This window comes from Mycobacterium paraseoulense (assembly GCF_010731655.1).
Taxonomy (GTDB): domain Bacteria; phylum Actinomycetota; class Actinomycetes; order Mycobacteriales; family Mycobacteriaceae; genus Mycobacterium; species Mycobacterium paraseoulense.
This window is the reverse complement of the sequence record NZ_AP022619.1, coordinates 56263-286948: the sequence shown is the minus strand read 5'-3', so window position 1 is coordinate 286948 and position 230686 is coordinate 56263. Positions and strand designations below refer to the sequence as shown.

At 68.9% G+C, this 230686-nt stretch carries 217 protein-coding genes and 1 pseudogene (1 of these 218 cut by a window edge); 84 read left to right on the top strand and 134 right to left on the bottom strand.

What is annotated here, in order from left to right:
- Positions 1-424 precede the first annotated feature (424 nt).
- The 5 genes from G6N51_RS01410 to G6N51_RS01390 all read left to right on the top strand — a co-directional run bounded on the left by G6N51_RS01410 (position 425) and on the right by G6N51_RS01390 (position 6112).
- Positions 425-1819: a UDP-glucose dehydrogenase family protein gene (locus tag G6N51_RS01410; RefSeq protein WP_083173539.1), complete on the top strand. Its 1395-nt coding sequence runs from the start codon at positions 425-427 to the stop codon at positions 1817-1819.
- Positions 1820-1830: 11 nt separating this feature from the next.
- Positions 1831-2472: a methyltransferase domain-containing protein gene (locus G6N51_RS01405; protein WP_083173538.1), complete on the top strand. Its 642-nt coding sequence runs from the start codon at positions 1831-1833 to the stop codon at positions 2470-2472.
- Positions 2469-3464, top strand: a complete 996-nt coding sequence (locus G6N51_RS01400; RefSeq protein WP_232078150.1) for a methyltransferase type 11 — start codon at positions 2469-2471, stop codon at positions 3462-3464. Before G6N51_RS01405 ends, G6N51_RS01400 begins: the two co-directional genes overlap by 4 nt.
- A 118-nt stretch (positions 3465-3582) precedes the next feature.
- Positions 3583-4836: a glycosyltransferase gene (locus tag G6N51_RS01395; protein WP_083173537.1), complete on the top strand. Its 1254-nt coding sequence runs from the start codon at positions 3583-3585 to the stop codon at positions 4834-4836.
- A gap of 13 nt (positions 4837-4849) precedes the next feature.
- Entirely contained in the window at positions 4850-6112 is a 1263-nt protein-coding gene (locus G6N51_RS01390; protein ID WP_083173536.1) for a glycosyltransferase, read from the top strand.
- Here G6N51_RS01390 and G6N51_RS01385 read toward each other — a convergent pair.
- The 11 genes from G6N51_RS01385 to mutA form a co-directional block, all read right to left on the bottom strand.
- Positions 6109-6912, bottom strand: coding sequence for a TylF/MycF/NovP-related O-methyltransferase (locus G6N51_RS01385; RefSeq protein WP_167528604.1), 804 nt, complete (start codon positions 6910-6912; stop codon positions 6109-6111). The two genes, G6N51_RS01390 and G6N51_RS01385, sit on opposite strands and share 4 nt — an antisense overlap.
- Positions 6913-7044: 132 nt before the next feature.
- Positions 7045-7848 carry a TylF/MycF/NovP-related O-methyltransferase gene (locus G6N51_RS01380; RefSeq protein ID WP_083173534.1) on the bottom strand — a complete coding sequence of 268 codons (804 nt, stop codon included), beginning with the start codon at positions 7846-7848 and terminating at the stop codon, positions 7045-7047.
- A 132-nt stretch (positions 7849-7980) separates the two neighbouring features.
- Positions 7981-9267 (bottom strand): glycosyltransferase, encoded by a 1287-nt coding sequence (locus G6N51_RS01375; protein WP_083173533.1) that lies wholly within the window; start codon positions 9265-9267, stop codon positions 7981-7983.
- Positions 9268-9657: 390 nt separating this feature from the next.
- Positions 9658-10926, bottom strand: a complete 1269-nt coding sequence (locus G6N51_RS01370; protein ID WP_083173561.1) for a glycosyltransferase — start codon at positions 10924-10926, stop codon at positions 9658-9660.
- 114 nt (positions 10927-11040) lie between these two features.
- Positions 11041-11847, bottom strand: coding sequence for a TylF/MycF/NovP-related O-methyltransferase (locus G6N51_RS01365; protein ID WP_083173532.1), 807 nt, complete (start codon positions 11845-11847; stop codon positions 11041-11043).
- Positions 11848-12160: 313 nt separating this feature from the next.
- The gene (locus G6N51_RS01360) at positions 12161-13222 is read right to left on the bottom strand and encodes an NAD-dependent epimerase/dehydratase family protein (RefSeq protein ID WP_083173531.1); all 1062 of its coding nucleotides are present in this window, start codon (positions 13220-13222) and stop codon (positions 12161-12163) included.
- A 134-nt stretch (positions 13223-13356) separates the two neighbouring features.
- Positions 13357-14376 (bottom strand): sulfotransferase family protein, encoded by a 1020-nt coding sequence (locus G6N51_RS01355; RefSeq protein ID WP_232078149.1) that lies wholly within the window; start codon positions 14374-14376, stop codon positions 13357-13359.
- Between the two features lie 241 nt (positions 14377-14617).
- Positions 14618-15904 carry an esterase/beta-lactamase LipL gene (gene lipL / locus G6N51_RS01350; RefSeq protein WP_083173529.1) on the bottom strand — a complete coding sequence of 429 codons (1287 nt, stop codon included), beginning with the start codon at positions 15902-15904 and terminating at the stop codon, positions 14618-14620.
- 62 nt (positions 15905-15966) lie between these two features.
- Complete coding sequence (gene meaB, locus G6N51_RS01345) at positions 15967-16944, bottom strand: methylmalonyl Co-A mutase-associated GTPase MeaB (protein WP_083173528.1); 978 nt, start codon at positions 16942-16944, stop codon at positions 15967-15969.
- Positions 16945-17029: 85 nt separating this feature from the next.
- Complete coding sequence (gene scpA / locus G6N51_RS01340; protein WP_083173527.1) at positions 17030-19285, bottom strand: methylmalonyl-CoA mutase; 2256 nt, start codon at positions 19283-19285, stop codon at positions 17030-17032.
- A 5-nt stretch (positions 19286-19290) separates the two neighbouring features.
- Positions 19291-21168, bottom strand: coding sequence for a methylmalonyl-CoA mutase small subunit (gene mutA, locus G6N51_RS01335; RefSeq protein WP_083173526.1), 1878 nt, complete (start codon positions 21166-21168; stop codon positions 19291-19293).
- Positions 21169-21335: 167 nt separating this feature from the next.
- Here mutA and G6N51_RS01330 point away from each other — a divergent pair, with 167 nt between their 5' ends.
- The 3 genes from G6N51_RS01330 (at position 21336) to G6N51_RS01320 (ending at position 23429) form a co-directional block, all read left to right on the top strand.
- Positions 21336-22103 carry a TVP38/TMEM64 family protein gene (locus G6N51_RS01330; RefSeq protein WP_083173525.1) on the top strand — a complete coding sequence of 256 codons (768 nt, stop codon included), beginning with the start codon at positions 21336-21338 and terminating at the stop codon, positions 22101-22103.
- Positions 22104-22251: 148 nt separating this feature from the next.
- Complete coding sequence (locus G6N51_RS01325) at positions 22252-23043, top strand: S1 family peptidase (protein WP_232078147.1); 792 nt, start codon at positions 22252-22254, stop codon at positions 23041-23043.
- Positions 23044-23168: 125 nt separating this feature from the next.
- Positions 23169-23429, top strand: a complete 261-nt coding sequence (locus tag G6N51_RS01320; RefSeq protein WP_163750610.1) for a hypothetical protein — start codon at positions 23169-23171, stop codon at positions 23427-23429.
- 51 nt (positions 23430-23480) lie between these two features.
- On the opposite strand, the gene G6N51_RS01315 is transcribed toward G6N51_RS01320, so the two are convergent.
- Together G6N51_RS01315 and G6N51_RS01310 are read right to left on the bottom strand one after the other, a co-directional pair.
- Positions 23481-24977, bottom strand: a complete 1497-nt coding sequence (locus G6N51_RS01315; RefSeq protein WP_163750608.1) for a HAMP domain-containing sensor histidine kinase — start codon at positions 24975-24977, stop codon at positions 23481-23483.
- Positions 24974-25696, bottom strand: coding sequence for a response regulator transcription factor (locus tag G6N51_RS01310; RefSeq protein WP_083173833.1), 723 nt, complete (start codon positions 25694-25696; stop codon positions 24974-24976). Before G6N51_RS01310 ends, G6N51_RS01315 begins: the two co-directional genes overlap by 4 nt.
- 78 nt (positions 25697-25774) lie before the next feature.
- On the opposite strand from G6N51_RS01310, the gene G6N51_RS01305 reads away from it, so the two are divergent.
- The 4 genes from G6N51_RS01305 to G6N51_RS01290 all read left to right on the top strand — a co-directional run bounded on the left by G6N51_RS01305 (position 25775) and on the right by G6N51_RS01290 (position 27689).
- Positions 25775-26158, top strand: coding sequence for a hypothetical protein (locus tag G6N51_RS01305; protein ID WP_083173832.1), 384 nt, complete (start codon positions 25775-25777; stop codon positions 26156-26158).
- A 98-nt stretch (positions 26159-26256) separates the two neighbouring features.
- On the top strand, positions 26257-26523 hold the full coding sequence (locus G6N51_RS01300; protein ID WP_083173831.1) for a hypothetical protein: 267 nt from the start codon (positions 26257-26259) through the stop codon (positions 26521-26523).
- A 52-nt stretch (positions 26524-26575) separates the two neighbouring features.
- The gene (locus tag G6N51_RS01295) at positions 26576-27193 is read left to right on the top strand and encodes a TetR/AcrR family transcriptional regulator (protein WP_083173830.1); all 618 of its coding nucleotides are present in this window, start codon (positions 26576-26578) and stop codon (positions 27191-27193) included.
- Positions 27194-27212: 19 nt separating this feature from the next.
- Positions 27213-27689 (top strand): nitroreductase family deazaflavin-dependent oxidoreductase, encoded by a 477-nt coding sequence (locus G6N51_RS01290; protein WP_083173838.1) that lies wholly within the window; start codon positions 27213-27215, stop codon positions 27687-27689.
- Here G6N51_RS01290 and G6N51_RS01285 read toward each other — a convergent pair.
- From G6N51_RS01285 to G6N51_RS01275, 3 genes are read right to left on the bottom strand one after another with little or no spacing between them, the layout of a single operon-like run.
- Positions 27686-28042 carry a DoxX family protein gene (locus G6N51_RS01285; RefSeq protein ID WP_083173829.1) on the bottom strand — a complete coding sequence of 119 codons (357 nt, stop codon included), beginning with the start codon at positions 28040-28042 and terminating at the stop codon, positions 27686-27688. The genes G6N51_RS01290 and G6N51_RS01285 overlap by 4 nt on opposite strands.
- A gap of 9 nt (positions 28043-28051) precedes the next feature.
- Positions 28052-29200, bottom strand: coding sequence for an SPFH domain-containing protein (locus G6N51_RS01280; protein WP_083173828.1), 1149 nt, complete (start codon positions 29198-29200; stop codon positions 28052-28054).
- A gap of 36 nt (positions 29201-29236) precedes the next feature.
- Positions 29237-29674 carry an NfeD family protein gene (locus G6N51_RS01275; protein ID WP_083173827.1) on the bottom strand — a complete coding sequence of 146 codons (438 nt, stop codon included), beginning with the start codon at positions 29672-29674 and terminating at the stop codon, positions 29237-29239.
- Positions 29675-29731: 57 nt separating this feature from the next.
- Between G6N51_RS01275 and G6N51_RS01270 the strand changes: the two genes are divergently transcribed.
- Entirely contained in the window at positions 29732-30658 is a 927-nt protein-coding gene (locus G6N51_RS01270) for a hypothetical protein (protein ID WP_083173826.1), read from the top strand.
- 4 nt (positions 30659-30662) lie between these two features.
- Here the strand turns inward: G6N51_RS01270 and G6N51_RS01265 are convergent, their stop codons facing one another.
- From G6N51_RS01265 to fabG1, 3 genes are read right to left on the bottom strand one after another with little or no spacing between them, the layout of a single operon-like run.
- Positions 30663-31676 (bottom strand): ferrochelatase, encoded by a 1014-nt coding sequence (locus G6N51_RS01265; protein WP_083173825.1) that lies wholly within the window; start codon positions 31674-31676, stop codon positions 30663-30665.
- A gap of 23 nt (positions 31677-31699) precedes the next feature.
- Entirely contained in the window at positions 31700-32509 is an 810-nt protein-coding gene (gene inhA / locus G6N51_RS01260; protein ID WP_083173824.1) for an NADH-dependent enoyl-ACP reductase InhA, read from the bottom strand.
- A gap of 34 nt (positions 32510-32543) precedes the next feature.
- Positions 32544-33311 (bottom strand): 3-oxoacyl-ACP reductase FabG1, encoded by a 768-nt coding sequence (gene fabG1 / locus G6N51_RS01255; RefSeq protein ID WP_083173823.1) that lies wholly within the window; start codon positions 33309-33311, stop codon positions 32544-32546.
- Between the two features lie 140 nt (positions 33312-33451).
- On the opposite strand from fabG1, the gene G6N51_RS01250 reads away from it, so the two are divergent.
- On the top strand, positions 33452-34291 hold the full coding sequence (locus tag G6N51_RS01250) for a type IV toxin-antitoxin system AbiEi family antitoxin (protein WP_083173822.1): 840 nt from the start codon (positions 33452-33454) through the stop codon (positions 34289-34291).
- An 88-nt stretch (positions 34292-34379) separates the two neighbouring features.
- Here G6N51_RS01250 and G6N51_RS01245 read toward each other — a convergent pair whose 3' ends face one another.
- From G6N51_RS01245 to G6N51_RS01220, 6 genes are all read right to left on the bottom strand, one after another.
- Positions 34380-35387 (bottom strand): VWA domain-containing protein, encoded by a 1008-nt coding sequence (locus tag G6N51_RS01245; protein WP_163750606.1) that lies wholly within the window; start codon positions 35385-35387, stop codon positions 34380-34382.
- Positions 35384-36295 (bottom strand): DUF58 domain-containing protein, encoded by a 912-nt coding sequence (locus G6N51_RS01240; RefSeq protein WP_276055848.1) that lies wholly within the window; start codon positions 36293-36295, stop codon positions 35384-35386. Before G6N51_RS01240 ends, G6N51_RS01245 begins: the two co-directional genes overlap by 4 nt.
- Before the next feature lie 38 nt (positions 36296-36333).
- On the bottom strand, positions 36334-37467 hold the full coding sequence (gene moxR1 / locus G6N51_RS01235) for a chaperone MoxR1 (RefSeq protein WP_083173819.1): 1134 nt from the start codon (positions 37465-37467) through the stop codon (positions 36334-36336).
- Between the two features lie 152 nt (positions 37468-37619).
- On the bottom strand, positions 37620-38354 hold the full coding sequence (ripB, locus tag G6N51_RS01230) for an NlpC/P60 family peptidoglycan endopeptidase RipB (RefSeq protein ID WP_083173818.1): 735 nt from the start codon (positions 38352-38354) through the stop codon (positions 37620-37622).
- Positions 38355-38379: 25 nt separating this feature from the next.
- Entirely contained in the window at positions 38380-39816 is a 1437-nt protein-coding gene (ripA, locus tag G6N51_RS01225; RefSeq protein WP_083173817.1) for an NlpC/P60 family peptidoglycan endopeptidase RipA, read from the bottom strand.
- Between the two features lie 241 nt (positions 39817-40057).
- Positions 40058-40600 (bottom strand): Rv1476 family membrane protein, encoded by a 543-nt coding sequence (locus G6N51_RS01220; RefSeq protein ID WP_083173816.1) that lies wholly within the window; start codon positions 40598-40600, stop codon positions 40058-40060.
- Between the two features lie 190 nt (positions 40601-40790).
- On the opposite strand from G6N51_RS01220, the gene G6N51_RS01215 reads away from it, so the two are divergent.
- Together G6N51_RS01215 and G6N51_RS01210 are read left to right on the top strand one after the other, a co-directional pair.
- The gene (locus G6N51_RS01215) at positions 40791-43610 is read left to right on the top strand and encodes an aconitate hydratase (protein ID WP_163750604.1); all 2820 of its coding nucleotides are present in this window, start codon (positions 40791-40793) and stop codon (positions 43608-43610) included.
- Positions 43611-43621: 11 nt separating this feature from the next.
- Positions 43622-44230, top strand: coding sequence for a TetR/AcrR family transcriptional regulator (locus G6N51_RS01210; protein WP_083173814.1), 609 nt, complete (start codon positions 43622-43624; stop codon positions 44228-44230).
- Here the strand turns inward: G6N51_RS01210 and G6N51_RS01205 are convergent.
- From G6N51_RS01205 to trxA, 4 genes are all read right to left on the bottom strand, one after another.
- Positions 44227-44439, bottom strand: coding sequence for a helix-turn-helix domain-containing protein (locus G6N51_RS01205; RefSeq protein WP_083173837.1), 213 nt, complete (start codon positions 44437-44439; stop codon positions 44227-44229). The two genes, G6N51_RS01210 and G6N51_RS01205, sit on opposite strands and share 4 nt — an antisense overlap.
- A 92-nt stretch (positions 44440-44531) precedes the next feature.
- Positions 44532-46160 (bottom strand): ABC-F family ATP-binding cassette domain-containing protein, encoded by a 1629-nt coding sequence (locus G6N51_RS01200; RefSeq protein WP_083173813.1) that lies wholly within the window; start codon positions 46158-46160, stop codon positions 44532-44534.
- Between the two features lie 17 nt (positions 46161-46177).
- Positions 46178-46987, bottom strand: coding sequence for an enoyl-CoA hydratase (locus G6N51_RS01195; protein WP_083173812.1), 810 nt, complete (start codon positions 46985-46987; stop codon positions 46178-46180).
- A 55-nt stretch (positions 46988-47042) separates the two neighbouring features.
- Entirely contained in the window at positions 47043-47396 is a 354-nt protein-coding gene (gene trxA, locus G6N51_RS01190; protein ID WP_083173811.1) for a thioredoxin, read from the bottom strand.
- Positions 47397-47602: 206 nt separating this feature from the next.
- Here trxA and G6N51_RS01185 point away from each other — a divergent pair, with 206 nt between their 5' ends.
- The 3 genes from G6N51_RS01185 to G6N51_RS01175 all read left to right on the top strand — a co-directional run bounded on the left by G6N51_RS01185 (position 47603) and on the right by G6N51_RS01175 (position 51148).
- Positions 47603-49429 (top strand): acyl-CoA dehydrogenase, encoded by a 1827-nt coding sequence (locus G6N51_RS01185; RefSeq protein WP_083173810.1) that lies wholly within the window; start codon positions 47603-47605, stop codon positions 49427-49429.
- A gap of 88 nt (positions 49430-49517) precedes the next feature.
- Entirely contained in the window at positions 49518-50306 is a 789-nt protein-coding gene (locus G6N51_RS01180; protein WP_174814279.1) for a DUF5666 domain-containing protein, read from the top strand.
- A 101-nt stretch (positions 50307-50407) separates the two neighbouring features.
- Entirely contained in the window at positions 50408-51148 is a 741-nt protein-coding gene (locus tag G6N51_RS01175; protein WP_142275121.1) for a DUF5666 domain-containing protein, read from the top strand.
- A gap of 18 nt (positions 51149-51166) precedes the next feature.
- On the opposite strand, the gene G6N51_RS01170 is transcribed toward G6N51_RS01175, so the two are convergent.
- Genes G6N51_RS01170 through G6N51_RS01140 form a run of 7 tightly spaced genes read right to left on the bottom strand, consistent with a single transcriptional unit; the run spans position 51167 to position 57444 of the window.
- Positions 51167-51514, bottom strand: a complete 348-nt coding sequence (locus tag G6N51_RS01170) for a metal-sulfur cluster assembly factor (RefSeq protein WP_083173807.1) — start codon at positions 51512-51514, stop codon at positions 51167-51169.
- Complete coding sequence (sufU, locus tag G6N51_RS01165) at positions 51489-51989, bottom strand: Fe-S cluster assembly sulfur transfer protein SufU (RefSeq protein WP_083173806.1); 501 nt, start codon at positions 51987-51989, stop codon at positions 51489-51491. Before sufU ends, G6N51_RS01170 begins: the two co-directional genes overlap by 26 nt.
- Entirely contained in the window at positions 51986-53233 is a 1248-nt protein-coding gene (locus G6N51_RS01160) for a cysteine desulfurase (RefSeq protein WP_083173805.1), read from the bottom strand. Before G6N51_RS01160 ends, sufU begins: the two co-directional genes overlap by 4 nt.
- Positions 53234-53235: 2 nt before the next feature.
- Positions 53236-54063 (bottom strand): Fe-S cluster assembly ATPase SufC, encoded by an 828-nt coding sequence (sufC, locus tag G6N51_RS01155; RefSeq protein WP_083173804.1) that lies wholly within the window; start codon positions 54061-54063, stop codon positions 53236-53238.
- Entirely contained in the window at positions 54060-55214 is a 1155-nt protein-coding gene (gene sufD, locus G6N51_RS01150) for a Fe-S cluster assembly protein SufD (protein WP_083173803.1), read from the bottom strand. The genes sufC and sufD overlap by 4 nt, the downstream gene beginning before the upstream one ends.
- A complete protein-coding gene (sufB, locus tag G6N51_RS01145) occupies positions 55211-56659 on the bottom strand; it encodes a Fe-S cluster assembly protein SufB (RefSeq protein WP_083173802.1) in 1449 nt (482 codons plus the stop codon). The genes sufD and sufB overlap by 4 nt, the downstream gene beginning before the upstream one ends.
- Positions 56656-57444 carry a helix-turn-helix transcriptional regulator gene (locus tag G6N51_RS01140; protein WP_083173801.1) on the bottom strand — a complete coding sequence of 263 codons (789 nt, stop codon included), beginning with the start codon at positions 57442-57444 and terminating at the stop codon, positions 56656-56658. The genes sufB and G6N51_RS01140 overlap by 4 nt, the downstream gene beginning before the upstream one ends.
- A gap of 246 nt (positions 57445-57690) precedes the next feature.
- Here G6N51_RS01140 and G6N51_RS01135 point away from each other — a divergent pair, with 246 nt between their 5' ends.
- Positions 57691-57981, top strand: a complete 291-nt coding sequence (locus G6N51_RS01135) for a hypothetical protein (protein WP_083173800.1) — start codon at positions 57691-57693, stop codon at positions 57979-57981.
- 82 nt (positions 57982-58063) lie between these two features.
- Here the strand turns inward: G6N51_RS01135 and G6N51_RS01130 are convergent, their stop codons facing one another.
- The gene (locus G6N51_RS01130) at positions 58064-58879 is read right to left on the bottom strand and encodes a HugZ family pyridoxamine 5'-phosphate oxidase (protein ID WP_083173799.1); all 816 of its coding nucleotides are present in this window, start codon (positions 58877-58879) and stop codon (positions 58064-58066) included.
- Between the two features lie 117 nt (positions 58880-58996).
- Between G6N51_RS01130 and mptB the strand changes: the two genes are divergently transcribed.
- The 4 genes from mptB to G6N51_RS01110 all read left to right on the top strand — a co-directional run bounded on the left by mptB (position 58997) and on the right by G6N51_RS01110 (position 63493).
- Positions 58997-60709 carry a polyprenol phosphomannose-dependent alpha 1,6 mannosyltransferase MptB gene (gene mptB / locus G6N51_RS01125; RefSeq protein ID WP_083173798.1) on the top strand — a complete coding sequence of 571 codons (1713 nt, stop codon included), beginning with the start codon at positions 58997-58999 and terminating at the stop codon, positions 60707-60709.
- Positions 60706-61641: an ABC transporter ATP-binding protein gene (locus G6N51_RS01120; RefSeq protein WP_142275120.1), complete on the top strand. Its 936-nt coding sequence runs from the start codon at positions 60706-60708 to the stop codon at positions 61639-61641. Before mptB ends, G6N51_RS01120 begins: the two co-directional genes overlap by 4 nt.
- Positions 61638-62417 carry an ABC transporter permease gene (locus G6N51_RS01115; RefSeq protein ID WP_083173796.1) on the top strand — a complete coding sequence of 260 codons (780 nt, stop codon included), beginning with the start codon at positions 61638-61640 and terminating at the stop codon, positions 62415-62417. The genes G6N51_RS01120 and G6N51_RS01115 overlap by 4 nt, the downstream gene beginning before the upstream one ends.
- A 140-nt stretch (positions 62418-62557) precedes the next feature.
- The gene (locus G6N51_RS01110; protein ID WP_174814356.1) at positions 62558-63493 is read left to right on the top strand and encodes a COX15/CtaA family protein; all 936 of its coding nucleotides are present in this window, start codon (positions 62558-62560) and stop codon (positions 63491-63493) included.
- Here the strand turns inward: G6N51_RS01110 and G6N51_RS01105 are convergent.
- A complete protein-coding gene (locus tag G6N51_RS01105) occupies positions 63443-64105 on the bottom strand; it encodes a hypothetical protein (RefSeq protein ID WP_083173794.1) in 663 nt (220 codons plus the stop codon). The genes G6N51_RS01110 and G6N51_RS01105 overlap by 51 nt on opposite strands.
- Positions 64106-64124: 19 nt before the next feature.
- Here G6N51_RS01105 and G6N51_RS01100 point away from each other — a divergent pair, with 19 nt between their 5' ends.
- Complete coding sequence (locus G6N51_RS01100) at positions 64125-65099, top strand: quinone oxidoreductase family protein (protein ID WP_083173793.1); 975 nt, start codon at positions 64125-64127, stop codon at positions 65097-65099.
- A gap of 32 nt (positions 65100-65131) precedes the next feature.
- Here the strand turns inward: G6N51_RS01100 and G6N51_RS01095 are convergent, their stop codons facing one another.
- Positions 65132-66058, bottom strand: coding sequence for a heme o synthase (locus G6N51_RS01095; protein WP_083173792.1), 927 nt, complete (start codon positions 66056-66058; stop codon positions 65132-65134).
- 256 nt (positions 66059-66314) lie between these two features.
- Between G6N51_RS01095 and tkt the strand changes: the two genes are divergently transcribed.
- From tkt to G6N51_RS01065, 6 genes are read left to right on the top strand one after another with little or no spacing between them, the layout of a single operon-like run.
- On the top strand, positions 66315-68405 hold the full coding sequence (gene tkt, locus G6N51_RS01090) for a transketolase (RefSeq protein ID WP_083173791.1): 2091 nt from the start codon (positions 66315-66317) through the stop codon (positions 68403-68405).
- 15 nt (positions 68406-68420) lie between these two features.
- Positions 68421-69539 (top strand): transaldolase, encoded by a 1119-nt coding sequence (tal, locus tag G6N51_RS01085; RefSeq protein WP_083173790.1) that lies wholly within the window; start codon positions 68421-68423, stop codon positions 69537-69539.
- Positions 69536-71080: a glucose-6-phosphate dehydrogenase gene (gene zwf / locus G6N51_RS01080; RefSeq protein ID WP_083173789.1), complete on the top strand. Its 1545-nt coding sequence runs from the start codon at positions 69536-69538 to the stop codon at positions 71078-71080. The genes tal and zwf overlap by 4 nt, the downstream gene beginning before the upstream one ends.
- Positions 71077-71988: a glucose-6-phosphate dehydrogenase assembly protein OpcA gene (gene opcA / locus G6N51_RS01075; protein WP_083173835.1), complete on the top strand. Its 912-nt coding sequence runs from the start codon at positions 71077-71079 to the stop codon at positions 71986-71988. The genes zwf and opcA overlap by 4 nt, the downstream gene beginning before the upstream one ends.
- Positions 71985-72740 (top strand): 6-phosphogluconolactonase, encoded by a 756-nt coding sequence (pgl, locus tag G6N51_RS01070; protein ID WP_083173788.1) that lies wholly within the window; start codon positions 71985-71987, stop codon positions 72738-72740. Before opcA ends, pgl begins: the two co-directional genes overlap by 4 nt.
- Positions 72741-72767: 27 nt before the next feature.
- Positions 72768-73166, top strand: a complete 399-nt coding sequence (locus G6N51_RS01065; protein WP_083173787.1) for an ATPase — start codon at positions 72768-72770, stop codon at positions 73164-73166.
- 151 nt (positions 73167-73317) lie between these two features.
- On the opposite strand, the gene G6N51_RS01060 is transcribed toward G6N51_RS01065, so the two are convergent.
- Positions 73318-73788 carry a P-loop NTPase family protein gene (locus G6N51_RS01060; RefSeq protein WP_083173834.1) on the bottom strand — a complete coding sequence of 157 codons (471 nt, stop codon included), beginning with the start codon at positions 73786-73788 and terminating at the stop codon, positions 73318-73320.
- Between the two features lie 109 nt (positions 73789-73897).
- Here G6N51_RS01060 and G6N51_RS01055 point away from each other — a divergent pair, with 109 nt between their 5' ends.
- Positions 73898-74128: a hypothetical protein gene (locus G6N51_RS01055; RefSeq protein WP_142275119.1), complete on the top strand. Its 231-nt coding sequence runs from the start codon at positions 73898-73900 to the stop codon at positions 74126-74128.
- 12 nt (positions 74129-74140) lie between these two features.
- Here the strand turns inward: G6N51_RS01055 and G6N51_RS01050 are convergent, their stop codons facing one another.
- The 9 genes from G6N51_RS01050 to G6N51_RS01010 all read right to left on the bottom strand — a co-directional run bounded on the left by G6N51_RS01050 (position 74141) and on the right by G6N51_RS01010 (position 85072).
- Positions 74141-74950, bottom strand: a complete 810-nt coding sequence (locus tag G6N51_RS01050; protein ID WP_083173785.1) for a DUF1206 domain-containing protein — start codon at positions 74948-74950, stop codon at positions 74141-74143.
- Between the two features lie 16 nt (positions 74951-74966).
- Positions 74967-77774 carry a phosphoenolpyruvate carboxylase gene (ppc, locus tag G6N51_RS01045; protein WP_083173784.1) on the bottom strand — a complete coding sequence of 936 codons (2808 nt, stop codon included), beginning with the start codon at positions 77772-77774 and terminating at the stop codon, positions 74967-74969.
- Between the two features lie 45 nt (positions 77775-77819).
- Positions 77820-78053, bottom strand: a complete 234-nt coding sequence (gene secG, locus G6N51_RS01040; RefSeq protein ID WP_040624202.1) for a preprotein translocase subunit SecG — start codon at positions 78051-78053, stop codon at positions 77820-77822.
- Between the two features lie 31 nt (positions 78054-78084).
- Entirely contained in the window at positions 78085-78870 is a 786-nt protein-coding gene (gene tpiA / locus G6N51_RS01035; RefSeq protein WP_083173783.1) for a triose-phosphate isomerase, read from the bottom strand.
- Positions 78867-80117 carry a phosphoglycerate kinase gene (locus G6N51_RS01030; protein WP_083173782.1) on the bottom strand — a complete coding sequence of 417 codons (1251 nt, stop codon included), beginning with the start codon at positions 80115-80117 and terminating at the stop codon, positions 78867-78869. The genes tpiA and G6N51_RS01030 overlap by 4 nt, the downstream gene beginning before the upstream one ends.
- A gap of 12 nt (positions 80118-80129) precedes the next feature.
- The gene (gap, locus tag G6N51_RS01025) at positions 80130-81161 is read right to left on the bottom strand and encodes a type I glyceraldehyde-3-phosphate dehydrogenase (RefSeq protein WP_083173781.1); all 1032 of its coding nucleotides are present in this window, start codon (positions 81159-81161) and stop codon (positions 80130-80132) included.
- 115 nt (positions 81162-81276) lie between these two features.
- Positions 81277-82704, bottom strand: coding sequence for a phytoene desaturase family protein (locus G6N51_RS01020; protein ID WP_083173780.1), 1428 nt, complete (start codon positions 82702-82704; stop codon positions 81277-81279).
- Positions 82701-84449, bottom strand: a complete 1749-nt coding sequence (locus G6N51_RS01015; RefSeq protein WP_083173779.1) for a DUF3556 domain-containing protein — start codon at positions 84447-84449, stop codon at positions 82701-82703. Before G6N51_RS01015 ends, G6N51_RS01020 begins: the two co-directional genes overlap by 4 nt.
- Before the next feature lie 155 nt (positions 84450-84604).
- Complete coding sequence (locus tag G6N51_RS01010) at positions 84605-85072, bottom strand: hypothetical protein (protein ID WP_083173778.1); 468 nt, start codon at positions 85070-85072, stop codon at positions 84605-84607.
- Between the two features lie 260 nt (positions 85073-85332).
- On the opposite strand from G6N51_RS01010, the gene G6N51_RS01005 reads away from it, so the two are divergent.
- From G6N51_RS01005 to G6N51_RS00980, 6 genes are all read left to right on the top strand, one after another.
- Entirely contained in the window at positions 85333-86073 is a 741-nt protein-coding gene (locus G6N51_RS01005) for a lysophospholipid acyltransferase family protein (RefSeq protein WP_232078503.1), read from the top strand.
- Between the two features lie 60 nt (positions 86074-86133).
- Positions 86134-87714 carry an acyl-CoA ligase FadD12 gene (fadD12, locus tag G6N51_RS01000; protein ID WP_232078502.1) on the top strand — a complete coding sequence of 527 codons (1581 nt, stop codon included), beginning with the start codon at positions 86134-86136 and terminating at the stop codon, positions 87712-87714.
- A complete protein-coding gene (locus G6N51_RS00995) occupies positions 87714-88988 on the top strand; it encodes an alpha/beta hydrolase (RefSeq protein WP_083173775.1) in 1275 nt (424 codons plus the stop codon). Before fadD12 ends, G6N51_RS00995 begins: the two co-directional genes overlap by 1 nt.
- A 124-nt stretch (positions 88989-89112) precedes the next feature.
- Positions 89113-90351, top strand: a complete 1239-nt coding sequence (locus G6N51_RS00990) for a cytochrome P450 family protein (RefSeq protein WP_083173774.1) — start codon at positions 89113-89115, stop codon at positions 90349-90351.
- 143 nt (positions 90352-90494) lie between these two features.
- Positions 90495-91868, top strand: coding sequence for an HNH endonuclease signature motif containing protein (locus G6N51_RS00985; RefSeq protein WP_163750600.1), 1374 nt, complete (start codon positions 90495-90497; stop codon positions 91866-91868).
- Positions 91869-92010: 142 nt separating this feature from the next.
- Positions 92011-93156 (top strand): Rieske 2Fe-2S domain-containing protein, encoded by a 1146-nt coding sequence (locus G6N51_RS00980; protein WP_083174007.1) that lies wholly within the window; start codon positions 92011-92013, stop codon positions 93154-93156.
- A gap of 7 nt (positions 93157-93163) precedes the next feature.
- Here G6N51_RS00980 and G6N51_RS00975 read toward each other — a convergent pair whose 3' ends face one another.
- The 7 genes from G6N51_RS00975 to uvrC all read right to left on the bottom strand — a co-directional run bounded on the left by G6N51_RS00975 (position 93164) and on the right by uvrC (position 102233).
- On the bottom strand, positions 93164-94414 hold the full coding sequence (locus tag G6N51_RS00975) for a cytochrome P450 (protein ID WP_083174006.1): 1251 nt from the start codon (positions 94412-94414) through the stop codon (positions 93164-93166).
- Positions 94415-94447: 33 nt separating this feature from the next.
- Entirely contained in the window at positions 94448-95632 is a 1185-nt protein-coding gene (gene hsaA, locus G6N51_RS00970) for a 3-hydroxy-9,10-secoandrosta-1,3,5(10)-triene-9,17-dione monooxygenase oxygenase subunit (RefSeq protein WP_083174005.1), read from the bottom strand.
- Positions 95633-95874: 242 nt separating this feature from the next.
- Positions 95875-97263, bottom strand: coding sequence for a WS/DGAT/MGAT family O-acyltransferase (locus G6N51_RS00965; protein ID WP_083174015.1), 1389 nt, complete (start codon positions 97261-97263; stop codon positions 95875-95877).
- A gap of 53 nt (positions 97264-97316) precedes the next feature.
- Positions 97317-98294 carry a DNA-binding protein WhiA gene (gene whiA, locus G6N51_RS00960; RefSeq protein WP_102419857.1) on the bottom strand — a complete coding sequence of 326 codons (978 nt, stop codon included), beginning with the start codon at positions 98292-98294 and terminating at the stop codon, positions 97317-97319.
- Positions 98291-99367, bottom strand: coding sequence for a uridine diphosphate-N-acetylglucosamine-binding protein YvcK (yvcK, locus tag G6N51_RS00955; protein WP_083174004.1), 1077 nt, complete (start codon positions 99365-99367; stop codon positions 98291-98293). The genes whiA and yvcK overlap by 4 nt, the downstream gene beginning before the upstream one ends.
- Positions 99364-100281, bottom strand: a complete 918-nt coding sequence (gene rapZ, locus G6N51_RS00950) for an RNase adapter RapZ (protein ID WP_083174003.1) — start codon at positions 100279-100281, stop codon at positions 99364-99366. The genes yvcK and rapZ overlap by 4 nt, the downstream gene beginning before the upstream one ends.
- Positions 100278-102233 carry an excinuclease ABC subunit UvrC gene (gene uvrC, locus G6N51_RS00945; protein ID WP_083174002.1) on the bottom strand — a complete coding sequence of 652 codons (1956 nt, stop codon included), beginning with the start codon at positions 102231-102233 and terminating at the stop codon, positions 100278-100280. The genes rapZ and uvrC overlap by 4 nt, the downstream gene beginning before the upstream one ends.
- A 149-nt stretch (positions 102234-102382) precedes the next feature.
- On the opposite strand from uvrC, the gene G6N51_RS00940 reads away from it, so the two are divergent.
- Together G6N51_RS00940 and G6N51_RS00935 are read left to right on the top strand one after the other, a co-directional pair.
- Positions 102383-103228, top strand: a complete 846-nt coding sequence (locus G6N51_RS00940) for an SDR family NAD(P)-dependent oxidoreductase (RefSeq protein ID WP_083174001.1) — start codon at positions 102383-102385, stop codon at positions 103226-103228.
- Positions 103229-103412: 184 nt separating this feature from the next.
- Positions 103413-103751 carry a hemophore-related protein gene (locus G6N51_RS00935; protein WP_066945085.1) on the top strand — a complete coding sequence of 113 codons (339 nt, stop codon included), beginning with the start codon at positions 103413-103415 and terminating at the stop codon, positions 103749-103751.
- 45 nt (positions 103752-103796) lie between these two features.
- Here the strand turns inward: G6N51_RS00935 and G6N51_RS00930 are convergent, their stop codons facing one another.
- From G6N51_RS00930 to G6N51_RS00920, 3 genes are all read right to left on the bottom strand, one after another.
- On the bottom strand, positions 103797-104258 hold the full coding sequence (locus G6N51_RS00930; RefSeq protein WP_083174000.1) for a PH domain-containing protein: 462 nt from the start codon (positions 104256-104258) through the stop codon (positions 103797-103799).
- Positions 104255-104737: a 6,7-dimethyl-8-ribityllumazine synthase gene (gene ribH / locus G6N51_RS00925; RefSeq protein ID WP_083173999.1), complete on the bottom strand. Its 483-nt coding sequence runs from the start codon at positions 104735-104737 to the stop codon at positions 104255-104257. Before ribH ends, G6N51_RS00930 begins: the two co-directional genes overlap by 4 nt.
- A gap of 61 nt (positions 104738-104798) precedes the next feature.
- Complete coding sequence (locus G6N51_RS00920; protein WP_083173998.1) at positions 104799-106076, bottom strand: bifunctional 3,4-dihydroxy-2-butanone-4-phosphate synthase/GTP cyclohydrolase II; 1278 nt, start codon at positions 106074-106076, stop codon at positions 104799-104801.
- Positions 106077-106366: 290 nt separating this feature from the next.
- On the opposite strand from G6N51_RS00920, the gene G6N51_RS00915 reads away from it, so the two are divergent.
- On the top strand, positions 106367-106642 hold the full coding sequence (locus G6N51_RS00915; protein WP_232078146.1) for a hypothetical protein: 276 nt from the start codon (positions 106367-106369) through the stop codon (positions 106640-106642).
- A gap of 170 nt (positions 106643-106812) precedes the next feature.
- Positions 106813-107913 (top strand): putative sugar O-methyltransferase, encoded by a 1101-nt coding sequence (locus tag G6N51_RS00910; RefSeq protein WP_158086247.1) that lies wholly within the window; start codon positions 106813-106815, stop codon positions 107911-107913.
- Positions 107914-107941: 28 nt separating this feature from the next.
- On the opposite strand, the gene G6N51_RS00905 is transcribed toward G6N51_RS00910, so the two are convergent.
- Complete coding sequence (locus tag G6N51_RS00905) at positions 107942-108562, bottom strand: riboflavin synthase (RefSeq protein WP_083173996.1); 621 nt, start codon at positions 108560-108562, stop codon at positions 107942-107944.
- 129 nt (positions 108563-108691) lie between these two features.
- Between G6N51_RS00905 and G6N51_RS00900 the strand changes: the two genes are divergently transcribed.
- Complete coding sequence (locus G6N51_RS00900) at positions 108692-109399, top strand: LppX_LprAFG lipoprotein (protein WP_083173995.1); 708 nt, start codon at positions 108692-108694, stop codon at positions 109397-109399.
- Positions 109396-110955, top strand: a complete 1560-nt coding sequence (locus G6N51_RS00895) for an MFS transporter (RefSeq protein WP_083173994.1) — start codon at positions 109396-109398, stop codon at positions 110953-110955. Before G6N51_RS00900 ends, G6N51_RS00895 begins: the two co-directional genes overlap by 4 nt.
- 6 nt (positions 110956-110961) lie before the next feature.
- On the opposite strand, the gene ribD is transcribed toward G6N51_RS00895, so the two are convergent.
- The 4 genes from ribD to fmt all read right to left on the bottom strand — a co-directional run bounded on the left by ribD (position 110962) and on the right by fmt (position 115104).
- Positions 110962-111984 (bottom strand): bifunctional diaminohydroxyphosphoribosylaminopyrimidine deaminase/5-amino-6-(5-phosphoribosylamino)uracil reductase RibD, encoded by a 1023-nt coding sequence (ribD, locus tag G6N51_RS00890; protein WP_083173993.1) that lies wholly within the window; start codon positions 111982-111984, stop codon positions 110962-110964.
- Positions 111981-112670: a ribulose-phosphate 3-epimerase gene (gene rpe, locus G6N51_RS00885; RefSeq protein WP_083173992.1), complete on the bottom strand. Its 690-nt coding sequence runs from the start codon at positions 112668-112670 to the stop codon at positions 111981-111983. Before rpe ends, ribD begins: the two co-directional genes overlap by 4 nt.
- 116 nt (positions 112671-112786) lie before the next feature.
- Positions 112787-114175 carry an RsmB/NOP family class I SAM-dependent RNA methyltransferase gene (locus tag G6N51_RS00880; RefSeq protein WP_083173991.1) on the bottom strand — a complete coding sequence of 463 codons (1389 nt, stop codon included), beginning with the start codon at positions 114173-114175 and terminating at the stop codon, positions 112787-112789.
- A complete protein-coding gene (fmt, locus tag G6N51_RS00875; RefSeq protein ID WP_083173990.1) occupies positions 114172-115104 on the bottom strand; it encodes a methionyl-tRNA formyltransferase in 933 nt (310 codons plus the stop codon). Before fmt ends, G6N51_RS00880 begins: the two co-directional genes overlap by 4 nt.
- Positions 115105-115275: 171 nt before the next feature.
- Between fmt and G6N51_RS00870 the strand changes: the two genes are divergently transcribed.
- Entirely contained in the window at positions 115276-116088 is an 813-nt protein-coding gene (locus G6N51_RS00870; RefSeq protein ID WP_083173989.1) for a class I SAM-dependent methyltransferase, read from the top strand.
- Positions 116089-116092: 4 nt separating this feature from the next.
- Here G6N51_RS00870 and G6N51_RS00865 read toward each other — a convergent pair whose 3' ends face one another.
- From G6N51_RS00865 to G6N51_RS00855, 3 genes are all read right to left on the bottom strand, one after another.
- Entirely contained in the window at positions 116093-116581 is a 489-nt protein-coding gene (locus G6N51_RS00865; RefSeq protein ID WP_083173988.1) for a MarR family winged helix-turn-helix transcriptional regulator, read from the bottom strand.
- 129 nt (positions 116582-116710) lie between these two features.
- Positions 116711-118666: a primosomal protein N' gene (locus tag G6N51_RS00860; RefSeq protein WP_083174014.1), complete on the bottom strand. Its 1956-nt coding sequence runs from the start codon at positions 118664-118666 to the stop codon at positions 116711-116713.
- A 117-nt stretch (positions 118667-118783) separates the two neighbouring features.
- On the bottom strand, positions 118784-119518 hold the full coding sequence (locus G6N51_RS00855) for a lysoplasmalogenase (RefSeq protein ID WP_083173987.1): 735 nt from the start codon (positions 119516-119518) through the stop codon (positions 118784-118786).
- Here G6N51_RS00855 and G6N51_RS00850 point away from each other — a divergent pair.
- Genes G6N51_RS00850 through G6N51_RS00840 form a run of 3 tightly spaced genes read left to right on the top strand, consistent with a single transcriptional unit; the run spans position 119517 to position 122962 of the window.
- On the top strand, positions 119517-120479 hold the full coding sequence (locus G6N51_RS00850; RefSeq protein WP_083173986.1) for an alpha/beta hydrolase: 963 nt from the start codon (positions 119517-119519) through the stop codon (positions 120477-120479). The two genes, G6N51_RS00855 and G6N51_RS00850, sit on opposite strands and share 2 nt — an antisense overlap.
- Before the next feature lie 22 nt (positions 120480-120501).
- Positions 120502-121467 carry an alpha/beta hydrolase gene (locus G6N51_RS00845; protein ID WP_083173985.1) on the top strand — a complete coding sequence of 322 codons (966 nt, stop codon included), beginning with the start codon at positions 120502-120504 and terminating at the stop codon, positions 121465-121467.
- 10 nt (positions 121468-121477) lie between these two features.
- Positions 121478-122962: a flavin-containing monooxygenase gene (locus tag G6N51_RS00840; protein ID WP_083173984.1), complete on the top strand. Its 1485-nt coding sequence runs from the start codon at positions 121478-121480 to the stop codon at positions 122960-122962.
- A 12-nt stretch (positions 122963-122974) separates the two neighbouring features.
- On the opposite strand, the gene metK is transcribed toward G6N51_RS00840, so the two are convergent.
- From metK to mihF, 5 genes are all read right to left on the bottom strand, one after another.
- Positions 122975-124186, bottom strand: a complete 1212-nt coding sequence (gene metK, locus G6N51_RS00835) for a methionine adenosyltransferase (RefSeq protein WP_083173983.1) — start codon at positions 124184-124186, stop codon at positions 122975-122977.
- A 98-nt stretch (positions 124187-124284) separates the two neighbouring features.
- Positions 124285-125523 carry a bifunctional phosphopantothenoylcysteine decarboxylase/phosphopantothenate--cysteine ligase CoaBC gene (gene coaBC / locus G6N51_RS00830; RefSeq protein WP_083173982.1) on the bottom strand — a complete coding sequence of 413 codons (1239 nt, stop codon included), beginning with the start codon at positions 125521-125523 and terminating at the stop codon, positions 124285-124287.
- 13 nt (positions 125524-125536) lie between these two features.
- Positions 125537-125863 (bottom strand): DNA-directed RNA polymerase subunit omega, encoded by a 327-nt coding sequence (gene rpoZ / locus G6N51_RS00825; RefSeq protein WP_083173981.1) that lies wholly within the window; start codon positions 125861-125863, stop codon positions 125537-125539.
- A 55-nt stretch (positions 125864-125918) separates the two neighbouring features.
- A complete protein-coding gene (gene gmk, locus G6N51_RS00820; protein ID WP_142275137.1) occupies positions 125919-126578 on the bottom strand; it encodes a guanylate kinase in 660 nt (219 codons plus the stop codon).
- A gap of 49 nt (positions 126579-126627) precedes the next feature.
- Positions 126628-126942 (bottom strand): integration host factor, actinobacterial type, encoded by a 315-nt coding sequence (gene mihF, locus G6N51_RS00815; protein WP_007171927.1) that lies wholly within the window; start codon positions 126940-126942, stop codon positions 126628-126630.
- 468 nt (positions 126943-127410) lie between these two features.
- On the opposite strand from mihF, the gene G6N51_RS00810 reads away from it, so the two are divergent.
- On the top strand, positions 127411-127833 hold the full coding sequence (locus tag G6N51_RS00810; RefSeq protein WP_083173979.1) for a TOBE domain-containing protein: 423 nt from the start codon (positions 127411-127413) through the stop codon (positions 127831-127833).
- Between the two features lie 54 nt (positions 127834-127887).
- Here the strand turns inward: G6N51_RS00810 and pyrF are convergent, their stop codons facing one another.
- Genes pyrF through pyrR form a run of 7 tightly spaced genes read right to left on the bottom strand, consistent with a single transcriptional unit; the run spans position 127888 to position 136533 of the window.
- Positions 127888-128715 (bottom strand): orotidine-5'-phosphate decarboxylase, encoded by an 828-nt coding sequence (pyrF, locus tag G6N51_RS00805; protein WP_083173978.1) that lies wholly within the window; start codon positions 128713-128715, stop codon positions 127888-127890.
- Entirely contained in the window at positions 128712-132077 is a 3366-nt protein-coding gene (gene carB, locus G6N51_RS00800) for a carbamoyl-phosphate synthase large subunit (protein WP_083173977.1), read from the bottom strand. Before carB ends, pyrF begins: the two co-directional genes overlap by 4 nt.
- Positions 132077-133210: a glutamine-hydrolyzing carbamoyl-phosphate synthase small subunit gene (gene carA / locus G6N51_RS00795; RefSeq protein WP_083173976.1), complete on the bottom strand. Its 1134-nt coding sequence runs from the start codon at positions 133208-133210 to the stop codon at positions 132077-132079. The genes carB and carA overlap by 1 nt, the downstream gene beginning before the upstream one ends.
- A complete protein-coding gene (locus G6N51_RS00790) occupies positions 133207-133716 on the bottom strand; it encodes a PH-like domain-containing protein (RefSeq protein WP_083174013.1) in 510 nt (169 codons plus the stop codon). Before G6N51_RS00790 ends, carA begins: the two co-directional genes overlap by 4 nt.
- Entirely contained in the window at positions 133713-135017 is a 1305-nt protein-coding gene (locus tag G6N51_RS00785; protein WP_083173975.1) for a dihydroorotase, read from the bottom strand. Before G6N51_RS00785 ends, G6N51_RS00790 begins: the two co-directional genes overlap by 4 nt.
- Positions 135014-135973: an aspartate carbamoyltransferase catalytic subunit gene (locus G6N51_RS00780; protein WP_083173974.1), complete on the bottom strand. Its 960-nt coding sequence runs from the start codon at positions 135971-135973 to the stop codon at positions 135014-135016. Before G6N51_RS00780 ends, G6N51_RS00785 begins: the two co-directional genes overlap by 4 nt.
- The gene (gene pyrR / locus G6N51_RS00775; RefSeq protein ID WP_083173973.1) at positions 135970-136533 is read right to left on the bottom strand and encodes a bifunctional pyr operon transcriptional regulator/uracil phosphoribosyltransferase PyrR; all 564 of its coding nucleotides are present in this window, start codon (positions 136531-136533) and stop codon (positions 135970-135972) included. Before pyrR ends, G6N51_RS00780 begins: the two co-directional genes overlap by 4 nt.
- Before the next feature lie 214 nt (positions 136534-136747).
- Between pyrR and G6N51_RS00770 the strand changes: the two genes are divergently transcribed.
- Complete coding sequence (locus tag G6N51_RS00770) at positions 136748-137380, top strand: class I SAM-dependent methyltransferase (protein WP_142275138.1); 633 nt, start codon at positions 136748-136750, stop codon at positions 137378-137380.
- Here G6N51_RS00770 and G6N51_RS00765 read toward each other — a convergent pair.
- Complete coding sequence (locus G6N51_RS00765; RefSeq protein ID WP_083173971.1) at positions 137377-137805, bottom strand: cellulose-binding domain-containing protein; 429 nt, start codon at positions 137803-137805, stop codon at positions 137377-137379. The two genes, G6N51_RS00770 and G6N51_RS00765, sit on opposite strands and share 4 nt — an antisense overlap.
- A gap of 173 nt (positions 137806-137978) precedes the next feature.
- Between G6N51_RS00765 and G6N51_RS00760 the strand changes: the two genes are divergently transcribed.
- The 3 genes from G6N51_RS00760 to G6N51_RS00750 are packed head-to-tail and all read left to right on the top strand — an operon-like array spanning position 137979 to position 140122.
- Positions 137979-138329 carry an STAS domain-containing protein gene (locus tag G6N51_RS00760; RefSeq protein ID WP_083173970.1) on the top strand — a complete coding sequence of 117 codons (351 nt, stop codon included), beginning with the start codon at positions 137979-137981 and terminating at the stop codon, positions 138327-138329.
- Between the two features lie 43 nt (positions 138330-138372).
- On the top strand, positions 138373-139578 hold the full coding sequence (locus G6N51_RS00755; protein ID WP_083174012.1) for a serine hydrolase domain-containing protein: 1206 nt from the start codon (positions 138373-138375) through the stop codon (positions 139576-139578).
- A 4-nt stretch (positions 139579-139582) separates the two neighbouring features.
- Positions 139583-140122: a GNAT family N-acetyltransferase gene (locus G6N51_RS00750; protein WP_083173969.1), complete on the top strand. Its 540-nt coding sequence runs from the start codon at positions 139583-139585 to the stop codon at positions 140120-140122.
- A gap of 123 nt (positions 140123-140245) precedes the next feature.
- Here G6N51_RS00750 and G6N51_RS00745 read toward each other — a convergent pair whose 3' ends face one another.
- The gene (locus tag G6N51_RS00745; RefSeq protein ID WP_083174011.1) at positions 140246-141511 is read right to left on the bottom strand and encodes an MFS transporter; all 1266 of its coding nucleotides are present in this window, start codon (positions 141509-141511) and stop codon (positions 140246-140248) included.
- A 288-nt stretch (positions 141512-141799) separates the two neighbouring features.
- Between G6N51_RS00745 and G6N51_RS00740 the strand changes: the two genes are divergently transcribed.
- Entirely contained in the window at positions 141800-142576 is a 777-nt protein-coding gene (locus G6N51_RS00740; protein WP_083173968.1) for a COG4705 family protein, read from the top strand.
- Between the two features lie 4 nt (positions 142577-142580).
- Positions 142581-143249, top strand: coding sequence for a response regulator transcription factor (locus G6N51_RS00735; protein ID WP_083174010.1), 669 nt, complete (start codon positions 142581-142583; stop codon positions 143247-143249).
- Here G6N51_RS00735 and G6N51_RS00730 read toward each other — a convergent pair.
- A complete protein-coding gene (locus G6N51_RS00730; protein ID WP_142275136.1) occupies positions 143231-144613 on the bottom strand; it encodes a HAMP domain-containing sensor histidine kinase in 1383 nt (460 codons plus the stop codon). The two genes, G6N51_RS00735 and G6N51_RS00730, sit on opposite strands and share 19 nt — an antisense overlap.
- A gap of 94 nt (positions 144614-144707) precedes the next feature.
- On the opposite strand from G6N51_RS00730, the gene G6N51_RS00725 reads away from it, so the two are divergent.
- Complete coding sequence (locus tag G6N51_RS00725; RefSeq protein WP_142275135.1) at positions 144708-144977, top strand: hypothetical protein; 270 nt, start codon at positions 144708-144710, stop codon at positions 144975-144977.
- Positions 144978-144979: 2 nt separating this feature from the next.
- Here the strand turns inward: G6N51_RS00725 and G6N51_RS00720 are convergent, their stop codons facing one another.
- From G6N51_RS00720 to G6N51_RS00695, 6 genes are all read right to left on the bottom strand, one after another.
- Positions 144980-147832 (bottom strand): aminotransferase class I/II-fold pyridoxal phosphate-dependent enzyme, encoded by a 2853-nt coding sequence (locus G6N51_RS00720; protein ID WP_083173966.1) that lies wholly within the window; start codon positions 147830-147832, stop codon positions 144980-144982.
- Positions 147833-147909: 77 nt separating this feature from the next.
- Complete coding sequence (locus tag G6N51_RS00715) at positions 147910-148299, bottom strand: antitermination protein NusB (RefSeq protein WP_083173965.1); 390 nt, start codon at positions 148297-148299, stop codon at positions 147910-147912.
- On the bottom strand, positions 148296-148793 hold the full coding sequence (gene nusB / locus G6N51_RS00710; RefSeq protein WP_083173964.1) for a transcription antitermination factor NusB: 498 nt from the start codon (positions 148791-148793) through the stop codon (positions 148296-148298). The genes G6N51_RS00715 and nusB overlap by 4 nt, the downstream gene beginning before the upstream one ends.
- Positions 148790-149353: an elongation factor P gene (gene efp / locus G6N51_RS00705; RefSeq protein WP_007171952.1), complete on the bottom strand. Its 564-nt coding sequence runs from the start codon at positions 149351-149353 to the stop codon at positions 148790-148792. The genes nusB and efp overlap by 4 nt, the downstream gene beginning before the upstream one ends.
- Before the next feature lie 128 nt (positions 149354-149481).
- Entirely contained in the window at positions 149482-149703 is a 222-nt protein-coding gene (locus G6N51_RS00700; RefSeq protein ID WP_232078144.1) for a hypothetical protein, read from the bottom strand.
- Positions 149704-149753: 50 nt separating this feature from the next.
- Positions 149754-150872 carry a M24 family metallopeptidase gene (locus G6N51_RS00695; RefSeq protein WP_083173963.1) on the bottom strand — a complete coding sequence of 373 codons (1119 nt, stop codon included), beginning with the start codon at positions 150870-150872 and terminating at the stop codon, positions 149754-149756.
- 33 nt (positions 150873-150905) lie between these two features.
- Here G6N51_RS00695 and G6N51_RS00690 point away from each other — a divergent pair, with 33 nt between their 5' ends.
- Both G6N51_RS00690 and G6N51_RS00685 read left to right on the top strand, forming a co-directional pair.
- Positions 150906-151622, top strand: coding sequence for a B-4DMT family transporter (locus G6N51_RS00690; protein WP_167528567.1), 717 nt, complete (start codon positions 150906-150908; stop codon positions 151620-151622).
- A gap of 106 nt (positions 151623-151728) precedes the next feature.
- On the top strand, positions 151729-152679 hold the full coding sequence (locus G6N51_RS00685; protein ID WP_142275300.1) for an IS481 family transposase: 951 nt from the start codon (positions 151729-151731) through the stop codon (positions 152677-152679).
- A 22-nt stretch (positions 152680-152701) separates the two neighbouring features.
- Here G6N51_RS00685 and aroQ read toward each other — a convergent pair whose 3' ends face one another.
- From aroQ to G6N51_RS00635, 10 genes are all read right to left on the bottom strand, one after another.
- Complete coding sequence (gene aroQ, locus G6N51_RS00680; protein WP_142275274.1) at positions 152702-153130, bottom strand: type II 3-dehydroquinate dehydratase; 429 nt, start codon at positions 153128-153130, stop codon at positions 152702-152704.
- Positions 153131-153147: 17 nt separating this feature from the next.
- Positions 153148-154245: a 3-dehydroquinate synthase gene (aroB, locus tag G6N51_RS00675; protein ID WP_083176474.1), complete on the bottom strand. Its 1098-nt coding sequence runs from the start codon at positions 154243-154245 to the stop codon at positions 153148-153150.
- Complete coding sequence (locus G6N51_RS00670) at positions 154242-154778, bottom strand: shikimate kinase (RefSeq protein WP_083176476.1); 537 nt, start codon at positions 154776-154778, stop codon at positions 154242-154244. Before G6N51_RS00670 ends, aroB begins: the two co-directional genes overlap by 4 nt.
- Positions 154778-155992 carry a chorismate synthase gene (gene aroC, locus G6N51_RS00665; RefSeq protein WP_083176478.1) on the bottom strand — a complete coding sequence of 405 codons (1215 nt, stop codon included), beginning with the start codon at positions 155990-155992 and terminating at the stop codon, positions 154778-154780. Before aroC ends, G6N51_RS00670 begins: the two co-directional genes overlap by 1 nt.
- 56 nt (positions 155993-156048) lie before the next feature.
- Positions 156049-156483 carry a prepilin peptidase gene (locus G6N51_RS00660; protein ID WP_083176480.1) on the bottom strand — a complete coding sequence of 145 codons (435 nt, stop codon included), beginning with the start codon at positions 156481-156483 and terminating at the stop codon, positions 156049-156051.
- Between the two features lie 11 nt (positions 156484-156494).
- Entirely contained in the window at positions 156495-157322 is an 828-nt protein-coding gene (locus G6N51_RS00655) for a shikimate dehydrogenase (protein ID WP_083176482.1), read from the bottom strand.
- Positions 157300-158541, bottom strand: a complete 1242-nt coding sequence (gene mltG / locus G6N51_RS00650; RefSeq protein WP_083176484.1) for an endolytic transglycosylase MltG — start codon at positions 158539-158541, stop codon at positions 157300-157302. The genes G6N51_RS00655 and mltG overlap by 23 nt, the downstream gene beginning before the upstream one ends.
- Complete coding sequence (gene ruvX, locus G6N51_RS00645; RefSeq protein WP_083176486.1) at positions 158534-159043, bottom strand: Holliday junction resolvase RuvX; 510 nt, start codon at positions 159041-159043, stop codon at positions 158534-158536. The genes mltG and ruvX overlap by 8 nt, the downstream gene beginning before the upstream one ends.
- Positions 159044-161749 carry an alanine--tRNA ligase gene (alaS, locus tag G6N51_RS00640; protein ID WP_083176488.1) on the bottom strand — a complete coding sequence of 902 codons (2706 nt, stop codon included), beginning with the start codon at positions 161747-161749 and terminating at the stop codon, positions 159044-159046.
- Positions 161750-161833: 84 nt separating this feature from the next.
- Positions 161834-162223 (bottom strand): secondary thiamine-phosphate synthase enzyme YjbQ, encoded by a 390-nt coding sequence (locus tag G6N51_RS00635; protein WP_174814354.1) that lies wholly within the window; start codon positions 162221-162223, stop codon positions 161834-161836.
- A 176-nt stretch (positions 162224-162399) separates the two neighbouring features.
- On the opposite strand from G6N51_RS00635, the gene G6N51_RS00630 reads away from it, so the two are divergent.
- Complete coding sequence (locus G6N51_RS00630; RefSeq protein WP_083176492.1) at positions 162400-163023, top strand: hypothetical protein; 624 nt, start codon at positions 162400-162402, stop codon at positions 163021-163023.
- A 17-nt stretch (positions 163024-163040) separates the two neighbouring features.
- Here G6N51_RS00630 and G6N51_RS00625 read toward each other — a convergent pair whose 3' ends face one another.
- Together G6N51_RS00625 and G6N51_RS00620 are read right to left on the bottom strand one after the other, a co-directional pair.
- Positions 163041-163376 (bottom strand): hypothetical protein, encoded by a 336-nt coding sequence (locus G6N51_RS00625; protein ID WP_083176494.1) that lies wholly within the window; start codon positions 163374-163376, stop codon positions 163041-163043.
- Positions 163373-164749 (bottom strand): replication-associated recombination protein A, encoded by a 1377-nt coding sequence (locus tag G6N51_RS00620; protein ID WP_083176496.1) that lies wholly within the window; start codon positions 164747-164749, stop codon positions 163373-163375. The genes G6N51_RS00625 and G6N51_RS00620 overlap by 4 nt, the downstream gene beginning before the upstream one ends.
- Positions 164750-164841: 92 nt before the next feature.
- On the opposite strand from G6N51_RS00620, the gene G6N51_RS00615 reads away from it, so the two are divergent.
- The 3 genes from G6N51_RS00615 (at position 164842) to G6N51_RS00605 (ending at position 171919) form a co-directional block, all read left to right on the top strand.
- Positions 164842-165843, top strand: a complete 1002-nt coding sequence (locus tag G6N51_RS00615) for a hypothetical protein (protein WP_163750598.1) — start codon at positions 164842-164844, stop codon at positions 165841-165843.
- Positions 165844-165932: 89 nt separating this feature from the next.
- Entirely contained in the window at positions 165933-169253 is a 3321-nt protein-coding gene (locus tag G6N51_RS00610; protein WP_083176744.1) for a transglutaminase family protein, read from the top strand.
- Entirely contained in the window at positions 169253-171919 is a 2667-nt protein-coding gene (locus G6N51_RS00605) for a circularly permuted type 2 ATP-grasp protein (RefSeq protein WP_083176746.1), read from the top strand. Before G6N51_RS00610 ends, G6N51_RS00605 begins: the two co-directional genes overlap by 1 nt.
- 185 nt (positions 171920-172104) lie before the next feature.
- On the opposite strand, the pseudogene G6N51_RS00595 reads toward G6N51_RS00605, so the two are convergent.
- The 4 genes and pseudogenes from G6N51_RS00595 to G6N51_RS00580 all read right to left on the bottom strand — a co-directional run bounded on the left by G6N51_RS00595 (position 172105) and on the right by G6N51_RS00580 (position 176425).
- Positions 172105-173480: pseudogene (locus tag G6N51_RS00595) on the bottom strand (HNH endonuclease signature motif containing protein).
- A gap of 136 nt (positions 173481-173616) precedes the next feature.
- A complete protein-coding gene (locus G6N51_RS00590; RefSeq protein ID WP_083176674.1) occupies positions 173617-174297 on the bottom strand; it encodes a DUF6629 family protein in 681 nt (226 codons plus the stop codon).
- Positions 174298-174435: 138 nt separating this feature from the next.
- Positions 174436-175491: a zinc-binding metallopeptidase family protein gene (locus G6N51_RS00585; RefSeq protein WP_083176677.1), complete on the bottom strand. Its 1056-nt coding sequence runs from the start codon at positions 175489-175491 to the stop codon at positions 174436-174438.
- On the bottom strand, positions 175484-176425 hold the full coding sequence (locus G6N51_RS00580) for a transglutaminase family protein (protein WP_174814276.1): 942 nt from the start codon (positions 176423-176425) through the stop codon (positions 175484-175486). Before G6N51_RS00580 ends, G6N51_RS00585 begins: the two co-directional genes overlap by 8 nt.
- Before the next feature lie 89 nt (positions 176426-176514).
- Here G6N51_RS00580 and G6N51_RS00575 point away from each other — a divergent pair, with 89 nt between their 5' ends.
- Entirely contained in the window at positions 176515-176904 is a 390-nt protein-coding gene (locus G6N51_RS00575; protein ID WP_083176680.1) for an MmcQ/YjbR family DNA-binding protein, read from the top strand.
- Between the two features lie 9 nt (positions 176905-176913).
- Here the strand turns inward: G6N51_RS00575 and G6N51_RS00570 are convergent, their stop codons facing one another.
- From G6N51_RS00570 to aspS, 3 genes are read right to left on the bottom strand one after another with little or no spacing between them, the layout of a single operon-like run.
- Positions 176914-177981: an FUSC family protein gene (locus G6N51_RS00570; protein WP_232078142.1), complete on the bottom strand. Its 1068-nt coding sequence runs from the start codon at positions 177979-177981 to the stop codon at positions 176914-176916.
- Positions 177982-177985: 4 nt separating this feature from the next.
- Positions 177986-178429, bottom strand: coding sequence for a nitroreductase family deazaflavin-dependent oxidoreductase (locus tag G6N51_RS00565; protein ID WP_083176683.1), 444 nt, complete (start codon positions 178427-178429; stop codon positions 177986-177988).
- Complete coding sequence (gene aspS, locus G6N51_RS00560) at positions 178426-180207, bottom strand: aspartate--tRNA ligase (RefSeq protein WP_142275287.1); 1782 nt, start codon at positions 180205-180207, stop codon at positions 178426-178428. Before aspS ends, G6N51_RS00565 begins: the two co-directional genes overlap by 4 nt.
- Before the next feature lie 56 nt (positions 180208-180263).
- Here aspS and G6N51_RS00555 point away from each other — a divergent pair, with 56 nt between their 5' ends.
- The 4 genes from G6N51_RS00555 to G6N51_RS00540 all read left to right on the top strand — a co-directional run bounded on the left by G6N51_RS00555 (position 180264) and on the right by G6N51_RS00540 (position 184244).
- Complete coding sequence (locus tag G6N51_RS00555; RefSeq protein WP_180134414.1) at positions 180264-181151, top strand: oxidoreductase; 888 nt, start codon at positions 180264-180266, stop codon at positions 181149-181151.
- Positions 181152-181160: 9 nt separating this feature from the next.
- The gene (locus G6N51_RS00550; protein WP_083176689.1) at positions 181161-181664 is read left to right on the top strand and encodes an SRPBCC family protein; all 504 of its coding nucleotides are present in this window, start codon (positions 181161-181163) and stop codon (positions 181662-181664) included.
- A gap of 9 nt (positions 181665-181673) precedes the next feature.
- Complete coding sequence (ypfJ, locus tag G6N51_RS00545) at positions 181674-182552, top strand: KPN_02809 family neutral zinc metallopeptidase (RefSeq protein WP_163750596.1); 879 nt, start codon at positions 181674-181676, stop codon at positions 182550-182552.
- Positions 182553-182630: 78 nt separating this feature from the next.
- Positions 182631-184244 (top strand): MFS transporter, encoded by a 1614-nt coding sequence (locus tag G6N51_RS00540; protein WP_083176075.1) that lies wholly within the window; start codon positions 182631-182633, stop codon positions 184242-184244.
- A gap of 54 nt (positions 184245-184298) precedes the next feature.
- On the opposite strand, the gene G6N51_RS00535 is transcribed toward G6N51_RS00540, so the two are convergent.
- The gene (locus G6N51_RS00535) at positions 184299-184742 is read right to left on the bottom strand and encodes a hypothetical protein (RefSeq protein WP_083176073.1); all 444 of its coding nucleotides are present in this window, start codon (positions 184740-184742) and stop codon (positions 184299-184301) included.
- Between the two features lie 62 nt (positions 184743-184804).
- Between G6N51_RS00535 and G6N51_RS00530 the strand changes: the two genes are divergently transcribed.
- Together G6N51_RS00530 and G6N51_RS00525 are read left to right on the top strand one after the other, a co-directional pair.
- Positions 184805-185650 carry a patatin-like phospholipase family protein gene (locus tag G6N51_RS00530; protein ID WP_083176071.1) on the top strand — a complete coding sequence of 282 codons (846 nt, stop codon included), beginning with the start codon at positions 184805-184807 and terminating at the stop codon, positions 185648-185650.
- Positions 185651-185697: 47 nt separating this feature from the next.
- Entirely contained in the window at positions 185698-187296 is a 1599-nt protein-coding gene (locus G6N51_RS00525) for a purple acid phosphatase family protein (RefSeq protein ID WP_083176069.1), read from the top strand.
- Position 187297: 1 nt separating this feature from the next.
- Here G6N51_RS00525 and G6N51_RS00520 read toward each other — a convergent pair whose 3' ends face one another.
- Entirely contained in the window at positions 187298-188329 is a 1032-nt protein-coding gene (locus G6N51_RS00520; protein ID WP_083176087.1) for an Rv2578c family radical SAM protein, read from the bottom strand.
- Positions 188330-188401: 72 nt separating this feature from the next.
- A complete protein-coding gene (locus G6N51_RS00515) occupies positions 188402-189259 on the bottom strand; it encodes an LLM class flavin-dependent oxidoreductase (RefSeq protein ID WP_083176067.1) in 858 nt (285 codons plus the stop codon).
- 258 nt (positions 189260-189517) lie between these two features.
- Between G6N51_RS00515 and G6N51_RS00510 the strand changes: the two genes are divergently transcribed.
- The 4 genes from G6N51_RS00510 to G6N51_RS00495 all read left to right on the top strand — a co-directional run bounded on the left by G6N51_RS00510 (position 189518) and on the right by G6N51_RS00495 (position 191878).
- Positions 189518-190540: an Lrp/AsnC family transcriptional regulator gene (locus tag G6N51_RS00510; RefSeq protein ID WP_083176065.1), complete on the top strand. Its 1023-nt coding sequence runs from the start codon at positions 189518-189520 to the stop codon at positions 190538-190540.
- Between the two features lie 77 nt (positions 190541-190617).
- A complete protein-coding gene (locus tag G6N51_RS00505; protein ID WP_083176063.1) occupies positions 190618-191103 on the top strand; it encodes an SRPBCC family protein in 486 nt (161 codons plus the stop codon).
- A gap of 122 nt (positions 191104-191225) precedes the next feature.
- Positions 191226-191453 carry a deoxyribodipyrimidine photolyase gene (locus G6N51_RS00500; protein WP_083176085.1) on the top strand — a complete coding sequence of 76 codons (228 nt, stop codon included), beginning with the start codon at positions 191226-191228 and terminating at the stop codon, positions 191451-191453.
- A 125-nt stretch (positions 191454-191578) separates the two neighbouring features.
- The gene (locus tag G6N51_RS00495) at positions 191579-191878 is read left to right on the top strand and encodes a hypothetical protein (RefSeq protein ID WP_083176061.1); all 300 of its coding nucleotides are present in this window, start codon (positions 191579-191581) and stop codon (positions 191876-191878) included.
- A gap of 48 nt (positions 191879-191926) precedes the next feature.
- On the opposite strand, the gene hisS is transcribed toward G6N51_RS00495, so the two are convergent.
- Both hisS and G6N51_RS00485 read right to left on the bottom strand, forming a co-directional pair.
- Entirely contained in the window at positions 191927-193198 is a 1272-nt protein-coding gene (gene hisS / locus G6N51_RS00490) for a histidine--tRNA ligase (RefSeq protein WP_083176059.1), read from the bottom strand.
- On the bottom strand, positions 193195-193869 hold the full coding sequence (locus G6N51_RS00485) for an MBL fold metallo-hydrolase (RefSeq protein WP_083176057.1): 675 nt from the start codon (positions 193867-193869) through the stop codon (positions 193195-193197). Before G6N51_RS00485 ends, hisS begins: the two co-directional genes overlap by 4 nt.
- Positions 193870-193986: 117 nt before the next feature.
- On the opposite strand from G6N51_RS00485, the gene G6N51_RS00480 reads away from it, so the two are divergent.
- Both G6N51_RS00480 and G6N51_RS00475 read left to right on the top strand, forming a co-directional pair.
- Positions 193987-194886 carry a peptidylprolyl isomerase gene (locus G6N51_RS00480; protein WP_083176055.1) on the top strand — a complete coding sequence of 300 codons (900 nt, stop codon included), beginning with the start codon at positions 193987-193989 and terminating at the stop codon, positions 194884-194886.
- A 77-nt stretch (positions 194887-194963) separates the two neighbouring features.
- Positions 194964-196733, top strand: a complete 1770-nt coding sequence (locus tag G6N51_RS00475) for a protein kinase domain-containing protein (protein WP_264052307.1) — start codon at positions 194964-194966, stop codon at positions 196731-196733.
- 18 nt (positions 196734-196751) lie between these two features.
- Here G6N51_RS00475 and G6N51_RS00470 read toward each other — a convergent pair whose 3' ends face one another.
- The 6 genes from G6N51_RS00470 to yajC form a co-directional block, all read right to left on the bottom strand.
- A complete protein-coding gene (locus tag G6N51_RS00470; RefSeq protein WP_083176083.1) occupies positions 196752-199142 on the bottom strand; it encodes a RelA/SpoT family protein in 2391 nt (796 codons plus the stop codon).
- 43 nt (positions 199143-199185) lie between these two features.
- Positions 199186-199743, bottom strand: coding sequence for an adenine phosphoribosyltransferase (locus G6N51_RS00465; RefSeq protein WP_142275258.1), 558 nt, complete (start codon positions 199741-199743; stop codon positions 199186-199188).
- Positions 199725-201374: an ABC transporter substrate-binding protein gene (locus G6N51_RS00460; RefSeq protein ID WP_083176049.1), complete on the bottom strand. Its 1650-nt coding sequence runs from the start codon at positions 201372-201374 to the stop codon at positions 199725-199727. The genes G6N51_RS00465 and G6N51_RS00460 overlap by 19 nt, the downstream gene beginning before the upstream one ends.
- 5 nt (positions 201375-201379) lie before the next feature.
- Positions 201380-202663 carry a protein translocase subunit SecF gene (secF, locus tag G6N51_RS00455; protein ID WP_083176081.1) on the bottom strand — a complete coding sequence of 428 codons (1284 nt, stop codon included), beginning with the start codon at positions 202661-202663 and terminating at the stop codon, positions 201380-201382.
- Positions 202664-202667: 4 nt separating this feature from the next.
- Complete coding sequence (secD, locus tag G6N51_RS00450) at positions 202668-204476, bottom strand: protein translocase subunit SecD (RefSeq protein WP_163750593.1); 1809 nt, start codon at positions 204474-204476, stop codon at positions 202668-202670.
- A gap of 111 nt (positions 204477-204587) precedes the next feature.
- Entirely contained in the window at positions 204588-204929 is a 342-nt protein-coding gene (yajC, locus tag G6N51_RS00445) for a preprotein translocase subunit YajC (protein WP_083173214.1), read from the bottom strand.
- A gap of 196 nt (positions 204930-205125) precedes the next feature.
- Here yajC and gabT point away from each other — a divergent pair, with 196 nt between their 5' ends.
- Together gabT and car are read left to right on the top strand one after the other, a co-directional pair.
- Complete coding sequence (gene gabT, locus G6N51_RS00440; protein ID WP_083173215.1) at positions 205126-206466, top strand: 4-aminobutyrate--2-oxoglutarate transaminase; 1341 nt, start codon at positions 205126-205128, stop codon at positions 206464-206466.
- A gap of 148 nt (positions 206467-206614) precedes the next feature.
- Positions 206615-210160, top strand: coding sequence for a carboxylic acid reductase (gene car, locus G6N51_RS00435; RefSeq protein ID WP_083173216.1), 3546 nt, complete (start codon positions 206615-206617; stop codon positions 210158-210160).
- 64 nt (positions 210161-210224) lie between these two features.
- Here car and G6N51_RS00430 read toward each other — a convergent pair whose 3' ends face one another.
- The 6 genes from G6N51_RS00430 to ruvC form a co-directional block, all read right to left on the bottom strand.
- Complete coding sequence (locus G6N51_RS00430) at positions 210225-210911, bottom strand: hypothetical protein (protein ID WP_083173217.1); 687 nt, start codon at positions 210909-210911, stop codon at positions 210225-210227.
- 131 nt (positions 210912-211042) lie between these two features.
- Complete coding sequence (locus tag G6N51_RS00425; protein ID WP_083173218.1) at positions 211043-211426, bottom strand: DUF1304 domain-containing protein; 384 nt, start codon at positions 211424-211426, stop codon at positions 211043-211045.
- Positions 211427-211582: 156 nt separating this feature from the next.
- Positions 211583-212251 carry a hypothetical protein gene (locus G6N51_RS00420; RefSeq protein ID WP_083173219.1) on the bottom strand — a complete coding sequence of 223 codons (669 nt, stop codon included), beginning with the start codon at positions 212249-212251 and terminating at the stop codon, positions 211583-211585.
- A gap of 256 nt (positions 212252-212507) precedes the next feature.
- Positions 212508-213566: a Holliday junction branch migration DNA helicase RuvB gene (gene ruvB / locus G6N51_RS00415; protein ID WP_083173220.1), complete on the bottom strand. Its 1059-nt coding sequence runs from the start codon at positions 213564-213566 to the stop codon at positions 212508-212510.
- A complete protein-coding gene (gene ruvA / locus G6N51_RS00410; protein WP_083173221.1) occupies positions 213563-214162 on the bottom strand; it encodes a Holliday junction branch migration protein RuvA in 600 nt (199 codons plus the stop codon). Before ruvA ends, ruvB begins: the two co-directional genes overlap by 4 nt.
- Positions 214159-214713 carry a crossover junction endodeoxyribonuclease RuvC gene (gene ruvC / locus G6N51_RS00405; protein ID WP_083173222.1) on the bottom strand — a complete coding sequence of 185 codons (555 nt, stop codon included), beginning with the start codon at positions 214711-214713 and terminating at the stop codon, positions 214159-214161. The genes ruvA and ruvC overlap by 4 nt, the downstream gene beginning before the upstream one ends.
- 180 nt (positions 214714-214893) lie before the next feature.
- On the opposite strand from ruvC, the gene G6N51_RS00400 reads away from it, so the two are divergent.
- From G6N51_RS00400 to G6N51_RS00380, 5 genes are read left to right on the top strand one after another with little or no spacing between them, the layout of a single operon-like run.
- The gene (locus G6N51_RS00400) at positions 214894-215508 is read left to right on the top strand and encodes a DUF4178 domain-containing protein (RefSeq protein ID WP_083173223.1); all 615 of its coding nucleotides are present in this window, start codon (positions 214894-214896) and stop codon (positions 215506-215508) included.
- A 10-nt stretch (positions 215509-215518) separates the two neighbouring features.
- Complete coding sequence (locus G6N51_RS00395; RefSeq protein WP_083173224.1) at positions 215519-216022, top strand: DUF2617 family protein; 504 nt, start codon at positions 215519-215521, stop codon at positions 216020-216022.
- A complete protein-coding gene (locus tag G6N51_RS00390; protein ID WP_083173287.1) occupies positions 216019-216450 on the top strand; it encodes a DUF4247 domain-containing protein in 432 nt (143 codons plus the stop codon). The genes G6N51_RS00395 and G6N51_RS00390 overlap by 4 nt, the downstream gene beginning before the upstream one ends.
- A 34-nt stretch (positions 216451-216484) precedes the next feature.
- The gene (locus G6N51_RS00385) at positions 216485-216940 is read left to right on the top strand and encodes a DUF350 domain-containing protein (protein WP_083173225.1); all 456 of its coding nucleotides are present in this window, start codon (positions 216485-216487) and stop codon (positions 216938-216940) included.
- Positions 216937-218535 carry a polyamine aminopropyltransferase gene (locus G6N51_RS00380; RefSeq protein ID WP_083173226.1) on the top strand — a complete coding sequence of 533 codons (1599 nt, stop codon included), beginning with the start codon at positions 216937-216939 and terminating at the stop codon, positions 218533-218535. Before G6N51_RS00385 ends, G6N51_RS00380 begins: the two co-directional genes overlap by 4 nt.
- 11 nt (positions 218536-218546) lie before the next feature.
- Here G6N51_RS00380 and G6N51_RS00375 read toward each other — a convergent pair whose 3' ends face one another.
- The 4 genes from G6N51_RS00375 to pdxS all read right to left on the bottom strand — a co-directional run bounded on the left by G6N51_RS00375 (position 218547) and on the right by pdxS (position 221821).
- Positions 218547-219302 carry a YebC/PmpR family DNA-binding transcriptional regulator gene (locus tag G6N51_RS00375; protein ID WP_083173227.1) on the bottom strand — a complete coding sequence of 252 codons (756 nt, stop codon included), beginning with the start codon at positions 219300-219302 and terminating at the stop codon, positions 218547-218549.
- 206 nt (positions 219303-219508) lie between these two features.
- Positions 219509-220105, bottom strand: coding sequence for a pyridoxal 5'-phosphate synthase glutaminase subunit PdxT (gene pdxT, locus G6N51_RS00370; protein WP_083173228.1), 597 nt, complete (start codon positions 220103-220105; stop codon positions 219509-219511).
- A 7-nt stretch (positions 220106-220112) separates the two neighbouring features.
- Positions 220113-220958, bottom strand: a complete 846-nt coding sequence (gene tesB / locus G6N51_RS00365) for an acyl-CoA thioesterase II (RefSeq protein WP_083173229.1) — start codon at positions 220956-220958, stop codon at positions 220113-220115.
- A 14-nt stretch (positions 220959-220972) separates the two neighbouring features.
- Positions 220973-221821 (bottom strand): pyridoxal 5'-phosphate synthase lyase subunit PdxS, encoded by an 849-nt coding sequence (pdxS, locus tag G6N51_RS00360; RefSeq protein WP_232078501.1) that lies wholly within the window; start codon positions 221819-221821, stop codon positions 220973-220975.
- A 274-nt stretch (positions 221822-222095) separates the two neighbouring features.
- Between pdxS and G6N51_RS00355 the strand changes: the two genes are divergently transcribed.
- Complete coding sequence (locus G6N51_RS00355) at positions 222096-223214, top strand: PPE family protein (protein WP_083173231.1); 1119 nt, start codon at positions 222096-222098, stop codon at positions 223212-223214.
- Between the two features lie 15 nt (positions 223215-223229).
- Positions 223230-224534, top strand: a complete 1305-nt coding sequence (locus G6N51_RS00350; protein WP_083173232.1) for a PE family protein — start codon at positions 223230-223232, stop codon at positions 224532-224534.
- On the opposite strand, the gene G6N51_RS00345 is transcribed toward G6N51_RS00350, so the two are convergent.
- The 6 genes in view from G6N51_RS00345 to thrS are tightly spaced (at most 13 nt apart) and all read right to left on the bottom strand, a layout consistent with a single transcriptional unit that may run on beyond the window.
- Positions 224523-225548 carry an NUDIX hydrolase gene (locus G6N51_RS00345; protein WP_083173233.1) on the bottom strand — a complete coding sequence of 342 codons (1026 nt, stop codon included), beginning with the start codon at positions 225546-225548 and terminating at the stop codon, positions 224523-224525. The two genes, G6N51_RS00350 and G6N51_RS00345, sit on opposite strands and share 12 nt — an antisense overlap.
- Entirely contained in the window at positions 225548-226672 is a 1125-nt protein-coding gene (locus G6N51_RS00340) for a glycosyltransferase family 4 protein (RefSeq protein ID WP_083173234.1), read from the bottom strand. Before G6N51_RS00340 ends, G6N51_RS00345 begins: the two co-directional genes overlap by 1 nt.
- Entirely contained in the window at positions 226672-227601 is a 930-nt protein-coding gene (locus tag G6N51_RS00335) for a phosphatidylinositol mannoside acyltransferase (RefSeq protein WP_083173288.1), read from the bottom strand. The genes G6N51_RS00340 and G6N51_RS00335 overlap by 1 nt, the downstream gene beginning before the upstream one ends.
- Before the next feature lie 8 nt (positions 227602-227609).
- Positions 227610-228242: a phosphatidylinositol phosphate synthase gene (gene pgsA / locus G6N51_RS00330; RefSeq protein WP_083173235.1), complete on the bottom strand. Its 633-nt coding sequence runs from the start codon at positions 228240-228242 to the stop codon at positions 227610-227612.
- A 13-nt stretch (positions 228243-228255) separates the two neighbouring features.
- The gene (locus G6N51_RS00325) at positions 228256-228834 is read right to left on the bottom strand and encodes an HIT family protein (protein ID WP_083173236.1); all 579 of its coding nucleotides are present in this window, start codon (positions 228832-228834) and stop codon (positions 228256-228258) included.
- Positions 228827-230686, bottom strand: partial view of a threonine--tRNA ligase gene (gene thrS / locus G6N51_RS00320; RefSeq protein WP_083173237.1) — the 3' portion only. Its footprint extends 207 nt past the window's final position; only the last 1860 of its 2067 coding nucleotides appear in the window; its start codon lies beyond the right edge, outside the window; its stop codon occupies positions 228827-228829. The genes G6N51_RS00325 and thrS overlap by 8 nt, the downstream gene beginning before the upstream one ends.

Here is a 230686-nt window from a genome sequence, read left to right as displayed (position 1 = left end):
GTGTAGCTTTCCAGTTGCGCACCAAGGCGTTTAGTGAAACCTGGCCTCTCACTGATCCCACGTCACCGAAGATTTCGACCAATCTTCTTTGAGCCAGTCCTTGCCGACAGCCACCCAATTCATTCGCCGATATCACCACCATCCTGAAACCAGTCCAAACGGCGGGTTCCCTGTGTACGACCTGAAGATGACTGGCGCTCTCTGTATGAACGCATGGTGCCGGCCTCACCCGCGCCGACCCAGACTGCTCGAGTTGAACGAACTGGCGGCGTCGGGCCGGATGCCTGCTCAGGCGGATCTCCTGCAGCCGGTCGATGGCCAGTTCTTGTGAGGGGAACGCGCCGACGTTGATGGCTATACGGCCGCGTTGGGCTCTCTGACAGCGGACCGGGGGTTAAATCGAATCTAGGTCAACCCGTGGAAAATGTACTCGGGACCGATCGCGCATGAGACCGTTGGCTTCGGGACCACGGGACCGATCGAAGGAAATGAAGAGGTCATCTTGAAGATTACGGTTATCGGATCCGGCTATGTCGGCCTCGTCACGGGTGCCTGCCTCGCGGACAGCGGCAATGACGTCGTCTGCGTCGATATCGACCAGGCCAAGATAGACCAGCTACTCGCGGGAGAAGTCCCGATTTACGAGCCCCGCCTGGCTGAGCTGATCGAAACGGACCGGGAGAACGGGCTCATCGACTTCACGACCGACATGCGGCGCGGAATCGAACACGGAGACGTGATCTTCATCGCCGTGCCAACGCCCATGGGCCAGAGTGGTGCGGCCGACCTCACCCACGTCTACTCCGCGGCTGATGATATCGGGTCTTATATGGACCGCTACAAGGTCGTCGTCAACAAGTCGACCGTTCCTGTCGGGACTGCCGACGAAGTTCGAGCGATCATTCGCAGCAAGGCCAAACACGAGTTCGACGTGGTGTCCAACCCCGAATTTCTGAAGCAGGGCAAAGCGGTCGCCGACTTCATGCAGCCCGACCGCGTGGTCATCGGCGGCGACTCTAAGCGCGCCCTCGATATCATGCGAGAGCTCTACGAGCCGTTCCTGCGCACCTTTCATCCTCTGATCGTCATCGACATCAGGAGCGCCGAGATGGCGAAGTACGCGGCCAACTCCTTTCTCGCGACCAAGATTTCCTTTATCAACGAGATCTCGAACTTGTGCGAGAAGGCCGGTGCCGATATCTCGGCGGTGCGGGAGGCCATCGGGGCGGACAAGCGCATTGGTTATGAATTCCTGTTTCCCGGCATCGGCTATGGCGGGTCATGCTTGCCGAAAGATGTTCAGGCCCTTCTATATACCGGCGACGGTCTGGGGTCGGACATGCGTCTGCTGCGCGCGGTCCAGCAGGTCAACAACGAGCAAAAGGCCGCCCTAGTGTCCAAGATCGTTGCCCGTTTCGGGGGCGGGTCGCCTACGAAGAATCTGCAAGGCCTGCGCATCGCGCTCTGGGGACTCAGCTTCAAGCCACGGACCGACGACGTGCGCGAGGCCCCCTCGTTAATCATCGCGAAAACGCTGGTCGAACTCGGGGCGCTAGTTCGGGCCTTTGACCCCGAAGGAACCGATAAGGCGAAAAAGGCGCTCGGAGAGTCGATCGAGTACGCCGGAAACATGTACGACGCGGTCCAGGGCGCCGACGCGTTGCTCCTGCTGACGGAGTGGAAGCAGTTCCAGCGGCCGTCTTGGCAGCGCGTCAAGTCGGCGATGCGAGGCCAGGTGGTCTTCGATGGCCGCAACATCTACGACCCTGCACGCCTACGGACTGAGGGCTTCGAGTACCACGGCATGGGTCGGATTTAAGGAATAGACACATGAAGTTCAGCGAACTACCCGCACGTTCGGTTGTTAATTTATACGCCGGCGATCTGCCGGACATGCCCGAGTATCGCAGTCGGCAACAGGTGGGCTTGTCACTGACACAAGCTGACGAGTGGCATATTCGTCACGACGTTACCAAGCCACTGCCCCTGTCCGATGAATCTGTCGATACGTACCAGTCTGAGGACGTTTTCGAGCACATCGCGTATGGAAAGATCCCCGCCACACTTTTCGAAATATACCGGGTACTCAAAAAGGGCGGGCTCTTCAGGTTGTCACTCCCCGATTATCGCTGCGACTTACTCTACGAGCGATCGGTCAAAGACGGCGAGGGTAACATCGTGTTCGATCCGTTCGGGGGCGGGGCGTACAAACGGCGGCCTCCGATCTTTGGCAAGAAGACGGTCGTGAAGGGTGGCCATGTTTGGTTCCCCAAATTTGAGGATGCTGCTCAGCTGCTCAGGAATACAGAATTTTCCTCCGTGGAATTCCTTCATTACTACGATGAAAATGGAGCTCCTCATACGAAGCCAATTGACTACTCGAAAGGCTTTGTCAAGAGAACCCCGGACAACGACGAGAGAGTGTCGCGTCCCTTCAGGCCGATGTCGATAGTGGTTGACTGCATCAAGTGATCAACGAAGCACACTCCGTTCCAGTCATCTTCATCATCTTCAACAGGCCGGACACAACCAGGCAGGTCTTCGACAAGATCAGGGAGGCGCGGCCGAGGAAGCTTCTGGTGATCGCAGACGGCCCCCGCGCGGAAAGGCCCGGCGAGGCCGAGAAGTGCGCGGCGACGCGCGCCATCATCGACGAAGTGGACTGGGACTGCGAAGTCGAGAGGAACTTCTCGGAGACCAATCTGGGTTGCCGGCTTCGTATCTCCTCCGGTATCACCTGGGCGTTTGAGCGCATCGACAAAGCAATCATCCTCGAAGATGACTGCTTGCCATCGGGCTCATTCTTCCCCTACTCCTCCGAGCTCCTGGATCGCTACGAGAGCGACGAGCGGGTCATGATGATTTCCGGGAACAATCGACTGTTCGGACGCGCCGAATCCGCTGACAGTTATTACTTCTCGAGATATCCGCACTACTGGGGATGGGCCACCTGGAGGCGCGCTTGGGCGAAGTATGACGTCCATATGACGCAGTGGCCGGAGATAAGAGATCGGAAGCTCTTCGACCAGTATTTGCCCAACATGGTCGGCCGGTATTACTGGGAATCGACATTTCAACATGTTTTTGACGGCAACATCAACACTTGGGCCTACCAGTGGGTCTTTAGCATATGGGCGAACTCTGGCCTGTGCGCCGTTCCCGCCAGGAACCTGATACGAAACATCGGCTTCCACGCCGAGGCCACGAACACGACCCGGCACAGCGTCTATTCCTCGCTTGCTTCGCTGGATGCCGAAGAACTGGACTTTCCCCTCAACCACCCGGCGACCTTCCTGGCGAGCTCTGACAAGGACCGGCTCGAGATCAGCCTTTGGGCCGCCCGTTCCAAAGGGTTGCTGTACGCGTTGAATCGATACGCCGCGATGATGAAGATGCTCATCAGGAGGGCGAGGGGGCGTGGCCAGTGGCCCGATCCCGGATTGCTCGTCCGCGGTGGTTGGTGAGGCTCTTGCCTCGCTGACGCCGGTCACGTCCAAGACCGAACGCCATCCGGCAGTCCAAGATCCAGACATAATGGCTCCGGCATCGCCAAAGCAGACGACGACCGGAAGGAGGGGTGTCGTGAAGTTTGCCCTGGCAAGCTACGGAACTCGCGGCGATATTGAGCCCGCCACCGCGGTCGCCCGCGAACTGCTGCGCAGGGGCCACGAAGTGCGCCTGGCCGTCCCGCCGAACCTCGTCGGCCTCGTGGAGTCGGCTGGGGTTGCCGCGGTCCCCTATGGACCCGATCAACAGCAGGGCATGTGGGACACCGACTTTCTGCGCCGATTCTGGAGAATCGACGAGGTGGTCAGGTTATGGCGGGAAGCCCAGGAACTCCTCACCCAGTCCTGGGCGGACATGAGCGCCACGCTGACGTCAGTGGCCGACGGGGCCGATCTCGTACTGACCGGCCCCGGGTTTCCCGGGGTTCCCGCCAACGTCGCTGAGTATTACGGCATTCCGCTTGCCACTATGCACTACTTCCCGATGCTGCCCAACGGCCAGCTCGCTCCGGGCCTGCCTTCCCCCGTCGTGCGCTTGGCAATGGCAGCGCTGGACTGGCCGCAGTGGCGCGTGACAAAGAAGGCCGAGGACGACCAGCGCCGCGAACTCGGACTCCCCAAGGCGAAACGACCCGCGCCGCGGCGAATCACCGCCCGCGGTTCGCTGGAAATCCAGGCCTACGACGCAGTCTGCTTCCCCGGCCTGGCGGCAGAATGGGCGAAATGGGATGGGCGACGGCCCTTTATCGGCACGCTGACCATGGAGCTGAGCACGGATGCCGACGAAGACGTCGCGTCATGGATCGCAGCGGGAACACCGCCGATCTGCTTCGGATTCGGCAGTACAGCGGTTAAATCTCCCTCGGACACGGTCGCCATGATCGGTGCCGCCTGCGAGCAGCTGGGCGAACGGGCATTGATTTGCTCGGGCTGGAGCGACTTCAGCGGCGTGGCCCATGCCGACCAAGTCAAGGTGGTGGGCCCGGTCAACTACGCGGCGGTCTTCCCCGCTTGCCGTGCGGTAGTACACCATAGCGGCGCGGGCACCACCGCCGCAGGCCTGCGCGCCGGAGTTCCGACATTGAGCCTCTGGAGCACCGGCGATCAGCGGATCTGGGCGGGGCAGGTGAAACGGTTGAGAGTGGGTACCGCCCGCCCGTTTTCGGCCACCACACGCGAATCGCTGGTGGAAGACCTGCGTGTGGTTCTCGCCCCGGAATGTGTCTCCCGCGCCCGCGAGATCGCGACCAGGATGACCAAGCCCGCCGAAAGCGTCGCGAAGGCCGCCAATCTCGTGGAGGCCTTCGCCGGCGCGGGGCGTCCGCACTGATAATGCTAGAAGCATGAAATTTGCCCTGGCGAGTTACGGAACTCGTGGAGACATCGAGCCGTCCGCCGCCGTCGGCCGCGAACTGCTGCGCAGAGGCCACCGAGTTCATTTGGCCGTCCCGCCGGAACTCGTGAGATTTGTCGAATCCATCGGGCTTACGGCGGTGCCCTACGGACCGACAGTGCAGGAGTTCCTGGACGAGGAATTCCTGCGCAACATGTGGAAGGACTTTTTCCGCGAGCCGACCGGGGTGGTGCTCAAGGTCTGGGAACCCCTCATCCGGCATTGGGCCGATGTGAGTACCACGCTCAAAACGCTGGCGGACGGCGCCGATCTGCTCGCCACCGGCCTGAACTTCGAGCAGGCCGCCGCCAACGTTGCGGAGCACTACGACATCCCGCTCGCCTCGCTGCATCACTTCCCCATGCGGGCCAACGGCCAGCTCGTTCCGAGTCTGCCGTCGCCGCTGGTCCGCTCCGCGATGACGACGATCGAGTGGTTGTTTTGGCGCGCGACGCGGGACGTCGAGGACGCACAGCGCCGTGAATTGGGCCTGCCGAAGGCGACCCGTCGGTCGCAGCGGCGGATCGCCGAGCGCGGGTCGCTGGAAATCCAGGCCTACGACGAGGTTTGCTTTCCAGGCCTGGCTGCCGAATGGGCGAAAAAATGGAGCGATCGACGACCCTTCGTCGGCGCCCTGACCATGGAGTTGACCACGGATGCCGACGAGGACGTGGCGTCGTGGATCGCCGCGGGAACACCGCCGATTTGCTTCGGTTCGGGCAGCATACCGCTCGAATCTCCCTCCGCCACAGTCGAAATGATCAGTTCGGCCTGCGCGGAGTTAGGCGAGCGGGCGCTGCTCTGTTTCGGGGGGACTGATTTCAGCGGCGTGCCGCATCTCGACCACGTCAAGGTGGTCGGCGTGGTGAATTACGCATCGGTCTTCCCGGCCTGCCGAGCGGTCGTTCATCACGGTGGCTCGGGCACCACGGCCGCAAGCCTGCGTGCCGGCATCCCCACCTTGATTCTCTGGAGCTCGGCCGACCAGCCCTATTGGGGCAACCAGGTTAAGCGCCTCAAGGTGGGAACCGCCCGGCGCTTTTCCGACACCACCCAGGAATCGCTTGTCGCGGACCTCCGCGAGATCCTGGCCCCGGAATATGCGGTTCAAGCCCGCGAACTCGCCGGCCGGATGACTACCCCCGCCGAGAGCGTCGCCCGGGCCGCGGATCTCTTGGAAAGCGCCGCTCGCCAGGAAGAAGGCCTTCCTTAGCGCGCCGGCTTGATGAGCAGGCCCTGCCCCGTGGGCAATGCGCAGATCTTCACGCCCAGTTCATTCGCCACCGCGTCCATGGCGCGACGTTGCTCGTCACGCCCCCGATTCGCGTAGTCATCCAGGAGCACGAAGGCACCGGGGGTGAGCCGTGGCCAGAAATAACGCAACGCGGCGACTTCCGGTGGTGCGCAGTTCATGTCGATGTGCAAGTAGGCCACGGTGGTCGCATCGACCTCGTCGAGCGTCTCCGGAACCGCGCCGACGATGATGCGGTGGTTATGCCACTCCGCGAAATTCGCGCGAACGCTCTCGACCCCACTGGCGTACATCCCGTTACGCAGGTGTCCTTCGCTGATTTCCAATGCCCCGGCCCGGCGTTCGTTCTCGGTGACGAAGCGCGGATCGATCCCGGCGAACGTATCCAGCAAGTAGAACGTCTTCCCCAGCCGGTCCCAGTCCAGATACTCCATGATGGCGCTGCTCAAGAAGCCGTAGCTGACGCCGCATTCGACGAAGTCACCGTCAAGCTCGCTGGCGCTGGCCGCCGCCCACAGCCCCACGTGCACGCGCCACTGCCACTGATACCAATCCTCTCTGCCCAGCGAGCGCGCGCCGCGCCGGTAGGCGCGCTGGAAATCCGGATCGTCGAGGAACGCGTGATAGTTGTTGAACGTGACCAGCGCGTCGTTGGCGTAGACGTCGGGAAGAATAGTCCGCGCGAGCCAGTACTCGGTGCGTACCCACCACATCCGCAGGCGGGTTGCGGTTGTCAGCCCTGTAGCCACGGCGGCAACCATAACACTGGCGGACCGTTCGCCCGCGACAAATGCGATGGGTTCACCGGTTCGGCCGTCCGAATGGCAAAGCTTTTGGTAGCCACCAAATTTCGGCGCCCGTTCAGGCACCCGCAGCGAACAATCGGACGCGGTCTACTTGCGCCACAACACGCCGGTGCCGTCGATTTCGACGATCTCCGCGGTCACCCCGTGTTTTTCCCGATAGTCCGCCACCGCCTGCGCGCATGCCTTGATCGCGTGGTAGTCGTCGACGATGCAGAAGCCACCTGGCGACAGCCGCGGGTAAAGCGCATCGAGCGCTTGGATCGTCGACTCGTACAGGTCGCCGTCGAGCCGCAGCACGGAGATCCGGTCGATCGGCGCATCCTGCAGCGTGTCCTTGAACCAGCCGGGAACAAACCGGACCTGGTCGTCGAGCAACCCGTAACGCTCGAAATTAGCCCGCACTTCGGCTTCCGGTATTCCCAGGATGCGCGCATGACGGTGCAGCTTGATCCCTTTGTCCTGCTTGTAGTTTGCGACGTCCGGCGGCGGTACGCCGGCGAACGAGTCGCACAGCCAGACACACCGCTTCTCGTCCCCGTAGGCGGCCAGCACCGCGCGCATCAAGATCGACGCCCCGCCGCGCCACACCCCACACTCGACCAGGTCACCGGGGATGTCCTCCTCCAGCACCGTCTCCACGCAATGCTGCAGGCTGGTCAGCCGCTGCATTCCGATCATGGTCAAGGCGTCCGCCGGCCAGTCGAGGCCCAGGTCGCGGGCGTGCTGATTGAACGGACGCTTGCGCACGAGCATGAAATTGCGGGTGCTGAACAAGGGGCGTCCTAGCCGGTACCAGCCCACGGGCACCAACTCGTCGTTGCCGTACCTGGTCAGGTCGCGTCGGAGCAAGTCGAGGTATGCGAACCGCGTGTCGTGATCAGTCACGGCCAAAGTTGCCCCTTAATCCGCATGGTGATACTCCCGGTGACGAGCCTAGACGTCCCTCGACGCCCTCAACGCGTTTCGCAGTCTATCCGTCAACTTGGCCCGAACTGCCCACTTGGATGTCGACTCGCCTTCAGCTCAGCGACAACGCTGCGGACCGGCGGCTCGATCGCAGCGTCCCGAGAGGGCGAACTTCTCCAGCAGGTCGACAGCGCGCCCCACGCTCTCGGAAGGTTTGCTCATCCGGCTGGAAATCTCGCGCGCGCGAGCAGTGCATTCCGGGGCCAGGATCTTCCGCAGGTCCTTGACCAGCGTTTCGCGGGTACTCGCCGAAAAGCGCCGGGAAGTGCCCACCTGCAATTGCTTGATGTGCGATCCCCAGAAGGGCTGGTCCCCCGCCGTCCATAGAATCAACGTCGGAATTCCGGCACGCAAACCGGCGGCCGTGGTGCCCGAGCCGCCGTGGTGAACCACCGCCCGACAGGCGGGGAAGATCTTCGTGTAATTCACTACGCCCACCACCTTGACGTGGTCGGACTGCGGAACACTACTGAAGTCACTCCAGCCGGAGCAGACCAGCGCCCGCTCCCCAAGCTCCTCGCAGGCCGCGCTGATCAAGGCGACCGTGTCCGCCGGAGACTCTGCGACCGGCATGCTCCCGAAGCCGAAGCAGATCGGCGGCGCGCCCTTCGCAATCCAGGACAACACCTCGTCGTCGGCGTCGGTGGTCAACTCCATAGTCAGCGAGCCCACGAACGGCCGTTGTTCGCGCCATTTCGCCCACTCGGCGGCCAGGCCGGGGAAACACACCTCGTCGTAGGCCTGAATCTCCAGGGACCCGCGCTCGGCGATCCGGCGCGGCGAGGCGACCGTGGCCGTCGGCAGGCCGAGTTCACGGCGCTGCCTGTCCTCGGCCTTCTTGTTCATCCGCCAGCACATCCAGTCGTACACCGCCATCCCGGTACGGACCATCGGTCCGGGCAGCGCGGGAATCAGCTCGCCGTTGGGCCGCATCGGGATGTAATGCAGCGTGGCCATCGGAATGCCGTAGTAGTCCGCGACGTTGACGGCGAGGTCCTGGTAGAGCTGGCCCGTAAAGAGCAAATCCGCGTCCGCCCCAACCGCCACGAGTGACGAACTCATCTGCTGCCAGTTTCGCAGCACCGGCTCCCACGCGTCGCGCATCAACTTGATGGGGCCCCGCGCGAAATTCTTCCAGAAGTCGCGTATGAATTCGTCGCTCCAGAAGTCGTGCATATCGGGTCCATAGCCGATGGCCGCAAGGTCCGCTTCCTGAGCGAGCTCAACGAGATTGGGCGGAACGGCCATGCGCACTGCGTGCCCTCTGCGCGCCAATTCCCGGCCGATAGCAAGGCACGGCTCGATATCACCCCGCGTCCCATAGCTTGCCACAGCAAATTTCATCGCGTTGTAACCCTAATCACTTTTTCCATGCGCAAGCAACTCCTCAGATAGGGTCTTCCGGCCCTAATTTCGGCCTCTCCCTTCTCGATTGGGATTGACTGGGTTTTCATTGCATGGCGTGGGGCGTGAGGTTCCGCGAGCGGGCGGCCGGCAATTCTCACCGGACACCGTGGGGTACGACAAAGCCAAAATCATCGGCCCTATCCCCCCGACCATTGGACTATGACGACTGTCGGCGGCTTGCCCGGCCCCCAGGCATCGTCGGCTGATCAGCCATCAGTCTGCCAGAAAGAGGGGTCGCATGTCTCGAGAAGCCGAAACTTGCGCGGCACCGGTACCAGGGGTCACAACGCTGACACGCGGGACGCACTCGGGCTGTCGGTTTGCCGATCACGCGCGACTCCGAGAGCTGGCAAACTTCTCCACCACGTCGGCGGCCTTGACGACGCTTTCAGCCGGTTTGGTCATATGCCGGGCGATCTCGCGCGCGCGCACGCCGCAATCCGGATCGAGTATCCGGCGCAGATCCGCCAACAGCGTTTCCCGGGTGGTGGCCGAAAACCGCCGTGTGGTACCGACTTTCAATCGTTTGAGCTGTGCTCCCCAGACGGTCTGATTGACATCCATCGAGAGTATTAGCGTCGGGACTCCGGCCCGCAGGCTTGCCGCCGTGGTGCCCGAGCCGCCATGGTGTACGACCGCGCGGCAGGCGGGAAAGACCGCGGCATAATTCACCGCACCCACCACCTTGACGTGCTCGGGCAGTGGCACATCGCTGAAATCGCTCCAACCGGCGCAAATCAGCGCCCGTTCGCCCAATTCCGCGCAGGCCGCACCGATCATTTCGACGGTGTCGACCGGGGATTCGACCGGCATGCTGCCGAATCCAAAGCAAATCGGCGGCGTTCCCGCGGCGATCCATGACGCCACGTCGTCGTCGGCGCTGGTGGTCAATTCCATTGTCAGCGGGCCCACAAATGGCCGTAGGCCATCCCATTTCGCCCATTCGGCCGCCAACCCGGGAAAGCAAACCTCGTCGTAGGCCTGGATTTCCAGTGATTCGCGCTGGGCAATCCGTCGCGGCGAGGGACCCGTCGCCCGGGGCAGGCCGAGTTCGCGGCGCTGCGCATCCTCGACCTTCTTGTTCAGGCGCCAACTGAACCAGTCGAACGCCGTCATCGCCGAGCGCCCCAACGGAGCCGGCAGGATCGAAACCACTTGGCCGTTCGGCCGCATGGGGACGTGATGCAGCGTCGCCAACGGGATGTCGTAGTACTCCGCGACGTTGGCGGCGGGCTCCTGATAGCTTTGCCCGGCCAACAGCAGATCCGCACCGTCGGCCAGCGACACCAGGGTGGTGTTCATCTGCGCCCAGCTCTGGTCGCTGAGATCCCACATTTCGCGCCACATCGACCTCAGCTCCCGGATCCGCCAGAACGGGCCGAAGAAGGACGTCCAGAAGTTGCGATAGAGGTCCAGCCACGCCTGCGATTCCAGCCCGTACGGGACCGCCGCCAGCCCGGCCGATTCCGTGAAGGCGATCGAGTCCGGCGGGACCGCCATGCGCACGTCGTGGCCCCGGCGGACCAATTCACGGGCGACCACCACGGAAGGCTCGATGTCGCCGCGCGTGCCATAGCTCGCCAGCACCAATTTCATCGCGGATTTGGGCCCTTCCGTTGTGCCATCGGCGGAATGATGCACCGACATCACCTTAAATATCGGCGAATCCGGGCATCGGTGTGGGCAGGTCGACGACGGCGCAGCGGGTCGTCATTCCTTACGCCACAGCACCCCGGTGCCGTCGATCTCCACGATCTCGGAGGTGATGCCATGCTTCGTCCGGTAGTCGGTGACAGCTTGCCGACACGCCTCGATCGGGTGGTAGTCGTCGATGATGCAGAAGCCTCGCGGCGACAGCCGCGGGTAGAGCGCATCGAGAGCTTGGATCGTCGATTCGTACAGGTCGCCATCCAGCCGCAGCACGGAGATGCGATCAATCGGGGCGTCCTGCAGCGTGTCCTTGAACCAGCCCGGCAGGAATCGGACCTGGTCATCCAGCAACCCATAGCCCTCGAAATTCGCCCTGACTTGTGCCTCCGACACGGCCAGCACGCCGGCGGCGCGGTGCAGCCGGATGGCCTTGTCCGCTTCGTAATGCGCGGTGTCCGGGGGCGGAACCCCCTCGAACGAATCGGCCAGCCACACACGTCGCTTCTTATCGCCGTAGGCGGCCAGCACCGCGCGCATCAAGATCGACGCCCCGCCGCGCCACACCCCGCATTCGACCAAGTCGCCGGGGATGTCCTCGTTCAGAACGGTCTCGACGCAGTGCTGCAAACTCGTCAGCCTCTGCATCCCGATCATCGTCAGGGCATCCGCGGGCCAATCGAGCCCCAGGCCGCGCGTGTGCGGATTGAACGGGCGCTTCCGCACCAGCATGAATTTGCGGGTGCTGAGCATTGGCCGTCCAAAGAAGTACCAGCCGACAGGCACCAACTCGTCACTGCCGTACCGGGTGAGGTTGCGCCGCAGCAAGTCAAGGTACGCCGATCGCGTATCCACAAATGACGATCGCATGCCGCGATCAGCGACGGTCAAGGCTGCCCCCTGGTTCGCACGAACTTCATCCCTTTGATCAGCCTAGACGTCCGTTCCGGCCGCCTATGCGATTCGGATGCTTCCATCATTCTCGCCAACCCTCGGCCCCTTCACCTGTACCGCGCAGCCAACGAGTGACTTGCCGCCTGACCACCGGTCAGCCCCTTGCGGACATCATATGCTTCACATCGCCGCACCGTGCCATCCAAAGCTACGCCGTTTGCTGGGGGCACGGCCGATCCCGTCGCGCGCTTATGGTTCTTGACATGGCGCAGCCGGCGCTTTTGTTCGGTCAGCCGGAGGATTCGGATTGCTTGCCGATCCATTCCAGCAATGCGAGCAAACCGTCGTCGAGGGTCCACTTCGGGCGCCAGTCCAGCTCGGTTTCGGCCTGCGCGATGTCGCAACTCGCGGCGCGCACGTCACCGTCGCGGAATTTCGGGACGACAGTCGGGTCCGGGGCGTCGCACAGGGCGGCGACCTTGTTGGCCAGCTCGTGAATGGTGGTCCCGCTCCCCGACCCGATGTCGAGGCGGCGCGACTCGGTCGCGGGCCGCCGCAGGGCCGCGCACAGCGCGTCGACGACGTCATCGATGTACACGAAATCACGCACGATCCGGCCGTCTTCGTACACCTCTAGCGATTGGCCGTGGCACGCTAACCGGGCGAACAGGGCGACGATTCCCGTGTATGAATTCGTTAGCGACTGGCCCGGACCGTAGACATTCTGCAGCCGGAGCACGCTGACCTTGGTGTCGTGCGCGGCCGTCCAGGCCGTCAGCAGGTGCTCCTGGGCGAGCTTGGTCGCGGCGTAAACGTTGGTTGGCCGGGCTTCCGTTGCGCTCGCGCAGCTCGGCAGCGGCACCGCAGGTTCACCCTCGGGCCCCAGGGGATCCCACTGGCCGGCCACGAGCTGTGCGTGGCTGCGCGGTCGCGGATAGAAGACATAGGTGCCGGCTTGCCACGCACCTTCGCCGTAAACCGCCCGCGACGACGCCAGCACGAGCTGGTCGGGGACAATTCCGGAGCGGCTCAAGGCGTCGAGGAGCTGGGTCGTGCCCACCACGTTCACCGAACCATGGCGTGTAGCTTCCGACAGGGACTGCGCCGTTCCTGTCTCGGCCGCCAGGTGGACGATTTGCGACGGACGGTACAACCGCAGCACCGCGTCCCAATCGGGGGCGTGGGTGACATCGCCGGTGAACAACCGGACCGACGATGGCAGGTCGATCGGCCGGTCTCGCCTGTGCACCTGTGGGTGCAAGACATCCATCACCGCGACGTCGTAACCGTCCTCGACGAGGCGGTGCGCCAGCGCCGACCCGATGAACCCCGCTCCTCCAGTGATGAGCACGGACGCTGACAAGAGCCGAGACCTCCCATTGGTCTGCAGGTAGGTGACGAGCGCACGTTGCCGAGAGCGCGATCCGGTCGATCATATCGGGCACACTCCCGCGGCCACCGGGATTGCCGATCCCGGCTGGGCAGCTAAGCCCAGGTGCCCCTGCGTCGGTGCGCCATCGCGACAACCTCGAGCGCCGGCCTCATGAGAGACGGGCGGAGCAGCCTGGCGGTGAAGCGGTTGGAGTGGCTGCGGGCGTCTTCCAACGCGAGCCGGAAATCATGTTCGCTGGCCCGGTACGCCTCGAACACACGATCCAACGTCGCTATGTCCGGCGACCCGTCCAGCGCCGCGGCGTGCATCGCCTCGTAGACCGCCGACATCCAGTCGGTGCCGAAGCGGTTGATCACCGGGCCACTGTCCCGGTTGCGCCGCAGATCGGGGGTGAGAAACTCATCGACCGCGCTTTCCTCGTCCGCGCGCAGGTCGATCTCCAGCGCGGCGGAAATCCGCTTCACCTCGCGGCGCCAGTTCTCGAGGAGTTGCGTGTACTCGACGAACACCCGGGGCACGCCCCGCGAGTGGCGCTCGGCCAGCAGATTTCCCTTCAGCCACAGGGCACTCGCGAGTTCCGGCGACGCCCCGGTGGCCTTCCCAAGCGACGCGATCACCTCCTGCGGGCGACGCACCGCGATCACGACGGCGACATCGAGACCCGCCTCGCGGGCCGCCTCGAACCACATCTCCGCGAGCACCACAATTTGCAGGTCCTTGATGACCAGCAGCGGTGCGTCCGGCAGCGACCTCAGGTAAGCCGCGACGTCGGCGGTGCACGCCGCCCGCTCCGCCGGGGTGAAGGCGCCTTCCTCCAGCACGCGCAGCGACGGGTCCCACCATGCGCTTCCGCGGCGCTCCAGGATCGACCTGTTGAGAAGGAGCGACTCGCGCGGCTCCCAGTAGCCGCGCTGGTTGGTTTCGTCGGCCCCCATCATCCCGGCCGGGAGCGTGGCACCGCATAGCGAAAGGACCCGCGTCAGTGCCGACGTCCCAGACCTCCCCATCCCCAGGACAAATAAGGCGAGAGGGCGCGTCGCGGTCGAACGCTCGAGCAGATTACCGGTGCCGGCAATGCTTTCGGCGGGTCTAGCCATGCGGGCCCATTTCATCCAGCGTCAGCCTTCCAAGTCGTGCGCGACATCAGCGCCAGGTCTATCGCGGGATTATTACCGATTCTTTGACTTTGCAGGCTGGTTCGATGAAACACATGTCAACTACGTAAAGACCGCAGTAGACCAGGATTAATCGGACCGCTTAGCGGCATGACTGAGCTGGGCTTTTCCGGTGCCCGCCACCGCGGTGCCGCGCTTGAGCGCCGTCCGCGCAACCATCTGCGCATCCTTTGCAGGGTTAGCCCGCGACGGCTCCCGGCTCGAAGAAGGGCGCGCCGTATTCGGTGACCGGTTCGAAGCCGCGTTTACGCGCCCTCTCGGCGGCCTTGCGGATCAGCGCATACAGGCCGACGAACGCCGCGTGATCGGTCATCACGAATGGCGTCAGCAGCCGGTTGTGCACCAGCGAGAACGCCAGCCCGCTCGCCGGGTCGGTCCAGCCGAGCGAGCCGCCCAGCCCGACATGGCCGAAGCCGGGCATCACGTTGCCGATGGGCAAGCTGTGGTAGCCCAGGTGGAATGCCAATGGCACGAACAGGTTTCGGTCCGGCCGCAGGCTGCGTCGACCGGTCAGGCCGGCGACCATCTCCCTGGACAGGAACCGGATGCCGTCGACCTCGCCGCCGTTGGCGATGGCCCCGTACATCCGCGCCAGCCCCCGGGCCGTCGCCACCCCGTTGGCCGCCGGGATCTCCGCATCCAGCAAGGGAATGTCACCCTGCACGGCGGCGACCATGCCCGGGAAGTACATGGACCGGAATCCCCCGGACAGCTGGTTGGCCACCTTGCGCGTCACGCAGCTCAGCAGCGGGTTCCGGACGAGGTTCTGCGGGGCGATGATCTCGGCGACCCGCGTCGGCGCGCCGGCCGGCGGCCGACCCAGGTACAGCCCGTCGGTGCCCAGCGGCTCGGCGAGCTCCTCGCGGATCAGCGCCTGCATTCCTTTTCCCGTCACGGACCGGACCAGGCCGGACATCAGCCAGCCGAAGGTCAGCGCGTGATACGCCGGCTTGCCCAGCAGTCGCCCGGGCGCCGCGGCGGCGAGTCGTTCTTCCATCACGACGTGGTTCAGCAGGTCTTCGGTGCTGGCGCCACGCAGGCCCGACAGGCCGGCGGTGTGCCTCATCACGTCGCGCACGGTGAGGCTCCCCTTGCCGTTGGCCGCGAACTCCGGCCAGTACTCGGCAACGGGGGCGTCGTAGTCGATCAGCCCGCGGTCGGCGAGCCGGTGAATGACGGTGGCGGCCATTCCCTTCGTCGCCGAGAACACCATCGGCGCGCTGTCGGCCGACCACGGCCGGTGGCCGCCCCGGTCGGACCACCCGGTCCAAACATCGACGACGGGCTGGCCGTCGAGATACACGGCCAGAGCGCCGCCGCCGAACCGGCGGGCCGGGAACATGGTCGAGAAACTGCGAACGACGCATCCGAAGTGTGAGTCCGCCGCACCGGACACACGGTGACCTGCGTCAGGGTCATCGTGGACAGGGACCGCGCGGCGATCGACTCGGGTTTCCACCGTCACATTTTTGAATTTACTTGGATTTCACACCCTCCCGGAGCGAAATCGGATTGTTTATCTATCCGTTATTCTGACGCGGCCGTTAATATTTGCTCGGCGGCCAGCGCGGGGGTCAGCTCCCCCGCCTTGACCCGGCGTTCGACGTCGGCGCGCAGCTTGCGCACCTTCGGGTTGGACAGCACCCGGTCCAAGACGGTGTCGCGCACCAGCTGCCACGTCCAGTCGACTTGCTGGGCCCGCCGGCGCGCCTCGAACTCGCCGGCCTCGGTGAGCACCTGGCGATGACGTTCGATGGTGTCCCACAATTCTTCGAGCCCGGTCCCCTCCATCGCGCTCATCGTGAGAACCGGCGGCCGCCAAAGCGTTTCGCGCGGATGGATCAACCTGATCGCCGAGGACAGTTCGCGGGCGGCCACCCGCGCCTCCGCCAGATGCTCGCCGTCGGCCTTGTTCACCACCACTATGTCGGCCAGCTCGAGCACACCCTTTTTGATGCCCTGCAGCTGATCGCCGCCGCGCGCCAGGGTCAGCAAGACGAACGTGTCGACCATGTTGGCCACCGTCACCTCGGACTGGCCGACACCGACGGTCTCGATGATGATCACGTCGAAGCCGGCGGCCTCCAACAGCACCACCGTCTCCCGGGTGGCCTTTGCCACGCCGCCCAGAGTTCCCGACGTCGGCGACGGCCGGATGTAGGCGTCCGGGTGCACCGCCAGGCGCGCCATCCGGGTCTTGTCGCCGAGAATCGATCCACCGGTGCGCGTCGACGACGGGTCGACGGCCAGCACTGCGACCCGATGCCCCTGCTCGATCAGATGCATGCCGAGCGCCTCGATGGTGGTCGACTTCCCCACCCCGGGCGTCCCGGTGATGCCGACGCGGTGGGCGTTGCCCGAGTCCGGGGTCAGCTCCAGCAGCAGCCGCTGGGCCTTCTCGTGATGGTCGGCGCGGGTCGACTCCAGCAGCGTGATGGCCCGGGGCAGCGCCGCGCGGTCGCCCCCGCGAACGGCCTTGGCGAGCTCGTCGACGGAGTCAGTCATTTTCGCCGGCCTGTTGTAACGCCAGGGCGAAATATCGGGCCGTTTTTCGCCATGGCGTTACGCCCGCGACCATCGATGACTGGCGTCACTGGCCCAGGTCGTAACCCAGCCGCTCGGCGAGCTTGTGCAGCAGGCCGATCGCGGCGTCGGCGATCACCGTCCCGGGCGGGAAGATGGCGGCGGCCCCGGCCGCATACAGCTCGTCGAAGTCGCCGGGCGGGATCACCCCGCCGACCACGATCATGATGTCGGGCCGTCCGACCGCGGCGAGCGCCTCGCGCAGCGCCGGAACGAGCGTCAGGTGGCCGGCGGCCAGCGAGGAAACGCCGACGACGTGCACGTCGTTGTCGGCGGCCTGGCGGGCCACCTCCTCGGGTGTGGAGAACAGTGAGCCGACATCGACGTCGAACCCGAGGTCGGCGAAGGCCGTCGCGATCACCTTTTGGCCCCGGTCGTGCCCGTCCTGGCCCATCTTCGCCACCAGGATCCTGGGCCGGCGGCCGTCGGCCTCGGCGAACTTCTCGACCAGTTCGGTGGCGGTGGCGATGTTGGTGGCCTTTCCGGCTTCGTCGCGGTACACGCCGGCGATGGTGCGGATCTCCGCCTGGTGCCGCCCGTATACCTTTTCCAGCGCGTCGGAGATCTCCCCGACCGTCGCCTTGGCCCGGGCGGCGTTGATCGCCAGTGCCAGCAGATTATTACCCAGCCCGTCCTCCCCGGCGCGGCCGTGCGCCGCGGCGGCCCGGGACAGCTCGGCGAGCGCGGCGTCGACGGCGGATTGGTCCCGGCCGGCCCGCAGCTCCTTGAGCTTGGCCAGCTGCTCGGCGCGCACCCGGCTGTTCTCGACCTTGAGCACCTCGACCTCTTGGTCCTCTTCGACCTGGTATTTGTTGACGCCGATCACCGGCTGCATCCCGGAGTCGATGCGGGCCTGGGTGCGCGCGGCCGCCTCCTCGATGCGCAGCTTGGGGATGCCGTCGCTGATGGCCTGGGCCATGCCGCCGCGCTCGGCGACCTCGGCGATGTGAGCGCGGGCCCGCTGGGCGAGCTGATGGGTCAGCCACTCCACGTAGTACGAGCCGCCCCAGGGGTCGATGGGCCGCGTGGTGCCCGACTCCTGCTGCAGCAGCAGCTGGGTGTTGCGCGCGATCCGCGCCGAGAAGTCGGTGGGCAGCGCCAGCGCCTCGTCGAGGGCGTTGGTGTGCAGCGACTGGGTGTGCCCCTGGGTCGCGGCCATCGCCTCGATGCAGGTGCGCGCCACGTTGTTGAAGGCGTCCTGCGCGGTCAGCGACCAGCCCGAGGTCTGCGAATGTGTGCGCAGCGAAAGCGATTTCGTGTTCTTCGGGTTGAACTGGGCGACCAGTTCGCTCCACAGCAGCCGGCCGGCTCGCAGCTTGGCGACCTCCATGAAGAAGTTCATCCCGATGCCCCAGAAGAACGACAGCCGCGGCGCGAACTTGTCGATGTCCAGATCGGCGTCCAGGCCCGCCTTGATGTAGTCGACACCGTCGGCCAGCGTGTAGGCCAGCTCCAAATCCGCTGTGGCACCCGCCTCTTGGATGTGATAGCCGGAGATCGAGATGGAGTTGAACTTCGGCATCTTCGCGCTGGTGTAGCCGAAGATGTCGGAGATGATGCGCATCGACGGCTTGGGCGGATAGATGTAGGTGTTGCGCACCATGAATTCTTTGAGGATGTCGTTCTGGATGGTGCCCGCCAGCTTCTCCGGCGGCACGCCCTGCTCCTCGGCGGCCACCACGTACAGCGCCAGGATCGGCAGCACGGCACCGTTCATGGTCATCGACACGCTCACGGTCGACAGGTCGATGCCGTCGAACAGCTGCCGCATGTCCAGAATGGAATCGATTGCCACGCCGGCCATTCCGACATCACCCTGGACGCGGGGATGGTCGGAGTCGTAGCCGCGGTGGGTGGCCAGGTCGAAGGCCACCGACAGGCCCTTCTGGCCGGCCGCGAGGTTGCGGCGATAGAACGCGTTCGACTCCGCGGCGGTGGAGAAACCCGCGTACTGGCGGATGGTCCACGGCTGGTTGACGTACATGGTGGGGTACGGGCCGCGCAGGAAGGGCGGCTCGCCGGGGAAGGTGTTCAGCGGGTAACCGCCGGCCACCGCGGCGGCCCGGTCGGCGCCGATGTACACCGGCCTGACGGTGATGTCTTCCGGGGTCTGCCACTCGAGCTGATCGGGCGTGTACCAGTGCGCGGCCGCCGCCGCGGCGACATGCTTGTCGACGGCGGCTTCGCTGGGCGGCGGCAGCGGCCGGTCGCCGGCCAGCGGGACGTCGGCGAAGTTACCGATCACAGGTGCGGTTGTCGTCATCGCGGTTACGCTCCCAGTCGAGTGAGCAGGTTCGAAAGGGCTTCGACCGCATCGATTTTGGCGGTCAGAAATTCGTCGGGCCGGTGCTCGGCATCGCCAACGGCCTTTTCCGGCCCGGCCAGGCAGACCCGCGACACGCCGGCGGCCCGGGCCGCCTCGACGATCGCCGCGGCCTCGTCCTGGTAGCGCTTGTCGGTGCCGCAGATGACGGCGACCGCCGGCGAACCGGCTTCGGCGACGGCCCCGGCGACGGCGGCGGCGTCGACCGTTCCCGGGTTGACGGCTTCGATGCCGCCCGACGCCAGCAGGTTGGCGGCGAAGGTGGCCCGGATGTTGTGCTCGGCCAGGGGACCCAACGGGAGCAACAGCGCCTGCGGGCGCGCCCCGGTGCGGGCCAGGAAGGCATCGGAGCGATCCCGCAGCGCCTCGAACGCGGCGGCATAGCGCCGCAGGTTGCCGGCGGCCAGGGGGGAAGCCGACGAGTCATGTTGCGGCAGAACGGGTTCGGTGAGGTTCGGGAATTCGTTGACGCCGGTGATCGCGGTGCGACGGTGCGCGATGTCGTCGGCGCGCCGGGCGGCGACCTCGGCGATCTGGTCGGCGACGTAGTGCTGCGCCTCGACGAATCCGCCGCGCGCCTCGATGGCCTGGAAGTGCTCCCAGGCCCGCTCCGCGAGCCGCGCGGTGAGGTCCTCGACGAACCACGAGCCGCCGGCCGGATCCAACACCCGGCCTACGTGCGACTCCTCCAGCAGCAGGAGCTGGGTGTTGCGGGCGATCCGGCGCGCGAAGCTTCTCGCGGTGCCGGGGAAGCCGCCCGGGATCGCCACGTCGAAGGGCAACACCAGCACCGTGTCGGCGCCGCCGACGCCGGCACCGAAGGCGGCCAACGTACAACGCAGCATGTTCACCCACGGGTCGCGCTGGGTCATCATCGGCAGCGACGTTTCCGCGTGCACCGTGAGGGCACCGCCGTCCGGGTCGCCGACGACCTCGGCGACCCGCGCCCACAGGTGACGCACCGCCCGCATCTTGGCCAGCGTCCCGAATTGGTCGTCGTCGGCGGCCAGCCGGAAGCTGATCTGCCGCAGCGCGTCGCCGACCGGCATGCCCGACTCGGTGAGCCGCCGCAGGTAGGCCACCCCGGCCGCGACGGCGCCGGCCAGCTCCCACGTCGCGCTGGCGCCGAGGTTGTGGAAGGCCGGGCCGTCGACGGTGATCGCCCGCACGCCGCGCTCACCGGCCGCGCGCTGCGCGACCGCGACGACCTCGTCGAGCGAAGGCGCGGGACGGTCGCTCAGCGCCGCGGTGAGCGGGTCGCCGCCCAGGTCGATCGAAAGCAGCTCGCGCTGGTCGGCCTCGACCCGGGTCGCCATCGTCACCATGGCGTCGGCGGCGGCGGAGTAGTCCGCGCCCGCGTCGATGATCACCGGCGCCATGCTCAGGTGCACACCCTCGAGGGCGTGCTCGAGCTGGTCGACGGTAACGCCGGACTCCCCCACGCGCAGCACCAGCGCGCTGGCCCCGTTGCCAAGCGCCTCGAGCACCGCGGAGTTGACGTCCGTGGCGGCCACCCCGGCGACGCGGTCGGCGGGGAACGCCTCGGCCACCCGCCAGCCCGTCCGCACATCGCGCAGCGCGTCGGCGCCCCGCACATAGGGCCACTCGCCCGGCAGCGGCGGTTCCGGCAGCTCGTCCAGCGCCGTGTACAGCGCCCGGATGGCGATGCCGTCATAGGTCGGGGTTTCCAGCAGGCGCTCGGGCTGGTCCCCGAGCTCCTCGGGGTCCTTCCGGGTGCTCTTCGACAGCACGCCGGCGACCGCACTGCGCCAACGCCCGCGAACCTGTTCTAGTTCGGCGAGGTCGGGTACATCAATGGACACCGATTGCTCCCTTTTTGCCAGCAAATGGGGCCTGCGACTTACTAATGAGGCTAATTGATCGGGCCTGTCGGCAGAAAACCGCGCGGCACGACGATCGCGGCTCCCGGCGGTGAAACGCCAGGCTCGCGATACGAGTTATTCATCTGCGGCCCGTACCCTTTACAGGCGTGACGGCTTCCGCCACCTGCAGAATCAACCGGACGCTGCGCGACCTCGCGGGCGCGCTGGGCGCGGCCGCGCGTCTGCTGTCGCGGCCCCGGGCGATCGCCACAGTGGTCGGTATCACACTGCTGATCGTGGCCGCGTCGTGGCTGCCCCTGCCCACACCGGTGCAGATGCGCGACTGGGCGGAGTCGGTCGGCCCCTGGTTCCCGTTGGCGTTCCTGGCCGCCCACGTCGTGGTCACCGTGGTGCCGGTTCCGCGGACGGCGTTCACCCTGGCCGCGGGCCTGCTGTTCGGCCCGCTGATGGGTGTGGCGATCGCGGTGATCGCCAGCACCGCGAGCGCGGTGATCGCGTTGCTGCTGGTGCGCGCCGCCGGCTGGCGGTTGAACCGCCTGGTTCGGCACCGATCGATCGACACGGTGGACGCGCGGTTGCGGCAACGGGGCTGGCTGGCCATCTTGTCGTTGCGGCTGATTCCCGCCGTGCCGTTCTCGGCGATCAATTACGCCGCCGGCGCCTCGACGGTCCGCCTGCTGCCCTACACGCTGGCCACCCTGGGCGGACTGCTCCCCGGCACCGCCGCCGTCGTGATCCTCGGCGACGCGCTCGCCGGGCACCCGAGCTCGCTGCTGTATCTGGTGTCGCTGTGCACGGCGACGCTGGGCTTGACGGGCCTGGTCATCGAGATCCGTCACTACCGCCGCCACCATCGCCGCGCGCACAGTTCCCTCGGCGACGAGTCCTCCCCGGAGCCGGTCACCGTCAGCTGATCGATTCGTGGGAATGATCTGACGAAACCCGAGGATTGGCGCTCGAAAGCTGGCAAGCTGGGGCTCGCAGCACTTACCGGCACGCGCAGCCAAAGGGGGGGTGTTGGCCGGACCCCACATCTCGTACTCGCCGCCACAACGTTCCAGGATGCATTCCGCGTTGTTGGTGATCGCGTCGCTGTGTTGCGTCGCCGCCTTCTTCGCGGCCGTCTACATGCTGCCCAAGAACACCGGCCCCGCCCACGAACCCGGCCCACCGCCGCTGTTGTCGCCGATCGATCTTCCCGCCTCGAGCGCCGTCGGCCCCGGTACGGGCATTTACGTCGAGTACGCCGACGGGTCGGGCGGAATGGGTTGCACCGCCGGGTTTTTGGTGCGCACCAGCACCGGCCAGCCCGGCGTTCTCACCGCCGGCCACTGCAACCGCCCCGGCGAGGCCAGCCACGTGACGATGAACCTGGGCGGGATTCTGCCGTACGCGACGCTGGGCACGTTCAGCCAGACCGTCAGCGAGGGAGTTCACGACGAACAGCACGACATCGGCCTCATCGTGCTCAACGGGGACAACGTGCCCCAGAATCCGGCGATCGGGGCCGCCCTGCCGGTCTCGGGCGTCGCCACGAACCTGGAGCCCGGCCAGGAACTCTGCAAGTTCGGCATGGGTACCGGCAAGGCCACGTGCGGACCGATCACGGAAATCACCGACAGCAAGGTCGTGTTCCAGGCCCCCGGCCAGTGCGGCGATTCCGGCGGCCCGGTCTACCTCGACCAAGGCGACGGCACCGTCCGCGCCGTCGGCATCCTCATCCGCGGGGGCGACCCCTCCACCCCTAAGCCCGGATGTGCTGTCCCCGCGAAGTTCTCGGTCGCCGAGCTCGTCCAGCCCTGGCTGGCGAAGTGGGGTCTGATCGCGGTGACCGCGGCGTCCGCGTCCGGATGACGCGTCGGCCCGCGCCGCCTTCTTCAGGCTGACTTCAGGCTGAGTTCCTACTGTCGCGGATCGCGGCGATCCGCGGGTTCTCCCCGCGGGTGGTGCGCCGCCGACAGAGAGGAGAGATGGGCTAAGTGAAGATCAATCAACTCGTCGCCGGGTCCTTGCTCGCGGCAGTCCTCGGGGCGGCCGCGGCCGGCTTCGGCACCGCGGTGGCGAACGCGGATCCGCCGCCACCACCGCCCCCGGGGCAGCCGGGACCGCCGCACCCGCCGGGTGGACCGTTCGGCGGGCCACCGGGACCGGGTGGACCCATGGGGCCGGGTGGTCCGGGTGGTCCGGGTGGGCCGCCGCCCCCGGGGCCCGGCGACCCGTTCCGCCCGCCGGGTTTGTGACGCTGGGTTAGCCGCGCGCAGCGGTGGCCGCCTCCCTGGGGCGGTCACCGCTCACCGGTTGCGCTGAGCCGCCGCCGAAACCGGCAGGGTGAGCAGGAATTCGGCGCCGCCATCATGGGGCAGGCACACGAGCTCACCGCCGTGGGCGCGCGCGAGCGCCCGGGCGATCGGCAGGCCCAGCCCGGCACCGCCGTGATCGCGGGCCCGCCCCGCGTCCAGGCGCACCAGGCGTTCGAAGACCCGCTCCCGCTGGTCCTCGGGAATGCCCGGGCCGGTGTCGGTCACGGTCACCCCGGCGGCGTCGTCGCGCAGGTGGACGTCGACCGTGATGGCGCCTCCGGGCGGGGTGTGGCGGCGGGCGTTGTCGAGCAGATTGGACAGGATCTGCGCGAGCCGGATGGGGTCGGCGTTGACGGTCACCTTGGCCGCGCCCGTACGACTGACGGTAAGTTGCGGCGCCAGCATCGCGGCCCGGTCGGCTTCGGCGTCGGCGATCGCGGCGAGGTCGACGTCGTGGGTGTCCAACGGCAGCCCGGCGTCGATGCGACTCAGGTCGAGCATGTCGTTGACCAGCCGCCCGGCGCGGCGCGCGTCGGAGAGCAACAGGCCGGCCCGGCGATATTGGCCGTCGGCCACGTCGTCGTCCTGCCGGGCGGCGCTGTTGGCGAGCTGCTCGGCGGCGACCTGAATCCCCGCGATCGGGGTGCGCAGCTCGTGGGCGGCGTCGACCAGGAAGCGCCGGGTTGCCGCCTCGGCGCGCTGGGCGGCGTCCGCGGCGCGCCGCGCCCGGCGTTCGGAAGTCTCCAACGCGTCCAGCATGCCGTCGAAAGCGCTTGCCGCCCTGCCTAATTCGGTATCGGCGCGGTCCGGGCGCAGGCGCCCGCCGCGATCCCCCGTCCTGATGTCGTTGGCCAGCGCCGTGAGCCGGTCCAGCGGGCGCAACGCCACCCGGCTGACCGCGACCAACAACAGCGCGGCGGCCAGCAGGGTCAGGACGCCGGCCCCGATCATCAGCATCCGCAGCTGATGGGTCACCTGCGTGGTTTGCGTGGTGTCGGCGACGAGGATCACCCGGGCGCCGTCGGGCAGCGGACGCACCATGGCCGTCGCGGTGGCGTCCGGCGGTGGAGGGGGCGGGGGCCAGGGCGGCATGGGTGGGGGTGGGAAATTCGGGCCGGGCGGCATGGGCGGGGGCGGCGCCCACGGCGGCGGGGCCGGGAGGGGCGGCGGGGCCATGGGTCCGGCAACGGTGTCGGGACTGATGCCGCGATCGCCGTAGGTTGCGCCGTCGGCCGTGACCAGCAGTGCGCGCACGCCGCCGCCGTTGAGCTCGGCGGCCAGCAGTTCGGGCGAGGTGTGCGCGGCGGCCAGCGCCTCGGCGCGCGACGTCGCGGCGAGCAGCCGATCGTGCAGATTTCTGCGGGCGAGAACGCCCAGGCTGACGTCGACGGTGACGCCGAGCGCCACCAGCAGCAAGGCGAGCAAGGCCACCACCACCAGCGTCACCCGGCGTTGCAGGGAGGGGGTTCGAGTCGATCCGGCCGTCATGACCGCTGGGGCTGCAGCCGGTAGCCGATTCCGCGCACGGTGTGCAGTATGCGCGGCCCGTGGGCTTCGAGCTTGCGCCGCAGGCCACTGACATGCACCTGGACGAGGTTGGGGTCGTAGGCGTCGTACCCCCACACCGCGTTCAGAATCTGGCCGGCGTTGACGATGCGGCCGCGCTGCTCGACGAGGAAGATCAGCAGCCGGAGCTCGGTCGCGGTCAGATCGAGGCGACGACCGCCGCGCGCGGCCACGCCGGCGTCGGCGTCGAGCATCAGGTCGCCGACCTGGACGACCTGCGGCAGCCGTCCGCGCCGGCGCAACACCGCGCCGACCCGCGACACGAGTTCGGCCAGCTCGAACGGTTTGATCACGTAGTCGTCGGCACCGCCGTCCAGGCCGCGCAGCCGATCCTGCAGGCCGTCGCGCGCCGTAATCAGGACGATTCCCGCGTCGCCCCAGTCGCGGACCACGTCGATCAGGTCGAAGCCGTCGCGCCCCGGCAGCATGACGTCGAGCACCACAAGGTCCGGCCGCAGCCCGTCGAGCACCTCCTCCAGACCGTCGCCGTCGCGGCGGCCGACGGCGTGATAGCCGACGTCGGTGAGCGCCTCGCTGACCATTTCGCGGATCGTCTCGGAGTCTTCGACCACCAGAACCCGGGGCGCGCCGACGCTGAACCGGTCGGCGGTGGCCCGCGGGCAGTCCGTCATGCCTCCCATTGTCGCGCCGGTTCTTGAAGCCAAGCTGAAGCCCGCTTCTTCAGCTCCGCTTCAGCTCCGGCTCCTACGTTCGGCGGCATGACCACTGACGACGACATCGACACCAGTCCGCCCGCGCCGCCGCCGGCCACCTATCAACCACGCGAACCCCGCCGCCACTCCAGCGGCGTGGTCGTCGGCGCCGGGTTGGCCGGCGCGCTGATCGGCGCGGTCGGCACCATCGCGGCGATCGCCTTCGCCTGGATCGTGAGCGTGGGTCCTCCCGGGCCGCCGCCACTCCCGGGGCCGCCGCCCCCGCCGATGATGGGGTTCCATCACGGACCGCCTCCCCCGCCGATGGGCGGCCCGATGGGTTTCGGGTTCGAGCCGCCGCCCGGCCCGCCCGGGCCGCCGCGTGGCGCCTGGCCGCCGCCCGGCGAGGGCTCCACGCCCGCGCCACCGCCCGCGCCTCCGCATAGTTGACCGGTCTGCCGCCGCCGCGATCCCTCAAATCGTGGCGGCGGCCGCCGTCGCGCCAGTAGCGTCTCGGTTACCCACACCCGACGACCGTGGAGAGGCACATGACCTCGGACAACATCGCAACCCGCCGCTTCCCGGCCGGTGTCGCCGCCGTCTCGGGGCTGGTCGGCCTGGTGCTCGGCGCGCTTGCCACCTTCGCGATCACCGGGCTGGTCTGGACGGTCCGGGTTCAGCTGCCGCCGCCGCCCTACCCGCCACCGCTCTCGTCGCAGTCGGGGGGCGGGTGCGTTTACCCCACGCCGCCGTCACCCACGTCCGGCACGGGTGTTGCGCCCGCGCCGCCGTTGCCGCCCGCGCCGCACGCCTGAGATCTGAGGGCCGCGGCCGCCCACGTGTAAACATCTGTTTATAATAGTAAACGTGCATTCACCCCTGCCGGACGACCGCACGGCCCGAGCCCGGATCCGCGACGAAGCGCTGACCCTGTTCGCCGAGCGCGGCCCCGACGCGGTCACCCTGCGCGACATCGCGACCGCGGCTGGCGTTTCACCCGCCCTGCTCATTAGGCATTACGGCTCGAAAGACGGGTTGGTCGAGATCGTCGACGATCACGTCGTCGCGACCTTCGACGTACTGCTGACGACGATGACCGAGCAGACCGCCGTGGCCGGGCTCGAGCCCACCGCGGTGCCCAGTCTGCTCGACGGGCTGGCCACCCACCTGCCGCCCGAGTCGCCGATCCCGGCGTACCTGGGCCGGCTGCTGATCACTGGAGGCCGGGCGGGATCGGCATTGTTCGACCGGCTTTTCCGGCTCAGCCAAACCACGCTCGACGCGATGGTCGCCGCGGGAACCGCCAGTGGCGGCGCGGACGGCGAGGTGCGGGCCGCGTTTCTGCTTGTCAACGACCTCGCGGTGCTGACTCTGCGGCCCCGTCTGACCGAAGTGCTCGGCGTGGATCCGCTCTCGCACGCGGGCATGCGCCGCTGGGCGAGCGAGGTGTTTGCGATCTATCGAGACGGCCTTATCAGCAGGTGAACGAGATATGGAGGTAAAGATGTCCAGCACAACTCTTTTCGCCAGCGCCGGCGCACGGGTGCTGCGGTCGCGGCGCCTCATGCGAGCGCCGATCTGGATCTACAAGGCCCGCGCGGGCGCGGTGTTCGGATCCCGGCTGCTGATGCTCGAACACACCGGCCGCAAGTCCGGGACACCGCGTTACGTGGTGCTGGAGGTCGTAGGCCATCCCGCTGCGGACACCTACGTCGTCGCCTCCGGCTTCGGCCGAAAGGCGCAGTGGTTCCGCAACATCGAGGCCGACCCGCGCGTGCGGGTCTTCGCCGGCAGCCACCCGCCCCGCCGCGCCACCGCTCGCGTACTGAGCCAAGGCGAGGCGGACCGCGCGCTGGCCGCCTACGTGAGCCGTCATCGCGCAGCGTGGGATCAGATGAGGCCGGTGCTGGAGGAAACGCTCGGCGTCCCGATCACCGAGACCGACACCCCGCTGCCCATGGTCGAGCTGCGCCTGGACTAACTGCGGTCGGGCCCCTTCGCCGTCATCACGGCGAACGTGGCCAGAAACATCGCCGCCGGAAGGGCGTTGACGACCTTGTCGCGCACCCGGATGTGCGCGCCGAGCGCGACGACGAAGTAGACCGTCAGCATCGCCGTCGTCACCCGCGCCAGGGCGGGGAAGCGGCTGACCGACAACAGGCCCACGGCGGCGGCCGCCTTCACCACCGGCAGCACGGGCCGAACGTTCTCCGGCAGACCCACGTCGTCCAGGACCTTCTTGATCGGGGCCACCTGGACACCGCATAGCACCGCGTCCACGGCGTGGAAGGCGCCGAGCGCCACGTAGGTCTTCGGCGAAGTGAAAAGGCTCATCCGGCAATCCTATTGGGCCAACTGCGGCGGCGTCCCCGGCGGCGTGCCATCGAGCGGCTGGCGGGCGCTCGCTTCGGCCTTGGCCACCGCCTGGGCGATCGCGGGATCGGTCTCGGTAGAGAACCAGTCGGCGATGTCGGCGTCGTCGGACGCGGCGGCGTGTTGGGGTGCGTCGTCGACCGGCGAGGGCTCAAACCGGAACACCCCGTCCTGACCCGGGGTCCCCAGCATTCTGGTGAACCCCTGCAGCGCAGCGTTGAAGTCGCTCGGCACCACCCACACCTTGTTCGCGTCGCCGCGCGCCATTTCCGGCAGCGTCTGCAGGTACTGGTACGCCAGCATCTCCGGCGTCGGGCGGCCGGCCTTGATCGCCGCGAACGTCTTCTCGATGGCCTTCGCCTGCCCCTGCGCCCGCAGGTAGGCCGCGGCGCGCTCACCCTGGGCGCGCAGCATGCGCGACTGCCGGTCGGCCTCGGCGGCCAGGATCGCGGCCTGCTTGGCGCCCTCCGCGGCCAGGATCTGCGCCTGCTTGGCGCCCTCGGCCTGGGTGATCGCGGCCTGCCGATTCCCTTCGGCCGTCAAGATCATCGCCCGCTTCTCCCGGTCGGCCTTCATCTGCTTTTCCATCGAGGCCTGGATGGACGGGGGCGGATCGATGCTGCGCAACTCGACCCGGGCGACCCGCAGGCCCCACCGGTTAGTCGCCTCGTCGAGCACCCCGCGCAACTGGCCGTTGATCATGTCGCGGGAGGTCAGCGTCTGCTCCAGCGTCATGCCGCCCACCACGTTGCGCAGCGTGGTGGTGGTGAGCTGCTCCACGCCGACGATGTAGTTACTGATCTCGTAGACGGCCGCCTGCGGCACGGTGACCTGGAAGTAGACCACCGTGTCGATGTTGAGCGTCAGGTTGTCCTCGGTGATCACCGGCTGCGGCGGGAAAGACACCACCCGCTCGCGCAGGTCCACCCGGGCGCGGACCCGGTCGATGAACGGCACGAGCAGCGTCAGTTGACCGCTGACCGTGCGGCTGTATCGACCCAGCCGTTCGATCACGGCGGCCTCCGCCTGCGGTATCAGGGCGACCGACTTTGCCACCACCACGATGGCGAATATCACCAGGACGGCCAACAACACCAAACCAGCTACAGCACCTTGCACCCGAGTTCCTCTCTCTCACAGCGCTTCTCGCGGCCGTTATGGGCCGCTCTTGAAGACCACCGCCGTGGCGCCGTCGATCTGCAAGACGGTCACCGACTCCCCCGGTTCGTAGACATCCCCTTCGTTGAGCGGACGCGCCGTCCACACCTCGCCGTCGAGCTTGACCTGGCCCTTGTCGCGCGAGATCCGCTCGAGCACCAGCGCGTTCTTACCCTCCAGCGCCTCGATGCCCATCTGCGGCACGTGCGCGGGCGTCAGCTGCCGCCGCAGCGCGGGGCGCACCAGCGCCAGCAGCAGGATCGAGACGATCAGGAACACCGTCCCGTCCGCCCAGCCGGGCCAGTTCGTCAGCCAGCTGGTGATCGCCGCCGCCAGCGCCCCGCCGCCGAGCATCACCAAAAACATATGGCCGGTGAGCGCCTCGGCACCGGCGAGCACCAGCGCGAATATTAGCCAAAGCACCGCGGCGTGCATGCGGCCAGAATACGCGTGATCAGCCTTTGCCGGGCAAAACAACTACACTGCGGAATCGTGTGGTGTCCCAGTGTCTCGCTGTCCGTGTGGGCCAACGCCTGGCTCGCGGGCAAGGCCGCGCCCGACGACGTCCTGGACGCGTTATCGGTATGGGCGCCAAAGCAATCGGTCACCGCGTATGATGCGGTCGCCGCCGGGCATACCGGGCTGCCGTGGCCCGACGTGCACGACGCCGGGTCGGTGACGCTGCTGCAGACGCTGCGCGCCGCGGTTGGCCGGTCGACGCCCGCACCGGGCGGGCCCGACCCGTTGCGCGGGACGATCAATGTGCTTTTGCCGGTGCCCGGCGACGTGCGCGGGCTCGCCCCGGGCACGCAGTTCGAGCGTGACGCCCTGGCCGCGGGCGAGGCGATCATCATCGCCAACCCATACGATCCCGCCGCCGCGGTCGGGCTGGTGCCCGAGTTTTCCTACGACGACGAGCCGGCCGACTTCCCCGAGGCCTGCGCGCTGTCCTGGACGGTGTACTCGCTGCCGGGCGCGCCGGTGCTCGACCACCACGAGCTCGGCGATGCCGAATACACCCTGCGCTCGGCCGTGCGGTCGGCAGCGGACGCGCTCGGGGCCATCGGACTGGGATCGGCCACGGCCGACATCGACGATCCGCGGGGACTCGTCGAGCAGCTGCTGGAATCCGCACGGCAGCACCGCGTTCCCGACCATGCGCCGACCCGGGCGCTGCGGGTGCTGGAGAACGCCGCGCACGTCGACGCGATCATCGCGGTCAGCGCGGGGCTCAGCCGGTCACCGGACTCGCCGGAGCGTTTCACCGCGCCCGTCGTCGCCGGCCTGGAGCCGTTCGGAACGCGATCCTCTTCCGAGGCGCGCATCGCCAGCGACGCGTTGCGGCCGCTGACCGCCGTCGTGCGTTCGGCGCGGATGGCCGCCGTCACCGCGATCCTGCACTCGGCGTGGGTGGATTAGTCGCTCAGTCGCCCGGATCTTCCCGCACGCAGTGCGGCGGGCGGCAGGCAGCGCCGTCGACGCCGGCGAGACAACCGGGCACCGGGTCCGGGCCGGCCACCCGGGCCGGCTCTCGGCCCGTGCGCAGTTCGTCGATCAGGTCGGCGGCCAGCCGGGCGAATCGCCGATCGGCGTTGGGCGTGGCGGCCCGCGCGAACGCCAGCCCGGCCGCCTCGGCCTGGGATCGCACCTCCTCGTCGAGATCCCACACCACCTCGATGTGGTCGGCGACGAACCCGATCGGGCAGACAATGACGGCCTCGGTGCCCGCGGCGGCCAGTGCGGTGAGATGGTCCTCGACGCTGGGCTCCAGCCACGGCACCTGCGGCGGGCCCGAACGCGACTGCCAGACCAGATCGTAGTCGGCGTAGCCCGCCGCACCCGCGACAAGCCTTGTGGCGTAAGCGACTTGGCGGCTGTACAGCCTCGGGCCGAGGCGCTGGTCGGCGGCCACCGGAACGGAATGCGCGGTGAACACCAGCCGTGCGCCGGCGGGCACGCTCTCGGCCGCGGCCGTGACCGAGCCGGCGAACATCTCGACGAAGAGCGGATGGTCGAAATACGGCCGCAGCTTCACCAGCTCCGGCGCGTCCGGCCCGGCGGCGCGGCGCGCCCTGGCGATGTCTTCGGCATACTGCGTGCAGCCCGAATAACCGCTCCACGCCGACGTGGTGAACACCGCGGCGCGGCGAACTCCCCTGTCGCGCATGGCCTTTACCGTGTCTTCGACGTAAGGGTCCCAGTTGCGGTTGCCGAAGTAGACCGGCAGGTCCTGTACCGCCTCGAGCTCGGCGATCAGGGCGCGGTTGATGCCGTTGATCGGGGACACCCCGCCGAAATGCAGGTAGTGCCGGGCGACGTCGTCCAGGCGTTCGGGCGGGACGTTGCGCCCCCGCGTGACGTTTTCCAGAAACGGCCGCACCTGATCGGGCCCCTCCGGCCCACCGAAGGACAGGAGCAGGACGGCGTCGAATTCCATTAGGGGTTAGCGCAATTCCGCTTCTAGAGCAATTGCGTACTGGCGCCACCATCGGCGAAGATGATGGTGCCGGTGGTGGCCGGCAGCCAGTCCGAGAGCACGGCGCACACGGTCTTGGCGACCGGCGTGGGGTCCTTCATGTTCCAGCCGATCGGCGCGCGCTGGTCCCAGCCCTCTTCGAGCAGTTGCATCTGGGCACCGGCCTCCTCGCCGAGCGCGCCGCCGACGATCGCCGACATCGCCAGCGTCCGGATGGGCCCGGCGGCAACGAGATTCGAGCGCACCCCGAACTTGCCGGCCTCGCGGGCCACGAACCGGTTGACCGATTCCAGCGCGCTCTTGGCCACCGTCATCCAGTTGTAGGCCGGCATGGCCCGGCTGGGGTCGAAGTCCATGCCGACGATGGACCCGCCGGGATTCATGATCGGCAGCAGCGCCTTGGCCAGCGAGGCGTACGAATACGCGGAGATGTGGATGCCCTTGGAGACGTCCTCGTAGGGGGCGTCGAAGAACGGGTTGATGCCCATCCCGGTCTGCGGCATGAAGCCGATCGAGTGCACGACGCCGTCCAGCTTGTTGCCCTCGCCGATCTCGGCGGAGACCCGATCGGCCAGGGTGTTCAGGTGCTCCTCGTTCTGCACGTCGAGCTCGATCAGCGGGGCCTTCTCCGGTAGCCGGTCGGCGATGCGCTGGATCAGCCGCAGCCGGTCGAACCCCGTCAGCACCAGCTGGGCGCCCGCTTCCTGGGCCACCTTGGCGATGTGAAACGCGATCGACGAGTCGGTGATGATCCCCGAGACCAGAATCCGTTTGCCGTCGAGCAGTCCTGCCATGTCCGTCCTTAATGTCCTTGTGTCGTAGATGAATTCAGTGGCCCATGCCCATGCCGCCGTCGACCGGGATGACCGCGCCGGCGATGTAGCTCGCATCCTCGGACGCCAGGAAGCTGACCGCCCCGGCGACCTCCTCGGCGGTGCCGACCCGCTTGGCCGGGATGAATTCCAGCGCACCCGCCTGGATCCGCTCGTCCAGCGCGCGGGTCATCTCGGTGTCGATGTAACCGGGGGCGACCACGTTGGCGGTCACCCCGGCCTTGGACAGCTCGCGGGAGATCGAGCGCGCCATGCCGATCAGGCCGGCCTTGGCGGCCGCATAGTTGGCCTGGTTGCCGATCCCCCACATGCCGGACACCGACCCGATGAAGATGATCCGGCCGAACCGCTTGCGCTGCATGCTGCGCGACGCCCGCTGCGCCACCCGGAATGCCCCGGTGAGGTTGGCGTTGATGACCTCCTCGAAGCGTTCCTCGGTCATCCGGATCAGGAAGGCGTCCTTGGAGATGCCGGCGTTGGACACCAGCACCTCCACCGGACCCTGGTGCTCCTCGACCTCCTTGAACGCGCGGTCGACGGCCTCGTTGTCGGTGACGTCACACACAACCCCGAACAGCCCCTCGGGCGCCCCGGATCCGCGGTGGGTGACGGCGACCTTGTGGCCGTCGGCGGCCAGCCGCTGCGCGATCGCCAGACCGATCCCCCGGTTTCCGCCCGTCACCAGGACCGAACGCGATACGAATGCGGGTTTGCCGCCGTCGGCGGCACTTTCGGTGGTGTTCTCGGTGGCCGTGTCAGTCACCCCGTCAACCTATCGCCTCAGGTTGCTCGCCCCGTAACCGGCTGGCCACGCACGTAACGCCATGGCGAAATATCGAGCGGAATCCCGCCATGGCGTTACAGCCGCGCGCGCATGTCGGTGGGGCTTCGCAGACTCTCGTCATGACGTACCCGTTCGTGGGCAGCGAAGCCCGGGCCGCGCAGCTGGTGACCCGCCACGAGCTGCGAGCTCGTTACGTTGCGCTGCATCGTGACGTATACGTGCCAAGAGATACCGAGCTGACGGCTGTGCTGCGCGCCAAAGCGTCCTGGCTGCGATCACGCCGACGCGGCATCCTCGCCGGCTTCTCCGCCTCCGCGCTGCATGGTGCTCGGTGGATCGACCCGGCGCGGCCGGCCGAGATCATGGACACCAACCGTCGCGAAACTGAAGGAGTGCGCGTCTGGGAGGAACGCATCGAGTCCGACGAGATCACCATCGTCGACGGCATGCGGGTCACCACACCTGCTCGAACGGCACTCGACCTGGCGAGACGCCACCCCAGGGGCACGGCGGTCGCCGCCATCGATGCCCTTGCCCAGGCAATCGAAGTGAAGATGGCCGACGTCGAGTTGCTCGTCGACCGCTACCGCGGCCGGCATGGCATGAAGGCGGCGAAAGCGTCTCTCGAGCTGATTGACGGTGGGGCCCAGTCCCCAAAGGAAACGTGGCTGCGCCTTCTGTTGCTGCAGGCCGGCTTTCCCCGGCCGCAGACCCAGATCGCCGTGCGCAACGAATGGGGTTGGGCCGAGGCTTATTTGGATATGGGCTGGGAGGACATAATGGTCGCCGTCGAGTACGACGGCGACCAACATCGAACCAGTCGCTATCAATACGTGAAGGACATCCGCCGGCTCGAGATGCTTGAACGTTACGGGTGGATCGTGGTCCGGGTCATCGCAGAAGACCATCCCGACGACATCATCCGCCGGGTTGCCCAGGCGCGAGCGCGCCGCATGTAACGCCAGGGCGACAAATCGGCCGAATTCCCGCCCTGGCGTTACGCCGGCGGGCCGGGCGGGATCAAACGGGCAGGCGGGCCAAGCGGGGCTAGGTCGGCAGGCGGCGGTTGATGAGCAGCGCCGCCAGCGCCGCCAGCGCCAGCACCAGCGCACCCAACCGCACCCAGCCCACGCTGGCATCGCCCTTGATCGTCTCGTAGCCGATCTGCTGCTGCAGCGTCGCGTAGACGGCCTTCAGCTCGGCCAGGCTCGCGGCGTTGTACCACGACCCGCCCGAGAGTTCGGCGACCTTCTTCATCGTCGAGTCGTCGACGGGCACCGGCTGGCGCTGGTCGTTGATCTCGACGAAGCCGTACGGGGTGCCGAACGAGATCGTCGAGATCGGCACGCCCTGGTCCTTGGCGGTGCGCGCGGCGGTGAAGGCGCCCTTGGGATTGTCCGGGTTGGTCGGCATCGTCTCCTTGCCGTCGGAGAACAACACGATGCGCGCGGGCGGCGGCGTATCGCCGCCGCCGATCACCGCGCCGACCGTGGCGATGGCCTGCAGCGCGGTGAAGATGCCCTCCCCGGTGGCCGTGCGGTCGGCGAACTGCAGCTTGTCCAGGGCGTTTTTGGTGGCGTCGCGGTTGGTCGTCGGCTGCACCAGCACCGTCGCGGTGCCCGCGTACTCGATCAGCCCGAGGTTGATGCCGGGCGTCAGCTCGTCGGCGAACGCCTTGGCCGCCTCCTGGGCGGCCGCCATCCGGTTCGGCTGCACGTCGGTGGCCCGCATCGACTGCGACACGTCGATCACCAGCATCACCACCGCGCGGTTGCGTGGAATTCGCACGTCGTGCGTCGGCCCGGCCATCGCGATGGTGAACAGCACCAGGGAGGCCACCAGCAGGATCGCCGGCACATGCCGCCACCTGGGCGGACGCTCGGGGGCGACGCTCTCCAGCAGCTCCATGTTGGCGAACCGCAGCATGCGGCGCTGGCGCGCCAACTGCATGACGATGTAGAGCGCGGCCAGCCCGAAGACGACGAGCAGGAACAGGAAGAACCACGAATGTTCGAAGCCCGACAACGACATCGGGCCGAGGAGCGGCAATGTCACTGCCGCCCCGCCAATGCACCGCGTCGGCGGGACTCGACGAAGCGGACGATGTCGGCGATCCAATCCCGGTCGGTGCGCAAGGTCAGAACCGGGGCCCCGCAGCTGCGGATGGTGCGCGCCACCTCGGCGCGGTGCGCCGCGGCGGCCTTGGCGAAATCGTCACGCAGCTGGGCGTCGATGGTGAATTCGCGGGTGACCCCGGACTCGGCGTCCTGCAGCACGACGTCACCGATGTCGGGCAGTTCGACGTCGCGGGGGTCGAGCACCTCGATGGCGAGCACCTCGTGGCGGGCCGCGATCGCGCGCAGCGGGCGCATCCAGTTGATCGGACCCAGGAAGTCGCTGATGATCACCGCCATGCCGCGCCGGCGTTCCGGCCGGCGCAACGCGTCGATGGCCGTCGCCAGATCACCGCGCACCCCGACCGGCGCCCTGGGCGTGGTGGCGATGGTGCGCAGCAGCGTCTGCTCGTGCTGACGCCCGGAACGCGCCGGGACCCGCGTCATCGTCTGCCCGTTGGCGATCAGCGCGCCGAGCCGGTTGCCACCGCCGCTGTTGAGGAACGTGATCGCGGCCGCGGCCGCCACCGCCAGGTCCCGCTTCTCGCACCCGACGGTGCCGAAGTCCAGGCTGGCCGACATGTCGACCACCAGCCAGGTTTCCAGCTCGCGGTCGGCGATCATCTGCCGGACGTGCGGGTGCATGGTGCGCGCGGTGACGGCCCAGTCCATCCGCCGGACGTCATCGCCGGGCTGGTACTCGCGCGACTCCCCCGGCTCCGAACCCGGTCCCGGGATCAGGCCGAGGTGGTCGCCGTGCAGGACTCCGTCGAGCTTGCGCTTGACCGTCAGCTCGAGCTGCCGCAGCGCCGCCGCCAGCTTCGGGTCGACGATCTGCCCGCGCTGCATCGATGGCGGATGTGACACCGCCGGCCCGCTGGGATCCGTCACCGACCGCTGGCCGCGCCGGCGGCCTGCATCACCGGGGGCACCGACTGCCCTTGCTGCGGAACGGCGTTCACCTGTGGCAGGGCGACGGTCTGCAGGATCCGGTTGATGACGATCTCCGGCGAGATCTCGTCGGCGAGCGCGTCATAGGTGAGCACCAACCGGTGCCGCAGCACGTCGGGAATGACGTCGACGACGTCTTGCGGGATCACGTAGTCGCGGCCACGCACCAGCGCCAGCGACCGGGACGCCGCGATGATGCCCAGCGAGGCACGCGGGGACGCACCGAACGAGATCCACGTCTTGACGTCGTTCATCCCGAGCTGCTCGGGATAACGGGTGGCCATGACGACGCGCACCACGTAGTCGACCAGCGCGTGGTGGACGAAGCCGTTGGCCGCGATGTCCTGCAGCCGCAGCAGATCGCCGGTATTCAGGATCTGCTTGGGCTGCGGCGGCTTCACGCCCATCCGGTAGATGATCTCCCGCTCCTCCTCCGGCGACGGGTAACCGACGTTGATCTTGAACAGGAAGCGGTCGCGCTGGGCCTCGGGCAGCGGGTACACGCCCTCGTGCTCGATCGGGTTCTGCGTGGCCATCACCAGGAACGGGTTGGGCAGATCGAAGGTCTTGCCGCCGATCGACACGTGGCGTTCCTGCATGACCTCCAGCAGCGCCGACTGCACCTTGGCGGGCGCGCGGTTGATCTCGTCGGCGAGCAGGAAGTTCACCACCACCGGGCCGAGCTCGGTGTCGAACTCCTCCTTGCCCTGCCGGTAGATCCGGGTACCGATGATGTCGGTGGGGACCAGGTCGGGCGTGAACTGGATGCGGGCGAACGTGCCGCCCACGACCTTGGCGAAGGTCTCGACGGCCAGCGTCTTGGCCACGCCGGGAACGCCCTCGAGCAGCACGTGCCCCTTGGAGAGCAGGCCGACCAGCATGCGCTCGACGAGCTGGTCCTGCCCGACGATGATCCGCTTGACCTCGAAGATGGCCCGCTCGAGGGTGTGGACCTCGGCGGCGAGGCCGTTGCCGCCGCCCGACGGCGCGTCTTGGGCCGGCGGGCCGGACTGCCCACCCGGGCCCGAGTAACCGCTGGCGCCCGGGGGCGGCCCACCTGCTGCTGTCATCAATAACCCTCCACAGCTCAATCGGACACGACTGCTTGCACCACCACTGCCGTGGGGCCGCGACGTGCCCGCGTCCAACTATTCCAGGCCCGCCGGATTCCGTCGACGCTGGTGGTTCGCCCCCGGCAACCGGTAGGGCGAACCGCACCGGATCAGTACTCGATGATCCTAGTCAGGAACGGCGTCATGCCGGGCTTGCGAACCGGGCTGACGGTCACCTTGCCGGCGAGGCTGGACGCCTCCAGCATCTGGCCGTTGCCCAGGTACATGGTGACGTGCTGGCCGCCGTTCGGGCCGTAGAAGATGAGGTCGCCGCGCCTGGCCTGGTCCGGTGGGATGTGCCGGCCGGCGTTGTACTGGTCGCCGGAGAACCGCGGGATCAGCACGCCCACCCCGGCGAAGCCGTAGCGCATCAACCCCGAGCAGTCGAAGCCGGTGATGTTGGCGCCGTCGCCGACGCCCTTGCTCGGACCGTCCAGCGAGCCGCCGCCCCAGGAGTACGGGACGCCCATCTGCGATCCCATCCGCTTGATCACGTACTCGATCGCCTGCCGGCCGTAGACGCGCGGGATCTTGCCGCCGGGGTTGGTGGGGGCGGCCGCGGTGGGTGCGTCGTTGCCGCCGATGTTGATGCCGAGCCCGCCCAGGAACTGCCGGCCGAGGTTGAACGTGGTCTGGGTGGCCTGCGCGGTGGCCTGCAACGAGGCGTTGGCGACCGCGAGCGGGTCACCGGGGGCGCCGGCGCTGATGGTCGCGGGCAGGGTCGGGTCCCAGATGCCGGGGTCGGCCGTGGCCACCGGGGCCGGACCGGCCACCGAAAGCATCAGCCCGGCCACCACGGTGGTGATCCAGGCGAAGTTGACCAGACGAATCCGCTTGCGGTGCATGGTTTTCCGTTCACTTCTCATTCGTTCACCACTCGATGTAGCGGACCACGTAGGGCGTCATACCGCTGGTGCGCACCGGCGCAACGCGGACCTTCAGACCGATGTCGGGGGCCTCGAGCATCTGGCCGTTGCCCAGGTAGATCGTCACGTGCTGGCTGCCGCCGGGTCCGTAGAAGATGACGTCGCCCCGGCGCATCTGCGAGGACGGGATCTTGCGGCCGAGGTTGTACTGCGAACCCGAGTAGTGCGGCAGCTTGATGCCCACCCCGGCGAACGAGTACAGCACCAGGCCCGAACAGTCGAAGCCGGTGATGCCGGCCCCGGAGTCGATGCCCTTGCTCGGCCCGGCCGCGTTGCCGCCACCCCAGGAATACGGCACGCCGATCTGCGACAGCCCGCGCCGGATCACGTATTCGCTGGCCTGCCGCCCGTACACCCGCGGGATCCGCCCCGCCGTCGCGCCGGGGGACGCGTTGGTGATGCCGGTGTCGTCGGGCTTGAGGATGCCGAGCTGCTGCAGGAAGTTGCGGCCCAGGCCGGCGGTGACCTGCGTGGAGGTCGCCGAGATGCCCAGCACCTGGTTGATCACCGCGATCGGGTCACCCGGGACGTTGGCGCTGGGGATCATCGGCAGGGTGGGGTCCCAGGCGCCGTCCCACCGGCGGGCCCCGGCCTGCGGCGCCGGCGCGCCCGGCGAGCCGGTCTCCCATCGGTCACCCGACGCAGGGGCGGCGGGCCCACCCTGGCCGAGCGACCATTGCCGTTTGGCCGCTTCGAGTTTCGCCTGAGCCTCGTCGCGTTCGGCGGCCAGGCGGGTGACCTGTTCGCGTTGTTCGTCGAACTTGCGCTTCGAGTCGGTCAGCGCCGCCACCGCGGCGTCCTGGCTGCCCTTGGCGTCGGCCGCGGCCTTGTCGGCCTTCTGCTTGGCCAGCCGCGCCGCCGATTCCCTGTTCACCTGTTCGGTGCGCGCCCGCTGCAGCTTGGCCATCACCGTCTGCGAGCTTGCGGACAGCGTCTGGGCGGCGGCCTCGGTGGCGATGATGTCGTCGGGGCTGCTGGCCGTGAGGTAACTGCTCGACGGGCCATTCATATAGGTGGCCGCCGCGAACGTGTCGAAGCGCTGCTGTGCCGTCGCGATCGCGGCGTTGGCGTCCCTGACCGCCCGCTGGCTCGCCTCCAGGTCGCGCTGGGCCGCGGCGGCGTCGTCCCGGGCGGTCTCGACGTCGACCAGCGCCTTGTTGACGCTCTCCTGTTCGGTCTGGATTTCGGCGCTGAGATTTTCCAGCCGTTGGTTGGCGTTGGCGACGTTGGCGATCAAGCCGGCCAAGCTGTCCGCCGCCGGATCACCGTGGGCGAGCCCAGGCGTACAAAGCAGCAGAGCCACGCTCACCACCGACGGCACGACCGGCCGGACCAGCCTCGCGACCGGCCTCGCAGCGGAGCCCCGGCGTGTGCGTGTCATTCGACTCAGGTCTCCTACGGCTCAACGTGACGGGCGGCGCCGGCCACGAAGTTCACTAAGGGCGCCAAAGGCAACAGCAGCATCATTTGCACCGTACGTCACACTTTTGGGCGCGCAAACGCTCCACCGAAATCGCACTCTCTACGTGCGTTTAATGTGACCGAACGGTGACCTAGCGTGTTTGCCGCGAATCCGCGCCGGGGCCCGCCGCCAAGGGCGCGGGCGGACCGGATGCGGGTGGCTAGGCCGTATTGGTGGGCGTCACGTCCTGCGCTCCCGCCGAATCCGTGGGAGTTGCTAGCCGCCTGCTGCGCAGCTGCAGGAATCGGGTCCCGACGGCGGCCGCCAGCACCGCGAGCAACAGGAAGATGGTCAGGCCCGTCCAGGGAAATTCCGGAGAGTCCAGCTCGTTGAGGAAGTGCTGTGCCGAGACCACGGGATTGCCCGTCTTGGCGATGTCCTCACCCGCCTCCAGCGTGACGCGCGGGAACTGCGTGCTGTAGCTCCCGACGTAGCTCGGGCTCAGCGTCAGGACGGTGGCGTCGTGGTAGTCGGCGCCGACCACCGTGGAGATGTCGCGCAGCGGGGTGTCGTTGGGAGGGTTGTGGTCGAGCAGCACGATCTTGAGGTTGATGCCATGGGCGTGGGCTTCGTCGACGATGTGCAGCAGGCCCGGCATGTCCGCCGCCGGCGCGCTGACGCCCGTGGCCGCGACCTGAGCCTTGACCGCGGTCATGTCGACGTCTTGGGGAATGTAGACGGGTAGGACCGGGTGCAAGGTCATGATGTCCCTCCTGCCGTAGCGCTACAGGCACCGTACGCGACTTCGTTCTCGGGGGTTTAAACCGTCGACCTACGCGACAAGACTGGGACTACGGGCGCCCCGCCGTAATGCAGGACAAGCGTACTGTTAAAGTAGCACCGCACCGCCGGCACGGCCCGTCGGCGGGAGAACTTAATCCTCGGGAGTTGAAGTGACTAAAGAAGATTCTGTGAACTCGTTCGGAGCACGCGACACCCTGAAGGTCGGCGACAAGAGCTATCAGATCTACCGTCTCGACGCCGTTCCCAACACCGAGAAACTCCCCTACAGCCTCAAGGTCCTGGCCGAGAACCTGCTGCGCAACGAGGACGGCAGCAACATCGCCAAAGACCACATCGAGGCCATCGCGAACTGGGATCCCAAGGCGGAGCCCAGCATTGAGATCCAGTACACGCCCGCCCGGGTCGTGATGCAGGACTTCACCGGGGTGCCGTGCATCGTCGACCTGGCCACCATGCGCGAGGCCATCGGCGACCTCGGCGGCAAGGCGGAAAAGGTCAACCCGCTGGCGCCGGCCGACCTGGTGATCGACCACTCGGTGATCGCCGACCTGTTCGGTACCGCCGACGCCTTCGAGCGCAACGTCGAGATCGAGTATCAGCGCAACGGGGAGCGCTACCAGTTCTTGCGCTGGGGCCAGGGCGCTTTCCGCGACTTCAAGGTGGTGCCGCCGGGCACCGGCATCGTGCACCAGGTCAACATCGAGTACCTCGCCCGCGTGGTGGTGGAACGCGACGGGGTCGCCTACCCGGACACCTGCGTGGGCACCGACTCGCACACCACCATGGTCAACGGGCTGGGCGTGCTGGGCTGGGGCGTCGGCGGCATCGAGGCCGAGGCCGCGATGCTCGGCCAGCCGGTGTCGATGCTGATCCCGCGGGTCGTCGGGTTCAAGCTGACCGGGGAGATCCAGCCGGGCGTGACCGCGACCGACGTGGTGCTGACCGTCACCGAGATGCTGCGCAAACACGGCGTGGTCGGCAAGTTCGTCGAGTTCTACGGCGAGGGCGTGGCCGAGGTGCCGCTGGCCAACCGCGCCACCCTGGGCAACATGAGCCCCGAATTCGGTTCCACCGCAGCGATTTTCCCGATCGACGAGGAGACCATCTCCTACCTGCGGTTCACCGGCCGCGACGAAGAGCAGCTGGCTCTGGTTGAGGCCTACGCCAAGGAACAGGGCATGTGGCACGACCCCAAGCACGAGCCTGCCTTCTCGGAATACCTCGAACTCAACCTGTCCGACGTGGTGCCGTCGATCGCCGGGCCGAAGCGCCCGCAGGACCGGATCGCGTTGTCGGACGCCAAGTCCACCTTCCGCGCGCAGATCGGCGACTACGTCGGCGACGACCCCGACAAGAGGGAGTACTCCAAGCTCGACGAGGCGGTCGACGAGTCCTTCCCGGCCAGCGACCCCGGGGCGCTGGAGAACGGTCACGCCGACGACGCCCCGAAGTTCGAATCGGCTGCGGCGCACGCCAAGGGCCGGGTGAGCAACCCGGTGCGGGTGCGCTCCGACGACCGCGGCGAGTTCGAGATCGACCACGGCGCGGTGGTGATCGCGGCCATCACGTCGTGCACCAACACGTCCAATCCCGAGGTGATGCTGGGTGCGGCGCTGCTGGCGCGCAACGCCGTCGAGAAGGGGCTGGCCTCCAAGCCGTGGGTGAAGACCTCGATGGCGCCGGGCTCGCAGGTGGTCAGCGACTACTACGACAAGGCCGGGCTGTGGCCGTATTTGGAGAAGCTCGGCTTCTACCTCGTCGGCTACGGCTGCACCACGTGCATCGGCAACTCCGGCCCGCTGCCCGACGAGATCTCGAAGGCGATCAACGACAACGACCTGTCGGTGGCCGCCGTGCTGTCCGGTAACCGCAACTTCGAGGGCCGGATCAACCCCGACGTGAAGATGAACTACCTGGCGTCGCCCCCGCTGGTGGTGGCCTACGCGTTGGCGGGGACCATGGACTTCGACTTCGAAGACCAGCCGCTGGGCACCGACAAGGACGGCAAAGACGTTTATCTCAAGGACATCTGGCCGTCGCAGAAGGACGTCTCGGACACCATCGCCTCGGCGATCAGCCAGGAGATGTTCACCAAGAACTACGCCGACGTGTTCAAGGGTGACGAGCGGTGGCGCAACCTGCCCACCCCGAGCGGTGACACCTTCGAGTGGGACCAGGATTCGACGTACGTGCGCAAGCCCCCGTACTTCGAGGGGATGTCGGCCGAGCCCGAGCCGGTCAAAGACATCGAAGGCGCCCGGGTGCTGGCGCTGCTGGGCGACTCGGTGACCACCGACCACATCTCCCCCGCCGGCGCCATCAAGCCGGGCACCCCGGCGGCGCAGTACCTCGACGAGCACGGCGTGGACCGCAAGGACTACAACTCCTTCGGCTCGCGGCGCGGCAACCACGAGGTGATGATCCGCGGCACGTTCGCCAACATCAGGCTGCGCAACCAGTTGCTCGACGACGTCTCCGGCGGCTACACCCGCGACTTCACCCAGGACGGCGCTCCGCAGGCGTTCATCTACGACGCCGCGCAAAACTATGCGGCGCAGAACATTCCGCTGGTGGTGCTGGGCGGCAAGGAATACGGGTCCGGCTCCTCACGCGACTGGGCGGCCAAGGGCACGCTGCTGCTTGGCGTCCGGGCGGTGATCGCCGAGTCGTTCGAGCGCATCCACCGCTCCAACCTGATCGGCATGGGCGTCATCCCGCTGCAGTTCCCCGAGGGCAAGTCCGCCAAGGAATTGGGGCTCGACGGGACCGAGGTGTTCGACATCACCGGCATCGAGGCGCTCAACGACGGCAAGACGCCCAAGACGGTGCGGGTGAAGGCCGTCAAGGACGGTGGCGATCCGATCGAGTTCGACGCGGTGGTGCGCATCGACACCCCGGGAGAGGCCGACTACTACCGCAACGGCGGCATCCTGCAGTACGTGCTGCGCAACATGCTCAGAGCTGACTGATCCGGCGTCCGGTGCCCAAGGTCAGCGAGGGCCATCTGGCGGCGCGCCGCCGCCAGATCCTCGATGGTGCCCGCCGCTGCTTCGCCGAATACGGCTACGACAAGGCCACGGTGCGGCGGCTGGAACAAGCGATCGGCATGTCGCGGGGCGCCATCTTTCACCACTTCCGCGACAAGGACGCGCTGTTCTTCGCGCTCGCGCACGAGGACGCCGAGCGGATGGCCGACGTGGCGTCGCGCGAGGGCCTCATCCAGGTGATGCGCGACATGCTCGCCGCGCCCGACCAGTTCGACTGGCTGGCCACCCGGCTCGAGATCGCGCGCAAGCTGCGCACCGACCCCGAGTTCAGCCGCGGGTGGGCCGAGCGGTCGGCGGAACTGGCGGCGGCGACCACCGACCGGTTGCGCCGGCAGAAGGAGGCACAGCGGGTGCGCGACGACGTGCCCGGCGACGTGCTGCAGTGCTACCTGGAGTTGGTGCTCGACGGCCTGGTGGCCCGCCTGGCCTCGGGCGAGGAGGAGCCGCGACGGTTGTCCGCGGTGCTCGACCTCGTGGAGAAATCGGTGCGCCGCAACGACTCTGGGGACTCCGCGCCGCGGGCCGGGGGTAGCGCCCGCTAGCGGGTGCTGGCCCCAGCTCGCGCGGTCCGGGACGTGTGGTTGGGTCCGCCCCGCCCGCGCATCGTGGTGCCCGCCTGAAGCAGCATGCTGTGAACCGCTCCGTACGACCGTCCGGTGCTGGCCGCCAGCGTGCGGATGCTGGCCCCGCCCTCATAGGCGTTGCGCAGCTCGAACAACATCTGCTCGCGGGTCTTCTTCGACCTTTGCAGTGTCCTTTTCATGGATGCCCTCCGCGCCCGAACACGATCGCAAGCACCCAGAGTAGGAAGCCGCCGCCGTCCGCGGGCGGATTTGGCCGAAGTCAGGCGAGCTCGATGAGATCCCGGTATTCGTCGGACCAGAAGTCCTCGGTGCCGTCGGGCAGCAACACCACGCGCTGCGGGTCGAGGGCCTCGGCCGCCCCGGGGTCGTGCGTCACCAACACGACCGCGCCCTGGTAGCTGCGCAGCGCGTCGAGCACCTGTTCGCGCGAAGCCGGATCGAGGTTGTTGGTCGGTTCGTCGAGCAGCAGGACGTTCGCCGTCGACGCCACCAAACCGGCCAGCGCGAGCCGGGTCTTCTCTCCCCCCGACAGGGTGCCCGCCGGTTGGTCGAGTTGCGGCCCGCTGAACATGAACGCGCCCAGCAGGCCGCGCAGGTCCTGCTCACCCGAGTCGGGTGCGGCGTGCCGGATGTTCTCCCACACGCTCGCGTCGTTGTCGAGCGTGTCGTGTTCCTGCGCGAAATAGCCCATGCGCAAACCGTGTCCGGGCTCCAGCCCGCCGGTGTCGGGCTTCTCGGTGCCGGCCAGCAGCCGCAGCAGCGTGGTCTTGCCTGCGCCGTTGAGCCCCAGCACCACCACCCGCGACCCGCGGTCGATCGCCAGGTCGACGCCGCTGAACACCTCCAGCGAGCCGTAGGACTTGCTGAGTCCCTTAGCGACCAGCGGGGTGCGCCCGCACGGCGCGGGGGTGGGGAACTTGATGCGGGCCACCTTGTCGGCGACCCGCTCCTCGTCGAGCGCGGCCATCATCCGGTCGGCGCGACGCAACATGTTTTGGGCCGCAACGGCTTTGGTGGCCTTGGCGCCCAGCTTGGCGGCTTGCGTGCGCAACGCCGCGGCCTTGCGCTCGGCGTTGGTGCGCTCGCGGCGGCGGCGCTGTTCGTCGGTGGCCCTGGCGTCCAGGTACTTCTGCCAGCCCATGTTGTAGACGTCGACCTCGCCGCGCACGGCGTCCAGGAACCACACCCGGTTCACGACGTCGGCGAGCAGCTCGACGTTGTGGCTGATGATCACCAGCCCGCCGGTGTGGGCCCGCAGGAAATCCCGCAGCCAGCCAACCGAATCCGCGTCGAGGTGGTTGGTGGGCTCGTCGAGCAGCAGGGTGGTTGACGAGCCGGCACCGGTGTCGGACGCCGCGAACAGGATGCGCGCCAGCTCCACCCGGCGGCGCTGCCCGCCGGACAGCGTGCGCAGCTTCTGCGTCAGCACCCGGTCCGGCAGGCCCAGGCTCGCGCAGATGCGGCTGGCTTCGCTCTCGGCGCCGTAGCCGCCCAACGCGACGAAACGCTCCTCCAGCTGCCCGTAGCGGCGGATGGCGCGGTCCCGGGCGTCGTCGTCGGCGACCTCGGCCATCAAAGCCTGCTGCTTTTCCAGATCGGTGAGCAGCACGTCGAGCCCGCGCGCGGACAAGACGCGGTCGCGGGCCAGCACCTCGAGGTCGCCCTCTTTGGGATCCTGTGGCAGGTAACCGATTTCACCGGCCCGCGCGACGGATCCCGCATACGGCTCGGTCTCCCCCGCCAGGATGCGCAGGGTGGTGGTCTTGCCCGCGCCGTTGCGCCCGACCAGCCCGATCCGGTCACCGGGCTGCACCCGCAGGTCCGGGCCGTCAGGTGAGAGCAGAATGCGCGCACCAGCGCGGACCTCGAGGTCCGTGGCCGTGATCACATTCGCTCCCTTTTCGTCTATTTGTCGTCGGTGAACACCGGAGGGCGTCGCTCGGCGCGCGCGGCAACCGCTTCTTCGAAGTTGGCGGTGAGCAGACGAACGAACAGCTGGCCCAAGCCTTCGGCTTGCATGTGCGCCTCCAGGCTACCGGCGTCCAGTCCACTCCACAGTGTGCGCTTGGTCAACTCGATTCCCGGCCGTGAAAACGCCGCCATGCGCGCGGCGATGGCGTAACAGGTGTCCAGCAGCTGCTCTTCGGGCACCTGGCATGACACCAGCCCGATGCGCTCGGCCTCCTCGGCGGTCACGTCGCGGCCGGTCAGCATGATTTCGAACGCCCGCGACGATCCGATCGCCCTGGGCAACAGGTAACTGAGCCCCAGCTCGCTGGCGGTCAGGCCGTTGTTGATGCCGGCCGCACGGAAGTACGCGCTGGTGGAGGCAACGCGGATGTCCGCGGCCAGCGCCAGGCAGAGCCCGCCGCCGATGGCCGGGCCGTTGACCGCGGCGATCACCGGCTGATGCAGGCGCCGCAGCGCGAGGATGACCTCGTCGAGGACCTCCATGGAGCGCAGGGCGTAGGTCGGGCGGGTCAGCCCCTCGACGTGGGGTACCGAGCCCGCGGACTTGTGGTCGGCGCCCGAGGAGAAGCCGCGGCCGGCCCCGGTGAGCACGACCACACGCACCGAATTGTCGTACCTGACCTTCTCGAGGGCCTCTTTCAGCGGCACCATGACGTCGAACGCCATCGAGTTCATCCGCTCGGGCCGATTGAGGGTTATCAGCGCGACGCCGGGCCGCGGGTGCTCCACCAGTACCAGACTCACCCAAGCAACCTAGCGCGTTGCTGGCCGCCGCCCCGCCCGCGCCGCGGTGTCGGGCCTATTCGGCTTGGCCGGCCTGGGCCGCGTCCACGTCGAACGCCCTGATCTGCTGGACCAGGTCTTCCAGCGCCGCCGGCGGCAGCGCCCCGGCCTGGTTGAACAGCAGTTTGCCCTTCTTGAACGCCATCAGCGTGGGGATGGACCGGATCTGGGCGGCCGCAGCCAGCTGCTGCTCGGCCTCGGTGTCGACCTTGGCGTGCACGATGTCGGGGTGTTTCTGCGCCGATGCCTGGAAAGTGGGCCCGAACTGGCGGCACGGGCCGCACCAGGACGCCCAGAAATCGACGAGCACGATGTCGTTGCCCTCGATGGTTTCGTTGAACTTCTCGGCTGTGAGATCGACTGTTGTCACGTTTGCTATCAACGCCCCAACCCGACGCGATGTTCCCGGGCGGCAAACCCGGCGCACCGCAAGCCCGCGCCCCCGGTTTCGGCGCGACGACACCGGCGCGTAACCTGCCCGCGGCCCGCCGTAGGTTACGGTTGCGTACGTTTTCCCACGTCGGAGACACTGATGCGGACAATCCGCCGCCTCGAAGGACCAGTGAGGGAATCGCGTTGGGCCACTACATCGCAAACGTCCGCGATATCGAGTTCAACCTGTTCGAGGTCCTCGACGTAGGCGCTGTCCTGGGCGCCGGACCCTACGGCGACCTCGACGAGGAGACGGTCCGGACGATCGTGGCCGAAGCCGCCCGCCTGGCCGAAGGCCCCGTCGCCGAAACCTTCGCCTTCGCCGACCGCAACCCGCCGGTGTTCGACCCGGCGACCCACACCATCCGCGTGGCGCCCGAGCTGGCCAAAACGGTGGAGGCGATCAAAGAGGCCGGCTGGTGGCGGCTGATGCTCGACGAGGAGATCGGCGGGATGGCCGCGCCTCCGCCGCTGGCGTGGGCGGTCAACGAAATGATCATCTGCGCCAACCCGTCTGCGAACTTCTTCTGCCTCGGGCCCTTGATGGCCCAGGCGCTCTACGTCGAGGGCAACGAAGAGCAACGACGCTGGGCGGCCGAGGGCGTGGAGCGCGGCTGGGCGGCGACCATGGTGCTCACCGAACCCGACGCGGGCTCCGACGTCGGGGCGGGCCGCGCCAAGGCCGTCGAACAACCCGACGGCACCTGGCATATCGAGGGCGTCAAGCGTTTCATCTCCGGTGGAGACGTGGGCGACACCGCCGAGAACATCTTCCATTTGGTGCTGGCCCGACCGGAGGGCGCCGGCCCCGGAACCAAGGGACTGAGCCTGTTCTACGTGCCCGAATACCTCTTCGACCCGGACACGTTCGAACTCGGGGCCCGTAACGGCGTTTTCACCACGGGCGTGGAACACAAGATGGGGATCAAGTCCTCCCCGACGTGCGAATTAACCTTCGGCGCAACGGATTTGCCCGCCGTCGGCTATTTGGTCGGCGACGTGCACAACGGGATCGCGCAGATGTTCACCGTGATCGAGCACGCGCGCATGACGATCGGCGTGAAGGCCGCCGGGACCCTGTCCACGGGCTACCTGAACGCGCTGGCGTTCGCCAAAGAGCGGGTGCAGGGTGCGGATCTCACGCAGATGTCCGACAAGACCGCACCGCGGGTCACCATCATCCACCACCCCGATGTGCGTCGTAGCCTGATGACGCAGAAGGCCTACGCCGAGGGCTTGCGGGCGCTGTACATGTATGCCGCCGCGCATCAGGAAGACGCCGTGGCACAACATGTCTCGGGTGCCGATCATCAGATGGCGCACCGCGTGGACGACCTGCTGCTGCCGATCGTGAAGGGCGTGAGCTCGGAACGGGCTTACGAAGTCCTGACCGAGTCGCTGCAGACGCTCGGCGGGTCGGGTTTCCTGCAGGACTACCCCCTCGAGCAATACATCCGTGATTCCAAGATCGATTCGCTCTACGAGGGCACCACCGCCATCCAGGCGCTGGACTTCTTCTTCCGCAAGATCGTTCGCGACCGCGGGGAGGCCCTGCAGTTCGTGACGGCTCAGATCAACGCGACCATCGACGCCTGCGACGAGGCGCTCAAGCCGCAGGCCCAGCTGCTGCAGACCGCGCTCGACGAGGTCACGGCGATGACGGGCGCGTTGACCGGATACCTCATGTCCGCCGCGCAACACCCGAGCGAGATCTACAAAGTCGGGCTCGGATCGGTGCGGTATCTGCTCGCGGTGGGCGATCTGCTCATCGGCTGGCGGCTGCTGGTGCAGGCGGGGGTCGCCCACGCCGCGCTGGCGGACGCCGCCGGAAACGACGCGGCGTTCTATCGGGGCAAGGTGGCGACCGCGGCGTTCTTCGCCAAGAACATGCTCCCGAAACTGACCTCGCTGCGCAAAGTCATCGAGTCCATCGACGACGAGGTCATGCGCGTTTCGGAACAGGCGTTCTGACCGCCGCGGGGTGTTGCACACAGGTCAGCCACAGCTTCAACGGGTAGTACCCATTGCGTGGGGTTCCACCACGATTGGAGAAACGTTGATGTCTGCCAGCTGTCCAACGCCCCGGCTCGCCCGGTTGGCGATCCTCGCGGTCACCGGCGCCACCGCGCTATCCGTCGCCGCGTGCGGCTCGTCCAACAAGTCCAGTCCGCCCACCACGTCGACGTCGACGTCCACGGTCACCTCGACCACCACGTCGCCGGCGCCGGCCGCCGGTGAGGCCCGGGTCAGCGGCCTGATCGCGTCGGTGGCGGGCAACTCCATCCAGGTCACCAAGGAGGACAACTCCACCGCCGCCGTGAACTTCACCTCGACCACCAAGGTCACCGAAACTACCCCCGCCGCGCTGACCGACGTCACCGCGGGCAACTGCGTCACCGTGCGGCCCGCCAAGGAGGGCCAGGGCGGGCGGCAGGTCACCGCGGCGTCGGTCAAGGTCAGCCCGTCGGTCAACGGCACCTGCCCCAAGCCCAAGGCGGCGGCACCCGGTGGGTCACCCGGCCCGGCCCCGTCCGGGGCCCCGACACCTCCGCCGGCGCCGCCGGCGCCCGTGCAGGGCTCGGTCGCGTCGGTTAGCGGCAACACCATCGATGTCACGGCCACCGACCCGAACGGCAACACCACCCAGACGGCCGTGACGGTCGACGACAAGACCAGATACATGAAGCAGTCGTCCGCCACCACGGACGCGATCGCGCAGGGCAAGTGCCTTACCGCGCGCGGAACGATGGACAACGGTGGCGCGCTGCAGGCGACCAGCATCAACGTCCGGCCGGCCAACGCCGGCAAGTGCGGCGGCCCGGCCAAGCCACCGCACGCCCACGGCTGAGGCCTGCGGAGATTGCCGTCACACCGGGCGGGCGCGGAGGTGATATCCGCGGCCGCCCGGGTACCCGCCGGCGACAGTTACCCGCGATCGGAGATGTGTCGATGTCCGCCACTTCGGTGAACCCCAGGCTGGCCCGGCTCGCACTGGTCGCCGTCGTCGCGGTGATCCTGCTGAGCGTCGCCATGTGCCGGTCGAGCGACACGGCTCCCGGCAACACCGCCAAACCGACGGCGGCCGCCGCTGCCCCGCCCAGCGCGGCGCCGCCGAGCGCGGCGCCGTCGGCGGCGCCCCCGCCCGTGGGCAAGGACTACGTCGAGGGGCTGATCGAGTCGGTGTCGGGCGGCACGATCCGGCTCAGGACGCGAACCGGAAGCGCGACGGTGGACTTCGCGCCCTCGACGCGAATCGTCCAGGTCGCCCCGGCCAGGCTGACCGACGTCACCCCCGGCAGCTGCGTCAACGTGCGCGCCACCCCGCAGAGCGCTCCCACCGCTGGGGCGATCACGGCGCAAGCGGTGACGATCACCTCCGCCGTCGACGGCAAATGCCCACCGCCGGCCGGCTTTTACGGCACGGTCACCTCGGTCTCGGGTGACACCATCGCGGTCAACGGCATCGGCGCGCAGGCGACACCGACGAACGTGACCGTCGCCGGCTCGACCTCATACCAACTGCAGACGCCGACGGACGCCCAGGCCGTCGCGAACGGAAAATGCATGGGCGCGCGGGGAGTTCAGGACGCCGGGGTGCTGCACGCGACGACCATCAGCCTGCAGGCGTGCCCCCCGATGGGGCACCCGCACCACCACCTGCACCTGCCGCGCCTGCCCTTCCACCTCTAGCGGCGACCCGGGCAGGATTCAGACTGTAAAACCGAGGGCCCGCAGTTGTTCGCGCCCGTCCTCGGTGATTTTGTCGGGCCCCCACGGTGGGTTCCACACCCAGTTGATCCGCAAATCGTCGACCAGCCCGCTGCTGACGAGCGCGCTGCGGGACTGGTCCTCGATGACGTCGGTCAGCGGGCAGGCCGCCGAGGTCAACGTCATGTCGATCAGGGCGACGGTTCCCTCGTCACCCTCTTCGACGTTGAGGCCGTAGACCAGTCCGAGATCGACGACGTTGATGCCCAATTCGGGGTCGACGACGTCGCGCATCGCCTCCTCGAGGTCGGCAAGAAACTCGTCACCCGGTGCAGCGGTCTCGCTCATCCTTCTCCTCCTCGACGTCCGCGCCCCTGTCCGCGCAAGCCTGGGCCAATGCGTCCTTGAACGCCATCCAGCCCAGCAGCGCGCATTTCACCCGGGCAGGATATTTGGCCACCCCGGCGAACGCGATCCCGTCGCCGAGAACGTCCTCGTCGCCCTCGACGGCGCCGCGCGAGGACACCATGTCGGTGAACGCGGTGACGGTCTCGAGCGCCTCGGGCACGGCCTGACCGATCACCTGCTGGGTGAGCACCGACGTCGCCGCCTGGCTGATCGAGCAGCCCTGGCCGTCATAGGAGACGTCCGCGACCCGCTCCCCGTCGTCGGACAAGGCGACCCGCAGGGTCACCTCGTCGCCGCAGACCGGGTTGACGTGGTGGACCTGCGCACCGAACGGCTCGCGCAGGCCGCGGTGCTGCGGATGCTTGTAGTGATCGAGGATCACGTCCTGATACATCTGCTCCATGCGCACTGTCATTCTCTCCCAAAGAATTCCAGCGCGCGCCGCACGCCGGCAACCAGACGCTCGACCTCGTCGGCGGTGTTGTACATGGCGAACGACGCCCTGGCCGTCGCCGCCACGCCGAACCGGCGGTGCAGCGGCATCGCGCAGTGATGCCCCACCCGCACCGCGACGCCGTCGTCGTCGAGCACCTGCCCGACATCGTGCGCGTGTACGCCGTCGACGACGAACGAGACGGGCGAACCCCGGTTCGCCATGGTGGTCGGCCCGATGATCCGCACGCCCTCGATGCCCGAAAGTCCCTCGATGGCAGCGGCGACCAGGTCACGTTCGTGCGCCCGGACCGCGTCCATGCCGATGGCGCTGAGATACCTTGCGGCAGCGCCCAACCCGATCACCTGGGAGGTCATCGGGGTGCCGGCCTCGAACCGTTGCGGCGCCGGAGCGTAGGTCGACGCTTCCATGGTCACCGTCTCGATCATCGACCCGCCGGTGAGGAAGGGCGGCAGCTCCGAGAGCACCTCGCGACGGGCGTAGCACACGCCGACCCCGTTGGGGGCCAGCATCTTATGCCCGGAGAACGCGGCGAAGTCGACGCCGAGCGCGTGCAGGTCGACCGGCTCGTGCGGCACCGACTGGCAGGCGTCCAGCACCGTCAGGGCGCCCACCGCGTGAGCGCGCCCGACCAGCTCGGCCACCGGCGCGATCGCGCCGGTCACGTTCGAATGATGGCTGAAGGCAACGACTTTCACGCGCTCATCGAGCTCCAGCGAGTCCAGGTCGATCCGCCCGTCGTCGGTCACGCCGTACCAGCGCAGCGTGGCGCCGCTGCGACGGGCCAGCTCCTGCCAGGGGACGATGTTGGCGTGGTGCTCGAGCTCGGTGGTGACGATGACGTCACCCTTCCCCACGGCACCGTGGAAGCGGTTGTCGCCCAGGACGTATGACGCCAGGTTGAGCGCCTCGGTGGCGTTGCGGGTGAAGACCAGCTCGTCGGCGCCGGCGCCGACGAACGCCGCGACGTCCGCGCGGCCCTGCTCGTAGGCGTCGGTCGCCTCCTCCATCAGCTGGTGCGCGCCGCGGTGCACCGCGCCGTTGGAGGTGATCAGGAAATCCCGTTCGGCGTCGAGCACCTGCAGCGGGCGCTGCGACGTCGCGCCGGAATCGAGGTACGCCAACTGCTTTCCGCCGCGCATGGTGCGCTTCAGGATGGGAAAGTCAGCGCGGATGGCGTCGACGTCCAGTGCTGTCGCGGTCATACTTAGGCCCCTGCGGCCGCCGCTCGCGAGCGCGGCGAAGCCGGGTGCTGCGGGTCGTCGCCATCGCTCTGCGTGAAGCGCACGTAGCCGTTCTCCTCGAGTTCGTCGGCCAGCTCCGGACCGCCGGATTCGACGATCCGGCCCCCGACGAACACGTGCACGAATTGCGGACGGATGTAGCGCAGGATCCGGGTGTAGTGGGTGATCAACAGGATGCCGCCGTGCTCCGCCTCGGCGTAGCGATTCACGCCCTCGCTGACCACCCGCAGCGCGTCCACGTCCAGGCCGGAGTCGGTCTCGTCGAGAATGGCGATCTTGGGCCTCAGCAGCCCCAGCTGGAGGATCTCGTGGCGCTTCTTCTCGCCACCGGAAAATCCTTCGTTGACACTGCGTTCGGCGAACGCCGGGTCGATGTCGAGGTCGGCCATGGCGGCCTTGACCTCCTTGACCCAGTGGCGCAGTTTCGGCGGCTCGCCGCGGACGGCGGTCGCGGCGCTGCGCAGGAAGTTCGACATCGACACCCCCGGCACCTCGACGGGGTACTGCATGGCCAGGAACAACCCGGCGCGGGCGCGTTCGTCGACGCTCATGTCCAGCACGTTCTGGCCGTCCAGCGTGATCGACCCGGACGTCACCTCATACTTCGGGTGACCGGCGATGGCGTAGGACAGCGTCGACTTGCCGGACCCGTTGGGCCCCATCACCGCGTGCGTCTCACCGGAATTGACGGTCAGGTTGACGCCGTTGAGGATGGGGATCTCGCGGTTGCCCTCGGGGGCGTTGTGGTCTTCGACGCTGACGTGCAGGTCTTTGATTTCCAGGGTCGTCATGAGGCTGCTGTCTTCTCCGTGATTTCCAGTTCGTGTTCGATGGCGGCGGTCAGGCGTTCCCGGATGTCCGGCACGGCGATCTTGGAGATGATCTCGCCGAAGAAGCCGCGCACGACCAGCCGGCGCGCCTGGTCCTCGGGAATGCCGCGGGCGCGCAGGTAGAACAGTTGCTCGTCGTCGAAACGCCCGGTGGCGCTGGCGTGTCCGGCGCCGACGATCTCGCCGGTCTCGATCTCCAGGTTGGGCACCGAGTCGGCGCGCGCCCCGTCGGTGAGCACCAGGTTGCGGTTCACCTCGAAGGTGTCGGTGTCGGTGGCCTCGGCCCGGATCAGCACGTCACCGATCCAGACGGTGTGCGCGTCGGGTCGCTGCGATGCCGGATCTCCTTGCAGCGCACCCTTGTACAGGACGTTGGACTTGCAGTTGGGCTGGGCGTGGTCGACCAGCAGCCGCGCCTCCAGGTGCTGCCCGTCGTCGGCGAAGTACAAGCCGAGCAGCTCGGCGTCCCCGCCCGGGGCGGCGTACCGCACGTTGTTCGACATCCGCACCACCTCGCCGCCCAGGGTGACGGCGACGTGCCGCAGCACCGCGTCCTTGCCCAGCTTCGCATGGTGCGCGCTGACGTGAACCATGTCGTCGGCCCAGTCCGCGATCCACACGACGGTGAGCCGGGCGGCATCGTCGACGATGAATTCGACGTTGTCGGCGTAGGTTCCGCTGCCGCGATGGTCGATCACCACGACCGCCTCGCCGAGTTCGGCGACGCTGATCTGCAGGTGCCCGTAGGCCACCGCGCCCGCCCCGGGGCCGGTCACGGTGATGTTGATCGGCTCGGCGATCTGGGTGTCCCGCCCGACGCTCACCAGCGTCGCGGAATTGAACGACGAAAAAGCTTGTGCCGCAACACGGTCGGCGGGAACACCGGCGCGGCCGAGCCGCTCGTCGCCGCGGCGCACGCTCTCGACCTGCACGCCGGGCTGTTCGGCGACGCTGATCTGCGCCCTACCGGTGGCCTGCGCCGAGCCGTCGTGCAGCCCGCGCAGCCGCCGCAGCGGGGTGAACCGCCAGATCTCGTCGCGCCCGCTGGGCACCTCGAAGGCGTCCACGTCGAAGGACGCGAACAACTCGCCCTTGTTGAGTGCAGCCGTCATCCGACGGAGCCCTCCATCTGCAACTCGATGAGCCGGTTGAGTTCCAGGGCGTATTCCATGGGCAGTTCCTTGGCGATCGGCTCGACGAAGCCGCGCACCACCATCGCCATCGCCTCGTCCTCGGTCAGCCCGCGGCTCATCAGGTAGAACAGCTGGTTGTCGCTGACCTTGGACACCGTGGCCTCGTGGCCCATCGTGACGTCGTCCTCACGGATGTCGACGTAGGGGTAGGTGTCGCTGCGGCTGATCGTATCGACCAGCAGCGCATCGCATTTCACGCTGGACCGGGAGCCGTGCGCGCCCTTGTTCACCTGAACCAGGCCGCGGTAGGAGGTGCGGCCACCGCCGCGGGCCACCGACTTCGAGACGATGTTGCTCGACGTGTTCGGCGCCAGGTGCAACATCTTGGCGCCGGCGTCCTGGTGCTGTCCCTCCCCGGCGAAGGCGACCGACAAGACCTCGCCCTTGGCGTGCTCCCCGGTCATCCACACCGCCGGGTATTTCATGGTCACCTTGGACCCGATGTTGCCGTCGACCCACTCCATGGTGGCCCCGGCCTCCGCGCGGGCCCGCTTGGTGACCAGGTTGTAGACGTTGTTCGACCAGTTCTGAATCGTGGTGTAACGGCAACGGCCACCGGGCTTGACGATGATCTCCACCACCGCCGAGTGCAGCGAGTCCGACGTGTAGATGGGCGCCGTGCAGCCCTCCACGTAATGCACGTAAGCGTTTTCGTCGACGATGATCAGGGTCCGCTCGAACTGGCCCATGTTCTCGGTGTTGATCCGGAAGTAGGCCTGCAGCGGGATGTCGACGTGCACGCCGGGCGGGACGTAGATGAACGATCCGCCGCTCCACACCGCGGTGTTCAAAGCGGAGAACTTGTTGTCCCCGGCCGGGATCACGGTGCCGAAGTACTGCTTGAACAGCTCGGGGTGCTCGCGCAGCGCGGTGTCGGTGTCCAGAAAGATGACGCCCTGGGCCTCCAGGTCCTCGCGGATGGAGTGGTAGACCACCTCCGACTCGTACTGCGCGGCCACACCGGAGACCAGCCGCTGCTTCTCGGCCTCCGGGATGCCCAGCTTGTCGTAGGTGTTCTTGATGTCCGCGGGCAGGTCATCCCACGTCGCGGCCTGCTTCTCGCTGGAGCGCACGAAGTACTTGATGTTGTCGAAGTCGATACCGCTGAGGTCCGAGCCCCAGTTCGGCATCGGCTTGCGGTCGAAGATGCGCAGCGCCTTGAGCCGTGTCTCCAGCATCCACTCGGGCTCGTTCTTCTTCGCCGAGATGTCACGGACCACCGCATCGGAAAGCCCGCGCTGCGCGCCGGCGCCGGCGACGTCGGAGTCGGCCCAGCCGTAGCCGTAGCGGCCCAGGGAGGCGATCGTCTGCTCCTGGGTCAACGGTCCGGCAGTGACCTTCTGGGCCTCCGGGGTGAGGGTCATAGCGACGCTCCTTCGATGCTCGTGGTGGCGCGGCGCGGGCTGGGCGCCGGGGTCAGAGGCACGTGGGTGGTGCAGGCGCAATTCCCGTTGACGATGGTCGCCAACCGCTGCACGTGGGTCCCGAGCACCTCGGCCATGGCCTGCTGCTCGGCTTCACACAGCTCCGGGAACTCCTCGGCGACGTGCGACACCGGGCAGTGGTGCTGACAGATCTGCACGCCGTGGATCGGTCCGCCGACGCGTGCCGTGGTGGCGACGTAGCCGGCCCGGGTCAGCGCGTCGGCGACCCGCTCGGCGGCCGCCTCGACCGCGGCGTCGTCGTCGCCGTCGGCGGCCGGGACGCCGGCGAGGATCGCGTCGATGCGGCGCCGGGCGAACGTCTGGACGGCGTCCTCCCCGCCGATCTCGCGCAGCTGCCGCATGGCCGCCGCCGCGAGGTCGTCATAGGCGTGTTCGAGCTTGGCGCGGCCCGCCGCCGTCAGCCGGAAACGCTTGGCGGGACGGCCGCGCCCCACCTGCTGCCACGACGCTGCGGGCACCGACTCGGCGTCACCCGCCTCGATCAGGGCGTCGAGATGGCGCCGCACGCCGGCGGCCGTCAGCTCGAGCCGGTCGCCGATCTCGCCGGCGGTGATCGATCCGGACTCCAGCAGCAAGCGCACGATGGCGCGGCGGGTGTGGCGATCCGGCACCGCCGCGGCCGCTGTGCGCGCGGCAGCGTCATCGAGGCCGGTACGGATTTTCACAACACCAGTGTGACGCAATTCCGGGGATCGGTCCACCAAGGGTGCCCTGAGCGCCCGTTGCGCTGGTCACACTGGTGACGACGCGAACGCGAGGCTACCCGAGCGGACATGTGCGTCACGACGTGGCGTTACGACGCGAATTTTCGTGGCGGTACATCCTCCCCGGCCTTCGCCGACGGCGAAGACCATTGGCAGCCGCGATGGGACCTTCGCCCATAGTGGCCGGCCCGCCGCGCCGAATAGCGTCGGCGGCGGTAGTGAAATCACCCAGATGAAGGAATTGACATGGCTCAGACGACCGAATCGAAGTCCGTCGCATCGCGTTCGACCGACCTGCTCGACGAGGTGCGTGAATCGGCGAAAGCCGGACAGCACGCCGCGGTCGAAGCGCTCCGCGCGTTCCACAAGACCCTTGACGACGCCATCCCGGAAGCGGTGCAACCGCTGCGCACCAAGATCGTCGACGCCGCCATCGAGCTGGCCGACAAGCTCGTCGCCGCCCAATATCAGTTCAACCGCAAGCTGGTCTCGACCGCGGACCGGGCGCTGAGCAAGGCCGACGGCGACGAGAAGTAGCCCCTGACGCGGTCCCGGCTGTTGGCGGCTCGTCTTCAACGACGCGATGGATCATGCGCTTGCGTGTGAGCCGCCGAGTCCGTCAACAGCCGGTTCCGCGGGCCGGTTCCGCGGCGCGGGCCAAGTCCGCTGTGGCCGAACGTAATTGGCCCACGGATTGCAGCCGCGCCGGAAACCCGACCCGGGTGTAGGCCACTCCGCGGGGGGTATGCACCCGCAGGTCCAGGCCGTAGCGGTCCACGCCGGTACAGATTGCCGTGTCGGTGTCGGGGTAGCCGCCGAAGGCTCGGGCCATGGCCGCCAGGGCGTCGGCGTGGTCGGCATTGAGATGCGCGAGGGCCCGGGCGGCCGCCGGCGCAATCGGATCCGGGGAGGCGGCGGCGTACTGGTCGCCGGTGGCCGAGTCCATCCGGCCGTATCCGCCCACCCACCGCACCCGCTGAACTCGTAACACCCACAGGCTGAAGTCGCTGAAGTCCACGTAGTACCGGGCGGCGGGGACCGCGTCCAGGTATGCCGCCCGGGCCTCGTCGCGTTCGGACGCCGTGGGCTTCGCGACCAGCCCGGCCAGGGTGATTCGGCTGCCGGCCAGCGGGTCGGTGTCGCCGCTCGCCGCCACGATCGACAGACTGGCCCTCGGGTCGCCCGCGAGGTTGCGGCCGTGCTCGGCCAGGCTGGAGACGCACAGCACCGGCATCCCGTCCAGCAGTCCATAGGCCACGAACGACGCCCACGGGTCGCCGTCGGCGGTCAGGGTGGCCAACGTGGCGGCGTTGGTGGCGGCGGCGATGGTGCGGGCCTGCTCCGCGGCGGCCGGGCGCGCGTCGTTCGTCGGTGGGCACAGGGGCGGGGGCGCAGACGGCGCATCCCCGGGGTCGCCATGGTCGCGGATCGCCACGACCGCGAGGCTACGCGTGCGGAAGGCCCGGGCAGCGGCGGCCGGGACGACCGCCCGCGGACGTCATCGCGATGGCGAGCCGACGGGCCGGGGGTACCCGCCGGTTAGGCTGCACTGATGGCAGCCCGCCACCACGCGCTGAGCTCGTCGATCGCCAGCCTGCACGGCGACGAGCAGGCGGTGGGCACGCCGCTGAACGATACCGAGCTCACCGCGCTGCAGCGCACCCGCCTGTTCGGGGCCACCGGCACCGTCCTGATGGCCATCGGCGCGCTGGGCGCCGGGGCCCGGCCCGTCGTGCAGGACCCCACCTTCGGGGTGCGGCTGCTCAACCTGCCCTCGCGGATACAGACGGTCTCGTTGACGATGACGACGACCGGCGCGGTCATGATGGCGCTGGCCTGGCTGATGCTCGGCCGGTTCGCGCTGGGCAGCAGGCGGATGTCGCGCGGTGACCTGGACCGCACCCTGATGCTGTGGATCCTGCCGCTGCTGATCGCGCCGCCGATGTACAGCAAGGACGTCTACTCCTACCTGGCCCAGAGCCAGATCTCCCTGGAAGGGCTCGACCCGTACCGGGTGGGCCCGGCGTCGGGGCTCGGCCTGTCCCACGTCTTCACGCTGTCGGTCCCCACCCTGTGGCGCGAGACGCCGGCGCCCTACGGCCCGCTGTTTTTGTGGATCGGACGCGGCATCTCCGCGATCACCGGGGAGAACATCGTCGCCGCAGTGCTGTGTCACCGGCTGGTCGAACTGATCGGCGTGGCGTTGATCGTGTGGGCGACACCGCGGCTGGCCCGGCGGTGCGGCGTCGCCGAGGTGAGCGCGCTGTGGCTGGGCGCGGCCAATCCGCTGCTGATCATGCATCTGGTCGCCGGGGTTCACAACGAGGCGCTGATGCTCGGGCTGATGCTGGCCGGCGCCGAGTTCGCGCTGCGCGGCATCGACGCACCGCAGTTGTTCCCGGCTTCCTGGCGGCCCGGCCCGCAGTGGGAACCGCTGGGCATGCTGCTGGCCGGCGCCGTCCTGATCGTCCTGTCGTCGCAGGTGAAGCTGCCGTCGCTGCTGGCGCTCGGGTTCGTCACGATGGCGCTGGCCTATCGCTGCGGGGGCAACCTGCGGGCGCTGCTGCTGGCGGGCGGCGCGATGACGGCGCTGTCGCTGGCGGTGATGGCGGTCGTCGGCTGGGCCAGTGGGCTCGGGTTCGGCTGGATCTACACCCTGGGCACGGCCAACGTCGTCCGCAGCTGGATGTCGCCGCCGACCCTGCTGGCGCTGGGCACCGGGCAGGTGGGGATCCTCCTGGGGCTCGGGGACCACACCACCGCGGTGCTGGGGCTGACCCGCGCCATCGGCGTGCTGATCATCATGGTGATGGTCGGCTGGTTGCTGGTGGCGGTCTTCCGCGGCCGGTTGCACCCGATCGGCGGCCTGGGCGTGGCGCTGGGCGTCACCGTGCTGCTGTTTCCCGTCGTGCAGCCCTGGTACCTGCTGTGGGCGATCATCCCGCTGGCCGCCTGGGCGACCCGCAGCGGGTTCCGGACCGCGGTCATCGTCATCACCCTCGTCGTCGGCATCTTCGGCCCGACGGCCAACGGGGACCGCTTCGCGCTTTTCCAGATCGTGGACGCCACCCTGGCCAGCACCGTGATCGTGGCGGCGCTCATCGCACTGACCTACACCCGGCTGCCGTGGCGGCGGATGCCGGCCGAGGGCTCCGAAACGCCGCCGCAGCCCGTCGCGACCGCGCCGGCGCCGGGGACCGCCGAGGCCCCCCGGGCCACCCCTAGTTCGGAGGCGCTGCCCGACGCCTACGCTGATTCCACGTGAGCTCGGACGTTCCTGAAACAGTCGTGCGACTGCGCGGGGTCAGCAAGCACTACGGATCCACCACTGCCGTCGACGATCTCGACCTCGAGGTGCACGCCGCCGAAGTGCTCGCCCTGCTGGGCCCCAACGGCGCCGGCAAGACCACGACGGTCGAGATGTGCGAGGGGTTCGTGCGCCCGGATGCCGGCACCATCGAGGTGCTCGGGCTGGACCCGATCGCCGACAACGCCCGCCTGCGCACCCGCATCGGGGTCATGCTGCAGGGCGGCGGCGGCTACCCCAGCGCCCGCGCCGGCGAAATGCTCAACCTGGTCGCCTCCTACGCCGCCGACCCGCTGGACCCGGCGTGGCTGCTGGACACCCTGGGCCTCACCGACGCCGCCCGCACCACCTACCGGCGGCTGTCCGGCGGGCAGCAGCAGCGGCTCGCGCTGGCCTGCGCGCTGGTCGGCCGGCCCGAGCTGGTCTTCCTCGACGAGCCGACCGCCGGCATGGACGCGCACGCCCGGCTGCTGGTCTGGGAACTGATCGACGCCCTGCGCCGCGACGGCGTGACGGTGCTGCTGACCACCCACCAACTCAAGGAGGCCGAGGAGCTCGCCGACCGGCTGATCATCATCGACCACGGCGCGACGGTGGCCGCCGGCACACCGGCCGAGCTGATGCGCACCGGCGCCAAGGACGAGCTGCGGTTCACCGCGCCGCCGCGGCTCGACCTGTCCCTGCTGAGCGCCGCCCTGCCGGAGGACTATCGGGCCAGCGAGGTGACGCCGGGCGAGTATCTGGTGGAGGGGCCGGTCGACCCGCAGGTCCTGGCCACCGTCACGGCGTGGTGCGCGCGGATCGACGTGCTGGCCACCGACATGCGCGTCGAGCAGCGCAGCCTCGAGGACGTGTTCCTCGACCTCACCGGCAGGAAGTTGCGGCAGTGACCGAATCGGACGTCTTCCCCGCGGGCACCTTCACCCCCGACCCGAGGCCGGCCGCCGTGCCGCGGATGCTGGCCGCCCAGTTCGGCCTCGAGCTCAAGCTGCTGCTGCGCAACGGCGAGCAGCTGCTGCTGACCATGTTCATCCCGATCACGCTGCTAATCGGGCTCACCCTGTTGCCGTTCGGCTCGTTCGGCCACAACCGGGCCGCCACCTTCGTGCCGGCCATCATGGCCCTGGCGGTGATTTCGACCGCGTTCACCGGGCAGGCCATCGCCGTCGCCTTCGACCGGCGCTACGGCGCGCTCAAGCGGCTGGGCGCGACTCCGCTACCCGTCTGGGGCATCATCGCGGGCAAGTCACTGGCCGTCGTCACCGTGGTGTTCCTACAGGCAATCCTGTTGGGGGCCATCGGGTTTGCGCTGGGCTGGCGGCCCGCCCCGGCGGCGCTGGCGTTGGGCGCGGCGGTCATCGCGCTGGGCACCGCGGGTTTCGCGGCCCTCGGGCTGCTGCTCGGCGGCACGCTGCGGGCCGAGATCGTGCTCGCGGTCGCCAACCTGCTGTGGTTCGTCTTCGCCGGGCTCGGCGCGCTGACCGTGGAAAGCGGGATGATCCCGACCGGGGTCAAGTGGGCGGCCCGGCTCACCCCGTCGGGCGCGCTCACCGAGGCGCTGTCGCGGGCGATGGTCTTGTCGGTGGATTGGTTCGGGATCGTCGTCCTGGTGGCGTGGGGGGCACTGGCGGCCCTGGCCGCGCGGCGCTGGTTCCGGTTCACCTGACGCGCGGTCGAGATTGCCGCCATGGTCGCGGTCGGCGCCGCCAGAGCAGCCGTCACGGCAATCTCGACGACGCCAGGGCTTACTACAGGACGTAGTTTTCGTTGGCCTACCATCGGGCCATGCCCGTGGGACGAACGCTGATGCGGTTGGTGGACCTGCTCCCCAATCCGAGCGTGCGCATCCAGCGGATCATCGCCGCGACGGTCATCCTGACCCAGGGCGGCATCGCGGTCACCGGGGCGATCGTCCGCGTCACCGCGTCCGGCCTGGGTTGTCCCACCTGGCCGCAGTGCTTTCCGGGCAGCTTTACGCCGGTCGCGCACGCCGAGGTGCCGCGCATCCACCAGGCCGTCGAGTTCGGCAACCGGATGATCACCTTCGCGGTGGTCGTGGCCGCGGCGCTGGCCGTGCTGGCCGTGACCCGGGCCCGGCGGCGCAGGGAAGTCCTGATCTACGCGTGGCTCATGCCGGTGTCCACGGTGGTGCAGGCGGTCATCGGCGGCATCACGGTGCGCACCGGGCTGCTGTGGTGGACGGTGGCCATCCACCTGCTCACCTCGATGACGATGGTGTGGCTGTCCGTGCTGCTCTACGTCAAGATCGGCGAGCCCGACGACGGGTTGTCGCACCCGCGGGTCGCCAGGCCGCTGCGCGCCCTGACGGCGCTGATCGGCCTGAATCTGGCCGTGGTGCTGGTCACCGGCACGCTGGTGACGGCCGCCGGCCCACACGCGGGTGACCGCAGCCCCACCCGCACGGTCCCTCGGCTCGAGGTCGCGGTCGACACCCTGGTGCACGCACACTCCTCGCTGCTGGTCGCCTACCTCGCCCTGCTGGTCGGCCTCGGCTTCGGGCTGCTGGCGGTGCGCGCCGCCCGGCCCATCCTGCGGCGGCTGATCGTGCTGCTCGCCCTGGTGTGCGCGCAGGCCGCCGTCGGCACCGCCCAGTACTTCACCGGGGTGCCCGCCGCGCTGGTCGCCCTGCACGTGGCCGGAGCCGCGGCCTGCACCGCGGCCACGGCCGCGCTATGGGCCTCGATGCGAGAGCGGACCGAGGCCGAGCCGCTCGCAGGCTGACTCCACGGCCAGCGCGAACTCGCGCTGCGCGCGCTCGCGGGTGGCGACGTCGAGGTGCGCCCAGCCCAGCGACGGCGCGACGAGGTCAAGCCCCACCAGCCGGTCCCCGCGAACGTCGGCGCGCGCATACAGAAACTCGCGCGCGGTGCTGCCGACGCGACCGGCGGCGGCCGCGAGCGCCGCGTAACCCAGGTCCCACGATTCGAACTCCGGGTCGACCGGCCAGGCGTGTGACTGCTTGCCGCCCAGGAAGATCAGCGCCGCGTCCGCCGCCCCGCCCGGCTGAGTAGGCACCCCGTCGTTCTCGAGGTCGCGCAGATACCGCTCATCGAGGTTCCAGGCGATCGCGTCGGGCGGATTGAGCAGGTGACGCACGCGACGGATCCAGGCGAGGAACCCGTCGCGCCCGTTCGGGCCGTCGGCGGTGGCGCGCAGGATCACCAGGTCGGCGCGCAGGGTCTCGGGATCGGACCAGGACCGCCAGCGGGCGTGCAGTCCGCGGGTGCGCAGCGCCGGGACCAGCCCGGCGTCGTCGGGATCGCCGGCCGCATCGTCGCCGGGCCCCGCCAGCACGATGCGGGGATGGAAGATGTCCGGGCGGGCGAGTTTCATGCCCGGGCATGATAAGCACATGCACGCAATCGAAGTCAGGGAAACCGGCGGCCCCGAGGCGCTGCGCTACGTCGACGCGCCTCAACCCGCGCCCGGTCCCGGCGAGGTGCTGATCAAGGCCGAGGCGATCGGCGTCAACTACATCGACACCTACTTCCGCTCGGGGCAGTACCCGCGCGAGCTGCCGTTCATCCTCGGCTCGGAGCTGTGCGGCACCGTCGCCGCGACCGGTGCCGACGTCGACGGTTTCCGCGTCGGCGACCGGGTGGTCAGCGCGTCGGCGTCCGGCGGTTACGCCGAATACGCCGCTGCCCCAGCGTTTTTGACGGCACACGTGCCGGACGGCGTGAGCTCCGACGTGGCCGCATCGGTGCTGCTGAAGGGCCTCACCGCGCACTACCTGCTGAAGTCGGTGTATCCGGTGCAGGCCGGTGACACGGTCCTGGTGCACGCCGGCGCCGGCGGGGTGGGGCTGATCCTGACGCAGTGGGCCCATCTGCTCGGCGCGCGGGTCATCACCACGGTCTCCACGCCGGAGAAGGCCCGGCTGTCCAGGCAGGCCGGCGCCGACGAGGTGCTGTCCTACCCGGACGACGCGGAGGAATTCGGCCGGCAGATCCGCGGACTCACCGACGGCGCCGGCGTCGAGGCCGTGTACGACGGCGTCGGTGCCACCACCTTCGACGCCAGCCTGGCCAGCCTGGCCGTGCGCGGCACGCTGGCGCTGTTCGGCGCGGCCAGCGGACCGGTCCCGCCGTTCGATCCGCAGCGGCTCAACGCCGCCGGCTCGGTGTTCCTGACCCGGCCTTCGCTGGCCCATTTCATCCGCACCGGCCAGGAATTCAGCTGGCGGGCAGAGGAATTGTTCGACGCGATCGCCGACGGGGCCATCACCATCGAAGTCGGCGGGCGCTACCCGCTGGACGAAGCCGCGCGCGCCCATCAGGATCTGCAGGGCCGCAAGACGGCGGGCTCGATCGTGCTGCTGCCCTGAGCCGCGACCCCCTCGGCCCATTCGCGCGGGCGTCAGAGCAGATGCGGGAGCGCGATCACCGAGTCGACCGCCAACGCGCAGAACACCACGGCGAGATAGTTGTTCGACTGCAGGAACAGCCGCAGCGGCTTGACCGGCTCGCCGGCGCGCACCCCCGCGTACAGCTGGTGGGCCATCGTCAGGAACCACACCCCGGCGACCAGGGCGACCGCCGCGTACAACCAGCCGGTGGCCAAGGCCAGCGCCAGCGTCGCCGCCACCGTCAGCCAGGTGTAGATCAGGATCTGCCTGGTGACCTCACGCTCGGTGGCCACGGCGGGCAGCATCGGGACGCCGGCCGCTTTGTAGTCGTCCTTGTAACGCATCGCCAGCGCCCAGGTGTGCGGCGGCGTCCAGAAGAAGATGACCGCGAACATCACCAGCGCCGGCCAGCCGATGGTGCCGGTGACGGCCGACCAGCCGATCATCACCGGCATGCAGCCGGCCGCGCCGCCCCACACCACGTTCTGCGACGTGCGGCGCTTGAGCAGCAACGTGTAGACGAACACGTAGAAGGCGATGGTGGCGAGCGCCAGCAGACCCGACAGCAGGTTCGTCGTCCACCACAGCCAGAAGAACGAGCCCACCGTGAGCACCAGGCCCAGCACCAAGGCGTTGCGCGTCGGCACCGCCGCGCGGGCCAGCGGCCGGCGTGCGGTGCGCTTCATCACCTTGTCGATGTCGGCGTCGGCCACGCAGTTGAGCGTGTTGGCTCCCCCGGCGGCCAGCATCCCGCCGACCAGCGTGTTGAGAATCAGCAGCGGATTCACGGCCCCGCGGTGGGCGAGCAGCATGGCGGGTATCGCGGTCACCAGCAACAGCTCGATGACCCGCGGCTTGGTGAGCGCCAGATACGCCAGCACCGTGCCGTGGACTCGGCTCGGTATCTGGCTCGGGGCGACGCGCCCGCGAACGCTCACGCAATAACTCCTTGGGGTCGCAGCGACGCGCAGCATCTACTACACACGATGGTAGACCGCGGGGCGGTGATGGCCCGCCCGCAGGGTCCGTTCACCCAGGCTTCTCCCAGATTTCCCAACTGAATGTTACGGGTCGGCGGCCACCGCGTAATTTTCACACCAGCCGGCGGCGGGTACCCGAAACCTGCACTGCAAGAGCCGGCCGTCCCGCACTAGGGTGGGATTGATCAGCTCGATGACCCTTAGGACTGAGTCTGTGACCACACTCGAAGAGATCTCTACGCTGACCCAACCGCACCTCCCCGACGACTGGTCCGAGCTTGACTCGGCCGCCGTCGACACCGTCCGGGTGCTGGCCGCGGACGCGGTCCAGAAGGTCGGCAACGGACATCCCGGAACGGCGATGAGCCTGGCCCCCTTGGCCTACACGCTGTTCCAGCGCACGATGTGCCACGATCCCAGCGACGTCTACTGGCTGGGCCGCGACCGGTTCGTGTTGTCGTGCGGGCACAGCAGCCTGACGCTGTACATCCAGCTGTACCTGGGCGGGTTCGGTCTGGAGCTGTCCGACATCGAGTCGCTGCGCACGTGGGGATCCAAGACGCCCGGGCACCCTGAGTTCCGGCACACCAAGGGTGTTGAGATCACCACCGGTCCGCTCGGCCAGGGCCTGGCCTCGGCGGTGGGCATGGCGATGGCGGCGCGCTACGAGCGCGGGCTGTTCGACCCGGACGCTGCCCAGGGCACCAGCCCGTTCGACCACTTCGTCTACGTGATCGCCTCCGACGGCGACATCGAGGAAGGCGTCACATCGGAGGCCTCGTCGCTGGCGGCCGTCCAGCAGCTGGGCAACCTGATCGTCTTCTACGACCACAACCAGATCTCGATCGAGGACGACACCAACATCGCGCTGTGTGAGGACACCGCCGCGCGCTACGAGGCCTACGGCTGGCATGTCCAGAGGGTCGAAGGCGGCGAGAACGTGGTCGGCATCGAGGAGGCCATCGCCAACGCCAAGGCCGTCACCGACCGGCCGTCGTTCATCGAGTTGCGCACCATCATCGGCTTTCCGGCGCCCAAGTTGATGAACACCGGCAAGGCGCACGGCGCCGCGCTGGGCGACGAGGAAGTCGCGGCCGTCAAGGAGATCCTGGGCTTCGACCCCGGCAAGAACTTCGAGGTGCGCGACGAGGTCATCGCCCACACGCGCAAGCTGGTGGACCGGGGCAAGGAAGCGCACGAGAAGTGGCAGGCCGATTTCGACGCGTGGGCGCAGCGCGAACCGGACCGCAAGGCGCTGCTGGACCGGTTGATCGCCGAGGAATTGCCCGACGGCTGGGACGCCGACATCCCGTACTGGGAGCCGGGGTCGAAGGCGCTGGCCACCCGCGCGGCGTCCGGTGAGGTGCTCTCCGCGCTGGGCCCGAAACTGCCCGAGCTGTGGGGCGGCTCGGCCGATTTGGCGGGCAGCAACAACACCACCATGAAGGGCGTGGATTCCTTTGGGCCGCCGTCGATTTCGACGAAAGACTACACCGCCCACTGGTATGGCCGCACGCTGCATTTCGGTGTGCGCGAGCACGCGATGGGGGCGATCCTGTCCGGCATCGTGCTGCACGGCCCGACCCGGGCCTACGGCGGCACCTTCCTGCAGTTCTCGGACTACATGCGCCCGGCGGTGCGACTGGCCGCACTGATGGACATCGACACGATCTACGTGTGGACGCACGATTCGATCGGGCTCGGCGAGGACGGGCCGACCCACCAGCCGATCGAGCACCTCGCGGCGCTGCGCGCCATCCCGAAGCTGTCGGTGGTGCGCCCGGCCGACGCCAACGAGACCGCCTACGCCTGGCGCACGATCCTGGCCCGCGGCAACGGCAGCGGCCCGGTCGGGCTGATCCTGACCCGCCAGGGGGTGCCGGTGCTGGAGGGCACCGACGCCGACGGGGTGGCCCGGGGTGGCTACATCCTCGGCGACGAAGGCGTCGAGGACCCCGACGTCGTGCTGATCGCCACCGGCTCGGAGGTTCAGCTCGCGGTCGAGGCCCAGAAGTTGTTGGCGGACAAGGACATTGTTGCGCGGGTGGTGTCCATGCCGTGCGTGGAATGGTTCGAGTCGCAGCCCGAGGACTACCGCGACAGCGTGCTGCCGCCGTCGGTGTCGGCCCGGGTGGCCGTCGAGGCCGGCGTCGCGCAGTCCTGGCACAAGCTCGTCGGCGACACCGGCAGGATCGTGTCGATCGAGCACTACGGCGAATCCGCCGACTACAAAACTTTGTTCCGTGAATTCGGTTTCACCGCAGAAGCCGTCGCGGCCGCCGCGGAACAGGTCGTGGATAACTGAGAAAGGGTGATTCACATGACTCAGAACCCTAACCTCGCGGCGCTGTCCGCCGCGGGCGTATCCGTTTGGCTGGACGACTTGTCGCGCCAGCGGTTGCAATCGGGCAACCTGCAGGAGCTGATCGACACGAAAAGCGTTGTCGGCGTGACCACCAACCCGTCGATCTTTCAGAAGGCGCTCGCCGACAGCGACACCTACAACGACCAGATCGCCGAACTCGCCGAGCGCGCCGCCGACGTCGACGCCACGATCCGCACCGTCACCACCGACGACGTCCGCAACGCGTGCGACGTGCTGCGGCCGCAGTGGGAAGCCTCCGACGGCGTCGACGGCCGGGTCTCCATCGAGGTGGACCCGCGCCTGGCCGCGGAGACCGACAAGACCACCGCGCAGGCCATCGAGCTGTGGAAGATCGTCGACCGGCCGAATCTGTTCATCAAGATCCCGGCCACCAAGGCCGGCATCCCGGCCATCACCGCCGTTCTGGCGGAAGGGATTTCGGTCAACGTCACGCTGATCTTCTCGGTGGAGCGGCACCGTCAGGTGATGGACGCCTACCTGGCCGGCCTGGAGAAGGCCCGCGAGGCGGGTCACGACCTGTCCAAAATCCATTCGGTCGCATCGTTTTTCGTGTCCCGGGTGGATACGGAGGTGGACAAGCGCTTGGAGAAGATCGGGTCCGAGGAGGCGCTCGCGTTGCGCGGCCAGGCCGGCGTCGCCAACGCCCGCCTCGCCTACGCCGCCTACCAGGAGGTGTTCGAGGGTGGCGACCGCTATGAAGCGCTCAAGGGCGACGGGGCCCGGGTGCAGCGACCGCTGTGGGCGTCGACCGGGGTCAAGAACCCCGACTATTCCGACACCCTCTACGTCACCGAGCTGGTCGCCCCCAACACGGTGAACACCATGCCGGAGAAGACGATTGACGCTGTCGCTGACCACGGAGAGATCAAGGGCGACACCGTCACCGGCACCGCGTCCGCCGCCCAGGAGGTGTTCGACAAGCTGGCCGGCGTCGGGATCGACCTGCGCGACGTGTTCGTGGTGCTGGAGGACGAGGGCGTGGAGAAATTCGTGGAGTCGTGGACCGAGCTGCTCGAGGAGACGCAGAAGCAGCTGGGTTCCGCCTCGAAATGAGTCCGGCTCGAACCGCTGCACAATGGCATAACCCGCTACGGGACAAGCGCGACAAGCGGCTGCCGAGGATCGCCGGCCCCTGCGGCATGGTGATCTTCGGCGTCACCGGCGACCTCGCCCGCAAGAAGGTGATGCCGGCCATCTACGACCTGGCCAACCGCGGCCTGCTGCCGCCGAGCTTCTCGTTGGTGGGCTTCGCCCGCCGGGACTGGGAAACCCAAGACTTCCGCAAGGTGGTCTACCAGGCCGTCAAGGACCACTGCCGCACCCCGTTCCGGGAGGAGAACTGGGAGCGGCTCGCTGAGGGATTCCGTTTCGTGCCGGGGTCTTTCGACGACGACGAGTCGTTCGGCCGGCTGGCCGAAACCCTGGACAAGCTCGACGCCGAGCGCGGCACCGGCGGGAACCACGCCTTCTACCTGGCCATCCCGCCGAAGTCCTTCCCGGTGGTGTGCGACCAGCTGCACCGGTCCGGGCTGGCCCGCCCGCAGGGCGATCGGTGGAGCCGGGTGGTGATCGAGAAGCCGTTCGGGCACGACCTGGAGAGTGCGCAGGCCCTCAATCATGCGGTCAACGCCGTCTTCCCCGAGGAGGCGGTGTTCCGCATCGACCACTACCTGGGCAAGGAGACGGTCCGCAACATCCTGGCGTTGCGGTTCGCCAATCAGTTGTTCGACCCGATCTGGAACGCGCACTACGTCGACCACGTGCAGATCACCATGGCCGAGGACATCGGATTGGGCGGGCGCGCCGGCTATTACGACGGCATCGGCGCCGCCCGCGACGTCATCCAGAACCACCTGATGCAGCTGCTCGCGCTGACCGCGATGGAAGAGCCGGTCAGCTTCAACCCGGCGGCGTTGCAGACCGAGAAGATCAAGGTGCTCTCGGCGACGCAGCTGGCCCAGCCGCTCGACGAGACCACCAGCCGCGGCCAATACGCCGGCGGCTGGCAGGGCGGCGAGAAGGTGGTGGGGCTGCTCGACGAGGAAGGGTTCGCCAAGGACTCCACCACCGAGACGTTCGCCGCGATCACGCTGGAGGTCGACACCCGCCGCTGGGCCGGCGTGCCGTTCTACCTGCGCACCGGGAAACGCCTGGGCCGCAGGGTGACCGAGATCGCGCTGGTGTTCAAGCGCGCCCCGCATCTGCCGTTCGACGCCACCATGACCGACGAGCTGGGTACCAACGCCATGGTCATCCGGGTGCAGCCCGACGAGGGCATCACGCTGCGATTCGGTTCCAAGGTGCCCGGCACCGCGATGGAGGTCCGCGACGTCAACATGGACTTCTCCTACGGCTCGGCGTTCGCCGAAGAGTCTCCGGAGGCCTACGAACAGCTGATCCTCGACGTGCTGCTGGGCGAGCCGTCGCTGTTTCCGGTCAACGAAGAGGTCGAATTGGCTTGGCAGATATTGGATCCCGTCCTCGACAACTGGGCGGCCGACGGCAAGCCCGAGCCGTACGAGGCCGGCACCTGGGGCCCGGAGTCCGCGTTCGAGATGCTGCGCCGGACCGGTCGCGAATGGCGGCGCCCGTGATTATCGACATGCCGGACACCACGACCACCGCGGTCAACAAGAAGCTCGACGAACTGCGCGAGAAGGTCGGCGCCGTGACGATGGGCCGGGTGCTGACGCTGATCGTCGCGCCGGACAGCGACGCCATCCTCGAGGAGTCGCTGGAGGCGGCCAACAACGCCAGCCACGAGCATCCCAGCCGAATCATCGTCACGATGCGGGGGGACCCGTATGCCGACGAGCCGCGCCTGGACGCGCAGCTGCGCGCCGGTGGAGACACCGGAGCGACCGAGGTGGTGATCCTGAACCTGTCCGGGCCGCTCGCCGGGCACGCCGCCAGCGTCGTGACCCCGTTCCTGCTGCCCGACATCCCCGTGGTGGCGTGGTGGCCCGACGTCGCCCCCGCGATTCCGGCCCAAGACCCGTTGGGCAAGTTGGCGATCCGACGCATCACCGACGCCACCAACGGAACCGACCCGCTCTCGGCGATCAAGAGCCGACGGTCCGGATACACCGCCGGCGACACCGACCTGGCGTGGGCTCGCATCACCTACTGGCGTGCGCTGCTCACCTCCGCGGTCGACCTGCCGCCGCACGAGCCGATCGAGTCGGCCCTGGTGTCGGGCCTGAAAGCCGAACCGGCGCTTGACATCCTCGCGGGGTGGCTGGCCAGTCGGATCGACGGCCCGGTGCGCCGGGCGGTCGGCGAGCTCAAGGTGGAACTGGTACGCAAGAGCGAGACCATCGTGTTGAGCCGGCCCCAACAGGGCAGGACGGCGACGTTGAGCCGCACCGCCAAGCCGGAGGCCTTGCTCCCCTTGGCGCGCAGGGAAACCGGCGAGTGTCTCGCCGAGGACCTGCGGCGGCTCGACCCCGATGAGATTTACCAGACGGCGCTAGAAGGCATTGAGAAAGTGCAGTACGTGTGAGCACCATCATCGAAGTTTTTCCCGAAAGTCAGGCGCTGGTCGAGGCCGCGGCCAACCGGCTGGCCGGCACCATCCGCGAGGCCGTGGCGGCCCGGGACCGTGCGCTCGTCGTGCTGACCGGCGGCGGCAACGGCATCGGGTTGCTCGAGTCCCTGACGGCCCACGAGATCGCCTGGCCCAAGGTGCACCTGTTCTGGGGTGACGAGCGCTACGTCCCCGAGGACGACGACGAACGCAACGACAAGCAGGCCCGCGCCGCGTTGCTGGACCGGATCGACATTCCGTCCAGCCATGTGCACACGATGCCGGCCAGCGACGGCGAATTCGGAACCGACCTCGCGGCCGCGGCGCTGGCCTACGAGCAGCTGCTGGCGGCCAATGCGGCCCCCGGCCAACGGGTTCCGAATTTCGACGTGCACCTGTTGGGGATGGGCCCGGAGGGGCACATCAACTCCCTATTCCCGGACACCCCCGCCGTGCTGGAGACCAGCCGCATGGTCGTCCCGGTCGAGGACTCCCCCAAACCACCTCCCCAACGAATCACCTTGACCCTGCCCGCCGTTCAGCGCTCGCGCGAGGTCTGGCTGATGGTGTCCGGCGCCTCGAAGGCCGACGCGGTCGCCGCGGCGATCGGCGGCGCCCCGCCGGTCTCGGTGCCCGCCGCCGGGGCGATCGGGCAGGAAACCACGCTGTGGCTGCTGGACGAGGAGGCCGCGGCGAAACTGCCCTCCCGGCCGAGTCAGCCCAGCTAGCCCCGGCCCGGATTGTTCCGGGTGATAATGACGGTCATGGCGGACAGAACCGAGCGTGGCGGGCAAGAGCGGAACCGGCTCAAGACACTTACCCAAGCCGCGCTGAATGCCGACAAGACGGTGGAGCAGGTCGAAGACGTCCTCGACGGCCTGAGCAAGACCATGACGGAGCTCAACACCTCCCTTTCCAACTTGAACGCCACGGTCGAGCGCATGGAAAGCGGCCTGGACCATCTGGACGGCACCCTGTCGCGGCTGGACGACCTGGCGAGGCGACTGATCGTCCTGGTCGAGCCGGTGGAGGCGATCGTCGGGCGGATCGACGGCATGGTGAAGGTGGGCGAAACGATGATGACGCCGCTGTCGATGACCGAGAACGCCGTGCGCGGCGTTTTCGACAGGCTGCGCAACCGCACGGCGGAGTGATACGGCGACGACCGCCGTCGCTACCTACGCCACATCGGCACGGACGGCGTCGCGATCCTTCGAATCCGGTCTCACCGGCCAGCGAAAGTCGTTCATGCGCGCCGGTGCGGGTGCCGCGCAGCGGTTGGCCGTCGCCGGCACAAAGCGGAATTCATTGGTCACGCGCTGCTTCCAAGAATCGCCGCACTTCGCGCGGATTATGCAGAATGTGCACCGCTGCGTGATCGGCGTGCCTTCCGATGACGTCGAGGACGGCGGGCAGGCTGGTGCGACGGTAGTGATAGGTCCATCGCCAGTATTCGCCGTTCTCCGGCGAGCGGCGCAGGGTCCGCCATGCACAGCGCCAGAAGGGAAAGTCGAGGACGATGATGGTGTCGGCGGCCGATACGCGCAGTGCAAGGTCCTTGTCGTAGGGGCCGAGGTCGCCATCGAGGATCCACCGCTCCGGGCTGATCAGTCGGTGTTGGATTGCTGCCCACGCCATTTGAGGCGTTGGCCGGGGTCCGGGCTTCCAGAAGATCCTGTCCAATTCGATGGCGGGCGCGCCCCACTTCGCGCTAAGTTGGCGTGCCAGCGTCGATTTTCCCGCACCACCGCGACCGAGGATGACGACGCGGTTCATCTTCGGCGCCACGGGATAGCGGCAGATGTCGGGGCAACCGACATCAGGGGAATCGCCCCGTTGATTGCTGAATACAGTGGCAGCGCAGCGGCGTCAGCTCTCGCAGGGCGTGGCACGGGGTGTCTTGCACCACTGGAGTGTCGGGCATCCGATCCTGCCCCAGGTCGGCTTTCGACGATGCATCTTCGGCGCAGTCGATCTGACCCTGACGCCGACCACCCACCGCCCAGCGCCGGCAATCGGCCAGTTCGACGACTCCTCGATCCGATCGGCGCCCGGCAGCCCCGTTCTCACGCGCTACCGGCGCGCTGCCGCCCTGGACCGGCTGCGCAACCGCTGAGACGTGCGGGGACTACATCTTCGTCGACCGGGCCATCACGAAGCTGTAGAGCCCGTAGGTGATGATCCCCACGCCGGCGGCGATCAACAGTGCGGCCCCGTAGTGCTGAGCCCCGAGCGTCTTCAGCGCGCCGTCGAGGCCGGAGGCCTTCCTCGGTTCTGAGCGACACGCGGCGACGATCACCAGCGCGCCCGTCAGGGTGATCACCACCCCTTTGCCGATGTACCCGGCCATGCCGAGCCGTCGCACCAGATCGCCCGACTTGCCCTGCAGGTCGTCGACGAAGTTGCGGCTGGCGCCCTTGTAGATGTGGTAGCAACCGACCGCGACGATGACCAGTCCGCCCGCGATGAGCGCGACGGTGCCGCCCGTCGATTCCATCAGGCGCGCGCTGATGCCCGAATTCTGTTGATCCGCGGGCCTCCCCGCGCCCCGGGCGAATCCGAACGCTGAGTACGCGAACGCCAGGTACACCGCCGCCAGTCCCAACGCCTTCGCCCGCGAGGAGGCGTCCGACGAACGCCGCGACTCACGGTCACTCGATCGGCCGAGCGCGGCTTCGACCAGCCGCCACAGGCCCATCGCGAGCAGGGCGGCCGTGGCGATCCACAGCGCGAGCGGGCCGCCGGGTTTGGCCGCCAGCGTCGCCAGGGCGCCGGTTTGGTCGGCGGTCCCCCCGTCGCCGCACGCGACCCGGATGGCGAGATAGCCGACGATCAGGTGCAGTACGCCGTTGACGACGAAACCGACGCGGGCGAGCCGTTCGAAGACGCCGTTCTGGGCCACCCGGACCGCGGTGACAGGGGTCGCGTTGTCCGACATGACTTACGAATGCCCCTCAGCCGCTGTTACGTAACGCGCTCGCCAGTCCGTTCATGGTCAGCAGGATGCCGCGCTGCACCAGTTCGTCGTCGTCGCCGGAGCGGTATCGGCGCAGCAACTCCACCTGCAAATGGTTCAGCGGCTCCAGGTAGGGGAATCGGTTGAACACCGAGCGCGCCAGCGCGGGGTTGTCGGCGAGCAGGTCGTCCTGACCGGTGATGAGCTTGTGCATCGCGATGGTTCGCCGGTGCTCGTCGACGATCTTGTCGAACACCCGGCGTCGCAGCTCCTCGTCCGCGACCAGCTCGGCGTAGCGGGCCGCCAGGCCGAGGTCGCTCTTGGCCAGCACCTGCGCCATGTTGGACAGCACGCTGCGGAAGAACGGCCACCGCTGGTAGAGCTCGTGCAGGGTCTGCACCCGCTCGTCTTCGCTTTCGGGCCCCGCCGCGATCCACTGCTCGAACGCCGACCCGGTGCCGTACCAGCCGGGCAGCATGACGCGGGATTGGCTCCAGGCCAGCACCCAGGGGATGGCGCGCAGGTCGGAGATCGACGACGTGGGTTTGCGTGAGGTCGGGCGGCTGCCGATGTTCAGCGACCCGATCTCGCTGACCGGCGTCGAAGCCATGAAATAGTCGACGAATCCCGGTGTGTCGTGCACCAATTCGGCGTAGGCGCGCTGCGCCAGGGTGGCCACCTCATCGAGCACGGCGTAGGCCGGCTCCGCCGCGTCGCCCAGGCCCTCGACGTCGAGCAGCGTCGACTCCAGCGTTGCCGCCACCAAGCTTTCCAGGTTGCGCCGGGCGGCCTGCGGTTCGGCGTACTTGGCGGCGATCACCTCGCCCTGCTCGGTGAGGCGCAGCGAGCCGTTCACCGCGCCCGGCGGTTGCGCCAGAATGGCCTGATAGCTGGGCCCACCGCCGCGCCCGACGGTGCCGCCGCGACCGTGGAAGAGCCGCAACCGAATTCCGTTCTTGCGCGCCACCTCCACCAGCGCCAGCTCGGCGCGGTAGACCGCCCAGCTGGAGGCCAGGTAACCGCCGTCCTTGTTCGAGTCGGAATAGCCGAGCATCACCTCCTGACGCCCGCCCTGGGCGTCGACGACCGCCCGGTACAGCGGAAGCTTCAGCATCGCGTGCAGGATGTCCGCCCCGTGGTGCAGATCGTCGATCGTCTCGAAGAGCGGCGAGATGGCCACCGGACAGTACGGTTCCGGTCCGGAAGCGTCCAGCAGCCCGCACTCCTTCAGCAGGATCGCCACCTCCAGGACGTCGGACACCGAGCGGCACATCGAGATGACGTAGTTCGGGACGGCGGCCGGGCCGTAGCGCCCGACGGCGTGCGTCGCGGCGCGGATGACCTCGAGCTCCTGGCGGGCCAGGTCGGACAGTTGCGCGCGGTCACCGACCAGTGGCCGGCGGGTGCCCAGTTCGTCCGCCAGCAGCGCGACCCGCTCGTCCTCGGGCAGCGAAACGTAGTCCGGGTGCACCCCGGCCCACGCCAGCAACTCCCCCACCACCTCTTCGTGGACGTCGGAGTTTTGCCGCAGGTCGAGGCCACTCAAGTGAAACCCGAAGACGCTCACGCCTTCTCGCAACAGGGCCAGGCGGTCCTCCGCCAGCAGCGCGCTGCCGTGGGTGCGCAGCGACTCGTCGATCGTGTCCAGGTCCGCCTGCAGCTCGGCCGGCGTGGAATACGGCGCGAGGCCGAGGTCCAGTTCGTGCCGGGGTTGGCGGTCCAGGATCTCGGCGCCCGTCGCGGTGAGCCGGGCCCGGATCACCCGCACCGCCCGCCGGTACGGCTCGTCGGCACGGGCCTGCTCCGCGCAACCCTCGGCCAGTTCGGCCAGCCCGGGGGTGACGGGGACGAGTCGCGCCGACATCGACAGGTCCTGCTCGAGGGCCGTGAGTTCCTCCAGGTAATGGGACAGCGCGGTGAACGCGGCGCTGCCGGTGGCCTGGCGCACCACGTCGCCCGTCACGTTCGGGTTGCCGTCGCGGTCGCCGCCGATCCAGGATCCGGGCGCCACGATCGGCGCGGCGAGCAGATCGGTGTCGGGCCAGCGCTTCCGCAAGGCGTCCCGGACCTCCGCGTTGACCTGGGGAATGACCTGGAAGAACGCGGCGGCGTAATACCGCAACCCGACCTCGATCTCGTCGGTGATCTGCAGCCGGGACAACCGGATCAGTGCGGTCTGCCACAGGGTGAGCACCTGGCGGCGCAACTCTCGCTCGATGTTGCGGCCGTCGTCGGTTTCGGTGTGCCCCTCCGCGTGCAACCGCATCAGCTGGGTGATCCGGTGCTGGGTGACGAAGACGGTGCGCCGCCGGGTCTCGGTGGGGTGGGCGGTGATCACCGGCGAGATCAGGGCCCCGCGCAGCGCGTCGGTGACCGTGGCCGAATCGAGTTCGGCGCCATCGAGTTTCGCGTACGTCGCGGCTAGGCTGCTGTCCTGCGGCGGCTCGCCGGCGGCGACGTGGATCGCGCGGCGGCGCTCCCGGTGGATGTCCTCGGCCACGTTGGCCAGCAACGCGAAGTGGCTGAACGCGCGGATGACCGGGATCGCGCGGTGGATGTCGATGCCCGAGAACATCCGCGCCAGCTCGGCCCGGTCGATCTCGGAGCGGCGCACCCGGAACGACTCCACCCGGGCGCGCTCGACGAGATCGAAGACCTCGTCCCCGTTCTGCTCGCGCACGGTGTCGCCCAGAATGGCGCCCAGCAGCCTGATGTCGGCGCGCATCGGCTCGGTGGCCTCGCGACCGACCAGCGTCCGTTGCACGGCGCCGATCGGTTCCAGCGCGATGTCGGAGACGTCAACCATGCGTCCCAGTATCGGTGCGGATCACGCGCTCCGCCCGCCGGCGGGTCACCGGTACTTGATCAGCAGGGCGACCCCGATGATGGACACCAGCCAAATCCCGGTGATGAACAGCGTCAACCGGTCCAGGTTCTTCTCCACCACCGTCGAGCCGGAAAGGCTGGACTGCACACCGCCGCCGAACAGCGTCGACAGGCCGCCACCCTTGGCGCGGTGCAGCAGCACCAGCAACACCACCAGCACGCTGGTGACCACCAGGGTGATCTGCAGGGCCAACTCCATGACGCGAAAGTTTACCGGTGCCGCCGGGGTGTCACGGAAGCGGCCCGCCGGCGGCGATCGCCGCCAGCGTCGCGAACTGCTCGCCGTCCAGCGAGGCCCCACCGACCAGCGCGCCGTCGACGTCGTCGCGGGCGATGAGCTCGCCGATGTTCTTGGCGTTCACCGACCCGCCGTAGAGCACCCGCACGCTCTCGGCCACCTGCGGCGACGCCAGGGCCGCCAGCTCCGTGCGGATCGCGGCGCACACCTCCTGGGCGTCGGCCGCGCTGGCGACCCGGCCGGTGCCGATCGCCCACACCGGCTCGTAGGCGACGACGGCCTTGCCGATCTGCTCGGCGGACAGGCCGGCCAGCGAGCCACGCAGCTGCTGCTCGCAGTGGCCGACGTGCTCGCCGGCCTCGCGGACCTCGAGGTGCTCGCCGATGCACACGATCGGGGTCAGTTCGTGTTTGAGCGCCGCGGCGGCCTTGGCGGCGACCAGCGCGTCGTCCTCGTGGTGGTAGGTGCGCCGCTCGGAGTGGCCGACGACGACGAAGCTGCACCCCAGCTTGGCCAGGAAGGCCCCGCTGATGTCACCGGTGTAGGCGCCCGAGTCGTGCGGCGACAAGTCCTGGCCGCCGTAGGTCAGCCGCAGCTTGTCGCCGTCGACCAGGGTCTGCACGCTGCGCAGGTCGGTGAACGGCGGCAGGACCGTGACGTCGACCTTGTCGTAGTACTTGTCCGGCAGCGCGAACGCGATCTTCTGGACCAGCGCGATCGCCTCGAAGTGATTGAGGTTCATCTTCCAGTTGCCGGCGATCAGCGGCTTGCGGCTCACGCGTCCCCTCCACCTGGTTGCGGCTCCCCGAGCACTTCGATGCCCGGCAGCGTCTTGCCCTCGAGGTATTCCAGCGAAGCGCCACCGCCGGTGGAAATGTGCGAGAAGTCGCCCTCCGGGATGCCCAGGGCGCGCACCGCGGCCGCGGAGTCGCCGCCGCCCACCACGCTGAACGCGCCCTTGCCGGTCGCCGCGGCGATGGCCTCGGCGACGCCCCGGGTGCCCGCGGCGAACGCCGGGAACTCGAACACGCCCATCGGGCCGTTCCAGAAGATGGTCTCGGCGTTGGACAGCAGGGCCGCGAAGCGTTTGACCGATCCCGGGCCGATGTCCAGCCCGATCAAGTCGTCCGGGATGGCGTCTGCCGCCACCGTCTGCGGCGGCGAGTCGGCGGCGAACTTCTCGGCCACCACGATGTCCGCCGGAAGCCGCAGCACGTCGACATAGGTCTCCAGAAGTCGGCGACAGGTGTCGACCATCTCTTCCTCCAGCAGCGACTTGCCCACCGGAAAGCCTTGCGCCGCAAGGAAGGTGAAGCACATCCCGCCACCGATCACGATGCTGTCGGCCTTGGTCGCCAGCGATTCGATGACGCCGAGCTTGTCGGAGACTTTCGACCCGCCGAGCACCACCGCGTAGGGACGGGCGGTCGAGCTGGTCAGCTGCTCCAGCACGCGGATCTCGTCGGCCACCAGCGTGCCGGCGTAGTGCGGCAGCAGCGTGGCCACGTCGTACACCGAGGCCTGCTTGCGGTGCACCACCCCGAACCCATCGGAGACGAAAGCCCCTCCGGGCGAGACCAATTCGGCGAGTTCGCGGGCGAGGGCGAGCCGCTCGCCGTCGTCCTTGCTGGTTTCCCGCGGATCGAAGCGGATGTTTTCCAGCAGCAGGACGTCGCCGTCCGTGAGCCCCTCGGCCCGGGCCAGGGCGTCGCCGCCCACGACTCGGGAACGATCGAAGCCGGCCAGCTGCACGTGCCGGCCGAGGTGCTCACCGAGCGCCGCGGCGACCGGCGCCAGCGACAACTTCGGGTCGGGTCCGTTCTTCGGCCGGCCGAGGTGCGCGGTGACCACCACCTTGGCGCCGGCGTCCACCAGTGCCCGCAGCGTCGGCACCGACGCGGTGATCCGGCCCGGGTCGGTGATCGCGCCTTCGTCGTCGAGCGGGACGTTCAGGTCGGAGCGCACCAGCACGCCGCGACCCGAAACCCCCTGGGCCAGCAGGTCTTTTAGAGTGGGAATCGTCACGACTGCCTGAACTTACAGCGACTTGCCGACCAGCGCGACGAGGTCGATGAGGCGGTTGGAGTAGCCCCACTCGTTGTCGTACCACGACACGACCTTGGCCTGGTTGTCGATCACCTTGGTCAGGCCGGAGTCGAAGATCGAGCTGTGCGGATCGGTGACGATGTCGCTGGACACGATCGGGGCGTCGTAGTACTTCAGGATGCCCTTCAGCCGGCCCTCGGCGGCGGCCTTGAACACCGCGTTGATCTCGTCGGCTCCGGCGGACTTGGCCAGCTCGACGGTCAGGTCGGTCACCGAGCCGGTGGGGATCGGCACCCGCAGCGCGTACCCGTCCAGCTTGCCCTTCAGCTCGGGCATCACCAGGCCGATGGCCTTGGCCGCGCCGGTCGAGGTGGGCACGATGTTCAGCGCCGCCGCCCGGGCGCGGCGCAGGTCCTTGTGCGGCCCGTCCTGCAGGTTCTGGTCCTGGGTGTAGGCGTGGATGGTGGTCATCAGGCCCTTGACGATGCCGAACTCGTCCTGCAGCACCTTGGTCACCGGCGCCAGGCAGTTCGTGGTGCACGACGCGTTGGAGATGATGTTCTGGCTGCCGTCGTACTTGTCGTCGTTGACGCCCAGGACGATGGTGATGTCCTCGTCGGTGGCGGGCGCCGAGATGATCACCTTCTTGGCCCCGGCGTCCAGGTGGCCCTTGGCCTTGGCCGCGTTGGTGAACAGCCCGGTGGACTCCACGACCACGTCGACGCCCAGGTCGCCCCACGGCAACGCTGCCGGGCCCTCCCTGACCTCCAGCGCCTTGATCTTGTGCGGGCCCACCACGATGGTGTCCTGGCCCTCCAGGCTGACGTCGAAGGGCAGCCGGCCCAGGATCGAGTCGAATTTGAGCAGATGCGCAAGTGTGTGGTTGTCGGTGATGTCGTTGACCGCCACCACCTCGATGTCGGCCCCGGAACTGCCAGGGCCCTGCTCCTGCTGGGCCAACAGGGCCCGGTAGAAGTTGCGTCCGATTCGACCGAAGCCGTTGATGCCTACTCGGACCGTCACTTGATCTCTCCCTGTCTTGGCGATGTCTTTACTGAGTCCGCTGAATACGCGCTCGTGGTCAGCCTAGATGAGCAGCGTGCGCGGTTGCCGCCCCGGTTCCCGCGCCGGTGTGACGTCAGTCGCGGCGCGTCGTCTTCAGCCACTTCAGCGCCGACTCGGCGGCGTGGTGGCCGCACAGCCCGTGGATGCCGGCCCCCGGCGGGGTGGACTGCGAGCACAGGTAGACGCCCGGCACGCCGACGGCGTAGGGATCGACGGCGATGCGGGGACGGAAGATCACCTGCAGCCCGTCGTTGGCGCCGCCGATGATGTCCCCGCCGATGAAGTTGGCGTTGTAGGCCTGCAGTTCGGCGGGCCCCTTGCTGACCGTCGCGAGGACACGCTCGGAGAAGCCCGGCGCGAACCGCTCGATCTGGGCGACGACGGCGGGGGTGGCGTCGCCGTCGTAGCCGAACGGCACGTGCGCGTACGCCCAGATCGGGTTGACGCCGCCGGCCGAGCGGGACGGATCGGCCAGGTACTGCTGCCCGAGCAGCACGAAGGGCCGCTCGGCCATCTTCCCCTGTGCGCGTTGGCGTTCGGTGTCCGCCACCTCGGCGAACGTGCCGCCGAGGTGCACGGTGCCGGCCCGGGCGCAAGCGGGGTTGGTCCAGGGGATGTCGCCCTCGATGGCGAAGTCGACCTTGAACGCCGACGACCCCTCCCGATAGCGCCGATACGACCGCCTGATCCGGCCCGGCATGGCGTCGCCGTAGAGGGCGAGCGCCGCGGCCGGGGTGAGGTCGAGCATGACGATGTCGGCGTCCGGGATGTCTTTGCGGCTGGCGACCCGCACGCCGGTGGTCACGGCGCCGCCGTGTTCGGCGAGGGCGGCGGCCAGCGCCCGGGTGATCGCCCCGGAGCCCCCTTGTGCGACGGGCCAGCCGTAGCGGTGACCGCTGGCCAGGATCATCAGCCCCAGCGACGCGGTGAGCGGCCGGTCCAGCCGGGTGTAGATATGCGCGGCGGAGCCGCCGAACAATGCGCGGACCTGCTCGGTGCGAAACCAGCGGGCCATGGTGGTGGCCGGCAGCAGCGCGCGCGGCCCGAAGCCGGCCAGGCGGATCGGGTGACGCGGGACGCCCAGCACCGGGCCGAGCAGATCCTCGGCCAGCTCATCGAATCCCGCCGCCAGGTCCCCTATCGCCCGCCGCCACCGGCCGCCGTCGGGCCCCATGCCGGCCACCGTCTCATCGATCGACTGGTAGAGCACGCCGGCGGTGCCGTCGTCGAGCGGGTGTGCGCAGTCGACCTCCGGCCACTTCCACTGCAGCCCATAGCGCTGCAGGTCGATCTGCTTCCACAACGGCGAACCGACACCCAGCGGGTGAAACGCCGAGCAGTGGTCGTGGATGACCCCGGGCATCGTCAGTTCGCCCGAGCGGGCTCCCCCGCCGACGGTGTCGCTCGCCTCGAGCACCTCGACGTCGACGCCGTTGCGCGCCAGGTGGATCGCCGCGGCCAGCCCATTGGGCCCGGCGCCGACCACCACCGCGCTGGTCATCGCGCACTGCGTTGCGTCGTCACGTGGACCGGGAACTCGTCGCCGGGCTCCGGCCACGGCTGACGGGTCAGCATGTCCTTGACGTCGACATAGCCTTGTTCGATCAGGCCGGTCCTGGCGTCGAGGATGCGGTACCGCTGCTGTTGAATGTGGATCGGTTGCCCTTCGAGAACGATGACGCGAACATCGCCGTCCTCGAAGTGGCAACGCCGCTGCACCGCTTCGAGTAGCTGCTCGTTGTGCAGGTGGCCTTCGCCGAAGTTCCACCCGACCAGGGGCCCGGCGACGATTTCGCCCTCACGGATCTTGTAGTTGGCTTCGTCGTCGATCGCGCGGGGCAACAGGGCGTTGAGGGCGCGCCCGTGCGCGTGCATGGCGCGGAATGCCGCCGTCTTGTCCGCCATGATCTCGGCGGTTTCCGGATCATAGAGCCTGGCCAGCTGATTGACCACGAGCGCAGAGCTTTTGACGATGTCGGCATCGACCTTTTCCTCGGCGCCCGCACGGAAACACCAGACGCTCGACGCCCAGTTGCCGGCGTAGTACCGCATCGCGGGAAGGAACGAAATCTTCTCGGGGAACATGTTTCCCGCGATCACGACCACCACCGCGAGGATCAGGAGGGCCAGCAGCAGCGGGGAGCGAAGATCGGTGGCCCGGATCGAGGCGTAGTGCCCGAACAGATAGAACAGCGAGAAGATGAAGAAGACGTTCCATTCCAACGGAACTCCCATCGGGAGGTTGGAAATGATGTTGAGGTGGAAGATCACCATGAACGCGATGAGGAACCACCGCCACGGGTGATCGCCGGCGAAGAAGACCAGAACCGTCGGAATCACGAATTCCGCCGTGGTGCCGCCGACGTGGGCCATCACCTTTGGCAACCAGGACGGACGAAGGTCGTTGACGTGGTCCAGGTAGAGCATGTGCTTGATCGGGTTGAACAGCTTGGGTCGCAGCAGCGCATTGTTGCTCGTCATCACCGACACCACGTACGGGAAGTGATGATTGAGCTTGGACGTCGCCGCCCCCCACCACAGCAACAGCATGATGATCTTGAACGCCGCCAGCTGATCGGTGAACGGGAAGAAGAACACGATCAGCTTCAGCCAATAGTGTTCGCCGCGGGCGGCCAGGAAGATGGTCTTGTCACGCAGGCCCAACAACGCCAGCGCGACGATCGTCGGGATGACCCGAACGGGGTCGATCAGGCCGACGTCGCCGGCGGCGGTGACCGGCCCGCCGTGGCCGGGCGACAACAGCGCCCACACCCCGCCGGCCAACACGATCGCGTACAGGGCGACGTCGAAGACGGTGCGGGTGTCACCGCTGGTGAACGGAACCTTCCCGGGCCAGGCGGGCAAGCGAATAGTGTTGGGCCGCAACCAGTAGAGGATGCCTCCGATCGGCGGCATGAACCGCCCGGTCAACGGTCCCGAGCCGCAGCCCAGGCCGGTGACCTCGAACAGCAGGGTGAAGACGATGACCTTCTGGTACACGATCGGTTGGGTCCACCAGTCGGCGATGCGGCCCAGCCCACCGAGGCCGGGGGTCAGCGAGATGATCGCCGCGGGCACGGCCACGTACAGGGCGATCTTGATCAGATACAGCAGATACACCGCATACGGGGTTCCGAAGCCGTGTTCGGCCCAATGCCGGGTCACGACTTGCAGGCGAGTTGCCCGGGGCAGTGTCGGCCAGGTCTTGCGATCGACGTCCGGAAGTTCCGGTGCCATGAATCCCATGGGCGGCCTCATTCGATGTCGGAAGAAACCAGTTGGCCCGTCAAATGTATCGGCACCGCGATGCGGGCGTGGCCGATTCCGGGGCACGTCACCCGTCGGGGGTCACTCGAGCGACGAAAATCGCTGCGCGGCAGGCGAATTGCCGCCGGTCGCGGCTAGCGGACCGCGGAACGCGGCCGCGGGGTGTGGGCGGGCGACGGGCCGGGGGTGCGGCGGCCGAACCGGCTGCGCAGCTTCTCGAGCATGCGGTCCAGGTTGTCCCGGTCCTGTTCCTCGATCCGGGCCAAGCGCCGAAGGCTGCAGGCGGTATCGACGTCGCCGCTGGCGTGCGCGGCGACGATCGCCCTCTGGTAATCGTCGATCCGCTGTGCGACGAGCCTGCGGTTCTGCGAGAGCACCCGGAGGAAGTAGTCGGCCTGGCGATGGTCGGCCGCATCCGGGGCGGCCGGATCGACGTCAGTTGCGAGCCGGTCGGCGGACGGCGCGGGAGCCTGAATGGGGCGGGGAGGTTCGGGGCGGACCACGCCGGCGTGCGGCCGGCGGGCGCGGCGGTCACGAGAGCTCGTCGCGCGCGCGACGCCCGAGCGGGCGCTGCGCTCGTGGGACAAACCGGCAACGTCCATCGGTCTCCCCGCTTCTCGAGATTTCACTTAGGGCGTCGTAACAATAGCGCCCGCACCCGGCGGGCACCATATCCGCAGACGGGAAAGAGATAAACACCATGACGGCGGTCGCGGCCCGGTCGCTACCATCGAGGAATTCGACGCGGCCCCTCATATCTCAAGCGGCCTCGCGGGAGCGTCAAGGGAGGAACGTGACCGACAACGAGCACCCCGATGCCGGCGACATCGGCAAGTTCGACCCCGTCTTGACGCAGCGCCTGATGGGCGTGATGCGTCCGGCGCTGAAGGCCTACTTCCGGTCGGAGGTGCACGGCCTGAGTTCGTTTCCACCCGGTGGGGCGCTGGTCGTCGGCAACCACTCCGGCGGCATGTTCCCGATGGACGTGCCCATCTTCAGCGTCCACTTCTACGAGAAGTTCGGCTACGACCGGCCGGTCTACACGCTGAGCCACGACATCCTCATGACCGGCCCCACCGGGGAGTTCTTCCGGCGGACCGGGTATATCCGGGCCAACCGGGAGAACGCGGCGCAAGCCCTGCGGTCGGGCGGGGTCGTGATCGTCTTCCCCGGCGGTGACTACGACGCCTACCGGCCCACGCTCGCGGAGAACGTCATCGACTTCAACGGCCGCAAGGGATACGTCAGGACCGCGATCGAGGCCGGGGTCCCGATCGTGCCCGCGGTGTCCATCGGCGGGCAGGAGACGCAGCTCTACCTGTCGCGCGGGACCTGGCTGGCCGAACGGCTCGGGGTGAAGCGCTTGCTGCGCAGCGCCATCCTGCCGCTGTCGTTCGGCTTTCCCTTCGGCTTCAGTGCGGTGATCCCGCCCAATCTGCCGCTACCCACCAAGATCGTCACGCAGGTGCTCGAACCGATCGACATCGCCGCCCGATTCGGCGACGACCCGGACGTCGACGAGGTCGACGAGCACGTGCGGTCGGTGATGCAGCAGGCGCTCAAGGACCTGGCCGCCAAGCGACGTTTCCCGATCCTGGGCTGAGCCGTGGCCTCACCTTTCACCGAAGCCCTCGGCGTCATCTCCACCCTGAGGCGCGCCGGCATGATCGCGCCGATGCGGCCCGACCGCTACCTCAAGATCGCCGCGGCCATGCGCCGCGAGGGCATGGGAATGACCGTCGGCTTCGCCAGCGCGGCGCAACGCTGCCCGGACCGGCCAGGCCTCGTCGACGAACTCGGCACGCTGACCTGGCGCCAGCTCGACGAGCGGATCAACGCGCTCGCCGCGGCGTTGCAGGACCTACCGGGCCGAACGGGGGCACCGGGCGTCGTCGGGATCATGTGCCGCAACCATCGCGGCTTCGTCGAGGCGGTGGTGGCCACCAACCGGATCGGCTCGGACGTCGTGCTGCTCAACACGTCGTTCGCCGGACCGGCTCTCGCCGAGGTGGTCAACCGCGAAGGCGTCGACGCCGTCATCTACGACGAGGAGTTCACCGAGACGGTGGACCGCGCGCTGGCCGACAAGCCGGACGCCACCCGCATCGTGGCCTGGACCGACGGGCGGCACGAGCTGACCGTCGAGGGGCTCATCGGCGAGCACACCGGCCAACGGCCCGAGCGCTCCGGCCGTAAGGGCCGGATGATCCTGCTGACCTCCGGCACGACCGGAACCCCCAAGGGGGCCAACCAAACCGGCGGCAACGCGGGCATCGGCACACTCAAGGCCATCCTGGACCGCACGCCGTGGCGGGCCGAGGAGACGGTCGTGATCGTGGCCCCGATGTTCCACGCCTGGGGCTTCTCGCAGTTGATCTTCGCGGCGTCGATGGCCTGCACGGTGGTCACCCGGCGCAAGTTCGATCCCGAGGCCACGCTCGACCTCATCGACCGGAACCAGGCGACGGGCCTGGCGGTGGTGCCGGTGATGTTCGACCGCATCATGGAACTGCCGCCCGAGGTGCGAAAGCGATACAGCTGCAAGTCATTGCGCTTTGCGGCGGCATCCGGGTCCCGCATGCGGCCCGATGTCGTCATCGCATTCATGGACGAGTTCGGCGACGTGATCTACAACAACTACAACGCCACCGAAGCCGGCATGATCGCCACCGCCACCCCGGCCGACCTGCGCGCCGCGCCCGACACCGCCGGCCGGCCGGCGGGCGGGACCGAAATCCGCATCCTGGACTCGGAATTCAACGAGCTGCCCACCGGCGAGGTCGGCACCATCTACGTCCGCAACGACACCCAGTTCGAGGGCTACACGTCCGGCACCACGAAGGATTTCCACGCCGGATTCATGTCGTCGGGCGACGTCGGCTACCTGGACGACGCGGGCCGGTTGTTCGTGGTGGGCCGCGACGACGAGATGATCGTCTCCGGCGGCGAGAACGTCTACCCGATCGAGGTGGAGAAGACGCTGGCGGCACACCCCGACGTGGCCGAGGCCGCGGTGATCGGCGTCGACGATGAGCAGTACGGCCAGCGCCTGGCGGCATTCGTGGTGTTGAGCCCGGACGCTCCCCTCGACAAGGAGGCCACGCCCGAGGTCCTCAAACAACACGTCCGGGACAACCTGGCCAACTACAAGGTGCCCCGCGAAATCACCGTGCTGGACGAACTCCCCCGCGGTAGCACCGGCAAGATCCAGCGCAACGAACTGCAATCCCGGGTCACCGGCTGATGCGCCGGTTACCCCGCCGCCTGGTACGCCCCCGCCCGCTGGCGCGCGCCGCGCTGGAATTGGCCAACGCCGCCAACGGGTTACGGCCGCTGGCCCGCAAGGGTTACAGCACCGTGTTGGTCTTCTGGTTCGGTTGGCCGACGTCGGAGGTGCCCGGCATCTATTTCTCCGTCTCGCTGCTGGACGCGGTGCGCCGTGCGCGGCGCGGCCACTTCGCGGGGCGGCGCGGCAAGGCGGCGCTGGCGATGACGGCCGCGTCGTGGGCGATCCTGGGAGTGATCCGCTACCGCGGCGTCACCACCCCGGGCCCGGTGCTGGAGGCCGGCCTGCGCGAGCAACTCGGCGACGACTACGCCGAAGCGCTGAGCCACCTTGCCCACGCCAAGCCCACGCGCAGCGGCCGTCGCAGCCTCCCGCTGGGCAACACCGTGGCGCGCCGGCGCTACGTCGAGAAGACGAACGTGGTGGCCTACGGCCCGAACGGCCGCGCCAACCTCGCCGACATCTGGCGCCGCCGCGACCTGCCGCGGGACGCCAAGGCGCCGGTACTGCTGCAGGTGCCTGGCGGCGCCTGGATGATCGGGATGCGCCGGCCGCAGGCCTACCCGCTGATGAGCCACCTGGCCGCCCGCGGCTGGGTGTGCGTGTCGATCGGCTATCGCGTGTCGCCGCGCCACACCTGGCCCGACCACATCGTCGACGTCAAGAGGGCGCTGGCGTGGGTCAAGGAGAACATCGCCGACTACGGCGGTGATCCCGACTTCGTCGCCGTCACCGGCGGTTCCGCGGGCGGGCACCTGTGCGCGCTGGCGGCGCTGACGCCCAACGACCCGCAATTCCAGCCCGGGTTCGAAGACGCCGACACGTCGGTGGCGGCCGCCGTCCCGATCTACGGCCGCTACGACTGGTTCTCCACCGAGGGCGAGGGCCGGCCCGAATTCATCTCACTACTCGAAAAGTTCGTGGTGAAGCGGGGATTCGACACCCACCGCCACCTCTACCTCGACGCCTCGCCGATCCGCCGGTTGCACGCCGACGCGCCGCCGTTCTTCGTCCTGCACGGCCGCGACGATTCCCTCATCCCGGTCGGGGAAGCCCAGGAGTTCATCGAAGAACTGCGGGCGGTGTCCAAGTCCCCGGTCGCCTACGCCGAATTGCCCAGCGCGCAACATGCTTTCGACATCTTCAGCTCCCCGCGGGCGCATCGATCGGCGGAGGCCGTTGCGCGCTTCCTGACCTGGGTGTACGCGACGTATTCGCACGACGACGACTAGTTTGCGCCGAGCGCCGAGCGCTTTCATTAAGCAGCGCATCCGCCGGGTTTTCCCGACAGCAGCCGGTGGCCCGCCCAAGACAAAGGCACTGGCGCCCCGAGTAGATATGTCCGATAGTTAGCGGATGACAGCAGAGCGCGGATGCCTTGCGTTCACCGATCTCACCGATCCCATCATGTTCAGCAACCCCTATCCGAGATATGCCGAGCTGCGCAGATCAGCCCCGGTGTCGCGGGTGCGAGCCCCCTTGATAATCGGGGGAAAGGGGAAGGGGTACATGCTGACCCGATACGAAGATGTTCTCGCCATGCACTCCGACCCGCGGTTTTCCAGCGACGTGATGCGCCACGATTCAGTGCGCCGCGTGCGCTGGCTGATACCGAAGCCGATCCGGCTGTTTACCGAGACGATGGTGACGAAAGATGATCCCGAACATCAGCGATTGCGCAGACTTGTGCACAAAGCGTTCACGCCGAAATTGGTCGCCGGTTTGGCCGATGACATCACGCTTATCGCGCGAGAGCTTACCGAGCAGCTGGCGCAGGCCGGCGAGGTCGATCTAGTCAGTGATTTCGCTGTGCCGTTACCCCTGACGGTGATCGCTCGATTGCTCGGCGTTAAAGATGACGACCGCAAGGAGTTCCATGCCCTGTGCCTGCGGTTGACCCAGAGCTCGGCCGCGGGGCCACGGGGCCTCTTCGGGTTCATGACTAGCGCGGCGAAGCTGACGGAGTTGTTCGAACGCCTCGCCGATGAGCGACGTCTCGATCCTGACGACGCGCTCATTTCGCAGCTGGTGCGCGCCACCCACGACGGTGACAAGCTCAGCGACCGTGAAGCGATTGCGATGATATTTCTGCTCCTGCTGGCCGGGCACGACACCACGTCCAACCTGATTGGCAACAGCGTGGTGGCGCTGCTCGACCACCCCGATCAGCTCGCGAGGCTGCGCACGGAGCCGGAATTGATCGACGCCGGCATTGAGGAATTGTTGCGGTTCACCGCTCCGGTGCCAGTGGGGACGGTGCGCGTGGCGTTAGAAGACGTGGAGATCGGGGGAACCCGAATCCCGAAGCGCAGCAGGGTTTTTGGGATGATCATTTCCGCTAACCGCGACGAGAGCATCTTCACTGATGCCGACGAACTCGATCTTTCGCGCACACCGAATAAGCACTTAGCCTTCGCGTCTGGCGCACACTACTGCCTTGGGCATCATCTCGCGAGATTGGAGGGCCGCATCGCGCTCACCCAGTTGCTGCAACGGTTTGACAATCTGGAGATCACCGTGCCCCGGGAAGGTTTGCGACTCAAGCCCATTCCTTCCTTACGGGGTCTGGAATCGTTGCCGATGCGCGTTAGCTGACTGGGAGTCTCGGATTGGGCAGCGTTCACGGCTTTCACCACTGCGGTGGCGGTATCCCGATGCTCTGCAATCCCGTGTGTCACTTGGGTTTCAGTGGTCACAGCGCGGTCTTTTTTGTCGGTGGGTGTTCCTAGAGTTTGGTTATGGGTGCGAGTAGTCGTGAGGAGATCGTCGAGGTCTTCGACGCGCTCGATAACGACGCGGACCGGCTGTGCGCGTTGTCCTTTGAGGTGCTCACCACCCCGGAGCGGTTACGCGCCCTGGAGCGGGTGGAACGCGTGGCCCGCAAGCTACGCACCCCGCAGCACGCGTTGATCAACCAGCTCGACGCGCAGGCCAGCCCCGAAGAGCTGGGCGGCTCGCTGCGGGTGGGGCTGGCCGACCGGTTGCGCATCACCACCGGCGAGGCCGCCCGGCGCATCGGCGAAGCCCAGGATCTCGGGGAGCGCCGGGCGTTGACCGGTGAGCCGTTGGCCCCCCAGCTGAGCGCGACGGCGGCCGGGCAACGCGGCGGGCTCATCGGCGACGGGCACATCAAAGTGATCCGTAGCTTCCTGGCCCACCTGCCCGCCGAGGTGGACATATTGACCCGGCAGGCCGCCGAGGCCGACCTGGCCGGCAAGGCCGCCGGATACCGCCCCGACGAGTTGGCCAAATACGCCCAGCGGGTCATGGATTGGCTGCACCCCGACGGGGACTTCAGCGACGCCGAGCGCGCCCGCAAGCGCGGGATCACACTGGGGACGCAGGACTTCGACGGCATGTCCCGCCTCAGCGGGCTGGTGACCCCGGAGTTGCGGGCCGCGATCGAGGCCATGCTGGCCAAGCTCGCCGCGCCCGGGGCGTGCAACCCCGACGATGAAATCCCTGTGGTGGATGCGACACCGGATGACGACGCGGTGCGCCGCGACACCCGATCTCAGGCTCAGCGCAACCATGACGCCTTCCTGGCCGGGCTGCGCGGTTTGCTCGCCTCCGGGGAACTGGGCTCGCACAACGGGCTGCCGGTGTCGATCGTGGTGACCACCACGCTGCAAGACTTGGAGGCCGCCGCCGGCAAGGCCCTGACGGCCGGCGGCACGCTGGTGCCGATGTCGGATGTGATCCGCTGGGCCGGCCACGCTCACCATTACTTGGCGATTTTCGACAACGGCCGATCACTGGCGCTGCATCACACCAAACGGTTGGCCTCCCCGGCGCAGCGGATCATGCTCTACGCCAAGGATCGTGGGTGCACCAAGCCCGGCTGTGATGCGCCGGCCTATCACAGCCAGGTCCACCACGTGAAAGGTTGGACAACCACCCGGCGCACCGACATCGACGACCTCACCCTGGCCTGCGGGCCCGACAACCGGCTCGCCGAAAAAGGCTGGACCACCCGCACCAACGCCCGCGGCGAAACCGAATGGCTCCCGCCACCCCACCTCGACCGCGGCCAACCCCGAACCAACACCTACCACCACCCCGAACGATTCCTCCGCGACGAAGACCGCGACGGTGACGACGAACCCGATTGACGTCAGCGATGGCGCAGCACGCCCCATCCCACTAGGGCAATAAGTCACATATGTAGTGGCTTTTGCCTGCATTCTTCTCGGGGCGACGAGTGGAAACTATAACGTGTTCTAGTTCTGCCTACGGAGCGACTGGAGGCGTGAAGTGAGTATCGATACCGCTGGGGTCGGCGTCCGAGAGATCGACGTTGGGACGTTGCCGACCCGGTTTGCCCGCGGCTGGCATTGCCTGGGCGTGGCCAGGGACTTCCTCGACGGCGAACCTCACCCGGTCCACATCTTCGGCACGAAACTCGTCGTCTTCGCCGACACCGAAAAGAAGCTACACGTCCTCGACGCGTACTGCCGGCACATGGGCGGGGACCTGTCGCAGGGCACGGTCAAGGGCGATAACGTCGCGTGCCCGTTTCACGACTGGCGGTGGGGCGGCGACGGCGGGTGCAAGCAGGTGCCGTACGCCAAGCGCACACCCCGCATGGCACGCACCCGCTCGTGGCCTACCGAGGTGCACAACGGTCTGTTATTCGTCTGGCACGACCCCGAGGGCAACCCGCCGTCACCGGATTTACAGATCCCCGACATTCCCGAGGCCACCAGCGCCGAATGGACCGATTGGCGTTGGCGCAGTGAGCTGATCGAGGGTTCGAACTGCCGCGAGATCGTGGACAACATCGTCGACATGGCGCATTTCTTCTACATCCACTACGGCTTCCCGACGTACTTCAAGAACGTCTTCGAGGGCCATATCGCTTCGCAATACCTCAGCACGGTCGGCCGGCCCGACGTGCTGCTCGGCGGTTCGCACTACACCGGTGAACAAAAGCTAGACTCCGAGGCCTCCTACTTCGGCCCGTCGTTCATGATCAACTGGCTGCACAACAGTTACGGCGGCTACAAAGTCGAGTCGATCCTCGTCAACTGCCACTACCCCGTCACGCAGAACTCCTTCATGCTGCAGTGGGGCATTATCGTGAAAAAGCCCGAGGGCATGGACGCGGCCGCCACTGACAACTTGTCGAAAGCGTTCACCGAGGGCGTCAGCATGGGCTTCTTGCAGGACGTCGAGATCTGGAAGCACAAAACCCGGATCGAAAACCCGTTGCTGGTAGAGGAAGACGGCCCGGTCTATCAGCTGCGCCGCTGGTATCAGCAGTTCTATGTGGATGCGGCCGACGTGACGCCGCAGATGACCGACCGCTTCGAGTACGAGGTCGACACCACCGCGGCCAACAGGCATTGGCAGACCGAGGTCGCAGAGAACCTGCGGCCCAAGGTCGAGCAGCCCCAATAACAGGGCGTCAGTGCGCGACCGGACACTTGCCGGTGTAGTCGACCTGCCAGTGCTTGATGCCGTTGAGCCACCCCGACCGGATCCGTTCCGGTTTTGCGATGGGCGTGACGTCGGGCATGTGGTCCGCGATGGCGTTGAACATGAGGTTGATCGTCAGCTTGGCCAGGTTGGCCCCGATGCAGTAGTGCTCGCCGGTGCCGCCAAATCCAACGTGCGGGTTGGGGTTACGCAAGATGTCGAATGCGAACGGGTCGGTGAAGACGTCCTCGTCGAAGTTGGCCGAGCGGTAGAACATCAACACCCGCTGGCCCTCCTTGATCGTCACCCCCGACAGCTCGGTGTCCTGCTTGGCGGTGCGCTGGAATGCGGTAACCGGGGTGGCCCACCGGACGATCTCGTCTGCCGCGGTCTCCGGGCGCTCCTTCTTGTACAGCTCCCACTGATCGGGAAAGTGGGCGAACGCCATCATGCCCTGGGTGATCGAATTGCGGGTGGTCTCGTTACCGGCGACCGCCAGCATCATCACGAAAAACCCGAACTCGTCGTCGGAGAGCTTCTCGCCGTCGATGTCGGCCTGCAGCAGCGCGGAAACGATGTCGTCGCCGGGGTTTTCGGTCTTCACCTCGGCCATCTTCATCGCGTAGGCCAGCACCTCCGCCGATGACGCCTTGGGATCGACATCCGCGTACTCCGGATCCTCGGCGCCGGTCATCTCATTGGACCACCGGAACAGCTTGCCGCGGTCCTCCTGCGGCACGCCGAGCAGCCCGGCGATGGCCTGCAACGGCAGTTCGCAGGCGACCTGCTCCACGAAATCACCGGAAGCCGCTGCGACGGCCGCCTTGGCGATGGCCTGCGCCCGCTCGTTGAGCTCGTCACGCAGCCGCCCGATCGCACGCGGCGTGAAACCGCGGGAGATGATCCTGCGCAGCCGGGTGTGGTGCGGCGGGTCCATGTTGAGCAGCACGAACCGTTGTAAGTCGATGTCTTCGCGGCTCATGTCGTCGGCGAAGCGCGGAATGGCGCCGTTGAGCCAGCTGGAGAAGACGTCGTTGCGCCGCGAAACCTCCTTCACGTCTTTATGTTTCGTCACCACCCAGAAGCCGCCGTCGTTGAAGCCGCCCTTGCCGATGGGCTGGTCGCACCACCAAATGGGTGCGTTGCGGCGAAGTTCGGCGAGCTCCTCGACGGGAAGGCGCTCGGCGTAGATGTCCGGGTCGGTCGGGTCGAAGCCGGGGGGAAGGTGAGGGCAGGTCATCGGTGGCTCCTCTGCGAGTCAGACCTCGGTGAATTAGACCATCGTGTCGGCGGGTGGCAGCCCGAATTCGTGGTTGCCGAAAATCAAGTAGGCCCGCTCGGGATCGTTGGCGGCGTGCACACGGCCGGCGTGCGCGTCGCGCCAGAACCGTTGCAGCGGGGCGCTGTTGGCCAGCGAGGTGGCGCCCGAGGCGTCGAACAACCGGTCGATCGAGGCGACCGCGCGAGCGGTGGCGCGCACCTGGTCGCGACGGGCCCGGGTCCGCAGGTCGAACGGGACCTCGCGGCCCGCCACCAGACACGAGTACTCGTCGCCGACGTTGCCCATCAGCTGTCGCCACGCGGCGTCGATATCGCTGGCCGCCTCGGCGATACGCACCTTGGCGAAGGGGTCGTCTTTGGACTTCTCGCCGGCGAACGCCGCGCGCACCCGCCTGCCTTGATGCTCGACGTGGGATTCGTAGGCGCCGTAGGCCATCCCGACGATGGGGGCGGTGATCGTGGTGGGATGCATAGTGCCCCATGGCATTTTGTAGACGGGGTCGGTGTTGGCCGCCAGGCCGGGTGCGGTGCCCTCGTTCATCGACTGGTAGGACAGGAACCGGTGCCGGGGCACGAAGACGTCCTTGACGACCAGGGTGTTGCTGCCGGTGCCCTTCAGGCCGACAACATGCCAGACGTCGTCGATGCGGTAATCACTGTTCGGGATCAGGAAGCTGCCGAAGTCGACCGGCTGGCCGTCTTTGATCACCGGGCCACCGACGAAGGTCCACGTGGCGTGGTCGCACCCCGACGACCAGTTCCACGAGCCGTTCACCAGATAACCACCGTCGACCACCTGACCGGCGCCCATCGGGGCATATGACGAGGAGATGCGTACGTTGGCGTCCTCGCCCCACACGTCTTGTTGAGCCCGCTGGTCGAACTGTGCCGCGTGCCAGTTGTGCACGCCCAGGATCGATGCCACCCAGCCGGTGGACCCGCACGCACTGGCCAGGCGCCGGACGGCCTCGAAAAACGCCGTCGGGTCGCACTGCATCCCGCCCCACTGCGCGGGCTGCAGCAGCCGGAAGAAGCCGATTTCCTGCAGCTCGCTGACTGTGGAATCCGGCAGCCGCCGCAGCTCCTCGGTCTCCTCTGCCCGCTGCCGCAGCTTGGGCAGCAGATCGTCGACGGCGGCCAACACGGACTGGGCGTCAACTTGTCGAAGGGACGTCACTGCTTACCTCCTGACATGCGCACCGAGCACCTCACTAGAGCACGTTGCAACATCGGTCAAGTATTTCATTGTTTTTGCTGTACAGAAGCGGTAAAGGCTGATCTGTAACTTGTTCCAAGTATGGCCACAGGCCAAATCGCAGCTAGGGCCTAAAGTCCCATAGCTGTACCGCGCGAATTGCCTCGCGAATGCCGAGCCGGCGGCCGCCGCCGATCGTCTCGGCTACGCGACGGTCGACCCGCTCACTCCCCCGCGGCCGCCTTCTCGAGCTCGGTGAGCGCCGGCTCGATGCGGTCGGCCATGTCGTCGATGTCGTTGGCCACCTCGGGCGTCGTCACGAAGCCGAAGTCCAGATAGTCGGTGTAGGAGAAGCAGGTGATGTTCAGAGCGACGTCCATGACGGGCGGCCCGAGCGGAACCAGCGAATCCAGTTTGGCGCCGGCCATGTACAACGGGAACGGCGGACCCGGCACATTGGAGACAACAAGGTTGATGGGAGCCAGATTTCGCGACAGCCCACTGGCCGTGTAAGCCCGCGCGGCCAGCTGCAGCAACCCCGGGGGCGTGGTCTCGGTCAGGCCCATGATCTGGTGCGCCGACAATGCCTTGGCCATCAGCTTGGCGTTCTGGGTGCTTTCGTGGATGGCCCGCAGCCGCTCGGCGGGATCCTCGATGTCGGTGGCCAGCGACACGGTCATCGAACTCACCTTGTTGCCGACGTCGTCCTTGTCGTCGTCGGTGCGGGTGGAGACGGGGATCTGCGCGATGAGCGGTTTGGCGGGCAGCTCGCCCCGCTTCTGCAGATATTCGCGCGCGGCGCCGGACACCAGCGCCAACACGACGTCGTTGAGCTTGACGCCGTAAGCGTCCTTGACCGCCTTGGCACGGGCCAGCTCGACACGGCAGCCGGTGATCCGCCGATGCGGGGACACGGACGCGTTGAACCGGGTCTTGGGCGCTTCGAAGTACCGCGGGGGCCGGTCGCTCACACCCAGCGCGGCGATCTGCTGGCGCACCGTCTGCTCCACGAGCCTGGCGATGCGGAAGGGCGTCTTGACACCGACGTTGATGAGCGCGCCCACCGCCCGCCGTTCTATGCCCGGAATCCGCGAGCCCACCAGTGATCCGACCGTTTCCTGTTGCGCCGGGCGCGGTTCCGGCGTGACGTCCAACAAGATTTCACCCAGGCCGGCACCGGAAACGCCGTCGACGATGGCGTGGTGCATCTTGGTCAGCGACGCGACCCGGCCGCCCTCGACGCCCTCGATGACCCACATCTCCCACAATGGCCGGGCACGGTCCAGCTTGTAGGACATCAGCCGGCCCACCAGCTCCTCGAGTTCGCGGCGGCCGCCGGGCGACGGGACCGCGATGTGCCGGATGTGGAAGTCGATGTCCAATTCCTCGTCTTCGACGAACCACGGTCGGTCCAGCCCGAGCGGCGCACCGGTGACCCGCCACCGCAGCTGCGGCAGCTCGGGCAGGCGCTCGATGATGAGTTCGCGGAGCCGCTCGAAGCTGTACTCGGGCGAATCCTTCGGGTCGCAAATCGCCAGTGCGCCCACATGCATATGCCAGCCCGCGGTTTCGGCCGACCAGAACGCCGCGTCAACGCTCGAAAGCCGTTTCATCATCCGACCGTATCCCCCACCCACCCGTTGCGACCAGCAAATGACGCGACCGGTTACGCGTCTTCCAGCAGATCCGGTGTCACCGCCGATTCGGTGTCCGGGATGCCCTCGATTTTCGCCTTGCGGTCGGCCATCGACAGCAGCCGCCGAATGCGGCCCGCGACAGCGTCTTTCGTCATCGGCGGGTCGGCGAGCCGGCCCAGCTCCTCCAGCGAGGCCTGCCGGTGCTCGACGCGCAACTTGCCGGCCGAGGCCAGGTGGTCGGGGACGGTGTCGCCGAGAATCTCCAGCGCGCGTTCCACCCGGGCGGCGGCCGCGACCGCGGCCCGCGCCGAGCGGCGCAGGTTGGCGTCATCGAAGTTGGCCAGCCGGTTGGCCGTCGCCCGGACCTCGCGGCGCATCCGGCGCTCCTCCCAGATGAGCCGGGTGTCCTGGGCGCCCATCCGGGTCAGCAGCGCGCCGATCGCCTCACCGTCACGCACCACCACCCGGTCGGCGCCCCGGACCTCGCGGGCCTTCGCGCTGACCCCGAGCCGGCGCGCGGCGCCCACCAAGGCGAGCGCCGCCTCGGGGCCGGGGCAGCTGACCTCCAACGCCGACGAGCGTCCCGGCTCGGTCAGCGACCCGTGCGCCAGGAAGGCTCCGCGCCACGCGGCTTCGGCGTCGGCGATGCTGCCGCCCACGACCTGGGCGGGCAGACCGCGCACCGGGCGTCCGCGGTTGTCGAGCAGCCCGGTCTGGCGGGCCAGCGCCTCGCCGTCGTTGGCGACCCGCAACACGTAGCGAGTGGTCTTGCGAATCCCGCTGGCGGACAACACATGCACGACGGCGTTGTAGCCGTACAGCTCGAAGATGTCCTTGCGCAGCCGCCGCGCGACGTTGCCCAGGTCCACCTCGGCCTCCACCACCACGCGCCCGCCGACGATGTGCAACCCGCCGGCGAACCTCAGCAGGGACGTCACTTCGGCGCGACGCGCACTCACCGACTTCACGACCAGGCGGCTGAGCTCGTCCTTGACTTCGGTCGTCATCGCCACGCGTCGTCACCCCTTGGTCCGCTGCCGGCCGGTCCATTGCCACCGGGCTGTGGGCTTGCACCCTCGACCCGGATATCCGCGGTGGCCGTAACCGGGGGCGCTCCCGGACCCTTGCGGGCCGCCCGGACCCCGTCCAGGGCCGCCGCGAGCTTGCCCGGGTCATGTAAAGGTGTACCAGGTCGGGCCACGTCGGCGAAGTGGACCTCGGCCGAAAGCAGCGTCGCGGTGCGGCGCAGGTGCTCCCGCTCGCGCTCGCCGGGCACGCGCTCGGCGTCGATGATGATGTCGTGCACGGTGAAACCCGGTGCGTGCTGGGCCAACACGTGCAGATGCCGCTCGACGGAGAAGCCCGCCGTTTCCCCCGGCTCGGCCACCAGATTGAGCACCAGCGCGCGGCGGGCGGTGGTGGCCCGCAGCGCCGCCGCCAGTCCCGGCACCAGCACGTGCGGGATCACGCTGGTGAACCACGAGCCGGGGCCCAGCACCACCAGGTCGGCGGCCATGATGGCGTCGACGGCCTGCCGGGTCGCCGGGGGGTCAGACGGCAGCAGCCGCACCCGCCGCACCTTGCCCGGCGTGGTGGCGACCGCCACCTGGCCGCGAATCAGCCGGAACATCCGCGGATCGGTCTCCAGGCCGGACACGTCGGCCTCGATCTGCAGCGCGATCGGACACATCGGCAGCACCCGGCCCTTGACACCGAGGATGCGGCCGAGCTCGTCGAGCGCGGCCACCGGATCGGCCAGCACCTCGGACAGCCCGGCGAGCATCAGGTTGCCGATCGGATGCCCGGCCAACGCTCCGTTGCCACCGAACCGGTGCTGCAGGATGGTCGCCCACAACCGCCCGTGCGGGCTGTCGGACGCCAAGGCCGCCAACGCCATTCGCAGATCGCCGGGCGGCACCACATCGAGTTCGCTGCGCAGCCGCCCCGAGGAACCGCCGTCGTCGGCGACGGTCACCACGGCGGTGACATGGGGCGTCAGCCGGCGTGCGGCGGACAGCGTCGCGTACAGGCCGTGTCCCCCGCCGAGCGCGACGATGCCCTGATTCGTCGGCGCGCTCATTCGCGGCCCAGATCCCGATGCAGCACCCGCACCGACAATTGGGGATTGCCCTTCAGCAGCCCCATCAGCGCCTCGGCGATCGCGACGCTGCGATGCTTGCCGCCGGTGCAGCCGATGGCGACCGTCATGTAGCGCTTGCCCTCCCGGCGGTAACCGTCGACGACCAGAGACAGCAACCGATGGTAGGCCTCCAGGAAATCCGCGGCGCCGGGCTGGCTCAACACGTACTCGCTGACCGCCGGGTCCTGCCCGGTGAGCGGACGCAGCTCGTCGACCCAGTGCGGGTTGGGCAGGAACCGTACGTCCATCACCATGTCGGCGTCCATCGGCAGGCCGTACTTGAAGCCGAACGATTCGACCGTGACGCTGATCGACGTGCTGGTGTCGCCGCCGAACGCGCGCTCGATGCTCTCCCGCAGGCCGCGCACCGACAGCGTCGACGTGTCGATGATCAAGTCGGCGGTGGCGCGCACCGGGGCCAGCATCCGGCGCTCGGCGGCAATGCCCTCGGCCAGGGTCTGGTCGCCCTGCAGGGGGTGGCTGCGGCGGTTCTGTTCGTAGCGGCGCACCAGCATGTCGTCGGATGCCTCCATGAAGACGACGCGCGGCCTGATGTTGCGGGTGGCCAGCTCGTTGCGCACCTCGTCGAGGTCACCGGTGAAGCCGCGCGAGCGCACGTCCATCACCACCGCCAGCTGGGTGATCCGCGAACCGGCGGCCAGCCCGAAATCGACCATGCGGGTGATCAGCTGCGGCGGCAGGTTGTCGGCCACGTACCAGCCGAGGTCCTCGAGCACCTTGGCGGCGGTACCCCGCCCGGCGCCGGACAATCCGGTCACCAGCACGACGTCGATGCCGCCCCCGTCGTCCGGACGGGCATCCACCGGGCGGCCCTCCGCCAACTCACCCGTCATTCGGCTTCCGCGGGCTGCTCGGGCCGCAACGCCTCCAGGACGGCGGTGGCGGTGGCCACCCCGATACCGGGAACGGCCGTGATCTGGTCGACGGTGGCCTCCTTGAGGCGGGCTATCGATCCGAAATGGGTTACCAGCGCCTTGCGGCGATGCTCCCCCAATCCTGGCACCGAATCCAGCGCCGAGGCGGTCATTCGCTTGGATCGCTTGCTGCGATGGTAGGTGATGGCGAACCGGTGCGCCTCGTCACGAATCCGTTGCAGCAGATAGAGGCCCTCGCTGTTGCGCGGCATGATGACCGGATCCGGCTCGGACGGCACCCATATCTCTTCCAGCCGCTTGGCCAGGCCGATCACCGCGACGTCGGTGATGCCCAGGTCTTCCAGCACGGCGCTGGCCGCGTTGACCTGCGGCGCGCCACCGTCGACGACGTAGAGATTCGGCGGATAGGCAAACCGGCGCGATTTCCCTTCGGGCGTAAGCATATTCGGGTCGCTCTGTTCGCTCAGGTGGCGCGCGAACCGGCGGCGGGTCACCTCGGCGATCGAGGCGACGTCGTCGGAGCGTCCCTGACCCGCGGCTTCGCGGATCCCGAAGTGGCGGTAGTCCGACTTGCGCGGCAGGCCATCCTCGAACACCACCAACGAACCCACCACGTCGGTGCCCTGAACGTGGCTGATGTCGACGCATTCGATGCGCAGCGGTGCGTCGGCCAGGCCGAGGGCATCCTGAATGTTCTGCAGCGCAGCCGATCTGGCGTTGAAGTCGCCGGCGCGCTTCAGCTTGTGCTGCTGCAGCGCCTCTTTGGCGTTGCGTTGCACGGTCTCGGCCAGCGCCCGCTTGTCGCCGCGGCGCGGGACCCGCAGCACGACGCGCGAACCGCGCAGGCCGGACAGCCAGCTGGTCAATTCCTCGGAGTTCGACGGCAGGCAGGGCACCAGCACCTCGCGCGGCACCGGGTTGGCGGCTTCGTCGGCCCCTTGGTTGTCCTGGCCACCCAATTCGGCCTGCTCGCCGTAGAACTGCGTCAGGAATTGCTCGACCAACTGCTCCTCGCCGGAATCACCGGCCTCGGCCGACTTTTCGACGATCCAGCCGCGCTGGCCTCGCACCCGGCCGCCGCGGACGTGGAACACCTGGACCGCCGCCTCCAGCTCGTCGTCGGCGAAGGCGACCACGTCGGCGTCGGTGCCGTCGCCCAGCACCACGGCCTGCTTTTCCATGGCGCGCTTGAGGGCGCCCAGGTCGTCACGAAGGCGGGCCGCCCGCTCGAAGTCGAGTTCGTCGGATGCGGCGTGCATCCGCTGTTCCAGCTCGCGGGCGAACCGGTCGGTCTTGCCGGACAGGAAGTCGCAGAAGTCGTCGACGATCTGGCGGTGCTGCTCGGCGCTGACCCGACCGACGCAGGGCGCCGAGCACTTGTCGATGTAGCCGAGCAGGCACGGGCGGTCGATCTGCTTGTGCCGCTTGAACACACCGGCCGAACAGGTGCGGGCCGGGAACACCCGGGTGAGCAGGTCCAGCGTCTCCCGGATCGCCCACGCGTGGGAGTAGGGCCCGAAATAGCGGACGCCCCTGCGGCGCGGGCCGCGGTAGACCATCAACCGGGGAAACTCTTCGTTGAGGGTGACGGCCAGCACCGGGTAGGACTTGTCGTCGCGGTAGCGGACGTTGAAGCGCGGATCGAACTCCTTGATCCAGTTGTATTCGAGCTGCAGCGCCTCGACTTCGGTGTTGACCACCGTCCACTCCACCTTGGCGGCGGTGGTCACCATCTGCCGGGTTCGCGGGTGCAGGCCGGCGACGTCGGCGAAGTAGGACGTCAGCCGGCTGCGCAGGCTCTTGGCCTTGCCGACGTAGATGACCCGCCCGTGCGCATCCCGGAATCGATAGACGCCCGGCTCGACCGGGATGGACCCGGGCGGGGGGCGATAGGTGGCGGGATCTGGCACCCATTCAGGCTAATAGCCGCTGACGGGCCGGCGGCTTGTCGGGATGCGGTGGTTGGATCAGGCCGGGCGCCGCTTCCCCCGAGCGCAAGGGCTCGGCGCCCCGGCCGCAGAATCTTCGTCGACTGATCGGGAGCGATTATTCTTCTCGCATGACAGCGAGCTTGTCAGGCAGGGTCGCGCTCGTCACGGGGGGAGCGTCCGGGATCGGCGCGGCGTTGTCCGCCAAGCTGGTTGAGGGAGGCGCTGAAGTGTGGATCGCCGATCGTCAGATCGGCGCGGCACACGAGTTGGCGCAACGCCTCGACAAGGGTGGCCGAAGGGCGCACGCGATCGAGCTCGATGTGCGCAGCTACCCATCGTTCGAGCGCGCAGCCGCCGAGGCGGTGCAGCAATCCGGGCGGATCGACTACCTGTTCAACAATGCCGGCATCGGGGTCGCCGGCGAGATCGACTCGTACACCCTCGATGACTGGAACGACGTCTTCGACGTGAACCTGCGCGGTGTGGTCCATGGCATCCAAGCGGTCTACCCGATGATGATCCGGCAGCACTCCGGCCACATTGTGAACACCGCCTCGATGGCGGGCCTTGTCACCACCGCAGGCCAGGGAAGTTACACCGCCACCAAACACGCGGTCGTCGCGATCTCCAAAACGTTGCGGATCGAGGCAAAGCGCCATGGCGTGCAGGTCTCGGTGCTCTGTCCCGGGGTGATCCGGACCCCCATCCTCACTGGGGGCCAGTACGGACGCACCGCCAACATCGGCATCAGCGACGAGGAAGTCCTCGCCCTTTGGGAGCGGATGCGGCCGATGGCCCCTGAAGTGTTCGCTGAACGCGCACTCCGGGCGGTGCTGCACGGGACGGCGATCATCGTCGTGCCGGCGTGGTGGAAGGCATGGTGGTACCTCGATCGGCTCTCGCCGTCGCTGTCGATGCGATTTGCCGAAGTCGCGCTCCAGCGCGTGCGGAACGCGCAGTCCAGCCCCTCGTGATCTCCGCGTATCCGCTGGTCAGATGCGGCGGATCACGCGTCGCGCCAGACGGGCGAGATGCTCCGATATTCGAGTGAGTGTTCGATGGTTTCGGGTCGCGGCCGGTTTGGACGACTTCCGTTCCGGTTACCAGGGGTGTAGCTGGACGTTACAGTGGGTGGTAATCAATGGAGGGAGTCCACAGATGTTCAAGCGCTCGTTGACCAGGCTCGCGATCGGGGTTGGCGGTCTGGCATTGGCGTCGACCGCCGCTGCCGGGGTCGCATCAGCTGCCCCCGACTACGGCCCGATGATCAACACGACCTGCAGTTACGACCAGGCGATGCGGGCCGTGCACGCGGAAAACCCGATGGCCGCTCAGTACCTCGACCAGTCGCCGCCGAACCAGCAGTTCCTGCAGCAGTACCTGGCGTCGTCGCCGGATCAGCGCGTGAACCTGCTCCACGCCATCGAGCACAACCAGGGCGCGCAGCAGGCTTTGCCGATCTTCCAGCAGATGATGACCGACTGTAAGAACTTCTGACCCGTCCACCTGAAGGGCTATCCGTGCCGGGCACGGATAGCCCTCTCAGTGGGTACGCAGGTCGGGCCGATACCGCGCGAGCAGCGCCCGCACGGTATCCATCGCGTTGACCGCGCGCTCCTTGTCGACGGCCTGAATGGCCATCACGGGGATGTACTCGTCGTCGGGCAGGTCGAGGCGCGCCCAGCGATTGCCCGCCGGGAACGAGACCCCGGCGATGTCTTGCCATTCGATGAGCTTGTCGCCCAACAGGTTACGCACCGACATTCCGGCCGCCCCGACCCGGAGCCGCGGCCGGGCGAACAGCAGGATCACGCCCGCCAGGACCACACCGAGCAGCGCCATCGCCACCTGGTCGCTGGTGTGAAACACCACCCCGGTGGAGCCGACCTTGAGCAGAAAGCCGATCGCGACGTGCACCGCCACGATGGTGAGTGCCGCGCCGTAGACGAATATCGGTGTGCGGTGGGGACGCAACTCGACATCCCATTCCTCGCGGTCGGTCACGACCGGGCGCGCAGGTCACGCAGTGTCAGCGCGGTCTGCAGTGCCGCGCCGGTCGCCTGGGCGCCCTTGTCCTCGGCCGATTCCGGAAGGCCGGCGCGGTCCAGCGCCTGCTCCTCGGTGTCGGTGGTCAGCACCCCATTGGCCACCGGGGTGGAAGAGTCCAGCGAGACCCTGGTCAACCCCTGCGTCACGGCATCGCACACGTAGTCGAAATGCGGTGTCTGGCCGCGGATTACCACACCCAGGGCGACCACGGCGTCGTGGTTGCGGGTGAGTTCCTGCGCCACCACCGGGATCTCGATCGCGCCGATCACCCGAACCACCGTGGGGTTGTCGAGACCCGACTCGGAGGCCACCTTGCGCGCACCGGCCAAGAGCGCGTCGCAGATCTCGTTGTGCCAGGTGCTCGCGACGATGGCCAGCCGCAGACCGGATGCGTCCAGAGGTGGGAAATCCGGGACTCCCGCCGCAGGGCTCATCGGCGCCGCTCCTTCTCATCGCTTCGTTCTGCATCGTGTTCTGCGTCGCCGCCGACGCAGCTCACAGAGCACCACCGAATTCGCCGGGCAGATGGACGGATTCGTGGAAGTCGTCCAAACCCGCCAGGTCGTGGCCCATCTTGTCACGCTTGGTCATCAGGTAGCGGATGTTCTCCGCGTTGGCGCGCACCGGCAGCGGCACCCGCTCGATGATGTGCAGGCCATAGCCATCCAGCCCGACCCGCTTGGCCGGATTGTTGGTCAGCAGCCGCATCGAGCGGACCCCGAGGTCGACCAGTATCTGCGCCCCGATTCCGTAATCCCGTGCGTCGGCTGGCAATCCGAGTTTGAGGTTGGCGTCGACAGTGTCCTCGCCGGCGTCCTGCAGCTGGTAGGCCTGCAATTTGTGCATCAGGCCGATGCCGCGGCCCTCATGGCCGCGCATGTACAGCACGATGCCGCGCCCCTCTCGCGCGACCATCGCCATCGCCGCGTCGAGTTGGGGTCCGCAATCGCAGCGGCGGGAACCGAAGACGTCACCGGTCAGGCACTCGGAGTGCACGCGGACCAGCACGTCGTCGCCGTCGGCGTTCGGGCCGGCGATCTCGCCGCGCACCAGCGCCACGTGTTCGACATCCTCATAGATGCTGGCGTAACCGATGGCGCGGAATTCGCCGTGCCGGGTCGGTATGCGGGCCTCGGCGATCCGCTCGATGTGCTTCTCGTGCTTGCGCCGCCACTCGATCAGGTCGGCGATTGTGATCAGCGCGAGGTCGTGCTCGTCGGCGAAGACCCGCAGCTCGTCGGTCTGCGCCATCGAGCCCTCGTCCTTTTGGCTGACGATCTCGCAGATCGCGCCCGCGGGTTGCAATCCCGCCATGCGGGCCAGGTCGACGGCGGCCTCGGTGTGGCCGGGACGGCGCAGCACGCCGCCGTCCTTGGCGCGCAACGGAACCACATGACCGGGGCGCGTGAAGTCGTTGGCGATGCTGGCGGGATCGGCGAGCAGGCGCATGGTGGTGGCCCGATCGGAAGCCGAAATACCGGTGCCCACGCCGTTTCTCGCGTCGACGGTGACGGTGTAGGCGGTGCCGTGCTTGTCCTGGTTCACCGCGTACATGGGCAGCAGCCCCAGCCGGTCGCAGATCGCGCCGTCCAGCGGGACGCACAGGTACCCCGAGGTGTAGCGGACCATGAACGCCACCAGCTCCGGGGTCGCCTTTTCGGCGGCGAAGATCAGGTCGCCTTCGTTCTCGCGGTCCTCGTCGTCGATGACGACCACGGCCTTACCGGCCGCAATGTCGGCAACCGCCCTTTCGACGGAGTCCAACCTCGTCATCGTCGCTACCTTGCTGTCTCAGGGGTCCGCAGGAAGAGCCCAAGTCTTGCATTCAGTATGAACCACCGCGCCGGCCACGTTATTGCCACGTTGTTGCCGCGGCGTCCACGGGCACCGACGCGGCACCCGGCGATATGCCGCGTTGCGGCCATGGGCGTCCGGCGCGACGAGATCCGGCACGACGAGATTCGGCGCCGGTTGCTCCGCGGCAATAGGCCGCTTGAGCGCCCGCGGAATCCAACGCGTCGAAACGACTCCCGATCCTGCGCCAGCAATCTACGCTGAGCGGCATGAGAATCGCAGTGAGACTGGCGGTACCGGTCGTGACCTCGATAATCGCGGCTGGATCTGCAGCGGGCATCGCCTGCCCGCAACGGGCGGCGGCCGACGCGTGCGCCAATGTCGGGGGCCGGCACGTGAGCGTCGGTGGGTGCACCGATCCGGGGCGCTGGGGTAACTGGGTCCTGCCGGCCGACGCGATGACGACCCCACCACCCGACGCTCCGCCGCCGTGCTACACCCCGTCCGGCGAGCCGTACTGGACACCGCCCGGCCAGCCCTGCTGACCCGGCCCGGGGCCGCACTTCCCCGAACGCGGCCTAGCGCGGTGAGCAGCCGCTGAACGTCTTTATCGACCCCGTTCATCCCCGCACGCCACGCGGCGACGTTCGGTTCCCTGAGCATTATCGTGGGAACGCTCAAGAGCAACGGAAACCGGACGTACATGAGGAGCGGCATGGTGTTTTCCGGCTGGCCGCAGCACACTCCCGACGATGTGGCCGCGTCGCAGTTCGCCCGCGCGACACAGGAGATGCTGACGGCCCTGTCAAGTGAGGACTTTGAGCGGATCAAGGACGGTAAGCGTCCATGGCTTCTCGACTGGCGAGGGCACTCGGGTCAAGGCGTTGCTTCCGTCGATTACGCCACCCTCCGTGCGACAAATCCCGAGCTTCAAGCGCTACGCCAGCGCTATGCCGGCCTCAACAGCGGCACACCGCCCGTTTGGGCTCCCGGTTACGTCACGCCGGAGGATCTGCTCTATTTCCGAGGCGACAATTGCTACGTCTGGCAGTTCCAGGCCAACAACACGCCCGAGAAACATGCGCTGACACACTCGTATTTGAAAACCATCGACACGCTCAGTCTTCTAGACACCCTCACCGAGGACGGCGACTTCGGCGTGTTTACGTTTCCGGCATCCGACACAGACCAAGACGGGAATCAGCGGCTCGTCAGCCGCGACCTCCTCGACTCGGTCTGTGAGCTGCTGTTTCTCCAACGTACACTGCAGATCTCGCGCTGGCCGGGGTTGAAAGTGCTCGATATCGGCGCGGGATACGGCAGGCTCGCCTACCGCGCTGTAACGGCGTTTAGCAACATCGATACCTATTTCTGCATCGACGCCATCCCCGAGTCGACGTTCGTCTCCTCGTATTACCTGTCGAGAAAAGGCGCGGAACGTACACGTGTCGTGGCGTTGGACGACCAACAGGATCTCGTTCCCGGAACGATCAAACTAGCGGTCAACATCCATAGCTTCTCTGAATGCGCGGTTGAGGCCGTCGCTTACTGGGTCTCCCGGTGCGCCGAACTCAAGATCGAGTACCTTTTCATCGTTCCTAACGCTCACGAGGAGGGGCGATACGCCGTACTGCTGGACGACGGTACCGATATCAATCCGCTACTCGCACAGTATGGTTACCACCTCTGTCATGCCGAGCCGAAGTACCGGAACCCAGAGGTCCAAATATATGGAGTTTCCCCCGCGTGGTATTACCTCTTTCGCGCCGCCGAGACTAGGGACGCCCAGCCCGCCCCAGCGCCACCAAGAGCGTGAAGAGTCGAGTTCACCGCGATAGCCGGCCCTAGCGGCCGGCTTCACTCGGGTTATGCGTCATCAGCCGCTCGACGTATTTGGCGATCACGTCGACTTCGAGGTTCACCCGCGTCCCGACCGGAGCGCGGCCCAGGGTCGTCACCTCGCGGGTGGTGGGGATGAGCGATACCTCGAACCAGTCCCCCGGTCCGCCGCCGAGCCCGGACACCGTCAGCGAAATCCCGTCGACTGTGATGGAGCCCTTCTCGACGACGTAGCGGGCCACGGCCGCGGGGATCTCGATCCGCACCACTTCCCAGTGCTCGGACGGGGTCCGGGCCACCACCTGGCCGGTCCCGTCCACGTGGCCCTGCACGATGTGCCCGCCGAGCCGGCTGTTGACCGCCGCGGCGCGCTCGAGGTTGACCGGGCTACCGACCTGCAGGGCGCCCAGGTTGGACCGGTTGAGGGTTTCGGCCATCACGTCGGCGGCGAACCGGCCGTCGGGCAGCAGCTCCGCGACGGTCAGGCAGACGCCGTTGACGGCGATCGAATCGCCGTGCCCGGCATCGGAGGTCACGACCGGCCCGCGGATGGTCAGCCGCGCGGCGTCGGCGAGCACGTCGCGGCCGGTCACCTCTCCGAGTTCCTCGACGATTCCGGTGAACATGTCATCAGGTTAATCGGCCGCAGGAAAGCCCCGGCCGCGCCGGTGAGCAGTCCGAAGGGGCGGCCCCGTGCCGTCGGTGCGGGCCCGCGTCTCCCAAGCCGGTCACGGGCACCCTCTACGATGCAAGGTATGCAGACCCGCCGCCGTCTATCGGCCGTCCTCGCATCCCTGACCCTCGCCACCGCCTTGATCGCCGGCTGCTCGTCGGGCTCAAAGCAGAGCGGCGCCCCGCTACCCGACGGCACGACCTTGGTCAAGCAGTCGGCCGACGCCACCAAGAATGTGAAGAGCGTGCACCTGGTGCTGAGCATTCAGGGCAAGATCCAGGGGCTCCCCATCAAGACGCTGACCGGTGACCTCACCACGGCGCCGGCCACCGCCGCCAAGGGCAACGCCACCATCACCCTGGGCGGCTCCGACATCGACGCCAACTTCGTGGTGGTCGACGGCACCCTGTACGCCACGCTGACGCCGAACAAGTGGAGCGACTTCGGCAAGGCGTCCGACATCTACGACGTGTCGGTGCTGCTCAACCCCGACACCGGGCTGGCCAACGCGCTGGCGAACTTCACCAACGCCAAGGCCGAGGGCCGCGAGACCATCAACGGCCAGAACACCATCCGCGTCAGCGGCAACGTGTCGGCGGATGCGGTGAACAAGATCATGCCGCAGTTCAACGCGACGCAGCCGGTGCCGAGCACGGTGTGGATCCAGGAGACCGGTGACCACCAGCTCGTCCAGGCCAACATGCAGAAGAGTTCGGGCAATTCGATCCAGGTGACCCTGTCGAATTGGGGCGAGCAGGTCCAGGTCACCAAGCCCCCGGTGAGTTCATGAGTTCGCAGACCGGGCGCCGCGTCGCGATCAGCGCCGGCAGCCTCGCGGTCTTGCTGGGCGCCCTGGACGCCTATGTCGTCGTGACGATCATGCGCGACATCATGAGCGACGTTCACATCCCCATCAACCAGCTGCAGCGCATCACCTGGATCATCACGATGTACCTGCTGGGCTACATCGCCGCCATGCCGTTGCTGGGCCGGGCCTCCGACCGGTTCGGCCGCAAGCTGGTGCTGCAGGTCAGCCTGACCCTGTTCATGGTGGGTTCGGTGGTGACGGCGCTGGCCGGGCACTGGGGCGACTTCCACCTGCTGATCGGCGGCCGCACCATCCAGGGTGTGGCGAGCGGCGCGCTGCTGCCGGTCACGCTCGCCCTGGGCGCCGACCTGTGGGCTCAGCGCAACCGCGCCGGCGTGCTGGGTGGCATCGGGGCCGCGCAGGAGCTGGGCAGCGTGCTGGGCCCGCTGTACGGAATCTTCATCGTGTACCTGTTCCACGACTGGCGCTACGTGTTCTGGATCAACGTCCCACTGACCTTGATCGCGATGGTGATGATCCAGTTCAGCCTGCCGTCGCACGAGCGTGTGGAGGAGCCCGAACGGGTCGACCTCGTCGGTGGGGTGCTGCTCGCGGTCGCCCTGGGCCTGGCCGTCATCGGTCTGTACAACCCCCAGCCCGACGGCAAACAGATCCTGCCGAGCTACGGGCTGCCGCTGGTCATCGGCGCGGTCGTCGTCGCGGTGCTGTTCATGCTGTGGGAACGGTTCTCGCGCACCCGGCTGATCGAGCCGGCGGGGGTGCACTTCCGCCCGTTCCTGGCCGCGCTGGGCGCATCGCTGGCCGCGGGTGCGGCGCTGATGGTCACCCTGGTGGACGTGGAGCTGTTCGGCCAGGGCGTGCTGCAGATGGACCAGACCCAGGCCGCCGGGCTGCTGCTGTGGTTCCTGATCGCGCTGCCGATCGGGGCGGTGCTGGGCGGCTGGATCGCCACCCGCGTGGGCGACCGGGTGATGACCTTCCTCGGGCTGCTGATCGCCGCCTACGGCTACTGGCTGATCCACTACTGGCGCCAAGACGTGCTGAGCCAGAAGCACGACATTTTCGGCGTTTTCAGCGTCCCCGTGTTGCACGCCGACCTTCTGGTCGCCGGTGTGGGCCTCGGCCTGGTGATCGGGCCGCTGACCTCCGCGGCCCTTCGGGTGGTTCCCGCGGCGCAGCACGGCATCGCCTCCGCGGCGGTGGTGGTGGCCCGCATGACCGGCATGCTCATCGGTGTGGCCGCGCTGAGCGCGTGGGGACTGTACCGGTTCAACCAGATCGTGGCGGGGCTGACGGCGGCGATACCCCCCAACGCCTCCCTGCTGGAGCGGATCGCCGCCCAGGGGACGATGTACCTCAAGGCGTTCGCCATGATGTACGGCGACATTTTCAGTGCCACCGTGGTCATCTGCATCGTGGGAGCGCTGCTGGGCCTGCTGATCGGCGGCCGCAAGGAACACGCCGAGGAACCGGAGATTCCCGAGCCGCAGACCGTCGCGCTCGGGGAGCAGCGCTAGGCGCTGCTACTCGCGGCGCGGCACCAGGCTGAGCAGCAGATCCGGCCCGACCCGGCCGATGCCGTCGAAGTGCCAGCGCAACGCCCGCGCGATGGTGGGCACCCCGACGTCGTCGACCGCGGAGACCGGACCGCCCAGCAGCATCGGCGCGATGTAGGCCAGGATGCGATTGACCGCCCCCGCCCGCAGGAAGGCGCCGGCGAGGGTGGGACCGCCCTCCAGCAGGACGTCGGTGCGGTCCGACAGCGCCTTGATCACCTCCATCGGGTCGTGCGTGCGAATCACCATGGTCCGCGAATCGTCGTTGAGAACCTTTGCCTCCGGCGGTATTTCGCGCATGCCCACCACCACGCGCAACGGTTGCCGGTCGGCCAGCGAGCCGTCGGGCAACCGGGCGGTCAACGCGGGATCGTCGGCCAGCACGGTGCCGGTGCCGACCACGATCGCGTCGGCGGCACCGCGCCGCCGGTGCAGGTCCAGCCGCGAGGCCTCGCTGGAAATCCATTGGCTGGTGCCATCGGCGGCCGCGCTGCGGCCGTCGACGCTGCTGGCGTATTTCCAGGTCAGGTGCGGCAGCCCGGTCCGCTGCTTGTGCAGCCACTCCCGCAACGGCCCACCGGCCACTTCGTCGGCGAGCACCCCGGACGTCACCCGCACGCCCGCCTCGGTCAGCCGCGCCGCGCCGCCGGCGGCCGCCGGGTTCGGATCGGCGACGCCGTAGACGACGGCCCCCACCTTCGCGTCCAGCAGGGCGTTCACGCACGGCGGGGTTTTGCCGTAGTGGTTGCACGGCTCCAGCGTGACCACCGCCGTCCCGCCGACCGCCAGCTCGCCGGCCCGCCGCAGCGCCAACACCTCGGCGTGATCCCCACCGGCCGGTTCGGTGCCGCCGACGCCGACGACCACGCCGTCGGCGTCCAGGATGACCGCGCCCACGGGCGGATTCGGATATGTGGTGCCCTTGACCTGGTTGGACTGGTCGATCGCCAGGCGCATGGCCGCGTCGAGGCCGTCGGCGGGCCGACTCATTGGCGCAGGTGCGGCGACGCGGCGGCGGCCTGCCTGCGCAGCGCCGCCACGGCGGCCTCCGGGTCCTGGGCGCCATAGACGGCCGAGCCGGCGACGAAGCAGTCGACGCCGGCCTCGGCGGCCTGCTCGATGGTGTCGTCGTTGATGCCGCCGTCGATCTCCACCAGGATCGTCAGCTCCCCCGCGTCGATCAGCTTGCGCGCGGTGCGGACCTTGCTCAGCACCTCGGGGATGAAACTCTGGCCGCCGAAGCCGGGTTCGACCGACATGATGAGCAGGGTGTCGAACTGCGGGAGGATCTCCAGGTACGGCTCCAGGGGGGTTCCGGGCTTGACGCTGATCCCCGCCTTGGCGCCCGCGGCGCGGATGTCGCGGGCCACCCCGACCGGGTTGTCGGTGGCCTCGGCGTGGAAGGTGACGTTGTAGGCGCCGGCCTCGGCGTATGGCGGTGCCCAACGGTCGGGGTCCTCGATCATCAGATGGCAGTCCATCGGGATCGTGGTGGCGGCCAGCAGGCTCTCGACCACCGGCAGGCCGATGGTCAGGTTGGGCACGAAATGGTTGTCCATCACGTCGACGTGCAACCAGTCGGCGCCGCGCACCGCGGCCGCCTCGTCGGCCAGCCGCGCGAAATCAGCGGACAAGATGGACGGCGCGATCAGCGGCCTACCGGTGATGCCAGGCATGTGCGCCAGACTATCTGCGGCGCAGCGCGGCGGCGGCCCAGGCCTCAAAGTCGCCTCGCGCTACCCCGCTTCGCGGCGCAGCGCGGCGGCGGCCCCGTCCTTCGGTCGCCTTCGCGCTACCCCGCTTCGCGGCGCAGCGCGGCGGCGAACATGGCGTCGGTGCCGTGCCGGTGCGGCCACAGCTGGACATGCGGCCCGTCCCCCAGCCCGGTGACGGGCTCGAACAGCGGCCGGGTGTCCAACTCGCACACCGGGTGTCGGCGCAGCGCGTCGGCGACCACCCCGACGGTCTCGGCGAGGTGGGGCGAACAGGTCGCGTACAGCACCACACCGCCGGGTCTGGTCAATGCGATCGCGGCGCCCAGCAGCTCGCGCTGCAGCTTCGCGAGTACCGGCACGTCCGACGGCTGGCGCCGCCAGCGCGCCTCCGGCCGGCGCCGCAACGCGCCCAGACCCGTGCAGGGCGCGTCGACCAGCACCCGGTCGAAGGTCGGCTCGAGTCCGGTCTGCCGCCCGTCGACCCGCAACACCTCGACCGGGAGCCCCCGGGTGTTCTCGGCCACCAGGTCGGCGCGGCGGGTCGCCGGCTCCACCGCCGTGACGCGGGCCCCGGCTCCCACGCCCAGCGCGGCCAGCAGCGCGGTCTTGCCACCCGGTCCGGCGCACAGGTCCAGCCACTGGCCGGCGTCGTCGTCGACCGGCGCCAGCGTCAGCGCGCGGGCCACCAGCTGGCTGCCCTCGTCCTGGACCAGCGCGGCGCCGTCGCGCACCGGTGCCAGCCGCCCAGGGTCGCCGCCCGGCAGGTACACCGCATAGGGCGAATATCTGCCGACCGTGCCGCCCACGGCCTCGGCCAGCTCCGCGGCGGTCAGCACGCCGGGCCGCGCCGCCAGGTGCACCTGCGGCCGTTCGTCGTCGCTGGCCAGCACCGCGTCGAGTTCACCGGCGTCGGCTCCCAGCGCGTCGGCGAAGGCCTGCGCGATCCAGCGCGGGTGCGCGTGCACGAAGGCGGCATGACCGACCGGATCCCGCGACTTGTCGGGCGCCAGCTCCTCGACCCAGGACTTCTCGTCTCGGGCGGCGACGGCTCGCAGCACGCCGTTGACGAAACCCGCTCGAGCCGAATCGAATTCGATCCCCGCCTGCTCCACCGTGGTGGACACCGCGGCGTACGTGTCCACCCGCGTACGCAGCAACTGGTAGGCGCCCAGCCGCAGCAGGTCGAGCAGCACCGGGTCGATGGTTTCCGGGGAGCGGCCCGCGGCCGCGCCGATGACGGCGTCGAGCAGGCCCCGGGTCCGGCAGGCGCCGTAGGTCAGCTCGGTGGCGAATGCGGCATCGCGGCCGCTGATCCCGCGGTCGCGCAGCAGGGCGGGCAGCGCCAGGTTCGCGTACGCGTCACGCTCGCTGACCGCCCGCAGCACGCCGAACGCGGCGGCGCGCGCGGGATCGAGCGGCCGGCGCCGCCTGGCGCGCCCGCGGTCCGGTGGCCGGGGCGGGCTCATGTCGCGCGCGCCAGGGAGTCGAGTCGAGCGCCCCGCGCCCAGTCGACGGCATTCATGAGTTTCTTTCCGGGGGGCTGTATCTGGCCCAGGCGCACGGCTTGCGAACCCGTCCCGATCCACACGCCCTTGCGGCCGACGTGAATTGCGCCGGGCGCCAACGGTTCCGGGGCGTCCGGGTCGATGTGCACCGGCCCGAGCTTGATGCGCAGGTCGCCGATCATCGTCCAGGCGCCCGGGTTGGGCGTGACCGCGCGGATCCGCCGCTCCACGACCAGCGCCGGCAGGTCCCAGCGCACCCGGGCTTGCTCGACGGTGATCTTCGGCGCGACGCTGACGCCCTCGACGGGTTGCGGCCGGGGGGTCAGCGTCTGATCGGCGATGCCGTCCAGCGTGGTCGACAGCAGGGCCGCACCCGAAACGGCCAGGCGCTCAAGCAATTCGCCGGCGGTGTCGGTAGGCCGGATCGTCTCGGTGACGACACCGTAGATGGGGCCGGAGTCCAGGCTGGGCTCGATCCGGAACGTCGTCGCCCCGGTGATGGTGTCCCCCGCCGCGATGGCCGCCTGCACCGGCGCCGCCCCGCGCCACGCCGGAAGCAGCGAGAAGTGCAGGTTGATCCATCCGTGCGGGGGAACCGCGAGCAGGCCGTCGCGCAGCAGCGCGCCGTAGGCCACGACCGCGCAGCAGTCCGGCGCCAGCTCCGCGAGTTCGGCGACGAACTCTTGCGCGTTCGGCCGCGCCGGCCGCAGCAGCGGGATGCCCCGGTCGAGCGCCTCGCGCGCCACCGGCGAAGGCTGCGGCTTGCCGTGCCGGCCGACGGCGGCGTCGGGCCGCGTCAGCACGGCGATCACCTCATGGCGGGGCGAGTCGATGAGACGACGCAGCGCGGGCAGCGCGGGTTCGGGGGTGCCGGCGAAGACAAGACGCACCGGCCCAGTCTAGGAAGACACGGACGCCGCCCGACCGTAAGTTGCGCACGTTTACTATTTCTGATGCATACTATTGCTATTGGTCATTGTCTGATGCGGTGACCTCCCTGCCGTGCTGGTGACAACGAGGTCGAGTGGGCAGCCCTTTCCTCACCCCTTCAAGGAGGTCCGATGACCCTCGACACCACGATCAGCGACGCCACCAACCACCGCGCGGTGTGGGCGCTCGGCGACTACGCCCTGATGGCAGAGGAAGTGATGGCCCCGCTGGGCCCGGTCCTGGTCAAGGCCACCGGCCTCGGTCCGGGAGTGCGGGTGCTCGACGTCGCGGCCGGCTCGGGCAACATCTCGCTTCCCGCCGCCGCGACGGGCGCCACGGTCGTGTCCAGCGACCTGACCCCCGAGCTGCTGCAGCGATCGCGGGCCCGGGCGGCGGCACAAGGCCTGACGATCGACTACCGGGAAGCCAATGCGCACGCGCTGCCGTTCGGCGACGGCGAGTTCGACGTCGTCCTCTCCGCGATCGGCGTGCAGTTCGCGCCGGACCAGCAGCGGGCCGCCGACGAACTGGTCCGGGTCTGCCGGCCGGGCGGAACGATCGGCGTGATCAGCTGGACCCCGAACGGGTTTTTCGGCCGGATGCTCACCACGATCCGGCCCTACCGGCCCAGCCTGTCGCAGGCGGTGCCGCCGGCCGCGCTGTGGGGACGGGAGGGCTATGTCAGCGGGCTGCTCGGCGAGCGGATCGGCCGGGTGACCGCGGTGCGGGGAATGCTCGAAGTGAACCGGTTCGACAGCGCCGAAGCGGTGCACACCTACTTCAAGAACCACTACGGCCCGACGATCGAGGCGTACGCGAACATCGGCCACAACCGCGTGCTGGCCGCCGAGCTGGACGCCCAGCTCGTCGAACTCGCGCAGCAATACCTCACCAACGGGACGATGAACTGGGAGTACCTGCTGGTGACCGCCGAGAAGCGCTGACCGGCTAGAGATCGATGTCGGCGTCGATGTGCACGTCCGGCTCGCCGCCGGCGGCGGTGAACGCGGTCAGTGCCCGCACCAGCCCGTGGCGCTCGGGCGGCGGCATCTTCTCCACGATCGTCGCGATTTCGGCGCGCCGGTAGGAGGTGACCTGGCGAACGACCTCCCGCCCCCGCTTGGTCAGCGCGGCCAACAGCTCGCGCCGGGAGGTCGGGTGCGGCAGCCGGTCGATCAGCCCGGCCGCGACCAGCCGGTCGACCATCCGGCCGGTGGCCGATGGCTGCACGCCGAGCAGGCCTGCCAGCGTGGCCAGGTTGACCGGGCCCCGGTTCGACAGGATCACCAGCGTCCGGAACTGCGGAATGGTGATGGTCTCGTCCACTTGACCGATGGAGCGCGCCGAGATGGCAACCAGCAAGCGGGAAGCCGTCAGCAAAGCATCGGTGATCACATCCAGCGACTCGTCCGCCGTCGTCGCGTTGTCCGCTGCCATGTCGGCCCTTCTCCGGATCATTCCCGGCCTATCGGCGGCTAAAGAACAGGGGGTGTAACAACATTCCACTGAAGTAGTCAGGAACTATTTCCGACGCATACTATCCCCTCGAGCAGGAACTTGGCGAGGTCACCCGATGTGCAGTGGATCGATCTGCACGCGGACCGGCTCCTTGGATTGGCGGGCGGACAGCACGCTCACGCCGCGCCGCAGCGCCGCGGCCAGCGCCAGACCCTGCTCGCGGTGGGCCCGCACCAGCATTCTGGTCACCGGCACACCGGCCGGCGTTCCCGGCGGCCGACGCACGCCCGCCGGCAAATCCACCGGCCCCAGCACGTCGGCCCCCTCGGGCAACCCGGCCTCCTCGAGCAGCGCCGCCACCGCCTCGGCCGCGCCGTCCAGCGCCGCCATGTGCACGCTCGGGGGCAGGCCCAGTTCGGCCCGGGCCGCCAGATCGGCGTCGGCGTGACCCACCGGATCCCAGCGGATCAGCGATTGGACTGTCGGAATGGATGACTCGGCCACCGCCAGCACCACCCCGCCGTCGCCGCGGGCGCGCACCAACGCCGCGGCGCTCATCCAGCGCCACAGCGCGTCCTCGGCGGCGCGCAGGTCCTGCCGGCCCAACAGCGCCCAGGTGTCCAGCAACAGCGCTGCCCCGTAGCCGCCGGACGCGGCGGGCTCCGCCCCCGGAGTGGCCACCACCAGCGCCGGTGCGGCGGCGACCTCCGGCACGACGCCGTCCCCGGACGAGGTGATCACGGCGGTACCGGGAAAAGCGCGCCCGAGTTCCTCGGCGGTGCGCCGCGCCCCGACGACCACGGCGCGCACCGCGTCCGACCCGCAGCGCGCGCAGCGCCGGTTCGGGTCGATTCGCCCGCACCACCGGCAGACCAGCGCGGGGCCGCCCTCCCGCGGCGACTCGGCCAACGACAGGGGCCCGGTGCAGTGCCGGCACCTCGCGATGGCGCGGCAGCGCGCGCAGGCCAGCGACGGGACGTACCCGCGCCGCGGCACCTGCACCAGCACCGGCGCACCCGCCTGCAGCGACGAGCGGGCCGCGCGCAGCGCGATGGACGGGATTCGCGCGGTGCGCGCGGCGGGGTCGCGTTCGTCGGCGTAGCCCGTGTCGTCGAGCGCGACCACCCGCGGCGTCCGGGCGCGCACCACCGCCCGGGCGGCGACGACGTCGTGCGCCCATCCGCTGCGCACCAACGCCTGCGCTTCGGCGGTGCGGGCGTAGCCGCCGATCAGCGCCGCGCACCGCGCCTGGTGCGCGCGCAGCATCGCCACCTCGCGCGCGTGCGGGTACGGCGCCCGCGGCTCCGACAGGCTGTCGTCGGCGTCGGCCCACACCATGACCAGGCCCAGGTCGCTCAGCGGCACGAAAACCGCACTGCGAGTGCCGATCACCAGCCGCGCCTGACCGCGCAGCGCCGCCAGCCACCGCCGGTAACGGGCGGCCGGCCCCAGCCCGGCCGAGAGCGCCACCACGCCGCTCTCGTCGATGCGCGCGATCGCCGCCCGCCACAGCGTGTCCAGGTCGCGCTGGTCGGGCACGACCGCCAGCACCGCCCGCCCGGCGCGCATGGTCTGCGCGGCCGCCTCGGCGAATCGATCCGCCCACGACTCCCCCGGCAGCGCCTGCCACACGGCCCGCGCGGCCCGCGACTCGGCGAGGGCGTCGAGGAACTGGGCGCCCCTGCCGTAGGACGCCCAGGCCGCCGGGTCGACGGGTGCGGGCACCGGCATCCGGTGCGCCGTCGCCGGTTCCCGCTCCACCCGCGCATGCCGGGCCGGCACCGCCAGGCGCAGCACGTCCGGCCGGGTGCCGGCGTAGCGCGCCGCCACCGCGTCGACCAACCGGCGGATCTCGGGGGTCAGCACCGGCTCGGGCGACACGACCCGGTCCAGCCAGCCGAGCTTGCCGGGGTGGTCGGTGTCGTTGCGACGCTCCAGCACGAACGCGTCGACCAGTCGGCCGTGAAACCGCACCCGCACCCGCACCCCCGGCTGAGCGTCGTCGGACTGCTCGGCCGACACCAGGTAGTCGAACTCGCGGTCCAGGTGCGGCACCGAGAGCATGGGCAGCACCCTGGCGATGGGTTCGACCTGAACGGCCGTGTGAGCGCTGCTCGTCACGGCGTCCTCGGGCCGCGAAATATGCTGCTGCTCAATGCCTTGCCGTCCGACCCCGAACGGTCAGGTCTCGTCCGGACCTGCGGCGCCGGCGTCGGCCGGTGTCTCACGACCGAAGAAGAACCCCGCCGTCATCAGGATGAGCGCCGCGGCGTAGGACCACCAGATCGGCACGGCCAGCGCCTCGTTGCCCAGGATGAAGCGGCCGATGGCGATCAGGGAATCGGACGCCGCGAAACACACCGCGCCCACCGCCGTCCAGATGGTCGGCAGCCGCGCCACCAGGGCCGCACACACCATCGCGGTCAGCACCACGATGTAGGCCGTCACCGGAATGGCCAGCTTGTTCAGGTGCGGCCAGAACCAGGCCAGCAGCCCCGCGGTGGCCACGCACATGGCGACCACCGCGGCGATGCGCGGCTTCGACGGGCGCCTGGCCGCCAAGGGCAGCAGTGCGCCCAGGAAACACAAGTGCGCCAACAGGAATGCTGCCAGGCCCACGACGAAGGACTGCGTCCACCACGGGATCGCCAGCGCCCAGTCGCCCACGGCCGACAGCAGCAGCGCCGGCATCAGCCACCGCCGCTCGCGCACGATGGCGTGGCCCACGGCCGCGGCCGTCAGCAACAACGCCATCGACGCCTTGAACAGCGGCTGCAGCACCCAGTGCCCGGTCAACTCGGTCCCCGGCGGCGAGCCAAGCGCCAGCACCGTCAGATAAACGCCATAGCCGAGGGCCGCCCAGCCGGCCACCACCCAGCCGCCGGCCACCAGGCGAGGTGCGTACGGTACGTCCATGCCAAGCTTGGATAACACAGCCGACGAAAAACCCGCGATCGACCCCATCCTGCAGAAGGTACTGGATGCGGTTCCCTTCCGGCTATCCACCGACGACGGTGTTGACGCGGCGCGGCAGCGATTCCGTGAGCTGCCCCGCCGGCCACTGCATCCCGAGCTGCGGGTCGAGGAGCGGGCCATCCCCGGCCCGGCGGGCTCGATCGGCGTCCGGATCTATTGGCCGCCAAGCTATTCCGAGCAGACCACCTCGCCCGTCGTGCTGTATTTTCACGGCGGCGGGTTCGTCGTGGGCGACCTCGACAGCTACGACGGCACGGCTCGCCAGCACGCGGTCGGCGCCGACGCGATCGTGGTGTCCGTCGACTATCGGCTCGCGCCCGAGCACCCCTACCCCGCCGCCGTCGAAGACGCTTGGGCCGCAACGCTTTGGGCCGCGGAGCATGCTCCCGAGCTGGGCGGTGATCCGAATCGGCTGGCGGTGGCCGGGGATTCGGCGGGTGGAACCATCAGCGCCGTGACGGCACAGCGGGCCCGGGACGGCGGCACACCGCCCATCGCGTTCCAGCTGCTGTGGTATCCCTCGACGATGTGGGACGCCTCGCTGCCGTCCTTCACCGAAAACGCCGGGGCGCCGATCCTCGATGTCAAGGCCGTCGCCGAGTTCTCCCGTTGGTACGCGGGCGAAGTCGACTTGTCCGCCCCGCCCCCGGGCATGGCGCCGGGGCGGGCCCCGGACGTGTCCAACCTGCCGCCCGCCTACATCGCCGTCGCGGGCTATGACCCCCTGCGCGACGACGGCATCCGCTACGGCGAGCGGCTGGCCGCCGCCGGCGTGGCCGTCGAGGTGCACAACGCCGAGACGCTGGTGCACGGCTACCTCGGTTACGGCGGCGTGGTGCCCGCGGCCACGGCCGCGATGGAACGCGGCCTGGCGGCCCTGAGAAGCGGTCTGCGCGGGTGAATCCGGGGCGTACGGTGAATTCATGACGGAGCCCTCATTCGCCCGACCGGGCATCGATCCGACGTTCAAGGCGCTGCTCGACGCCTTTCCGATGACCTTCAGCGCGGCCGACGGCGTGGAGGTCGCACGCAAGCGGCTACGGCTGCTCCAGGTGCCGCCCGAAATGCTGCCGGACCTGCGGCTCGAGGACCGCACGATCGGTCACGGGGAGATTGCCGACGTTCCGGTGCGCATCTACTGGCCGCCCCTGGAGCCTGAGGAGGCGCTGCCCGTCGTCGTCTTCTACCACGGCGGCGGATTCTGCCTCGGCGGTGTGGACACCCACGACCCCCTCGCCCGCGCCCACGCCGTCGGCGCCGAGGCCATCGTGGTGTCCGTCGACTACCGACTGGCCCCCGAGCATCCGTTCCCGGCCGCGGTCGAGGACGCCTGGGCGGCGTTGCAGTGGGTCGCCGCGCACGCCGACGAGCTTGGCGGCGACCCCGGCCGCATCGCCGTCGCGGGCGACTCGGCCGGCGGCAACCTGGCCGCCGTGATGGCGCACCTGGCCACCGAGAACGACGGGCCGGCCCTCAGCTTCCAGCTGTTGTGGTACCCGGTTGTCACCGCCGATCTGTCGCTGCCGTCTCACACCGAGAACGCCAACGCGCCCATCCTGGACCGCGAGGTGATCGACGCCTTCCTGTCCTGGTACCTGCCCGACATCGACATTAGCGACCCCGCGGCGCTGCCCGTCACGCTGGCCCCGGCGAACGCGGCGGACCTGGCCGGGTTGCCGCCCGCCTACATCGCGACCGCCGAGCACGACCCGCTGCGCGACGACGGGGCCCGCTACGCCGAACTGCTGGATGCCGCCGGCGTGCCCACGGAGCTGAGCAACGAGCCCAACCTGGTGCACGGCTACGCCAGCTTCGCGTTGGTCATCCCCGCGGCCGGCGATGCCACCGACCGCGGGCTGGCCGCGCTGAAGAAGGCGCTGCACCCGTAGGCGGGCACCGATGAGCAGCACTCCCGACTATCAGACGCTGATCGTGGGCGCCGGCTTCTCCGGGATCGGCGCCGCCATCAAGCTCGACGACGCCGGACTGCCCGACTATCTCGTCGTCGAGGCGGGCGACGGGGTGGGCGGGACATGGCACTGGAACACCTATCCCGGTATCGCCGTGGACATCCCGTCGTTCTCCTACCAGTTCTCCTTCGAGCAGAGCCCGGACTGGTCGCGGACGTACGCGCGGGGGCGCGAGCTCAAGGCGTACGCCGAACACTGCGTCGACAAGTACGGCCTGCGATCGCGGATCCGGTTGAACACCAAGGTGCAGTCGGCCGAGTTCGACGACGAGCATGGCATGTGGCGGGTGCAGACCGATCCCGGGGGCACGGTCACCGCCCGGTTTCTGATCAGCGCCTGCGGTGTCCTCACCGTCCCGAACCTGCCCGACATCGACGGCGTGGACACCTTCGGCGGCGTCACGATGCACACCGCGCGCTGGGACCACGACCAGGACCTGACCGGCAAGCGCGTCGCGATCATCGGCACCGGCGCCTCGGCCGTCCAAGTCATCCCCGAAATCGCCCCGATCGTCAAGCAACTCACCGTCTTTCAGCGGACGCCGATCTGGTGCTTCCCCAAGCTCGACGTCGCGTTGCCCGCGCCGGCCCGGTGGGCCATGCGGGTTCCCGGCGGCAAGGTCGTGCAGCGGCTACTCAGCCAGGCCTTCGTCGAAGTCACCTTCCCGATCTCCGCGCACTACTTCACGGTCGTGCCGCTGGCCAAACGGATGGAGTCGGCCGGGCTGGCCTATCTGCGCAAGCAGGTGCACGACCCGGCGGTGCGCGACCAGCTCACCCCGCGCTACGCGGTCGGCTGCAAACGGCCCGGTTTTCACAACGAGTACCTGGCCACGTTCAACCGCGACAACGTGCGGCTGGTCACCGAGCCGATCGACAAGATCACGCCCACTTCGGTGGCCACCACCGACGGCGAAAGCCATGAGATAGACGTGCTGATTCTGGCAACCGGCTTCAAGGTGATGGACCCCGACGACGTCCCGACGTTCGCGGTCGCCGGAAGCGGCGGCAAATCCTTGAGCCGGTTCTGGGACGAGCACCGGCTGCAGGCCTACGAGGGCGTCAGCGTTCCCGGTTTTCCCAACCTGTTCAACGTATTCGGCCCGTACGGCTACGTCGGCTCGTCGTATTTCGCGCTCATCGAGACGCAGACCCACCACATCGTGCGGTGCCTGAAACGCGCCCAGCGCGACGGGGCGACGCGCGTGGAGGTCACCGAGGAGGCCAACGACCGCTACTTCGCCGAGATGATGCGCCGGCGGCACCGGCAGATCTTCTGGCAGGACAGTTGCCGGCTCGCCAATAGCTACTACTTCGACAAGAACGGCGACGTGCCCCTGCGCCCCACTACCACGGTGGAGGCCTACTGGCGCAGCCGGCGGTTCGACCTCGACGACTACCGATTCACCGGCTGACGCCGGTGCGCGCTAGACGGCGCGCTTGAGCTCGTCGACCTTGTTGAGCTGCTCCCAGGGCAGCTCGATGTCGGTGCGGCCGAAATGGCCGTACGCGGCGGTCTGCGCGTAGATCGGACGCAGCAGGTCCAGGTCGCGGATGATCGCGCCGGGCCGCAGGTCGAACACCTCGGGGACGATCTTCTCGATCTTGACCGGGTCGACCGTGGCGGTGCCGAACGTCTCCACGAACAGGCCGACGGGGGCGGCCTTGCCGATCGCGTAGGCCACCTGCACCTCGACCCGCTCCGCCAGCCCGGCGGCGACGATGTTCTTGGCCACCCAGCGCATCGCGTACGCGGCCGACCGGTCGACCTTGGACGGATCCTTGCCGGAGAAGGCGCCGCCGCCGTGGCGGGCCCAGCCGCCGTAGGTGTCGACGATGATCTTGCGGCCGGTCAGGCCCGCGTCGCCCATCGGGCCGCCGACGACGAACTTGCCGGTCGGGTTGATCAGCAGTCGCGTCGAGGAGGTGTCCAGCGTGTTGTGCGCCAGGTCGTCGAGCACGGTGTTGAGCACCTTTTCCCGGATGTCGGGGGTCAGGGTGTTCTCCAGGTCGATGTGGGCCGCGTGCTGGGTCGAGATCACCACGGTGTCCAGCCGGACCGGCACGTTGTCTTCGTATTCGATGGTGACCTGCGTCTTGCCGTCGGGACGCAGATACGGCAGCACGCCGTTCTTGCGCACCTCGGTCAGCCGCCGCGACAGCCGGTGGGCCAGCGCGATGGGCAGCGGCATCAGCTCGGGGGTGTCGCTGATCGCGTAGCCGAACATCAGGCCCTGGTCGCCGGCGCCCTGGGAGTCCAGCGGGTCGGCCGCGCCCTCGACCCGGGTCTCGTGGGCGGTGTCGACACCCTGGGCGATGTCGGGCGACTGGGCGCCGATGCCGATGTTCACCCCGCACGACGCGCCGTCGAAGCCCTTGTCCGACGAGTCGTAGCCGATGTCGAGGATGCGCGCGCGGACGGTGTTGGTGATGTCGGCGAACGCCTCCTTGGCCGTCGTCGTCACCTCGCCGACGACGTGCACCTGGCCGGTCGTGACCAGCGTCTCGACCGCGACACGTGAGCGGGGATCCTGCGCCAGCAGGGCGTCGAGGACCGAGTCGCTGATCGCGTCACAGATCTTGTCGGGATGTCCCTCAGTCACCGACTCACTGGTAAACAGGCGACCATTTTCGCTCACAATCTCAACCCTTCCAACTAATTAGTTAACCGAATTATATCGGCAGGCGGCGGGCCGGCCAGCACCCGGCCTGGCGCCGCAGGAAAACCGAAACCGTACTACCCGCCGCCGTGCAGGAATGCGGCGATCGCATCCACGATACGACTGGCCATCAGCGTCTTGGAACCGTGCTGCAGCGCGGACTCGGTGCCGTCGGACGCAAGCAGCCACCCGTCGTTGCTGTCCACCTCGAACGCCCTGCCGTCACCGACCGCGTTGACCACCAACAGGTCACAGCCCTTGCGGCGCAGCTTGGCTCGCGCGTGAAAGAGCACATCGCCGTTGGCGTCACCGGTTTCCGCGGCGAACCCGACGATGGCCCGCATGTTGGGCAGCTCGCCGTGGGCGCGCGCCCGCACCGCGCCGGCCAGCACGTCGTCGTTGCGCACCAGCTCGATCGTCGGCGGGCCTGCGTCGCCCTTTTTGATCTTGGCGGCGGAAACCTGCGCGGGCCGGAAGTCGGCGACGGCCGCCGCCATCACCAGCACGTCGACCGCGGGGGCGTGCTTGGCCACCGCGTCGCCAAGCTGCTCGGCGGAGCTGACGTGGACCACCTCGACGCCGGCGGGGTCGATCAGTCCGGCGGTGTGCCCGGCGATCAGCGTGACCTCGGCACCGCGCTGGGCGGCGACGCGGGCCACCGCGTAGCCCTGCTTGCCCGAGCTGCGGTTGCCGATGAAGCGCACCGGGTCGATCGGTTCGCGGGTGCCGCCGGCGGTCACCAGGACCTTGCAACCGGCGAGGTCGTAGGGAAGGGCGTCGTGGCGCTCCAGCAGCAGCTCGGCCAGGGTGGTGATCTCCTCGGCCTCGGGCAGCCGGCCCGACCCGCTGTCGCTGCCGGTGAGCCGGCCGGACGCCGGTTCGAGCACCACCGCCCCGCGGCGCCGCAGCGTCGCCACGTTGTCGACGGTGGCCGGGTGCAACCACATCTCGGTGTGCATCGCCGGCGCGAACAGCACGGGACACCGTGCCGTGAGCAGGGTCGCGGTCAGCAGGTCGTCGGCGCGGCCGTGCACCGCGCGGGCCAGCAGGTCCGCGGTGGCCGGCGCCACCAGCACCAGGTCGGCCTTCTGGCCGAGCTGGACGTGCGGCACGTCCGGGACGTTCTCGAAGACCCCGGTGTGCACCGGCTGGCCGGACAGCGCCTCGAAGGTGGCGGCCCCGACGAACCGCAGCGCGGATTCCGTGGGAATGACCCGGACCAGATGACCGGCCTCGGAGAGCTGGCGCACGACCGTGCACGCCTTGTAGGCGGCGATGCCACCGGAGACGCCGACGACGATCCGTTTACGGTCCACCGGCGCTGCCTGTTTACTCGCCCTCGGTGTGCTCGAGCAGGTCGGCGTGAATTTCGCGCAGCGCGATCGACAGCGGCTTCTCCTGAAGGCCCGGCTCGACCAGCGGCCCGACGTATTCGAGGATGCCCTCGCCGAGCTGGTTGTAGTAGTCGTTGATCTGACGGGCCCGCTTGGCCGCGTAGATCACCAGGGCGTACTTGCTCGACACGCGGTCCAGCAGTTCATCGATGGGCGGGTTGGTGATGCCCAGCGGTGTGTCGTAGACGCGCTGGCCCCCGGCCGACGGGTCGAAGCGGTCGGGGACGGCGGCCAATGCCGCGTCGGACTGCGGAATAGTCACTTAGGTCAATCTCCTTGGCGGATCAGAGCGGCTGGCACCGCCGGCGATTCGAAGCTCAATCTCGATCGGATCTGGTCTGGCCCGGCGGGTCATGCGGAGCCGGCGCAGTATTCACCAGCAAGGATACCAATTCCGCGCACGCGGACTCCAATTGACTGTTGACCACGACCTCGTCGAAGTCGTCCTGGGCCGCCATCTCGACGCGGGCGGTCTCGAGGCGACGCCGCATCGCCTCCGGTGTTTCGGTGCCGCGGCCGACGAGTCTGGCCTCCAGGTCCTGCCAACTGGGCGGCGCCAGGAACACCGTGATGGCCTCGGGCATCGCCTTCTTGACCGCCCTGGCGCCGGCGAGGTCGACCTCGATGAGGACCGGGGTGCCGGCCGCCGCGGCGGTCCGGACCGGCTCGGCCAGCGTGCCCGAGCGGTGCAGTCCACCGTGGATCTCGGCCCATTCCAGCAGCGCGCCGTCGTCGATGAGCTCTTGGAAGCGGGCGGGGCTGACGAAGTGGTAGTCGACACCGTCGACCTCGCCCGGCCGCGGCGATCGCGTCGTGGCCGAGACGGAAAAATGCAGGTCCGGAATCCGCTCGCGCAGGCACCGGACCACCGTCGACTTGCCGACCGCGGAGGGACCGGACAGCACGACCACGCGCCCCTTACCTGGTGGTGCGGGACGCGTCCCGTGCTCGACGTCCGGTCCCCCGCCGGCGCTCACAGGCGCTCCTGGGCCGGTGCGCCCACAGGGCGGGTTGGCCGAGGCCGGGTTAGGAGCCGAACTTTTCCAGCAGGGCCTTGCGCTGACGATCGCCGAGGCCGCGCAGGCGGCGGGTGGGGGCGATCTCCAGCTCGGTCATGATTTCCTGCGCTTTGACCTTGCCCACCTTGGGCAACGCCTCAAGCAGCGCGGAAACCTTCATCTTGCCCAGGACTTCGTCGGTCTCGGCGTCCTTGAGCACCTGGGTGAGGTTGGTGCCGCCGCGCTTCAGCCGGTCCTTGAGCTCTGCTCGCGCTCGACGTGCGGCAGCCGCCTTCTCCAACGCGGCCGCGCGCTGCTCGTCGGTCAACTGGGGAAGGGCCACGATTCCTCCGTATCTGATCAATCACTGACAATCGATCTCTTTTTTTGTCTCTGCCGGGTACTTCAGCCAGCGGAGACGACCGTACTCAGGCCTCCTGACGAAATCTAACCCGACCCCCTGGTTAAGGGGACAAACTCCCAGCATGAGCCCGGCGTGCGGCCCGAAAAAGGGGGTCGCCGGGCGCCGCCGGCGCCGGCCGCGTCCGGCGGCGCGGCGACGTTCCAGCCGCGCCGGCGGGTGGGCATTTCAGTGTCCTGAGCTGCGGTTTTGGGGATTCGGGCCGGTGTCGGGGCGCCGCGGGCACCACGACGAAGCCCGGCGGCGGCGGGCCGAAACGCGTCGTGCCGGGCATCACGCATTTTCCGTCGCGTGTCGCGCGTGTCGCGCCGCGCCGCCCGGCCGTGGCCGCGATCGGGCGCGAATTGCGCTACGACGTCCGGCCAACACTCGCCGGGTTACCATCGAACGGTGTCCAACCTGCGGATCCGTCAGGCCGCTGAGCTGCTCGGAGTCAGCGACGACACCGTCCGGCGTTGGATCAACCAGGGATCGTTGGCGGTCGGTCACGACGCCGCCGGCCGCAAGGTCATCGCCAGCGAGGACCTGGCCCGGTTTTCCCGGACCAACGCGCCCGCCCCGCCGCCGGACCCGCTCAGCATCGGCAGCTCGGCCCGCAACCGCTTCGTCGGGCTGGTCACCAAGGTCACCAGCGACAAGGTGATGACCCAGGTGGAGATGCAGTGCGGCCCGTTCACCGTGGTGTCCCTGATGAGCACCGAGGCCGCCGAGGAGCTGCAGTTGCGGCCCGGCAGCGTCGCCGTGGCCGTCGTCAAGGCCACCACCGTGATCGTGGAGACCGCCCGGCCCAGGACGGCGCTCACGTCGGACTGACGCCCTGGGGCCCCCGGGGGGGCTTGAGGCGCGCGCTCGGCGCCCAGGAGGGCGCTAGGGGGCTCCCAGGTAGGCGACGGCGTCGAGCATCCGCTCGCCGGCCGCCCGCAGTTCGGTCACGCCGGGTCCCGCGCGCAGCACCTCGCGGGCCACCGCGGGCAACAGCTGCCCGGGATTCGCCCCGCCCAGCCCGGCGAGGGCCTCGGGCCGCCCGCCCTGCACACCCAGGCCCGGCACGAGCACCGGTCCGCCCAGCGCGCTGAGGTCGGGCGCCTGCAGGACGGTCGCACCCACCACCACGCCGACGTAGCCGTCGCCGGACGGCGCGGCGGACTTGTTCACCACCGCGGCCTGGTCGACGACCAGCTGGGCCACCGTGCGCCCGTCGAACGCGGCGCGCTGCACGGTCGCGCCCTCGGGGTTGGAGGTGGCGGCCAGCACGAACACGCCCCGATCGTAGGCCGCCGCGGCCTCGAGCAGCGGCCGCAGCGAGCCGAACCCCAGGTAGGGCGAGGCCGTCACGGCGTCGGCGGCCAGCGGCGAGTCACCCGCCCAGGCGGCGGCGTAGGCCGCCATGGTCGTGCCGATGTCTCCGCGCTTGGCGTCGGCCAGCACCAGCACGCCGGCCGAACGCAGCGCCGCGATGGTGGCTTCGAGCACCGCGAACCCGGCGGCGCCGTAGGCCTCGAAGAACGCCACCTGCGGCTTGACGACGGCGAAACCGGCGAACGCCTCGACGCAGATGTCGCAGAACGCGGCCAGCCCGTCGGGGGTGGTCGGCAGATCCCAGGCGCGCAGCAGCTCGGGGTGCGGGTCGATGCCCACGCACAGCGGGCCGCGTTGCGCTTTGGCCTCGGCGAGCCGGAGACCGAACCCCGTCACCGGGCGCCTTCCCCGGGCGCGGCGCCCTGGCCGATCAGGCTGTGCAGTTCTTGCAGGGACCGCACGCCGATGTCGCCGCGGATGCCCGCCTCGATGCCCTGGATGGCGGCGGACGCACCCTGCACGGTCGTGACGCAGGGGATGTTGACCGAGACCGCGGCCGAACGGATCTCGTAGCCGTCGATGCGCGGGCCGGAGTTGCCGTAGGGGGTGTTGATCACCATGTCGACCTCGCCGGCCTTGATCGCGTCGACGGCGGACACCGCCGGGCGGCCCGGCTGCGGCGGCTCGAAGTGCTTGCGCACCTCGTCGCAGGGAATTCCGTTGCGGCGCAACATCTCCGCAGTGCCCTCGGTGGCCAGGACGCGGAAGCCCAGGTCGGCCAGGCGCTTGACGGGGAACACCAGCGACCGCTTGTCCCGGTTGGCGACCGAGACGAAGATGGTGCCCTCGGCGGGCAGCGAGCCGTAGGCGGCGGTCTGGCTCTTGGCGAAGGCGCTGCCGAAGTCGCGGTCGATGCCCATCACCTCGCCGGTCGATTTCATCTCCGGGCCGAGCAGTGAATCGATGGCGGCGCCGTCGGCGCGGCGGAAGCGGTGGAACGGTAGCACGGCTTCCTTGACCGCGATCGGCGCGTTCTGGCCCGCGTGGGCGCCGTCCCCGGACGCCGCCAGCATGCCCTCGGCGCGCAGCTGGGCGATGGTGGCGCCCAACATGATCCGGGCGCACGCCTTGGCGAGCGGGATCGCGGTGGCCTTGGAGACGAACGGGACGGTGCGGCTGGCGCGCGGGTTGGCCTCCAGGACGTAGAGCACGTCGTCCTTCAGCGCGTATTGCACGTTGAGCAGCCCGATCACTCCGATGCCGTGCGCGATGGCCTCCGTCGCGTGGCGCACCTTCTCGATGTCGCTGCGGCCCAACGTGACCGGCGGCAGCGCGCACGCCGAGTCGCCGGAATGGATGCCCGCCTCCTCGATGTGCTCCATGATGCCGCCGATGTAGACCTCGGCGCCGTCGCACAGCGCGTCGACGTCGATCTCCACCGCGTCCTCGAGGAAGCGGTCCACCAGCACCGGGTGCTCGGGCGACAGCTCGGTGGCGCGGGTGATGTAGCCCTCCAGCGTCTCGTCGTCGTAGACGATCTCCATCCCGCGGCCGCCCAGCACGTACGACGGCCGCACCAGCACCGGGTAACCGATCTCGTCGGCGATCCGGCGGGCCTGCGCGAAAGTCGTCGCCATGCCGTATTTCGGCGCGGGCAAGCCGGCGCCGGTGAGCACGTCGCCGAAGGCGCCGCGGTCCTCGGCCAAATCGATCGCCTCCGGCGGGGTGCCCACGATGGGGACCCCCGCGTCGGCCAGACGCTGCGCCAACCCGAGCGGGGTCTGGCCGCCCAGCTGCACGATGACTCCGACGGCGCCCGGGCCGTCGCCGGCGGACTGGCTTTCGGCGCGGTACACCTCGAGGACGTCCTCGAACGTCAGGGGTTCGAAGTACAGCCGGTCGGCGGTGTCGTAGTCGGTGGAAACCGTCTCGGGGTTGCAGTTGACCATCACCGTCTCAAAGCCGGCCTGGCTCAACGTGGTTGCCGCGTGCACGCAGCTGTAGTCGAATTCGATGCCCTGGCCGATGCGGTTTGGTCCGGACCCGAGGATCAGCACCTTGGGCCGCTCGGCCTGCGGGGCCACCTCGGTCTCGGCGGCCGGATCGAGCTCGTAGCTGCTGTAGTGGTAGGGCGTCTTGGCCTCGAACTCGGCCGCGCAGGTGTCGACGGTCTTGTACACGGGGTGAATGCCCAGCCGCCCGCGCAGCGAGGCCACGCCATTCTCCCCCGCCAGTTCCGGCCGCAGGGACGCGATCTGGCGGTCCGACAGCCCGCTGTGCTTGGCCCGCCGCAGCAGGTCGGCGTCGAGCACCGGGGCGTCGAGCAGCTCGCTGCGCAGCTTGCCCAGCTCGCCGATCTGGGCGACGAACCACGGGTCGACGCCGCTGGCCTCGGCGACCTGCTCGATCGAGGCGCCCAGCCGCAGCGCCAGCTCGATATCGTAGAGCCGGCCCTCGGTCGGGGTGCGCAGCCGGTCGAGCACGTCGTGGACGTCCCCGTCCGGGTCCGGCTTGGTCCAGAAACCCGCACGGGTGGTTTCCAGCGACCGCATCACCTTACCGAGCGCCTCGATGAAGTTGCGGCCCAACGACATTGCCTCGCCGACGGACTTCATGGTGGTGGTCAGCGTGGGGTCCGCCCCGGGGAACTTCTCGAACGCGAACCGCGGCGCCTTGACGACGACGTAGTCGAGGGTGGGTTCGAAACAGGCCGGGGTTTCCTTGGTGATGTCGTTGACGATCTCATCGAGGGTGTACCCGATGGCCAGCTTCGCGGCGATCTTGGCGATCGGGAAGCCGGTGGCCTTGGAGGCCAGCGCGCTGGACCGCGACACCCGCGGGTTCATCTCGATGACGATCAGCCGGCCGTCGGCCGGGTTGATCGCGAACTGGATGTTGCAGCCGCCGGTGTCCACCCCGACCTCGCGCAGGATCGCGATGCCCAGGTCCCGCATCCGCTGATATTCCCGGTCGGTCAGCGTCATGGCCGGCGCCACGGTGACGGAGTCGCCGGTGTGGACGCCCATCGGGTCGAAGTTCTCGATCGAGCACACCACGACCACATTGTCGTTGCCGTCGCGCATCAGCTCGAGCTCGAATTCCTTCCAGCCGTAGATCGATTCCTCGATGAGCACGTTGGCGCTGGGACTTTCGGCCAGGCCGGCGCCGGCCATCCGGTCGACCTCTTCGACGGACCGCGCCATGCCCGACCCCAGCCCACCCATGGTGAAGCTGGGCCGCACCACGACCGGCAGCCCGAGTTCCTCGACCGTCTCGCGAACCTCTTCCATGGTGAAACACACTCGGCTGCGGGCGGATTCACCGCCGACCTTGGCGACGATGTCCTTGAACATCTGCCGGTCCTCGCCGCGCTGGATGGCGTCGATGTCGGCCCCGATGAGCTCGACGCCATGGCGCTCCAGCGCCCCGTTCTCGTGCAGCGCGACCGCGGTGTTGAGCGCGGTCTGCCCACCCAGGGTGGCCAGCAGCGCGTCGATCTTGTTGCCGCGCTCGGCCTGCTGGGCGATCACCCGCTCAACGAAGGCCGGCGTGATCGGCTCGACGTAGGTGTGGTCGGCGTACTCCGGGTCGGTCATGATGGTGGCCGGGTTGGAGTTGATCAGGCTGACCTGCAGCCCCTCCGCCCGCAGCACGCGGCAGGCCTGGGTGCCGGAGTAGTCGAACTCGGCCGCCTGGCCGATGACGATCGGCCCCGAGCCGATCACCAGCACGTGGCGCAAGTCGGTGCGACGCGGCACTAGCGCCCCCTTTCGCTCTGTTGGGCGGCCATCAGGTCGATGAATTGGTCGAACAGGTACTCCGCGTCGTGTGGCCCGGCGGCGGCCTCCGGGTGGTATTGCACCGAGAACGCCCGCCCGTCTGCGAGTTTGACGCCCTCGACCACCCCGTCGTTGGCGCAGGTGTGGCTGACGACGGCCGGGCCGAACGGTGTGTCGAAGGACTGGCCGGCCTCGCCTTCCAACGCGAAACCGTGGTTTTGCGCGGTCACCGCCACCCGCCCGGTGGCGTGATCGATGACCGGGATGTTGATGCCGCGGTGGCCGAAGACCATCTTGTAGGTGGACAGGCCCAGCGCCCGGCCCAGGATCTGGTTGCCGAAACAGATGCCGAACAACGGGATGCCCGCGCCCAGCACCTCGCGGGTGAGGGCGACGACGTGGTCGGCGGTGGCGGGGTCACCGGGGCCGTTGGACAAGAACACGCCGTCGGGTGAGATGCCGGCGATCTCCTCGAAGCTCGTCGACGAGGGCAGCACGTGGCTGCGGACGCCGCGACGGGCGAAGTTGCGCGGGGTGTTGGTCTTGATACCCAGATCCAGCGCGACCACCGTAAACCGTTGCTGGCCTTCCGATTCGACGATGTAGCGCTCCGGGGTGCTGACCTCGCCGGCCAGATCGGCGCCCAACATCGACTGCTGCCCCCGCACCCGCTCCACCAGCTCGGCCGGGTCGGCGAGCGCCGCACCGGAGAACACCCCCGCCTTCATCGAGCCGCGGGTGCGCAGGTGGCGCACCACCGCCCGGGTGTCGATGCCGGCGATCCCGACGATGTGCTGGCGCACCAGCTCGTCCTCCAGGGTGCCGGTGGCGCGCCAGCTGGACGCGCGCGGTGACGGGTCGCGCACGGCGTAACCGGCGACCCAGATCTTGTCGCCGCGGCTTTCGGCATCCTCGTTGTTCCAGCCGGTGTTGCCGATCTGCGGCGCGGTGGCCACCACGATCTGCCGGTGATAGCTCGGATCGGTCAGCGTCTCCTGGTAGCCGGACATGCCGGTGGAAAACACGGCCTCACCGAGGGTTTGGCCGACTTTGCCGAACGCCGTGCCGGTGAAGACGCGCCCGTCCTCGAGTACCAGTACTGCTTTACTCACGCGCGCCGCTCCTCCTCAGACTCCAGCCATGCGGCGTATTCCTCGCGGTGCTGCGCCCGAAAACCGGTGTCGATCTCGACCCCGGATGGCAGCCGCCAGCGAATCGCCAGGATCCCGATCCGGGCCACGGCCCTGCCGCCCATGCTGCGCTCGATACGGATACCGGTGATCGAGTCTTGTGGAATCCAAATCGGTTGGGCCCGGACGCGTTCCACCATGATCCCCTCGGCGTAGCGGGTCAGCACCGCTTTGCTGCGGAAACCCAGATCGCCGGCCGTGATCCGCTCGCTCCACCCCGGCGCCATCATGGAACCGCAATAGTGACCGCGGGTGGTGATCACCACCTCGCCCGCCTGGCCGGGCAGGTCGGGCAGGTCGCCGATCAGTTCCGCCTGCCGCTCCGAGCGACGCCGCCAGCTGCGCATCATCAGCTGGATCACCACCGCGATCACCACCACCAGCACGGCCGCGAAGATCAGCGACCCCACCAGCGTGCCTGAATTCATGCCGGGCACTTCCCGTCTCGAGCCGTGACCTTCCCGCGCAGCATGGTCGCCGTCACGGTGGCGGGCAGGGTCATCGACTCGAATGGCGTGTTGGCCGACCGGCTGGCCAGATCGGACCCGGCGACGGTCCAGGTGGCGTCGGGGTCCACCACCGTCAGGTTGGCCGGCTCGCCCACCTCCAGCGGGCGGCCGTGGTCGGGCAGGCCGACGATGGCCGCGGGCTTTTCACTCATCACCCGGGCGACGTCGCGCCAGGTCATCAGCCCGGGCTCCACCATGGTCCGCACCACCACCGACAGCGCGGTCTGCAAGCCCAGCATGCCGGGGCGCGCCGCGGCGAACTCCACGCACTTCTCGTGTTCGGCGTGCGGGGCGTGGTCGGTGGCCACACAGTCGATGACGCCGTCGGCCAGGGCCTGGCGCAACGCGACCGCGTCGGCGGCTTCGCGCAGCGGCGGGTTGACGCGGTTGCGCCCGTCGTAGCTGGCCAGCCTGCTGTCATCGAGCAACAGGTGATGCGGGGTGACCTCGGCGGTGATCGAGATGCCTTGCCCCTTAGCCCATTTCAGGAGCTCGACGGTGCCCGCGGTGGACGCGTGGCAGATGTGGACGCGGGCGCCGGCGTCGCGCGCCAGCAGCGCGTCACGGGCGACGATCGATTCCTCGGCGGCCCGCGGCCATCCCGAGAGCCCCAGCCGGGCGGCCGCCGGCCCCTCGTGGGCGACGGCGCCGACGGTCAGCCTGGGTTCCTCGGCGTGCTGGGCGATGAGCACCCCCAGGCCGGTGGCGTACTCGAGGGCGCGCCGCATCACCAGCGGGTCGTGCACGCAGACGCCGTCGTCGGAGAACATCCGGACCTGCGCGGCCCCGGCCGCCATCATGCCCATCTCGGTGAGTTCGGTGCCGGCCAGTCCGACCGTCACGGCGCCGACGGGGTGCACGTCGACCAGGCCGACCTGCTGGCCGCGGTGCCAGACGTGGTCGGTGACCACCGGGCTGTCGGCGACCGGATTGGTATTGGCCATCGCGAATACGGCGGTGTAGCCGCCCAAAGCCGCTGCGGCCGAGCCTGTTTCGATGTCCTCGGCGTATTCGCGGCCCGGCTCGCGCAGATGGGTGTGCAAGTCGACGAACCCGGGCAGCAGCAGGTGGCCCGTCGCGTCGATGACGTCGGCGGTGTCGGGGATGTCCAGCTTCGGCCCGATCTCGGCGATCTGGCCTTCGAAGCCGGGACTGCCGACCAGTACGTCGACCCGGTCGCCCTCGCCGTACAACCGGACCCCGCGGATCAGCACGCTCATGCCGCCCCCTCTTTACCGGCGGACTCCGCGCCCACCAGCACGTGGAACAGCACCGCCATCCGCACGTGCACACCGTTGGAGACCTGTTGCAGCACGGCCGATTGCGACGAGTCGGCCACCGACGACGCGATCTCCATGCCGCGCAGCATCGGGCCGGGGTGCAGCACCACGGCGTGGCCGGGCAGCATCGCCTGGCGGCGATCGGAAAGCCCGTAGCGGGAGGAGTATTCGCGCACCGACGGGAAGAAGCCGCCGTTCATCCGCTCGGCCTGCACCCGCAGCATCAGCACCGCGTCGGCGGCGGGCAGCTCGGCGTCGAAGTCGCCCGAGACGGTGACCGGCCAGCCGTCGACCCCCGCCGGCAGCAGCGTCGGCGGCGCGACCAGCACCACTTCGGCGCCCAGGGTGTTCAGCAGCATGACGTTGGACCGGGCGACCCTGCTGTGCAGGATGTCGCCGACGATCACGACGCGCCGGCCCTCGATGCCGCCGAGGCGCTGCCGGATGGTCAGCGCGTCCAGCAACGCCTGCGTCGGATGCTCGTGGGTGCCGTCCCCGGCGTTGATCACCGAGGGGCCGGAGTCGCCGTCGGCGCACGTCCAGTCGGCCAGCAGGTGGGCCGCGCCGGAGGCCGGATGGCGGATGATCAGCGCGTCGGCGCCGGCCGCCCGCAGCGTCAAGGCGGTGTCGCGCAGCGACTCGCCCTTGCCCACCGACGATCCGGCGGCGCTGACGTTGATCACGTCGGCGCTCATCCACTTGCCCGCCACCTCGAAGGACACCCGGGTGCGGGTGGAGTTCTCGTAGAACATGGTGATCACCGTGCGGCCGCGCAGGGTCGGCAGCTTCTTGACCTCGCGGCCCACCAGCGCCTCGGCGAACCGGTCCGCGTCGTCGAGGATGGCGGTGGCCTCGTCGCGGCTGAGGTCGCCGGCGGCCAGCAGGTGACGCGTCATCGCGAGATCACCACCCCGTCGCGCCCGTCCTGCTCACTCAGCAGCACGTGCACGCTCTCGCTGCGCGAGGTGGGCACGTTCTTGCCGACGTAGTCGGCGCGCAGCGGCAGTTCGCGGTGACCCCGGTCGACCAGCACCGCCAGCTGCACCACCCGCGGGCGGCCGACGTCGCGCAGCGCGTCCAGCGCCGAGCGCACCGAGCGCCCCGAGTACAGCACGTCGTCGATGAGGATCACCAGCGCGTCGTCGATGCCGCCGGCCGGGATCGAGGTGACCTCCAGCGGCCGCGGCGGCTTCTGCATCAGGTCGTCGCGGTAGAGGGTGATGTCGAGGGCGCCGTGGCCGACCTCCACCCCGCTGTATTCCGCGATGTTGGTGGCCAGCCGGCTGGCCAGGATCACGCCGCGGGTCGGGATGCCCAACAGCACCACGCGCGGCGCGTCGGGTCCGTCCAGCGCGGTCTTTTCGATGATCTGATGCGCGATACGGGAAATGGTGCGACCCACGTCGGCCGCCGACATCAACTCGCGGCCGGTGCCGGTGTCACCCGCTGCACCCATGCGAAACCTTGACCTCCTTCTCCGCCTCGCCGGACGGATCGTTAAAGGATGTCGACTGCCCGGCAGCGTAGCACTTCTTCGAAAGCGCGCGGTGCGAGGCACGACCGGCGCCGCGGTCGATCACCCGCGCCGCCACACCCGTCCCACGCGTACCGGCGGGAGCGGACCCGGCCGCACTACCCTGGCGGAAATGAACGACTCGGGCTTCTCCGGACTGCAGCGAATGGACTTCGACGCGCTCTACCGCGGCGAGAGCCCCGGCGAAGGCATCCCGCCGATGACGACACCGCCGTGGGACACCAAGGCGCCCAAGGACAATGTCATCGCCTGGCATGGCGGGGGCTGGGTCCACGGTGACGTCCTGGACATCGGCTGCGGCCTCGGCGACAACGCCATCTATCTGGCGCAGAACGGGTTCCGGGTGACCGGGTTGGACATCTCGCCCACCGCGCTGATCACCGCCGAGCGCAGGGCCGCCGATGCCGACGTCAACGTCACCTTCGCCGTCGCCGATTCCACCGAGCTGGCGGGCTACACCAACGCGTTCGACACCGTCATCGACAGCGGCATGTTCCACTGCCTCGACGACGACGGCAAGCGCAGCTACGCCGCCGCGGTGCACCGCGCGACCAGGCCGGGCGCCACGCTGTTGATCAGCTGCTTCTCCGACGCGAACGCCCCCGACGAACGGTGGCCCCGGCCGGCGGTCTCCGAGCAGACGCTGCGCGAGGTCCTGGGCGGCGCGGGGTGGGACATCGCGTCGCTGGAGCCCGCCACGATGCGCCGCGAGGTGGACGGCGCACAGGTCGAAATGGCGTTCTGGTACGTCCGCGCACGGCGCCGCTAGGTGCAGGGATACTGCCCGTTGAGCACACAATTCGACGGTGGCGAGAAGGAACCGGTGACCACGCCTCTCATGCCACCTGTGGCTGATCCGCCGGGTGCAATGCTGCGATTCCAATTCGCGGGGGTGAGCACGTAGTGGGTGCCCGATTGGGTAACGGTGCTGTTCCACGTGTGCAGGACGGATTGTCCGGCCGGCATGTCGAAGTCAAGCCGCCAATCGGTGAGCGGCACCGCGCTCAAGTTGGTGACGGTGAAGTTCGCGATGAAACCGGTCTGCCACGCGTGCTCGACCGACAACGTCGCCGCGGCCGCAGCCGCGTGAGCTGCGGGAGTGACGGCGAGTCCGAGGATGGCAACCAGCAATGCCGACGCCATCGCGTGAAGCGCTGTGCGCCAGCGCTTCACGCAATTGTTCGGTCCGGCCATAGCAGCCAACACTAAAGCCCACCAGGCGATACGGGGCCACGCCCCGCGGGCAAGCTGCAGTACCTTTGCTCAACCGAAACCATCACGACATCTTGCCGGGCGGCCCACCGCGGCCGGCGGGTTACGGCCCGGTTAATCGGTCGCCGCGACCAGGCAGTACGGTTCGGATCGTCATGGGCGAAGAGTTCTGGGTCAACCGCCGCGATGCCGGTGAGGCGGTGATCCTCGAGGTCAGTGGCGCGGTGGACATCATCACCGCGCCCTCGCTCGCCACGCATATCGACGTCGCCCTGTCCGGCACGCCCGCGGTGCTCGTCATCGACCTCACCGGGGTGGACTTCCTGTCCTCGGCGGGCATCACCGTGCTGGTCGAGGTGCATCGCCTGACCCAGGACAGCCCGACCTCATTGCGGGTGGCGGCCGACGGCTCGGCCACCAGCCGGCCCCTGCGCATCGTGGGCCTCGACGAGTTCATCGAGCTCTATCCCACCGTCGACGACGCGCTGGCAGGGCGACGGCCCTAGTCTGACGTCGGCGCGCCCCGGGCCCGACGCTAACGTGATTCGGGTGAATCTCGACGCCAACGCGGCCTCCATCCGCGAAGTGTGCGACGCCGGCATGCTCGCCGGCGCGGTGACGATGGTCTGGCAACGCGGAGAAGTGCTGCAGGTCAACGAAATCGGCCATCGCGACGTGGACGCGGGCCTGCCGATGCGACGCGACACTCTGTTCCGGATCGCATCGATGACCAAGCCGGTTACCGTCGCGGCGGTGATGAGCCTGGTCGACGAGGGCAAGCTGACGCTGAAGGACCCGGTCGTGCGCTGGGCGCCGGAGCTCGCCGACGTGCGCGTGCTCGACGAGCCGCACGGCCCGCTGGACCGGACGCATCCGGCGCGGCGCGCCATCCTGATCGAGGACCTACTCACCCACACCAGCGGCCTGGCCTACAGCTTCTCGGTGTCCGGGCCGATCGCCAAGGCATACATGCGGCTGCCGTTCAACCAGGGTCCGGACGCCTGGCTGGCCGAGCTGGCCACGCTACCGCTGGTGCATCAGCCGGGCGACCGGCTCACCTACAGCCATTCCATCGACCTGCTGGGCGTCATCGCGGCGCGCATCGAGGGCAAGCCGTTCGACCAGGTCCTCGACGAACGGGTGCTGGGCCCGGTGGGCATGCCGGATACCGGGTTCTTCGTCTCCCCCGAGGCGCGCCGCCGCGCGGCCACCATGTACCGGCTCGACGAGCGGGGCGAACTGCACCACGACGCGATGGGGCCGCCGCATATCAAGCCGCCGTCGTTCGCCAACGCGGGCGGCGGCCTGTGGTCGACCGCCGACGATTACCTGCGGTTCGTGCGGATGCTGCTCGGCGAGGGAACGATCGACGGCGTGCGGGTGCTCTCGGCCGAGTCCGCCCGGCTGATGCGGACCGACCGGCTGTCCGACGAACAGAAGCGCCACAACTTCCTGGGGGCGCCGTATTGGGTGGGCCGCGGCTTCGGGCTGAACCTGTCGGTGGTGACCGATCCGGCACGAAGCGCACCGCTGTTCGGGCCGGGTGGGCTCGGGACCTTCAGCTGGCCCGGCGCCTATGGGACGTGGTGGCAGGCCGACCCGACCGCCGAGCTGGTCCTGCTCTATCTGGTCCAGAACCTGCCCGACATGTCCGCGGACGTTGCCGCGGCGGTCGCGGGCAACACCTCGCTGGCGAAACTTCAATCGGTGCAACCGAAGTTCGTCCGCCGCACCTATCAGGCGCTCGGCCTCTAGCCCCGTGGCCGACTACCCACCCGACCGCATCACCGGGCCCCGGCTGGTGCTGCGAAGGCCCGTCCTCGACGACGCCGGCGCGCTGTTTCAGCGGGTCGCCCGCGATCCCGAGGTCACCCGGTATCTGATGTGGACGCCGCATCCCGACGTGGCGGCGACGCGGCGGGTGATCACCGAAAAGCTCAACGCCACCGCCGACGAGCGGACCTGGGTGATCGAGTTACGGCACAGCGGGGACGTGGTCGGGCTGGCCAGCTGCCGGCGCCCGGTGCCGCACTCGGTCGAGATCGGTTACTGCCTGGGCCGACGGTGGTGGGGCAAGGGCCTGATGGCCGAGGTGCTCGACATGCTGTTGACCGCGCTCGACAGCGACCGGGCGGTGTATCGGGTGTGGGCCACGTGCAACGTCGACAACGAGCGGTCGGCGCGGCTGCTCGAGCGCGCCGGTTTCGTGCTGGAGGGCCGCCTGGCCCGCCACGCCGTCTACCCGAACCTGGGCCTCGAGCCGCAAGACAGCCTGCTGTTCGCCCGAATCCTGCGCTGAGTACTTCAGTGTGCGGCCGGGGCGGCAGTCAACGGCGTGTCGCCGCCGGGAGCGCACACTGAAAACCCTCAGCGCACACGCGATGGCCGGGCTACCCGGCGTGGTCCAGCACCGAGCGCACGATCATAAGGCCTCGATCACCTCGCGATCCCGCCGGGATCGTTGTGGCACAACACTTTCCCCTGCTTCCGCGTCGGGTCCGCCCGAGCCGGCGGGCACCAGCGGGACGGCCGCGAGCGGGAACAACGCGCAAAGCGCCCAGGCCGGTGGGTATTCGGCGGCCATGATCAGCGCGCCGAAGAGTGGGGGTCCCGCGGCGGCCGATAGCCGCTGCGTGGTGTTGTGCAGGCCCAAGGCGCGCCCGCTCCAGAATGGCCCGGCGAACTCGGTGATGGCGGTCGCCTCCAGCCCGTTGTCGAGCACCGCGATCACCGAGACGGCGGCCATGAGCCACACGTCGTAGCCCGAACCGATGCCGTCGGCGACGGCAAGCAGGAACAGGGCCAGCCCGGCGGCCAGGGCGACGGTGCGGACCGGCCGCATCCGCGAGCCGATGCGATCCGACCAACGTCCGACCGCGATTCGGCCCGCCGCGCCCAGCAACTGGCATACCGTGACAAGGCCGCCGGCGGCCGCGACCGACCAGCCGTGGCGATTCATCAGCCACACGAGCATGAACGTCACGGTCACCGTCTGCGGGATCATCAGCAGGGCGCCCACCGCGTGAATTCGCCACAGCACGGGCGACCCACGATATGGGCTGGCCAGTTCTGCGTCGCTGGCTATCTTGCGCGATTTCCGCGGCGGATCGACGATCCCCAACGCGCTGGCCACCGCCGCCATCGTGCACATGAGCGCGAGGAACGTCAGTCCCGAACGGGGACCGCGCTCGGCCAGCTCAGGTATCACCAACGCGCCCAAGGCGATGCCCAATGGCTGCGCGGTCTGCCGGATGCCCATCGCCAGGCCCCGTTGGTGCGACGGGAACCACGCGGACACCAGCCGCCCGCCGGCGGTGTTGCAGCTGGCCGCCGCCATCCCGCCGAGAAACAGGAAGACGCCGACAGCCACCATCGAATGGGCCGACGCCGCGGCGCACGCCGCTGCGGCCGTGAGCGCCGAACCGGCCGTCAGCACGACCCGCTCACCGACGCGGTCCAATACCCAGCCCCACAGCACCAGCGTCACCACCATGCCCCAGCTCGGCATGGACGCGATCAATGCGGCTTGGCTCAACGGGATGCCGCGGCGCGCCTGCAGCGAGGGGATCAGGAAGGCAACGCCATTGATGAAGAGGAATGACGTCGCCGTCACGCACAAGGAGACGATCATGACCGACCAGCGCGCGCCATCGCCGAGCCGGCTCGCGCTGCTGGCGTCGGTGAGCATGCCATCCATCGTGGCACGGCGTCCACCGGGCGCCGCGCACCAAGATCGCCGTAACTTATTGAATGCTAAGCCGATTGATATTCACCCCTCAGCGTCAGCGCTCCGGCCAGACATCATCAGACACCGAATTACATTGTGCGAGAACCGGTTTAGGGACAAACGGGAACGGCTGCCGAAAGACCGCGATTCACAGCGTGAGCACAGCATTCTCTTATGCCGGGACTCAGCGTTTTCTCAGCGCGGCTACTCTAGAAATGCCTGAGCGACGACACCGAAAGATGACTGTGGATGAGTGATGTTGCGCGACACGCGTTGACCAAGGTGCCGGCGGTCACCCTGGGCTTCTGGATCATCAAGGTCCTGGCGACCACCCTGGGCGAGACGGGCGGCGACACCGTCACGATGACCCTGAACTGGGGTTACGCCGCCGGGGTTGCGCTCTTCGGCCTCGCGCTGGTGGTGCTGGTCGCCGCGCAGATCTTCGCCGAGCGCTTCCACCCGGCCCTGTACTGGGCGACGATCGTGGCCTCGACGACGTTCGGCACGGTGTTGGCCGACTTCGCCGACCGATCGCTCGGCATCGGTTACACGGGCGGGTCCCTGCTGCTGTTGGCCTGCCTCCTGGCCACCCTGGGCCTGTGGCGTTGGTCGCAGGGCACCGTATCGGTCACCACCGTCTCGACGCCGAAAGTGGAGGCGTTCTATTGGGCGACAATCACTTTCTCGCAGACCCTGGGTACCGCACTCGGCGATTGGCTCGCCGACACGCGAGATTTCGGTTATGAGCGTGGGGCTTTGGTGTTCGCGGCCGGGCTGGCGGTGGTCGTGGCGCTCTACTACTGGACCGCGGTGTCGCGCGTGGCGTTGTTCTGGGTCGCGTTCATCCTGACCCGGCCATTGGGCGCGACGGTGGGTGACTTTATCGACAAGCCGGTCGCCGACGGCGGGCTGGCCCTGAGCCGCCCGCTGGCCTCAGCGGTGATCGCCGCGGTCATCGTGGCGTTGCTCGTCGTCCTGCCGCAGCGCGCGGGGCGCCACCCCGGTGCGGCTGCCGAAGAGGCGTGACGCCGTGAGGGTCCTGCTCGTCGAGGACGAAGCGCGGCTGTCGGCGACCCTCGCCCGGGGGCTCGAGGCGGAGGGATTCGTCGTCGTGGCGGTCGGCACGGGCGTCGACGGTCTGCGGGAGGCGATCGACAACGGCTTCGACGTGGTGATCCTCGACATCATGCTCCCCGGCCACAGCGGCTACGAGGTGCTGCGCCGAATGCGGGCGCGAAACGTGTGGACGCCGGTCCTCATGCTGACGGCCAAAGACGGCGAGTACGACGAGACCGATGCGTTCGACCTGGGAGCAGACGACTACCTGACCAAACCGTTCTCGTTCCGGGTGCTCGTGGCGCGGCTGCGTGCGCTGGTGCGTCGCGGCGTCCCGCAGCGGCCGCTGGTGCTGACGGCCGGGTCGCTGGTGCTCGACCCGGCGCGGCACACGGTCCGACGTGATTCCACCCCGATCACCTTGACTCCGCGGGAGTTCGGCGTGCTCGAGTTTCTGATGCGCAATCTGGACATGGTCGTGACCAAGGCCGAGATACTGCGCAACGTGTGGGACGCGCACTATCACGGCCCCGACAACGTGGTCGAGGTTTACGTGGGATATTTGCGTCGCAAGATCGACATTCCGTTCGGCACCAACACCATCCAGACGATCCGGGGCGTCGGCTACCGGCTGGTGTGCTGAGGCGCGCGCTGCGGCAGGGACACGACCATCCGCGTCCCGCCGCCCGGGCGGTCGTCGACGGTGACCGTGCCGCCGTGCGCGGCGACGACCTCGGCGACGATGGCGAGGCCCAGCCCCGCTCCCCCGCCGCTGCGGGCGCGGTCTGAATCCAGACGCACGAAGCGTTCGAACACCCGGGCCCGGTCGGCCGGCGGAATCCCGGGGCCGTCGTCGCTCACGGTGACGACGGCCATCCCCGCGCTGCCGCCGACTTCCAGGGCAACGCGCGAACTAGCATGGCGGACGGCGTTTTCCACGAGATTGCGGATCATTCGCGAGATTGCCACCGGGTCACCGGTGCAACGCATCGCGCGGAGGTCGGTATCGATCGGGCAGCGCGCGTCGCGCCGCGCGCGGGCGGCCTCGAGGGCAGCGACGTCATCGAGGGCCAGCTCCTCTTTGCACCGCCCGAGGCTTCGCTCGTCGGCCCGGGCCAGCAGCAGCAGGTCCTCGATCAGCGTGTGCATGCGTTGCGCCTCGGGCAGTAGGGTGTTGACCGCCAATTCCGCGTCGAGCAGATCGGGGTGGGCCTCGGCCACCTCCAGTCCGGAGATGATGGTGGCCAGCGGGCTGCGCAGTTCATGCGAGGCGTCGCCGACGAAGCGTTGCTGCGCCCGGTGGCCGGCTTCGATGCGGGAGAGCATCTGGTTCATGGTGACCGCCAGCGCGGCGATCTCGTCGCGGCCGTTCGGCACGGGCACCCGTTCTGCCAGGTCCGAGGCCGAGATCTCGGCCACGTGCGCGCGGATCGCCTCCACGGAGCGCAGCGACCGGCGAACGAGCCAGAACGTGGCGATGGCTGCCCCCGCGATGACGAGGGGCGCACCGCCCGCCAACAGCAGGGCGACGGTCCGTGCGGTCGCCTCGACCGCCTGGCTACCGCCGCCCACGAGCACCGTGTAATCGCCGGATGCGGTCGCGACCCGTTGGCCGCTGACGCGCATGTCGTCACCTGCCACCGCGTCGTCGGACAATCCGCGACGCAGATCGAAACCGAACTCGCCGACCGGAACGAGCGGCGCGCCGGGCGCGGAGCGCGACCGCTTCACCACCTTCCCGTCGGGGGCGATCACTTGAACGGCGACCACCCGTTGGTCGGTGCTCAGCAGGGCGCTGTCGAGGCCGGCCGGCGGATCGGACTGGAGCGCCTTCCGCAGATCGCGCACTCTCTCGGCGGCGGCGTAATCGACGCCCGTCAGTAGGGACCGATACAGGAACGCGTCCAATCCCGCGCCGGCAAGGGCGAGCGCGCAGAGCACGACGACCGCCGACACCGCCGCCGAGCGGGTGGGGATGCCCCAGTGTGGCAGGCGAGGCAACTGCACACCTCCGATTCTGCAGGGCCGAGGACCGCGGGACACCCAGCTCAGCGCGCTTCTCAGCGGCCTCTCAGCGATCCCCTCCTAGGCTGGTCTTGTCATGTCTGGTACTGCACGCCCTGCGCGCCGCAACAACCGGCTAACCGTACGAACGCTGGCCTATCTCGCGATCGTCCTGGGCTCCGGGCTGGCGGGCGCGGCGCCGGCCGGCGCCGATCCCAGCCCGTTCAACACCCTCAGCTGCAGCTGTCCGGAGGCGGCCCCGGCCGGCAGCGCGGCCCGCAACGACGAGATCACCCGAGGGATCCGGCGTGGCGAACTCGGCTGGCCGCAGCGCGCACCGCAAGACTCGACCCCGCCTGGCGCTTAGGTTCAGGCGTCTTCGCTGACCGCCTGGGCGGCCGCGTCGCCGTTGAGCGCGCCGTTGAGCCCGGAGGCGTCCGGCGGCAACTCGAAGGCCGGAAACGCCGAACCGACCGCGGCGGTCGCCGCGCTGCGCTGCGCCTCCATGCGCGCCAGCGCCGCCTCGGTGAACACCGACAGCCCGAGGTCGGGGTTGTAGCCGTGGATCTCTTTGACGTCGAGCTGGGCCAGGAAGTAGATGATCTCCTTGGAGACCACCTGCCCGGGGACCAGCACCGGGAAGCCCGGCGGGTACGGCACCACGAACGTGGTGGACACCAGCGTCTTGCCCTCGGCCAACCGCCGCCCGGCCATGCCGATCAGGACGTGCTCGCGGTCGGACTCCTCGTATCCGGCGTAGAAGGCCGACCGCATGTCGCCGAACATGCACCCGTCGACGGGCTGGAAGGCGACGTCGAACTCGCTGAAGTCGGGCAGGTGCGGCAGGTCCTGGGTGATCTCCTCGACGTGACGCTGGTGCAACGCCCGGTCGGCGACGCTGGCCGCATTCTCGGTACGATCGAAATCGATTGCCACCCTGCGCAATACGTCGAGCAGATAATGCACGCTCGACCAGGTGACACCGATGGTGAAGATCAGCAGCACGCTGTTGATCGACGTCTTGTTGATCTGGATGCCGAAGCGCTCCATCAGGATCTTCTCGCGGAAGTCGTACCCGTTCATTCCGGTCTTGCCGACGAACAGCGTCACCCGCGTCGCGTCCAGCACGAACTGGTCGGACCGCCACGCCTCGTTCCACTCGGCCAGCGCGCCCTGCCGGACCTCGCGGTAAGAACTCACCGACGACGCGCGGAACTCCTCGGGCACCAGGTCGGACTCGTCGAGGATGCGGAACCACTTGCTGATCAACCGGTCTCGGCGCACCCGATGGCGAAACACCAGCGCCATGTCGTAGGTCTGCCGGACCAGCTGAAAGCCCTCGATGTCGACCTGCCGGCGGGCCAGGTCCAGCGACGCCAGCAGTTGCTGGTTCGGTGAGGTCGAGGTGTGGGTCAGGAAGGCCTCACCGAACGCGTCGCGCGCCAGGGCGTTGAAGTCCTGGTCGCGGACGTGGATCATCGACGCCTGGCGAAGCGCCGACAGCGACTTGTGCGTCGAATGCGTGGCGTAGACGCGAACCCGTGCGCGGGACGGGTCGGGCAACAGCGGGCGGTCGACCCACTCCGACCGGTCGACCCCTTCCATCTCGGCTGCCCAATTCCGGTACTGCGCCGCGTATTCCGGCGATGCGAGCATCTGCTCGAGGCGCTCGGCCGACACCATCGCCGTGCGCTGCCGGGCCCACGGCACGGCGGTGGCGAAGGCGTACCACGCCTCGTCCCACAAGAAGCAGATGTCCGGCTTGATCGCCAGGACCTCCTGCATGACCTGGAAGGGGTTGTACACCACGCCGTCGAAGGTGCAGTTGGTCAGCAGCAGCATGCGCACCCGGTCCAGCTGACCGGCCACTTCGAGGTCCAGCAGTGTCTGCTTGATCGTGCGCAGCGACACCGCCCCGTAGATCGCGAACTGCGGCAACGGGTAGGCGTCCAGGTACAGCGGGTAGGCACCGGCCAGCACCAGCCCGTAATGGTGAGACTTGTGGCAGTTGCGGTCGATCAGCACGATGTCGCCCGGCCGGGTCAGGGACTGCACGACGATCTTGTTGGCGGTGGAGGTCCCGTTGGTGACGAAATAGGTCTGGTCGGAGTTCCAGGTGTGCGCGGCCTTGTCCATCGCCTTCTTGATGTTGCCGTGCGGGTCGAGCAGCGAGTCGAGGCCGCCCGACGTGGTCGATGTCTCGGCCATGAAGATGTTGCGGCCGTAGAACTCGCCCATGTCCTGCAACGACTTCGAGTTGAAGATGCTGGCACCCCGGGCGACGGGCAACGCGTGGAATTGGCCGACCGGTGCCGCCGCATACGCCCGCAACGCATCGAAAAACGGTGTGGCGTAACGGTTCCGGAGTCCGGCGAGCACGGTGCTGTGCAGGTCGGTGACATCGTTGAGCCGATAGAACGTCCGGTCGTAGACGTCGGGCTCGGTGTCGTCGCCCGCCGCGATGGACTCGTCGGTCAGCAGATACAGGTCGATGTGGGGCCGCAGCTCGCGGATCCACTCGCCGCACTCCACCCAGTCGTTGGCACGGTCGGGAATGACCCCGTCCGCATCCTCGTTGGGCCCGAGCAGCGTGTTCATCAGCGGCAGCCGGTCCCGGGAGCGCAGCGGCAGGTCGTCGCGGATGATGGCGGCCTGGATCTCCCCGTTCAGGGCGACCGCGGTGATGGCGTCTTCGACGCTGGGCACCACCAGGATCTCGAACTGCACGTCGTCGGACGGGTTGCGCAGGTCCCGCAGGCATTCGGCCAGGCAGTCCGGGGCCGTCGCGGGCGCGTCGTCGGCGAGCAAAACGGTGTAGAACTGCTGCTGTTTGGCCTGGGCTACCAGCTCTTGGTCGGCCAGCGGCGCCGAGGTGTCGAAAAGCCCTGCGCGGTCGCCGTATTCGCTCAGCAGCCGGACGGCCATGGAAACCTCTTCGGTGAGCCGCACGGTGGACAGGCTCTCCAGGTGGGCGCGGAAGGTCGCCAGGTTCTGCGCGCCCGGGTACAGCCAGTACCGCTCGTAGGCGGCGATGCGGTCCATCAGGCGTTTCACCCGGGCCACGTCGTGGGTCTTGTCGAGCCCGGCCAGGTCCACCTCGGCGAGGTGCCGGCACGCGTCGTCGAGCAGGTTCCAGGTGTCGACGCGGGCATAGGAGGGGTTGGCCACCGCCGCCAGCGCGGAGACGCGGAGTCGTCGCGGCTGGGTGGTGTATCGAGTCATGACCTCACCTGTTCTTCTGAGCGACTTGTATTCTCACCCCGCCGCGCCGCCCACGTGATCGTTTCGCGTGAGCTCGATCAGCCGTCCAGCTCGTCGTCGGCGTCCACCACGCGCCGATTGGCGCGCGTGCCGTCGACCCAGCGCAGCACCGGAAGGTCCCAGCGCCGGGCCGGTAGCTCGGTGACGTCGGTCAGCGACCTGACCACCGACTGGGTCAGGCCCATGATCGCGGCCATCACCGGCAGCAGCGGCTGCAGCGGCCTGGCGGCCGAGCGAACGGTGCTGATGCGGCGGGCGACGATCAGGCGTTCGACGCAGTGATACAGCCACGCGCCCACCGCGAGCGCGTAGATGGACAGCGCCGACGCGACGATCGTCCACCCGAAGGCGGCGCACACCACGGCGCCCAGCACCACCGTCGCGGCCAGCAACCCCGCGACGACGGCGCGCAGCTCCAGCCGGGTCACGCCGGGGGTTCCTCGTTCTCCGCCGCGGCGGCGGCGCCCGCGCGGACCGCCGCGGCGGCGGCCCGGATCTGCGGCGTCACCAGCATCACCTGGCCCAGCACGCCGTTGACGAAGGCCGGCGAGTCGTCGGTGGACAGCTCCTTGGCCAGTTGCACGGCCTCGTCCACGGCGACCGGCTCCGGGACGTCGTCGGCGTAGAGCAACTCCCACACGGCGACCCGAAGAATGGCGCGATCGACGGCGGGCAGCCGGTCCAGCGTCCAGCCCTGCAGGTGCGAACTGATCAGGTCGTCGATGTGCGCGGCGTGCCCGTCGACGCCGCGGGCGGCCGCGACGGCGTACGGCTGCAGCGGCGCCACGTCGGGGTTGGTTTCGGCCAGCGCGGCGCGCACGTCGACGACCTCGGCCGCGCCCAGCCCGCGGGCCTCGGCCTCGAACAGCAGGTCAACGGCGCGCTTGCGGGCCTGATGGCGTCCCCTGACGGGCCTGCTCACGCGTTGACGCGCCCCAGGTAGCTGCCGTCGCGCGTGTCCACCTTCAGCTTGTCGCCGGTGTTGATGAACAGCGGCACCTGGATCTCCGCCCCCGTCTCCACGGTGGCGGGTTTGGTGCCGGCGCTGGACCGGTCGCCCTGCAGGCCGGGCTCGGTGTGGGTGACCTCCATCTCGACCGACACGGGCAGTTCGATGTACAGCGGCGCCCCGTTGTGGAACGCCACCTGCACCGGCAGGCCCTCCAGCAGGAACCGGGCGGCGTCGCCGACCAGCGATTCCGGCAGCGGGTGCTGCTCGTAGTCCTGGCTGTCCATGAACACGAAGTCCGAGCCGTCGCGGTACAGGTACGTGGTGTCGCGCCGGTCGACCGTCGCCGTTTCCACCTTCACGCCCGCGTTGTAGGTCTTGTCGACGACCTTGCCGGACAGCACGTTTTTCAGCTTGGTGCGCACGAAGGCCGGACCCTTGCCGGGTTTGACGTGCTGGAATTCGACGATCTGCCAGAGTTGGCCGTCGATCACCAGCACCAGTCCGTTCTTGAAATCGGCGGTGCTTGCCACGGTTCGGTGTATCTCCTATGGGGAATGGACAGTCGTTCGCGAGCTGTCTGCAATGTGTCCGTCAGTCTAAGGCGCGTCGCGGCCGGGCCCAGCGCGTCGGGGTGGCCCATCGGGCCCCGCCGGACGGGTTAGGGGCCGGCCTCGGCCGGCTCGTCCGGTGAGGGCCGCAGCGGCTTGATCATCGTCAGCAGGGGAACGTTCAGTTTTCTCCCGCCGGTGAACGGCACGGGGACCGCGAAATACACGATGTCGATCTCCAGCCGCATCTCCCGCAAGGGCTGGGAATGTACGTCCCACCGAAAATCCCGCAAGCGCGCCAGACCGCGTTCGATTGGCTCCACCCCGCTCACGCCACCCGACTTTACCCCGGGGCCCCGGCCCGCCAAATGGCGCGGTTTGCCTAGCCGAGAACGGCCAGCTCCTTGGGGAACCTGGTCAGCAGTTCCGGTGCCCGCCCGCCGGTCGCCGCCGTCTCGCCGGGCACGACCAGGGTGTCCTCGATCCGCACGCCGCCGCGACCGGGCAGGTAGACGCCCGGTTCGACGGTCACGACGGAGCCCGCCAGCAGCGTGCCGGTGGACGTGGCACCGATTCCCGGCGCCTCGTGGATCTGTAACCCCACGCCGTGCCCCAGCCCGTGGCCGAAGTGCTCGCCGTAGCCCGCATCGACGATCAGCCGGCGCGCGGCGCCGTCGACGTCACGCAGGCTTGCGCCCGGGCGGAGCGCCTCGCGGCCGGCCCGCTGCGCGTCGGCGACCAGCCGGTAGATCTCGAGTTGCCAGTCGGCGGCCTTGCCGAGCACGAAGGTGCGGGTCATGTCGGAGTGATAGCCGCCCACCAGCGCGCCGAAGTCGATCTTGACGAAATCGCCCGTCGCCAGGGCCGCGTCGGTGGGGCGGTGATGCGGGATCGCCGAGTTGGGGCCGGCGGCAACGATGGTCTCGAAGGAGATGGCGTCGGCGCCGTGGTCGAGCATCAGGGCCTCCAGCTCGCGGCTCACCTCCCGCTCGGTCCGCCCGGGCCGCAGGCCGCCTCGCTCCACCAGCTCCGCGAGCGCGGCGTCGGCCGCCTCGCAGGCCAGCCGCAGCAGCGCCACCTCGCCGTCGTCCTTGACCTCACGCAGCCCCTCGACGGTGCCGGCGGCCCGCACCAGCTCGGTGGCCGCCTTACGTTCACCGAGCTCGCTGGTCAGGGCGTCGAACGCGTCGACGGTCACCACGTTGCTTTCGAAGCCCAGCCTCTGCACACCGCCCTCGGCCGCCCGGCCGACGAGGTGGCGTCCCAGGGCGCGCTCGATGGCGATCTCGAGTCCCGGCGCCTGCTCGGCGGCCTGGGTGCGATACCGGCCGTCGGTGGCCAGCACCGGGCCGCGATCGTCGGCGAAAACCAGCAACGCGCCGTTCGACCCGGTGAAGCCGGACAGGTAGCGGACGTTGTTCAGGTCGCTGACCAGCATCGCGTCCAGTCCAACGGCCCCGATTTGCGCTTTCAGATTGTCCCGACGCTGAGAATGTGTCACGACCCTTGACGGTACTCGCTACGCTGATTGCCCATGAGGTCCTGGATGCTGCGCGGATTGGTCTACGCCGCGGCGATGGTAGTGGTGCGATTGTTCCAAGGCGCGTTGATCAACGCGTGGCAGACGCAGGCCGGGCTTTTCAGCGTGGTGCTGCTCCTGCTGTTCATCATCGGCGTGGCCGTATGGGGGGTGCTCGACGGCCGGGCCGACGCCAACGAGAACCGGGACCCCGACCGGCGCCGCGACCTGGCGATGACCTGGCTGCTGGCCGGCCTGGTGGCCGGCGTCCTGTCCGGCGCCGTCTCCTGGCTCATCGCGCTGGTGTACAAGGGCCTCTACACCGGCGGGCTGATCAACGAACTGACCACGTTCGCGGCGTTCACCGCGCTGTGCGTGTTCCTGCCCGGGATCATCGGCGTCACCATCGGCCGGTGGCGGATCGACCGGCAGTACGAGAAGGAGCCGGAGAAGCGCCACGGCCTCGGCGACAAGCAAGGGCGCGACAGTGACACCGACGTGTTCTCGGCGGTGCGCGGTGACGACGCGCCGACCGGGGAGATCCCCGCGGCCGGAGCGCAGCACGAGGAGCGGACCGCGGCGGTCGCCACGGCCGAGCGCGAGGCACCCACCGAAACGGCCGAGCGTGACGCCCCCACCGAAACGATCGCCAAGACTGAGGACGACCCCAAAACCGAGGTGATCCGCAAGCCCGGCGACGAGCACACCACGCCCGAATCGGGTAAGGCCTAGCTGTACTCGGCCACGAGGTTGGTAGCAGGCGTGTCGGCTTGATGTGAGGAGAACCCCCGGGTGGGGTGTGGCTTGTCGAAGGCCCATACCTGCTCCGGAGGTTCTCGTGTCCCACCGTAATGCCCGCACGACGTTTCATGGTCGACTGCTCATCGTCGAACGTCACCAAAGCGGATGGAAGCAAGCCCAGATCGCTGAGGCGATGGGAATCTCCCGCAAGTGTGTCCACACCTGGATCAGCCGTTATGCCGCTGAGGGATCAGTCGGGCTGTTTGATCGGTCCTCGCGTCCGCACTGCTCACCCCGGCGCACACCGGCGGCTGTTGAGCAGCAGGTCCTGGCGGCACGCCGTGAGCATCGGCGTGGCCCGGATTGGCTGGGTCCAGAATTGGGAGTGCCGGCCCGCACGGTCGGACGCATCTTGCGCCGCCACGGCCAGCCCTACCTGCGTGACTGTGATCCGATGACGGGAGCGGTGATCAAGGCCGCGAAGGCTACCGCGGTGCGCTACGAGCGAGACCGTCCCGGCGAATTGGTCCACGTCGATGTCAAGAAACTCAGCCGCATCCCCGACGGTGGTGGGTGGCGAGCTCATGGGCGCAGCGAAGAGGTCCGCGGCCGCGGCAACGGCTATGACTACGTGCACTCGATGGTCGATGACCACAGCCGACTCGCCTATTCCGAGATCCTGCCCGACGAGAAAGGTCCAACGTGTGCGGGCTTCATCGAGCGGGCCGCTGACTATTTTGTGGCGCAAGGCATTTCACGCATCGAACGCATCATCACCGACAACCATCTCAGCTATCGTCGGTCAGCTGCTGTGGCAGCCGTTATTGCCCAGCTCAGCACCAGGCATCTGTTCATCAAACCGCACTGCCCCTGGCAGAACGGCAAGGTAGAGAGATTCAACCGCACCCTGCAAACCGAGTGGTGCTACCGCAGAGTTTTTACCTCCAACGCCGAGCGGGCAAACGCCCTTGCCCCATGGCTCGAGTTCTACAACACTCAACGACGCCACAGCGCACTCGACGGACTACCACCCATCAGCCGACTGTGACCAACCTCGTGGCCGAGTACACCTAGCCCTTGGCGGCTTCCGCCAGATACCGCAGGGCCAGCAGGTAGCCCTGGATCCCCAGCCCGACGATCACACCGGTCGCGACCGGGCTGAGATACGAGTGACGCCGAAACTCCTCGCGCGCATGCACATTGGAGATGTGCACCTCGATCAGGGGCGCGCGCAACTCGGCGCACGCATCGCGCAGCGCCACCGAGGTGTGGGTGAGGCCGCCGGCGTTGAGGATCACCGGTTCGCCCGCATCGGCGGCCGAATGAATCCAGTCCAGCAATTGGGATTCGTTGTCGCTTTGGCGCACAACGGCTTTCAGCCCGAGCGCGGCGGCCTCCCGCTCGATCAGCGCGGCCAGTTCCTCGTGCGTGGTGTCCCCGTACACCTCGGGCTCGCGGCGGCCCAGCCGGCCCAGGTTCGGGCCGTTGATGACTTGCACGTTACCGTTGACCGTGGTCACGAGGCGTCCTCCGCGTCGGACAGCCCCGCGTAGGCCGCCGCCAGCAGCGACGGGTCCGGCCCGGCCAGCCGCCCCGGCTTGGCCAGCCCGTCGAGGACCACGAACCGCAGCACACCGGCGCGCGATTTCTTGTCCTGGGCCATGTATTCGAGCAGCTGCGGCAGCGCATCGGGGTCGTAGCTGACCGGCAGGCCGAGCGCCGACAGCACGGTGCGATGCCGGCGTGCGGTCGCGTCGTCGAGCCGGCCGGCGAGGCGGGCCAGCTCCGCGGCGAACACCAGGCCCACCGACACCGCGGCGCCGTGGCGCCACTCGTAGTGCTCCCTGCGCTCGATCGCGTGCGCCAATGTGTGGCCGTAGTTCAGGATTTCGCGCAGCTCCGACTCCTTCTCGTCGGCGGCGACCACCCGCGCCTTGACCGCGATCGAACGCCGGATCAGCTCGGGCAGCACCGCACCGGCGGTGTCCACGGCGACCCGCGGGTCCGCCTCGATGAGATCGAGGATCACCGGGTCGGCGATGAAGCCGGCCTTGACCACCTCGGCCATTCCGGCGACGAGCTCGTTGTGCGGCAACGTTTCCAGGGTCGCCAGGTCGGCGAGCACGGCCAGCGGCTGGTGGAACGCGCCCACCAGGTTCTTGCCCGCGTCGGTGTTGATTCCCGTCTTGCCGCCGACGGCCGCGTCGACCATGCCGAGCAACGTGGTGGGAATGTGGACGATGTCGACGCCGCGCAGCCAAGTGGCCGCCGCGAACCCGGCGACGTCGGTGGCGGCGCCGCCGCCGAGGCTCACCAACGCGTCTCTGCGGTCAATCCCGATGCGGCCGAGCACCTCCCAGAGGAAGCCGACGACCGGCAGGTCCTTTCCGGCTTCGGCGTCCGGGATTTCGATGCGGTGTGCGTCAACGCCCTTGTCCGCCAGGCGGCTTCGGATCGCTTCGGCGGTGTGTGCCAGCACCGGTTGGTGCACGACGGCCACGCGGTGCCGGTCGCAGAGGAGTTCGACGAGCTGGTCGCCCAAGTCGGTGCCGATGATCACCGGGTACGGCGGGTCGACGGCCACCTGCACGGTGACCGGCTCGGCGCTAGTCATGGCGCGGCCTCCGCGTGAGCGTTCTCGGGTGTCTGCAGCCTGGACACGATGTAGCGCACCACCGCCCCGGGATTGCGTCGGTTGGTGTCGACGCGGATGGTCGACACCCGCCGGTACAGCGGGACCCGTTGGGCCATCAGCGCTTTGAACTTCTCGGCACGGTCGGGGCCTGCCAGCAGCGGCCGCACGGCGCCGCCGCCGGTGCGGCGCACCCCTTCGCCGGCGCTGATCTCGAGGTAGATGACGGTGTGGCCGGCGAGCGCCTCGCAGACCCCCGGGCTGGTGACCGCCCCGCCACCGAGCGACACCACGCCGTCGTGATCGGCCAGCGCGGCGCGCACCACGCCCTCCTCGATACGGCGGAACTCCTGCTCGCCGTCGGAGGCGAAGATGTCGGCGATGCGACGCCCGGTCTGCTGTTCGAGGGCCGCGTCGGTGTCGAGGAACTCGACGCCGAGCGCCTTGGCCAGTCGCCGCCCGATGGTGGACTTGCCCGAGCCCGGCAGCCCGACGAGCACCGCCTTGGGCGCCATCACGCGGTACCCCGCGCGGCCGGCGCTTCCCGGTCGGCGACCGCGCGCTGATACGCCTCGATGTTGCGTCGGGTCTCGGTGAGCGAGTCGCCGCCGAACTTCTCCAGCGCCGCGCGGGCCAGCACCAGCGCCACCATGGCCTCGACGACGACGCCGGCGGCCGGCACCGCGCACACGTCCGAGCGCTGGTGGATGGCGACGGCCTCGTCGCCGGTCGCCATGTCGACGGTGGCCAGCGCCCGCGGCACGGTGGAGATGGGTTTCATCGCGGCGCGCACCCGCAGCGGCTGGCCGTTGGTCATGCCGCCCTCGAGCCCGCCGGCGCGGTTGGTGGAACGGACGACGCCGTCGGGCCCGGGATACATCTCGTCGTGAGCGCGGCTGCCGCGGCGGCGCGCCGTCTCGAAGCCGTCGCCGATCTCCACGCCCTTGATGGCCTGGATGCCCATGACCGCGGCGGCCAGCTGACTGTCGAGCCGGTTGTCGCCGCTGGTGAACGAGCCCAGCCCGACCGGCAGGCCCACGGCCACCACCTCGACCACACCGCCGAGGGTGTCGCCGTCCTTCTTGGCCGCCTCGATCTCGGCGATCATCGCCTCTTCGGCGGCCTTGTCGAAGGCGCGCACCGGGCTGTCGTCGATCGCGGGCAGGTCTTCGGGGCGCGGGGGCGGGCCATCGTAGGGCGCCGACGGGCCGATCGCGATGACGTGGGAGAGCACGTCGACACCGAGCGCCTGGCGCAGGAAGGAGCGCGCGACCGTGCCCGCCGCGACGCGGGCGGCGGTCTCGCGGGCGCTGGCCCGCTCCAGCACCGGCCGGGCGTCGTCGAAGCCGTACTTGAGCATGCCCGCGTAATCGGCGTGGCCGGGCCGCGGCCTGGTGAGCGGTTCGTTCCGCGCCGAGTTTTCCAGGTCGGCCGCTCGCTCCGAGTCGACCGGATCGGCGGCCATCACGGTCTCCCACTTCGGCCACTCGGTGTTGCCGATCTCGATCGCGATGGGACCGCCCAGGGTGATGCCGTGGCGCACCCCGGACAGCACGGTGACCGCGTCGCGCTCGAACTTCATCCGCGCGCCGCGGCCGTAACCGAGCCGGCGGCGGGCCAATTGGTCGGCGATGTCGGTCGAGTTGACCTCCACGCCGGCGACCATGCCTTCGACCAAGGCCACCAACGCGCGGCCATGCGACTCCCCGGCGGTGATCCAGCGCAACACCCGATCATCTTCCCATGTGTGCCCCGGCGGGCTTAAATCCGCGCGCCGCCTCCGGGTCACACGAGAACCAGCCCGATCGCGGCGGCGGTGGCCACGCACATCGACGGGCCGTGCGGCAGCGGCGCGGCGCCCGCGCCGCCGACGAGCCGGCCCGCCAGGGCCCAGGTCACGGTCAGCAGCGGCGCGGCCAGCGCCGCCAGGAACCACACCCCGGCGCCGAAACAGCCGGCCAGCGCTCCCAGGCCGATCGCGAGCTTGACGTCCCCGGCGCCCATCCCCGCCGGGGCCACCAGGTGCACCGCCAGATAGGTCGCGGTCAGCGCCGCCGCCCCGGCGAGCGCGGGCCAGCCGCGCCCGGCCCCGGCCGCCGCCAGCAGGATCGCCGCGGCGCCGGGCAGCGTCAACAGATTCGGTAACCGGCGCTCGCGGACGTCGTAGCCGCTCAGCACCGCCAGCCAGGCCAGCACCACCACCGCCGCCGTCACCCGCATGCGGTGCGACGTTAGGCCAGGGCGGCGGCCATGGCCTCGCGCGGCGCCGGGAGCCCTGTGAATAGCTCGACTTGGGTGAACGCCTGGTGCAGCAGCATCTGCAGCCCGCTGATCACGCGGCCGCCGGCGGCGGCCACCGCGGCGGCCAGCGGCGTGGGCCACGGGTCGTAGACGGCGTCGAGCAGCACCGGGATCGGCGCGAAGGTGTCCGCGTACCGGGCCGCGACGTCCGCGGGGATGGTGCTGACCAGCACCTCCGCGCCGGCCACCGCGCCGGCCAGCCCGTCGCTGTCCAGACCGACGAACCGCGTCGGCACCCCGATCCCCATGCCGAGTTCCACCAGCCGGGCCGCCTTGTCGGGGTTGCGCGCGACGACGGTGATGGCGCTGACGCCCAGTTGGGCCAGCCCCAGGACGGCCGCCGGCGCGGTGCCGCCCGATCCACAGACCAGCGCCGGCCCGTCCGCTTCCCCTTGTGACGCCAGCGCCCCCGCGACGCCGTCGATGTCGGTGTTGTCGGCCCGCCAGCCCGCCGACGTGCGGACCAGGGTGTTGGCCGACCCGACCCGCTCGGCGCGTTCGGTGCGCTCGTCGGCGAACCGCAGCGCGGCGAACTTGCCGGGCATCGTCACCGACACCCCGACCCACTCGGGGCCGAACCCGCCGACGACCGCGGGCAGCCGCTCGGCGTCGCACTCGATGCGCTCGTAGGTCCAGTCGGGCAGCCCCAGCGCCCGGTAGGCGGCCAGGTGCAGTTGCGGGGACTTCGAGTGGGCGACCGGCTTGCCGAGCACCGCCGCCTTTCGGGCTCCGCCGTCAGCGCGCGCTGTCGAGGACACCGTTGCGCTTAGCCAGCTCGATATTGGCCAGGTGCTGCTGATAATCCTTGGTGAACAGCGTCGTGCCCTGGGCGTCGATGGTGACGAAGTACAACCAGTCCCCGGGCTCGGGATGCTCGGCGGCGTGCAGCGCGTCGACGCCGGGCGAACAGATCGCCGTCGCCGGCAGACCCTGCGACACGTAGGTGTTCCACGGCGTCTTCTGGGCCCGGTCGGCGTCGGTGGTGGCCACCTCGCGGCGGTCCAGCGGGTAGTTGACCGTCGAGTCGAATTCCAGCGTGTGGTGGGCGTGCAGGCGGTTGTAGATGACCTGGGCGACCTTCGCGAAGTCCTGCGATTTGGACTCCTGCTCCACCAGCGACGCCACCACCAAAATGTCGTAGGGCGACAGCCCCATCGCCTGGGCGGTGTCCACCAGCCCGGACTTCACGTACTCGACCGCGCCGGCGCTGATCAGGCCGGACAGGATCGTCTCGGCCGAGGCCGACGGGTCGACGTTGAAGGTGCCCGGTGCGATCAGGCCCTCGATCCGGCGATGGTCCTTGCCGAGCTCGGTGAACGGCTCGACGGCCCACGGCGGCACCGCCAGCGCGGCGGGGGTGCTGTTGGTCGCGGCCGCCCGCAGCTCCTCCACGGCGACGCAGCGCTGGTTGCCGTCCAGGGTCACGCACGTGGAGCGGGAGATCAGCGTCAGGATGCCCGGGGTCACCTTGTTGGTCTTCATGTCGGTGGTGTCGTCGAGCTGACGGCCCTCCGGGATCACCAGCCGGCCCACCCGGTTGTTCGGGTCGGCCAGCCGGGCGACGGCGCTGGCCGCCGGGATTTCGGTGCGCACCCGGTAGAAGCCGGGCTGGATCGAGGAGATCTTGCTGTTGCCGTGCGCGGCGTTGACGAATGCCCGGACGGTCTTGACCACCTGCTCGTGCTGCAGCGTCTCCCCGACCATGGTCGTCGAGTCGCCGTCCTTGATCTGGATCACGATGTCGCGCGTGCCGCTCCCGGTGTAGTCGTCGCCGGATCCGAACACCGTGTGCCAGAGCTTGGCGCCGATGAAAACCCCCACCAGCACGACGACGGCGACGACCGCGAGCACGATCTTGCCGGCGAACCGCCGGCGGCGACGCCCCCGCTCGGCCCGGTTCCGGGCGACGCGGCTGCGCTTTCGCGACGAACCGACCGCCTCGGGCTCGGCCCGCGGGCGCCGTGCGCTGTCAACCATCGGTGCGCTCCCCCGCCGATAAGGTGGCGCGCCGTTGATCGAGCCAGCTCTGCAGGATGGCCACCGCGGCCGCCTGGTCGATCACCGCCCGCTGCTCTCTGGCGCGCACACCGGCCGCGCGCAGCGACCGCTGCGCGCTGACGGTGGTCAGGCGCTCGTCGGCCAGCCGCACGGGTGTGGGGGCGATCCGCTGGGCGAGCGTCTCGGCCAGCTCCATGGCGTCGATCGCCGACGGGCCGGTGCGGTCGGCCAGCGTCCGCGGCAGCCCGACGACCACCTCGACCGCCCCGAGCTCCGCGGCCAGCTCGGCCAGCCGCCGCACGTGTTTGCCGGAGCGGTCGCGGCGCACGGTTTCCACCGGCGTGGCCAGGATGCCGTCGGGGTCGCTGCAGGCGACGCCGATACGCACACTGCCGACGTCGATGCCGATCCGTCGTCCGCGTCCGGGATCCTGGTCAGGGTCGCCCGGCCGGTCGGGCAAGCGATGCTGTACGGGAACCACTCAACCGACCCGCGCTATCTCGGAGCGGATCGCTTCGAGCGCCGCGTCGATGCGGGTCGGGTCCTTCCCCGAACCCTGGGCCAGGTCCGGTTTGCCCCCGCCGCGGCCGTCGACGGTCGCGGCCAGCTGCTTGATCAGGTCGTTGGCGCGGATTCCGAGGTCCTGGGCGGCGGGGTTCGCAGCGACCGCGTACGGCACGCTGCCGCCCTCGCCCTCCGCGATCAGCGCCACCACCGCGGGATCGCTGCCGAGCTTGCCGCGGATGTCACCCACCAGGGAACGCAGGTCGCCGGCCGTCATCCCCGCCGACATCCGTTGCGCCACCACACGGACGTTACCGATCCGCTCCGCGCCGGCCGCAGCGTTGGTCGCCGCGGCGCGCGCGCCGGCCAGCCGGGCGCGTTCGAGCTCCTTCTCGGCGGCCTTGAGCCGCTCCACCAGGCCGGCCACCCGGGCCGGCACCTCGTCGGAGGGCACCTTCAGCGACGACGCCAGCCCCGCCATCAGGGCGCGTTCCTTGGCCAGGTGGCGGAACGAGTCCAGCCCGACGTAGGCCTCCACCCGGCGGACGCCGGACCCGACCGACGATTCGCCCAGGACGGTCACCGGTCCGATCTGAGCCGAGTTGTGCACGTGGGTGCCACCGCAGAGCTCCAGCGAGAACGGCCCGCCGATCTCCACCACGCGGACCTCGTCCGGGTAGGCCTCGCCGAACATCGCCATTGCGCCCATCGCCTTGGCCTTCTCCAGCTGCTCGGTGAACGTGTGCACCTCGAAGTCGGCCTGCACGGCCTGGTTGGTGACCTCCTCGACCTGGGTGCGTTGGTCCTCGGACAGCGGTCCCTGCCAGTTGAAGTCGAAACGCAGGTAGCCGGGACGGTTCAGCGAACCCGCCTGAACGGCGTTGGGGCCCAGCACCTGTCGCAGCGCCGCGTGCACCATGTGGGTACCCGAGTGACCCTGGGTGGCGCCGCGACGCCATTCCGGGTCGACCGCCGCGACGACGGTGTCGCCCTCCACGAACTCCCCGGACTCGACGTTGACCCGGTGCACCCACAGGGTTTTGGCGATCTTCTGCACGTCGGTGACCGCCGCGCGGGCGCACTCTGAGGCTCCCGTTCCGCTGATCGTGCCCTCGTCGGCGATCTGCCCGCCCGACTCGGCGTAGAGCGGCGTGCGGTCGAGCACCAGCTCGACCTGGTGCGCCCCGGCCCCGTCCGTTTGCGGGCCGTGGGTGACCACCGGAACCCGCTTGCCGTCGACGAAGATGCCTAAAATCCTTGCCTCGGAGGACAATTCGTCGAATCCGGTGAATTCGGTGGGGCCCGCATCGACCAGCTCACGGTAGGCACTCAGGTCGGCGTGCGCGTGCTTGCGGGCGGCCGCGTCGGCCTTGGCCCGGCGACGCTGCTCGGCCATCAATTCGCGGAAGCCGATCTCGTCGACCTGCAGGCCGGCCTCGGCGGCCATCTCCAGGGTCAGCTCGATCGGGAAGCCGTAGGTGTCGTGCAGCGTGAAGGCGTCCGCTCCGGAGATCGCCTTGGCCCCGGCGGCTTTGGTGGTGCCGGCCACCTCGTCGAACAGCTTGGAGCCGGCGACCAGCGTGCGGTTGAAGGCGGTCTCCTCGGCGACGGCGATGCGCCTGATCCGGTCGTAATCGGCGACCAGTTCGGGATACGACGGCCCCATCGCGTCCCGCACGGTGGCCATCAGCTCGCCGACGATCGGCCCCTCGATGTCGAGCAGCTTGGCCGACCGGATCACCCGGCGCAGCAGCCGGCGCAGCACGTACCCGCGCCCGTCGTTGCCCGGTGTGACGCCGTCACCGATCAGGATCGCCGCGGTGCGGCTGTGATCGGCGATGACCCGGTAGCGCACATCGTCGGAGTGGTCGCCGGCGTCATAGCCGCGCGGCGCGCGGGCGGCCACCGCATCGATGACCGGGCGCAGCAGGTCGGTCTCGTAGACGTTGTGCACCCCCTGCAGGATGAACGCGACCCGCTCGACGCCCATGCCGGTGTCGATGTTCTTGCGGGGCAACGGCCCCAGGATTTCAAAGTCGGTCTTGCCGGTGCCCTCGCCGCGTTCGTTCTGCATGAACACGAGGTTCCAGATCTCGATGTAGCGGTCTTCGTTGGCCACCGGGCCGCCGCCCACCCCGAACTCTTCCCCCCGGTCGTAGTAGATCTCCGACGACGGGCCACACGGCCCGGGGATCCCCATGGACCAGTAGTTGTCCTCCATGCCGCGCCGCTGGATCCGCTCGGGCGGCAGGCCGGCGATCTCCTGCCACAGCTGCACGGCCTCGTCGTCGTCGAAATAGACCGTCGTCCAGATTCTCTCGGGGTCCAGGCCATAGCCACCCTCGGGCACGCCCTTGGTGAGCAGAGTCCACGCCAGCTCGATCGCGCGGCGCTTGAAATAGTCGCCGAACGAGAAGTTGCCGGCCATCTGGAAGAAGGTGTTGTGCCGGGTGGTGATGCCCACCTCGTCGATGTCGGGTGTGCGGATGCACTTCTGGATGCTGGTGGCCGTCGGGTACGGCGGTGTGCGGGCCCCCAGGAAGTACGGCACGAACTGGACCATGCCCGCGTTGACGAACAGCAGGTTGGGGTCGTCGAGAATCACCGATGCGCTCGGCACCTCGGTGTGGCCCGCCTTCACGAAATGATCAAGAAACCGCTTCCTGATCTCGTGTGTCTGCACTGTTGGGTCCGCTTCTTCCCTGTTTGCTCGTTGCGTGGACGTCTATTCCAGCCTATTCGCCGGCAGTGGAGGGCTACCGGGCCGCTAACCCTCCAGGAAGCTCAGCCGCACCGAGCGTTGTGGGTTGTCGCGGTTCAGGTCGACCAGCACGATGCTTTGCCAGGTCCCCAGCATCGGCTCACCGCCGGAAACCGGAACCGTCACCGACGGCGCGACCAGCGCCGGCATCACGTGGTCGGCGCCGTGGCCCGGTGAGCCGTGCGAGTGCCGGTAGCGGTCGTCGCGCGGGAGCAGTCGTTCCAGCGTGTCGAGCAGGTCGTCGTCGGAACCGGCTCCGGTCTCGATGATGGCCACCCCGGCCGTCGCGTGTGGGACGAACACGTTGCACAGGCCGTCGCCGCGCGACCAGCAGAAGCCCCGCACCGCCTCGGTCAGATCGACGATGCGGCGCCGTGTCGTGTCCACGTCCAGCACATCGGTATGCATCGCCGACCAGCCTACGGCGCCCCCACTGTGACCAGCCAATCGTTTGTGAGCGCGGCCACATCAGGGCATTGCGGCGCGTCGCGGGCAGGAGGAAGGTAACTGGTAGGCCCGGGTGGCCGCCACCGGGGCCCATTCGATACAAGCCCCTACAGAGGAGGCCGGCCGTGTACGCACGCTCTACCACCATCCAGGCGCAACCCTTATCCGTCGACATCGGGATCGCGCACGTGCGCGACGTCGTCATGCCGGCCCTCGAGGGCATCGACGGGTGTGTCGGACTGTCACTGTTGGTCGACCGGCAGTCCGGGACCTGCATCGCCACCAGCTCGTGGGACAGCATCGACGCGATGCGCGCCAGCGCCGAACGGGTCGCCCCGATCCGCGATCAGGCCGCGTTGATGTTCGACGGCAGCGCCCGGGTCGAGGAATGGGACATCGCTTTGCTGCACCGCGACCATCACTCCCGCCAGGGGGCCTGCGTGCGGGCCACCTGGCTCAAGGTGGTGCCCGATCAGCTCAGCCGGTCGCTGGACTTCTACCGGTCCTCGGTGCTGCCGGAGATGGAGGAGCTCGACGGGTTCTGCAGCGCCAGCCTGCTGGTCGACCATCCGGCGTGCCGGCGGGCGGTGTCGTGCTCGACGTTCGACTCGATGGATGCCATGGCCCGCAATCGCGACCGGGCGACGGAGTTGCGCAGCAGACGCGTCCGCGAACTCGGCGCCGAGGTGATCGACGTGGCCGAATTCGAGCTGGCGATCGCCCACCTGCGGGTGCCCGAGCTGGTCTAAGAGCCGCGTAGGGCGGCTCAGGGCAAGGCGTCGCCGGGGAACCCGCGGCAGGGGTGCACCTCGAAGGTGAAAACGCCGCGGGCCACGCCGGGGTCGTCGGCCATGATGGCGGTGGTCTCCTCGACCGTCGCCGCGAACACCCCGATGCCGCACACGTCGGAGCCGTCGGTAACCGGCAGCACCACGGCCAGCACGCCGTCGTCACGCAGCCCGAAGTTGCGCCGCCCGTGCTCCCAGACGGTGCCGGGCGTCGACTCGTCGCCGAAGCCGGGCCCCTGTTTGAGGATGACGACGCTGTAGAGCTTGGCGCCGGCCAGCAGCTCGCCCATCTCCTCGTCGGTGAAGGTCTTCATGGCCGTCCTCGCTTCCTGCGGATGATCGCCCGCAACCGCTCCAGCCGCCCGGCCATCTCCCGCTCGCCGCCGCGGCCGGTGGGCCGGTAGTAGTCCACCCCCACCAGCTCGTCCGGCGGATATTGCTGGGCGACGACGCCGTCGGGGTCGTTGTGCGAGTACTGGTATCCCTGCGCGTGCCCCAGCGCCGCCGCGCCGGAATAGTGCCCGTCGCGCAGATACGGCGGCACCAGGCCGGCCTTGCCCGCCTTGATGTCGTCCATCGCCGCGGCCAGCGCGGTGGTGACGGAGTTGGACTTGGGCGCGGTGGCCAGATGGATGGTGGCGTGCGCCAGCGTCAACTGGGCCTCGGGCATGCCGATCAGCTGCACGGTGTGGGCGGCGGCCACCGCGATCTGCAGTGCGCTCGGGTCGGCCATGCCGATGTCCTCGCTGGCCAGGATCATCAGCCGGCGCGCCAGGAACCGCGGGTCCTCCCCGGCCACCAGCATGCGGGCCAGGTAGTGCAGCGCCGCGTCGACGTCCGAGCCGCGCACCGACTTGATGAAGGCGCTGATGACGTCGTAGTGCTGGTCGCCGTCGCGGTCGTAGCGCACCGCGGCCTTGTCCAGCGACTGCTCGATGGTCTCGACGGTGACGGACTCGCCGGCTGCCTGCGCCGTTTCAGACGCCACCTCCAGCGCGGTCAGCGCCCGCCGGGCATCGCCGGCGGCCAATCGCACCAGCAGGTCGACCGCGTCGGGCGTCACCGCGACCCGGCCGCCCAGCCCGCGGGGATCGTCGATCGCCCGCTGCACCACGGCGCGGATGTCGTCGGCGCTCAGCGGGCGCAGTTGCAGGATCAACGACCGGGACAGCAGGGGCGCCACCACCGAGAACGACGGGTTCTCGGTGGTCGCCGCCACCAGCAGCACCACCCGGTTCTCCACGGCCGACAGCAACGCGTCCTGCTGGGTCTTGGAGAACCGGTGCACCTCGTCGATGAACAACACCGTCTGCTCGCCGCGAAGCAGCGTCGACCGCGCCTTCTCGATGACGGCACGCACGTCCTTGACACCGGCGGACAGCGCCGACAGCGCCTCGAACCGGCGCCCGGTCGCCTGGGAGATCAGGGCGGCCAGTGTGGTCTTGCCGCTGCCCGGCGGGCCGTAGAGGATGGCCGACGCGACCCCCGATCCCTCGACGAGGCGGCGCAGCGGCGATCCGGGCGCCAGCAGGTGCTCCTGGCCCACCACCTCGTCCAGCGACGCCGGGCGCATGCGCACCGCCAGCGGCGCACCGGCCGACACGCCCAGGCCGTGGTCGCCCGCCGGCGCCGCGCCGGGCAGGTCACTGGGCATGTCAAACAGAGCGTCGGACACGGCTTCAGGCATACCACGCGAGATCAATCCGGGCGTCCCGGACGCATCTTTGCTAAGTTCCCGTGTGCGCGTGCCCACAGGTTGAGTCAACAGCTAGGACCGACATGAGCCAGCCTCCCGAGTATCCAGGCACCCCGGCCGACCCGCACGGCAGCGAGCACAACCCTCCGGGCTATCCCCCGCCGCCCAACTACGGCGCACCGCCGCCCGGTTACAGCGCACCGCCCCCCGGTTACGGCGCACCGCCCCCCGGTTACGGCGCACCGCCAAACCCACCCCCCGGCTACGGCCCGCCACCCGGCTACGGCCCGCCACCCGGCTACGGCGCACCACCGCCCGGCTACGGCCCGCCGCAGGGGTACGGCGCCCCGCCCAAGCCCGCGTTCAGCATCGGTGAGGCCTTCAGCTGGGCGTGGAACACCTTCACCAAGAACGCCGTCGCGTTGATCGTCCCCACCCTGGTGTACGGGCTGCTGATTGGCCTGGCCACCGCGCTGATCACGCTGAGCCAGAACATGAACACGGCGACGACTTCCGACGACTACGACTTCACCTTCACGACGAACCTGACCGGACCCGGGTATGGACTGCTGGCCCTCGGCTACCTGATCGCCTACGCGGTAAGCGCATTCGCGCAGTCGGCGTTCCTGTCCGGCTGCCTCGACCTCGCCGACGGGCGCGCGGTGACCGTCGGGTCGTTCTTCAGGCCACGCAATCTCGGCATGGTGTTTCTCGCCGTGCTGATCGTCGAGGTGCTCACCTCGATCGCGTCGGCGTTGTGCTTCATCCCGGGTCTCGTGCTGGGCATCTTCACCCAGTTCACCGTCCCGTTCGTCATCGATCGCTCGGAGTCGGCCATCAAGGGCTTCACCTCCAGCTTCTCGCTCGTCGGGTCGAATTTCGTGAACGCGCTGCTGGTGTGGCTGGTCGCGTTCGCGTCCTTCATCGTCGGGTTGCTGTTGTGCGGTGTCGGCCTGTTGGTGGCGGCGCCGGTCGCGTCCCTGCTGATCATCTACGCCTACCGCAAGTTGACGGGCGGCCAGGTCGTCCCCGTGCCGCAGCCCGGTTACCAACCGGGTCCGCCGCCGGGGCCGCAGCCGGCGTAAGCGCCGGCCCGGGTTCGACGTTACGGCGCTGTTAGCCGCGGCTGCGGTGCGCTGCGGCCTTGTGCCGCCTGTGATGAGATCAGCTTGATATGAGCATCAAAGTCGCGCTGGAGCACCGCACCAGCTACACCTTCGACCGGCCGGTCCGGGTGTATCCGCATGTCGTTCGGCTGCGCCCGGCGCCCCATTGCCGCACACCGGTGGACGCCTACTCGCTGCGCGTCGAGCCCGAAGAGCACTTCATCAACTGGCAACAGGACGCCGTCGGGAATTTCCTTGCGCGCCTGGTGTTTCCGAATCCCACGCGGCGACTGACCATCACGGTCGGCCTGATCGCCGACCTCAAGGTGATCAACCCGTTCGACTTCTTCATCGAGGACTGGGCCGAGAAGTGGCCGGAGACCGGGTTGACCTACCCCAAGGAGCTCTCCGACGACCTGGAGCCATACCTGCGGCCCGTCGACGAGGACGGCCCGGGCTCTAGCGGGGCGGGCCCCGGCGAGCTCTCGCGGGCCTGGGTGCGCAACTTCTCGGTGCCGGCCGGGACGCGCACCATCGACGTGCTGGTCGCCCTCAACCGCGCCGTCAACGCCGACGTCGCCTACAGCGTGCGGATGGAACCCGGCGTCCAGACACCCGATCACACGCTGCGCACCGGGGTCGGCTCGTGCCGGGATTCGGCGTGGCTGCTGGTGTCGATACTGCGCCAGCTGGGGCTGGCGGCCCGCTTCGTGTCCGGCTATCTGGTGCAGCTGGCTTCCGACGTGGAGGCGCTCGACGGGCCGTCGGGCCCCGCCGCCGACTTCACCGACCTGCACGCCTGGACCGAGGTGTACATCCCCGGCGCCGGATGGATCGGGCTGGACCCGACGTCGGGATTGTTCGCCGGCGAAGGCCACATCCCGTTGGCGGCCACCCCGCAGCCGGCGTCCGCGGCGCCCATCAGCGGCGGCACCGAACCGTGCGAATCGGTGCTGGAGTTCTCCAACACCGTCACCCGCGTCCACGAGGACCCCCGCGTCACCCTGCCCTACGTCGACGCCGCGTGGCAGACGATCTGCGAGGTCGGCCAGCGCCTCGACGAGCGCCTGGCGGCCGCCGACGTGCGGTTGACCATCGGGGGTGAGCCCACGTTCGTGTCGGTGGACGATCAGGTCGCCGAAGAGTGGACCACGGCGGCCGACGGCCCGCACAAGCGGCGGCGCGCCTCCGACCTGGCCGCCCGCCTGAAGGCGGTGTGGGCGCCACACGGGTTGGTGCAGCGCGGACAGGGCCGCTGGTATCCGGGAGAACCGTTGCCGCGCTGGCAGATCGCGCTGTACTGGCGCACCGACGGGCGACCGCTGTGGACCGACGACGCGCTGCTGGCCGACCCGTGGGGCGACCGGCCGGACCCGGTCGACGTCGGCGCGGCCAACCGGCTGCTCGCCGGGGTCGCCGACGGGCTGGGACTGCCGCTTTCGCAGGTGCGGGCCGCCTACGAGGACCCGCTGCACCGGCTGATGACCAAGGTGCGGCAGCCCGAAGGCGACCCGGTGGAACCGGCCGACGACCTCGGCCAGGACGCTCCCGACGCCCGCGCCGCCCTGCTGGCCCGCCTCGACGAATCCGTCACGGCGCCAGCCGCTTTCGTTTTGCCGCTGCACCGCCGCGACGACGGTGCGGGCTGGGCGAGCGCCGACTGGCGGCTGCGCCGCGGTCGAATCGTGTTGCTGCCCGGCGACTCTCCGGCGGGCCTGCGGCTGCCGCTGGATTCCATCAGCTGGCGACCGCCGCGACCGTCGTTCGAGGCCGACCCGCAGACCGTCGGCGGCGCGCTGTCGGCGGAGTCGGGCACCGCGGTGGTGGAAGACTCCGACACCGCGCCGCCCACCGCGATGGTCGCCGAGGTTCGCGACGGGCTGCTCTACGTCTTCATCCCGCCCACCGAGGCGCTGGAACACTTCGTCGACCTCGTCGCCCGCGTCGAGGCCGCCGCCGCCAAGGCCGACTGCCCGGTCGTGATCGAGGGCTACGAGCCCCCGCCGGACCCCAGGCTGCGCTCGACGACGATCACCCCGGACCCCGGCGTCATCGAGGTCAACGTCGCGCCCACCGCCAGCTTCGCGGAGCAGAGTCGGCAACTCGAAACCCTGTACGAGCAGGCCCGGCTGGCCCGGTTGTCGACCGAGTCCTTCGATGTGGACGGCACCCACGGCGGCACCGGGGGCGGCAACCACATCACGCTCGGCGGCGTCACGCCCGCGGACTCGCCGCTGCTGCGGCGCCCCGACCTGCTGGTCTCGCTGCTGACCTATTGGCAGCGGCACCCGTCGCTCTCGTATCTGTTCGCCGGGCGGTTCGTCGGCACCACCTCGCAGGCCCCCCGAGTCGACGAGGGCCGGGCCGAGGCGCTGTACGAACTCGAGATCGCGTTCGCCGAAATCGCGCGGCTCTCCGCGGGCGGGGCCGCCAAGCCGTGGGTGATCGACCGCGCGCTGCGCCACCTGCTGACCGACATCACCGGCAACACCCACCGCGCCGAGTTCTGCATCGACAAGCTCTACAGCCCCGACAGCGCCCGCGGCCGGCTCGGCCTGCTGGAGCTGCGCGGGTTCGAGATGCCCCCGCACCTGCGCATGGCGATGGTGCAGTCGCTGCTGGTGCGCTCGCTGGTCGCGTGGTTCTGGGACGAGCCGCTACGCGCCCCGCTGATCCGCCACGGCGCCAACCTGCACGGCCGATACCTGTTGCCGCACTTCCTGATTCATGACATCGCCGACGTGGCGGCCGACCTGCGCGCGCACGGCATCGCGTTCGAGACCAGCTGGCTGGATCCGTTCACCGAGTTCCGCTTCCCGCGCATCGGCACCGCGGTTTTCGACGGCGTCGAGATCGAGCTGCGCGGAGCCATCGAGCCCTGGAACACCCTGGGCGAGGAGGCCACCGCCACCGGCACCGCCCGCTACGTCGACTCGTCGGTCGAGCGCATCCAGGTCCGCGTCATCGGCGCCGACCGCCACCGCTACGTGGTGACCGTCAACGGCTACCCGGTGCCGCTGCTGGCCACCGACAACGCCGACATCCACGTGGGCGGGGTGCGCTTCAAGGCCTGGCAGCCACCGAGCGCGCTGCACCCGACCATCAGCACCGACGTGCCGCTGCAGTTCGAACTGGTCGACCTGACGACGGGCACGGCGCGTGGCGGCTGCACCTATCACGTCGCGCATCCCGGTGGGCGGGCCTACGACGAGCCGCCCGTCAACGCCGTCGAAGCCGAGGCGCGCCGCGCCCGCCGCTTCGAGGCGACCGGCTTCACCCCCGGCAAGCTCGACCTGTCCGGCATCCGGGAGAAACAGGCCCGCATTTTCACCGACGTCGGCGCGCCGGGCATCCTTGACCTGCGCCGCGTGCGTACCGTTCAGCGGTAATGGTGTTTGCCGACAGGACATTCGGCGCCGGCATAGCCCCGGCCGCTGGTGGGCGCCACGAAGACGGCTACGACGCCGACCGGCTGCTGGCCGGCTACCGGGCCGCGCGCGCCCAGGAGGCGCTCTTCGACCTTCGGCACGGCCCGGCCGCCGGCTACGACGAATTCGTCGACCGGGACGGCAACGTGCGGCCGGCCTGGGCGGAGCTGGCCGACACCGTCGCGGAGCGCGGCCGGGCGGGGCTCGACCGGCTGCGCTCGGTGGTGCGCGGCCTGATCGACAGCGACGGCATCACCTATACCGACGTCGATCCCGGCCATGGCCTGGAGCCGCGGCCGTGGGTCCTGGACACGCTGCCGCTCGTGCTCTCGGCCGCGGAGTGGGAGGCGCTCGAGGCGGGGCTGGTCCAGCGGTCGCGGCTGCTCGACGCCGTGCTCGCCGACCTGTACGGGCAGCGCAGCCTGCTCACCGAGGGCGTGCTGCCGCCCGAGTTGCTGTTCGCCCATCCCGGTTATGTGCGCGCCGCCAACGGCATCGAAGTGCCCGGGCATCACCAGCTTTTCCTGCACGCCTGTGACGTCAGCCGGTTGCCGGACGGCGCCTTCCGGGTCAACGCCGACTGGACGCAGGCGCCGTCGGGCGCGGGCTACGCGCTCGCCGACCGGCGCGTCGTCGCGCACTCGATTCCCGATCTCTACGAACGGATCGTGCCACGCCCCACGACGCCGTTCGCCCAGGCGCTGCGGCTGGCCCTGATCGACGCCGCGCCCGACGACGCGCAGGACCCGGTTGTGGTGGTCCTCAGCCCGGGCATCTTCTCCGAAACCGCCTTCGACCAGGCGTATCTGGCCACGCTGCTGGGCTTCCCACTGGTGGAGAGCGCGGACCTGGTGGTGCGCGACGGCAAGCTGTGGATGCGCTCGCTGGGCACCTTGAAACGGGTCGACGTCGTCCTTCGCCGGGTCGACGCCGACTACACCGATCCCCTCGACCTGCGCGCCGACTCCCGCCTCGGCGTGGCCGGCCTGGTCGAGGCGTGCCACCGCGGGACGGTGACCGTCGTCAACACACTGGGCAGCGGCGTCCTCGAAAACCCCGGGCTGCTTCGGTTTTTGCCCACACTCTCCGAGCACCTGCTCTCCGAGGCGCCGCTGCTGCAAACGGCGCCGGTCTACTGGGGCGGCATCGCCGCCGAACGGTCGCACTTGCTGGCGAATCTGTCTTCGCTGCTGGTGAAGTCCACCGTCGGCGGGAAAACCCATGTCGGGCCGACTCTTTCGTCGTATCAGTTGGCGCAATTGGCCGCCCGAATCGAGAAGATGCCGTGGCAGTGGATCGGGCAGGAGCTGCCGCAATTCTCGTCGGCGCCCACCGACCACGCCGGGGTGTTGTCGTCGGCCGGCGTCGGCATCCGGTTGTTCAACGTCGCCCAGCGCGGCGGATACGCCCCGATGATCGGCGGCGTCGGCTACGTGCTGGCGCCCGGACCCGCCGCATACACGCTGCAAACCGTTGCCGCCAAGGATGTCTGGGTGCGTCCGACCGAGCGCGCGCGGGCCGAGGCGGTGAGCTTGCCGTCGCCGGTGCCGCCCGCGAAGACGGCTGCGGGCACCTGGGGCGTCAGCTCGCCGCGCGTGCTGTCGGACCTCTTCTGGATCGGCCGCTACGGCGAACGCGCGGAGAACATGGCGCGGCTGCTGCTCGTCGCAAGGGACAGGTTCCATGTCTACCGGCATCAGCAGCACACCGAGGAAAGCGAATGCGTGCCCGTGCTGATGGCCGCGCTGGCGCGGATCACCGGGCCCGACGACAGCGCCAGCGAGGTGGCCAGCGATGGGGCCGAGATGATCGCCGTCGCCCCCTCGACGCTGTGGTCGCTGACCGTGGATCCCGACCGGCCGGGATCCCTGCTGCAGTCGGTGGAGGGTCTGGCGCTGGCCGCCCGGGCGGTGCGCGACCAGATGTCCAACGACACCTGGATGGTGCTGGCCGGGGTGGAACGCGCGCTGGCTCAGCGGCGGGAGCCGCCGGATTCCCTGGCGGAGGCCGACGCGCTGCTCGCGTCGGCTCAGGTGCAGACGCTGTCCGGGATGCTGACCCTGGCGGGGGTGGCCGGGGAGTCGATGGTGCGCGACGTGGGCTGGACGATGATGGACATCGGCAAGCGGATCGAACGCGGCCTCTGGCTGACCGCGCTGCTGCGGTCCACGCTGACCGCCGTCCGCGGGCCCGCCGCCGAGCAGACGATCATCGAGGCGATGCTGGTGGCGTGCGAGTCCTCGGTCATCTACCGGCGCCGCACCGTGGGCAAGGTCAGCGTCGCGGCCGTGGCCGAGCTGATGCTGTTCGACGCGCAGAATCCGCGGTCGTTGCTGTATCAGGTCGAGCGGCTGCGGACCAACCTCAAGGACCTGCCGGGGGCATCGGGGTCATCGCGTCCGGAGCGGCTGGTGGACGAGATCGGCACCCTGCTGCGCCGCTCGCATCCCGCCGAGCTGGAACTCGTCAGCGCCGACGGGCTGCGCGCGGAGCTGGCCGACCTGCTCGGTGCGGTACACGCCGGGTTGCGCGAGCTGGCCGAAGTCATCACCACCACGCAGCTGGCGCTGCCCGGTGGCATGCAACCGCTGTGGGGTCCCGACGTGCGCCGGGTGATGCCGGCCTAGGGCTAGCGGTGATCGCGAGCGCGGCGAAGCCGGGCGAAGCGGGTCACCGCCATCGGGCCTAGCGGTGATCGCGAGCGCGGCGAAGCCGGGCGAAGCGGGTCACCGCCATCGGGCCTAGCGGTGATCGCGAGCGCGGCGAAGCCGGGCGAAGCGGGTCACCGCCATCGGGCCTAGCGGGCGTTGTGTCAATCGGGTTCGTCGTCGTCACCGTCGCGGTCTTCGTCGCGGAGGAATCGTTCGGGGTGGTGGTAGGTGTTGGTCCTTGGTTGGCCGCGGTCGAGGTGGGGTGGCGGGAGCCATTCGGTTTCGCCGCGGGCGTTGGTGCGGGTGGTCCAGCCTTTTTCGGCGAGCCGGTTGTCGGGCCCGCAGGCCAGGGTGAGGTCGTCGATGTCGGTGCGCCGGGTGGTTGTCCAACCTTTCACGTGGTGGACCTGGCTGTGATAGGCCGGCGCATCACAGCCGGGCTTGGTGCACCCACGATCCTTGGCGTAGAGCATGATCCGCTGCGCCGGGGAGGCCAACCGTTTGGTGTGATGCAGCGCCAGTGATCGGCCGTTGTCGAAAATCGCCAAGTAATGGTGAGCGTGGCCGGCCCAGCGGATCACATCCGACATCGGCACCAGCGTGCCGCCGGCCGTCAGGGCCTTGCCGGCGGCGGCCTCCAAGTCTTGCAGCGTGGTGGTCACCACGATCGACACCGGCAGCCCGTTGTGCGAGCCCAGTTCCCCGGAGGCGAGCAAACCGCGCAGCCCGGCCAGGAAGGCGTCATGGTTGCGCTGAGCCTGAGATCGGGTGTCGCGGCGCACCGCGTCGTCATCCGGTGTCGCATCCACCACAGGGATTTCATCGTCGGGGTTGCACGCCCCGGGCGCGGCGAGCTTGGCCAGCATGGCCTCGATCGCGGCCCGCAACTCCGGGGTCACCAGCCCGCTGAGGCGGGACATGCCGTCGAAGTCCTGCGTCCCCAGTGTGATCCCGCGTTTGCGGGCGCGCTCGGCGTCGCTGAAGTCCCCGTCGGGGTGCAGCCAATCCATGACCCGCTGGGCGTATTTGGCCAACTCGTCGGGGCGGTATCCGGCGGCCTTGCCGGCCAGGTCGGCCTCGGCGGCCTGCCGGGTCAATATGTCCACCTCGGCGGGCAGGTGGGCCAGGAAGCTACGGATCACTTTGATGTGCCCGTCGCCGATGAGCCCGCCGCGTTGCCCGGCCGCCGTCGCGCTCAGCTGGGGGGCCAACGGCTCACCGGTCAACGCCCGGCGCTCCCGAGATCCTGGGCTTCGCCGATGCGCCGGGCGGCCTCGCCGGTGGTGATGCGCAACCGGTCGGCCAGCCCCACCCGCAGCGAGCCGCCCAGCTCTTCGGGGCTGGCCTGCCCGTCGAGCTGGTTGATCAACGCGTGCTGCGGGGTGCGTAGCTTGCGGGCCACGCGTTCCACCCGCTCCAGGGCGCGTAACCGCTCCGGGGTGGTGAGCACCTCAAAGGACAACGCGCACAGCCGGTCCGCGTCGTTATCGAGCGCGTCGAAGACCTCGACGATCTCCTCACGACTACTCGCACCCATAACCAAACTCTAGGAACACCCACCGACAAAAAAGACCGCGCTGTGACCACTGAAACCCAAGTGACACACGGGAATACAAAAAGCCAGCGGCGGCCTGCTGTGCGGCCATCGCGAGACGGCCGGCCCTACGACGGGATCACACGCTCGATGTCGCGCGATCCAGGGCGACGCCACGGTTGCGGTGTGAATCCGGCAGTCGCCGACGACGCCGCATGTGCACCAGCACAAGGACCGACAGCACGGCGGCGTAGATGCACCACAGTGACGCGAAGGCCTGCAGGTAGAGGATGGCGACCACGATCAGCCCCACCAGGTTCGCCAACCCGAACACCACGATGGAGCGATATCCCGAAATCAATGCCGGCCCGATGACGGCGACGATGTAGAGCACCGCCCACACGTAGCTGTCGCGAGCGTCGGTCTGGTACTCCAGCGCGTGGGGGCACGTCTTCACTCCGATCGGTCTGGTGAGGACGACGACAGCCAAATACGCCGACACGACGGCGCCGAGCGCCACAAAGGGCGCCACCCGTAGTCGGGCGCCGCGCGGTTCGAGCATCAAGATCGCGAACGGGACCAGCGCTGGGAGCAGCGGCAGCGCGATAAAGACGTATGCCCGCAGCGCGAACTGCGCCGTCCCGGCGGAGACCACGTCGTTGGGCCACACTGCCGCCTCGAGGAACTGGTGGACGGCGAACACGGTGGGCAACAACGCGAATGGCAGCTCGCGCCACTGCTTCACCTCGCGCAGGGCGGCGACCGCAACCGGCACCAGGGCGGTGCCCACCACCAGATCCGCCGTGATCGAGAAGCACACCGCCGCAGTGTGCCCGTTTTGACGCTGCCGAATCGGGCGTAGTCCATGGCGGTGACCCGCTTCACCCGGCTACGCCGCCCTCGCGATCACCGCTGTCCATGGCGGTTACCCGCTAGTCCGACAGCGGTGAGCCGCCGACTAGCTCGCGACGGTGACCGGCCCCCGCGATTCCGAAGTCACCTCGTCGATCACGGTGTGGATGAATCTCATCTTCTCCAGCACCGCGACGGGCAACACAAATGGGTACAGGTCGTCATGGCCCATCGACCGGTTCACCATGTTCAGCGACCACGATAGCGGCAGCCACGTGTCGATGATCGTCTGAAAAGCGCTGGGGCCCAACGCCGGACGGTCGAATGTCGCGGACGCCGAGACGAAGCCGCACCACGCCGAGGTGTCCAGGGTGTCGCGGATGTGCAGGTAGTGCGCGAACGTCTCGGCCCAGTCCTCGGCGGGATGCATGGTGGCGTACGACGACACGAAGTCTTCCTGCCAGTCCTCGGGCGGCCCGTCGCTGTAGTGGCGATCGAGCGCCTCCTGGTAGTCGGCGTCGGGGTCGCCGAACAGCTCGTTGAAGCGCGCCAGGTAATCGCTGGACGGGGCGATCAGCCGGTAGAAGTAGTAGTGCCCGATCTCGTGCCGGAAGTGCCCCAGCAGCGTGCGGTATGGCTCCTCCATCTCCACCCGCAACTGCTCGCGGTGCACGTCGTCGCCCTCGGCCAGGTCCAAGGTGATCACCCCGTTGTCGTGGCCCGTCATCACCTGCTCATGCGCGCTGGACAGCAGGTGGAAGGCCAATCCCTGCTCGGGGTCTTCGTCACGCCCGATGATCGGCAGCTTGAGCTCGTGCAGCTCGGCGATCAGCCGGCGCTTGGCCGCCTCGGCCCGCGCGAACTCGGCCAGGCCGGCGGAGTCGGCGTCGTTGGGCCGCACGGTGGTCAGCGCGCAAGACGCGCACAGCAGCCGGGGATTATTGACCGGCACCAGCCAATTGCATTCGGCCAGTAGCAGATTGGCGCACAGCTGATACTCGGAAGCGTCCACGAACCCGGCGTGCTCGCCGGCGTTCCCGTCGGCGATCACCAACAGGGCCATCTGGTCGAGCGAAAACCCGAGCGCGCTGCCACAGTTCAGGCAGGTGGAGTTCTCGAACGTCAGGCGCTGGCCGCAGTTGGGGCAGTTGAAGTCACGCATGGAGCACGTCCCCTTCGAAGGGCACCACGTCGACGGCGACGTCGATCACGCTGTGTTCCGAGTTCGTGTAGATGATGCCCCGCAGCGGCGGCACGTCCGCGTAGTCGCGGCCGCGTCCCACGATGATGTAGCGCTCGTCGACCAGCTGGTCGTTCGTGGGATCCAAACCCAGCCACTCGAATTGGCCGGGCTGCTGCGGTGTCCACACCGCCGCCCAGGCATGGGTGGCGTCTATACCGATCATTCGATCCTTCCCCGGTGGCGGGTCGGTGGCCAGGTAGCCGGACACGTAGCTGGCCGCCAGACCGTTGGCGCGCAGGCAGGCGATCGCCAGCCGTGCAAAGTCCTGACATACCCCTTCCCGGGCCGCCAGAACCTCATTTACCCCGGTGGAAATCGTCGTCGAGCCCGATCGGTAGGTGAAGTCGGTGTAGATCCGCGACGCGAGGTCACGCAGCACGTCGACCAGCGGACGCCCAGGGGCGAAACTTGGCGCCGCGTACTCGCGGACCTCGTCGGTGATCTCCGGGGGGTTCAGGTCCAGGGTGAATTCGACGGCGAGCGCTCCCCCGCCTCCCGTCGGGCGGGCGGCCTCCCACGGCTGCACCGCCGGCCCGGCGGTGTAACGCCCGGGGGCGGGCGGATACACGTCGACGATGGAGTCGCTGGTGACGGTCAGGGCGTGGTGCGGCTCGGTGACGTGGAAGTACGAGCTGATGTTGCCGTAGACGTCGACGCTGGTGGAAACGTCGGCCGGGGCCGGGTCGATGGTCAGCCGGTGCTCCACGCAGCGCTGGCGCAGCGAATCGCGGGGGGTGAGAAAGCCGCGGCCGTAGGAGCTGGTCACGACGTCGGAGTACCGGTATTCGGTGCGGTGGGTGACCCGATGGCGGCGGGCGGCGCCGGCGTCAGCTTCAGACACAAGGCTGATCACATCACACCGGGCCGTCCCGCGCCGTCCGCGGCGCGAAACCGTTTGCCGATACGGCGGCACGCGCGCCAAACCGGGAGCACAATCGAGATGTGGCCACGTGGTACGACGTCGCCCGCATCGTCCGTGAGCTGGCACTCACCTCGGAGCCGTCGCCGCATGACTGGCGGGTCGGCAAGAAGTTGCTGGCCTGGGAGCGGCCGTTGCGCCCGTCGGAACGCGAGGCGCTCACCCGCGAGGGGTTGGAACCGCCCGGGGGCGACATCCTCGGCGTGCGGGTGTCCGACGAGGGGGTCAAGTTCGGGTTGATCGCCGATGAGCCGGGCGTCTACTTCACAACACCGCATTTCGACGGCTACCCGGTCGTGCTGGTCCAGCTGGCCAAGATCTCGGTCCGCGACCTCGAGGACCTGGTCACCGAGGCATGGCTGACGCAGGCCCCGAGGAAGTTGGTCCAGGAATTCCTGGCCGACTCCCGCTGAACCACCGCCTCACGCGTGCCGGAGGTCGATCACCCGCTGCAGGTCGTCGACGCAGGCCGCGACGGCGCCGGCCAGCACCACCTCGGTCCGGTCGCGGGCGTCGGCCTGCAGCCCTGAGGCGCTGCGACGCGCCCCGGCGGCGTATGCCGCGGCCCCGGCGGGGTCCGAGTCGGCGAGGGCCGTCGCCGCCGCGAGTTGGACCAGGACGGCGGGCACGGGCGTGGGCAACCGGTCGCGGCGGCCGTCCGCCGCGGGGACGACGACGCGGGCCAGCTGCAGGACGGAGCCGGCCAGCTGGACCACGTGGATGGCCTGGTGATCCGCGACGCCAACGACCTCGCGCACCCTCCAGCGCCGGGGGGCGATGCGGACCACCTGGCGGGCGGTGGTCCGGGCCTCGATGAGCCCGCCCAGTTGCTGGTGCACGCGGTCGGCCATCGCCAACTGCCAGTCTTGCGCGGGCACACGCCGCCCCGCGGCGACGTCCGCGGTGCCCGTCAAGACACCGTGCAGGACGCCCAGCACGCCGACGCGCGCGCTGCGCAGCACCTGCAACGGGTCAGCGGGGAAGAGCAGGACCGCGAACACGATGGCCACCCCGCCCCCGATGAGGGCGTCGTTGATACGTTCCCAACCGACGCCGCTGTGGAAGAGCGCCAACACCAGGATCGCCGAGACGACGGTCTGGTTGGCGAACATCATTCCCTGCCCGATCAGCCCGTGCCCGATGAACACCGCGGCGTACAGGGCGATCAGCGCGGCGACGCCGATGGATACCGCGCCGGGCCCGAGCACACCCTGGACCAGGGTGCCCATCCCGATGCCCAGGGTCACGCCGATCATCATCTGAATGGCGCGCTGCGCGCGTAGCACGTTGCTGGTCGACAGGGACACCGCGGCGGCGATCGGCGCGAAGAACGGCTGCGGGTGGTGCAGCACGTCGTGCGCGAGGTACCACGACGCGCCCGCGGCCACCGAGGTCTGCACGAGGTTGAACCAGGTTCCGCGCACGCGTTTGAGCCCGGCGCGGGACGCGGCCAAAACCGTGGGAGCCAGCGTCAGCCGCGATGTCGCCACGGGCCTAGGTGCGCTGCAATTCGAACAACGGGATGACCCGGCTGGTCTTCGACTGGTATTCGGCGAACCCGGGTGCGGCGACGGTGATCTTGTCGAAGAGCGCGTCGCGCTCGTCGGACGGCAACTCGTGCGCCGTCACGGCGAACTCTTGCACTCCCTGCGGGGCGCCGATCTCGACCCGGGCCGCCGGGTTGGCCCGCAGGTTGTGCACCCACGCCGGACTGACCGGTGCGCCGGCGAAGGAGCCGATGATGATGAGCTTGCCGTCGATGTGGCAGTAGGCCAGCGGCGAGACCCGCGGCTGTCCGGACTTGGCGCCGGTCGTGGTGAGCAACAGCAGGTCGGCGTTCTCGAACTGGCCGCCCACCTTGCCGCCGTTGGTCCGGAACTCGTCGATGATGCTCTTGTTGAACGCGTTGATCGTGTCGGTGTCAGGCATTTGGGTCATGCCCGCTCAACCTTCTCGGGCTTGGCGTCTATTCCGGACTCCTTGCGCTGCTGGGCGGTGATGGGAGCCGGGGCGTCGGTGAGCGGGTCGACGCCGCCGCCGGTCTTGGGGAACGCGATCACCTCGCGGATCGAGTCCACCCGGGACAGCAGCGCGTTGATCCGGTCCCAGCCGAAGGCGATTCCGCCGTGGGGCGGCGCGCCAAAGGTGAACGCCTCCAACAGGAATCCGAACTTCTCCTCGGCCTCGGCTTTGTCCAGGCCCATCACGGCGAACACGCGCTCCTGGATGTCGCGGCGGTGGATACGGATCGAGCCACCGCCGATCTCGTTGCCGTTGCAGACGATGTCGTAGGCGTCGGCCAGCACCGTGCCCGGGTCGGTGTCGACCACACCCTCGTACTCCGGCTTGGGCGAGGTGAACGCGTGATGCACCGCGGTCCAGGCCCCGGAGCCGACGGCCACGTCACCGGCGGCGGTCGCCTCGTCGGCGGGCTCGAACAGCGGCGGGTCCACCACCCAGACGAACGCCCACGCCTCCGGGTCGATCAGGCCCAGGCGGTCGGCGATCTCGTTGCGCGCGGCCCCCAGCAGGGCCCGCGACGACCTCGGCGGGCCGGCCGAGAAGAAGATGCAGTCCCCCGGCTTCGCCCCGACATGGGCGGCCAGCCCGTCCCGTTCGGCGTCGCTGAGGTTCTTGGCCACCGGACCGCTCAGCGTGCCGTCGTCACCGACCAGCACATAGGCCAACCCGCGGTGCCCGCGCTGTTTGGCCCATTCCTGCCAGCCGTCCAGCGTGCGCCGCGGCTGCGACGCCCCGCCGGGCATCACGACCGCGCCGACGTAGGGCGCCTGGAACACGCGAAAGGTGGTGTCTTTGAAGAACTCTGTGCACTCGACGAGCTCGAGGGAGAAGCGCATGTCCGGCTTGTCCGAGCCGAACCGGCGCATCGCGTCGGCGTAGGTGATCCGCGGGATGGGCGTCGGGACCTGGTATCCGATCAGCGCCCACAGCGCGGTCAGGATCTCCTCGGAGATGGCGATGATGTCCTCGGCGTCGACGAAGCTCATCTCCATGTCGAGCTGGGTGAACTCGGGCTGGCGGTCGGCGCGGAAATCCTCGTCGCGATAGCAGCGGGCGATCTGGTAGTAGCGCTCCATCCCGGCCACCATCAGCAGCTGCTTGAACAGCTGCGGACTCTGCGGCAGCGCGTAGAACGATCCGGGATGCAGCCGCGAGGGCACCAGAAAGTCGCGGGCGCCTTCCGGGGTGGAGCGGGTGATCGTCGGCGTTTCGACCTCGACGAAGTCGTGCCGGGCCAGCACCTCGCGCGCGGCGGCATTCACCTTGGAGCGCAAGCGCATTGCCGCGGCCGGGCCGTCGCGGCGCAGGTCCAGGTAGCGGTACTTCAGCCGCAGTTCCTCGCCGGCGGGCTCGTCGAGCTGGAACGGCAGCGGCGCGCTCTCGCCGAGCACGGTCAGCGACGCCGCGTTGACCTCGATGTCGCCGGTGGCGATCTCCGGGTTGGCGTTGCCCTCCGGGCGGATCTCCACGACACCGGTGACCGCGACGCAGAACTCCGCGCGCAGCCGGTGTGCCTGGGCCAGCACGTCAGCGTTGCGGAACACCACCTGCGCGATGCCGGAGGCGTCGCGCAGGTCGATGAAGATGACGCCGCCGTGGTCGCGGCGGCGAGACACCCAGCCCGCCAGCGTCACCTGCTGTCCGGCGTCGCTACTTCTCAGCGAACCGGCGGCGTGGCTGCGCAGCACAAACACTCCCTTTCAGCAGGCTTTGGACGAGTGCCCAGTCTAGAGCAGGTACTTTCGGTCCTATCGCCACCACCATCGCACTAGTCGGCCCCGGCGCCGTCGGCACGACGGTCGCCGCGCTGCTGCACCAGGCCGGGCATTCGGTGCTGTTGTGCGGCCACACGCCCCGAGACAGCGTCGAATTGCGGCCCGACGGCGCCGATCCGATCATCGTCCCCGGCCCGGTGCACACCGATCCCGGCGAGGTCACCGGACCCGTCGACGTCGTGGTGCTGGCGGTCAAGGCCACCCAGAACGACGCCGCCGCCGGATGGCTGGCGCGCCTGTGTGGCGTGCACACCATCGTCGTCGTGCTGCAGAACGGCGTGGAGCAGGTCGAGCAGGTGCAGCCGCATTGCCCGTCGTCGCCCGTGGTCCCGGGGATCGTCTGGTACTCCGCCGAGGCCCGGCCCGAGGGCTGGATCCGGCTGCGCACCGAGGCCGCACTGGTGCTGCCCAGCGGGCCTTCGGCGCAGGCGATCGCCGAGCTGCTGCGCGGCGCCGGGTGCCGGGTGGACTGCGATCCCGACTTCATCACCGCGGCGTGGCGCAAGCTGCTCACCAATGCGCTGGCCGGGTTCATGGCGCTGGCCGGCCGGCGGTCCGGGATGTACCGCCGTGACGACGTCGCCGACCTGTCCCGCCGGTACGTCGCCGAATGCCTGGCGGTGGCGCGGGCCGAAGGCGCCCGGCTGCCCGACGGCATCGTCGACGAGTTGGGCGAGCTGTTCCGCCGGGCCCCCGAGGACATGGGGACGTCGATCCTGGCCGACCGGGAGAACCACAGGCGGATGGAATGGGACATCCGCAACGGGGTGATCGTCCGCAAGGCCCGCGCCCACAACCTGGCGACGCCGATCAGCGACGTCGTGGTGCCGTTACTGGCCGCGGCCAGCGACGGGCCAGGATAGATTCGAGCCATGTTCCCCTGTGAGCGCGTGGACATGAGCTTCATCGACAACGCGCCTTTCGTGTTCCGCAACAGCGTCGACCTCGCGATCACGCCCGAGCAGCTGTTCGAGGTGCTCGCCGACGCCCAGGCGTGGCCGCGCTGGGCGAGCGTGATCACTAAGGTCACCTGGACCAGCCCCGAGCCGCGCGGCGTGGGCACCACCCGCGTCGTCGAGATGCGCGGCGGCATGGTGGGCAACGAGGAATTCCTGGCCTGGGAGCCGTTCAGCCACATGGCTTTTCGGTTCAACGAATGCTCGACCCAGGCCGTCGCCGCGTTCGCCGAGGACTACCGGGTCGAGCTCATTACGGGCGGTTGCCGGCTGACGTGGACGATGGCGCAGAAGCCAGCGGGCCCCGCCCGGCCGGCGATGTACGTGGTGGGGCCGCTGCTGAATCTCGGGCTGCGCCGCTTCCTGCGCAACCTGCGCCGCTACACCGACGACCGCTACTCCGCGACCCGGCAACATTAGGAGCGTGCCATGACCTTCAACGAGGGTATGCAGATCGACACCAGCACCGCGTCCTCGTCGGGCGGGGGCGGGATGGGGATGGCGCTCGGGGGCGGCGGCCTCGGCCTGCTCATCCTGATCGGGGCGTTGCTGTTGGGCGTCGACCCGGGCCGCGTGATGGACCAGTCGCAGACGAACACCGGGGGCTACTCCGCGCCCGGGTTCGACCTGAGCCAGTGCAAGACCGGGGCCGACGCGAACAAGTACGTGCAGTGCCGCGTGGTCGCCACGGGCAACTCCGTGGACGCGGTCTGGCGCCAGCTGATGCCGAAGTACACCCGGCCGCACGTGCGGCTGTTCACCGGGTCGGTCGACACCGGCTGCGGACCGGCCACCACCGCGGTGGGGCCGTTCTACTGCCCGGTGGACCAGACCGCGTACTTCGACACCGATTTCTTCCAGGAGCTGGTCGACAAGTTCGGTTCCAGCGGTGGGCCGTTCGCCCAGGAGTACGTGGTCGCCCACGAATACGGCCACCACGTTCAGCAGTTGCAGGGCGTCCTGGGCCGTTCCCAGCAGGGCGCGAAGGGCGCCGGCGGCAACGGCGTGCGCACGGAGCTGCAGGCGGACTGTTACGCGGGCATCTGGGCACACTACGCGTCGACCGTCAAGCAGGAGAGCACCGGCGTGCCCTACCTAGAGCCGTTGAGCGACCGGGATATTCAGGACGCCCTGTCAGCGGCGGCCTCGGTGGGCGATGACCGCATCCAGAAGGAAGCGACCGGGCGGGTCAACCCCGAGTCGTGGACCCACGGCTCCTCGGAGCAACGGCAGCACTGGTTCACCGTCGGCTACCAGACCGGCGACCCGAAGCAGTGCGACACCTTCGACGCGCCCAGCCTGGGCTAGCGGGCCGCTCGGTCGCGAGCGCGCCGGTGGGTGTCCTAGACTTCTACCCCGCCGCACGACGCGAAAGGCGCTGCCCGCATGTCGGATATCACGCACGAGCGCACCGACGCCGCGGAGCTGTCGGCGTGGGCGCCGTTGCGCAATCCCGTTTTCCGTTCGCTGTTCATCGCACAGTTCGTCTCCAACGTCGGCACCTGGATGCAAAGCGTGGCGGCGCAATGGTTCCTGATCGAAGATCACAGCAGCGCCACGATCGTGGCACTGGTCCAGACGGCAAGCCTGGGGCCGACGCTGCTGTTGGCATTGTTCGCCGGCGCGCTCGCCGACGTGTTCAATCAGCGCCGGTTGCTGATGTTCCTGCAGTCCTATGCGGTGTTGGTAGCGCTGGCGTTGGCGGGGCTGACCTACTTCGGCCACCTCACCCCCGCGGCGCTGCTGCTGTTCACCTTGGCCATCGGCGTCGCCTCGGCGCTGACCGCCCCGGCCTGGCAGGCGATTCAACCCGAGGTCGTCCCGCGCGAGCAGATAACGGCCGCCGCCACATTGGCCAGCGTCTCGGTGAACGTCGCCCGAGTGGTCGGCCCCGCCATCGGCGGCGTCGTCCTGGCGTGGGCCGGTGCCGCAGCGGTCTTCGCGATCAACGCGATCTCGTTCGTCGGCATCATCATCGCCTTGGCTGCGTGGCGCCCGCCCACACAGATCGCGCCCACCGAACGAGAACACCTCGGCCAGGCCATCGTCACCGGACTGGCCTACGCGGTCAACGGTCCGATCTTCCGCCGGATACTTTTGCGCGCAGCCCTTTTCGTCTTCCCCGCTTCGGCCCTGTTGGCGCTCTTACCGGTCACCGCCGCCGACACCTGGCACCTGGGAGCCGGTGGCTACGGTGTGGCGCTGGGTGCCATCGGCGTGGGCGCGCTGCTCGCCGTGGCGGTTCCCGGTGCGCTGCGCCAGAAGGTGCCGCCCAACACCCTGCTGGCCGGCTGCGCGGCGGGGTACGGCGTTGCCACGCTCGCGGCGGTCTGGCTGCCGTTCGCCGCGGCGACGCCGTTCCTGGTGTTGTCGGGGATGACCTGGTTGATCACCCTGACGACGTTGAACGCCGCCGCGCAGCTGCACCTGCCGCGCTGGGTCCGCGCCCGCGGGCTGGCGATGTACCTGTTGGTCTTCACCGGATCTCAGGCCATCGGCTCGTATCTCTGGGGCCTCATCGCCACGCGCGAGGGGCTTGGCGTGGCGTTGACGGTGTCGGCGGTGTTGCTGGGCGCCGCCGCCCTCAGCGTCGTCCCGCTCGGGTTGCGGCCGGAGACCGGGAAGCTGAGCCGCGACATTTCGCGGGCCTGGCCGACGCCGATGGTCATGTTCGAACCATGCCCCAACGACGGGCCGGTGCTGGTGACCGTCCGGTATCGGGTGGCGACCGAGAACCTCGAAGAGTTCGTCGGCGCGATGGGCGCGGTGCGGCGCTCGCGGTTGCGCACGGGAGGTCACAGCTGGGGCCTGTATCACAGCCTCGAGCACCCCGACACGATCCTGGAGAGGTTCACCGTGCCGTCGTGGACCGAATTCGAGCGCCAGCACACCGAACGCTGGCTGGAGTCCGACCACGACGGGGTGACGAAGGCGGTGGGCTACACCCTCGACAGCACGCGGCGACACGAGTACTACCTCGCGTTGCGGGTGCACCACTGAACCGCCGCGAAGGCGGCGTGGTGCTCGCTATCGGCGAAACCGGCGGTCAGCGACTCACCAGGGTCGCGTCGAGCAGGTGACCCCGGTGGTGGCGCTCTGTGTCACCACGACCTGGCCGTCGACGGCGATCTGGCACTGAATCTGCGGCGTGTTCGAGGAATCGCAGTCCGGCCAGTGGCACCCGCCGCTCGCGTTCACGAACGCCCACTGATTCGGGTCGGCCAGGGTCGCGTTGTACACCAGCGGCTGCCCCGCGGCGAACGCCGTCTGCACGCTGTTCAAGTACTGCGACGAGTTGGCGTTGAACGCCGCCTGGCTGGGCGGATCGGTGTTCATGTAGCGCACGTTGCCGGTGAGGTTGCCGGTGGCGGTGATGGTGTAGGTCACCTGGTGGCCGGCCGGGTCCGCCGATGCGGTCGCGGGCGTGACGGCCACCGCTGCGGTGGCCGCAAACGTCGCCGCCGCGACCCCCGTGGTCACTATTCGCACGTTCGTCATATCGAAAACGCTACCCAATTCGTTACGGCACCACCCACGCAAAAGGTCCCTAGTATGCATTTGTGCCCACGGCCTTCGTGTTGTCCGGCGGGGCCAGCCTCGGCGCGATCCACGTCGGAATGCTGCTGGCGCTGGCCGACGAGGGGGAACGCCCCGACCTGATCGTCGGGACGTCCGTGGGCGCGGTCAACGGCGGATGGATCGCCTCACGGCCCGACGGTCCGGGGATTCGCGGACTGGCCGAGCTGTGGACGTCGCTGTCGCGGAGGGACATCTTCCCCACTCACCCGATCGCCGGCGCGATGGGCATGCTGGGCCGCCGGCCGCACCTGGTCCCCAACACCGGGTTGCGGCGGCTGCTGTCCGACAAATTGCAGTTCGCCCGGCTGGAGGACGCCCCGATCCCGCTGCACGTGGTGGCCACCGACGTGATCTCCGGCGGCGACGTCCTGCTGTCGTCGGGCAACGCCGTCGATGCCATCGCCGCCAGCGCCGCCATCCCGGGCGTCTTCCCGCCGGTGCGGATCAACGGGCGCGACCTGATGGACGGCGGCGTCGTGAACAACACGCCGGTGTCGCACGCGGTCGCGCTGGGCGCCGACCGCGTCTGGGTGCTGCCCACCGGGTACTCGTGCGCCCTGCCCGCGGCGCCGAAGACGGCGGTCAACATGGTGTTGCACGCCATGACCCTGGCCGTGAACCATCGCCTGGCCGTCGACGTCGAGCGCTTCGAGCGCGCGGTCGACCTGCGCGTCATCCGGCCGCTGTGCCCCGTCGCCACCTCCGGCGCCGACTTCTCGAACGGCGCAACGCTTATCGAGCGATCGCACGCGGCCACCCGTAAGTGGCTGGCCGGCCGGCCGCCATCCACCGGCCAGGCCGGATTGCTCGAGCCGCACCTGCACTAGCGGTCGCCGTTCCGCGGACGTTCACCGCGCTCGGGTATGAAGCAGGGGTGGTCGACGATCCCCCAGCACCCCACGGCAACGACCGCGCCCCCGGCATCAGCCGGCGCAGGCTGTTGACGACCAGCGCGGTCTCGGCCGCCCTCGGGGCAGGCGTCGGGGGCGGGGCCGCCCTGGTCTGGTCCCGGCCCAGCGCACCGGCCCTGTGGTATCAGCCCAGCCGTGACGGCGCGCCGCCGGTGACCGGGCTGCACCTGCAATTCGGCCGGAACGCCGGCACCGAGGCGGTGGTGTCGTGGCACACCGTCGACGCGGTCCGCAACCCGCGCGTCCTGCTCGGCACTCCGGCGTCGGGCCTCGGGCGCACGGTCGCCGCCGAAACCCGCACCTATCGCGACGCCAAGTCCAACACCGAAGTCCGCGTGAACCACGCCCGCCTGACGAACCTCACCCCGGACACCGACTACGTCTACGCCGCCGTGCACGACGGCGCGGAGCCGGAAATGGGCACCATCCGCACCGCGCCGTCTGGGCGAAAACCGTTTCGCTTCACCAGTTTCGGCGATCAGTCGACGCCGACGGTGGAGCGGATGCCCGACGGCAGCTACGGCACGGACAACATCGGGTCGCCCGCGTCCGCCGACACCACCCTCGCGATCGAACGCATGGCGCCGCTGTTCAACCTGGTCAACGGCGACCTGTGCTACGCCAACCTCGCCCAAGACCGGATCCGCACCTGGTCGGCCTGGTTCGAGAACAACACGCGCTCGGCCCGCTACCGGCCGTGGATGCCGGCGGCCGGCAACCACGAGAACGAATCGGGTAACGGCCCCATCGGTTACGGCGCCTATCAAACGTACTTTTCGGTGCCCGACTCGGGATCGAGCCCCGAGACCCGCGGACTGTGGTACTCGTTCACCGCCGGCTCGGTGCGGGTGGTCAGCCTGAACAACGACGACGTGGCGTTTCAGGACGGCGGCAATTTCTACGTGCACGGCTACTCGGGCGGCGAGCAAAAGCGTTGGCTGGCAGCCGAACTCGCCGCCGCCCGGCGGGACCCGGACATCGACTGGATCGTTGTGTGCATGCACCAGACGGCGATCTCCACCGCCGACCAGCCCGCGAACGGTGCCGACCTGGGCATCCGCGAGGAATGGCTGCCATTGTTCGACCACTATCAGGTCGACCTGGTGGTATGCGGCCACGAACACCATTACGAACGGTCGCACCCGTTGCGCGGCACGCAGCAGACCGACACCCGAACGCCGATACCCGTGGACACCCGCACCGACGTCATCGACCCCACCAAGGGAACGGTGCACGTCGTCATCGGCGGCGGCGGCACGTCCGCGCCCACCAATGCGTTCTTCTTCCCCGAGCCGCGCTGCCGCGTGCTGACCGGGGTCGGCGCGTTCGACCCCGGCCTCGGGCGCAAGTCGCCGATCTACGTCTTGGAGGACGCGCCGTGGTCCGCCTTCCGCGACCGGGACAATCCTTACGGCTTCGCGGCGTTCGACGTGGACCCGGGCCCGCCCGGCGGCAACACCTCGATCAAGGCCACGCACTACGCGCTCAGTGGGCCGTTCGGCGAAGTGACCGTGGTGGACCGGTTCACCCTGACCAAGCCGCGCCGGGACAGGCCGGCCTAGTTCAAAACAGCGTCGCCTGAACGGGTTCCGGCTCCGCCCGGGACGCCGGGGCGGGCTGACGGAACGAGCGCTGATCGCCGCCCAGCCGGTACGTCGCGATCAGCGGCGCGGCCCGCTCCCGCAGCATCTCGCGGTAACCGGGCGGCAGGTACGCCCCGCGCCGGTACAGCTCGCGGTAGCGGCCCACCAGCTCGGGATGCGAGCGCGAGAGCCAGGACATGAACCAGCCCCGGGTCGAGCCCCGCAGGTGCAGGCCGAAGACCGTGACACCGGTGGCGCCGGCGGCCGCGATCTGACCGAGCAATCCGTCGAGCTGCTCGACGGAGTCGGTCAGGTGGGGCAGCACCGGCGCCACCATCACGTGGCAATCCAGGCCGGCGTCGCGGATCGCGCCGATCAGGGCCAGCCGCGCCTGCGGCGTGGGGGTTCCGGGCTCGACGTCTCGATGCAGGGCCGCGTCGCCGATTGCCAGCGACACTGCGACCGACAGCGGAACCCGCCCGGCCGCATCGGCGATCAACGGCAGGTCGCGCCGCAGCAGCGTGCCCTTGGTCAGTATCGACAGCGGCGTGCCGGATTCGGCCAGGGCGGAGATGATGCCCGGCATCAGCGCGTAGCGCCCTTCCGCCCGCTGGTAGGGGTCGGTGTTGGTGCCCAGCGCGACGATCTCGCGCCGCCACGACGGCCGCCGCAATTCGCGGCGCAGCACCTCGACGACGTTCGTCTTGACGATGACCTGGCTGTCAAAGTCGTTGCCGCAGTTGAGGTCCAGGTATTCATGGGTCGGCCGGGCAAAGCAGTAGCGGCACGCGTGCGAGCAGCCGCGGTAGCCGTTGACGGTGAAGCGGAAGGGCAGCGCCGAAGCGCCGGGCACCCTGTTCAGCGCGGACTTGCACAGCACCTCGTGAAAGGTGATCCCCTCGAACTGCGGGGCGCGCACGCTCCGGACGAAACCGATGCGCTGCAGCCCCGGCAGCGCCCCGTCCTCGATCGGATCGCCGTTGACCGCGACGGCCTGGCCCGCCCAGCGCATGACCAATTCGAACATTCGTTCGATTGGTTGTCAAGCCTCCCGCGCGTCAGTGGCGGCCGCGCATCTCGCGGTTCAGAGCACCGCGTCGGCGAGGCGGTCGACCTGATCGAGCGCGGCGACACAGGGATGAAAGACGAGCCCGTCGAAGCCGAGGTCGCGGTAGGCGTGAACGGTGGCCGCCGCGTCCTGCGGCGCGGTCAACATGTCGGCCACGTTGAGAGCCGCGTAGTCGGGCACGAATCCGTAATAGGACTGCAGGTGCAACCGTCCGGCGCGGACGGTCTCCTCATCACCGAAGGCGAAGTTCACGCTGGCGTGCAGCTGCGGCCTGCCCGCCCGGCCCGCTCCCCGCCACGCGTCGCGTATCCGATCGGCGAATAGGGACTGGTTGTGGTAGTCACGCACGGCGCCGGCCGACCAGCCGTCGCCCACGGTCGCGACGCGGCGCAGGGTCGCCTCCGATTTTCCGCCGAACACGATGGGGACCTGTACCGGCGCCGGGCACAGCGCTCTGTCACCGGTGACCGGGGTGGCGCGCCACGCCTCGCGCATCAGCCCCACCGACGCGTCAAGAAGGCGCCCCCGCCGGCCAAAGTCGACACCGACCGCCGCGTAGTCGTCGGTCCGGCTGCCCACGCCCAGGCCCAGGGTCAGCCGGCCGCCTGCGACCGCCGCCACGGTGGCGACTTGCTTGGCGAGCAGTGTGGCCGGATACAGCGGTGCCAGCAGAACGTTTGTGGTCAAACCGATTTCACTGGTCGCGCCCGCGGCCACGGACAGGGCAACGATCGAATCGAGGCTTTCATAGACCAGCCGGTCTATGGTCGCCAGGCCGGCGAATCCCCGGTGTTCCGCCCGGCGCGCCCACTGGACGGTCAACGGCCCGGGCACGTGGGCAATGTGGCCCGGCAGTCCGATCCCGATGTGCATGGCATCCTCCGCTATTTCGTTCTGGGGCGTCCGGTTGACGGCACCGGAGACTTCGCCGCACGAGCCGTGGCGCCGGACGAACCGGACGGCCCGGGCGGTGCCGACGACGATCCCGGCGGGGCTCCCGCGGTGACCAGGACGACGTTGCGCATCAACTTCACGATGCAAGGCTGGCAGCGGCGGCAACGGAATTGCCAATGTGCGGCCCGAAGAGCCCAGAAATCCTCATTGATCGCCGATGCGTGTCTACTATCACTCATGATCGACTCGCTGGACGGACAGATTCTGCATGCGTTGCAGATATCGCCCAGGGTGCCGTTTCGCCGGATCGCCGAGGTTGTCGGAGCGACCGAACAAACGGTCGCCCGGCGCTACCACCGGCTGCGCCGGAACGGGGTCGTGCGCGTCGTGGGGCTGGAGGGGGTCGACGGCGGTACCGATTGGGCCCATTGGGTTTGCCGGATACACGCCAAGCCCGACCGCATACCGCACCTGGCCGACGCGCTGATTCGGAGCCCGGATGTATCCCACGCCAACGTCCTGTCGGGTTGGACCGACCTGGTCTGCACTATCCGGGCACCGCTCGGCGAGAGTCGCGAAGACGTTCTGCTACAGCGGCTTCCGCGAACGAGTTCGGTCATCGACATCGACATCGATGTGGTGCTGCACACTTTCGGGCGACCCACCACCGCACCGTGGACGGGCTACGGCCACAAGCTCAACGCGCAACAGGCCGAGCAACTTCTCGGTGTTGTCGACCGCCCGGTAACCGGCCGGCCGTCCCGGCCCACTGTCGAGGACCGGCCCATGCTCGACGCGCTGGCCGACGACGGCCGCGCCCCCCACTCGCGGCTGGCCGAATGCACGGGCTGGTCGGTGGCGCGAGTCCGCAGGCGGCTGGCGGCGCTCGAAGCGGCCGGGTCGTTGCTCTACGACGTCGATGTGCTTCCCGAGCGACTCGGTCACCCCCTCAGCGCCATGCTCTGGCTGACCGCCGCACCCCAGCACGTACACCGCGTCGGGGAACAGATCGCAGCGCACGACCAAGTCGCCTTCGCCGCCGCCGTCAGCGGAAGCAAGAACCTGATGGCCGTCGTCATCTGCCGTGACGTCCACGACTTGTATGAGTACCTCACCACCCGCCTGGGGGCCATCGACGAGGTCCTCACCTACGAGGTCAGCACCCGCATCCAGCGTCTCAAGCAACACGGATCGGTGATCGCGCACGGACGGCTGATGAACCCGAATCCGACGCGCACCCCGCGCGGATCCGCGGGGTAGCGAGGGCACCGAAAGTGCCGCGACGGTCGTAGAGTGAGCGACGACCCTGTCGTACCTACTCCGGCCGCGAGGGACCCATGACCGAACGCATCGAGGTTCAGCGGACCATCGCGGCGGCGCCGCCGGACATCTTCGCCGTGCTGTGTGACCCGCAGGGGCACGTCGCGATCGACTCGTCCGGGATGCTGCAGGACGCGGACGGCGATCCGGTACGTCGCGTCGGTGAGCGGTTCGTCGTGCACATGGACCGCGAAGCGCTGAACGACTTTCCGCAATTCGGTAAATACGACGTCACCGTCGACATCACCGAATTCGAACAGGATCGTTTGATCGCGTGGACGGTTCTCGGTCAAATCCAACCGCCGATCGGTCACGTCTACGGCTATCGGCTCCAGCCCACCGAAGACGGCTCGGCGACCGTGGTCACCTCGTTCTACGACTGGTCGAAAATCGACCCCAAGTGGCGGGAAGCCGGAATTTTCCCGATCCTGTCCGAGGCGGCATTGCGGGCGACCCTCGGAATTCTCGACCGCACCGTACGCCGCGGTTATCCACGCGGATAAACCGGCGTATGCCGTGTTTCCGCCCGGAAGCGGGGGTTTTGGATAAACGCCAATATTCGGCAGCGGTTTTGTCGCTCATTCGTGCGGGTATCACCCCACAGCCCCTCATGAAAGGACCTGACATGTTGCACTCGGTGATTCTGGCGAGTTCGGACCCGGTCGCGGCGGGCTTTATCCTCCGCGGCATCAAAGGGATCTTCGTCGCGATCGGCAGTGTCATCGCTGCAATTGTGTGCGGGGTTATCGCAATGATGAAGGGCCGCAATCCGCTGGGCTGGGGAATTCTCGGGCTGTTCTTCTCGATTCTCACGTTGATAGTCGTCATCATCATTCCCAGCAAGAAAAGCTGACCCGCGTCCCCGGGCGGGGCCGGGGCCGTTCGCGGTGGGCGGCCCGAGATTTGCCTTCGTTAGACAATGCTCTTCGTTAGACAATGCTCTTCGTTAGACAATGCGAAGGCGAGGTATATTGCGGCATGCGGTTCACCTATGTCGCCGCGGCGGTCTGCGTGACCACCGCCGTGCTGATCGGGGCGTCGCCCGCTCACGCCGACACCGGCGTCGATGGTTACGTTCAGTGCCTCGGCGGCGATGCGAAGCCCCCACCGCCGGGAGTTTCCGCAGAAGACTGGTTTCCCAGCGTGCACGTGATGTGGACGGATTTCAGTGGCGGCGTGCCCTCTGCGCAAATAGTCCAAAGATTGGTGGACATGGGAGTCAAGCCGAGTGACGCCGCCACCCAGGTGCGGTGCTTCCTGGCCAACTTGCCGAATTAGCGCAAAACCCCCGCGATATCGTCACCTAGCGCGTGCCCGCGCCGCCGGTCAGCGGGTTAGCCGCGAAAGCACCTCGGCCACAACGGAATCCATGGCCACGCTCACCTGATCCCCGGTGGTGAGATCCTTCACCCCGACCGTGCCGGACTGGATGTCCCGGTCGCCGAGGACCAGCGCGATGCGGGCACCGGAACGGTCGGCCGCGCGCATCGCGCCCTTGAGGCCGCGGTCGCCATAGGCCATGTCGACCCGGACACCCGAGGCGCGCAGCCGGGCGGCCAGCACCGCCAGCTTCAGCTTGGCCTGGTCGCTCAGCGGCACCCCGAACACGTCGCAGCGGGTGGTCTCCCCCACGCTCTTGCCCTCGGCCCGCAGCGCCAGCAGGGTGCGGTCCACGCCGAGCCCGAACCCGATGCCCGACAGGGCCTGCCCGCCGAGTTCGTGCATCAGGCCGTCGTAGCGGCCCCCGCCGCCGATCCCGGATTGGGCGCCCAGACCGTCGTGCACGAACTCGAAGGTGGTCTTGGTGTAGTAGTCCAGCCCGCGCACCATGCGCGGGTTGATGACGTAGGGCACGCCGAACGCGTCCAGGTGGGCCAGCACGGTGTCGAAGTGTTGTTTGGCGACATCGGACAGGTGGTCGAGCAGCACCGGCGCGTCGGCCGTCATGGCCCGCACCTCGGGTCGCTTGTCGTCGAGGACCCGCAGCGGGTTGATCGCGGCGCGCCTGCGCGTCTCGTCGTCGAGGTCGAGCCCGAAGAGGAAGTCCTGCAACAGCTCCCGATACTGGGGGCGACAGCTGTCGTCGCCCAGCGAGGTGAGCTCCAGGCGGAAGCCGTCCAGCCCGAGGGAACGGAACCCGGCGTCGGCGACGGCGATCACCTCGGCGTCCAGCGCCGGATCGTCGACACCGATCGCCTCCACGCCGACCTGCTGCAGCTGTCGGTAACGGCCGGCCTGGGGACGCTCGTAGCGGAAGAACGGGCCCGCATAACAGAGTTTGACCGGCAACGCCCCGCGGTCCAGGCCGTGCTCGATCACCGCGCGCACCACCCCGGCGGTGCCCTCGGGGCGCAACGTGACCGAGCGGTCGCCGCGGTCGGCGAAGGTGTACATCTCCTTGGACACCACGTCGGTCGATTCGCCGACGCCGCGGGCGAACAGGCCGGTGTCTTCGAAGATGGGCAACTCGATGTCGCCGTAGCCGGCCCGGCGTGCCGCACCGAGCAATCCGTCCCGCACGGCCACGAACTGCGCGGAGTCCGGCGGGACGTAGTCCGGCACCCCCTTGGGCGCGAAGAACGCCGAGAACTGCGTCACGGGCTCAGGCCTTCGAGGAACGGGTTGAAACGCCGCTCGGCGCCGATGGTGGTGGCGTTGCCGTGCCCCGGCAGGACCACCGTCTCGTCGTCGAGCACCAGCAGTTTTTCCACGATCGAGGTCAGCAGGTCGCGGCCGCTGCCGCCGTGCAGGTCGGTGCGGCCCACCGAGCGCTCGAACAGGGTGTCACCGGTGAACACCACCTCTTTGCCGCCGGCTTTGTCTCCGGCGACCCGGAAGACCACCGATCCGCGCGTGTGCCCGGGGGTGTGATCGACGTTGACGGTCACGCTGCCGAGATCGAGCTTGTCGCCGTCCCGGTCCAGCTCGACGACCTGCCTGGGCTCCCGGAAGAAGGCACCCGCCATCAGCTGCGCCACCCGCGGGCCCAGGCCGTAGATCGGGTCTTTCAGCATGAATCGGTCCTCGGGATGGATGTAGGTCGGGCAGCCATAGGTGTCGGACACCTTCTGCGCGGACCACATGTGGTCGATGTGGCCGTGGGTGAGCAACACCGCGGCCGGGGTCAGCCGATTCTCGTCGAGAATGCGCCGCAACGAGCCCATCACCCGCTGCCCCGGATCCACGATGACGGCGTCCGTCCCCGGCCGCTCGGCCAGCACGTAGCAGTTGCACTGCAACACGCCGGCGGGAAATCCGGTGATCAACACGGTTCCCAGTTTCCCACGGGCCCCACTTGACACCGGTCGCGGCGCCCACATTAGCCTGAGCTGGCCACCGACGCCTTTTGCGGGCAGCCGACTTACCGACCATGGAGGCATACGGCCGTGCCGACCAATGAACAACGACGTGCCAACGCCAAGCGCAAGCTCGAACGGCAACTGGAGCGCCGCGCGAAGCAAGCCAAGATGCGCCGGATCGTGGTGATCGCCGCCGGCTCGATCGTGGCCGTGGCCGTGGTCGTCGCGGTGGTGCTCGCCGTGATCAACAACAAACACGAGCACAAGAGCAACAGCGCCGCGAGCTCCACCTCCTCCGCGGCCAGCAGCTCCCCCGAGACCACCACGCCCGCCGGACCGACGCCGCCCGTTCCGCCGTTGCCGGCGTTCAAGCCGTCGGCCGACCTGGGCGCCAACTGCCAGTACCCGGCGTCACCGGAACCGGCGGCCAAGCAGGTCAAGCCGCCGCGCACCGGCAAGGTGCCGACCGACCCGGCCCAAGTGAGCGCCAGCATGGTGACCAACCAGGGCCGCATCGGGCTGATGCTCGCCAACAACGAATCACCTTGCACGGTAAACAGTTTCGCGAGCCTGATCGGCCAGAAATATTTCGACAACACCAAATGCCACCGGCTGACCACATCGCCGGACCTGGGCGTGCTGCAGTGCGGTGACCCCAAGGGCGACGGCACCGGCGGTCCGGGGTACCAATTCGCCAACGAGTACCCGACCGACCAGTACCCGCCGAACGACCCGAAGGCCCAACAGCCCGTGCTCTACCCGCGCGGCACCCTGGCGATGGCCAACGCCGGGCCCGGGACCAACGGCAGCCAGTTCTTCATGGTGTACAAGGACTCCCAGCTGCCGCCCCAATACACGGTCTTCGGCACCATCCAGCCCGACGGGCTGGCCACGCTGGACAAGATCGCCAAGGCCGGCGTCGCCGGCGGCGGTGAGGACAGCGCACCGGCTTCCGACGTCACCATCACGTCGCTGCTGCTCGACTAAAGCCAAGCCGCGCAACGCAGCCCCGGTTTGGTGAGAATCGCGCGGCCTGCGGGCGGTGCACCGCTTAAGGTCGTGGCGTGGGGTCACAGTCTTTCGGGCAATACCAATTGCTGGACGTCCTGGGGCGCGGCGGGATGGGAGAGGTGTATCGCGCCTACGACGCCGCGACCGATCGGGTCGTCGCCCTGAAGGTGCTGCCCCCGAACTTGGCCGAGGATCAACAGTTTCAGCAACGATTCCGCCGCGAGGCGCGCATAGCGGCAAGCCTCAACGATCCGCACGTGGTGCCCATCCACAGTTACGGCGAGATCGACGGACGGCTCTACGTCGACATGCGGCTCATCGAGGGCCGCGACCTGCTGCAGTACATCGAGGAGAACGGCGGGCGGCTGTCCCCCGAGCGCGCCGTCGCGGTGATCGAACAGGTCGCCGCGGCGCTGGACAGCGCACACCAGGTGGGCCTCATCCACCGCGACATCAAGCCGAAGAACATCTTGGTCACCAACGCGCGTGACTTCGTCTACCTGATCGACTTCGGCATCGCCCGCGCCATGGCGGACACCTCGCTCACGCAGACCGGGCACACGATGGGCACCGTCGCCTACATGGCACCCGAGCGGTTCAGGGGCACGACGGATCACCGCGCCGACGTGTATTCGTTGGCCTGCGTGCTGCACGAGTGTCTGACCGGCAAGCGGCCCTATGCCGGCGACAGCCTCGAGGAACAACTCAACGCACACCTGAACACCCCGCCGCCGCGACCGTCGACGACGTCAGCCGGGGTGCCCGCGGCCCTCGATGCGGTGGTCGCCCGTGGCATGGCCAAAGATCCCGACCACCGCTACCAGTCGGCGATGGAACTCGCCGAAGCCGCCCGGGCGGCATTGGCCGTCCCGGCGGCAGCCGCGGCGCCGGGGCCCCCACCGCCGCCACCGACCGCCGCGTCACCCACACCGGACTTCCCCCCGACGGGCGCCAATCCCGATCCGCGGCCGCCGTATCACCCGCCCACGCACTCCCGGCGCCTGCTGCTGGGCATCGTCGGCGCGTCGGCCCTGGCGCTGGCCGCGGTGGTGGCGTTGGTCATCGCGCTGGTCACCGAGAACGACGGCCCCACCAACAGCGCGGCGTCGAGCACCCCGACGCGCGCGCGGGTGCCGGGCAGGCTCGGGTCCAATCCCGGGCCGACGGCCCAGGCGACGGCGACGGTCCCGCCGCTACCGGCGTTCGCTCCGCCGGCGGATCCGGGCGCAAACTGCGACTATCCGAGCGCGCCCGACACCATCGTCAAGCCCGTCAGCCCGCCCCGGTCGGGCAGGGTGTCGACCGAGCCGCCGCAGATCCCGGCCACCATCACCACCAACTTCGGTGACATCGGTGTTCAGCTCGCCAACTCCGAATCGCCATGCACGGTCAACAGCTTCGTCAGCCTGGCGAAGCAGCAGTTCTTCGACAACACCCAGTGCGCGCGCCTGATCGACTCCACCGATGGGGGGTCGCTGCTGTGCGGCGGTCCGGAATCCGACGGCTCCGGTGGCCCCGGCTACCAGTTCGCCGACGAATACCCCACCAACCAGTACCCGGCCGGGGATCCCGCCCTTCGGGCCACCGTGATGTACCCCCGCGGCACCGTGATCATGGCCACCGACGGACCCAACACCAACGGCAGCCAGTTCTCGCTGATCTTCCGGGATTCGGAATTGGCGCCCCAGAGCACGGTATTCGGCACCATCAACGAGGCGGGCCTGGCGGTTCTCGACAAGATCGCCCAGGCGGGCATCGCCGGCAATCGTCAGAGTGGCGCCCCCACCAACCCGGTCACCATCACCTCGGTCCGCGTCGGCTAGCCGCGGCCGTCAGGTCCGTTAAGCCGCCGACGTCACGCGGTAGACGTCGAAGACGCCCTCGACGTTGCGCACCACGTTGAGCAGATGCCCGAGGTGCTTGGGGTCACCCATCTCGAAGGTGAACCGGCTGATCGCCACCCGGTCATTGGATGTGGTGACCGACGCCGACAGGATGTTGACCTTCTCGTCGGCCAGCACCCGGGTGACGTCGGAGAGCAGCCGGTGCCGGTCGAGCGCCTCGACCTGGATGGCCACCAGGAACACCGACGACGGCGACGGCGCCCAATGCACTTCGATGATGCGCTCGGACTGCTGCTGCAGCGACGCGGCGTTGGTGCAGTCGGTGCGGTGCACGCTCACACCCCCGCCGCGGGTGACGAACCCCATGATCGCATCGCCGGGCACCGGGGTGCAGCACTTGGCCAGCTTGGACAGCACGCCCGGGGCGCCGGGGACCGAGACCCCGACGTCGTCGCTGCTGCGCGGGCGCCGCAGCATGGTCGTCGGTGTGGACCGCTCGGCGAGATCCTCTTCGGCTTGGTCGATTCCGCCGAGCTCGGCCAGCAGCCGCTGCACGACATGGCGCGCCGACACATGGCCCTCGCCGATCGCGGTGTAGAGCGCGGACACGTCCGCGTAGTGCAGTTCGCGGGCCACCGCGGCCATCGACTCGCCATTGACCAAGCGCTGCAAGGGAAGCCCGCCGCGGCGCACCTCGCGGGCCATCGCCTCCTTGCCGGTCTCCAGCGCCTCCTCACGGCGCTCCTTGGCGAACCACTGCCGGATCTTCGCCTTGGCGCGCGGCGACACCACGAACTGCTGCCAGTCGCGCGACGGGCCGGCGTTGGGCGCCTTCGACGTGAAAACCTCGACGACTTCGCCGTTTTCCAGCTTGCGCTCCAGCGCAACCAGCCGCCCGTTGACCCTGGCGCCGATGCACCGGTGGCCGACCTCGGTGTGCACCGCGTAGGCGAAGTCCACGGGCGTCGACCCGTTGGGCAGGGTGATGACGTCACCTTTCGGGGTGAACACGAAGATCTCTTGCACCGCAAGGTCGTAGCGCAACGACTCCAGGAACTCGCCCGGGTCGGCGGCCTCCCGCTGCCAGTCGAGCAGCTGACGCATCCAGGCCATGTCGTCGATCTCGGCGGCGGCGTGCGGATGCGGAACGCCGTTGCGCCCCTTGGCTTCCTTGTAGCGCCAGTGTGCCGCGATGCCGTATTCGGCGGTGCGATGCATGTCCCGGGTGCGGATCTGGATTTCCAGCGGCTTGCCCTCCGGCCCGACCACGGTGGTGTGCAGCGACTGGTAGACACCGTATCTGGGCTGGGCGATGTAGTCCTTGAACCGCCCGGCCATCGGCTGCCACAGCGAATGCACCACGCCGACCGCGGCGTAACAGTCCCGGATCTCGTCGCACAGGATGCGGATGCCGACCAGGTCGTGGATGTCGTCGAAGTCGCGACCCTTGACGATCATCTTCTGATAGATCGACCAGTAGTGCTTGGGGCGGCCCTCCACCGTCGCCTTGATCTTCGACGCGTTGAGGGTGTTGATGATCTCCGCGCGGACCTTCGCCAGGTAGGTGTCCCTCGACGGCGCGCGGCCGGCGACCAGCCGGACGATCTCCTCGTACTTCTTGGGGTGCAGGATTGCGAAGGACAGGTCTTCCAGCTCCCACTTGACGCTGGCCATGCCCAGCCGATGCGCAAGGGGCGCAATGACTTCCAGTGTCTCGCGGGCCTTGCGGGCCTGCTTTTCCGGCGGCAGGAAGCGCATGGTGCGCATGTTGTGCAGCCGGTCGGCGACCTTGATCACCAGCACCCGGGGGTCGCGGGCCATCGCGGTGATCATCTTGCGGATGGTCTCGCCCTCGGCGGCGGTGCCCAGCACCACCCGGTCCAGCTTGGTCACGCCGTCGACGAGGTGACCCACCTCCTCGCCGAACTCCTCGCTCAACGCCTCGAGCGTGTAACCGGTGTCCTCGATGGTGTCGTGCAACAGCGCGGCCACCAAAGTGGTGGTGTCCATGCCCAATTCGGCGAGGATGTTCGCGACCGCCAGGGGGTGGGTGATGTAAGGATCGCCGGAATGGCGCAACTGCGTGGCGTGCCGCTGGTCGGCAACCTCGTAGGCGCGCTGCAGCAACGACAGGTTCGCCTTCGGGTAGAACTCCCGGTGCACCGCCACGAGCGGTTCCAGCACCGGGTTGAGCGTGGTGCGCTGGGCGGTCATCCGCCGGGCCAGCCGGGCCCGGACCCGGCGAGACGCGCTGCTGGGGACCTTCAGCGTCTCCGTCGGCGGCTCCGGCGGCTCGGCCTGCGCCGTGACCGGCTCCCCGACCAGCAGGGCGTCGCCGGCGTCGGTGGGCGCGTCAAGCGCCTGCGCCGCGCTCTTCTCGTCCGCCACGTTGGTCACCTCCGACCTCGAGGATATCGCGCGGTGGGCGCCGCTAGACGCGACTGAGGCTGTGCAGCGGCAAGTCCGCGACCGCTTGACGGCCCCCGAGCGCGGTCAGCTCGAGGATCACCGCGGCCGCGATCACACGGGCGCCGCTGCGTTCCAGCAGCCGGGCCGCCGCGGCGAGGGTGCCCCCGGTGGCCAGCACGTCATCGATGATCACGACGTGTCGTCCACGCAGGTCGATGCCGTCGGCGGGGATTTCCAGCGTGGCACTGCCGTACTCCAGGTCGTAGTGCTCGGCGTGCACGGGCGGCGGCAGCTTGCCGCCCTTGCGAATGGCCAGCACGCCCGTGCGCAGCCGGTCGGCGACGGCCGCCGCGGCCAGGAAGCCGCGGGAGTCGATCCCGGCCACCAGGTCGGCGCCCGTGGCGATCTCGGCCAGCGCGTCGGTGACCGCCGTCAACCCCCGCGGGTCGGCGAACACGGGCGTGAGGTCCTTGAACTGGACCCCCGGTTTGGGAAAGTCGGACACCTCGCGCAACAGCGAGGCGATGACGTTGGCAACCGACGCGCTCCCGCCCACACCGGTCACTGGACCAGCGCCCATCGGTCCATGTTCCAGCCCGCACCCCAGCGAGTGGGGTTCTTGCTCACGGCGTACATCTTCTTCGACCTCAACAGGGTGCGTTGCTGGCGGTAGAGGGGCAACGTGGGCATGTCGCCCCACAGTATCGGCGCCGCCTCGCCCAGCAGCCGGACGCGCTCGGCGGGGTCGGCCGACACCGCCAGCGCCGCGATCGCGCCGTCGACCTGCGGGTTCGTGTACCCGGACAGGTTGTTGCCGTTGCCGGTGTGCAGATCGTAGGCGTCCATCGCCGACGAGCCCGTCGACCCGCTACCGGCGGCCCCGCCGGTGCTGGCCAGGAGCACGTCGATCTTCCCGTCCCTGAGCGCCTGGGGCCCGGAGGTGTCCAGCGCGACGTTGGCGACGGTGATACCGGCGGCGGCACAGGATTTGGTGATGACCCCGACGTTGACCGCCAGCCGCGCGTTGGGCCCGTGGTAGCCGATGCGCACCGTCATCGGCGCACCGCCGAGCGCGTCGCGGGCGGCGCCCGGGTCCGCCTTGGCGAACTGGCCGGCCTCGGCGGCACCGTCGCCGGCGGTGGCGGGGTCGTCGGCGGCCGGGTTCAGGCGGGAATTGGCGATCGGCACCCCGGCGTCGCGCGCGAGCGTGTCGCGCGGCGTGCACAGCGCCAGCGCGCGCCGGGCCTTGGGCTGCGAGAGCGGCCCCTGCGGCGCGAAGATCAGCTGCTCGATGCCGGCCGACGGGGAGTCGGCGCGCTCGTAGTTGTCCGGTGTCGTCAGCGTTCCCGACGAGCCCGCCGCGACGTCGACCACGTCGACGCTGCGGTTGTTGACCCGGTCCTGGATGTCGGGACCCTGCGGCCAGACGGTGATCCGCTTGGTGACGGCCCTGGGGCCCCACCATCGGTCATTGGCGACGAGCACCACCGCGCCGCCGTCGAGGATGCGTTCGATCTTGTACGGCCCCGACGACGGGAAGTTCTTCAGGTCCAGCCCAGGCTTGAGGTCCCAGATGGTGTTCCACAGCCGGGCGATCTGCTGCACGAGTTGGGTGTTGCCGCTGAGCAGGGCGGCGGTCACGTCGACGTGGAGCTGGTCGGCGATGACGTGCGACGGCATCAGCGACGTGGCGGTGAACAGCTGGTTGTAGTCCACGACGCCGCGATCCGGGATGAACGACACCCGGGCCTTCTTCTGACCGGGCAGGCATTCGACGTTGGCGATGTCCAGGTAACCGGCCCGGGTGGCGGCGTTGAAGTCGGGATACCGGCCGGACTGGGCCGCCCACGCCAGCACCAGGTCGTCGCAGGTCACCGGCTTGCCGTCGGAGTAGACGGCGTTGTCGGCGATCTGGTAGTCGAGGACCAGCGGTGAACCGCTCACCACCGCGACCGTGCCGAAGTCCCGGTCGGCGACGGTTTGCCCGTCCGGACCGTGATAGCTGAAGCCGGCGAGCGTGCGTGCGAACGCCTGCGCCCCGGCCGACGCGGCGCCGACGACGGTGTTGGCGTTGTAGGTGACCAGCGGGCCGTCCACCACGTAGTCGATCTGGGCGGCGGCGCTGCCGGAGCACGCGGACAGCGTGACGGCCGCCACGAGCATTGCGGCCACACCGATAGCGCCCCCAGCGAGGCGGTACCTGGTGGCCATGGCGACTACCGCCGGCCGGCGTTTCGCTTGCCGCTCGGACGCCGGGTCCCGGCCGGCCGCACCGGGCGGGCGCCTGGCGCCGGCTTGTTGGGTGCGGGCTTGTCGGAGGTTGCCGACACCGATGCGGTGGTCTCCGACGACGCCGGTTCGTCCGCGGTGGGCTTCGCCTCCTCGGCCGGTTCGGCCCCGCCCTTGCGCCGGCGGGTGACGCGGCGGGTGTGCGTGCGCACCAGCTCGGTGCGCTCGCGCAGGGTGACCAGCAGCGGCGTGGCGAAGAAGATCGACGAGTAGGTGCCGACCAAGATGCCGACCAGCTGTACCAGCGCCAGGTCCTTCAACGTGCCGACGCCCAGCAGCCACACCGCCACGACCATCAGCGCCAGCACCGGCAACACCCCGATCAGGCTGGTGTTGATCGAGCGCATGAACGTCTGGTTGATCGCCAGGTTGGCCTGCTCGGCGAACGTGCGCCGGGTGGTGTGCTGGAATCCGTGAGTGTTCTCCTCGACCTTGTCGAAGACGATGACGGTGTCGTACAGGGAGAAACCGAGGATCGTCAGCAGGCCGATGACGGTGGCCGGGGTGACTTCGAAACCGACCAGCGAGTACACCCCCGCGGTCACGGTCAGGTCGAACACCATGGTCGTCAGCGCGGAGACGGCCATGTACCGCTCGTACCGCACCGTGATGTACAGGCTGACCAACGCCAAGAACACCACCAGCGCGATCACCGCCTTGTCGGTGATCTGATCACCCCAGGTCTCGGATACCGCCGCGTCGCTGATCGCCTGCTTGCTGGGCTTGCCGTCCGCGCCCTTGGGCTGGAAGGCATCGAACAGGGCGTTGCGCAGCTTGGACGTCTGGTCGTTGGACAGCGTTTCCGAGCGGATCTGCACCGTGGCCGAGGCGCCGTTGCCCACGATCACCACCGACTCCGGGTCGCGGCCGATCGCCTTCCGGAAGACGTCGGACACGGTGGCCGTCGTGACGGTGCCCGACGAGCCCGCGGTGGGCATCGACACCGTGGTGCCGCCGTTGAAATCGATCCCGAAGGTGAAGCCCCGCAAGACGATGCTGACGAGGGCGACCGCGACGATCGCCCCGCTGATCCCGTACCAGAGGCGACGCCGGCCGATCACCTCGAACGCGCCGGTGCCGGTGTAGAGCCGCGCGAGGAAGCTGTGGTGCGGCTGCGCGGCGCCGGTCTCGGCGGCCTGCTCCACCGCGCCGGCTTCGGTGATCTCGGTCGCTTCGGCCGCGTCGGTTTGGGCCTTGCCTTTGGAGGCCATCACGCTATCCCCGTCCCGTCTTGACTTGCGCCGACGCCCGGCGCTCGCGGGCGACCTGCTGTATCGCGCCCAGGCCGTTGTAGGCGGGTTTGGCCAACGTCGGCGACTTGGACGCCAGGTAGACCAGCGGCCAGGTCACCAGGAACACCACCACGACGTCGAGGATCGTGGTGAGACCCAGCGTGAAGGCGAATCCCCGCACCTGGCCGATCGCCAGGGCGTAGAGCACCGCGGCGGCCAGGAAAGTGACGGCGTTGCCCGACACGATCGTCTTGCGGGCCCGCACCCAGCCTCGGGGCACCGCCGACCGGAACGATCGGCCTTCCCGGATCTCGTCTTTGATGCGCTCGAAGAACACCACGAACGAGTCCGCGGTGGTGCCGATGCCGATGATCAGACCCGCGATGCCCGCAAGATCCAGGGTGTAGTTGATCTGCCGGCCCAGGATCACCAGGATGGCGAAAATCATTGCGCCGGAGGCGGTTAGCGAGAGCGCGGTGAGCAGGCCCAACACTCGGTAATACAGCAACGAGTACAGCAACACCAACACCAAACCGATCGCACCCGCGATCAGCCCCGCTCGCAGCGAGGTCAATCCCAGTGTCGCCGAGACGGTTTGGGCCTCCGAGGATTCGAAGGACAGCGGCAATGAGCCGTATTTCAGGACGTTGGCCAGCTGCTTGGCGGTCGCGGCGGTGAACGGCGGGTCACCGCCGGTGATCTGGGTCCGGCCGCCGGGGATGGCCTCCTGGATCATCGGGGCGCTGACCACCTGGGAGTCCAGCGTGAAGGCGGTCTGGGTGCCGATGTGGGCGGCGGTGAAGTCCGCCCAGGTGTTCGCCGCCGCCGGCTTGAACTGCACGTCGACGACGTAACCGATGCCGCGCTGATTCATGCCCGAGGTGGCGTCCTGGATCTGGTCGCCGCTGATGATCGAGGGCGCCAGCAGGTAGGCCACCTTGTGGTCGGTCGAACACGTCACCAGCGGCAGCTTCGGGTCGTCATTGCCGGCCAGGATGTCTTCTTTGTCGCAGCGGGTGGCCTGGAACTGCAGCGCCAGGAACTGAACACCCTGACGGGTGCTCTGCCGCCACTTCTTCTCGTCGGCGATGCGCTCGGCGAGTTCCTTGCGCGGGTCGGCCGGCGCCGGCTGCTCGGCCGGGGGCACGTCGGCCGGCGGCGCGTTGCCCGCGGGCGCGGGGGGCGGTGCGGGGCTGGGCGGCGGCGGGTCCTGCGGGTACGGCCGCGGCTGGGCCGGTGGTCGGCCCCCCGGCGGCGCGGGCTGAGCCGGCGCGGGCTGGCCGGCCGGCGGTGGCGCCTGGCCCGGGGGCGGCGCCTGACCGGGCGCCGGCTGGCCAGAGGGTGCCGGGCCCGGGGGCGGCGCCTGAGCCGGCGGGGCCGCCTGCGGGGCGGGCTTGGGCTGGACGGCCTGCGCCGGCATCGAGTTGAGCACCGGGCGGATGTACAGCCGGGCGGTCTGCCCCAGGTTGCGAGCCTCGTTGCCGTCATTGCCGGGGACGGTGATGACCAGGTTGTCGCCGTCGACCACGACCTCGGAACCGGAGACGCCCAGCCCGTTGACCCGCGCGCTGATGATCTGCTGCGCTTGCGCCAGCGCGTCGCGGCTGGGGCGCGACCCGTCCGGGGTGCGCGCCGTCAGCGTGACGCGGGTGCCGCCCTGCAGGTCGATGCCGAGCTTGGGGGCGGCGCGCTTATCCCCGGTCAGGAACACCAGCAGGTAGACGCCGACGAGCAGCAACAAGAAGACCGACAGGTAGCGGGCAGGGTGCACCGGCGCCGAAGACGATGCCACGTTCCTTCTATCTCCTCGAATATCGGTTCTTACCCCGGACGAGCCTAGTGTCGTGCGCGCGACCGTGGCGCAAGCGGCCCGCCGCCGTGGCGTCCGGGCTGGGATTTCCCGTCAGGAATCCTTGGGCAGCCGGCCCTCGTCGAATTCCGCCAGGTCGTCGGAGTCGTCACCGTCGGCCAGGTCTTCGTCGTCCTCGGGCAGGATCCGGTCGCGGATCGCCAGCTTCATCCAGGTGGTCACCACGCCGGGCGCGATCTCGAGGTCGACGGTGTCGTCCGTGATCGCGACGACCGTGGCCTGAAGGCCGGAGGTGGTGTGCACGCGGTCGCCGGCCCGCAACGACTCGTGCAGGTCGATGGTGGCCTGCATCGCGCGCTTCTGGCGCCGCGACGCGAAGTACATGAACCCGCCCATGATGAGCAGGAAGGGCAGGAACAGAATCAAACTCTCCATGAACGGGCCTGTCTTTCGTAGTGGCGTCGAAGGGCGTTAGTGCCGGGACGACCCGCGGGCCGCGCACCTCGTACCGGCCAGTGTGCCATTGCTGCAGGTCGCTCCCGAGCCCCGCGGTGCGCGGGAGGCCCGCGGACGCCGGGGCGGATAGGCTTGGGTGGCGACGTGACAGCCGCGCCGCGGTGAGGAGAAAATCGTGGCCGGCCTCGATCAGACTCGCCAACTGGTCACCGAAATCCCCGGTCCCGCTTCGCTGGAACTGACCAAACGCCGCGCCGCGGCGGTGTCGCACGGGGTGAACGTCTCCTTGCCGGTGTTCGTGGCCCGCGCCTCCGGCGGCATCATCGAGGACGTCGACGGCAACCGGCTCATCGACCTGGCGTCCGGCATCGCGGTGACCACCATCGGCAACTCCTCGCCGCGGGTGGTGGAGGCGGTGCGAGCGCAGGTCGCCGAGTTCACCCACACCTGCTTCATGGTCGTGCCGTACGAGCAGTACATCGCCGTCGCCGAGGAGCTCAACCGGATCACGCCGGGCACCGGCGAGAAGCGCTCGGTGTTGTTCAATTCCGGCGCCGAGGCGGTCGAGAACGCCGTCAAAGTCGCCCGGTCGTACACGCGCAAGCCCGCCGTCGTGGCGTTCAACCACGCCTACCACGGCCGCACCAACCTGGCGATGGCGCTGACGGCCAAGTCCAAGCCGTACAAGAGCGGCTTCGGCCCGTTCGCGCCGGAGGTCTACCGGGCCCCGGTGTCCTATCCCTACCGGGACGGCCTGCTGGACAAGGAGCTGGCCACCGATGGGGAGAAGGCCGCCGCCCGGGCGATCGACGTCATCGAGAGCCAGGTCGGCGCCGACAACCTGGCCGCCGTCATCATCGAGCCGATCGCGGGCGAAGGCGGATTCATCGTGCCGGCCGAGGGGTTCCTGCCCGCCCTGCTCGACTGGTGCCGGAAGAACGACGTGGTGTTCATCGCCGACGAGGTGCAGACCGGGTTCGCCCGCACCGGCGCGATGTTCGCCTGCGAGCACGAGGGCATCGAGCCCGACCTGATCTGCACGGCCAAGGGCATCGCCGACGGGCTGCCGCTCTCGGCGGTCACCGGCCGCGCCGAGATCATGGACGCATCGCATGTCGGCGGTTTGGGCGGCACATTCGGCGGTAACCCGGTCGCGTGTGCGGCAGCGCTGGCCACCATCACCACGATCGAAAGTGACGGGCTGATCGAGCGAGCCCGACAGCTGGAACGGCTGATCACCGAACCGCTGTTGCGCCTGCAGGCCGGCGATGACCGGATCGGCGACGTGCGGGGCCGGGGCGCCATGATCGCCATCGAGTTGGTGAAGTCGGGAACCGCCGAGCCCGACGCGGAGCTTACGCAGAAGTTGTCCACCGCGGCCCATGCCGCCGGAGTCGTCGTGCTGACCTGCGGCATGTTCGGCAACATCATCCGGCTGCTGCCCCCGCTGACCATCGGCGACGAGCTGTTGCGCGAGGGGCTGGACGTATTGGGCGGGCTGCTCGGCGACCTCTAGACCTGGCGCATCGACGGTCGGCGTGGGCAATCTCACAACACCGGCCGGGCCGCGGTCATGGTGGAATACCGTTACTTTAGCTAACGTTCTATCAGTCGGCGCATTGGCGCAAAATGACTCACCATCTTTCATTGCGAGGAAACTGTTTATGTCGACCATTGATCGCGACGAGCGGCTCGAGCGCCGTATCGAGGAACTGACCGCCAACGACCCGCAGTTCGCCGCCGCCCACCCCGACCCGGCGGTCGAGGCCGCCGTCGAGAAGCCCGGGATGCGACTCCCGCAGGTCATCCGCACCGTGCTCGAGGGGTATGCCGACCGTCCCGCGCTGGCGCACCGGGTGGTCGAATTCGTCGAGGATGGGGCGACCGGGCGCACCCGGCTGGAGCTGCTCCCCCGCTTCGAGACCATCACCTATCGCCAGCTGGGCGAGCGGGTCGCCGCGCTTGGCCGCGCCTGGGCCGACGGCGAGGTGCACGTCGGTGACCGGGTCTGTGTGCTGGGCTTCAACAGCGTCGACTACGCCACCATCGACATGGCGCTGGCGACGATCAGCGCGGTGTCGGTGCCGCTGCAGACCAGCGCGTCGCTGGCCTCGCTGCAGTCGATTGTCACCGAGACCGAGCCCACCGTGATCGCGGCCAGCGCGAACCAGCTGCCCGAAGCCGTGGAGCTGATTCTGAGCGGCCACCGGCCCGCCAAGCTGGTGGCGTTCGACTACCACCCCGAGGTCGACGACGAGCGCGAGGCGCTGGAAACCGCGCGCACGCGGCTGGCGGGCGCCGGCGTCGCGGTGGAGACGCTGGCCGAGCTGCTCGAGCGCGGCAGGGCGCTGCCGGACACGCCGCTGCCGGACGGCGAGGGCTCCGACCCCCTGGCCCTGCTGATCTACACCTCGGGCAGCACCGGCGCACCCAAGGGGGCGATGTACCCCCAGAGCAACGTGGCCAAGATCTGGCGCCGGGGCAGCAGGAACTGGTTCGGGGAAAGCGCCGCGTCGATCACCCTCAACTTCATGCCGATGAGCCACGTGATGGGCCGCGGCATCCTGTACGGCACGCTGGGCAACGGCGGCACCGCCTACTTCGCCGCGAAGAGCGACCTGTCGACGCTGCTGGAAGACCTCGAGCTGGTGCGGCCCACCGAGCTGAACTTCGTGCCGCGCATCTGGGAGACCCTGTTCGGCGAATTCCAGCGCCAGGTCGAGCGGCGACTGACCGAGGGTGCCGACCGGACAGCCATCGAGGCGGAGGTGCTCGCCGAGCAGCGGCAGTACCTGCTGGGCGGGCGGTTCATCTTCGCGATGACGGGCTCGGCCCCCACCTCACCGGAGTTGCGCACCTGGGTGGAGTCCCTGCTCGAGATGCACCTGACGGACGGCTACGGCTCGACCGAGGCCGGGATGGTGCTGTTCGACGGCGAGATCCAGCGCCCGCCGGTGATCGACTACAAGCTGGTCGATGTGCCGGACCTGGGCTACTTCAGCACCGACCGGCCGTATCCGCGCGGCGAGCTGTTGCTGCGGACCGAGAACATGTTTCCCGGCTACTACAAGCGCGCCGAGACCACCGCCAACGTGTTCGACGAGGACGGCTACTACCGGACCGGCGACGTGTTCGCCGAGGTCGCACCCGACAAGCTGGTGTACGTCGACCGCCGCAACAACGTGCTGAAGTTGGCGCAGGGCGAGTTCGTGACCCTGGCCAAGCTGGAGGCCGAATTCGGCAACAGCCCGCTGGTCCGCCAGATCTACGTCTACGGCAACAGCTCGCAGCCGTACCTGCTGGCCGTCGTGGTGCCCACCCAAGAGGCCCTGGCGCGCTGGGACCTCGACACGCTCAAGGGCAAGATCGCCGACTCGCTGCAGAACGTCGCGCGTCAGGCGGGCCTGCAGTCCTACGAGGTGCCGCGCGACTTCATCATCGAGACCACACCGTTCAGCCTGGAGAACGGTCTGCTGACCGGGATCCGCAAGCTGGCGTGGCCGAAGCTGAAGCAGCACTATGGCGAGCGGCTCGAACAGCTCTACGCCGAGCTGGCCCAGGGGCAGGCCAACGAGCTGGCCGAGTTGCGCCGCAACGGCGCGAGCGCGCCCGTGCTGCAGACCGTGACCCGGGCCGCCGCGGCCATGCTGGGCACGGCGAGCACCGAGTTGACCCCCGACGCGCACTTCACCGATCTCGGCGGAGACTCGTTGTCGGCGTTGACGTTCGGCAACCTGCTGCGCGAGATCTTCGACATCGACGTCCCGGTGGGCGTGATCGTCAGCCCGGCCAGCGACCTGCAGGCCATCGCCAATTACATCGAGGGCGAGCGCCAGGGCACCAAGCGGCCGACGTTCGCCTTCGTTCATGGCGGGGTGCACGGTCGTGATGCCACCACGGTGCGCGCTGCCGACCTCACCCTGGACAAGTTCCTCGAAGCCGAGACGCTGGCCGCCGCACCCAGCCTGCCGCGGCCCACTACCGAGGTCCGGACGGTGCTGCTGACCGGCGCGACCGGCTTCCTGGGCCGCTACCTGGCGCTGGAATGGCTCGAGCGCATGGACATGGTGGACGGCAAGGTCATCGCCCTGGTGCGGGCCAAGTCCGACGACGAGGCGCGGGCCCGGCTGGACAAGACCTTCGGCGTCGGCTCTCCGCAAGGCGACCCGAAGCTGGTGGCGCACTACCGGGAACTGGCCGCCGACCACCTCGAGGTCATCGCCGGCGACAAGGGCGAGGCCAACCTCGGCCTGGACCCGCAGACCTGGCAGCGGCTGGCCGACACGGTCGACCTGATCGTCGACCCGGCCGCCCTGGTCAACCACGTGCTGCCGTACAGCGAGCTGTTCGGCCCCAACGCGCTGGGTACCGCCGAACTGATCCGGATCGCGCTGACCACCAGGCTGAAGCCGTATGCCTACGTGTCGACGATCGGCGTCGGTGACCAGATCAAGCCGGGCGAGTTCGTCGAGGACGCCGACATCCGGCAGATCAGCGCGACGCGGGCGGTCAACGACAGCTACGCGAACGGCTACGGCAACAGCAAGTGGGCCGGCGAGGTGCTGCTCCGCGAGGCGCACGACCTCTGCGGCCTGCCGGCCGCGGTGTTCCGCTGCGACATGATTTTGGCCGACACCAGCTATGCGGGTCAGCTCAACCTGCCGGACATGTTCACCCGGCTGATGCTGAGCCTGGTCGCCACCGGTGTCGCTCCCGGTTCGTTCTACGAGCTGGACGCCGAGGGCAACCGCCAGCGTGCGCACTACGACGGGCTGCCGGTCGAGTTCGTCGCCGCGGCGATCTCCACGCTGGGCACGCAGGTGCTCGACAACGCCTCCAGCGGGGATGGCTTCCAGACGTACCACGTGATGAATCCGTACGACGACGGCATCGGTCTCGACGAATACGTCGACTGGCTGGTCGACGAGGGCTACGGGATCCAGCGCGTCGCCGACTACGGCGAATGGCTGCGGCGGTTCGAACAGGCGATGCGGACCCTGCCCGAGCGGCAACGCCAGTACTCGCTGCTGCCGCTGCTGCACAACTACCAGGAGCCGGAGAAGCCGATCAACGGGTCGATGGCACCGACCGACCGCTTCCGCGCCGCCGTGCAGGACGCGAAGATCGGCCCGGACAAAGACATTCCGCATGTCTCGGCGCCGATCATCGTGAAGTACATCACCGACCTGCAGCTGCTCGGACTGCTGTAAGCGCCAGACGGCAATCGCCCAGTCCCCGCGAGGGACTGGGCGATTGCTGTTGCGTCAGAGCGCGTTACTGCTGGGGGTGCGGCCACCGCAGGTACGCGGCGTTGGCACCCGACGCGGGGCGCTGGCGACGCCATCCCCGCTTGGGCTCCGGGTCGGCGGCCGTACGCGGCTTGGTCAGCGCGCCCGAGGACACCTCGGCCGGCTCGTACACCGACTCCCGGTACGGTTCCACGCCCGGCGCCGCCGAGGCTGCCGCCGGCGCCACGGGTTGCACGTCACGCGCCAGGCGCACGGCGGTGCGCGCCAGCACCACACCGCCCACGAAGATGATCAGCGCACCCAGCCCGGAGAAATAGGTGACCTCGAGCACCGCACGCTTGCGCTCGGTGGCGGCGACGGGGTCACCGGCGGAGCCGATGCCCAGCAGCGGCGCGAATTGACCTCCGACGACGAACCAGGCGCCGGCCAGGACGGCCAGCCAGCCGCCCAGCATCGCCGCCACGCGGTTTCCGGCGACGATCAACAAGAGACCGCCCAACACGGTCGCGGCCCCCGGCAGAACCTCGAGCCACCCTCGAGCCGAACTCCACGCCCACTCCCGGTCAGGTGTGTAGGCGAAATTGAAGCGCGGTCCGACAAACGGTATTAACGCCCCCCACGCCCCCAGAATGACCAGGAGCAATCCGCTGACCGCGCCGCGCGAACGCGGCATGCTCAGCCCGCGGGGTTGGCCGTCTTCTGCGTATTTCATGACATCCCCTCGTTAAATACCGGGCCTGTTTCCGGCCCGCCATGGGTACCCGGCGGTTTCCACTCGTAACCCATCCGGCGGTCGAAAGCCACCCCCGGCCGTGGCCATTGGGGCTGGTGAGGCCGGTGTTACTACTGAAGCCCGAGGAGCAGCAGCACGATCGCAATGACCGGAAAGGCGCCCTGCGTCACGGCGGCCCGCGCCTTCGCCGGCGCCGACAACAGCAGCACCAGTGCGGCCGCGGCCATGGACCCGACGCCGGCCAGGATCAGCGCCGCACCAACGGCGTTGTGCCGCAAGGCAATCGTAACGATTCCCACGCCGCTGACCACCGCCAGGAACAGGTTGTAGAAGCCTTGGTTGAACGCCAGCAGCTTGGTGGTCTCGGCCTCCTCCGCCGTGGTGCCGAAAGTGGCCCGGGTGCGCGGCGAGGTCCAGGTCAACGATTCCATCACGAAGATGTACACATGCAGTAACGCCGCCAATGCGGCGAATATCAGCCCGGCTGTGAGCATCGCTCCTCCTCGGTCGTCGAGGCCTGCAGCGCGACGTAGGCATCCGCGTGTCTCGGTGTGCCGGTGGACTTTACCGACCTGCGGTGCTCCGACCGTCCTAAACGCGAAAAGGTGCCGGCAGCCTTGGCTGCCGGCACCTCCCGCGTGACTGGGTAACTACACGCCGGCGTGGTGGTGCCGGTGGAACAGGCCGCCGCCGGCGCGCCGGCCGAACAAGCCGCGCCCGCGGGGCTCGGCTTCCGCCCGGTCCGTGCGTGCCGCGGTCACGCCGCGCGTCTCGTCGTACACGGCGGGTTCACCCGCCGGCACGGCGTCGGCCGCCACCGCCGGTTCCCTCATTACGTCTCGCGCGTGCCGAACCGCCAGGCGCCCCACCGCGGCCCCGCCCAGGAACACGATCAACGCGCCCAGCCCGGTGAAGTAGGTGACCTCGAGCAGGGTGCGTTTGAGGTCCGTCGCGGCCATCGGTTGGCCGACGTCGCCGATGCCCAGTGTCGGCGCGAAGGCGCGGCCGACGACGAACCAGGCGCCGGCAACGACCGCCAGCCAGCCACCGAGCACCGCGTTGGCGCGGTTGCCGGAGAGAAGCACCAGCAGGCCGGCCGCCGCGGCAGCGGCGCCGGGGAGCACCTCGAGCCAACCCTTGGCCGCGGTCCACGTCCACGCCGGATCGGCCGTGTAGGCCCAGTCGATGTTGGCCCCGAAGAACGGCACCAATGCGCCCCAGGCCCCCAGAAGGATCAGAAGTAGCCCCGTCAGCGCGCCGCGGGAACGTGGCATGTACAGCGCGCGGGGGCGTTCGTAGTCGTGGCGCGTGGTCCTCATGAGAATCTCCTTCAACGGATATTGCTGCTGTGACCCTGGTTACCCGGCGGGGCCCACGCATAACCGACCGCTGACCACCTAGGTGTTTGCTGTGCGACCCGGACTGCGGCACGACTGGCGTGGTCCGCGAGGTGTTATCCCTGGTGGCGGCTTCTTGAGCGGGCCGGAGTCGGGGCGAACGCCCCTTCGGGCGATTGCTCACCCGGCAGGTCACGATTTGATAATGGTCGTTGATAATGGTCGCGACCCGCTGAGGCTAGTCGAACAGGCCGACCTGCCCCAGCCCCGTGAACCCGGCCGGGGGGCTCATGCCCAAGTGCGTCCACGCCTGTGCGGTGGCCACCCGGCCGCGCGGCGTCCGGGCGACCATCCCGGCGCGGACCAGGAACGGCTCGCACACCTCCTCGACGGTGGCGGCCTCCTCGCCGACGGCCACGGCCAGCGTCGAAACCCCGACCGGCCCGCCGCCGAAGCTGCGGGTCAGCGCCGACAACACCGCCCGGTCCAGCCGGTCCAGACCGAGTTCGTCGACGTCGTAGACCGCCAGCGCCGACTTGGCCACGTCGCGGGTGATCACCCCGTCGGCGCGGACCTCGGCGAAGTCGCGGACCCGGCGCAGCAGCCGGTTGGCGATTCGCGGCGTGCCGCGCGAGCGCCGGGCGATCTCTTCGGCCGCCTCCGCGCCCAGCTCGATGCCAAGAATGCCGGCGGAGCGGGCGAGCACCAGCTCCAACTCGGCGGGCTCGTAGAAGTCCATGTGCGCGGTGAAGCCGAACCGGTCGCGCAGCGGGCCAGTCAGCGCGCCGGACCGCGTGGTGGCGCCGACCAGGGTGAAGGGCGCCACCTCCAGCGGTATCGACGTCGCGCCGGGACCCTTGCCGACCACCACGTCGACCCGGAAGTCCTCCATGGCCAGGTAGAGCATCTCCTCCGCGGGCCGGGCGATGCGGTGAATCTCGTCGATGAACAGCACGTCGTGCTCGACCAGGTTGGACAGCATGGCGGCCAGGTCACCGGCGCGTTCCAGGGCCGGACCGGACGTGACCCGCAACGACGACCCGAGCTCGGCGGCGATGATCATGGCCAGCGACGTCTTGCCCAGCCCGGGCGGACCCGAGAGCAGGATGTGATCCGGTGTGCCGCCGCGGTTCTTGGCCCCCTCGATCACCAGCTGGAGCTGTTCGCGCACCCGCGGCTGGCCGATGAATTCCCCCAGCGAGCGCGGCCGCAGGCTGACGTCGATGTCGCCCTCCCCGACGGCCAGGGCAGGGGACAGCTCGCGGTCGGCGAAGTCGTCGTCGCCGGCGCGGGTCATCGGGACTTACCCAGCGTCGACAGGGCCGCGCGCAGGGCACCCGACGTCGTCGCGTCCGGCTCGGCGGCCAGCACCTTGTCGGTCGCCTCTTCGGCCTGCTTGACCGCGAAGCCCAGGCCCACCAGGGCCTCCACCACCGGCCCCCGCACGGCATGCCCGTTCACCGCCGACGCGCCGCCCGGTGCGCCCGCCGCGCCGGCACCGACCTTGTCGCGCAGCTCGAGCACCATCCGTTCGGCGCCGCGCTTGCCGATGCCGGGCACCCGGGTCAGCGCGGTGACATCGCCGTCGTGCAGCACCTGCCGCAGCGCCGCGGCGTCGTGCACGGCCAGCGTCGCCATCGCCAGGCGCGGCCCGACGCCCGACACCGTCAGCAGCGTCAGGAACAGGTCGCGGCTGTCGGAGTCGGGGAACCCGTAGAGCGTCATCGAGTCCTCGCGGACCACCATCGCGGTGATCAGCCGGGCCTCGGTCCCCGTGCGCAGCGTCGCCAGCGTCGACGGTGTCGCGTTCACCCGGTAGCCGACGCCGGCCGCCTCGATCACCGCGTGATCGAGCGCCACCTCGAGCACCTCGCCGCGCACCGAGGCGATCACCGAGCGGCCTTCAGCTTGGCCAGATACGCCTGACGTTGCCGCGCCGCCAGCGCCTCGGCCGCCGCCATCCGGGCCATCATCGGCGCCCTCCAGCAATGACAGATCGCCAGGGCCAGCGCGTCGGCGGCGTCGGCCGGCGTCGGCTTGGCTTGCAGCGCAAGGATTTTCGTGACCATCGCGGTAACCTGAGCTTTGTCCGCGGCGCCGTTGCCGGTGACGGCGGCCTTGACCTCGCTGGGCGTGTGGAAGTGCACATCGATGCCGCGTTTGGCCGCTGCCAGCGCGACCACCCCGCCGGCCTGTGCGGTGCCCATCACCGTCGACACGTTCAGCTGGGAGAACACCCGCTCGATCGCCACGACGTCCGGTTGATGGGTGGCCAGCCAATGCTCGACGGCGTCGCTGATGGCCAGCAACCTCCTGGCCAGCGGTGCATCCGACGGGGTCCGCACCACGTCGACGTCCAGCGCGACCACGTTGCGCCCGCGCCCGCTTTCCACGACCGATAATCCGCATCGGGTCAGCCCGGGGTCGACGCCCATCACCCGCATTGCCCGCTCCCACCTGTAGAACAGCTGTTCGATACCCTAGCGGTCGCGACCGACGGCTCCGCGGAGGACACGCGGCGCCGCCGCCCAATTCGTGTAGGGACGTTACAGCGCCGAATCCACCGAAAAGCTGTTAGCTTTAGCCGACGTTCGCTCGAGCAAGGTGGCAACGGAAGGGTTCGCGTGGGATCACTGCTGGTCGTTATCGCGATCGTGCTGTTCATCGCGTCCATCGTCGTCCTCGTCATCGCTTTGCGGCGCCCCAAGCAGCCGGGCCCGCCGCGCGGGCGCCAGGACCCCCTTTCGTTCAACGCGATGCCGGAGTTCGGCCCCCGCCAGCTCGGGCCCGGCGCCATCGTCAGCTACGGCGGCGTCGACTACGTGGTCCGCGGATCGGTGACGTACCGCGAGGGCCCGTTCGTGTGGTGGGAGCACCTGCTCGAGGGCGGCGACCAGCCGATCTGGTTCAGTGTCGAGGAGGACGACGGGCGCCTCGAGCTGGCGATGTGGGTCAGCCGCAAGGACGTTGGGCTGCAGCCGGGTGACTCCTACGTCGTCGACGGGGTGACGTTCCACGAGTCCGAACGCGGTCGCGCCTCGTTCACCACCGAGGGCACCACGGGCCTGCCGGCGGGCGGCGAGATGGAGTTCGTCGACTGCGCCAACGCCGACGAGTCGGCGCTGCTCTCGTTCGAGCGCTGGGCGCCGGGCATGCCGTGGGAGGTTTCGACCGGCAAGCCCGTGCTGGCCGGCGAACTGACCGTGTATCCGGCACCCCCGCCCTCGTCGTCCTCCTAGGAGCGCGTCGGTGCCGCTTCATCAGCTCGCCGTAGCGCCCTCGGACGTCTCCGGGCAAAACCTTGGACTCGCGCTCAACGTGCCCGCACCGCCGCCGCTGGCAACATCCGCGCTGACGCACCCCGCCGGCGGCGCGCTGTTGCTCGGGGTCCTCGGCGCGTCGCACGTCGTGACGGTCGAACACGCCGCGGGCCGGTTCTCCGAGGAGGTCTCGTGCACGGCACGCGGCCACGGCGTCGACCTGCCGGAGCGCACGACCGCGCCCGGCTACTCGCTGGAATCCCGCGTCGATCGGTACGACGAGGCGACCTTCCGGCGCGTCGCGCGTGACCTTCGAGGCCGGTGCGCGCGGGAAAAGGGTTGGCTCGGCGGCTCTTTCCCCGGTGACGACGCCGCGCTGACCGCGTTGGCCGCCGAACCCGACGGCACCGGCTGGCGCTGGCAGACCTGGCACCTGTACCCGGCGGGCAACGGCGGCACGGTGGTCCACACGGCGAGCCGGTGGCAGCCGTGAGCCGCAACCGCCTGTTCGTGATCGCCGGCGCGCTGGCCGTGGCCGCCGTCGCCTGCCTCGTTCCCGGAATCATCCTGCTGCAGAAGAACATCGGCTCCTACATCGCCGGCCACTATCACGCGTACTCCCACGACGCGAACGGCACACGCTACGAATGCAGCGGCCCACCCGACGACGTGGCCGACACGCTCGCCGAGTACCAGGCCCCCCAGGCCCGCGCCGCCAACGGCGACAACGAGTACCTGCGCTACAGCAACAACATCGTGATCGTCGGCCCCGACGGCAATCGCCCGTGCAGCATCCGCCTGGAAGGCCTGAACGCCGGGTACAGCCACGGCGCCTTCATATTCCTCGGGCCCGGCTTCACCCCCGGCTCCCCCTCGGGCGGCGCCGGAGGCACCCCGGGTGGCCCCGGCGGAACCAAGTGACGTCTAGCCGATAGAAACCGCAAAGGAGACAACCATGTACCTCGCCGTCGAGATCGGCACCGTCGACCTCAATCCCGTCCTGAAAGGCGCAGTCGCGACGATCCTCTACTTCTGCGTCGGCATGGGCGTACTTCTCGTCGGGTTCTACGCGGTCGACGTATTGACCCCGGGCAATCTGCGTCGGCTGGTGTTCATCGACCGCCGCCCCAACGCCGTCATCGTCGCCGGTGCGATGTACATCGCCCTGACCGTCGTCATCATCACCGCCATCTCGAACAGCTATAGCCAGCTGGGCCAGGGGCTCGTCGGCGTGGCCGTATATGGGCTGATGGGCGTGATCCTGCTCGGAATAGCCCTGCTCGCAATGCATCTGCTGATACCGGGCAGTTTTCACGAGCACATCGACGAGCCCGAGCTGCATCCGGGATCGTTCGCCGTGGCGCTGATATTGCTCGCCGTGGGAGGGGTCACGGCCGCCGCGGTGTCATGACATCCGTTGAGCTGCCGGCGTCAGAGGTGAACCGGCCCGCGGAGCCTCCGGCGCGCTGGCGGGCCGTGCTGCTGGCCGCGGTCGCCGCGTGCGCGGCGTCCGGCATCGTCTACGAACTCGCGCTGCTGACGCTGGCGGCCAGCCTCAACGGCGGCGGCATCGTCGCCACGTCGCTGATCGTCGCGGGCTACATCGCCGCGCTCGGGGTGGGCGCCCTCGTGGTCAAGCCGCTGCTGGCGCACGCGGCGATCGCCTTCGTCGCGGTGGAGGTGTTGCTGAGCATCGTCGGCGGCTTGTCGGCGGCGGCGCTGTACACGGCGTTCGCCTTCATCGACGACGAGTCGATGTGGATGCTGGCGGTCAGCACCGCCCTGATCGGGGGGCTGGTCGGCGCCGAGGTGCCGCTGCTGATGACCATGCTGCAGCGCGGGCGCATGGCCCCCGATGCGGATCACGCGGCCGACACCGGCCGGACCCTGGCCGACCTGAACGCCGCCGACTACCTCGGCGCGCTGCTGGGCGGCCTGGTCTGGCCGTTCCTGCTGCTGCCGCAGCTGGGCATGATCCGCGGCGCGGCGGCCACCGGCATCGTCAATCTCCTGGCCGCGGCCGTCGTGGCGGCCTTTGTGCTCCGCCGAATCGTGCCCACCCGACAACTCCTGACGGCGCTGTGCGCGCTCGCCGCGGCGCTCGCGCTGCTGGCCACGCTGCTGGCGCGGTCGGCCGACATCGAGACGACGAGCAGGCAGCGGCTCTACGCCGACCCGATCATCGCCTACCAGCACTCGGCCTACCAGGAGATAGTGGTCACCCAGCGGGGTAACGACATGCGCCTTTACCTCGACGGTGGCCTGCAGTTCTCCACCCGCGACGAGTACCGCTACACCGAAAGCCTGGTCTACCCCGCGCTCGGGGCCGGCGCCCGATCGGTCCTCGTCCTCGGGGGCGGCGACGGCCTGGTGGCCCGCGAACTGCTGCGTCAGCCGGGCATTGCCCGGATCGTGCAGGTGGAACTCGACCCCGCGGTGATCCAGCTGGCGCGCACCACCATGCGCAGGACCAACGGCGGTTCGCTGGACAGCCCGCGGGTCAAGGTGGTGATCGACGACGCGATGCGCTGGTTGCGCACGCCGCACCCGGACGTCGTCCCGGCCGGTGGCTTCGACGCGGTGATCGTCGACCTCCCCGACCCCGACACCCCGGTCCTGGGCCGGCTGTATTCGACCGAGTTCTACGCGCTGGTCGGGCACGCGCTGGCCGCCGACGGGCTCATGGTGGTCCAGTCGGGCAGCCCGTTCTCGACGCAGACGGCGTTCTGGCGCACCGCGTCGTCAATCCGCGCGGCCGGCTACGCGGTGACGCCCTACCACGTCTACGTGCCCACGTTCGGTGACTGGGGTTTCGCGCTGGCGCGCCGCGGGGCCGGCGCGCCCACGCCCACCGTGCCGCCCAACGCGCCCCCGCTGCGCTTCCTCAATCAGCACGTCCTCGACGCCGCCACGGTGTTTCCCGACGACACCCGACCCCGCCCGCTCGAGCCCTCCACGCTGGACAATCCGCGCATCGTGGACGACATGCGGCACGGCTACGACTAGTTCTGGTGGCGTCAGTCCTCGTCGAGAGCGGCCAACACTTCGTCGGACAAATCGACGTTGGTCCACACGTTTTGCACGTCGTCGCTGTCCTCCAGGGCGTCGACGAGCTTGAATACTTTCCGGGCGCCGTCGACGTCCACCGGCACGCTCACCGACGGCTGGAAGCTGGCCTCGGCCGACTCGTAGTCGATGCCGGCATCTTGCAGAGCCGTCCGCACCGCGACCAGATCCGTTGGCTCCGAGATGACTTCGAAGCTGTCACCCAGGTCGTTGACGTCCTCGGCGCCGGCGTCCAGCACGGCGGCCAGCACGTCGTCCTCGGACAGGCCGTTCTTTTCCAGGGTGACCACGCCCTTGCGGGTGAATAGATACGACACCGAGCCCGGATCGGCCATGGTGCCGCCGTTGCGGGTCACAGCCACCCGGACCTCGCCGGCCGCGCGGTTGCGGTTGTCGGTCAGGCATTCGATCAGCACCGCCACGCCGTTGGGCCCGTAGCCCTCGTACATGATCGTCTGGTAGTCGGCGCCGCCGGCTTCCTCGCCGGCGCCGCGCTTGCGGGCACGCTCGATGTTGTCGTTGGGCACCGAGGTCTTCTTCGCCTTCTGGATGGCGTCATACAGCGTCGGGTTGCCCGCCGGATCCCCGCCGCCGGTACGGGCGGCGACTTCGATGTTCTTGATCAGCCGGGCGAACTCCTTGCCTCGGCGCGCGTCCTTGACGGCCTTCTGGTGCTTGGTGGTGGCCCACTTGGAATGGCCGCTCATCGGTGTCTCTTACCTCTTCTGTCTTGGAAAGATCGCCAGACGAGTCTACGTGCACGGTCGGCGCCGCCCCCGCGTCCGTTCCCCCTGCGGCCCAGCCGCCCCGGCGTCACACGAACGCGGGCATATGCGCCGTCGCGAAAGTGATATCGCCTGCGCTATCACTTTGCGTGATCGCGCCGGGAGTGGGTGCCGGCGTGCCGGGTGGGTCAGGCGACGCCGTTGACGATGTCGACGAAGAGCCGGTGGACGCGCCGGTCTCCGGTCATCTCGGGGTGGAACGCCGTCGCCAGCTTCGTGCCCTGCCGCACCGCGACTGTGTGCCCCGACGCTTCGGCAAGCACCTGCACGCCCTCACCGGCGCGCTCGACCCACGGGGCGCGGATGAACACCGCGCGCACCGGACCGTCCAGGCCGGCGAACGGTATGTCACCCTCGAACGAATCGACCTGGCGTCCGAATGCGTTGCGGCGCACGGTCATATCGATCGCACGCAGGGGCAGCGCCTCCCGGCCGCCCGCGCCGGCGTCGAGGATCTCGCTGGCCAGCAGGATCATGCCCGCGCACGCGCCGTAGGCGGGCAGGCCGTCGGCCAGCAGCCCACGCAACGGCTCGAGCAGGCCGAGGTCGAGCAGCAGGTGGCTCATGGTCGTGGACTCCCCACCGGGAATCACCAGCCCGTCGACGTTCTCGAGCTCGCCGCGGCGCCGCACCGGCATCGATTCGGCCCCGGCTTCGCGCAGCGCGGCCAGGTGTTCACGGGTGTCGCCCTGCAGCGCCAGCACGCCGATGCGCGGCGCGCTCACTGCGCTCTCACTGTTTGGAGGGCTGGAATCCCCGCTCGAAGCGGGTCAGCCCCTCCTGCATGACCGCCGCCACCATCTCGCCCGTCTGGGTGAAGATCTTGCCCTGGCACAGCGAGCGGCCGCCGCTGGCCGACGGCGAGGACTGGTCGTAGAGCAGCCATTCGTCGGCCCGGAACGCCCGCATGAACCACATCGCGTGGTCCAGCGAGGCCACCTGCAGATGCTGGCGCACGTCGAGGTGGTTGACCTGCGCCGATCCCAGCAGCGTGAGGTCGCTCATGTAGGCCAGCGCGCAGATGTGCAGCACCGGATCGTCCGGCAGCGGGTCGCGATGGCGAAACCACACCTGCTGCTGGGAGGCCTTGCCGGGCGACAGCCGCAGCTGTTCGCGCGGCACGATGCAGACGTCCCACTCCTCGAACTGCTTGAATCCGGCGTCGTCGAACACCTTGATCGAGTCGAGGCCGGGCAGCCCGTCGGGCGGCGGCGCGGCCGGCATGACGTCCTGGTGGTGGATGCCCTCCTGGTCGGTCTGGAAGGACGCCCCCATGCTGAAGATGATTTCCCCGTGCTGGATGGCGTTGACGCGCCGGGTGGCAAACGAGCCGCCGTCGCGGGTGCGCTCGACGATGAAGACGGTGGGCTCGTTGGCGTCCCCGGGCCGCAGGAAGTAGCCGTGCAGCGAGTGCACCTGGTAACGCGGGTCGACCGTGCGCACCGCCGAGACGAGCGACTGGCCGGCGACGTGACCGCCGAACGTGCGCTGGAAATATCCCGACTCCGGGCTGAACACCCGACCGCGGTAGATGTTGACCTCGAGTTGCTCGAGATCAAGGATCTCTTCGATCGCCACCTATAGCCCTCGGCTTACCAGCCGCGTTCGGCCAGCCGGTGGGGCTGCGCGATCTGCTCGACGTTGATGCCCACCATGGGCTCGCCCAGGCCGCGCGACACCTTGGCCAGCACGTCGGGGTCGTCGTAGAACGTGGTGGCCTTGACGATGGCGGCGGCGCGCTGCGCGGGGTCCCCCGACTTGAAGATGCCGGAGCCGACGAAGACGCCCTCGGCGCCCAGTTGCATCATCATGGCCGCGTCGGCGGGGGTGGCGATGCCGCCCGCGGTGAACAGGGTGACGGGCAGCTTGCCGGCGCGGGCCACCTCGACGACGAGGTCGTAGGGCGCCTGCAATTCCTTTGCGGCGACGTACAATTCGTCTTCCGACAGCGAGGTCAGCCGGCGAATCTCGCCGCCGATGGCCCGCATGTGCGTGGTCGCGTTGGAGACGTCTCCGGTGCCGGCCTCACCCTTGGACCGGATCATCGCCGCGCCCTCGCCGATGCGCCGCAGGGCCTCGCCGAGGTTGGTCGCCCCGCACACGAACGGCACGGTGAACTTCCACTTGTCGATGTGGTGGGTGTAGTCCGCGGGGGTCAGGACCTCGGACTCGTCGACGTAGTCGACGCCGAGGCTCTGCAGGATCTGCGCCTCGACGAAGTGCCCGATGCGGGCCTTGGCCATCACCGGGATCGTCACCGCGGCGATGATGCCCTCGATCATGTCGGGGTCGCTCATCCGCGACACGCCGCCCTGGGCGCGGATGTCGGCGGGCACCCGTTCCAGCGCCATCACCGCGACGGCGCCGGCGCCCTCGGCGATGCGGGCCTGCTCGGGGGTGACGACGTCCATGATGACGCCGCCCTTGAGCATCTCGGCCATGCCGCGCTTGACGCGCGCGGTTCCGGTTCGTCCGCTGCCGTTGCCTGACGCGGCGGTATCCACTGCTGATCTCCTTCAACCGTTGTCGCCCCAGTCTAGTGGGGGGCGGGACACGGATTTTCCAACGGCGGAGTCACAAAGGGCCGATTGGCCCTAGGCCCCGAAATCGACCCCTTGCTAGACACGTCATCGTTACTTTGCTCACATCGTTGACGCGGACGCGGCCCGCCACCTGGTTGCGGGAACGGCCGCCGCCTGGCTGAGGAGGGTCGGGATGGTGCCGGATTTTGGGCTGTTACCGCCCGAGATCAACTCCGGTCTGATGTATGCCGGTCCGGGGGCGGGGTCCATGCTGGCCGCCGCGGCCGCCTGGGCGGGGTTGGCCGCCGAATTGGGATGGGCGGCGTCCTCGTATGCGACGGTGATCGCAGCGTTGACGAGCGGGCCGTGGCTGGGTCCCTCGGCCGTCGCGATGGCGGCCGCGGCCAGCCCGTTCGTCACCTGGTTGGCGGCGACCGCGATGGATGCCGAGCAGGTGTCGACCCAGGCGATGGCGGCGGCTGCGGCCTACGAGGCGGCGTTCGCGATGACGGTGCCACCGCCCGTGATCGCCGCCAACCGCGCGCAGCTGATGGCGTTGATCTCGACGAACTTCTTCGGCCAGAACACCCCGGCGATCATGGCCACCGAGGCGCACTACTCCGAGATGTGGGCACAGGACGCCACCGCGATGACCGCCTACGATGCCGGCACGCTGGCAGTGGGGGCGCAGTTGACGTCGTTCGCCGAACCGCCCGACGGCCTCGGCCCCGCGCCTCAAGCCGCGGCGTCGGTGACAACCGAGACGCAATCGGCCATGTCGGACGCCCAGCTGGTCTCCTCGCTGTTTCAGTCGTTCGGGCTCTCCCCGTCGCCGGCTTCGGGGCTGTCGCCGCTGGAGATGCTCTCGATGGGCGGCGAGTTCGCCATGCAACCCATGAGCATGCTCGTCAGTCAGGTCCTGGGCCAGTTCATGGGTGGCGCCAATCCGTTGATGAGCGGTGCTGTCGCCGGCATGCCGTCCATGGGTTCGGCCTTGGCCTCCGCCGGTTCCCCGCTGGGGGCGCAGGCCCCGTCGCAGCTGGGTGCTCCCGCGGTGTTGGCGGATGCGGGTAGGGCGGGTTCAATTGGGGCGCTGTCGGTTCCGCCGAGCTGGGCCACCGAGGTGCAGGCGCCGACGTCGATTGCTCCCGTTGCCGGCGTGCCGACCACGGGTGTGAGTCAACTGACGCCCAGCGTGCCGAGAGTGCCGTTCAAGCCGGCGGTCACCACGCCCGGGCGCGGGGTGGCCGGTGTGAATCCGGCGATCGAGGCATCGCGCTCCGGTGTGCTGGCGCGCCCGGTGGTGGGCTAGTCAGGCGGCGATGCGATGTCGTTTGTGATCACAGCGCCGGAGACGCTGGCAGCGGCCGCCACTGATTTGCAGGGGATCGGTTCGGCGATAGCCGCTGCCGACGCAGCGGCGGCCACCCCGACGACCATGGTGTTCCCCCCGGCCGCGGATGCGGTATCCGTCCGCACGGCGGCGCTGTTCGCGGCGTTCGGCCAGCGCTATCAGGAGATCGGCGCACGGGCGGAAGCGTTTCATCAGCAGTTCGTGCAAACGTTGATCGGCAGCAGCGATTCGTATGCCCAGGCGGAGGCCTCCAACGCGGCCGCCACGCAATTGGCGCCGGCCCTGCCCTCGCAGCAGACGGTGACCGGAAGCTTGAGCCTGGCAAGCCAAGTGCAAAGCACGCCGACCACGTCGTCGTCGACCAACGTGGCGTTGATCATGGGCGGCACGGGAAACCCGCAACCCACCCCGTCCTACGTGACTTCCGTCTACAGCACCTACATCGCCCCCCATTACCCCGGCTATACGCCGGTGGGTTTGACGACGCCCGAGGACTTCTGGCCCGTCACCGGCCTCACCAGCGAAACCTTCGGTCAGTCGGTCCGGCAGGGCGTCGCGATACTCAACAACGCCATCCTGAGCGAAACCGGCGCGGGCAATCACGTTGTCGTACTGGGCTATTCGCAGAGCGCCACGATCGCCACCCTGGAAATGCGTTACCTGGACGCCCTACCCGCCGCCATCCGGCCGAGTTCGGACCTGCTGTCGTTCGTGATGCTCTCCGACCCGAACGTTCCGGGCACCGGCATCCTGACGCACTTCATCCCCGGCTTCGGCGCGTTTCACGTCGTGACTCCGGTGGACACGCTGTACCAGACCGCCATCTACACACTCCAATACGACCCCATCGCCTACTTCCCGCGCAGCATCTTCAACATCCCGGCCGACCTCAACGCCCTCTTGGGCTTTCCCTACCTGCACTCGACATATCCGACCCTCACCGCCGCGCAGCTTGCCACCGCCATCCAGACGCACATCGGCATGACCACCTACTACCTGATTCCCCAGAACCTGCCGCTGCTGGACCCGCTGCGCATGATCCCTGTCCTGGGCAACCCGCTGGCCGACCTGCTCCAGCCCTTCGTTCGGCCGTTCATCGACTTCGGCTACGCGACCGGGCTCCCCGGGCCGTTCCAGTCCCTCTCGGTCACCGCTGCCGGCGGCCTGACTCCGGTTGCGGCGCAAGCGATCCCGGAATCACTGGCCGCGGGGCTGAGCCCGCCATTAGACCTGCATGTCTCGGTGAGCGGACTGTGGATTGCGGAGTCAACGAATTGATTGCAGCGGGCCCGGCGCCCGGCCGCCGGCCAGCGCGGCCGCGTCGGTGAGCAGTTCGGACAGCTGCATCGGGTACACCGTCTCACCGGCCGCGGTCAGCCGGACGATGTCGGCAGCATCACACCAGCGGTGGCCGTGGATGTAGCTGCGTTCCAAGTCGGTCCGGCCCACGCCCGACGGCTCGAACCGGCGGGTGCGGTAGACGAAATAGAATTCTTCGCTGTCGATCAGGGCGCCGTTGAACTCGAACACCTCGTCGCGCCGCCAGACGGGACCGACCATCTCGGCGGGCGCGACCCGTAGTCCGGTCTCCTCGGCCAATTCCCGGGCGGCGGCCTCGGCCAACCGCTCCCCCTTGCCCACCTCACCGCCGACGGTGATCCACCATTTCGGCGCGTCGGCGCGGTCGATCGAAGGGTCAGAACCGCGCAGCAGCAGCACCGCACCGGTCTCGTCGAGCAGCACCACGCGGGCCGACGTGCGGTGGCTGAGCACCCCGTGATCGCCGTGGGCCAGCGCGTGCGGGCGCTCGACAATCTCGAAATAGCTGGGCAGCGCGGCCGTTCCGCCGAGGCGAAGGGTTCGCACCAGAAATCGCTCGCGCAGCGCGAGGGTGTCCCGTACCGCGTCGTTGTGGAAGCGGCGGGCCAGCACCACCCGGGCCTCGGCGTCGGCCAGCTCGGCGATCAGACCGGCCGGCAGTGACGCCGGGTCGACGATCGCCAGCGCGGCCGACAGCTGGTTCTCGCAGGACTCGCGCTCCGGCCGCGGCGCGGCCTCGGCGGCGTCGGCCAGCGCGGCCAGCCGCCTGCCATCGGAGGCGCCGCCGTACGCGTCGATGGCGACCGCCCGGGCGACCACCGCCCGCCGCGCCAACGCTCCGTCGAGTGCCTGCCACGACAGGTCGTAACGGACGTGCAACCGGTCCAGCCGGGTCGCCGTCTGGTAGGCCCAGGCGCCCAAGATCGCCAACAGCCCGACGAGCACCGCGATGGCGACGACCAACCATGTCATCAGCCGGCCACCTCCACTTTGGCGCCGGACGCGGCGACCGTCTCGTAGACCCGCATGATCTGGCTGGCCACCACCGACCAGTCGTATTGCTGGACCGCGGCCGAACCGGCCGCCACATAGCGTTCGCGCAGCACATCGCTGTCTAGCAGCGAAACCAGGGCATCGGCGAGCGCTATGCCGTCGCCGACGGGCACCAGGCACCCGACTTCGCCGTCGCGCAACACGCGCCGGAAGGCGTCCAGGTCGCTGGCCACCACCGCGGTGCCGGCGGCCATGGCCTCGACCAGCACGATGCCGAAGCTCTCGCCCCCGAGGTTGGGTGCGCAGTACACGTCGGCGCTGCGCAGGGCCGACGCCTTCCCGGCGTCGTCGACCTGACCCAGGAAGCGAATGTGCTTCACCAATTCGCCTTCCTGGCTGCGTAATTCGTCTTCGTCGCCGCGGCCGACGATCAGCAGCTGGATGTCCGGGAAGCGCTGGACCACGCCGGGCAGCGCGTCGAGCAGGACGGACATGCCCTTGCGGGGCTCGTCGTAGCGGCCGAGGAACAGCACCGTCTTGCCCGGCCGCGGGTAGCCCTCCAGCCGCGGCGCCGAGGCGAACGAGTCGACGTCGACCCCGTTGGGGATCTCGACCGCGTCGGTGCCCAACGCCTCCATCTGCCAGCGGCGGGCGAGGTCGGAGACCGCGATCCGGCCGACGATCTTCTCGTGCATCGGCCGCAGGATGCCCTGAAAAACCGTCAGCGTCAGCGACTTGGTGGTCGAGGTGTGAAACGTCGCGACGATGGGTCCCTCGGCGATGTTGAGGGCCAGCATCGACAGGCTCGGCGCGTTGGGCTCGTGCAGGTGCAGGACGTCGAAATCGCCTTCGGCGAGCCACTTTTTGACCTTGCGGTGGGTCGCCGGACCGAACCGCAGCCGGGCCACCGAGCCGTTGTAGGGAATGGGGACGGCCTTGCCCGCGGACACGACGTAGTCGGGCAACACCGCGTGCGGCGAAGCCGGCGCCAGGACGCTCACCTCGTGCCCGCGCCGGCGCATCACCTCGGCGAGCTGCAGGACGTGCGACTGCACCCCGCCCGGCACGTCGAACGAGTATGGGCAGACCATCCCGATTCGCATCAGGTCTCCCTGAGCCGCGCCTGCTTGGCCTCGGACAGGTCGGTCAGCCACTGCGGTTGCAGCATGTGCCAGTCCTCGGGGTGCGCGGCGATGTTCTTTGCGAACTGATCGGCCAGCGCCTGGGTGATGGCACCGACGTCGCCGCTGCTGCAATCCAGCGGCGGCTGCATCCAGACCCTCGAGCGGTCGCCCTCGAACCAGCAATGCGACGGCAGCAGCGCCGCCCCGGTCTCGATCGCGAGCTTCGCGGGGCCCGCCGGCATCCGGGTCGGTTCGCCGAAGAAGTCGACCTGGACCCCGGTGCGGGTCAGGTCGCGCTCGGCCATCAGGCACACCACTCGGTTGGCCCGCAGCCGCTCGCACAACACCTCGAAGGGGGGCCGTTCGCCGCCGGACAGCGGCAGCACCTCGAACCCGAGGCGTTCGCGGAAGGCGATGAAGCGCCGGTACAGCGACTCCGGGTTGAGCCGCTCGGCAACCGTGGTGAAGGTGCCGTGTGTCTGCGCGAGCCACACCCCGGCCATATCCCAATTGCCGCTGTGCGGCAGCGCGCATATCGCGCCGCGGCCCGCGGCCAGCGCCGCCGCCAGATTGTCTTGCCCATCGACCGACTCGTCGAGCTGGCTCGCCAGCTTGCGGTGGTCCATCGTGGGCAGGCGGAACGCCTCCCGCCAATAACGTGCATAGGACGCCAGCGATGCCCGCATCAGGGCGTCGGGCACCTCGGCGGGCGGCACGCCGATCACGCGGGCCAGGTTCTTGCGCAGCTGCTCGGGGCCGCCCCCGCGGGCGGCGTAACGCGCTCCGCTCTCGAACACGGTGCGCGCGGCGAACTCCGGCATCGCCCGTACGACCATCCAGCCGGCCGCGTACCCCCAGTCGCTCGCGGTGCCGGATGCCAGGCGGCGGGGGGTGGCGATCAAACCCATGCCCGGGATCACGGCATGCGCTCCGTCGCACCGGGCGAGGTCCACACGGTGCGCAACCGCTGCACGCAGGTGACCACGCTGGCCGCGGCCAGCAGCCACATCGCCACCGGCAGGGCCGGCGGCCAGGCAACAAAGGGGAAGTCCGACACGCCGGCACCTACCAGCACGATGATGAGCCTTTCGGGTCGTTCGATGATGCCGCCGTCGCCGCGCAGGCCGCTGGCTTCGGCCCGCGCCTTGATGTAGGAGATGACCTGCGAGGTGACGAGGCAGATCAACGTCGCCACGGCCAACAGCTTGTCGTGCAGGCCGAAGGCGGCCCACCACAGCAGTCCGCAGAACACCGCGCCGTCGCTGACCCGGTCGCAGGTGGCGTCCAGCACGGCGCCGAAACGGGTGCCGCCCCCGCGCTCCCGGGCCATGGCGCCGTCGAGCATGTCGAACAGCACGAAGAACCACACCACGCAGCCACCGGCGAACAACTTGCCCATCGGGAAGAGCGTGAGCGCCCCCGCCACGGATCCGGCGGTGCCCAGGACGGTGACCACGTCCGGCGTCAATCCCATCCGCAGGCACGCTCTGGCGGTCGGGGTGGTGAGCCGCGCGAAGGCCGCCCGCGACAGGAACGGCACCTTACTCATGAGCGCTCAAGCCTCATGGCTGCTTTGCCCACTCCGTGGCGAGCAGCCGGCGGGTTTCGCGCAGCAGCTGCGGGATCACCTTGGACCCGCCGATGATGGTGATGAAGTTCGCGTCGCCGCCCCAGCGCGGCACGACGTGCACGTGCAGGTGCTCGGCAAGTGACCCGCCCGCCGAGGTGCCCAGATTGAGGCCGACGTTGAAGCCGTGCGGCCGGGACACGTTCTTGATGACGCGAATCGCCTTCTGCATGAAGGCCATCAGCTCCGCGCTCTCCTCGACGGTGAGGTCCTCGAGCTCGGACACCCGCCGATAGGGGACCACCATCAGGTGGCCCGGGTTGTACGGATACAGGTTGAGGACGGCGTAGACCAGTTCGCCGCGGGCGACCACCAGGCCTTCCTCATCTGACAGTTGCGGGATGTCGGTGAAGGGCTCCTCGGTCTTGCCCGAGGAGTTGGGATCGCGCTTCATCGGCGCTTCGGCCAGATACGTCATCCGGTACGGCGTCCACAGCCGTTGCAGGTGGTCGCTCTGGCCGACCCCGGTGTCCAAAATGGCGTCCTCGGCGCGGTTCTCTTCTGGATCACTCACCGCCGGGTACCTTCACGAGTTCGGCTGTGGGAACGGCGTTCTCGCGGTCGGCGATCCAAGCCACGATGGCGTCGACGGCGTTGTCGCGGGGCACACCGTTGATCTGCGTGCGGTCGCCGAAGCGGAAGCTCACGGCCCTCGCCTGGACGTCGCGGTCACCGGCCAGCAACATGAACGGCACCTTCTGGCCGGTGTGGTGGACGATCTTCTTGGCCATCCGATCGTCGCTGCTGTCCACCTCCACCCGCACGCCGTGCGACTTCAGTTGCGCGGCAATGCTTTCCAGGTAGGGTACATGTTCATCGGCGACGGGGATGCCCACCACCTGCACGGGCGCCAGCCATGCCGGGAAGGCCCCCGCGTAGTGCTCGGTCAGGATGCCGAAGAACCGCTCGATCGACCCGAACAGCGCGCGGTGGATCATCACGGGCCGCTGGCGGGTTCCGTCCGGGGCGGTGTATTCGAGCTCGAAGCGTTCCGGGAAGTTGAAGTCGACCTGGATGGTCGACATCTGCCAGCTGCGGCCCAGCGCGTCGCGGGCCTGCACGGAGATCTTCGGGCCGTAGAACGCCGCGCCGCCGGGGTCGGGAACCAGTTCGAGGCCCGATTCGGCCGCCACCTCGGCCAGGGAGTTGGTGGCCTGCTCCCACATCTCGTCGGTGCCGACGGACTTCTCCGGGTCCTTGGTGGACAGCTCGAGATAGAAGTCCTCCAGGCCGTAGTCGCCCAGCAGCTCGAGCACGAAGCGCAGCAGCGACGCCAGTTCGCCGTGCAGTTGTTCGCGGGTGCAGAAGATGTGCGAGTCGTCCATGGTGAACCCGCGCGCCCGGGTCAGCCCGTGCACCACACCGGACTTCTCGTAGCGGTAGACGGTGCCGAACTCGAAGAGCCGCAACGGCAGTTCGCGGTAGGACCGTCCCCGGGACCGGAAGATCAGCGTGTGCATCGGACAGTTCATCGGCTTGAGGTAGTAGTCCTGCCCGGGCTTGCGCACCGTTCCGTCGTCGGCCAACTCGGCGTCGAGGTGCATGGGCGGGAACATCCCGTCGGCGTACCAGTCCAGGTGGCCCGAGGTGTGGAACAGCTGCGCCTTGGTGATGTGCGGGGTGTTGACGAACTCGTACCCGGCCTCGATGTGCTTGCGCCGCGAGTACTCCTCCAGCTCCCGGCGCACCACACCCCCCTTGGGGTGGAAAACCGCCAGCCCGGAACCGATTTCGTCGGGAAAGCTGAACAGGTCAAGCTCGATGCCCAGCTTGCGGTGGTCGCGGCGCTGGGCTTCGGCGACCAGCTCGAGGTGGCGGTCGAGCGCCTCCTGCGACTCCCACGCGGTGCCGTAGATGCGTTGCAGGCTCGCGTTGCGCTGGTCGCCGCGCCAGTAGGCGGCGGAGCTGCGGGTCAGCTTGAACGCCGGGATGTGCTTGGTGGTCGGGATGTGCGGCCCGCGGCACAGGTCGCCCCAAACCCGTTCCCGGCTGCGGGGATTGAGGTTGTCGTAGGCGGTGAGCTCGTCATTAGACCCAGGGGGGCCGACCTCCATGATGTCGGGGTCACCGGACTTGTCGTCGACGAGTTCCAGCTTGTAGGGCTCGTTGGCCAACTCCGAGCGCGCCTGATCCTTGGACTCGTAGACGCGGCGCTCGAACAGCTGCCCGTCTTTGACGATCTGGCGCATCCGCTTTTCCAGCGCCGCCAGGTCCTCGGGCGTGAACGGCTCGGCCACGTCGAAGTCGTAATAGAAGCCATCGGTGATGGGCGGCCCGATCCCCAACTTGGCGTTCGGGAACAGGCCCTGGACGGCCTGGGCCAGCACGTGCGCGGCCGAATGCCGGATGACGCTGCGGCCCTCGTC

Coding starts and splice junctions, on each gene's coding strand:
- G6N51_RS01390 (WP_083173536.1), top strand. CDS start 4,850: ATGAAATTTGCCCTGGCGAGTTACGGAACTCGTGGAGACATCGAGCCG.
- secF (WP_083176081.1), bottom strand. CDS start 202,663: ATGGCCTCCAAAGGCAAGGCCCAAACCGACGCGGCCGAAGCGACCGAG.
- G6N51_RS00900 (WP_083173995.1), top strand. CDS start 108,692: ATGCAGACCCGCCGCCGTCTATCGGCCGTCCTCGCATCCCTGACCCTC.
- G6N51_RS01220 (WP_083173816.1), bottom strand. CDS start 40,600: ATGACCTTGCACCCGGTCCTACCCGTCTACATTCCCCAAGACGTCGAC.
- aroB (WP_083176474.1), bottom strand. CDS start 154,245: ATGACTAGCGCCGAGCCGGTCACCGTGCAGGTGGCCGTCGACCCGCCG.
- G6N51_RS00465 (WP_142275258.1), bottom strand. CDS start 199,743: ATGGGCGCTGGTCCAGTGACCGGTGTGGGCGGGAGCGCGTCGGTTGCC.
- G6N51_RS00350 (WP_083173232.1), top strand. CDS start 223,230: ATGTCGTTTGTGATCACAGCGCCGGAGACGCTGGCAGCGGCCGCCACT.
- fadD12 (WP_232078502.1), top strand. CDS start 86,134: ATGATCGCGCCGATGCGGCCCGACCGCTACCTCAAGATCGCCGCGGCC.
- ripB (WP_083173818.1), bottom strand. CDS start 38,354: ATGCACCGCAAGCGGATTCGTCTGGTCAACTTCGCCTGGATCACCACC.
- ripA (WP_083173817.1), bottom strand. CDS start 39,816: ATGACACGCACACGCCGGGGCTCCGCTGCGAGGCCGGTCGCGAGGCTG.
- G6N51_RS01410 (WP_083173539.1), top strand. CDS start 425: ATGTACTCGGGACCGATCGCGCATGAGACCGTTGGCTTCGGGACCACG.
- G6N51_RS00785 (WP_083173975.1), bottom strand. CDS start 135,017: ATGAGCGTGCTGATCCGCGGGGTCCGGTTGTACGGCGAGGGCGACCGG.
- G6N51_RS00510 (WP_083176065.1), top strand. CDS start 189,518: ATGATCGACTCGCTGGACGGACAGATTCTGCATGCGTTGCAGATATCG.
- G6N51_RS01135 (WP_083173800.1), top strand. CDS start 57,691: ATGGCTCAGACGACCGAATCGAAGTCCGTCGCATCGCGTTCGACCGAC.
- G6N51_RS00745 (WP_083174011.1), bottom strand. CDS start 141,511: ATGCTCACCGACGCCAGCAGCGCGAGCCGGCTCGGCGATGGCGCGCGC.
- G6N51_RS01020 (WP_083173780.1), bottom strand. CDS start 82,704: ATGACCAGCGCGGTGGTGGTCGGCGCCGGGCCCAATGGGCTGGCCGCG.
- G6N51_RS01265 (WP_083173825.1), bottom strand. CDS start 31,676: ATGGAATTCGACGCCGTCCTGCTCCTGTCCTTCGGTGGGCCGGAGGGG.
- secG (WP_040624202.1), bottom strand. CDS start 78,053: ATGGAGTTGGCCCTGCAGATCACCCTGGTGGTCACCAGCGTGCTGGTG.
- sufB (WP_083173802.1), bottom strand. CDS start 56,659: ATGACCCTCACCCCGGAGGCCCAGAAGGTCACTGCCGGACCGTTGACC.
- G6N51_RS00995 (WP_083173775.1), top strand. CDS start 87,714: ATGCGCCGGTTACCCCGCCGCCTGGTACGCCCCCGCCCGCTGGCGCGC.
- G6N51_RS00990 (WP_083173774.1), top strand. CDS start 89,113: ATGACAGCAGAGCGCGGATGCCTTGCGTTCACCGATCTCACCGATCCC.
- G6N51_RS00335 (WP_083173288.1), bottom strand. CDS start 227,601: ATGGGTTTGATCGCCACCCCCCGCCGCCTGGCATCCGGCACCGCGAGC.
- G6N51_RS01325 (WP_232078147.1), top strand. CDS start 22,252: ATGCATTCCGCGTTGTTGGTGATCGCGTCGCTGTGTTGCGTCGCCGCC.
- G6N51_RS00855 (WP_083173987.1), bottom strand. CDS start 119,518: ATGGACGTACCGTACGCACCTCGCCTGGTGGCCGGCGGCTGGGTGGTG.
- whiA (WP_102419857.1), bottom strand. CDS start 98,294: ATGACGACCGAAGTCAAGGACGAGCTCAGCCGCCTGGTCGTGAAGTCG.
- G6N51_RS01050 (WP_083173785.1), bottom strand. CDS start 74,950: ATGTCGGACAACGCGACCCCTGTCACCGCGGTCCGGGTGGCCCAGAAC.
- G6N51_RS00385 (WP_083173225.1), top strand. CDS start 216,485: ATGTACCTCGCCGTCGAGATCGGCACCGTCGACCTCAATCCCGTCCTG.
- G6N51_RS01285 (WP_083173829.1), bottom strand. CDS start 28,042: ATGAGCCTTTTCACTTCGCCGAAGACCTACGTGGCGCTCGGCGCCTTC.
- G6N51_RS01015 (WP_083173779.1), bottom strand. CDS start 84,449: ATGGGATTCATGGCACCGGAACTTCCGGACGTCGATCGCAAGACCTGG.
- G6N51_RS00425 (WP_083173218.1), bottom strand. CDS start 211,426: ATGCTCACAGCCGGGCTGATATTCGCCGCATTGGCGGCGTTACTGCAT.
- sufD (WP_083173803.1), bottom strand. CDS start 55,214: ATGACGGCTGCACTCAACAAGGGCGAGTTGTTCGCGTCCTTCGACGTG.
- G6N51_RS00975 (WP_083174006.1), bottom strand. CDS start 94,414: ATGACCTGCCCTCACCTTCCCCCCGGCTTCGACCCGACCGACCCGGAC.
- G6N51_RS00740 (WP_083173968.1), top strand. CDS start 141,800: ATGAGTGATGTTGCGCGACACGCGTTGACCAAGGTGCCGGCGGTCACC.
- G6N51_RS00935 (WP_066945085.1), top strand. CDS start 103,413: ATGTTCAAGCGCTCGTTGACCAGGCTCGCGATCGGGGTTGGCGGTCTG.
- G6N51_RS00965 (WP_083174015.1), bottom strand. CDS start 97,263: ATGAAACGGCTTTCGAGCGTTGACGCGGCGTTCTGGTCGGCCGAAACC.
- ruvB (WP_083173220.1), bottom strand. CDS start 213,566: ATGACCCGCGCCGGCGACGACGACTTCGCCGACCGCGAGCTGTCCCCT.
- G6N51_RS00880 (WP_083173991.1), bottom strand. CDS start 114,175: ATGAGCCCGCCCCGGCCACCGGACCGCGGGCGCGCCAGGCGGCGCCGG.
- G6N51_RS00495 (WP_083176061.1), top strand. CDS start 191,579: ATGCGGTTCACCTATGTCGCCGCGGCGGTCTGCGTGACCACCGCCGTG.
- G6N51_RS00420 (WP_083173219.1), bottom strand. CDS start 212,251: ATGAGGACCACGCGCCACGACTACGAACGCCCCCGCGCGCTGTACATG.
- G6N51_RS01310 (WP_083173833.1), bottom strand. CDS start 25,696: ATGGGAGGCATGACGGACTGCCCGCGGGCCACCGCCGACCGGTTCAGC.
- G6N51_RS00625 (WP_083176494.1), bottom strand. CDS start 163,376: ATGAAGACCTTCACCGACGAGGAGATGGGCGAGCTGCTGGCCGGCGCC.
- G6N51_RS00895 (WP_083173994.1), top strand. CDS start 109,396: ATGAGTTCGCAGACCGGGCGCCGCGTCGCGATCAGCGCCGGCAGCCTC.
- ppc (WP_083173784.1), bottom strand. CDS start 77,774: ATGGTTGACGTCTCCGACATCGCGCTGGAACCGATCGGCGCCGTGCAA.
- G6N51_RS00430 (WP_083173217.1), bottom strand. CDS start 210,911: ATGAAATACGCAGAAGACGGCCAACCCCGCGGGCTGAGCATGCCGCGT.
- G6N51_RS01355 (WP_232078149.1), bottom strand. CDS start 14,376: ATGAAATGGGCCCGCATGGCTAGACCCGCCGAAAGCATTGCCGGCACC.
- G6N51_RS01170 (WP_083173807.1), bottom strand. CDS start 51,514: ATGAGCGAGACCGCTGCACCGGGTGACGAGTTTCTTGCCGACCTCGAG.
- G6N51_RS00345 (WP_083173233.1), bottom strand. CDS start 225,548: ATGACATGGTTGGTCGTCGCCATCGCGGTGCTCGTCGGGCTGTTGGCG.
- G6N51_RS00505 (WP_083176063.1), top strand. CDS start 190,618: ATGACCGAACGCATCGAGGTTCAGCGGACCATCGCGGCGGCGCCGCCG.
- G6N51_RS01180 (WP_174814279.1), top strand. CDS start 49,518: ATGTCTGCCAGCTGTCCAACGCCCCGGCTCGCCCGGTTGGCGATCCTC.
- G6N51_RS00845 (WP_083173985.1), top strand. CDS start 120,502: ATGACGGAGCCCTCATTCGCCCGACCGGGCATCGATCCGACGTTCAAG.
- G6N51_RS00375 (WP_083173227.1), bottom strand. CDS start 219,302: ATGAGCGGCCATTCCAAGTGGGCCACCACCAAGCACCAGAAGGCCGTC.
- G6N51_RS00690 (WP_167528567.1), top strand. CDS start 150,906: ATGAGGTCCTGGATGCTGCGCGGATTGGTCTACGCCGCGGCGATGGTA.
- G6N51_RS00765 (WP_083173971.1), bottom strand. CDS start 137,805: ATGGCCGGACCGAACAATTGCGTGAAGCGCTGGCGCACAGCGCTTCAC.
- pdxS (WP_232078501.1), bottom strand. CDS start 221,821: ATGGCCGAGATGCTCAAGGGCGGCGTCATCATGGACGTCGTCACCCCC.
- G6N51_RS00610 (WP_083176744.1), top strand. CDS start 165,933: ATGAGCATCAAAGTCGCGCTGGAGCACCGCACCAGCTACACCTTCGAC.
- mltG (WP_083176484.1), bottom strand. CDS start 158,541: ATGGTTGACAGCGCACGGCGCCCGCGGGCCGAGCCCGAGGCGGTCGGT.
- G6N51_RS00500 (WP_083176085.1), top strand. CDS start 191,226: ATGTTGCACTCGGTGATTCTGGCGAGTTCGGACCCGGTCGCGGCGGGC.
- G6N51_RS00615 (WP_163750598.1), top strand. CDS start 164,842: ATGAGCCAGCCTCCCGAGTATCCAGGCACCCCGGCCGACCCGCACGGC.
- moxR1 (WP_083173819.1), bottom strand. CDS start 37,467: ATGACAGCAGCAGGTGGGCCGCCCCCGGGCGCCAGCGGTTACTCGGGC.
- rapZ (WP_083174003.1), bottom strand. CDS start 100,281: ATGACGGGTGAGTTGGCGGAGGGCCGCCCGGTGGATGCCCGTCCGGAC.
- ribD (WP_083173993.1), bottom strand. CDS start 111,984: ATGAGTCGGCCCGCCGACGGCCTCGACGCGGCCATGCGCCTGGCGATC.
- G6N51_RS01370 (WP_083173561.1), bottom strand. CDS start 10,926: ATGAAATTGGTGCTGGCGAGCTATGGCACGCGCGGCGACATCGAGCCT.
- scpA (WP_083173527.1), bottom strand. CDS start 19,285: ATGACGACAACCGCACCTGTGATCGGTAACTTCGCCGACGTCCCGCTG.
- G6N51_RS00905 (WP_083173996.1), bottom strand. CDS start 108,562: ATGTTCACCGGAATCGTCGAGGAACTCGGAGAGGTGACCGGCCGCGAC.
- G6N51_RS00790 (WP_083174013.1), bottom strand. CDS start 133,716: ATGAATTCAGGCACGCTGGTGGGGTCGCTGATCTTCGCGGCCGTGCTG.
- ruvC (WP_083173222.1), bottom strand. CDS start 214,713: ATGCGGGTGATGGGCGTCGACCCCGGGCTGACCCGATGCGGATTATCG.
- G6N51_RS00850 (WP_083173986.1), top strand. CDS start 119,517: ATGCCAAGCTTGGATAACACAGCCGACGAAAAACCCGCGATCGACCCC.
- G6N51_RS00840 (WP_083173984.1), top strand. CDS start 121,478: ATGAGCAGCACTCCCGACTATCAGACGCTGATCGTGGGCGCCGGCTTC.
- G6N51_RS01060 (WP_083173834.1), bottom strand. CDS start 73,788: ATGAACCGCGTCGTCATCCTCGGTCGCGGTGGTGCGGGAAAATCGACG.
- G6N51_RS01405 (WP_083173538.1), top strand. CDS start 1,831: ATGAAGTTCAGCGAACTACCCGCACGTTCGGTTGTTAATTTATACGCC.
- ribH (WP_083173999.1), bottom strand. CDS start 104,737: ATGAGCCCTGCGGCGGGAGTCCCGGATTTCCCACCTCTGGACGCATCC.
- pgsA (WP_083173235.1), bottom strand. CDS start 228,242: ATGAGTAAGGTGCCGTTCCTGTCGCGGGCGGCCTTCGCGCGGCTCACC.
- G6N51_RS00460 (WP_083176049.1), bottom strand. CDS start 201,374: ATGGCCACCAGGTACCGCCTCGCTGGGGGCGCTATCGGTGTGGCCGCA.
- G6N51_RS00865 (WP_083173988.1), bottom strand. CDS start 116,581: ATGGCAGCGGACAACGCGACGACGGCGGACGAGTCGCTGGATGTGATC.
- G6N51_RS00550 (WP_083176689.1), top strand. CDS start 181,161: ATGTTCCCCTGTGAGCGCGTGGACATGAGCTTCATCGACAACGCGCCT.
- G6N51_RS01100 (WP_083173793.1), top strand. CDS start 64,125: ATGCACGCAATCGAAGTCAGGGAAACCGGCGGCCCCGAGGCGCTGCGC.
- G6N51_RS01300 (WP_083173831.1), top strand. CDS start 26,257: ATGACCTCGGACAACATCGCAACCCGCCGCTTCCCGGCCGGTGTCGCC.
- G6N51_RS01175 (WP_142275121.1), top strand. CDS start 50,408: ATGTCCGCCACTTCGGTGAACCCCAGGCTGGCCCGGCTCGCACTGGTC.
- G6N51_RS00520 (WP_083176087.1), bottom strand. CDS start 188,329: ATGCGCTGGGCGGGCCAGGCCGTCGCGGTCAACGGCGATCCGATCGAG.
- G6N51_RS00340 (WP_083173234.1), bottom strand. CDS start 226,672: ATGCGAATCGGGATGGTCTGCCCATACTCGTTCGACGTGCCGGGCGGG.
- G6N51_RS01290 (WP_083173838.1), top strand. CDS start 27,213: ATGTCCAGCACAACTCTTTTCGCCAGCGCCGGCGCACGGGTGCTGCGG.
- G6N51_RS01065 (WP_083173787.1), top strand. CDS start 72,768: ATGACGGTCATGGCGGACAGAACCGAGCGTGGCGGGCAAGAGCGGAAC.
- tal (WP_083173790.1), top strand. CDS start 68,421: ATGACTCAGAACCCTAACCTCGCGGCGCTGTCCGCCGCGGGCGTATCC.
- G6N51_RS00985 (WP_163750600.1), top strand. CDS start 90,495: ATGGGTGCGAGTAGTCGTGAGGAGATCGTCGAGGTCTTCGACGCGCTC.
- sufU (WP_083173806.1), bottom strand. CDS start 51,989: ATGACAGTGCGCATGGAGCAGATGTATCAGGACGTGATCCTCGATCAC.
- G6N51_RS00780 (WP_083173974.1), bottom strand. CDS start 135,973: ATGACGCGTCACCTGCTGGCCGCCGGCGACCTCAGCCGCGACGAGGCC.
- rpe (WP_083173992.1), bottom strand. CDS start 112,670: ATGCCTGGCATCACCGGTAGGCCGCTGATCGCGCCGTCCATCTTGTCC.
- sufC (WP_083173804.1), bottom strand. CDS start 54,063: ATGACGACCCTGGAAATCAAAGACCTGCACGTCAGCGTCGAAGACCAC.
- G6N51_RS00860 (WP_083174014.1), bottom strand. CDS start 118,666: ATGCTCTCGGTGCCGCACCTGGACCGCGAGTTCGACTACCTGGTGTCG.
- zwf (WP_083173789.1), top strand. CDS start 69,536: ATGAGTCCGGCTCGAACCGCTGCACAATGGCATAACCCGCTACGGGAC.
- meaB (WP_083173528.1), bottom strand. CDS start 16,944: ATGACTGACTCCGTCGACGAGCTCGCCAAGGCCGTTCGCGGGGGCGAC.
- G6N51_RS01250 (WP_083173822.1), top strand. CDS start 33,452: ATGACGTACCCGTTCGTGGGCAGCGAAGCCCGGGCCGCGCAGCTGGTG.
- G6N51_RS01105 (WP_083173794.1), bottom strand. CDS start 64,105: ATGAAACTCGCCCGCCCGGACATCTTCCATCCCCGCATCGTGCTGGCG.
- inhA (WP_083173824.1), bottom strand. CDS start 32,509: ATGGCAGGACTGCTCGACGGCAAACGGATTCTGGTCTCGGGGATCATC.
- G6N51_RS00660 (WP_083176480.1), bottom strand. CDS start 156,483: ATGCGGGTGACGGCGGCGGTGGTGGTGCTGGCCTGGCTGGCGGTGCTG.
- G6N51_RS00760 (WP_083173970.1), top strand. CDS start 137,979: ATGGGCGAAGAGTTCTGGGTCAACCGCCGCGATGCCGGTGAGGCGGTG.
- G6N51_RS01005 (WP_232078503.1), top strand. CDS start 85,333: ATGGGCGTGATGCGTCCGGCGCTGAAGGCCTACTTCCGGTCGGAGGTG.
- G6N51_RS00380 (WP_083173226.1), top strand. CDS start 216,937: ATGACATCCGTTGAGCTGCCGGCGTCAGAGGTGAACCGGCCCGCGGAG.
- mptB (WP_083173798.1), top strand. CDS start 58,997: ATGGCAGCCCGCCACCACGCGCTGAGCTCGTCGATCGCCAGCCTGCAC.
- G6N51_RS01240 (WP_276055848.1), bottom strand. CDS start 36,295: ATGCAGCGCGGGCAGATCGTCGACCCGAAGCTGGCGGCGGCGCTGCGG.
- ypfJ (WP_163750596.1), top strand. CDS start 181,674: ATGACCTTCAACGAGGGTATGCAGATCGACACCAGCACCGCGTCCTCG.
- G6N51_RS00565 (WP_083176683.1), bottom strand. CDS start 178,429: ATGACCCAAATGCCTGACACCGACACGATCAACGCGTTCAACAAGAGC.
- G6N51_RS00585 (WP_083176677.1), bottom strand. CDS start 175,491: ATGCGTGACTTCAACTGCCCCAACTGCGGCCAGCGCCTGACGTTCGAG.
- G6N51_RS00355 (WP_083173231.1), top strand. CDS start 222,096: ATGGTGCCGGATTTTGGGCTGTTACCGCCCGAGATCAACTCCGGTCTG.
- yvcK (WP_083174004.1), bottom strand. CDS start 99,367: ATGAGCGCGCCGACGAATCAGGGCATCGTCGCGCTCGGCGGGGGACAC.
- G6N51_RS01375 (WP_083173533.1), bottom strand. CDS start 9,267: ATGAAATTTGCTGTGGCAAGCTATGGGACGCGGGGTGATATCGAGCCG.
- G6N51_RS01110 (WP_174814356.1), top strand. CDS start 62,558: ATGCGGTTGGTGGACCTGCTCCCCAATCCGAGCGTGCGCATCCAGCGG.
- G6N51_RS01365 (WP_083173532.1), bottom strand. CDS start 11,847: ATGCGATCGTCATTTGTGGATACGCGATCGGCGTACCTTGACTTGCTG.
- car (WP_083173216.1), top strand. CDS start 206,615: ATGTCGACCATTGATCGCGACGAGCGGCTCGAGCGCCGTATCGAGGAA.
- G6N51_RS00515 (WP_083176067.1), bottom strand. CDS start 189,259: ATGCACATCGGGATCGGACTGCCGGGCCACATTGCCCACGTGCCCGGG.
- G6N51_RS00540 (WP_083176075.1), top strand. CDS start 182,631: ATGTCGGATATCACGCACGAGCGCACCGACGCCGCGGAGCTGTCGGCG.
- G6N51_RS00910 (WP_158086247.1), top strand. CDS start 106,813: ATGGTGTTTTCCGGCTGGCCGCAGCACACTCCCGACGATGTGGCCGCG.
- G6N51_RS01315 (WP_163750608.1), bottom strand. CDS start 24,977: ATGACGGCCGGATCGACTCGAACCCCCTCCCTGCAACGCCGGGTGACG.
- G6N51_RS00620 (WP_083176496.1), bottom strand. CDS start 164,749: ATGCCTGAAGCCGTGTCCGACGCTCTGTTTGACATGCCCAGTGACCTG.
- pyrR (WP_083173973.1), bottom strand. CDS start 136,533: ATGGGTGCAGCGGGTGACACCGGCACCGGCCGCGAGTTGATGTCGGCG.
- G6N51_RS01010 (WP_083173778.1), bottom strand. CDS start 85,072: ATGGACGTTGCCGGTTTGTCCCACGAGCGCAGCGCCCGCTCGGGCGTC.
- G6N51_RS01160 (WP_083173805.1), bottom strand. CDS start 53,233: ATGACCGCGACAGCACTGGACGTCGACGCCATCCGCGCTGACTTTCCC.
- G6N51_RS01275 (WP_083173827.1), bottom strand. CDS start 29,674: ATGCACGCCGCGGTGCTTTGGCTAATATTCGCGCTGGTGCTCGCCGGT.
- G6N51_RS01385 (WP_167528604.1), bottom strand. CDS start 6,912: ATGGTTGCCGCCGTGGCTACAGGGCTGACAACCGCAACCCGCCTGCGG.
- G6N51_RS00915 (WP_232078146.1), top strand. CDS start 106,367: ATGAGAATCGCAGTGAGACTGGCGGTACCGGTCGTGACCTCGATAATC.
- G6N51_RS00870 (WP_083173989.1), top strand. CDS start 115,276: ATGACCCTCGACACCACGATCAGCGACGCCACCAACCACCGCGCGGTG.
- G6N51_RS00920 (WP_083173998.1), bottom strand. CDS start 106,076: ATGACGAGGTTGGACTCCGTCGAAAGGGCGGTTGCCGACATTGCGGCC.
- G6N51_RS00720 (WP_083173966.1), bottom strand. CDS start 147,832: ATGACTCGATACACCACCCAGCCGCGACGACTCCGCGTCTCCGCGCTG.
- G6N51_RS00940 (WP_083174001.1), top strand. CDS start 102,383: ATGACAGCGAGCTTGTCAGGCAGGGTCGCGCTCGTCACGGGGGGAGCG.
- G6N51_RS01305 (WP_083173832.1), top strand. CDS start 25,775: ATGACCACTGACGACGACATCGACACCAGTCCGCCCGCGCCGCCGCCG.
- G6N51_RS00670 (WP_083176476.1), bottom strand. CDS start 154,778: ATGGCGCCCAAGGCGGTGCTCGTCGGGCTGCCGGGCTCGGGCAAGTCC.
- yajC (WP_083173214.1), bottom strand. CDS start 204,929: ATGGAGAGTTTGATTCTGTTCCTGCCCTTCCTGCTCATCATGGGCGGG.
- G6N51_RS00725 (WP_142275135.1), top strand. CDS start 144,708: ATGTCTGGTACTGCACGCCCTGCGCGCCGCAACAACCGGCTAACCGTA.
- G6N51_RS00605 (WP_083176746.1), top strand. CDS start 169,253: ATGGTGTTTGCCGACAGGACATTCGGCGCCGGCATAGCCCCGGCCGCT.
- G6N51_RS00535 (WP_083176073.1), bottom strand. CDS start 184,742: ATGACGAACGTGCGAATAGTGACCACGGGGGTCGCGGCGGCGACGTTT.